Source organism: Agrobacterium sp. NPDC090283 (assembly GCF_044769685.1).
Lineage (GTDB): Bacteria > Pseudomonadota > Alphaproteobacteria > Rhizobiales > Rhizobiaceae > Agrobacterium.
Genome location: NZ_JBIVYG010000007.1, coordinates 1 through 230,686, shown reverse-complemented (window position 1 = coordinate 230,686; position 230,686 = coordinate 1). Strand labels below are relative to the sequence as shown.

The following is a 230,686-nucleotide window of genomic DNA, read 5'->3' as shown; positions in this document are numbered from 1 at the left end:
GGCTGGCGTGAAACTGACGCAATCCGAAGTCGGCACCATCGCGGAAACGCTTGAGATGCTGGAGTTCCGGCTTGCGACGGAAGGGGAGGCGGCGGCAATCGCCGCCTATCGCCGCACGGCCCAGCAGGAGGCGGCAATCTCTGCGGCGCACCGGAAAATGGCCCGCGCCATCGATGCGGGCGAGACCACCGTCGATGCCGATTACGAGTTTCACACGGCCATCGCGATCGCCACGAATAACCGCTTTTATCTGGAGGCCCTGCGTCAGTTCGGTTCGCGTTCGATCCCGCGCGGGCAGTTCCCCACGCTGCCGGAAACCGGTGACGCGAATTATCTTCGCAAAGTGCAGGCCGAGCACGAGGCAATCCTGCGCGCCATCGTCGAGCAGGATCCCGATGCGGCGCGAAAAGCCATGCGTGAACATATGCTCGCCAGCCAGCGCCGATACAGGTTGTTATCGGAAGCGCAATAGCATCTCGACACTCATCTTATTTCATGCGATGTCATATGATGACTTGCATGGAGAGAGGAGAGAATCGATGTATGTCGGCACCCAGGTTGCTGCGCGCGATGATGAGGATTTCAAGGTTTGGGCGCAGCTCGGCGTCAAGAATATCAACGCGGATCCGCCCGGAAAGCCCGCGAGCTGGACTTTCGAGGACTTCGAGCGCCACCGTGACAAGGTCGAAAGCTTTGGCCTCGTCCTCGACATGGTGCAATTGCCGCTGCCGTCCCGGCCCATCGAGCAGGCGTCGTATCCCGATATCCTGCTTGCCGGGCCTGATCGCGACCGGCAGATCGATGCCGTCTGCACGATGATCGAGAATATCGCCAGGGCCGGAATCCCTGCTGCGAAATATAATCTCAACCTCATCGGCATTCCGCGCACCGAAATGGAGCGTGGCCGCGGCGGTTCGCTCAACGAGGCCTGGCGCTGGGACAAGGCGGACCACGATGCCGCGCCGGGCCTCGCGGGCGTTCTTTCCGAAGACGAGAACTGGGAACGCATCGACTATTTCCTCGAGCGCGTCGTGCCGGTGGCGGAAAGCAACCGCGTGCGTCTGGCCTGCCATCCGCATGATCCCTATACCCCGCCGGGCTACAGGGGCGTCACCCGCGTACTCGGCACGGTCGAGGGGCTGAAGAAATTCGTGCAGATGCGCGAGAGCCCCTATCACGGCCTGAATTTCTGCCAGGGCTCGATCGGCGAGATGCTCGACAATCCGCGCGAGGAGATCGACGACATCATCCGCTGGTTCGGCAGCCGCGACAAGATTTTCAACGTCCATTTCCGCAATATCAGCGGCGGCAAACTCTCTTTCATGGAGACCTTCCCCGATGAGGGCGACATGGACATGGTGCGGTCGCTGAAACTCTATCACGAACTCGGTTATCGCTACATGATCATGCCGGACCATGTGCCGACGATTGCCGGGCGCGATGCTGTCGGTGTGGCTTTCGCCTTCTGCTACGGCTACATCGCGGCCCTGATCGAAGCGCTTGATAACAAACATCTTTGACCATTCTGGTCCGCGACGCCCCGCTGCGTCGCGGCTTTTTTCCGAACATGAATTACCGATCTGTAGGAGGAGCAGGTATGAGAAAATCATTGATCCGTCTCGCATTCACCACGGCCCTGGGGGCCATGCTGGTACAGGCAGCACCAGCCCTGGCCAAAACACCCAATGACCAGCTCGTCATCGGAACCTCGCTGGCCCAGGTGCTGTCGCTTGATCCGCATCAGGCGACCGAAGGAAAAGCCAACGAAATCATGTCCAACCTCTATGACCGCCTGATTTCGGTCGATGGTTCGGGCAAGGTTTCACCGCAGCTTGCCGAGCGCTGGGAGATAGATGACAAGGGCATCACCTTCCATCTTCGCGAGGCCAATTTCGCCTCCGGCAATCCGGTGACATCGGCAGACGTCGTCTATTCGCTCGGCCGGCTGTTGAAGATGAACCAGGCGGCCGCAGCCAACCTCAAGCGCGTTGGTTATAATGCCGATAATGTCGACAAGCTGGTGAGCGCACCGGACGAAAAAACGGTCCGCATCGATCTTTCCGGCGAAACGACGTCCGAACTGCTTCTCTATCGTCTGGCCATGGTCATCGCCAGCGTCGTCGACAGCAAGGAACTGAAGTCGCATGAAGTCAACGGTGATTGGGGCAATGGCTGGCTTAGAACCAATTCTGCCGGTTCCGGTCCCTTCACCCTCAATCGCTGGTCGCCCAATGAGATCATCATTCTCGAGGCCAACAAGAATTATGTGGCGGGCAGCCCGAAAATGCGCCGGGTCATCGTGCGGCATGTGCCGGAAAGCCAGGTGGAGCGCCTGATGCTGGAGCGCGGCGATATCGACATCGCCAGTGCGCTGACGGCTGCCGACCTTGCCACCTTCAACAACAAGGAAGGCTTCCAGATCCAGCGCGTGCCGACCGGCGGTTTCTACGTCCTGTCCATGAATGCCGGCAAGGAGCCTTTGTCCAACCCCAAGGTCCGCGAAGCGATTGCCTATGGCATCGACTATAAGGGCATGGAAAAGACCATCATGGGTCCTTACGGCCGGGCCCGCACGGTGCCGGTGCCGGAAAACTTCGAATACGCCATTCCGAGCCCGGAGTGGAAGCTCGATGTGGAGAAGGCGAAGGCGCTCCTCAAGGAGGCCGGTTATGAGAACGGTTTTACGCTCAATCTGAAGACGATTGCGCAGACGCCGCGCATCGATCTCGCCACCGCGATCCAGGCGTCGCTCAGCCAGATCGGCATCAAGGTCAATATCCAGCAGGGTAACGGTTCGGACGTGATTGCCGCCCATCGCGCGCGTGATTTCGATCTCCTCATTCCGCAGACCGGCGCCTACATGCCGAATGTTCTGGGTTCGATGGAGCAGTTCTCCAGCAACCCCGACAATTCGCTCGCCGCCAACAATGCCGGCAATTTCGTCTGGCGCTCGGCCTGGGACATTCCGGAACTGACGGCGCTCACGGCAAAGGCTTCGCTGGAGCCTGATGCCAAGAAGCGCGGGGAAATCTATACCCAGATGCAGGAAATGTTCGTCGCCCAGAAGCCGGCGGTGCTGCCGATGTTCGAGAGATTCGAGCCGATCGTGCTGAATGCGCGCGTGAAGGACTATGTGGGTCACCCCAGCCAGACGACCCGGCTGGAGAAGGTCACGAAGGACTAAGGGCAACCACAGCCTCTGAAAACCTGTGACGGGCGGTTTTACCGCCCGTTTTTTTATCCGCGGTCAACCGCGAAGCCCGGCCGAGGCGGTGGACTATCGTCGTCATCCCGCAAATTCAGGGGGTTTTCTCAAGGACTTCATCGGATTAGACCGTCGAACGACTATTCCTTCCCTCGGGCGAGAGTCGCAAACTCCGTTCACCCACCTCCCGAAGAATGTGTTGACGACCATGAACCTTGCACAGATAAAACTTCCGTCGCGGCCGCTGAGCCTCAAACGTGGCGTCATTTCGGTGCCGGCAGCCTATTATTTTTCCATTCCGGTGCTTCTGGTGATCACGGTCGTCATGCTCGTGGCTGAAGGCCCGGGCATATTGCGCGACTATCAGATCAGCAAAGATCCTCTGGAGATCGAAAACGGCGATATCAGCGGCAGCTGCAAGACGCGCAAGGCGATTTTCACGACCTGCGAGGCGGATCTTTCCTACGAGCATGCGGGTGCGCGCTACAAGAAGGATGTCGAGGTCATGTTCGTCGATTTCCATTCCGGCGACTATGAAACCGGGCTGGTCATCTCCGCGAAGAACCCGGAACTCGCAACGATTTCGCTGGGCCTCGACATGCTCTGGAACCGCATCATCACCCTCGGCGTGTTTGTTGCCCTGCTCGGTTTCGGCAGTTTGGCGATGCTGTTCACGCTCGTCCGGGGCCTGCGGGTTCGCCTTCAATTGCGCAAGCCCGCGCCCCTGACCGTCATTCCGGTGGCGCTGACGGCGGTTGCCGAAAAACGCAGCCGCCTTTTCGTGACCTATGCCGATACGGTGAGGGACGGTAAAACCAAGCGGCAATCCTTTACGCATCTGGAGCGGGGCCGCATTCCCGTTGTCGTCGGCAATACCGGCAAACATGACGTGGCACTGGCGGTCCTGCATGGCAACGGCGCGTTGCCGGTTCTGCTCGACGATCTGCTGGAGCGGATCGACCTTACGGAACAGGAGAGGGCGGCGGCTCTCGCATCGCTTGCCCCGATGGTCGCGAACGAGACGCAGGAAAAGGCGACGGCTCAGGGCGCCGCGATAAAGAAAGGACCGGGCCTGCTGCGCAGGCTGGGCACTTTCGTCGCCATCGTGGCCGTCATCATCGTCGCGGTGTTCGGTTACTGGCTGTGGTATGTCACCAGCGCGCCGTCGCAATTCAACTCGCCCGGAATGGACATCAACAACATGCTGCCGGCAGCCCTCAATGAGTGGGGTTGCGCCCGTCTGCAGGAGCGCTTCTCCGACGGTCCGGCGCCCTTCGGATGCACCGCGGCGGATTATCGAAGCTGGAAATAAAAAGCCTCGGCCGATCATTTTGCCGGGCCGGTTTGCCGAAAGTGTTACAGCTTGGCACGCCGTTCCGGCCTGTTTTTTATGCGCGAAAAAATATTGACGCAATTATCAATAGTTGCATTAGAGATTTATAAATAAACCACTCCCATAGTGCCACCGTGAGCGGTTCTTCAGAGGCTGGGAGAGTGCGTCATGTTCACGGTTCTGGAATGCGTTGTCGTACAACACGACCGGGCGGTCGTGCTTCTTGCGGCTGTTATCTGCCTGCTTGGCATGTTTGCTTTTTTTCATCTTTTATTGCGTGCGGAGGAAAGTCCGGCTGGCCGCAAGCCCTATTGGGTGCTGGTTGCCGCCTTTGCCGGGGGATTGAGCGTCTGGGCCACGCATTTCGTCGCCATGCTCGCCTATAAGGGCGCGGTTCCGATCGGTTATGATTTCTCCTTCACCGCCCTTTCGGCGGTTCTCGCCGTTATCGGTTTCTGGCTGGCGCTTACGGCCCGCTCGCAGGCTGCTTACAGCTCTGTTCTCGTCGGCACGCTGGTCACGCTCTCGGTTGCCGTCATGCATTTCGTCGGCATGGCGGGAATGGATGTCGCCGCCACGATCAGCTATCGCTGGGGACCCGTACTGGGCGGTTTTGCGGTGGCCTGGGTGTCTTTTCTCCTCGCCTTTTTCCTTTTTCGCCGCCTCGGCTCCTGGCAGCGCATCGCAGCACCCGCCGGATCGGCGATTTTCGCGATCTGCGCGCTGCATTTCACGACCATGTCGGCCACGGTGCTTTCGCCGGATCCGTCCGTATCGGGGCCTGATCCCGACAATGTCGCCCGGCTGATCATGATCTGCGCCATTTCCGGCGTGACCTTCCTCATCCTGTCCACCACCGCCGCCGCCGCTCTGGTGGATCGTTACCTTGTCGATCTCAAGGGGCTCGTGGATGCGACGCTCGATGGCCTCGCCGTCGTTCGCGATGGGCGGATCGTGGAACTGAACACCCGTTTTGCCGGCCTTCTGGGCCGGGAGGAAGCATCGCTGCTCGGTCAGAACCCCGACGATCTCTTCAAGGCCATCGACGGGCAACCCGCCTATCTGCCACGCCATACACCGGTGGAGGCGGTTCGCGAGCGCGCCGGGCAGGCGCAGATATTCGAACTCGGCGTGCGCACGATCGAATATCGCGGTCGCCCCTGCGAGGTAATGGCCATTCGCGACCTGACGGAAAAGCGGGAAGCACAGCGGGAAATCGAATATCTCGCCCGTCACGACGTCCTGACGGGCCTTTCCAACCGCACCATGTTCCAGACCCGCCTGCACCAGCAGATCGAACATTGCGACGAGGAGGACGAATTCGCGCTGCTGGCGCTCGATCTCGACCGGTTCAAGGCGGTCAACGACATATTCGGCCATGCCGAAGGTGACCGCGTCCTGAAAAAGGTCGCCGCCATTCTCGATGAATGCGCAAGGGCAGGCGATGTGGTCGCCCGTCTCGGCGGCGATGAATTCGTCATCCTGACCGCCCGGCACACCAAAGCGGAAGAGGCGCGCCTGCTGGCCGAGACGATCCTTGGCACGTTCGCATTGAAGATGAATGTCGCCAACGACCCGACCTCCGTCGGCGTCAGCATCGGCATCGCCGTCTTCCCGCGGGACGGGAAGGACCATGAAAGCATCATGCATGCCGCCGATCTGGCGCTTTACCGCGCCAAGATGGGCGGGCGCGGCATATTGGCCTTCTACGACCCGGTGATGGATCAGGAGGCGCGCGAACGCCGCCAGCTTGAGACGGATCTGCGGCTCGCGATCAATCGCAACGAACTGCTCTTGAATTATCAGCCGGTCCTTTCGGTCGAATGCGGCCAGGTCGTCGGTTACGAGGCGCTGGTGCGCTGGCAGCATCCGACAAGGGGCGTCGTGCCGCCGGATGTCTTCATTCCGATTGCCGAGGAGAGCGGCATCATCATCTCGCTCGGCGAATGGGTGCTGCGCGAGGCCTGCCGTCAGGCGGCCGGCTGGGCGCCGCATCTGAAGATCGCGGTGAATGTTTCGCCATTGCAGTTTTCGCTGGCCAATCTCGGCCATGTGGTCTGCACCGTCCTGATGCAGACCGGGCTTTCGCCGAGCCGGCTGGAGCTGGAAATCACGGAGGCCGCGCTTCTGAAGGACCGCAAGGCGACATTGATCATCCTCAACCAGTTGAAGGCGCTCGGTGTCGCCATTGTCATGGACGATTTCGGCACGGGTTATTCCTCGCTCAGCAACCTGCAGAGCTTCCCCTTCGACAAGATCAAGATCGACCGCAGCTTCATCGCCGCCATGAGCGACGATGACAATGCCCGCGCCATCGTGCGCGCGGTGATCGGCCTTGGCCGCAGCCTCGATCTGCCGGTGACGGCGGAGGGGATTGAGACGGATGCGCAATACCGCATGGTGGTCGACGAGGGCTGCGCGCAGGCGCAGGGTTATCTCTTCGGCAAACCGGATGTCGCGCCCGCCCAAATCGTCAGCGCCGCCACCCGGAAGAAACATTCCGTTTGATAAAAGATGCGGCGGCACAATGGTGCCGTCGCTTTCCTTTCCCATGTCCGATGGAACGAGAGCCAAGGCAGATCGTTAGGCTAGCGTGTGGCGCGTCCATGCCGCTGTCATCCCGACCGGGGGCGGTATGCCAACGCCGGACGGGCCTCTCAGGATATCGACATGAAACGGCAGGCAGAACATTCTGACAAAGACTTGAAGAGCTTCGATGTCCGCGACCGGCTGATACTGGCGCTTTATGCGCAGTTGAAGGCGGAGCGGCAGACCCGCGAGGCCATGGAATGGGTCATCCGCAATGGCGGGCTGTCGCCGGAGGTGCTGGAAGCCATGGCGTCCGACCCGGTGCCGGTTCTGGCGGAGGCGGACGTGCCCGCCATCGAGCGCATTCTGGCCAAGGGCCGAGGCGGAGAAATGTCCTCCCGCAACGATGACGAGGGACGACGGACATGAACCGGAGAGCGAGCTGGAGAGGCCATCTGACCTTTGCCGATTTCAACTGCGAAGTCGGCCTTTATTCCGCACTGACTTCGGCGGAGAAAATCTCCTTCAATATCGTCAACCGCAAGACCGGCCACCGCGTCGAGCGGCAATATGTCGATAGCGATACCGGCGATCCGGTTCTTCGCGAAGATCAGGTCAAGGGATACGAACTCGACAATGGCGATCATATCGTCATCGAGGGAGATGAGATCGCGAAACTGATGCCGGAAAGCGACAAGGTCATCCGCGTCAAACACTTTCTGCCCTGTGACGAGATCGACAAGCTCTATTTCGACAAGTCCTATTATCTTGCGCCGACTGCGGAGGAGGGCGGGGAGGCATTGACGCTTCTGGCAAGGGCAATGGAGGACGAGAATGTCGCAGCGCTTGGCGAAGCCGTGCTTTTCCGCCGCAACCGCGTTCTCCTGATCCGCCCCAGCGGCAAGGCTCTCGTCGCGACGACGCTGAATTTCAGTTATGAGGTTCGCTCTCAGACCACCGTCTTCAAGTCGATCCCGGACATCGAGTTTGACGAGGAAATGCTGGAGCTTGCCGGCCACATCATCGAAAAGCGCGCCGGTACCTTCGATCCGGCGGACTATAGCGACCGATACAACGATGCGCTGGCGGAGCTGGTGAAAGCCAAGATCGAGGGCCGGGAAATCGCAAAACAGCCGCCGCACCGGGAAGACAATATCATCGATCTCAAGGAGGCCCTGCGCCGCAGCGCCGGGGCCGGAGCCGGGAAAAAGGCGGCGGCAGCAGGCCGCAAGGCCCCGCGGAAAGCGAGCTGATCGATGGGATTGCAGACCTACAACGCCAAGCGCAGTTTCGACAGGACACCGGAGCCCAAAGGGGCGAAGGCCGAACAGCAGGGGTCGAGCTTTGTGATCCAGAAACACGATGCCCGGCGTCTGCATTACGATTTTCGCCTGGAAATGGACGGAGTGCTGAAAAGCTGGGCGGTGACGCGCGGCCCGAGCCTCGACCCCGAGGACAAGCGCCTTGCCGTGCATGTCGAGGACCATCCGCTGAGCTATGGCGATTTCGAGGGCGTCATTCCGAAAGGGCAATATGGCGGCGGCACCGTGATTGTCTGGGATCGCGGCACCTGGCAGCCGATCGGCGACGCCCGGAAAGCTTATCGCAAGGGCCATCTTGAATTCGAACTGGACGGCGAAAAGCTCAAAGGCCGCTGGCATCTGGTGCGCATGCATGGAAAGCCTGGAGAAAGCCGGGAAAACTGGCTGCTCATCAAGGGCGATGACGAGGAGGCGCGGCATAAGGGGGGTGCGGATATTCTCGAGGAACGGCCGGAATCCGTAAAGACCGGGCGCAGCGTCGAGGACGTCGCAGCCAAACCGAAGGATACCTGGAACTCCAAAACGGTATCGAAAAAGGCGGTTGCGTCTGCCTCCGGCAGGAAACAGGCGCATGCGCTGCCCAAAGGCGCACGCAAACTGGCCATGCCATCCTTCGTGCCGCCGGCGCTCGCCACGCTCAAGCCGAAACCGCCGGATGGTTCTCGCTGGCTGCATGAAATCAAATTCGACGGCTATCGTCTGCAGGCGCGCGTCGATCAGGGCAAGCTTCAACTGCTGACCCGCAGCGGGCTGGACTGGACGGAGAAATTCGGCAGGGCCGTGACGGGAGCACTCACGGCGCTGCCGGTGGAAACGGTATTGATCGATGGGGAAATCGTCGTCGAACGCGATAACGGCGCCTCCGATTTCTCCGCCTTGCAGCAGGATCTGAGCGAAGGACGCAGCGACCGCTTTGTATTCTACGCCTTCGATCTTCTCCATCTCGATGGCAGCGATCTGCGCGGTGCGGCATTGAGCGAGAGAAAAGCGCTGCTGGAAAAGCTGTTGCCGGCGGGCGATCCCCATCTCCGTTACAGCCAGCATTTCGAGGAAAGCGGCGCGCTTGTTCTGGACCATGCCTGCCGGCTCAGCCTCGAGGGCGTCATTTCCAAGGTCAAGAACAGCAAATATGTTTCCGGCCGCAAGGGCGATTGGGTGAAATCCAAATGTTCGCTGCGGCAGGAATTCGTCATCGGCGGTTATACCGTCTCCTCGGCATCGGACCATGCCATCGGATCGCTGGCGCTTGGCGTTTATGACAACGGCAAGCTGCGCCATGTCGGGCGTGTCGGGACCGGTTTTACGGGCGAAGTGGCGGAGATGCTGCTTGGCCAGCTAAAGCCGCTGGACCTGAAGGAGAGCCCGTTCACCGACAAGCTCACCGCGCTTGCCCGCCGCGATCTTCATTTCGTGAAGCCGGAACTGGTGGCGGAAGTGGAGTTCCGGGCATGGTCCGCAGATGGCAATCTGCGCCATGCCTCCTTCCGGGGGCTGCGCGAGGACAAGCCCGCAGGAGAAATCGAACGCGAGGAGAAGGCCGTGTCCGATACCAAGGCGCCGCAATCGAAGATCAAGTTCACCCATCCGGACCGGCTTTATTGGCCTGACGATGGCGTGACGAAGGAGGGGCTTGCCGATTATTATGCGCAGGTCTGGCGGCAAATGGCGCCCTTTGTCGTCAACCGGCCGCTGGCGCTCCTACGCTGCCCGGAAGGGATCGAGGGACAACGTTTCTTCCAGAAACATGCCTGGCGCGGCATCAACAAGGCCGTCGAGCAAATCAACGATCCCAAGGACAAGGGCGGCGAGCCGCTGATCCGCATCACCGATTTCGATGGCCTGATGGCGCTCGTACAATCCGCCGCGCTTGAAATCCACCCATGGGGTGCGACAACCGCCAATTGGGAAAAGCCCGACATGATCACCATGGATATCGACCCCGGCGAGGATGTGGCTTGGCAAGAGGTGATCGAAGCGGCGCTGGAACTGAAGCGGCGTTTCGAGGCGGCCGGGCTTGCCGCTTTCGTCAAAACCTCCGGCGGCAAGGGCCTGCATGTCGTCGCACCGTTGAAACCGCAGGCGGGCTGGGCTCCGGTCAAGGCCTTCGCCAAGGCCATGGCGGCGGATATGTCGAAAGCCGAACCGGAGAAATATCTCTCGGTTGCCACCAAGGCGAAACGGCAGGGCCGCATTTTCATCGACTATCTGCGCAACGGCAGGGGCAATACCGCGGTTGCGGCCTATTCGACACGCGCCCGGCCGGGCGCGGCCATTTCAGCGCCGCTCGAATGGTCGGAACTCACCACGGAGATCGGCCCGGCGCATTTCACCGTCAACAATATCGGCGCACGTCTTGCCGCGTTGAAGAAAGACCCGTGGGATGGATTTTTTGCCGCCGCCGAGCCGCTGCCGAAAAAGGCCCGCTGAAGGCATAGAGCCTCAGTTTCTCTTTTCGGAAGCAAGGCTTTTCTTCAGGGCATCCATGATGTTGATGACATTGCCGCCGGCGCGGGCCTTCGTGGCGGTTTTCTTTTTCGAGGAGGAGAGCTCCTCGCCCTTGGTCTTCAACAGGGACTTGATCTTTTTCTGAATGGGGTCCTGCACCAAAGCCGGCTTCCAACCCGTCACCTGTTTGCCGATGCGTTTTTCCATGGCTTCCAGCAGCGGCCGGTCGATTTTCATCTTCGGCTCCAGCGCGTCGATGCTTTCGCGCACCTCCTCGCCATAATGCAGCGTCCACAGGATGATGCCCTTGCCTGAAGGTTCGAGAAGGACCGCCCTTTCGCGGCGATAGATCACCAGACGCGCGATGCCGAAAACATCGTTCGCCTTCATGGCTTCGCGAATGACGCTGAAGGCTTCGGTGCCGATCTTGTCTTCCGGGCGCAGAAAATGCGGGCGGTCGTACCAGATCCAGTCGATCGATCCTTTCGGCACGAAGGTCTTGATATCGATGGTGCGGGTGCTTTCCAGCGCCACCGCATCGATCTCGTCATCCTCCAGCAGAACGTAATCGTCCTCGGCGCGGGGAAAACCTTTTACCTGGTTCTTGGCGGCGACCGGCCTGTGGGTGATGCTGTCGACGTAGCGGCTTTCGACGCGGTTGCCGGTTTTGCGATTGAGGATGTGGAAGGTATATCTGTTGCCTTCCGTCGTCGCGGGTGTCAGCGAGACGGAGGCTGTCACCAGCGACAGCTTCAGATAACCTTTCCAGAAAACCTGCCGTGCCATGTCCGCGATTCCGCATTGGTCTCCCGGAACAACAGCCGCGAGGTGGCTTTTGTTCCGGGAGGAGCGGCAAATCGGGGCAGGGATGGCGCTGTCAGCCGAACAGCGACGTCAGCCCGTAAACCGCAGCCGAGATCAGTGCAGCCGCCGGCATGGTTACGATCCAGGCGATGACGATATTGCCGGCAAGGCCCCAGCGCACCGCCGAGACGCGACGGGCCGCGCCGACGCCGACGATGGCGCCGGTGATCGTGTGGGTGGTGGAGACCGGAATGCCGAGCCATGTCGCACCGAACAGCGTCAGCGCACCGCCGGTTTCGGCGCAGAAACCCTGCATCGGGTTCAGCCGGGTGATCTTAGACCCCATCGTATGCACGATGCGCCAGCCGCCGAACAGCGTGCCGAGCGCCATGGCCGACTGGCAGGAAATCACCACCCAGAAGGGCACGTAGAAGCTCTCGCCGAGATGCCCCTGGCTGAAGAGCAGCACGGCAATGATGCCCATGGTCTTCTGCGCGTCGTTGCCGCCGTGTCCCAGCGAATAAAGCGAGGCGGAGATGAACTGCATGACGCGGAAGGTGCGGTCGACCGCAAAGGGCGTCTGCCGCACGAACAGCCAGGAGACGGTGAGCACCAGAAGCAGGGCAAGGAAAAAGCCGATGGCCGGCGACATGAAGATGGCGCCCACGGTCTTCAGCAGACCCGACCAGACGATGGAATTGAAACCCACCTTCGCAAATCCCGCACCGACGAGCCCGCCGATCAGCGCGTGCGACGAGCTGGAGGGAATGCCAAAAATCCAGGTGACGATGTTCCAGACGATGGCGCCGATCAGCGCCGCGAAGATCACCTGCGGCGACACGATCGCCGGATCGATGATGCCGGTGCCGAGCGTTTCGGCCACATGCAGGCCAAAGAACAGGAAGGCGATGAAGTTGAAGAAGGCCGCCCAGGCGACCGCATATTGCGGGCGCAGCACACGGGTGGAAACGATGGTGGCGATGGAATTTGCGGCGTCGTGCAAACCGTTCAGAAAATCGAAGAACAGCGCGATGGCGATAAGGCCGACCAGCAGCGGCAGGGCAAGCGCGACATCCATCAGACGTTCTCGATCACGATGCCGCTGATCTCGTTGGCCACGTCCTCGAAGCGGTCGACGACCTTTTCGAGTTCGCCATAGATCTCGCTGCCGATCATATAGGCCATGGCATTGCCGCTTGCACCATGGCGGCGGAAGAGGTCCTTGAGGCCGAGGTCGTGAAGTTCATCCGAGCGGCCTTCGACGCGGGTTACCTCTTCGGCAATGGATGACAGGCGATGCGCATTTGTGCCGACCTTGTTGAGAAGCGGAATGGCTTCCGCAATCAGGCCGGCAGCACGCACGATCTCATGACCCATTTCCTTCATCAGCGGATCGAATTCCGTCTGCTCGAAAAGGCGGATGGTCTTGACGGTCTTGTGCATCATGTCGATGGCGTCATCCATCGACTGGATGAGATCCTTGATGTCGCCGCGGTCGAAGGGGGTGATGAAGCTGCGCCGGACCGCGAGCAGCACCTCGCGGGTGATGTCGTCGGCCTGATGTTCCAGCGCGACGATGAGGTCGCAGTTCTTCTCGACGTCGACGCCGCTCAAAAGTTGATCAAGGGCCTCGGCCGCTTTGATGACGGTTTCGGAATGTTTGCTGAACATGTCGAAGAAACGGTCCTCGCGCGGCATCAGCTTGCGAAAAATACTCATCATGCGAATTGGCCCTCAATGGCGCTTTATTAGTTGTTGGGGGTGATTGTCATAAAACTGTCATAAATGCACGCAGGGCATTGATGCAACCCGGAAAATCAGCACTATCAACGGATATGAAACCCACCAAGAAAAGCCGGAAAACCCGCCCGGCTCGTGCACTGATATTGCTCCAGCAGCTCGCTGCGGTTCCCGAAAAGCTCTTCACCGGCGCTTTCCGGCAGCAATATGCCGCGCTCTGTTTCCGTTATGCCGGCAATGGCGAGGATGTCGAAATCCTCCTCGTCACCTCCCGCACCAGCGCACGCTGGATCATTCCGCGCGGCTGGCCGATGAAACGCAAGAAGCCGCACGAGGCGGCGGCGATCGAAGCGTGGGAGGAGGCGGGCGTGCGCGGGCGGGTGAAAAAGGATGCGGTCGGCCGCTATACCTATCTCAAGATGCTCGACAATGGCGATGTCGTTCCCTGCATGGTCGATGTATTCCAGATAGAGGTGACGGCGGCGGAAACCAGTTTCAAGGAACGCGGTGAACGCCTGGTGGAATGGGTGCGCCCGGATGAGGCGGCACGGCGCGTTCGCGATATCGAACTGAAGTCGCTTCTTGTCGATTTTCGCCCGAAGGGCAAAAAGAAGCGCCAGAGCGGTGAAAAACCGTAACCGCATGTGGCCGGCATTTTTGCGGCCAGAACTGTAATGCTGTCGCAACAGGCCATGCCCAACCTTGCCTGATGATTGTCGTCAGGAGCCGTTGCATGAATTTACCTCGTCCCGTTCCCCGCTGCCTGTTGCGTTATCTCCATCCCATCATCGCGCTCATGGTGCTTCTGGCAGGCCCGGCTGCCATTCTTCTGCTACGGTGACGACAGGCGCGTCATCCTGAATGAGAGGAATTTGGTGACGCCTTCCCGTTGTCTGGCTGGATTGATGTCCAGCCGGCCCTTTCAGGCCGGCTGCTTTCGGGAAGGTTGCGCCTGATGGTTAGAATGCCCGGTTTCATCCGGCGCTTTCGGCAACAGGCGGGCGAAACGCCTGCTGATGCTGTCCATATAGGAGAGGATGGTCGGCACCACGATCAGGGTCAGCAGCGTGGAACTGATGAGGCCGCCAACCACCGCATGGGCCATCGGCGCACGCTGCGCGCCGCCTCCTCCAACGGCCAGACCGAGCGGGATCATGCCGAAGATCATCGCAAGCGTCGTCATGATGATCGGACGGAAGCGGATGACGCCGGCATTTTCCAGCGCCTCGTTCAGCGAAAGCCCCCGCCGTCGCTCGCGATTGGCGAAATCGACCAGCAGGATGCCGTTTTTGGTCACGAGGCCCATCAGCATGATGAAGCCGATCAGCGAGAACATGTTGATCGTGCTGCCGGCCACCATGAGGCCCAGAAGGACGCCGACAAGCGACAGCGGCAGCGACGCCATGATGGCGAGCGGTTGCATGAAGCTGCCGAATTGCGAGGCGAGCACGATGTAGATGAAGATGACGGCCATGGTAAGCGCCGTGACCATGTGGCCGATGGTTTCCTGCATGGTTTCGGCGTCACCGCCGAAGCGGATGCGATAGCCGTTCGGCAGGTCGAGACCGGCGGTCAGCCCCTGCAGCGTCTCCGTCACGTCGCCAAGCGTGCGGCCGGCGATATTGGCCGAAACCAGTATCTCGCGGCGATTGTCGATGCGGCGGATTTCGGCGGGAGCCGGCATGATGCCGATATCGGCAACCTGATCGAGACGCACCATCAGCGGCGCACCACTCGCGGCCGTGCGGCCGGTCGCGATCATCAACGCACTGAGACTTGCCACGTCGGACCGCCGCTCGGCGGGCAGGCGGATGACGATATCGTAGCTGTTGCCGTCCGCATCCGTCCATTTCGACACATCCTCGCCGCCGATAAGGGGCGAGAGCGCTGTTGCAAGATCGGAGCGGGCAATGCCGAGATCGCTGGCTGCCGCAGGCTTCAGGCGTACCGAAAGAATGGAGGTCACATCCCTGGCGCTGGAGGTCACATCCACGAGGCCGGGGATTTTTCGCATGTCTTCGACCAGAGCGGCGGCGATCCTTTCGAGGATCGCCCGGTCGTCGCCGAGGATGCTCAGCTGCACCGGGCTTTCGCCGCCGCCAAGGCCGTTCTGCAGGATCGTGACCTCTATGCCGGGTATGGCCGACAGGCGTTTGCGGATCGGTTCGGCAAGGGAGGGCGGGGTTCGGCTCCGCATATCGAGCGGCACCAGCCCCACCAATATGGCGGCCCGATGCTTGCCGGCGGCGCCACCGGTATTGACGGTGGAATAAAGCGTCTCGACCTCCGGAAATTCCCTCAGCGCCTTCTCGACCTGCCGCACCTTGGTTGTCGTATAATCCAGCGAGGAGCCGACCGGCGCGGTAATGTTGACCTGGAAACGGCCCTCATCCGTATCGGGAACGAATTCCGTGCCGACCAAAGGCACCATGAACAGGCTGCCGATAAAGACGCCTGATGTGGCAAGCAGGGTGACGAGCCGGTGCCGCAGGGTCCAGCCGATGGCACGGCGATATTGCCCGGCCATCCATTCGAAGCCACGGTCGAAACGGGCAATCAGGCGGCCTATCGGCCCGCGCTTCGCATCGGGCTGGGCATCCGGATCGTACCAGACGCTCGAGAGCATCGGATCGAGCGTGAAGGCGACGAAAAGCGAGATCAGCACGGCGGCGGAGACGGTGACGCCGAATTCGTAGAAAAACCGGCCGACAATACCATCCATGAATGCGACCGGCAGGAAGACCGCCACGATGGTCGCCGTCGTCGCGATCACCGCAAGCCCGATTTCGCCGGTGCCGTCGAGGGCTGCGCGCAGGTGCGATTTACCCATGTGAAGATGGCGGGTGATGTTTTCGCGCACCACGATGGCGTCATCCACGAGAATGCCGATGGAAAGCGTCAGCGCCAGCAGGCTGAGCGTATTGAGCGTGAAGCCGAGGAAATCGATCACCGCGAGCGTGCCGATGATTGCGATCGGCAATGTCAGGCCGGTGATGACCGTGCTGCGCCAGGAATTGAGAAACAGGAAGACGATGGCGACGGCGAGCGCCGCACCTTCGATCAGCGTCGTCTGTACCTGATTGACGGATTCGCGGATGGGTATCGATGAGTCCGTGACGATGCGCAGATGTACGTTCTGCGGGGCAAGTTCGGCATTGAGCGCATCGAGGCGCTTCTTCACATCCGTCGCGACCTGAACCGTATTGGCGTCCTGAACCTTGACGATGTCGATCGCCAAGGCCGTCTGGCCATTATAGAGAGCGCGGTTTTCGGCATCGGCTGCCCCTTCGGAAAGCGTGGCGACATCGCGAAGCGCAATGGCCGCGCCGCCGCGTCTTGCCACGACCATGTCCAGCAGCGCCTGCGGCTCCTGGATACGCCCCTGCACCTGGATCGTGCGTTCGGAGACGGGATCGACGACGCTTCCGGCCGGGCTGTTGCTGTTGCCGGTGCGCAGCGCATTCACCACCTCGTTGATGCCGATCTCAAGGGCGCGCATGCGCGTTTCGTCGATTGTCACATCGATCTGCCGTTTGCGGGCGCCAACCAGCGTTGCCTGGCCGACACCGGCAACGGTCGTCAATTGTCGCACCACCCTCTGGTCGGCAAGGGTGGTGAGTGCGGGCACATCGAGCGATGTCGAACTGATGGCAATCGACAGGACCGGCTCGGCGGCGGGGTCGAACCTCGATATAACGGGCTTTTTGGCGTCTTCCGGAAAATCCGCCTCGATGGCGGCGATCTTGTCGCGGACCTCCTGCGCGGCGGCCGAACTTCGCACCTCGAGCTTGAATTTCGCGACGACGACGGAGCGCCCCTCATAGGAGGTGGACGTGACCTCATCGAGGCCGCCAATGGCGTTCAGCGCGTCCTCGACCGGGCGTGTCACCTCGGTTTCCACCGTCTCCGGCGTAGCGCCGGGATAAGCGGTGATGACCACCACCACGGGAACGTCGACATTGGGATATTGGTCCAGCCCGAGCCGCTGCATCGAGAAGGCGCCCATGACCAGAAGCGCCACCATCATCATGGTGGCGAAAACGGGATGGGTAACGGATATGCGGGTCAAGAACATGTCAGCCGGCCTTGTCGATGGTGACGGCCATGTCGGGCCGCAGTTCGGGAAGCGGCGCGGTCAGGATCGTCTCGCCATCTGTCAGTCCGGCGGCAATCTCGATCAGGCTGCCGCCGTTCCAGCGTGGCCCCACGGCGACCGTCTGGCGGCGCAGATAACCGTCCTGCACCTTGAGCACATGGTAACCCGTTTCATCCTTGCGCAAAGCAATCGCGGGAACGACGAGCGCATCGCTTTTTTCGCGCAGCAGAATATTTCCGCTGGCGAACATTCCACCCCACAATTGCCCATCACGATTGGCAAGCCTGACATAGACGGCAACGACGCGTGTGCCGTCTTCGGCAACAGGGCTGATGCGCTCGACCGTGCCCTTGACGATCTGGCCGCCAAGGCCGTCAATCTCCAGTTCCGCCGTCTGGCCGCGGGCGACGCGCGGAACATCGCGCGTGGCGACAAGTACCTTCGCCTCCAGCACATTGGTATCGACCAGCGTGAGAAGTTCGCCATCCGCACCGACGCGCGATCCCGCCTCGGCCAGTCGCCGGGTGACGGTGCCGCTGAAGGGCGCGTGGATTTCGGCATTGCGAAGCGCCAGGCGTGCGATATCCGCCTGCGCCGAAAGGCTCTGGAGCCTTGCCGTCTTCACCGCGACGTCGCTTTTCGCCTTGTCGAGCTGTTCTGCCGAAGCGATGTTTTTCAGGGCAAGCTGTTCGGTTCTCGTCAGCGCCTGCATCGCCAGCATCAGCTCGGCTTCGGCCGCGTCCCGGTCGCTCTGCCGCAGCAGCAGTGTCGATTGCAACTCGTCGGTTTCGAAACGCACGAGCAGCTTGCCCGCCTGCACCGCATCTCCATCGCGGACATTCATCTCGACGATCTTGCCGGCTTCACGGGCGCGGATCACCACGCGGGTGATCGGCTGAAGTTCGCCGCTGACGCCAAGCCGCTCCACCATCGGGCGCGCGCCGATCTTCGCCGTTTCTCCGGACGTCAGTTCGAACGGAGTACCTGCGGGGCTCATCGCGGCAGTCTCGACGAGCCCGTTCACGATGCCTTTGACACGCTCATTCGCATCGACGCTGCCGCGCGCCGGATCGAGAGCGGTGACAACGAGAACGCAACCTGCAAGCGCGATTCCCGCCTTGATGGTTCTCTTCACCCACATGCTGAAATCCTTTCCATACCGGACCGCAGCTCAGGCGGTCGCATTGCCTCTCTTGAGGCGCATGGCATCTGGATAGGCGTCCATAATTGCAGCAGCATTACCCCTGCGAACACACCTGCTTAAACAGCAATGTCTGATGCTCTATCGCCCTGTTTTTAAGCCTTTTTCGGAGGGGAAACCGTTATGCGCCGGGTTGGAAATGCTCTGGCGTCTTCTTCGCCGCAATACTGCCGCAACCTTGCTGGCAGACAAGGGAGGCGAAGGAACGGTGACGCATGAGACTTCTGTTGATCGAAGATGAAAAGGAAATGGCGGATGCGCTGACGGCGACGCTCGGCAGGCAGGGCATCGTCATCGACCATACGATGTGGCTCGGCGATGCGGTGGAGCTGACGCGCCAGCATGTCTATGACGCCATCCTGCTTGATCGCCGCCTGCCGGACGGGGAGGGACTTGCCTTCATTCCGCAGCTGCGCCACGCCGGCATCGACACGCCGATCATCCTGCTGACGGCAATGAACGAACCGGAAGACCGCATTGCCGGACTGGATGGCGGCGCCGACGATTATCTCGGCAAGCCGTTTCTCGTCGGTGAGTTGCTGGCTCGGGTACGTGCGGTTCTGAGAAGGCCGGCAAACCTTGCGCCGGCCGAGATCACCGCGGGCCGCATCGTTATCGATCCGCTTCATTTCAGCGTCACGATCAATTCCGTTCCCTTCGATCTGCCAAGGCGCGAGCTTGCGGTTCTGATTGCGCTGGCGAAACGCAAGGGCAAATCCGTGCTGCGCTCCACGCTTGAGGCGGCCGTCTACAATTACGAGGAGGAGATCCAGTCCAATGCGCTAGACGCGCATATATCGCGGCTGCGAAAACGCCTGCTCGATGCTTCCGCCGGGGTCGGCGTGCACAATATTCGCGGCATCGGTTATCTGCTCAAGGAGGAGACATGAAAGTGCAGGCCTCCAACCCGTCCTTGTGGTGGAAACTGAGCTGGCAGCTCAGCGTCGTGGTTTCCTCCATGATTGCCGTGGTCATCATCGGTCTCTGCTTTTACGGCGTGACGATGCTTTCGCCCAATATCGCGCTCTGGGACGACCTGTCGCCGACACTCGATGAGTCGCTTTCGCTCGATCCGCAAAAGGGACTGGTCGTCACCGAAGGCCCGGCACTGCGGGCGCTCAAGGCGGAGAATTCAACGCTCTGGTTCGTGGCTTCCACGCTGGATGGGCAGGTGGCGACCTATGGCGCCGTGCCGGCCGTTTATCAGGAATTGTCGCGGTATCTGCATCTGATGACGGATGCCGATATTCGCGGGGGCAAGGGCATCACCGAGGTCGCCCTGGTTGAAAGCATGGAGACGAAGTGGGGCCCCGTAAGGGTCATGTTCGGCGGGACCACATATATAAGCGGGCAGTTTCTGACGCTTCTGGCCGGAACATACAAGATTTACGTTCCCCTGCTGGCTGTCATCCTGCCAGCCGTATTCTTCTCCATTCCCCGCATCGTGCACCAGGCGCTTTCCGGCCTCAGTTCCGTCGTCAAAAAGGCGCCCGAGATCGATCCGCGCCGGCCGGGTGCAAGGCTTCCCGTCGAGGACGTGCCGCGGGAGGTGGTTCCGCTGATTCTTGCCTTCAACAGCATTCTCGAACGGCTTGAAGGCCAGTTTCGGGCGCGGCAGCGTTTTCTCATCGATGCGGCGCATGAGCTGAGAACGCCGATTGCGATCATGCAGACCCGGATAGAGGGCCTGCCGGGGCCGGAGCAGCAGCGTCTGATGGAGGATGTCGCGCGGCTTGGGGAAACCACCGAACAGCTTCTCGCCTTCGAGCGAAACGATCAGGTAAACGACCGGCGCGAAACGGTGGACCTCGTCGAGACGGCTCGCACCGTCGTTGCCGATCTCGCCCCGCTCGCGCTTTCGGCGGGCTACGATATCTCCTTCGAAACGCAGATCGCGCATTATGAATTACTGGGCAATCCCTTCACCCTGCCGCGCGCCATCAGCAACATCGTGCGCAACGCCATTGATCATGGCGGAAACAGGGGGACGATCCACGTCTCGGTTCTCGCGAGTGGCGAGATCGCGATTTCCGATGAGGGGCAGGGCATAGCCGAAGACCAGCGGGAACGGATTTTCGAACCTTTTTACCGCGTCACGCCGCGCAGCACCGGGGCTGGGCTTGGCCTCAGCCTCGTCAAGCAGATCGTCGCCAACCATAACGGGCGAATCTTTCTGGACAGCAGCGCCTTCGGAAGTACCTTCCGGCTACGTTTCTGATCGTGCGTTGCACGCCGTTTCAGCGGCGGGCAATTGTAATGTTGCCGCAATTTTCGCTGTCGTACCGTGTGGGGCACAGGATCAACCATGCCAACTGGAGTACGTGCAGTGCAACAACAGCGGAAACTGTTTCCCCGGGGTTTCGGCCACAAGGCGTCCCGCAGTCGCGGTGTCGCCTTCGCGACCTTGCCTTTCGCCATCATCATGTCCGGCTGCACCTCCGTGCCGCTCAAGGAGGGTGGTACGCTGACTTCCTATGCGCAGCTCAGTCCGGCCAAGGGCAAGTTCACCAAATCGCGCACCTTCGTGGACGCCAACGGGCTGGCCGGGGTCAAGACCGTTGCCATCGTGCCGACCACCTTTTCCTTCGCGGCCTCATCGCGCGTCACATCGGAAAAGGACCGTGTCCTTGTTTCGAATGCGCTGGATCGGGCCATCTGCGTGGCGCTCAGCGACAAATACCGGATCGCCGCGCTTGGCCAGCCGGCGGATATGACCGTGCGCACGGTCATCACCGATCTCGTGCCGACCGACAAGACCATGGCCGGGGTATCGACGGCCGTGACGCTCGGCAGCAGCGTCGTCCTGCCGGTCAGCGTGCCGCGTCTCCCTTTCGGGCTTGGTGGCCTCGCTGTCGAGGCGGAGGCGGTGGACAGCACCGGCGTTCAGCGCGCCGCAGCCGTCTGGTCCAAAGGCGCAAATTCCATCACTGGCAATGCCCGCGTGTCGGAAATCGGGGATGCCTATGAGCTTGCCGCCGATTTCTCCAACTACTTCTCGCGCATTCTGGTGACAGGCAAGGTCTCCGACGGGCTGAACCTCTCTCTTCCCTCCGGCCACCGAATCCGGTCGGCTCTGGGCGGAAAGCCGAAATATGCCGAGTGCGATGCCTATGGCCGATCGCGCGGCTTGAAGGGCATGGTGGCAGACAAGTTCGGCGCGCCGCCGGAATGGACCGACGGGCACGCGAAAGCCGCATCGCGATAAGGCCGGGCGCCTATTTGAGGATCGCGCGCGTTACGGCACGCGCGATAGTCCGAGCCGAGCTTCTATGACGTAAGACCGAGCTTCTGCAGGCCGCATTCGCGGACGATCTCCGCAATATGGGCGAACTGCGCCGAAAGCGGATTGCTCCTGCGCCACACCATGCCGATGGTGCGCGACGGGCGCGGTTCCGCCAGCCGAAATACCGAGACGGTGGACTGGCGTGTTTCCATATCGACGGCCATCTGTGGAATGAGCGTGACGCCGATGCCCGCGCCGACCATCTGCACGAGGGTGGAGAGCGAGCTGCCCTCCATCAGGACGCGCGGCGGCGCATTTGTCGTGCTGCAGAAGGAGAGCGCCTGATTGCGGAAACAATGGCCTTCTTCCAGGAGCAGTAGCCGCATTTCACCCAGCTTGTCGGCGCTCGGCACCGGCATGCCCGCATCCTCCAGCGGCCGCACCAGAATGAATTCCTCGGAAAACAGCGGAACCTCCTCCAGCGCCGGTTCCGAGACGGGCAAAGCGACGATCGCCATGTCCAGCCGGGCTTCCAGAAGGTCTTCGATGAGCTTCTGCGTCACCGCCTCGCGCGGGCGCGCTTCCAGCCCGGGATAATGCCGCGTGAGTGTCTTGATAATCTGTGGTAAAAGATAGGGTGCGACGGTGGGAATGACGCCGATGCGCAGGCGGCCGCTGAGCGGCCCATGCCGCGCCCGCGCCAGATCCTGCAACTCATCCACCGAACGCAATATCGAGCGGGTGCGTTCGGCGAATTCCTCGCCAAGCGCGGTCAGCCGGATCTGGCGGCTGCTCCGTTCGACGAGCGGCGCGCCGATCAGTTCCTCCAGCTCCCGGATCTGCAAAGACAGTGCCGGTTGGGAAATGGCGCATGCCTCCGCCGCCCGGCCGAAATGGCCGATCTTGGCCAGCGCATCGAAATAACGGAGATGTTTCATGGAGAGCGCAATCATAAGCTCAGCATATCGCAGCCTTTAGAATATACAATTGGAAATTATGGAACCCGGCTGTTAGTCATCTTCATGACAGAAAGAAGCTGTAGCTGTGAGAGGTTACCAGCGCCGCTGCACGGTCTTCCCATGACTTGCCGCTGGCTCTGGCTCCCACGCTGCACATGTCGAATTGATTATTCGTTTAATTGCTAAACCCATCGGAGGGCGAAATGGACGCAACTTCAAAACCGGCTGGCAAGTGTCCTGTCATGCATGGAGGCAACACGGCCTCGGGTAAATCGGTGACCGAATGGTGGCCGAACGCGCTGAACCTCGACATACTGCATCAGCACGACACCAAGACCAATCCGCTCGGCACCTCCTTCAACTATCGCGAAGCCCTGAAGACGCTCGACGTCGAGGCGCTGAAAGCCGATCTGCGTGCGCTGATGACCGACAGCCAGGACTGGTGGCCGGCCGACTGGGGCAGCTATGTGGGCATGATGGCGCGTGTTACCTGGCATGCGGCGGGTTCCTACCGCGTGACGGATGGTCGCGGCGGTGCAAACACCGGCAACCAGCGTTTTGCCCCGCTCAATTCCTGGCCGGACAATGTCAACACCGACAAGGGCCGCCGCCTGCTGTGGCCGATCAAGAAGAAATACGGCAACAAGATTTCCTGGGCGGACCTCATCGCGCTCGCCGGCACCATCGCTTATGACGTCGCCGGTCTGAAGACCTTCGGCTTCGCCTTTGGCCGCGAAGACATCTGGGCTCCGGAAAAGGACACCTATTGGGGTGACGAAAAGGAATGGCTGGCGCCGAGCGACGGCCGTTACGGCGACGTGACCAAGCCCGCGACGCTGGAAAACCCGCTTGCCGCCGTGCAGATGGGCCTCATCTACGTCAATCCGGAAGGTGTGAACGGCAAGTCCGATCCGCTGGCCACGGCGGCGCAGATGCGCGAGACCTTCGCCCGCATGGGCATGGATGACGAGGAAACCGTGGCGCTGACTGCCGGCGGCCACACCATCGGCAAGTCGCACGGCAATGGCAGCGCCGCCAACCTCAGCCCCGATCCGGAAGCCGCAGGCCCGGAATATCAGGGCCTTGGCTGGATCAATACCAAGGGCCGCGGCATCGGTCGCGACACGGTGGTTTCCGGCATCGAAGGTGCGTGGACGAGCCAGCCGACCAAGTGGGACAACGGCTTCTTCGACATGCTGTTCAAGCATGAATGGACTTTGACGCACAGCCCCGCCGGCGCATCGCAATGGGCGCCGATCACCATCGCCGAAGAGGACAAGCCTGTCGACGTCGAGGATGCCTCGATCCGCACCATTCCGATGATGACCGATGCCGACATGGCCCTGAAGGTCGATCCGATCTACCGCGAGATTTCGCTGAAGTTCAAGGACGATCAGGACCATTTCTCCGAGGTCTTTGCCCGCGCCTGGTTCAAGCTGACGCATCGCGACATGGGCCCGAAGTCCCGTTACATCGGCCCGGATGTTCCGGCTGAAGACCTGATCTGGCAGGATCCGATCCCGGCAGGCTCGACAAGCTACGATGTCGCGGCCGTCAAGGCGAAGATCGCCGCTTCCGGTCTTTCCGCTGCCGATCTGGTTTCGACCGCATGGGACAGCGCCCGCACCTTCCGCGGTTCGGACAAGCGCGGCGGCGCCAATGGCGCACGCATTCGCCTCGCACCGCAGAAGGATTGGGAAGGCAACGAGCCCGCCCGTCTTTCCCGCGTCCTCTCGGTTCTGGAACCGATTGCCCGTGAAACCGGCGCAAGCATCGCCGATGTGATTGTGCTTGCTGGCAATTACGGTGTGGAGCAGGCTGCGAAGGCGGCCGGCTTCGATATCGCCGTGCCCTTCGCGGCCGGTCGTGGTGATGCTTCCGCCGAACAGACGGATGCCGACAGCTTCGCGCCGCTCGAGCCACTGGCGGATGGTTTCCGCAACTGGGTCAAGAAGGACTATGTGGTCAGCCCTGAAGAACTGCTGCTCGACCGGGCGCAGCTTCTCGGCCTCACCGCGCCGGAACTCACCGTTCTCATCGGTGGTCTGCGCGTCATCGGTGCCAATTACGGCGGCGCGGCGCATGGCGTCTTCACCGACAAGCCCGGTGCGCTGACGACGGACTTCTTCACCACGCTGACGGACATGGCCTATTCCTGGGTCCCGTCCGGCAACAATCTCTATGAAATCCGTGACCGCAGGACCGGAGCGACGAAATATACCGCGACCCGCGTCGATCTCGTGATCGGCTCCAACTCCATCCTGCGCGCCTATGCGGAAGTCTATGCGCAGGACGACAGCAGGGAAAAATTCGTGCGTGACTTCATCGCCGCCTGGACGAAGGTGATGAACGCCGACCGCTTCGACCTGCTGTAAGGCCGACTGTTCAGCGATAATGCACCTCCCTGAGCGATCGGGGAGGTGTTTTTTCCAATACTGGTGGGGTGCATCATCTGCCTCCGCCCATGTACTCCGACACAGCGAGGCGAGGTTCCCGGACCTTTATCAACCCCAGTCTCCCCGCAATCGCACGCGTTTCCTATCGCCGAGCTGCAGACGAAGCCGGCTTGCCGGGTGAGGATTTTTCGGCCTTTGCCGAGGGGGCCTTGCCGCTCTTTTCGTTTTCATGCGCATCCGGTCCGGCCACGATGACGCCATGACCCTTCTCTTCACGCTTCTTGTCGGCGAAATTGCCCGGTTCTTTCTTGCTGTCCATGATGGTCTCCCTTGTTGCATCCTGTCAGGAGTTCAACGGGCGTCCCGGGCAGAGGTTCCAGCGCTGTCGCGTCAGCGAATGTTTCTCTTTATAACGATCTTTGCTATTAACATGAATTGATAAGTCATGTTATTGGGGCTGAGCGCGATGACTGGCATGGTACGCGCGTCTTTCCAAGCCCTCGACCTAGACCCGACAACCGGACGGTACCCGCATTGAGTTTCTGGCATTCCATGACCTGGCACACGGAAGGGATCAGCGTCACTGCGCCGGTGAAGTGGCGCCAGTTCGACGGGCTGGTCAGCGCTTTCTGGGAGGCGGAGAGCCAGATGGGGGCGAAGGGTTATTATCTCGCTGCCGATCCGCGCATCATGATTTTTTTCAACGATGTCTCCTCACGCATCCGCATGTCCAACCGTAACGGCGAGTTCACCAACCATTCGCGGCCGATGACACGGGCGGTTTATGTGCCGGCCGGCGTGCCGATGTGGACGAGCAGCAGCGCCACCCATCGGTTCTCGCATCTCAATTTGCATATCCACAAGGACCGTCTGTTGCGTTTCCTGTCACCTTCCGTTGGCAGTTCCGCGGCGATGACGGCGCTGCGCCGTCCAGTCGAAATACAGGATATCGGCTCGGTGGAGACCCTCGCCGGCCTGCTTGTCGATGAACTGGCCGAGCCTTCGAAACATGCGGTCTATGCGGAAAGCCTCGTCGGCAGCATCGTTGCCGGCCTGCTGGATATTCCCGGGCCTTCGCCGGAGCAGGCCAATGGCAGGCTGACGCAGGCGCAGTTGAACAAACTTCTTGCCCAGGTCGAAAAGCGCGGCGATGACCGTATGACGGTTGCCGAGATGGCCGATATTGTCGGGCTTTCGGAAAGCTGGTTCGCGACCGTATTTCGCCAGACCACCGGCAAGACGCCGCTGCAATGGCAACTGGAGCGGCGCATCAATGTCGCCCAGAAACTTCTGCTGGAAGGTGATCTGACCGTGGCCGATATCGCCGCGCAGCTCGGCTTTTCCGATCAGGCCCATCTGACCAAGGCATTCCGCCAGTCCGTGGGTAACACGCCTGCGGCTTGGCGACGGCTGCACAGGCTGCTTTGACGGGGTGGCCTTTGCCTTCTACAGGCAATCGCCGACGTGTCCGCAAACCTTGCTCGACGTCATCCTCGGGCTTGACCCGAGGATCTGCGACCTTGTGACTTTACGATACGTGGTTGGATCCTCGGGACAAGCCCGAGGATGACACCAAGCATTAGGATTATCCTGTAATAATTTGAAATCTATATCTTTTCACCACGTCTTTCGCAACGTCACGGAAAACGCCCGGCCGGGATTGTAGAAGTCAGCGCCGAACCCGCCATAAGAGACGTGTTTTTCGTTGAAGATGTTGGAAACATTGACGTCCAGCGAGGCGGTTTCCTGAATCTTGTAGCTGAACGCCGCATCCACGGTCACGCTGCTTCCGGTTTCGACCTTGTTGGCATTGTCGAAATAATAGGCGCCGGTGTAGCGGCCACCGAGACCGAAGGTCATGTCGCCGAAATGGTCGTTGCCTGCAAGCGTGTAGTTGACCCACAGTGAAGCCTGATGCTCGGGCACGAATTGCGGCCGGTTGCCGACATTGCCGCCGGTGCCGTTTTCGGTGATTTCCGCGTCGAGATAGGAATAGGCGGCCGTCAGGCTGAGATTGTCGGTCACCTCCGCCTTGGCTTCGAGGTCGAGACCGCGCACGCGCACCTCGCCGATGGTCGTGGGCAGGCTGGTGATCGGGCTGGTGACGGTGATGTTGTTTTTCTTCAGATCGTAGATCGAGGCGGTGAACAGAGCCGGGAAAGCGTCCGGACGATATTTCACGCCGAGTTCGATCTGCTCGCCGCGTTCGGGCTCTACCGTCAGACCAGATGCCGGAACCACCGATTCGGCATAGCTAACATAGGGTGCGATCTCGTTGGTGACCTTGTAGGACACGCCGATCCGCTTTGTCAGTTCGCTGATATCGCCGCTGGCCGAGGTGCCGCGCAGCCGGTTGGTCTGTGTTGTATCGATCCAGTCGTTGCGCAGGCCGGCGCTGACAATCAGCCGGTCGAAGAAGGTGAAGTCCTGCTGGAGATAGATCGCCCTGGTCTTCTGGTCCGTCAGGGAGTCGGAATAGAGCGGCACCGAAGCGGGAGCGCCGGTATAGACCGGATTCATCCAGTTGATGCTCGGGGCCGCGCCGAAGTAGTTTTTGCTGCCTGAGGTGTAGTCATTATAGAAGACGCCGACGAGGCTGCGGCTTTCGACATTTTTAAACCGCGTATCATATTGGAGGCGCGTGTCGATCAGGAAGTTCTCGGTCTCGGTGTCGTTGCCGAAATAGGACCGGTTGGCGATCGTCGAACCGTTTGTCGGCGTCGACGAGATATAGGCATAACCGAAGTCCGTATTCGCCTTGCTGTAGCGCGCATTGGAACTCAAGGTCAGGCCCGAGCCGAAATCGTGGTCGAACATCACGCTCAGCGAATTGCGGTTCGTGCCGCGATAATTGTAGTCCGGTTCGCCGAAGAAGCGGCTCCGGTCGAAATGCGAGCCGACCGGATGGCCGCCGCCACCGGGAACGCCATCCTTGTTGAGGTGATCGTAGACGACGGTCAGGCTGGTGACGTCGGTCGGGCGCCAGGTCAGGCCGCCCATGAAGAATTTCTCGTCGTCGCGGGAATAGTCATATTCCGCATCGGCATTTCTGAGCTTGCCGGTCAGGCGATAGGACAGCGTGTCGTCGCTGGTGATGTTGTCGCCGAAATCGAAGCCGGTTTCGGCGCGGCCGTAGGAGCCGCCGGTGATATAAGCTTCGCCGAAACGGGTGCGTTTCGGCACCTTGGTGGAATAGTTCACCGAACCGCCGGGATCCGAGACGCCAAAGGTGGTGGAGTTGCCGCCCTTCAGCACTTCCACGCGCTCATAGGCATAGGTTTCTTCGCGCAGCGCGCCGAAGGGACGGCCGAGCGTCAGGCCGTCGCGATAGGTATAGGCGTCGAAACCGCGAATCTTGAAATAATCGAAACGGTCGTCGGAACCGTAAAAATCCGTGGTCACGCCGGCGGTATATTGCAGCGCCTCTTCCACGGTCTGTACGCCGCGCTGCTGCATTTCCTTGGCGGTGATGACCGAAACGGAGGCAGGTGTGTCGAGAATATCGGTCGCCATCTTGCTGCCGCTCGTCGTGCGGGAAGCGACGATGGACTTCTGGTCATTGTCACCGCTTTCGACGGTGATCCGTTCCAGAACCGTGCTGCTGTTTGTGTTGGCAGCCTCCTGCGCCAGCAAGGCGCCGGGCAGGGTGGCGACAAGCGCCGTGCAGGCAAGCAGCGCCGCATCCTGGTAACGACGTCGCGCATTTTTGCGGTGTCTGCCTTCGGTTTCGATATTCATGGGTATGTTCCAGACCTTGATGCCCCAATCGCCGCTTCCACGGCCCACTCTCGAAGCGCCCAATAACTTGAGAAACTTTGTCCGGTATTGTAACTTTCTGCGGTTTTGTACAAAACCCCGGAAATTTCACCGCTGTTGCAGCGGCATTTCCTGCCTGGGCTTGACGGGGGCAATTGAAGCTGAGAGTTCAAGTCCACTTTTGAACTTATGAGAGCTCACCAATGCTTCGCCCGTTCCGCTGCCTCATTCCGGCATTCATGCTTTTCCTGTCGATGATCGCGCCTGATTTTGCCGCCGCGGACGAGACGACCAGCTATCCCATCGTCATCAAACATGCGTTCGGCACCACCACGATTGCGAAGAAACCGCAGCGGGTCGCGACTGTCGCCTGGGCGAACCATGAGGTGCCGCTGGCGCTCGGCATCGTGCCCGTCGGTTTTGCGGCGGCCAATTTCGGCGATGACGATGGCGACGGCCTGCTGCCGTGGGTGGCGAAGCGGCTTACCGAGCTCAATGCGGCAAAGCCGGTGCTGTTCGACGAGGGCGACGGTATCGATTTCGAGGCCGTGGCGGCGACGCAGCCGGATGTCATCCTTGCCGCCTATTCGGGCCTCAGCCAGTCCGATTACGATACGCTGAGCCAGATCGCACCTGTCGTCGCCTATCCCGTGTCCCCCTGGGCGACGGATTGGCGCGAGACGATCCGGCTGAACAGCGCCGGCCTTGGCATGGCGGCCCAAGGTGAGGCGCTCATCAAACGCATCGAGGGCGAAATCGCGCAGGTGGTCGCCGGTCACCCGCAGCTGAAGGGCAAGTCGGCGATGTTCGTCACCCATCTCGACGCCACCAATCTCAGCGTCGTCAATTTTTATACGGCCAATGACACCCGGGTGAAGTTCTTCGCCGATCTCGGTCTCTCCTCTCCAAAAAGCGTCATGGAAGCGACGAAGCCGGGGCAGTTTGCGGCCGGCGTCAGCGCCGAGCGTGTCGATGCCTTCGACGATGTCGATATCGTCGTGACCTATGGCAGCGAGCCGCTTCTTAAGGCCATGCGCGCCGATCCGCTTCTGGCGCGCATGCCGGCCGTTTCCAACGATGCCGTCGTCATGCTGGGCCGCGATCCGCTCGGCACCGCTTCAAACCCCACGCCGCTATCGATTTCGTGGGTATTGAAAGACTATGCCGATCTTCTTGCAAAGGCCGCCGGCAAGTCCTCCGGGAAATCGCAGTGACGATTTCCGGACCCGGCAAAGCAAGGACGATGCTGCTCGCCGGCCGCTCCAGCCGTGCGCGAACCGCCTGGGCGTTCGCGGTGCTGGCGCTTCTCGCGCTGCTCTGTGCGCTCTCCGTCGCCATCGGCACGCGTGACGTTACTCTTGCCGATATTCTGGGCGGGCTCAGCGGCCGCGTCGAGACGGTTGCCGAGGCGGCGGTTGCCGTGCGCCTGCCGCGCACGCTGCTCGCCCTGCTTTCCGGCGCCGCACTCGGGCTGGCCGGGGCCATCATGCAGGGTGTCACCCGCAACCCGCTTGCTGATCCCGGCATTCTCGGTGTCAATATGGGGGCATCGCTTGCCGTCGTCATCGGCATCGTCTGGTTCGGCATCGCCTCGGCTCAGGCTTTCATCATGGCCGCGATTGCCGGGGCGGGGGCGTCTGCGGTTTTCGTTTATGTCGTCGGCTCGCTGGGGCGGGGTGGGGCGACCCCGCTGAAACTCGCTCTTGCGGGCGCTGCCACCTCCGTCGCCTTCTCCTCGCTCGTCATCGCCGTCGTCCTGCCCCGCAGCGATATTGCCGGCGGCATCCGCTCCTGGCAGATCGGCGGCGTCGGCGGAGCGACCTTCGAGCGCATCGAGACAGTGCTGCCATTTCTCGCCGCCGGTTTCATCATCAGCCTGCTTTCGGCGCGCAAGCTGAATTCTCTGGCGCTCGGAGACGAGCTTGCGGCCGGGCTTGGTGAAAATGTCGCGGTGGCTCGAGCCGTGGCTTCCTTTGGCGCCATTCTTCTCTGCGGAGCGGCTACCGCCATTTGCGGGCCGATCGGTTTTGTCGGGCTTGTGGTACCGCATCTTTGCCGCCTGCTTGTCGGCGTGGACAATCGCTGGCTGCTGCCTTTTTCGGCGCTGGGCGGGGCGTGCCTGCTGATCTCGGCCGATATTGTCGGGCGCATTGTGGCGCGGCCTTCCGAACTCGATGTCGGCATCGTCACCGCGCTTGTCGGTGCGCCCTTCTTCATCTGGATCGTCAGACGTCAGAGGGTGCGCGAATTGTGACCATGCACGTTGCCACTATTAAGAATCTCGTTTTCAATCGGCATGCCCGAAAGCGCCGGCGTCGGCTTGTCATCGCCAGCCTGTCGGTGCTTCTGATCGCTGCCTTTTCAACAACGCTGATGCTCGGACAATCCTTCACGCCGCCCGGCGACGTCATTCGTGTTCTGCTGGGAGAGGATATCGCCGGCATCTCTTTCACCGTCGGGCAGCTGCGGCTGCCGCGCGCCGTGCTCTCGGTTCTCGCAGGTCTGAGCTTCGGGCTCGGCGGCGTCGCGTTCCAGATTATGCTGCGCAACCCGCTCGCCAGCCCCGATATTATCGGCATCAGCTCCGGGGCGAGCGCGGCAGCCGTTTTCGCCATCGTTGTCCTGCAGATGAACGGGCCGCTGGTCTCGGTCTTCGCCGTCACCGCCGGTCTTGGCGTTGCGCTCGTCGTCTATCTCCTGTCTTTCCGCAACGGCGTGGCGGGCACGCGGCTGATCCTCGTCGGCATCGGTGTGTCGGCCATGCTGGAGAGCTTCATCGCCTATATTCTCTCCGTCGCGCCGGCCTGGACGCTGCAGGAGGCGATGCGCTGGCTGACCGGCAGCGTCAACGGCGCGAAGATGGCCCAGCTGCTGCCGCTCCTTCTCGCGCTTATCCTCTTCGGTGGCCTGCTCATCAGCCGCGCACGTGATCTCGAAGCCTTGAGACTGGGCGACGATGCCGCCTCGGCGCTCGGTGTATCGGTCGGGCGAACCCGCATCCTCGTCATCATCGCCGCCGTCGGCATGATCGCCTTTGCAACGGCGGTGTCCGGGCCCGTCGCGTTTGTTGCTTTTCTCTCCGGACCGATTGCGGCGCGCATCGTCGGCAGCAACGGCTCGCTGCTCGTTCCTGCAGCGCTGGTCGGCGCGGCGCTCGTGCTGGTGGGGGATTATTGCGGCCAGTTCCTGTTGCCGGGCCGTTATCCGGTCGGCGTCGTCACGGGCGCACTCGGGGCGCCCTATCTGATTTACCTGATCGTGCGGGTCAACCGCAGCGGAGGCTCGTTATGACCGGCCACTCCCTTTCCGTAAGCGGCCTGTCCGCCGGCTACGGCGAAAACATGATCATCGAAGGGCTGGATCTCATCGTTCCGCGCGGGAAGATCACCGTCATCGTCGGCGCCAATGCCTGCGGCAAGTCCACCCTGCTGCGCAGCATGTCGCGGCTCATCACGCCGCGCGCCGGTCAGGTTCTGCTCGATGGGAAATCGATCCATCGTCTTGCCTCGCGCGAGCTCGCACGGCGCATGGGCCTTCTGCCGCAATCGCCGATCGCGCCGGAGGGCATCGTGGTTGCCGATCTCGTCAGCCGGGGCCGGCACCCGCATCACGGCCTGTTCGCCCGCTGGTCGCGGCAGGACGATGAGGCCGTCGCCGCGGCCCTTACCGCCACCGATACGGTGGAACTGGCCGAGCGGCCGGTGGATGAACTTTCCGGCGGCCAGCGGCAACGCGTCTGGATCGCCATGGCGCTCGCCCAGCAGACCGATATATTGCTGCTGGACGAACCGACCACCTTCCTCGATATCAGTCATCAGGTCGAAGTGCTGGACCTTCTGACCGACCTCAACCACGCCCGTGAGACCACCATCGTCATGGTGCTGCACGATCTCAATCTCGCAGCCCGATATGCCGATCATCTCGTCGCCATGCGGGACGGAAAGCTGCATGTCTTCGGCACGCCGGAAGAGGTGCTGACGGAAGACAATGTCCGCCACGTCTTCGGCATCGAAAGCCGCGTCATCGAAGACCCGACCTCCGGCAAGCCGATGATGCTGCCGATCGGGCGGCACCGGGTGGTGGTGGCGTAAAATAGCGTCAAGGATTGCGGGCGGAGAGGATCAAGGCCAGGCCGCATAGGATGGCGGCGGCACGGTCTGCATCCGCGTTGCCGCTCTCCTGAATCGTCCCGGAGATGTGCCCTCGTTGCGGGTGAAGAAGCGATTGAAGTAGCCGGGATCCTGAAACCCCAATCGAAACGCGATTTCAGCAACTTGCAGCGATGAGTTGAGAAGAAGGTCGCGCGCCTCGGACAGCAGTTCCCGGTGAATATAGGCCTGCGGCGAAAGCCCCGTTGCCTTGCGCACCGCAAATCCCAGCCGTTCGCGGCTGACGCTCAGATGTCTTGCATAATCGTCCACGCCCCATTGGTCGCGCTTGTGCTGGCTCACCAGCAGGACGAACCGCTCGGTAAGGCTGCCGGGGGTGGAGATGGCGGCGGCAATATCGGCCATGGCGTGCTGGCAGATGCGGATGAGGGTGACGGAGAGCAGGCTGGCGATGATCGTCTCCGAACCCGTTGTCGCGCGGACATTTTCGCTGGCGATGGTCTCCAGATAACCCGCCAGCTCCTGCCGGTCCTTTTCCGCCGGCAACTGCGTCAGAACACGCTGCAATATGTTGCGCACGGCGCTCGCGCTCGTGCCGGTGGGCATCGCATGGGCAAGCCCGATTTCGCTCGTCTTCAGCAGCGATCCACGGCTTCCGGCAGTCAGCCGCAGGCGGCCGGCGGGGCCGATCGGTAGCCAGACGAGCCCCGGTGCCGGGACAGGCAGTGTCTTTTCGCCCTGTATGATCTCGGCTTCCCCAGAGGAAAGGAGAAGCAGATGGGCGCTGTCCGATTCCAGCCGGAATTCGGATACCCGCAGCGTCGAGGCGAGGGTGCGTGCCGTGATCTCCACGCGATTGCCGGCAATCTGGCTTTGCAGCGGCACTATGCCTCCAAAAGTACAATAATGCGCTACACTAGTGCATTTTATATGCGACTGTCATTGCTAAACTTTGATCAGCGCAGGGGAAAGCCTTGAGGAGAACGGCAACCCCGATAAGGCGCTTTGGGAGGAACATCATGAATAGTCTGAAGCGCAGAACGCTGTTCTGCCTGCTCTCCGGTGCTGCCCTGTCGGCGGTATCTTTCGGTTTTGCCCATGCGCAGGACCGTACCTCGGTGAAGATCGGTTATGCCGTTTCAAAAAGCGGCGCCAATGCCACAGGTGCTGGCATCACCACCATTCCAAACTACAAATTATGGGTGAAGGAGGTCAACGATGCCGGCGGCCTCACTTTACCGGATGGCAAGCGCCTGCCGGTGGAAGTGGTGGAATATGACGACCGTTCCTCGGCCGAGGATGCGGTGCGGTTCACCGAGCGTCTGGCCAGCCAGGACAAGGTCGATTTCATTCTGCCGCCATGGGGCACCGGCTTCAATCTGGCCGTCGCACCGCTTTATGAGCGCTTCGGTTATCCGCAGCTAGCGGTCACAGGCGTGACCGACAAGGCGCCCGAATTTGCCGCGCGCTGGAAAAAGAGCTTCTGGATGCTGGGCGGCGGCCATGATTATGCCAATGCACTGGCCGACGTTTTGAAAGCCGCACGCGAGGCCGGCCAGATCAACGACAAGGTCGCGGTGATTTCCGTGGCTGACGGTTTCGGCATCGATCTCATCAAGGCTGCGCGACCGGCGCTGAAGGAAGCGGGTTTCACACTCGCCTACGACAAGACCTATCCGGTCGGAACTTCGGATTTCGCAGCACTGGTGAACGAGGCGGCGGCGAGCGGTGCCGACAGCTTTATCGCGTTTTCCTATCCACCCGACAGTTTTGCGGTGACGAAACAGGCGCAGACGGCCCGGTTTAACCCGAAGGTTCTTTATGTCGGCGTCGGCGGTGCTTTCCCGATCTTCCCGAAGGTCTCCGATGGCAAGCAGGAGGGCGTGATCAGCATCGGCGGCGTTGATGGCAGCAGCGACAGGATCGAGGGTTATTTCAAGCGCCACGAGGCCTTTATCGGCGCCAAGCCGGACAGCTGGGCAAGCGCCATCACCTATGCGAGCCTCGAAATGCTGGCCCAGTCCATCCAGCGTGTCGGCCTCGACAAGGCGGCGGTGGCAAATGAACTTTCGACGGGAAGCTTCGACACCGTCATCGGCCCGGTCAAGCTTGAAGACAACCAGCTTCGGCAGCTCTGGTGGGCGGGGCAATGGCAGGGTGACCGCTTTGTGGCGATTGCGCCGGCGGACCGTTTAGGCGTGGCAAAGCCGGTCATTCCGAAGCCGCAATGGTGAGCCTTTGCCGGCCGGGGCGGTGAACCCCGGCCGGCAGGCTTGCGCCATGTTCCAGACTGGAGACACTTCCTTGTTTTTATCCACCCTCATCTTCGGCTTGATGCTGGGAGGGACCTATGCGCTGATCGCGCTTGGACTTTCGCTGCAATATGGCATCGCCCGCATCATGAACCTTGCTTATGGCGAAGTGCTGATTGCGGCTGCCTTCATCGCCTTCGTGCTGTTTTCGAGCTATGGCCTGTCGCCGCTCTGGTCGCTATTCATCATCGTGCCGCTCGGTTACGGCCTGTCTTTCGCGATCTATCGGGTCATGATGCGGCCGCTGGTGCGCCGTTCGGGCGGCTCCGGCCGTCTGGAAGTCGATTCCATTCTGGCGACCTTCGGGCTGCTCTTCGTTATCCAGGGCATCATGCTCGTGGCGTTTGGCGGCAACTACCATTCCTATTCCTACCTTGCCGAAGGTGTCGACATCTTCGGCACGACCGTGGCGCTGAACCGGCTCTTGTCCTTCGGCCTGTCGGTCGCGATCGGTGGCGGGCTTTATCTGGCGCTCACCCACAGCCGCTGGGGTCTCAACCTGCGGGCGGTGGCGCTTGCGCCCAAATCCGCGCCGCTGGTTGGCATTGATGTGAACCGTGTGGCTTCGATCGGCTTTGCCCTTGGCGGCGCACTCGCCGTGGCCGGTGGGGTGATGATTTCGATGTACCAGACCTTTTCCGCCTCCTATGGCGTGGTCTTCACCATGAAGGCGCTTGTTGTCGTCATCATGGGCGGTGTCGGCAATCTGCTTGGCGCGCTGGTGGCCGGCCTGCTGCTCGGCCTCGTGGAAACCTTCGTGCTCGTTTATGTCGATCCCGGCCTCACACTTGCCGCCACCTATCTGCTTTTCCTCGTGGTGCTGCTCTGGCGTCCGGAAGGCATCTTCGCAAGGAGGGGCAAATGATCCCGCTTCTCATCGGCCTTGCCGCAGCTGCGCTGCTGGCGCTTTCCCCTTTCTTTTTCGATGCCTATGGCGTCGGCGTCATCATCGGCCTGCTGGGTTATGCGACGCTCGCATCCGCCTGGGCGATGTTTTCCGGTCCGACCCGCTATATTTCGCTCGCCACCGTCGCCTTCTTCGGTGTCGGGGCCTATACGGTCGCGGTGCTGAGCGAGGTTCTGCCATGGCCGGTCGTGCTCCTGTGCGCGGCCCTTGTCGGCGCGGCGCTGGCGCTTGTCGTCGGGCTTTCCACACTGCGCGTCGCCGGCATTTATTTCGTGATCTTTTCCTTTGGCCTTGCCGAGCTCATCCGCCAGCTCATCACCTGGTACGAGGTGAACGTGACCGGCACGCTCGGGCGCTATATCTTCCTGCCGCTGGAGCCGCAGCATGTGCTCTGGCAATTGCTGGCGCTGGCTGTCATCACCCTCCTGCTGGCGATCCTGATCGACCGCAGCAAGCTCGGACTGGCGCTGAAGGCAATCGGTGACGACGAGGTCGTGGCCGCCCATGCGGGCATTAATCTTGCCCGCACCAAGCTGACGCTCTTCGTGCTATCTGCCACGATCATCACGCTGGTCGGTGCCATTCAAGCCCCGCGCTGGGTCTATATCGAGCCGGCCATCGTCTTTAATCCGCAGGTATCGTTCCTCACCGTCATCATGGCCCTGCTTGGCGGAGCCACGCGCCGCTGGGGACCCATTCTCGGTGCCGTGCCGCTGTTCCTGCTGTTCGAGTGGCTGGGCGCCAACTTCCCCAATCATTTTTCCATCATTCTCGGCGCTCTCTTCATCCTCATCGTTTTTGTTCTGCCGGATGGCGTGCTGGCGGCGCTGGAGAAGCTGCGCAAAAAGGAGAAAGCCGCATGAGCGCCGTTCTCGAAATCACCGATATCCGCAAGACCTTCGGCGGGTTGAAGGCGGTGGATGGCCTTGGCCTCACCATTAAGGCCGGCGAAGTCGTCGGGCTGCTCGGGCCGAACGGCTCCGGCAAGACGACGCTGATGAACCTGATCTCCGGGGCGCTGAAGCCGACGGAAGGATCGATAAGGCTCAAAGGGCAGGAGATTGCCGGCCGGCGGCCGGATGTGATTGCGCGCGCCGGCGTGGCGCGCACCTTCCAGCTCGTGCGGCTTTTGCCGTCGCTTTCCCTGCTTGAAAACGTTGCCGTATCGGCCATGTTCGGGCCGAAGCGGCTTTCGCGTCCCGATGCGGAGAAGGTCGCACGGGCCTGCCTCGAAAGAATAGGTCTTGCCGGGCGGGAAACCATGCCGGCCGGCGATCTCACCTATATCGACCAGAAACGGCTTGAACTGGCGCGTGCGCTGGCGGGCGAACCGAAGCTTCTGCTTCTCGACGAATGGCTTGCAGGCCTCAACCCCACGGAACTGCAGGAGGGGATCGCGCTGATCCGGCGGCTGGCATCCGAGGGAACGACGATCCTGCTGGTGGAACATATCATGGCCGCCGTGCGCGCGCTCTGCCCGCGCTCCGTGGTCATGGCGGCGGGTCGCAAGATCGCCGACGGGCCGACGGCCGTGGTGCTCGATGATCCGCAGGTCATTTCCGCCTATCTGGGAGCGGCACATGCTTGAAATAGATGCACTGACAATCCGTTACGGCAAACATCTCGCGGTTGACGGCATATCGCTCAATGTCGCCAAGGGCGAAACGGTGGTGCTGCTCGGCGCCAATGGCGCCGGCAAGTCGTCGCTGCTGAAAGCGGTCGGCGGCATGGTGGCTCCGGCCTCCGGAGGCGTGCGCGTCAACGGTTCGTCGCTTGCCTCTGTTGCCGCCCATCAGATCGTGGAGCGGGGCGTGGCGCTGGTGCCGGAGGGGCGCGGAATTTTCGCGGCGCTGACGGTGGAGGACAATCTCCGTCTCGGGGCCAATCCTCGCCATGCCCGTTCAGCGGAAAAGGCGACACGAGAGCATATTTTCGTACTGTTTCCGCGTCTTGCGGAGCGGCGGCAGCAGCTTGCCGGCACCATGTCCGGCGGCGAACAGCAGATGGTCGCCATCGGGCGGGCTTTGATGTCGGTGCCGGATTATCTGCTGCTGGACGAGCCGAGCCTTGGCCTTGCGCCCATCGTCACGCAGGAATTGTTCGCCGCCCTGGCGGAGATAAAAAAGAGCGGCCTTTCCATTCTGCTTGTGGAGCAGAATGTGCGCGAAAGCCTTGCGCTTGCCGATCGCGGTTATTTGCTGGAAGCAGGGCGGATTGTCGGGGCAGGCACGGCTGAGGCCCTGTCCGCCGATCCCGCCGTGCAACGGGCGTTTCTCGGCGGCACCACCGCCGCCATTGTCTGAACTCAGGAGAAAGACCATGCAGACTGTCAATCTTTTCATCGGCGGCGATCATTGCCCCGCCGCGAGCGGCAAGCGTTTCGAACGCAGCAACCCCATCACCGGCGATGTGGCGACGAGTGCTGCGGCAGCAACGGTGGAGGACGCCACCCGTGCGGCCGATGCCGCGGCCGCGGCCTTTCCCGTCTGGTCGGCAACCCCGCCCGGTGAACGCCGCCGCCTGCTCCTGGCTGCCGCGCAGGCGCTCCTCGCCGCCGGGCCTGACATTACCCAGGCGATGAAGGAAGAAATTGGCGCGACCGATGCCTGGGCCGGGTTCAACGTCAAACTGGCGAGCGACATGCTGGTGGAGGCGGCAAGCCTGACCACTCAGATCAAGGGCGAGATCATTCCCTCCAACCGTCCGGGAACCATGGCGATGGCATTGCGCCAGCCGGCAGGTGTTGTGCTGTCCATGGCGCCGTGGAATGCGCCTGTTATTCTCGGCGTGCGCTCCATCGCCACGCCACTTGCCTGCGGCAATACGGTTGTCATGAAGACCTCGGAACTGTGCCCGCGCACCCATGCGCTGATCATCGAGGCGATCGCTTCCGCCGGTCTGCCCAAGGGCGTGCTCAACGCCGTCTCCAATGCGCCGGAAGATGCGGCAAAGATCGTCGATACGCTGATCGCGCACCCTGCCGTCAGACGCGTGAACTTCACCGGCTCGACCCGCGTCGGCCGGGTGATTGCCGAAACGGCCGGCCGTTATCTGAAACCCGCTTTGCTGGAGCTTGGCGGCAAGGCGCCGTTCATCGTGCTTGACGATGCCGATATCGATGCGGCTGTCGCGGCGGCCGCTTTTGGCGCCTATATGAACCAGGGCCAGATCTGCATGTCGACGGAGCGCATCATCGTGCTCGACAGCGTTGCAGATACATTCGTCGAGGCCTTCGCCAAAAAGGCTTCGAGCCTCACGGCCGGCGATCCGCGTGAGGGCAAAACACCGCTCGGCTCGCTGGTCAGCGCCGAAGCGACATCACGCATCCGGGCGCTGGTGGATGACGCCGTCTCCAAGGGAGCGCGGCTGGTCGCGGGCGGCGGCGGCAATGGCACGATGGTGGATGCGATCGCCGTCGATGGCGTCACGCCGGCCATGCGGCTTTATGCGGAGGAAAGCTTCGGTCCCGTCGTCTCCATCATCCGGGCCGGCAGCATCGATGAGGCGGTGAGCATCGCCAACGAAACCGAGTTCGGTCTTTCCGCTGCGATTTTCGGCAGGGATCAGGCAAGGGCGCTTGCCATTGCCGCCCGCATAGAAAGCGGCATTTGCCACATCAATGGCCCGACTGTTCACGATGAGGCGCAGATGCCTTTCGGCGGCGTCAAGGCCTCCGGCTACGGCCGTTTTGGTGGCACGGCGGGCATTGCGGAATTCACCGAGTTGCGCTGGGTCACGCTGCAGGACGGGCCGCTGCATTACCCGATCTGAGCCGAAAGCGCGCTGGCGGGCGGCGTCATCGCCGCTCGTCGATCAGCCAGCCGGTCAGTTTTCTCACCGCGCTGTCGCTGCTTTTCGGCCGCATCAGCCAGTAGCCGCGTCCCGGTGCATCAAGGCTCGGGCCGGCGGTCACCAGCACGCCTGCCTCGAGCAACGGATCGACCAGTCCGGCCCAGCCGAGCGCGAAACCCTGTTCGCCGATGGTTGCCTGCACCACCATGGTGTAATTGTTGAAGCTGATATCGCCGCCATCATGCTCGGCACCGCGATGCACGCCAAAATGCTTGAAATAGGCAGCCCAGTCGAACCAGTGCGCCTGTGACGTGTTTTCGAGGTGGATGAGTTTATGGCGTGAAAAATCAGCGACGCCCGTCGGTGCCGGCGTTTCCGCCAGGAGCGCCGGCGAGCAGACCGGCGTGACCTTCTCCGAAAGCAGCAATACCGCTCCTTCGCCCGCCTCCTGCCGCGTGCCGAAAATCACCATCACGTCGCTGTCGTGTTTGCCCTGGCCGAGCGGATCCTGCGTGGCGACGATCTGGATGTTGATGTCGGGGTTGAGCGCGCGAAATCCGTGCATGCGCGGGATGAGCCACAGGGACGAGAAGGCGTAATCCGTGTGCAGACGGATGGTCTGCCGCTCCTCCGTCCGGCGAAGCTGCTGCGCCAGAAGGTCGATGGCGTCGACATTGCGCGAGACGATCTCGAACAGCCTCTGACCCTCCGTCGTCAGTTCGATGCCGCGATGTCTGCGCTGCACGAGCGCCACACCCAGTTCCTCCTCCAGCCGGCGAATCTGATAGCTTACGGCCGGCTGCGTCAGCCGCAGGGATGCCGCCGCCGCCGCCGCCGTCAGGCTGCCGCGGCGGGCAACCTCGGTGAAAATGCGCATCCATCCCAGATCAAGCGGCCGGTCTGACATTAAAATTCCTTATATCAACTATCGAAAAATACCCGCTTCACAGGCAAAAGCAACGTGGTGTTCAATAAACTGGATTGATAAAAGGGGAGCCGCAATGAAAACCATTTCTCATCTGCATCGCATCGCCGCCGGTCTTTTTCTGTCTGTGGCGGCCTTCTCCACCCCGCTTCAGGCGGCCGATGACGCGGCCTGCAAGACCATCCGCCTCAGCGATCCGGGCTGGACCGACATCACCGCCACCAATGGCGTTGCCTCCGTGCTGCTGGATGCCTTGGGTTATGAGGCTGACGTCAAGACGCTGTCGGTGCCGATCGGTTATCAGGCGATGAAAAACGGCGAAATCGACGTTTTCCTTGGCAACTGGATGCCGGCGCAGAAATCCTTCGTGGACGATCTGAATGCCGCCAAGGCGGCCGAGGTGATGACGAAGAACCTCGAGGGTGCCAAGTTCACCTTGGCAGTGCCAGCCTATATGGCGGAAAAGGGCGTCAAGGATTTTGCCGATCTCGCAAAACATGCCGACGAATTCGAAAGCAAGATTTACGGCATCGAGCCGGGCGCACCGGCCAACCAGAATATCCAGAAGATCATCGACGCCGATGATTTCGGCCTGAAGAGCTGGCAACTCGTCGAATCCGGCGAACAGGCGATGCTGGCGCAGGTGGAAAGGGCGGGCAGGGACAAGAAGGCGGTGGTCTTCCTCGCCTGGGCGCCGCATCCGATGAATGAGAAGATCGATATTGCCTATCTCTCCGGCGGCGACGCCTATTTCGGTCCGAATTTCGGCGGCGCGGAAGTTTATACGCTCGCCCGCACCGGCTGGCCGCAGCAATGCCCGAATGCGGCGACGCTGTTCAAGAACCTGAAATTCGATATCGGCATGGAAAATACCCTGATGGGCTCCATTCTGGGTGGCGAGGATTCGAAAGCGGCGGCAGCGGCCTGGCTGAAGGCCAATCCGCAGGCGCTGGATGGCTGGCTGCAGGGCGTTACCACGCTGGATGGCAAGCCGGGTGTGGACGCCGTCAAAGGCAAGCTTGGTCTCTAAGCCGGAAAGTGGAAATGCCGCGTCCCAATATCCTGATCCTGATGGCCGACCAGTTCAACGGGACGTTTTTTCCCGACGGCCCGGCCGATTTCCTCCACGCACCCCATCTTAAAACACTGGCGAAGCGGTCCGTCCGCTTCGCCAACACCTATACGGCAAGTCCGCTCTGCGCGCCGGCCCGCGCCTCCTTCATGTCCGGGCAATTGCCGAGCCGCACGCGGGTTTACGACAATGCCGCCGAATTTGCTTCCGATATTCCGACCTATGCGCACCACCTGCGGGCGGCGGGTTATTACACCGGCCTCTCGGGAAAGATGCATTTCGTCGGCCCGGACCAGCTGCATGGCTTCGAGGAGCGGCTGACGACGGATATCTATCCGGCGGATTTCGGCTGGACACCCGATTATACCAAGCCGGGTGAGCGGATCGACTGGTGGTATCACAATCTCGGTTCGGTGACTGGCGCAGGTGTCGCCGAAATCACCAACCAGATGGAGTATGACGACGAGGTGGCCTATAACGCCACCCGCAAGCTTTACGACCTGTCGCGCCGCCTTGACGACCGGCCGTGGTGCCTGACGGTCAGCTTCACCCACCCGCACGACCCCTATGTGGCGCGGCGCAAATTCTGGGACCTCTACGAGGATTGCCCGGCGCTCGAGCCGCAGTCGCAGGCGATTGCCTTCGAGGAGCAGGACCCACATTCGAAGCGGCTGCTGGAAGCCTGCGATCACGGGGCATTCGAGATCACAGGTGAGCAGATACGCCGGGCACGGCGCGGTTATTTCGCCAACATCTCCTATATCGATGAAAAGGTCGGCGAAATCCTCGACGTCCTGAAGGCGACGCGGATGGAGGAGGAGACGATCATCCTCTTCCTGTCCGACCATGGCGACATGCTGGGCGAGCGCGGGCTGTGGTTCAAGATGTGCTTCTTTGAGGGTTCCGCCCGTGTGCCGCTGATGGTGGCCGCACCCGGCTGGCAGCCGGCTTTGATCGATGCCCCTGTCTCGACACTCGATGTCACGCCGACGCTGTGTGGACTTGCCGGGCTTGATATTACTTCACTCAAACGCTGGACGGATGGTGAAGATCTGGCGGCGCTGGCTCACGGGACTGGCGGGCGTGGCCCGGTGCCGATGGAATATGCCGCCGAAGGCTCCATTGCACCGCTCGTCGCCATCAGGGACGGCCGCTACAAGCTGTCGGTCTGCGAGGCCGATCCGCCGCTGCTCTATGATCTCGAGGCTGATCCGGAAGAGCGCACCAACCTTGCCGGCGATCCCGCTTTCAGCGATGTACTCTCATCGCTTTCCGCCGAGATTGGCCGGCGTTGGCAATTGCCGGTGTTCGACGCCGCCGTTCGCGAAAGCCAGGCGCGGCGCTGGGTGGTCTACAAGGCGCTGCGCAACGGCGCCTATTATCCGTGGGATTACCAGCCCCTGCAGAAAGCCTCGGAGCGCTATATGCGCAACCACATGGACCTCAACGTGCTGGAGGAAAATCAGCGTTTTCCGCGCGGAGAGTGACGCGGGCAGGGCGTCTCACGCGGCGGCGGTCACCTTCGGTGCGCCGCCCGCCGCCTGCACGGCAAGACTGCCCGCTGCGATTCCGGCTTCGAGGCACTGCTGTTCGTCCTGACGCTGAAGCCACGCGTCAAGAAAACCGGCATTAAAGGCATCGCCCGCGCCGGTCGTATCGACCACCGGGACTTTCTGAGCGGCACTGTGGTGAAGCCCGGACGCAGAAGATACCCATGCACCTTGTGCGCCGCCTTTGAGGGCGACGATGGGAAAAGCCTGCGCCAATGCCCTGATCGCCGCTTCCGGGTCAGAATGCCCGGTGATCGCTTCGGCCTCTTCAAGATTGGGCAAAAACACGTCGACGCCGGCACAGGCGTTGAGCAAGTCCTTGTCGTAGATCAGCGAAGCATCCCAGCTCGGATCAAGCGAAACGGACAATCCGCTTGCCCTGGCGCGCGAAACGAGGTCGGGCATCTCGTGCAGAGTAGCGAATTCGGCGATGTGCAGATGCCGCGCCCTGTCCCATGCAAAGGCGGCATCCAGCGTTGACGGCCGGGCGGCGCCGGCGCGGCGCGTCAAAAATGCCCGGTCCTGACCAACCACTGTCGCCACCGTGACTTGTGGTCCGGCATCTGCTGCATGTTCCAGAAACTGCAGGTCGACGCCGCTCTGCGCCATTTTATCGCCGATATCGCGCGAAAACGTATCGGTGCCGAGCCTTGCCAGCAGCGCAACCGGGCGGCCTATATGGGCAAAATGTGCGGCGGCAATGAAGGCGCCGCCGCCGGCGGCAATTTCCATGTCGCGGGCAAACAGTTCCCGGCCGAGCACAGGCAATTCATCGAGCCCGGTGAAAATGAGGTCGCAGTAGATCCGGCCGATGCTGATGACGGCTGTTTTTTCTGTTGTCATCATGCGCGGCCCAGAAGCTTTTCCGTTTTCGCATCAAAAAGATAAAGCGCGCCTCGCTCCGCCTGGCATTGCAACCGGCTGCCGACAGCGGGAATGGATTTGCCCCGGGCCGTGGCGATCACCGAGGTGGTGTCGGTATCCAGATGAACGAGCGTCTCCGGCCCCAGCGGCTCGACCGCCGTTACCGTTCCCTCAAGTGTAAACGTTCCCTGTGCAGCGCCGTTCTCGCCGACCAGCAGATCATGTGGCCGGACGCCGATCAGAAGCTCACCCGTGGCGGAGGGCGCAACGCTGCTGGTTGTTTTGGTCCCTCGCAGCAGGTTCATCGAGGGGCTGCCGATGAAGCGGGCGGTGAAGATATCGACGGGTGTTTCGTAAAGTTCCGTCGGCGTGCCGACCTGCAATATATGACCGTCCTTCATCACCACGATACGGTCCGCCATGGTCATGGCCTCCACCTGATCATGGGTGACGTAGACGGTGGTCGTCTTAAGACGTTGGTGCAAGCGCTTGATTTCAATGCGCATCTGCGATCTCAACTGCGCATCGAGATTGGATAGCGGCTCATCGAACAGAAAGGCTGCGGGATCGCGCACCATCGCGCGGCCAATGGCGACGCGCTGCCGCTGGCCGCCCGACAGGGCCGCGGGACGGCGGTCGAGCAGGGCTTCAAGCCCCAGCACCCGGCCGGCCTCTTCGATGCGGCGGTTCTTTTCCGTCTTGTCGAGCTTTGATGTGTAAAGTCCGAAACCGATATTCTGGCGAACCGTCATATGCGGATAGATCGCATAGTTCTGGAAGACCATGGCGATGTTGCGCTGTTTCGGTTCTTTTTCATTGACGACGTTGCCGGCGATCTTGAGCGTACCATCGGAAATCTCCTCCAGCCCGGCGATCATGCGCAGCGTGGTGGATTTGCCGCAGCCGGAAGGGCCGACAAAAACGACGAACTCGCCGTCTTCAATGGCCAGGTCTATGCCTTTGACCGCTTCGACCTTGCCGTAGCGCTTCACGAGTTGATTGAGTTCGATTGTCGCCATTATCGCGCTCCCGTCAGGGCGGTGAATTTCTCTGCCAGTTCAGCGGCCTTCGCCGCTTCATGATCGGCGAACCGCTGTGCTTCCGCCGCAAAAGCCCCCAGCCTGTCGCGATAGGCCGATATCGCCTCCCGCATGGGCTCGGGAGCCGGGCCGCCAAAACGGGCGCGCACGGCGACAAAGTGTTCCGGCGAGACGATCTGCCTGAACTTTTCCTCGTCGATGCCGGTCTCACGTCCTGTCAGCTCGCTGAATGCCTTGAGGAACGGTTGGTAACCGTCATTCGGCAGGTCGCCCTTCAGCGCGACGACGCTTTTGGCGACGGTTGCGGCAATCTCATGCGCCTGGCGGAACGACAGGTCTTCGATGCGGACAAGCGAATCCGCCAGTTCCGTGATGGTGATGCAGGATCGGCGGATGTTCTGGTCGACCCTTTCAGGATCGATGCTGATCTGGCCAACCAGGCTGGCGAGCAGATCGAGAACCCGACCGGCAGAAGTGAAGGCTTCGTAACCCATGCCCTGGGTTTCGCCCTCACTGTCATTCATGTCGGTGAAGGGCGTATTGTGCATCACATCCAGCACGGTCCGCGCCCGGCCGAATGTCTGGCTGGCGAGGTGGCGCAGATGTTCGATCGGCACCGGGTTGCGTTTCTGCGGCATGATCGAGGAAATCTGCACCAGCGAATTCGGCACATAGATCTGGCCGACCTCAAAACTCGTCCAGAACTGGAAATCCTGAATGAGCCGGCCGAGATGCAGGAACATCAACTCGATCGCGCCATAGGTTGCCGTCGTATAATCCACGGCGGCGATGCAGGAATAGGAATTGCGTAAGGGTGCGGCAAAGCCCAGCAATTCGGCAACCCGCGCCCGATCGATGGGAAAGCCCGAGGTGGTGATGGCGGCAGCGCCCATCGGCGAAAGATCAACGATGCGGCGTGCCTCCGCGAAACGGTCGATATCCCGGATCAGCACCTCAATGGCGGCGGAGAGATAGTGGCCGAAGGTGGTGGGCTGGGCCGGCTGCCCATGCGTATAAGCCACGATGAGCGTTGACTGATTGCGCTCGGCGGCGTCGATCAGCGCTTTCAGCAGAACACGCGCCTTGGCGGTGAGCGTGCCGATCTTGTCCTTCAGGCCGATCTTGAACAGCGTGTGATCGATATCGTTACGCGAACGGGCCGTGTGCAGGCGGCCGGCGACATCGACGCCGATGCGGGCTTTCAGTTCCTTCTCGATCAGGAAGAAGAAATCCTCAACTTCGCCCGTATAGACGAGCTCGGACGGCTCAATGGTCCTGTCGATATCCTCAAGCGCGCCAGCGATCTTGGCCGCTGTTTCGGCATCGAGAATGCCGGTTTCGCGCAGCATGACCAGATGAGCGCGGTCTATGCGGCGGAAGCCGTCGACATGGTGGTTCTTGGCGCCGTCGAAAAGCGGGCGCAGCACGGTTTCCTTGTAGACAGGGTCGGGAAACTTGCTGGTATCCGACTGGCGCGGGTTGATATCGGCCATGATATTATCCTTTCAGGCCCGCCAGCATCACACCGCGCACGATGTAGCGTTGCAGGACGATGAAGACGATGAGGGTAGGGATGGTCGCAATGGCTGCGCCCGTCATGATCATTTCCCACTGGATCTGCTGTTCCACGGCAAAGCTCGAAAGACCGACCGGCAGGGTGTAAAGTTCCTTGCTAGTCGTGACGATCAGCGGCCAGAAAAAGGCTGTCCAGTTGCCGAGGAAGGTGAAGATCGCGAGTGCGGAGAGCGCCGGCGTCACCAGCGGCAGGGCGACTTTCCACCAGATATGGAATTCATTCAGCCCATCAACGCGCGCGGCCTCGATGAAGTCGTTCGGAACGGTCTCGAAGAACTGCTTCATCAGGAAGGTGCCGAAGGCCGTCATCATGCCCGGGAACATGATGCCCCAATAGCTGTCGAGCCAGCCCAGCTGGCTGGACATCAGATACCAGGGAATGACCAGCATTTCCGTCGGTATCATCAGCGTCGAGAGGATGGCGAGGAAGATAAAATAACGGCCGCGAAACTCGAATTTCGCCAGCGTGTACCCGACGAGGCTGTCGAAGAAGCAGTTGGACACGGTGACGATGACCGCAACCAGCATCGAGTTGAAGAACCAGCGCAGGAAACGGCCGTCGGCCATGACGGTGATGTAGTTTGCAAGCGTCGGCGCAGCCGGAATGAGACGTAGATCGTAAACCTGATCCGCCGTCTTGAACGAGGTCGCGAACATGAAGAGCAACGGCGAAATCATGATCAGGCCGCCGATGAACAGCAGCGTCCAGGCGAGAATGCGGCCGGGGCGGATACGGGCGTGGGAGAGTGGCGAGGCTTCGCTCATTTCTTTTCCCTCAGGACCCAGAGCTGGATCAGCGATACGATGAGAAGAATGGTGAACAGGACAACCGTCTGCGCAGCGGCATAGCCCATCGCATAGGAGTTGAACGCGGCCTGGTAGATCATCAGCACCAGCGGTTTGGTGGAACCGAGCGGGCCGCCCGGATCATTGGTGGTCATGTTATAGACCTGGTCGAAAATGCGCAGGAAGCCGATCGAGGAAAACACCACGAGGAAAACGGTGGTGGGTTTAAGAAGCGGAAGCGTGATCTTGCGCAGGATCGCCCATTCACCCAGCCCGTCGATGCGGGCGGCTTCGTAGAATGTTGTTGGAATGGCGCGCAGGCCGGCCATGAAGATGATGATCTGGAAGCCGAGACCCGCCCAGATGGCGGTTACCATGACGGAATAAAGCGCCTGATCGGTGGAGCGGATAAATGGCTGCTGGGGAATCCCGATCATGCCGAGCACGTCGTTGATGATGCCGATGGGCGGCGGCTGATAGAACCAGCGCCACACCCAGGCCATGGCGGCAGCCGTGGTCAGGTAGGGCAGGAAATAAAGCGCGCGGATGAAACCGTGCAGAATGCGCACCCGGTCCAGATAAAACGCGATGACGAAAGCCAGAACGAGGCTGATCGGCGTGCCGACGATAAGATAGGCAAAGGTGTTCTTGAACACCTTCCAGAATTGCGGGTCCTTGAACAGCTTGACGTAATTGGCGATGCCGATGAACTTTGCCGGCCTGAGCAGGTCCCAGTTGGTGAAGGACAGGTAGAAGGCCTGCAGCGTCGGGTAAAAACGGATGACGCTGTAAAACAGGATCGGAACCGCCAGAAAGCTCCAGATCCACAAAAGCCGTTTGGTGCGCATGGAAAGGCGATCTCCAAAGGAGCCGCCGGGGCGGCCGGATGCCGCCCCCTGTTGATCTATCGCTGTCATGGTCGGACCTTGATGTTAAGGTTTCGCCGCGTCGATGATTTCCTGCTCGGCTTCGGCTGCCTGCTTGATGGAATCTTCGACCGACTGGCCCTCGAGCAGCACCCGGTTGGTCATGTCGATGGCGTTCTGCCGCTGGGCGGCTTCATCCATGAACAGCGTCGTATGGGCATATTCCAGCCCCTTCAGGAACGGTGCGTAGATCGGGTCCTTCAGGTTTGCTTCGGTCAGCGCCGCGGAGCGCCGTGCCGGCAGTTCGCCCACCGTCTTCAGCCAGATCGCCATGGCTTCCGGCGAAGAGATATAGGCGAGAAACTTCTTCGACGCCTCAAGCTCTTCACCCGTCGTCTTGGCGCTGATGCCGTTGGCGAAATAGCTCGCATAGTTGGAGCGGATGTTCTTGTCATTGGTGGGAAGCTCGGTCACGCCCCACTCGAAATCCTTGATGGTGCGGAACGAACCCAGCCGGAAAGTGCCGTCGATGGTCATGCCGGCCTTGCCGGCGCGGAAGGCGGCCTGGCCCTCATCCATGAAACCCACCTGGCCGATCTTCTTTTCAAGCTGCAGGCTGGTATAGAATTTCAGAGCCTGAATACCCGGCTCGCTATTGTAGGTCACTTTCTGGTCATTGTCGGTATAGGGCTCGCCGCCATATTGGCGGATGAGCACTTCACGCCACCACTGGTGATCCTGGCCGCCCATATCGAGCGTGGAGCCGGCGACCGTCAGGTTTCCGGCGGCATCATGCTTGGCGATCTTTTCCGCTGCGGCAACGAATTCATCGAGCGTCTTCGGCGGATTGGCGGCGTCAAGGCCCGCTTCGGTGAAGAGCTTCTTGTTGTAGAAGAGCGCCAGCGAACGAACCGCCGTCGGCAGGCCGTAATAATCGTCGCCGCGCTTCATGGCGCTGACGATTGGGAAGAATTCGCTTTCGATCTTGTCATGCGGGAAAGCATCAGCCGGCAACGGCTGCAAAATTCCGCCGGCCGCGAACTTGTCCAGCCAGCCATAGAACAGCTGCATCACATCAGGGCCCTTGCCGGAAAGATTGGCGGCGATGACGCGCGTCTGGTAATCGGCGTAAGGGAAGGTCACCTGCTTGACGGTGATGTCAGGATTGGCCTTCTGGAATTCCGCGATCAGCTCGTCCATGGCTTTTACGCGTGTGTCGAAGACATATTGCCAATATTCGATTTCAACCGCCTGCGCGGCGTTGAATGCAAATGTGCTGAAACCGGCGACCAAGCCGGCGAACAGAGTTGCCCTGCGCATGTAACCCTCCATTTCCTCCGTCCGGTCTTCCGGATGCGGAGCGATCGTTCCCTTTATCCGCGCTTTCGCGCGCGCTCATCGACTCGGCCGGCAACGGGATTTTTCGTGTCCCATCCCCCATGCGAGCCTGACCCCCGGTCGTTCTCTACGGTTCTCCGAACACGGGCATTTGTCAATAAGATAATTTACTTGAATTATTATATTGCGCTTATCGTCATTTGGACGTTATGAATTTTCTAAGGGACGGGGAAATTGAAGAGATGACGGTGCACACGGTGGATGCCTATCCCGTAGCAATCGGAAAAAATCCTGAGCGGAGCCGCGAGCATAACAGGCGAGTCGTCCTCGACCTCGTCAGGCGGCACGGTTCGCTCGGCCGCGCCCAGATCGCCAAGATCACCCATCTGACAGCCCAGGCAGTCGCCAACATCGTCGATGAGTTGGTGGGTGAGGAGTTGCTGAAGGAACTCGGCCGCCGCCGCACTGGCAGGGGCCAGCCGCCGATCCAGTTCGCTGTCAATCCGGATGGCGGTGCGACGATCGGCGTGGAAATCGCCGCCGACCATATGGTCACCGTGGGCCTCGATCTGGCAGGCGTGCTGCGCACGCAGCGTGTCGCCCCGCTCAAGGACACGACGCCGGAGGCCATATTCAAGACCTTTGCGGCCGAGCATGCGGCTGTCGCGAAAAATCTCGGTTGCAGACTGCTCGGCACCGGCGTCGTCATGCCAGGTCCCTTCGAGATCGATGGCATGACCTCCGTTGGGCCGACGACCCTCTCCGGCTGGGGCGGCATCGATGCCCGCCAGATGCTGAGCGAGGCCTGTGGCCAGCCGGTCGTGGTGGAGAACGATGCGACAGCTGCCGCCGTTGGCGAGCGCCTGTTCGGTGCGGGGCTGGCGATCCCCAATTTCTGTATGATCTATTTCGGCGTCGGTATTGGTCTTGGCATCATTCAGGATGGCTCGCCCTATCGCGGCGCTTTCGGAAACGCCGGCGAAATCGGTCACGTCACCGTATCGCCGCGGGGCAGGGCCTGCCCTTCCTGCGGGCAGAAAGGCTGCCTGGAAGCCTATGCTTCCGTTTACGTGCTGAAGGAAAAGCTTGGCCATGCCGGTATCGCCGATACGGAACTTGGCGATCTTGAAGCCCTGTTCAAAGCCGGCGATCCGGTCGTGACAGAGTGGATCGACGATGCCGCTGCCCATCTCGCGCCGATGATCGCCATGCTGGAGAACATTCTCGATCCGCAGACGGTCATCCTCGGCGGCGCGCTGCCGGAGGTCATCATCAGCGACATCATTCAGCGCATGGGGGATTTGCCGACTTCGGTCGCAAGCCGGCGGCAGCGGGAACTGCCGCGCGTCATGCACGGCAAATCCGGGCAGTTGACCGCCGCCCTTGGCGCTGCGGCACTGCCGTTGTTCGACATCGTCACACCGAAACTGGAGACATCCCCGGGAGCCGCAGCACAGGCGCCGGGCTGAATATTGGAGGAGACCGCCCATGCTTACCCCCCGCGAACGCATCGAACGGCAGATGGCCGATCCATGGCTCGTTCGCCTGCACCGCAAGCTGAGCGCGCTGAAATCCACCGCCACCGTCATGCATACCGGCGCGCATCCGGATGATGAGCAGAACGGCCTTCTCGCCTATTTTCGCATGGAACTGGGCATGCGGATCATCATCGCCTGTTCGACACGCGGCGAGGGCGGACAGAATGCACTGGGGCCGGAGAGGCTGGGGGCGCTTGGTGTCATTCGCTCGCGGGAACTCGAAGAGGCCGCCCGTGTCATCGATGCCGACATAAGCTGGCTCGGTCACGGACCGGCGGATATGATCCACGATTTCGGCTTCTCCAAGGATGGCGACCAGACCTTCGGCCGCTGGGGGCAGCAGCGCATCGTCGAGCGGCTGGTGCGGGCCTATCGCAAGGAGCGGCCCGATATCGTCATTCCGACATTTCTTGATGTGCCGGGGCAGCACGGGCATCACCGCGCCATGACGCGGGCTGCAAGAAGCGCGATTGCGCTGGCGGCCGATCCTTCCGCTTACCCTGAACATTTCTCCGAGGGGCTGAAGCCCTGGAAGGTGGCGAAGTTCTACCTCCCGGCATGGTCGGGCGGTGGCGATACCTATGATGACGAAGTGCCGCCGCCGGAAACGACGCTGACGATCAATGCGGCCGGCAGGGAGCAGGCAACCGGTGCCGAATATGACCGTATCGGCGAATGGTCGCGTTATTACCATGCCTCGCAGGGAATGGGGCACTGGCCGAAGCGGGCGCAGGAACTCTGGCCGCTTCATCTCGAACTCTCCGCCACAGCCAATCGAGAAGAAGGATCGATCCTCGACAGCCTGCCATCGACGCTTGCCGCCCTTGCCGGCGTTGCGGGGCTTGATGCCGAATCCCAGAAAGCGCTGGTCGAGGCCGAACAGGCCATCATCAGGGCGATTGCGGCCTTTCCCGACACGCGGGAAATCACCAGATCGCTGCTGGATGCCGCAGCCCTTCTGCAAAAGGTGGATGAAGCCGCGGCAAGCGAATTCACGGACTTGCACGGCCACAGGATCACGCGCAAGCGGGCCGAGGTCGATGCTGCCATTCTGACGGCGCTTGATCTTTTCGAGCGGGCCTATGCCGAACCGGCGGAGATCGTTCCGGGCGGGGAAACGTCGCTTTATGTGGAGCTTTCCGACCGGGCATCCGAATTCGATGTCAAGGTCACACCGGTCCTTCCGAACGGAGTGTCGTCGTCCATCAGCTCGCTGGGACAGACGGTTGTCTTTTCTCTCACGGCCGATCAAAGCGCGGCTGTTTCAGGTCTCTATCAGCCGGACTGGAAAGCCGCGGGCGGCAACGGCCATGGTTTCCTACGTGTGGCTGCAAAGCTTGAAGGGCGGGAGGTTTCCGCCTTCTTCGATCTGGAAGAACCGTTTTTCGTTACGCCGGCGCAGTCGCTCACGCTTTCGCCGGATGCTTTTCTCGTTCCGCTGGGACAAGGCCGGGACACACATGTGTTTCAGGCCCTCGTGAAAGGCGCGGATACACCGCTGTCATTCAGGAGCGCCGGCGGCTGGAATGTGCAAAAATCGGGAGATGACTGGATTGCCGAACGCACGGGCGAGGGCGCGGCGGGGCTTGCACAGCTTGAGGCGATTTCCGGTTCGCAGCCGGCCTTTCAGATCACCCCTATCGCTTACCCGCATATTGGCCGGGCGCGGTTTCTCGCGCCATCCGTCATGAAAATCCTGTCGCTGGACCTCAAGCTGCCCAAGGGTGCGCGGATCGGTTATGTCGGCGGCGGTGCGGACCGGGTCGGCTCATGGATGTCGCACATGGGTCTCGATGTCACCGAACTCGACGCGCAGGCGCTCGGCGGCGATCTCTCGTCTTTCACGACAATTATCGTCGGCATATTCGCCTTCGGCATCCGCAGGGATCTCACTGCTGCGACGGAGAAGCTCCATCGCTTTGTCGAAAACGGCGGCCATCTCGTCACGCTCTATCACCGGCCGACCGACGGATGGAACCCGGAGACAACGCCGGTCCGGCGTCTTGAAATCGGCAAACCGTCGCTGCGCTGGCGGGTAACGGACCCGAAGGCGGAGGTGACGGTGCTGTTGCCCGACCATCCGCTGCTTGCCGGGCCCAATGTCATCGATGCCGCCGATTGGGCGGGCTGGGACAAGGAGCGCGGGCTTTATTTCGCATCGCGCTGGGATGATGTCTATGAGCCATTGCTCGCCATGCATGATGTCGACGAGCAGCCGCTGAAGGGCGCGCTGGTCTCGGGCGTTATCGGCAAGGGCCGGCATACCCATACCAGCCTCGTGCTGCATCACCAGATGGACAAGCTTGTACCGGGGGCGTTCCGCCTCATGGCCAATCTTGTACAACCGGCGTGAATGGCCACGGACAAAGTGAGAAACAGGAAAACCCGCGCGAAACCGATACGCGCGCGGGTATCGGCTGGCTGTTACTGGACATGGCGCTTGTTGCGGGAGGAATGACGGCGCTCGTCAAGGCGCAGGGCGTTACCTATCCCGCCTTCCAGCTCGTCTTCATCAGGGCGATGATCGGCCTCATTTTCATCCTGCCTTTGATCTGGCGGCATCGGATGGAGATGCTGCGCGTCAAATATCCCTGGCGCAACCTCTTCCGCATCTGCTGCAACGCCATCGCGCTTACCAGCAATTTCATCGCCATCACCCTGCTGCCGCTTGCCACTGTCAACGCCATCGGCTTTTCCCGACCGCTGGTGACGATGGCGATGGCGGTTGCCTTTCTCGGTGAAAGGGTGAGCCGATATCGCTGGGCCGGAGCCTGTCTTGCCTTTGCCGGCGTGCTCGTCGTCATCGGGCCGGGTGGGGCGGAGTTTAACGCAGGCGTACTTGTTGTCCTTGTGTCAGTGGTGTTCGGCGCACTTGCCGTGATTCAGACCCGGGCGCTGCGGCAGGAAAACACCACGGTCATGATGGTGTTTTATACCGTCGGCCTTGCAGTCATCACTGCCGTTCCGGCGATCTGGACGTGGAAGCCGGTTGCGCCGCTCGACTGGGGTCCGCTGCTGGCCATCGGGCTTCTGGCGCAGATGGGGCAATATTGCTTCCTGCGGGCCTACCGTATCGCCGATGCCAGTGTTCTCGCACCCGTCAGCTATCTCTCGATCCTGTTCGTCACGGCTGTCGGATATTTTCTGTTTGATGAGGTGCCGGAAACCCGCGTCGTGCTCGGCATCGCCATCATCCTCGTTTCGTTGCAGTCCACCGCACTTGTGGAATATGTCCTGAAGACGCTGCGCCGCCGGAAATAACGGAAGCGCCCCTACCTCTGGAATTCCATGACCCTCAGTCGGATCCAGTTCAAGGTCGCGAGTTTGGCGCGATCGTAAAAGGAACGGGCGAAGCGCACATAACGCATGATCCAGGCGAGCCAGGCATAGGTGAGGAGCTTTTCCCTGCCCGCGTGATAGATGCGTTCAACGATCAGGAAGGTTGCAAGATGGGCAAGGATCGTCAGGCCGATCCCGGTCTTTATTGCCCCGTGGGCAATCAGGAGAAGGCCGATGATCTTCATGGGTTCGGCAATGGCGAAGGGCACGGCAAGACAGAGAAGAATGGCGAGACGCGGCAAGCCTGCAATCCGGTTTTCTAGTCGCCTGATGAATGTCAGGCCGGATATGGTCCTGATGACAGGCCGATAAAGCGGCCGGAAAATGCCGTCGAGGATCAGGGCAAATATGATGATTGCCCTGATTGGAAAGACGAGGATCGTGCGGATTTTGCTGTTCACCTCAGCCGGTCTCCAAAAGTGGTTGTACCATCCATCCTTAATCGCCTGAAACGTGGCAAAAGGAAGTTGTTTTTTCAGCTTCCGTCCTGCCGAATGCTCGCATACATGCCGGTGGTGCGAAATTCGCTGGGGTTGGTGCCATAGAGCCTGCGAAAGACCTTGGAAAAATAGTTCGGGTCCTCGAAACCGCACAGTACGGACACTTCCTTGACGGGAATATTCCCGGCCGTGGTCAGCAGTTTTGCCGCCCGCCGCAATCGCCGCTGCAGCACGAATTCAGCCGGCGGCAGGCCTTCGCTCGCGGTGAAGATGCGGGAAAAATGCGCGCGGCTGAGGCCGGCCACCGCCGCAAGATCGCTGACCGAAAGCCGCTCGCCGAGATGGCTGTCTATATAGCTCAACACCTGTTGCAGGGTGCGATATTCACCGCCGAAAGACGGGTGCGAGCCGAAGACATCGTCATAAAGCGTCATCGCCGCCTCATAGGCCACGGCGGAGGCGGCGCCCGGCGTTTCCGCGCCATTGACGAGGCGCGAGCAGCATTCGGCAAGGTGATCGACGGTTTCGGGCTGCAGCTTGAGGATCGGGCCGGTGACGGCGAGGATGTTGCGGTGAATACGCAAGGCCTCCTCGCCATTCATGGAAATCCAGAAGAACTCCCATTCCTTGCCGTCTTCCAGCCAGTAGCGGTGATTGTGCGGGATCAGCAGCAGCAGGGTTTCACCCGGCTTCACCACATAATGGCGGTTCTCGTAACGCAGGTTGCCCTGTCCGCCGATGCAATATTGCAGCACCGTGAAAGGCGTCTGGCCGCGCTTGCGCCCATCCCAGTCATAATTGCCGCCGCGGCGGATTTCATAACCGCTGCTGGTTGGCATGGTGTGCAGCGTCTGGCGGCCGCGCGGCAGCGAGACGGTGCGCATGCCGGGTCCCTGATCGATCAAATCGCGCAGCACAAAATTACCCATGAAAGCATAATCCTTCTCTGGTCCTATCCGTCTTTATACGCATAATCCCGATCCGAGGAGACAGCCAGCGGGATATTGCTGCTGAAAAATTGGGAGGAAGGCCGGTTTTCCGGGCTTCTTACGGGTATTTTTCTGCAGCGCCATTTCACGATCCTTCGGCCCGTTTCACCCGTTCGATTTGCAACAGAGGTGGCGTTATGAGTTTCAAAATCGCTATTATTGGCGCAGGCAGCGTCGGCTTCACGAAAAAACTGTTCACCGATCTCCTGTGCGTGCCGGAGTTTCGCGACATCGAGGTCGCGCTGACGGATATCAGCCAGCACAATCTGGATATGATCAAGGCTATCCTCGAAAAGATCGTCGAGGCCAATGGTTTCCCCGTGAAGGTGACGGCCGATACCAATCGCCGCCGGGCGCTGGAGGGCGCGAAATACATCATCAGCTGCGTGCGGGTCGGCGGTCTGGAGGCCTATGCCGATGATATCCGTATTCCGCTGAAATACGGCATCGACCAATGCGTGGGCGATACGATCTGCGCCGGCGGCATCCTCTATGGCCAGCGCAACATTCCCGTCATTCTGGATTTCTGCAAGGATATCCGCGAAGTCGCGGCACCGGGTGCAAAATTCCTGAACTATGCCAACCCGATGGCCATGAACACCTGGGCGGCCATTGAATATGGCAAGGTGGATACGGTCGGTCTCTGCCACGGCGTGCAGCACGGTGCGGAACAGATCGCCGAAATTCTTGGCGCAAAAAGCGTGTCCGAGCTGGATTACATCTGCTCCGGCATTAACCACCAGACATGGTTCATCGATCTGCGACTCAACGGCCGCAAGATCGGCAAGGAAGATCTGGTCGCCGCCTTCGAGGCGCATCCGGTCTTCTCGCAGCAGGAGAAGCTGCGCATTGATGTGCTCAAGCGCTTCGGCGTCTATTCGACCGAAAGCAACGGCCATCTCTCGGAATATCTGCCGTGGTATCGCAAGCGGCCGGAAGAGATCGCCCGCTGGATCGACATGTCCGACTGGATCCACGGCGAAACCGGCGGCTATCTCCGCCACTCCACCGAAACACGCAACTGGTTCGAAACCGAATTTCCGCAGTTCCTGGCGTCCGCTGCCAAGCCCATCGATCCGGCAAAACGCTCCAACGAACATGCGAGCCATATTCTCGAGGCGCTGGAGACGGGACGTGTCTATCGCGGCCATTTCAACGTCAAGAACAACGGCGTCATCAGCAATCTGCCCGCCGATGCCATTATCGAGTCGCCCGGCTTCGTCGACCGTTTCGGCATCAACATGGTGTCCGGCATCACGCTGCCGGAAGCCTGCGCTGCCACCTGCATGGCCTCCATCAACGTGCAGCGCATGTCGGTGCATGCGGCGGTGAGCGGCGATATCGATCTGCTGAAGCTTGCCGTGCTGCATGACCCGCTGGTCGGCGCCGTCGCGACGCCTGAAGAGGTCTGGCAGATGGTGGACGAGATGGTCGTAGCCCAAGCGCGCTGGCTGCCGCAATATGCCGATGCCGTGCCGGCGGCGAAGGAGCGTCTTGCCAAATCCAGCGTCAAGACCCGCGACTGGGCGGGGGCTGCGCGCCGCAACGTGCGTTCCATCGAGGAATTGCGGGCCGAAAAATCGGCGCTGAAAAAGGCTGTTTGAGGAAAAGCATGGGAACAGGCTGGCGGCGAAAGGGAGTTCGCCGTCCGGTCATAACGATCACAGAGGGTGGGCGCTCGAAGAGCTGCCATTTGGGAGGAATGACGATGTTACTTCAACGCAGGATCGGTATCATCTCGGCACTGGGTCTCGGTGTTTCGATGATCGCACTCAATGCGAATGCCTTCGAGACCACCACGCCGCCCGAGCCGCCGCAATTTCCGGCCGAGGGCAAGATCAATTATGTCGCGCGCGACTCGATCCTCGAATTCAAGGCGCTGCCGAGCTATAGCGAACCCGACTGGATCAGCGAGAAATTCGAAAAGACCGGCAAATTGCCGCCGCTGAAGGAGCGTTTGCCGGAAGAGCCGCTGGTCTACAAGACGGGCAACATGCCAGATGGCGCCGGCGTTTACGGTGACACCATGCGCCATGTGGTCGGCGGCCGGCCGGAGGGCTGGAATTACATTGCCGGCCAGAGCCAGGGTTGGGGCGGCATCGATATCGCCCTTTCCGAATGCCTGACGCGCACCGCGCCGCTTTTCCAGGTGGATGCCAAGGACACCGAACCGCTGCCCAATCTGGCCAAAAGCTGGGAATGGTCCGATGACGGCCACAAGCTGACGATGCATCTGGTTAAAGGTGCCAAGTGGTCGGATGGCGAAGCCTTCAACGCCGATGACGTGATGTTTTATTGGGAAGATGCCGTCGTCGATCCCAATGTCTCCCCGCTCGGCGGCGGTGCGTCGCCCGAGGCTTTCGGTGAGGGAACGACGCTCAAAAAGATCGATGACTACACCGTCGAGTGGACCTTCAAGGCGGCTTTTCCAAAGCAATATCTCTACACCATGGCCTATCCGAGCTTCTGCCCCGGACCGTCGCATATTCTCAAACCCCAGCATCCGAAATATTCCAAGAACACCTATAACCAGTTCAAGAATGCTTTCCCGCCGGAATATATGAACATGCCGGTGATGGGCGCATGGGTGCCGGTCGCCTATCGGCCCGATGATATAATCGTGCTCAGGCGCAATCCCTATTACTGGAAGGTCGATGAAAAGGGCCAGCAGCTGCCCTACCTCAACGAGGTCCATTACAAGCTTTCCACCTGGGCGGATCGCGATGTGCAGGCCGTGGCGGGATCGGGCGATTTCTCCAATCTCGAACAGCCGGAAAACTTCGTCGCTTCGCTGAAGCGTGCGGCAGACCCCAATGCGCCGGCCCGCCTTGCCTTTGGGCCGCGGCTTATCGGTTATAATCTGCAGATGAATTTTTCCGCCAATGGCTGGGGCAATCCGGATGAGCGCGGACAGGCGATCCGCGAACTGAACCGCAACGAGGTATTCCGTCAGGCCGTGACATCGGCCCTCGACCGCAAGGCGATTGGCGACTCGCTGGTGAAGGGGCCGTTCACGGCGATCTATCCGGGCGGTATTTCGTCGGGCACCAGCTTTTATGATCGCGCCTCCACGGTCTATTACCCCTTCAACCTCGAGGCCGCCAAGGCAGCACTTGCCTCTATCGGCCTGAAGGACACCGATGGCGATGGTTTTCTGAATTTCCCCAAGGAAACGCTGGGCGGACGCAACGTCGAAATTACCCTTCTCGTCAATAACGGCTATGCGACGGACAAGAGCCTCGCGGAAGGTCTCGTCGGCCAGATGGCGAAACTCGGCCTGCGCGTTGTCATCAACAGCCTCGATTCCAACCAGCGCGATGCCGCCCATTATGGCGGGCAGTTCGACTGGCTGGTGCGGCGCAACTCCACCGAGCTTTCATCCGTGGTGCAGAATACCGAGCAGCTTGCCCCTGTCGGCCCGCGCACCAGCTGGAACCACCGCTCGCCCGAAGGCAAGGAGCTGGATCTGATGCCGTTCGAGAAGGAGATGGCCGATCTGGTGCGGAAATTCATCTCCTCGCAGGACAACGCCGAACGGGCCGTGCTGATGAAGCAATATCAGAAGGTCTACACGCAGAACCTCTATACGATTGGTCTCACCGAATATCCCGGCGCGCTCATCGTCAACAAGCGCTTCTCGAATGTGCCGCAGGGCACGCCGATCTTCATGTTCAACTGGGCTGAAGACGCCATCATCCGCGAACGCCTGTGGGTCGCGGCCGACAAGCAGGGCAAATACGAACTTTTCCCTGAGCAGCTTCCCGGCAAGCCGGGCGAGGGCGGCCCGATTAACTGAAGCATATCCGGGAAAGGCGGACACCGCTTTTCCTTACGGAAATGCGAAACTTGAAGAACTCCTCCCGGAGAACACCCGGTACCGGTCGCGCGTGAAGCGCGGCCGGAGACACACGGCCCATCCAAACCGAGGAAGACCGTTCGATGCTGAGATTTCTGACGATACGCGTAGCATCCGCCATTCCGGTGCTGTTGATCCTGAGCGTGGTGACTTTCGCCATCATCCAGGCGCCGCCCGGCGATTATGCCGATTACATCCGCTCGCAGCTTATGAACCAGGGCGGCGCGTCCTTCGAACAGGCGGAAGCGCAGGCGCAGGCCTATCGTGTCGAACACGGCCTCGATCAGCCGCTTGTCGTGCAATATTTCAACTGGATCGGCGGCATCGTGACCCGCGGCGATTTCGGTTACAGCTTCTATTACAACAAGCCGGTTGCCGATGTGGTTGGCGAACGCCTGCCGCGCACCATTGCGCTGGCGCTGGTCTGCCATATCTTCGCATCCATCCTCGGCATCGCTTTCGGCATCTGGGCGGCCACACGGCAATATTCCTGGGTCGACAACCTGCTCTCCACCATCGCCTTCCTCGGCATGACAATCCCGCGCTTCCTGATGGCGCTGATCCTCGTCTATCTCATGGTGTTTCATTTCGACGTGTCGGAGATCGGCAGCTTCTTCTCGCCGCAATATGGCGGTGCGCCGTGGTCATGGGGCAAATTCGTCGATCTCGTCAGCCATGTCTGGCCGGTGGTCGCCATCGCCGTCTTCGGTGGGCTGGCCTATAATATGCGGGTGATGCGCGGCAATCTGCTCGATACGCTGAACGCGCAATATGTCGAGACGGCCCGCGCCAAGGGGCTTTCGGAAGGTGCGGTCATCATGCGCCATGCCGTGCCGAATGCCGTACACCCGCTGGTCATGTATCAGGGCGTCGTGCTGCCCTACATGCTGAGTGGCGAAATCGAGACGGCCATCATCTTCGCGCTGCCGACCGTCGGCCCGGCCATTGTCGGCTCCATGGCGGTGGGGGATGTCTATGTCACCGCGACTTTCATGATGGTGTTGGCCGCGACGCTGATCGTCGGCAACATCATCGCCGACATGCTGCTTGCCATGCTTGACCCACGCGTTCGCGAATTCGGGAGGGCCTGAGATGATGGCGTTTGACGAGATGAAAACCGAACCCGCCGCCGCAGCAAAACCCGACCGCTCCGCCCATGGCAACGAGACCTATCTCGCGCTTGTCTGGCGGCGTCTCAGACGCTCCTTCACCGGCATGGTCGGGCTGGTGCTGGTGGTGCTGCTGATCCTGATTGCCGTTTTTGCGGATTTCTTCGCGCCGATGAACCCGCTCGAAACCCATGGCAGCTTTTCGCCGCCGCAGGTGGTTCGGTTCACCGACAAGGACGGCAATATCAGCCTCGCACCGCGCGTCTATGCCATTGCGGAGACTGAAGAGCTTGATCCGATCACCTTCCAGCCCATCGTCGGTCCGGATTACGACAATCCCGTCTATCTTGGCTTCTTCGTGAAGGGTGCGGAATACAGGCTTTTGGGTCTCATTCCGATGAGCCGGCATTTCTTCGGCTCGACGGATGGCCAGCCGGTGCATTTTCTCGGCACCGATAAATTCGGACGTGATGTGCTGTCGCGCGCCATCTATGGCTCGCGCATCTCGCTTGCGATTGCGCTCAGCGTCGTCGCCATCGTCACCGTCATCGGCACCAGCGTCGGGCTGATATCAGGCTATTTCGGCGGCCCGCTGGATGCCTGGGTGCAGCGTTTCGTAGAGGTGGTGCTCGCTTTCCCGCAATTGCCGCTCTACCTCGCGCTGACCTCGCTCATTCCCGTCACCGCACCAACCACCGTGTTCCTCGTCTTCGTCGTCGGTGTCATGTCGGCGCTCGGCTGGGCGCAGATGTCGCGGGAGGTGCGGGGCAAGACGCTGGCGCTGGCGCGTATCGATTACGTCCGGGCAGCTATTGCCGTCGGGGCGACCGACCGGCGTATCATTTTCCAGCATATCCTGCCGAATGTGATGAGCCATGTGATCGTCGCCGTGACGCTGCACATTCCAAGCGTCGTGCTGCTCGAATCCTTCCTCGGTTTCCTCGGCTTTGCGGTGAAGCCGCCGCTCATCTCCTGGGGGCTGATGCTGCAGGATACCGCGACCTATTCCGTCATCGGTTCCTATCCGTGGATTCTCGCACCGGTCGGTTTTGTGCTGGTCACCGTCTTTGCCTTCAACGCGCTCGGCGATGGCCTGCGCGATGCCGTCGATCCCTATTGAGAGGAGCGTAAAATGGTAGCTAGCCAGAACAACACATACGCCCCCGCGATCCGCCTCGATGCCGACAATCGCAACGACGACGCCATCATCGACGCCCGTAATATCGCCGTGAGCTTCAAGGTGGAGCACGGCACTGTCGAAGCGGTGAAGGACATTTCCTTCCAGCTCTACCGGAGCGAGACGATTGCCATCGTCGGCGAATCCGGTTCGGGAAAATCGGTAACGGCGCGCACTGTCATGGGCCTTCTGACGAAGCGGGCTTCCATTTCGAAATCCGCGACCGTGCGGTTCAACGGCGATGACATATTGAAGTTTTCGAGCCGCCAGCGCCGGGCGCTGCGTGGCAACCGCATCTCGATGATCTTTCAGGAGCCGATGAGTTCGCTGAACCCGATCTATACGATTGGTAGCCAGATCGTCGAGGCTATCCGCGTCCACTCGAAACTTAGCAAGAAGCAGGCCGAGGCGAGGGCGCTCGATCTTTTGCGGCAGGTGCAGATACCGGAACCGGAAGCGCGGCTGAAGCAATATCCGCACCAGCTTTCCGGCGGCCAGCGGCAGCGTGTGATGATCGCCATGGCGCTCTCCAACGATCCGGACGTGCTGATTGCCGACGAGCCGACCACCGCGCTCGATGTGACGGTGCAGGCGCAGATCCTCAATCTCATCCGCGACCTGCAGAAAAAGCGCGGCATGGCCGTGGTACTGATCACCCATGACCTGACGATCGTGAAGCAGTTTTCCGATTACGTCTACGTCATGCAGCACGGCGAGATGCGTGAGCACAACACCACGGAAAAGCTCTTCGAAGCGCCGCAGCACCCCTACACAAAGAAGCTGCTCGGCTCTGAACCGCATGGCACGGCGAAACCGCTGCCGGAAAATTCCGGTGTGCTGCTGACTGCGACCGGCGTGCGCGTTTCCTTCATGATGCGTTACGGCGGGTTGTTCAAACCGGAACTGAAAGAACTGATCGCCGTCGACAGCCTCGGCCTGACCCTCAGGCGGCACGAGACGCTGGGGCTCGTTGGTGAATCCGGTTCCGGCAAGACCACTTTCGGGCAATCGCTGCTGCGGCTGAACGAGCCGGTGGGCGGCGAGGTGGTCTTTGACGGGCAGAGGGTCGATGGCCGCTCCCGCGCCGAAATGCGGCCCCTGCGTTCGCGTATGCAGATCGTCTTTCAGGACCCTTTCGCCTCGCTCAATCCGCGCATGACCATCGGCCAGATCATCGAGGAAGGCCTCATCATCAACGGTCTGGGCAAAACCAAGGCCGAAAGACTGGAGCGGGTACGTGATGCGCTGGAGGCGGCGGGCATGCCCGGCAACATCCTCTCACGGTTCCCGCATGAATTTTCCGGCGGTCAGCGCCAGCGCATCGCCATTGCCCGCGCCGTGGCGCTGGAGCCGGAATTCATCCTTCTCGACGAGCCAACCTCGGCGCTCGATCTTTCCGTGCAGGCGCAGATCATCGATCTGCTGCGCAAGCTGCAGGATGAGCGAGGCCTGAGCTACCTGTTCATCTCGCATGACCTGAAGGTGGTGCGCGCACTCTGCCACCGCGTCATCGTCATGCAAAGCGGCAGGATCGTCGAGGAAGGCCCTGTCGAGGACGTTCTTAGTCACCCAAAAACCGAATATACTCAGCGGCTTGTACGAGCCGCCTTCGAAATCGCTTGAATGCCAAATGCCGGAGGTAGAAATGGCAAGAGATCCCAAGATCGCATTTATCGGCGCAGGTTCCACTGTTTTCATGAAGAACATCATCGGTGATGTGCTGCAGCGTCCGGCGCTTTCCGGCGCCACCATTGCGCTGATGGATATCAATCGTGAAAGGCTGGAAGAAAGCGCCATCGTCGTCAACAAGCTGATTTCGACATTGGGCGCGAAGGCGAAGGCCGAGACCTATACCGACCAGAAGAAGGCGCTTGCCGGCGCTGATTTCGTCGTCGTCGCTTTCCAGATCGGCGGTTATGAGCCCTGCACGGTCACCGATTTCGAGGTGCCGCGCAAATATGGCCTGCGCCAGACCATTGCCGATACGCTGGGTGTCGGCGGCATCATGCGCGGCCTTCGCACCGTGCCGCATCTGTGGAAGATCTGCGAGGACATGCTGGCCGTCTGCCCCAAAGCCATCATGCTGCAATATGTGAACCCGATGGCGATCAACACCTGGGCGATTGCCGAGAAATACCCGACGATCCGGCAGGTGGGACTTTGCCATTCCGTGCAGGGCACGGCCATGGAACTCGCCCATGATCTCGATATTCCCTATGAGGAAATCCGCTATCGTTCGGCCGGCATCAACCACATGGCGTTTTTCCTGGAGTTCGAGCACCGCCAGCCCGACGGCAGCTACAGGAACCTTTATCCCGATCTCGTGCGCGGTTACCGCGAAGGCCGTGCGCCAAAACCCGGCTGGAACCCGCGCTGCCCCAACAAGGTGCGTTACGAGATGCTGACGCGGCTCGGTTATTTCGTCACCGAAAGTTCGGAACATTTCGCCGAATATACGCCCTATTTCATCAAGGAAGGGCGCGAGGACCTGATCGAGAAATTCGGCATTCCGCTCGATGAATATCCCAAGCGCTGCATCGAACAGATCGAGCGCTGGAAGGGGCAGGCGGCGGCCTATCGCTCGGCGGAGAAAATCGAGGTCAAGCAGTCCAAGGAATATGCCTCCTCCATCATCAACTCGGTCTGGACCGGTGAACCCTCCGTCATCTACGGCAACCAGCGCAACAATGGCTGCATCACCTCGCTGCCATCTGATTGCGCGGCGGAAGTGCCCTGCCTCGTCGACCATAACGGCGTGCAGCCCACCTTCATCGGGCAATTGCCGCCGCAGCTCACCGCCCTGATGCGCACCAACATCAACGTGCAGGAACTGACGGTGCGGGCGCTGATCACCGAAAACCGCGAGCATATCTTCCATGCGGCGATGATGGACCCGCATACGGCGGCGGAGCTGGACCTCGATCAGATATGGTCGCTGGTGGATGACCTGTTGCTGGCCCATCGCGACTGGCTGCCGGAGTGGACGCAAGCGGAGGTGAAGCGTGCGCGGGCGGTGTAAGGCTTGACAGTCACGGGCACGTGCGAGGCCGCGGTTCAGTCTGCGGCCTCGCTGCCCGGGGTGCCGTGCAGGTCTTCGCCTTCGTCATGCCGGACTTGATCCGGCATCCAGTCACGGCGCGTCTGCGACGTAAAAGGACTCTCTCGTGATCAAAGACTTGATCACGCTGGACCCCGGATCAAGTCCGGGGTAACGAATACTGATTGCGCGGTCTCGCCATACCCAACGGTTCCGGAGGTTTCGCAAATTCCAGCGATACCTACCTTCATCATATATCTCAGCCATTGTCTGCTCTACGGTTCACTTGACGTGTGTCAAAGCATTGAGTCGCTCCCTCACCTAAACAAGCCCCAGCACCCGGTCTTCTCCCACTGAGTGCGGGAAATATCAGGTGCGAATTATGAACGTAAAGGTGGCTGGCTTCTTCGGTTTCATCGTATTACGGTTGAAACTCTAGGGGTTCATGGGGAAGACGGATGTCTAAAAAAGGCTTGCTCATTGGTCTGGCGGTTGTTGTGCTTGCCATCGCCGCTTATTTCGCCTGGTCGAAGCTGACGGCAGCGGGGCTACCCTCCGGTTTCGTGGCCAGCAACGGCCGCATTGAGGCGGTCGAGATCGATATTTCCACCAAGACCGCCGGTCGCCTTCAGGACATCATGGTGCGCGAAGGCGATTTCGTGAAGGCCGGGCAGGTGCTGGCGCAGATGGATACGGCCCAGCTGGAGGCGCGGAAGCGTCAGGCGGAGGCACAATTTCGCCGCGCGAAAATAGCGATCGATACCGCCCACAGCCTCGTCGCCCAGCGCGAAGCGGAAAAGACCTCGGCGCAGGCGGTGGTGGAACAGCGCAAGGCCCAGCTCGATTCCGCCTCCAAGACCTTTGCCCGTTCGAAACAGCTGCTGACCGGCAATGCCGTGTCGCAGCAGATTGTCGATGACAGTGAAGCCGCCGAGCAGTCCGCCCGCGCCACGCTCGCTTCGGCTGAGGCCTCGCTGGCCGCCTCGGACGCGGCAATCAACGCCGCCAGGGCGCAGATCGTCGATGCGGAAGCCGCTGTCGATGCCGCGCAGGCCGATATTGAAAGCATCGAGACCGACATAGCCGATGCGACGCTGAAGTCGCCGCGCGACGGCCGGGTGCAATATCGTATCGCCCAGCCGGGTGAGGTTCTTTCCGCCGGAGGGCGGGTTCTCAACCTCGTTGATCTCGGCGATGTCTATATGACGTTCTTTCTGCCGACCGCCGAGGCCGGCCGCACATCCATGGGTTCGGATGTGCGCCTGATACTGGACGCCGCGCCGCAATATACCATTCCCGCCAAGGTTTCCTTTGTCGCCGATGTGGCGCAATTCACGCCGAAGACGGTTGAAACCGAGGAGGAACGTCAGAAGCTCACCTTCCGGGTCAGGGCGCAAATCCCGCAGGAGCTGCTGCAGAAATATATCCAATATGTTAAAACCGGGCTGCCCGGCATGGCCTATGTCCGGCTTGATCCGCAGGCCGCCTGGCCGGAGAACCTCGAACGCAATCTTGTGAAGTGAGGGTGGCCGCCATGGTCACGCCCTCCGCGACGAATACTAAAAACGATCCCGGCGCGCCGGTCGCACGGTTGACGGATGTACGGCTGGCTTTTGGCAGCACGGTTGCGCTGGCCGACATATCGGTTGAAATTCCAGCCGGGCGGATGATCGGCCTTATCGGGCCTGACGGTGTCGGCAAATCCAGCCTGCTGTCGCTGATTTCCGGCGCACGCGCCATACAGAAAGGCAAGGTGGAGGTTCTGGGCGGCGATATGTCCGATCCACGCCACCGCGAGGATACCTGCCCGCGCATCGCCTATATGCCGCAGGGCCTTGGCAAGAACCTCTATCCAACCCTGTCCGTCTTTGAAAATATCGACTTTTTCGGCCGGCTGTTCGGTCAGGGCGGCCGGGAGCGGCAGGCACGCATTGCCGAGTTGCTGAAGAGCACCGGCCTTGAGCCATTCGCCGCCCGCCCGGCCATGAAACTTTCCGGTGGCATGAAGCAGAAGCTCGGGCTCTGCTGCGCGCTGATCCACGATCCCGACCTGCTTATCCTCGATGAGCCGACCACGGGCGTCGATCCGCTGTCGCGCCGGCAGTTCTGGGAGCTGATCGATTCCATCCGCGCCGGTCGTCCGGGCATGAGCGTCATCGTCGCTACGGCCTATATGGAAGAGGCCGCCGGTTTCGACTGGCTGGTCGCGATGGATGGCGGCAAGATTTTAGCCACCGGCTCGCCTGCCGAGCTGCTGGAACGCACCGCCGCCGCCAATCTCGATGCGGCCTTCATAGCGCTTCTGCCGGAAGAGAAACGTAGGGGTTATCACGAGGTGCAGATTGCGCCCCGCAAGGTAACGGGTGATGGCGATTATGCCATCGAGGCCTCGCATCTCAGCATGCGTTTCGGTGATTTTACCGCCGTCAACAATGTCAGCTTCAAAATTCCGCGTGGCGAAATTTTCGGCTTTCTCGGCTCGAATGGTTGCGGAAAATCCACCACCATGAAAATGCTGACCGGGCTTCTGGCCGCCAGCGAGGGCGAGGCGAAGCTCTTCGGGCACAAGGTGGATGCCAGCGACATGGCGATCCGTCATCGCGTCGGTTACATGAGCCAGGCTTTCTCGCTCTACTCCGAACTGACGGTGCGCCAGAACCTCGATCTTCACGCGCGCCTGTTCAAGTTGCCGGAGGAGACCATCCAGCCGCGTATCGCCGAAATGGCCGAGCGTTTCGATCTTGGCGCGGTCATGGAAACCCTGCCGGACGACCTGCCGCTCGGCATCCGGCAGAGGCTGTCGCTGGCGGTGGCGATGATCCATTCGCCTGATATTCTCATTCTCGATGAGCCGACCTCCGGTGTCGACCCGGTGGCGCGGGACGGCTTCTGGCAAATCCTCGCCGATCTCTCGCGCAACGACAATGTCACCATTTTCATCTCCACCCATTTCATGAACGAGGCGGAGCGCTGCGACCGAATTTCGCTGATGCATGCCGGCAAGGTGCTGATCAGCGATACGCCTGATGCGATCACCAGGAGCCGTAATGCCGTAACGCTGGAGGAGGCGTTCGTCGCCTATCTTGAGGATGCCTCCGGGGTGCAGAGGACCGGAGCGACCGAAGCACCTGCCGCGGCAGCAAACGTGCCGGCAACGCCCCATGCCACGCCCGGCCGCAAGAGGTTTTTCGATTTCAGGCGCATGTTCAGCTATACGCGCCGCGAAGCGCTGGAGCTGCAGCGCGATCCCATTCGCGGCACGCTCGCGGTGCTTGGCAGCGTCATCCTGATGTTCGTGATCGGATACGGCATCAATCTCGATGTCGAGGATCTGACCTTCGCGGTGCTGGACCGCGACGATTCCACCATCAGCCGCGATTATGTGCTCGATATTGCCGGCTCCCGTTATTTCATCGAAAAGGAACCGATCCGCGACTATGCCGACATGGACCGGCGGATGCGCGATGGCGAACTCAGCCTTGCCATTGAAATTCCTCCCGGCTTTGGCCGTGATGTGTTGCGCGGCAAGACGGTGGAGGTGGGCGCCTGGATCGACGGCGCGATGCCGCAGCGGGCCGAGACCGTGCGCGGTTACGTGCAGGGCATGCACCAGACATGGCTGGCGCGCAAGGCGAGCGAAATTTATGGCAGCGCCGCCACACAAAGCACATTCAGCATCGAAACGCGCTATCGTTACAATCCGGACGTCAAGAGCCTCGTCGCCATGGTTCCGGCGGTCATTCCCCTGCTGCTGATGCTCATTCCCGCCATGCTCTCGGCGCTCAGCGTCGTCCGGGAAAAGGAACTCGGCTCCATTGTCAATCTTTACGTGACGCCGACCACGCGGCTGGAGTTCCTGATCGGCAAGCAGCTTCCCTATGTCGCTCTCGGCATGCTCAATTTCCTGCTTTTAACTGCATTTGCGATCTTCATCTTCCAGGTGCCCTTCACCGGAAGTTATCTTGCCTATGCGACGGGCGCTTTGCTCTTCGTCGTCATTGCCACCTCCATCGGCCTTCTCATGTCATCCTTCATGAAAAGCCAGATCGCGGCGATCTTCGGCACGGCTTTGCTGACGCTCATTCCGGCGACGCAATATTCGGGCATGATCGATCCCGTCTCGTCGCTGCAGGGAGCAGGGGCCTTTATCGGCAACATCTATCCCGCCACCTATTTCATGACCATTTCGCGCGGAACCTTCTCCAAGGGGCTGGATTTCGCCGGACTTTCCGGCTCGTTCCTGCCGCTTCTCATCGCCATTCCGCTGCTCCTCATCGCCGGTGCCGCACTTTTGAGGAAACAGGCGTCATGAGATTGTTTTCGTCCAACATCTTCCAGCTCGGCATCAAGGAACTGCGCGGCCTTGCGCGTGACCGCATGCTGCTGCTCCTGATCGTCTACGCCTTCACGCTGCAGATCTACACCGGCTCCAGCGCGCTGCCGGAGACGCTGAACAATGCCGCCATCGCCATTGTCGACGAGGACCAGTCGCCGCTTTCCGGCCGCATCAGCACGGCGTTTTATCCGCCCTATTTCTCCCCGCCGAAGCAGATTTCCATCGCGGAAATGGACAAACGCATGGATGCCGGGCTCGATACCTTCGCGCTCAACATCCCGCCGGATTTCCAGCGCCGGCTGATGGCCGGGCAGCAGCCGGCCATTCAGCTTAATATCGACGCCACCCGCATGAGCCAGGCTTTCAGCGGCGGCGGTTATGTGCAAAGCATCGTCACGAGTGAAATCCAGGAATATATCAGCCGCTATCGCGGTGCGACCACGGTGCCGGTGGAGCTGACGCTGCGCTCGCGTTTCAATCCGGAACTGGACAAGTCCTGGTTCGGATCGATCAACAACATCATCACCGCCATCACCATGCTGTCGATCGTGCTGACGGGGGCGGCGCTCATCCGCGAGCGCGAGCATGGCACGGTCGAGCATCTGCTGGTCATGCCGGTCACGCCGCTGGAAATCATGCTCAGCAAGGTCTGGTCCATGGGCCTTGTCGTGCTGGTGGCCTCGGCATTTTCCCTGTTCGTCGTCGTCAGGGGGCTGCTTGCCATTCCAATCGAAGGCTCGCTCCTCCTCTTTCTGCTCGGCACCGCCTTGCAGCTCTTCGCCATGACGTCGATGGGCATCTTCCTGGCGACGGTGGCCGGTTCCATGCCGCAATTCGGCATGTTGCTGATCCTGTTTCTGCTGCCGCTGCAGGTGCTTTCCGGCGCCATGACGCCGCGCGAGAGCATGCCCGATATCATCCAGTACATCATGCTTCTCGCACCCAACACCCATTTCGTCATATTGGCGCAATCGGTGCTTTTCAGGGGGGCGGGGCTGGATGTGGTCTGGCCGCAATTGCTGGCGCTGCTGGCCATTGGCTCCGCGCTCTTCGTTTTCGCGCTTCGCCGTTTCAGGCGGTTCCTGCGCTGACCACAGCCGGATCATGCGCGTGTTTCGTCCATTTCCGCGCAAGTTGAATTAATTGTGTTCGGTAACGGTATGTTCGCCTTCCGTGAATATGCCTATGAGGACGGCTGGGTAAGCGGGCTTTGTTCAGGAGTAGCAAAATGAATATTGCAGCACGTCTGTCACTGGTTGCCATGATCGCACTGGCGGCAACGCCCTCCGTCGCGTCGGAAGATATGACGCCGGAGACGAGCGAGGCGATATTCGGATTCGGCGGCGCCCTGACGAAAGAAGACATGCTGAAAAGTGCGGCCCTCTTTCCGGTGGAATATGAGCGTAACGCCATTCTGGGCGGCGGTTATCAGTTCTATCCCTATCACATCGGCAATGTGAAACTCGGCGGCGAAATCGGCGTCGCCGCCAGATTTGGCAAGGGCTTCACGGGCGAAGTCTGGGCGGGCCCGGTTGTGCGTTACGAGCAGATCAGGCTGGGCGAGCGGCTGTTCGTCACGCCGAGCTTCACTGCCGGCCTCAGCCTCGTCACGAATGCACAGCCGGGCCGCGAGCGTGAGCAGGAAATCAAGGATGATGGCAACGCGAACGTCCTGTTTTACCTCGGGCCTGAGATCAACGTCTCCTTCAGCGAAGATTCCTCGACGGAATTCTTCTGGCGCCTTCACCACCGTTCCGGCGGTGGCAAGACATTGGGCAATATGAAGGGTGCGACAAACGCCAACGTCTTCGGCGTGCGCTACAAGTTTTAAGGCGCGGGCGCTCAGGCGCCCCTCCATGTGGCTGAATTTTCAGCCGCCTTTCATTTTTCTGGAGCACGTGAATTGGAACCCTTGCACGCAGCGCATGGGTGGATTGCCTTATTCTGCCTGTTAATTCCCCATTGGAAAGCGCATATAGGGGGCATCAAAGGACGCCGGAACGAAAACGTTGCTGACGTCACCTAAACCTCAGAAAGGGTAATGTCATGAACGTAGCACGCAGCTTTAACAACTGGCGCAAATATCGTCAGACCATCAACGAACTCGGCCGTATGAGCACCCGTGAACTGCACGATCTCGGTATCGATCGCAGCCAGATCACCAGCGTCGCCCGCGCCGCTGTCGGCAGGTAATCAAGGCGATATCGCCTCTTTACGAATGATCCAACGCCCGCTTTGCGGGCGTTTTTGTTTGCGGTGAAGGTGCCTGACTACAGGCGTCTGACAGATGGGTGCATTTCACGACATGCTCCGCTTCGCCCTCGGCCGTGTGCCGAAGACCGGTGCGCGTCGTGAAAAATCAGTCGGTATCAGATCCGCGGTATCGGGCTGACTGCGAGCGGCGTTCAGCGCCCGGTATTTTCCATCTCCCATATTGCCATGCATCATATGCATATCTGCGCTGCAACCTTGTGCCTGTCAAACGCGCAGGAAAATGGTATCTTCCAATCATCGAAACGGATGTACCTCCTCCCACATCCTTTTGGTAATGCGGGCGATCCTACTCCTCCTCCCAAAGGATTGCCCCAAGGACAGCGGTTTTCCTCCTCCCATATCGCTGTTCATCTTTTCAAAAAGCCTGCCGCACCTCCTCCCGCGGCAGGCTTTTTTGTTTTTGGCAACTTCGCCAGTTTTCAGAACAATCGTCTTCAGAACAATCGCCTTCAGAATAATCTCAGTCGAAAGCCATCATGCCGATGGGCGTCACGGCATGGGTGCCTGCGCGTCTGGCAAGGGCATAAGCAAGGCATTGTTCGACGGCATCCTGCGGCACCGGCTTGGCGATCACGCCGGCCCCGATGCCGAGATTGACGACGACTTCGGGATTCGCCGTCATGAAGATCACCACCACGCCATGGTCTTCGGAAAGCCGCCGCCCGATCTCCGGGCCGGTCTGACCGTCGGCAAGATTGACGTCGACGAAGGCGATATCGGCACGGCTGCCAAGCGCCACGGCCTCTTCCAGCCGGTTGGCGATGCCGATGACATCTGCCTCTTCCTCCGCCTGCAAAATGGAATCCTCTATATCCATGGCGATGAGGAATTCGTCTTCCACGATCAGCACACGCGGCTGTTCCGTGCGGAAACCCGGTTCGTTTTGCAAGACGTCTGCCAACATATGCCTGTCTCCATTCGTGTGCTTCAGAGCACCGGACCGAAAAGCGTGGTGCGGTTTTCGGATCATCCGACGCTTTAACCAAAATCTGGAGCGGCGGCGCCGGTTCCGTTTCAGTTCCCGCCGCTCCAGCGGGATCGGCAAGCAAACACTTCTCGGCGCAACTCGTTCCAAAGTGAGATAAACATAGTGAATGGAGTGTAAACGATGTGCCTTTTCGGCTATCACCTCTAGAGAGCGAAGCAGTTGATTCGGTTCGGTTTTCATCCGGGGAAGGGGTCGGAGAACGTCGCCGTGGAGCATCTTTCGCCCCCTGGAACACCGTTCTTTCGCCATTATGGGGTGAAAGGCCGGTATGGAAATTCAAAGCGTTACAGCTTCTTTCCCTCTCGGAGAGAAAGCGCTGGGAGCTTGCCGATCATTCGCGTGCCGCAGTCGAAAAACGGCGCGGAACCCTATGAGTTTAGAAAGAGAATAACACGATGACCCAGTCTCCGCGCGCCACCATCGCCCGCAACACGCCCAATATCGCCGTCGTCGGTGTCGGCGGCGGCGGCGGTAATGCGATCAACAACATGATTGCCGAGGGCATTGGCGGCGTCGATTTCATCGCCGCCAATACGGATGCGCAGGCGCTGAAGAAAACCAACGCGCCGCGGCTTGTGCAGCTCAGCTCCGAGCTGACCGGCGGACTTGGTGCGGGCGCTGATCCGGAGGTCGGCCGGCAGGCGGCGATCGATTCCCTCGATGAGATCATGGACCATTTAAGCGGCTACGACATGTGCTTCATCACCGCCGGCATGGGCGGCGGCACCGGCACGGGTGCTGCTCCCGTCATCGCCGAGGCCTGCCGCGCGAAGAACATCCTCACCGTCGGGGTCGTGACGCTTCCTTTCAGCTTCGAGGGCGCGCGCCGCATGCGGGCCGCCGAATACGGCTTTGCCAACCTGCTCAATACGGCCGATACCGTCATCGTCATTCCCAACCAGAACCTGCTGCGCATTGCCGATGCCGGCACGACTTTCGAAAATGCGTTGAAGACGGCCGACAAGGTTCTGTCGCTTGGCGTGCGCTGCATCACCGATCTCATCCTGCGCGAAGGCCTCGTTAATCTCGATTTCGCCGATGTGCGTTATGTCATGAAGAACGGCGGCCGGGCGTTGATGGGAACGGCGCAGGCCAAGGGTGAAAAACGTGCTTCGGAAGCGGCTGCGGCAGCCATCGCCAATCCGTTGCTCGGCGAACCCTCGCTGAAAGAAGCGCGTGGTGCGCTGGTCTCGATTTCCGGCGGCAACGACCTGACGCTTTACGAGATCGACGAGGCGATGACGCTGGTGCGCGAGGCGGTCAGCGAGGAGACCGATGTGGTGATGGGCGCTTCCTTCGATCCCACCCTGGACGGCGCTTTCAAGATTTCCGTCGTGGCCACCGGCCTGCGCAATTAAGGGCGCACTTGCAGCGTCGCGGAACCGGGGTAGCACGGCGGTGCGACACATTTCTTCCCCCCACCGGGGAGAAGGTGGCTCGGAGGGTTGGATGAGGGGGCTAGCTCGCCGAATATCTCTACCCTTGCCCTCTTCATCCCGCTGCCGCGACCTTCTCCCCGGCGGGGAGAAGAACCGGGAGGCGTGCTCCTCTTTCTTCGGATAAATCGAACCTCCCATCGTCCACGCCATAAACTGAACGATCAAAAGCCGTCGCGGGCAATTTCCGCGATGGCTTTTGGTTGTTTTTGAACAATTATTCCGCCATTCGAAGACGATGCGGTGCAGCGCGACGTTGATCGGGAAAAAATATAATAGTACTCTTTATGTCGACAAGAGGGATTTGATGATGACGGATATAATTGCTTCTGCCGAGCGCAAGCGCGGCTCCGGCGTGAAGATGGTCTACGATCTGCTGCGCGACGAGATTCTCGATCTGGTTCTGCCGCCGGGCAGCCCGATCGATGAGGTGCAGCTTGCCGAAAGGTTCAAGATGTCGCGCACGCCGATCCGTGAGGCGCTGGTGCGGCTTTCGGGCGAGGGGCTGATCGATACGCTGCCGAACCGCTCCACCATGGTGTCGAATATCGATTTCCTCAACATGCACACCTATTTCGATGCGCTTGTCTTGATGTACCGGGTGACGACCCAGCTTGCCGCGCAATATCACCGTCCGGAGGATCTGGCTGGAATCCGCGCGCATAATGCGGAATTCGCCATCGCGGTGGAGGAGCAGGATGCGCTGGCGATGATTTCCACCAATGCCGCACTTCACCTTTCCATCGCCGAAGCCGGGCGTAACCCCTATTTCACCAGCCTGTTCAAACGGCTGCTGGATGAGGGACGGCGCATCCTCAGGCTTTATTACCAGTCCTATGACGACCGTCTGCCGAAGCGCTTCGTCGATGATCATGAAGAGATGATCGCGGCGATTGCCGCGCGCGATACCGCCCTTTCCGAGAGGCTGGCGCGCGAACACGCCGAGCAGATCGTGCGGCAGGTCCAGAAACTGCTGGTGCGAAACGAACGGCTGGAAATAAATCTGTAGCCCGCGGATTTCTTGTCGACAAATAAAATACAAGATAGTAATGTGCCTGTCGAAAGGGTGGCGCGGACGTGCGTCCATTCCCGAAAAACATGTCCCTTAGGAGCAAGTAATGACGGCCAGCATTTTTTCCGGCGTGATTCCCGCCTTGATGACCCCCTGCAAGGATGATCGCACCCCTGATTTCGATGCGCTTGTTCGCAAGGGCAAGGAACTGATCGCCGATGGCATGTCGGCCGTCGTTTATTGCGGCTCCATGGGTGACTGGCCGCTTTTGACGGACGAGCAGCGCATGGAAGGCGTGGAGCGCCTGGTGAAGGCCGGTATTCCGGTTATCGTCGGCACCGGTGCGGTCAACACGGCATCCGCCGTGGCCCATGCCGCCCACGCCCAGAAGGTTGGCGCCAAGGGCCTGATGGTCATCCCCCGCGTCCTGTCGCGTGGCTCGGTCATCGCGGCCCAGAAGGCCCACTTCAAGGCCATCCTCTCGGCCGCCCCGGAAATCCCGGCCGTCATTTACAACAGCCCCTATTACGGTTTCGCCACCCGCGCCGATCTCTTCTTCGCGCTGCGCGCCGAACATAAGAACCTCGTGGGCTTCAAGGAGTTCGGCGGTCCGGCGGATATGCGTTATGCCGCTGAAAACATCACCAGCCGTGATGATGAAGTCACCCTGATGATTGGCGTCGATACCGCCGTTTTCCACGGTTTCGTCAATTGCGGCGCAACCGGCGCCATCACGGGCATCGGCAATGTCCTGCCGAAGGAAGTCATTCACCTCTGCAAGCTGTCGCAGGCCGCCGCCAAGGGTGACGCGGATGCCCGCGCCCGCGCGCTGGAGCTGGAGCAGGCGCTCGCCGTTCTCTCGTCCTTCGATGAGGGCCCGGATCTGGTTCTCTATTTCAAGCACATGATGGTGCTGAAGGGTGACAGGGAATACACGCTGCACTTCAACGAAACCGATGCCCTGACTGACAGCCAGCGTGGTTATGTCGAAGCGCAGTTCAAGCTGTTCAACAGCTGGTATGCCGACTGGAGCAAGCTTCCGGGCGCCGTGCAGGCCTGCAAGGCTGCCTGAGCAGTCGCTGACGTGAAACAAAAGGCCCGCAAATGCGGGCCTTTTTTGCATGAGGTTTGAGCGTTTCTTGGCTTCGACGTCATCCCCGGACTTGTCCTACAGCTATCCGGTTTAAATTTCTGCCGGCTGCAATTCCCACGAAGTTTGTGGTGAAGAGTGGATATTCTCTCGGCGTCATCCTCGGCCTTGTGCCGAGGATCTAATCACGGTGAATAAAATCAATACGTTGCAGATCCTCGGGACAGGGCCGAGGATGACGGAGGAGAGGTTTGCGGATTCCGCCGTCAACTCTGCACCGGGCCGCGGGCCTTATGTATATTGTTCTCCGACACGGTCAGGAGACCGCGTCCAGCCCCTTTTCCAGTAGCCGGTCCAGACCGGCCATTTCTGCTGCAGTCAGCGTAATGCCTTCGCTTTCGGATTTGGCACGTGCGGCGAAGCGGCGGCCGGAGGGCAGGCGGGCACCCTGGCCGATGATGGCGTCGAACAGCACTTCCGCGCGCTGGAACGGATCGCCGGGACGGCCCTTGGCGAAGGCTTCGGGAGAAAAGGCGACGATCAGCTCTCCATGGGTGGGGGCAAGTGTCGTGCTGCCGAGAAATTCGAGCGCTTCCGGGCTGGTGAAATCGCCGATCATGATGCCGGCGAGAAGCTCGATCATCGTGCCGATGGCCGATCCCTTGTGGCCGCCAAAGGGCAGCATGGAGCCGGCAAGGGCGGCTTCCGGGTCGGTCGTCGGCTTGCCTTCGACATCCAGAGCCCAGCCTTCCGGCAGGGGCTTTCCGGCCCGCCGATGCAGTTCGATTTCACCGCGGGCCGCAACCGACGTCGCGAAATCGAAGACATAGGGTGAGGCGCCCTTGCGCGGCCAGCCGAAGGCGAAGGGGTTGGTGCCAAGCAGCGGTTTGCTGCCGCCGGTGGGCGCGACGGTGGAATAGCTCGGACACATGACCAGCCCGGCAAGGCCGTTCGACGTCAGCCCCTCGACTTCCGGCCAGAGTGCCGAAAAATGCGTGCAGTCATTGATGACGAGTGCCGCGACGCCGAGGCGTTTCGCGCGCTCCGCCAGAACCGGCAGGCCGAGCTCGAAGGCGGGGTTGGCGAAACCGCCATTGGCATTGACCTTCACGATCGCCGTGCCGTCGTCCTCGGCCACATCAGGAATGGCATCGGGCTTGACCTTGCCGGCCTTGACGGTGCGCAACGCGCCTTCGATACGGTAGATGCCGTGGGACTTGCAGGCATCCCGCTCGCCCGCCGTGATGACGCGTGCGAGCGCCCCAGACTGCACGGCATTGAGACCGGCCTTGCGGAAAATCGCCTCGACCCGCTCAGAAAGCCCGTCAATGGTCAGGGTTGTGGTGTCGCTCATCATAATCCTCCGATGTCAGGCTCGCACATTTTGAATACATAAAGTATACAAAGGCGATGCTATTGCAACGTGTCTTTTTGCGGAAGCGCTGTGAAAAACGCAATTTGGCGCGCCTGCTCGCAAACGCCCGTCTTGCAGTGAAGGCCCTCATTCCTGTGCTTGTCACAGGAATGAGGGCCTTGGAATGTTTCCGCGTAGCTCCTTGGTTCCTCGCGCCACGCTCTCCATGAAACTTAGCCGCCAACCCTCATCTTTTCGCATGCAAAAAATTCTTTTTGTATACTCATTGTATTTTTATGTTGATTTATCGCTTTCTTGGGGAAATAGTGACCGCGCCTTCAAGGGCAGACCAATTCTGGGAGCAAATAAAGAATGAAAAAATCGGTCATTTTCGCCGGCCTCCTGGCCGCCACTTCCGCTATCACCCCGGCCAAGGCCGACAAGCTTGACGACATTATTTCGTCCGGCACCCTGCGTTGCGCCGTCGTGCTCGACTTCCCGCCCATGGGTGCACGTGACGACGCAAACAATCCGATCGGATTCGACGTCGATTATTGCAACGACCTCGCCAAGGCGCTCGGCGTCACGGCTGAAATCGTCGAAACGCCGTTCCCCGAGCGCATTCCGGCGCTGATGTCCGGCCGCGTCGATGTCGGCGTTGCGTCCACCTCCGATACGCTGGAACGCGCCAAGACGGTCGGCATGACCGTGCCTTATTTCGCTTTCGAAATGGCCGTTACCGCCAACGACAAGTCGGGCATCAAGTCTTTCGAAGACATGAAGGGCAAGACGGTTGGCGCAACCGCCGGCACGTTCGAAGCCATCGCGCTTGAAAAGTCGGTCAAGGAGTGGGGCACCGGCGAATTCCGCCCTTACCAGACCCAGGCTGACGTTTTCCTCGCTCTCAGCCAGGGCCAGATCGATGCTACGGTATCCACCTCGACGGTTGCCCAGTCCAACGTCAAGGGGGGCAAGTTCGCCGGTATCTCCGTGGTCGGCAAGGCGCCTTACGACATCGATTATGTCGCGCTCTTCACCAATCGTGACGAATACGGCTTCATCAATTACCTGAACCTCTTCATCAACCAGCAGGTTCGCACCGGCCGTTACGCCGAACTCTATGAAAAATGGGTTGGCGGCGAGGTTCCCTCGCTCACCGTCAACGGCGTTTATCGCTGATCAGGACTTTTCGTAAACGGCGCGGTCAAAAATGATCGCGCCGTTGATCGTTTCTGAAAAGGCGGGACGCTTCATGTTCAACTATACATTCCACTGGAATCAGGCGCTGAAGGCTCTGCCGCAGCTTCTGGACGGTGCGGTGGTGACGCTGCAGATCGCCATTCTGTCGATGGTGATCGGCCTGTCCTTCGCCATCGTGCTGACGCTGTTCCGGCTCTCCGGCAACCGCATTCTGGGCGCTCTCGCCTCCGTCTGGGTGGAAATCGCCCGCAACACGCCGGCGCTGTTCCAGATTTACATGGCCCATTTCGGGCTCGGCAATTTCGGCATTCATCTCAGCCCCTATACCGCGCTTCTCGTCGGCATCGCGTTTAACAATGCGGGTTATCTTGCGGAGAATTTCCGTGGCGCGCTGAAAGCCATACCGGACACACAGACGCGGTCGGGCCGTTCGCTTGGCATGACCTCGATGCAGACCTTCCGGCTCATCATCCTGCCGCAGATGCTGCGCGTGGCTTTCCTGCCGGCCACCAACCAGATGGTCTGGGCGATCCTCATGACCTCGCTCGGTGTCACGGTCGGCATGAACACGGATCTCGCCGGTGTCACGCAGGCGCTCAATGCGCGTTCGTTCCGCACCTTTGAATTCTTCGCGCTCGCCGCGGTCATCTATTATGTGATCGCCAAGATCGTCACGCTTGCCGCCAGATTGCTGGCCGCGCGTCTGTTCCGTTACTGAGAGAGGTGAGCCATGTTTGAAACCGCTCTCACCTGGAGTGATCTCGCCTTCCTGGCCAAGGGTGCCGGCATGACGCTTGCCGTCACCGCCGTCGCCGTCACGGCAGGCACCATCATGGGAATCATCTTCGGTATCGTCCGCTTCCAGTTCGGTCCCTATTGGTCGCTGCCGCTGACCTTCGTTCTGGATATTTTCCGCTCCGTGCCGCTGCTCATCCAGCTGGTGCTCGGCAATGCCTTCCAGTCGATCGCCAAGCTCGGCTGGCCGCCCTTTACCACCTCCTGCGTGGTTCTGTCGCTTTATACGGCCGCCTATTGCACCGAGATCGTGCGCGGCGGCATCGAAGCGGTGCCGTCGAACACCCGTCGCGCCTGCCGGTCGCTCGGCATGACCTGGTCGCAGGACATGCGTTACATCGTGCTGCCGCTCGCCACCCGCGTGTCGTTGCCCTCATGGATCGGCCTGACGCTGGGTGTGATGAAGGATTCCGCGCTGGTGCTCTGGCTCGGCCTCATTGAGCTTCTGCGCGCCTCGCAGATCCTCGTCACCCGCCTGCAGGAACCGCTGACCATCCTGATGATCTGCGGCGCCATCTACTTCCTTATCAGCTTCCCCATCGCCCGTTTCGGCGGGTATCTCGAAAGACGGTGGTCCCCCAATGATTGAGATCGAAAACGTCCGCAAATCCTTCGGCCCGCTGGAGGTTCTGAAAGGGATCAACCTCACCGTCAACAAGGGCGAGGTCGTCACCATCATCGGCGGTTCCGGTTCCGGCAAATCGACGCTGCTCACCTGCATCAACGGCCTGGAGCCGATCGACAGCGGCAAGATCGTCATCGACGGCACGGAAGTGCATGCCAAATCGACCGACCTCAACAAGCTGCGCCGCAAGGTCGGTATCGTTTTCCAGCAATGGAACGCCTTCCCGCATCTGACGGTATTGGAAAACGTGATGCTGGCGCCGCGCAAGGTGCTCGGTATTTCCAAGGAACAGGCCGAGGAAATCGCGGTCAGGCAATTGACCCATGTGGGCCTTGCCGAAAAGCTGAAGGTCTATCCAAACCGCATGTCGGGCGGCCAGCAGCAGCGTATGGCGATTGCCCGTGCGCTTGCCATGTTGCCGGAATATATGCTGTTCGACGAAGTCACCTCGGCGCTGGACCCGATGCTGGTGGGCGAAGTGCTCGATACGCTGAAGATGCTGGCGGATGAAGGCATGACGATGATCTGCGTCACCCATGAAATGGCCTTCGCCCGTGATGTCTCCAACCGCGTCGCCTTCTTCCATCAGGGCGTCATGGCGGAAATCGGCACACCGGACCAGCTGTTCGGCGCGCCGCAGCATGCTGAAACCCAGAAGTTCCTGGCGAGCGTGCGGTAATGCCTGCAAATGATGTCATCGTCATAGGGGCCGGCGTCGTCGGCCTCTCGGCGGCAATCGCCGCACAGGGCCGCGGTCTTTCTGTCACGGTCATCGATCGCGAGGGACCGGCAGCGGGCGCTTCGGCCGGCAATGCCGGCGCCTTCGCCTTCACCGATATCCTGCCGCTCGCATCGCCGGGCATTCTCTGGAAAGCGCCGAAATGGCTCATCGATCCGCTGGGACCGCTCAGCGTGCCGCCGGCCTATGCGCTGAAGATCGCGCCGTGGATGTTCCGTTTCTGGCGTGCCTGCGCCGCCTCGAAGGTCGAGCATTCCACCGCCGCGCAGACGGCGCTGATGGACCTTTCCAAAGCCGAGCTGGAGCCGTTTCTCAGAAAGACGGACACCATTGCCATGCTGCGCAAGGAGGGCAACCTTCAGGTCTATGAAAGCGAGGCGGAATTCGAAGGCTCGCTTGCCGGCTGGAAGGCGCGCGAACGCCATGGCATTGAGTTCCGGCATCTGAACGCCGAACAGATGGCCGAGATACAGCCGGGAATAGCACCGCGTTTCACCTGCGGCACATTCACGCCCGGCTGGTTTTCCATTGCCGATCCGAAGCTCTACACGCTGGCGCTGGCCGATCATTTCCGCACCATTGGTGGCCGCATTGAATGCCTGGATGTTGCCTCGCTCAGACCGCTGGAAGACGGCGTCGAGGTGGTGAGCCATGATGGCCGCACCCGCAAGGCGAGCAAGGTGGTGCTGGCAGCGGGGGCGTTCTCGCATCGCATCGCCCGTTCGCTTGGGGAAAAAATTCCGCTGGAAACGGAACGGGGTTATAATACCACCCTGCCGTCTGGTGCTTTCGATCTGCGCACGCAGGTCACCTTCGGTGGCCATGGTTTCGTCGTTACCCGTCTTTCCTCCGGTATCCGCGTTGGTGGTGCGGTGGAACTCGGCGGGCTGGAGCTTCCGGCCAATTTCGCCCGTTCCGAGGCGCTTTTGACCAAGGCGAAGGCCTTCCTGCCGGGCCTGAGGACCGAAGGCGGCAAGCAGTGGATGGGCTTTCGCCCCTCGCTGCCGGACAGCCTGCCGGCCATTGGGCAAGCGCAGCACACGGCGCGGGTGGTTTATGCTTTCGGCCACGGGCATCTGGGACTGACGCAATCGGCGGGCACGGCCCGCATCGTCGCCGATCTTCTGACGGGGCAAAAGCCCGCCATCGATACAAGGGCATTTTCGCCGCAACGTTTCTAGAGAATTTCGGCTTTTCTCCGAAACGCAAAAATTCTCTAGCGCTTTTTTCACGCATTTTCCGGGCGTCAAACCGCTACGCAGGTTTACTGGAAATGCTTCAGGGAGATTTTCGATGTCTTCTTCCGTTTCGCCAATCACTACCCCTGAGGCGCGCAGCATTCTGGCTGGTGCCGCCGAGGGCAAGGTCATCGCCACGACCGAAGCGCTGAGCTTCTGGGGCGGGGTCGATCCCGCCACCGGCAAGGTGATCGACGTGCATCACCCGCTGCACGGCGTCTGTCTCACCAGCGGCGTGCTGTTCATGCCGACCAGCCGCGGCTCCTGCACCGGCTCGGGCGTGCTGCTCGATCTCATCCTCACCGGCCGTGCGCCTTCGGCGCTGGTTTTCTGCGAGGCTGAAGACGTTCTGACGCTCGGTGCCCTCGTTGCCGCGGAAATGTTCGACAAGGCTTTGCCGGTCATCCGGCTCGATGCCGAAACTTTCGCCCGCTTTTCCCGCGCCGCGCATGTCCGCATTCACGAGAGCACCATTGAGGCTGACGGCGTCTCGCTTGCCATCGCTCCGCCGGCGACGGCGCATCTCGACCTCACGGACGACGACCGGGCGATGCTTGAGGGGCGTGACGGCATCGCCGCGCGCCAGGCCATGCGCATCATCGTCGCCATGGCGGCCCAGCAGGGCGCATCCGCGCTTGTCGATGTCACCCAGGGCCATATAGACGGCTGCATCTATGCCAGCCCCGCCAACCTGACTTTCGCGGAAAAAATGGCTGATATGGGCGGCAGGGTGCGGGTTCCATCGACCATGAACGCCATTTCCGTGGACAAGGCCAACTGGCGGGCACAGGGCGTACCGGAGGATTTCGGCGATCCCGCCGCAAGACTGGCCGATGCATATGTGCGCATGGGCTGTCGCCCCACCTTCACCTGTTCGCCTTACCTGCTCGACAGCGCCCCAAATGCCGGTGAATCGATCGCCTGGGCCGAATCGAATGCCGTGATCTTCGCCAATACCGTGCTCGGCGCCCGCACCGCCAAACATCCTGACTTTCTCGATCTCTGCATTGCACTGACGGGCAGGGCGCCGCTTTCGGGTGTTTATCTCGAAGAAAATCGCCGGCCGCAGCGCATCATCGATGTGACGTTGCCAGCTGGCATCGATGACGCCTTCTGGCCGCTCGTCGGTTATCTCGCGGGCAAGGCTGCGCCGGATTGCATTCCGCTGCTGCGCGGTCTTGGCTCCGCAAAGCCGTCGCGGGATGATCTGAAAGCACTCTGCGCCGCCTTCGGCACCACCTCCGCCTCGCCCATGTTGCATATCGAGGGCGTGACGCCGGAGGCCGGGCTTGCGCCGCTCGAAACAGCGGAAACCGTCACCATTTCCCTTGAGGATATGGCGGCCGGCTGGTCGCTTCTGAACGAGGGGCCGGAGGAGGTGCAACTCGTCGCCATCGGCAGCCCGCATGCCTCGCTGGAGGAGTGCCGCGCGCTTGCCACCCTGTTTACGGGCCGCAAACGTCGTGCGGATGTCGCCGTTATCGTCACCGCTGGCCAGCAGGTCATCGATGCGGCCGGGCAGGATGGTACGCTGCAAAGCCTGAAGGACAGCGGCGTGCAGGTGCTGCCGGATCTCTGCTGGTGCTCGATTTCCGAGCCGGTTTTTCCGACGAAGACCCGCGCCCTGATGACCAATTCCGGCAAATATGCCCATTACGGTCCGGGCCTGAGCGGCCGCGCGGTGCGCTTCGGCAGCCTTGCCGATTGTGTTGAAAGCGCCCTGACCGGCCGGGCTGTCTCCCGTCTTCCCGCCTGGCTTTCCTAGGGCGCGGCCAGACGCGTGCCCATCTTTCGGTTTCCCATTTTCCGGACGCTAAACCGCTCCGCAGTTTGACTGGAAATATTCTAGAGGAGTTTTGAATGCGCAGTATCAAGACCGTTCATGTCATTTCCGCCCATGCGGAAGGCGAAGTCGGGGATGTGATCGTCGGCGGGGTGAAGCCGCCGCCGGGGGACACGATCTGGGAGCAGAGCCGTTTCATCGCCCGTGACGAAACGCTGCGCAATTTCGTGCTCAACGAGCCGCGCGGCGGCGTGTTCCGCCACGTCAATCTGCTGGTGCCGCCGAAACATCCTGACGCGGATGCCGCCTTCATCATCATGGAGCCGGAAGATACGCCGCCCATGTCCGGCTCCAACTCCATCTGCGTGTCCACCGTGCTGCTGGACGGCGGCATCGTGCCGATGCAGGAGCCGGAAACCCACATGCTTTTGGAAGCACCGGGCGGGCTGGTGAAGGTGCGCGCCGAATGCCGTAACGGCAAGGCCGAGCGCATTTTCGTGCAGAACCTGCCGAGCTTTGCCGCAAAGCTCGATGTCGAACTCGAGGTCGAAGGTCTTGGCACGCTGAAGGTGGACACCGCTTATGGCGGCGACAGTTTCGTCATCGTGGATGCCGAGGCGATGGGTTTCAGCCTGAAGCCGGAAGAGGCGCATGAGATCGCCCGCCTCGGCGTGCGCATCACCAATGCCGCCAACAAGGCCCTCGGCTTCGATCATCCCGAAAACCCCGACTGGCGGCATTTTTCCTTCTGCCTCTTCGCGGGCAAGGTGGAGCGCACGGCCGAAGGCCTCAGGGCAGGGGCGGCCGTCGCCATCCAGCCGGGCAAAGTGGATCGCTCGCCGACCGGTACGGCGCTTTCAGCCCGTATGGCGGTGCTGCATGCGCGCGGTGAAATGAAAGAGGGCGAAACGCTGACGGCGGTATCGCTGATCGGCTCCACCTTCACCGGCCGCATTCTTGGAACGACAAAGGTTGGCGACCGCCCGGCCATCCTGCCGGAAATCTCCGGCCGTGGCTGGATCACGGGCATCCACCAGCACATGCTCGATCCGTCCGATCCCTGGCCGGAGGGGTATCGGCTGACGGATACCTGGGGGGCTAGGTAAGAGAAAGCCTCTCCCTTGTCATCCTCGCCCTTGAGGCGGGGATCCATCGGCCGTTGAAATTGTGGATCCTCGGGTCAAGCCCGAGGATGACGTCGAGATGAGGGAGCGATGGTATTTCTTCTCCCCGCCGGGGAGAAGGTGGCCCGAAGGGTCGGATGAGGGGGCTAGCGCTGAGATATACGGAGAGCTTGCCCCCTCATCCCGCTACCGCGGACTTCTCCCCGGCGGGGAGAAGAAACAAGCGGCACCCGCTCGTTCCACCGTCTTCCGCTTTATCCACCCAACCGCCTTGTCGTCTCCCGCACTATCAGCTCGAACCCGACATCCACCCGCGCGCTTTCGGGAACAGCGGCATCCTTTTCCGGTTCCAATATCGAAAGCAGCAATTCGCCCGCCCTGCGGCCGATCATCTGGGCATCGACGCGAATGGTTGAAATCGCCGGATAACATTGCCGGCTGATATCGAAATCGCCGAAACCGAGGATGGACACCTGATCGGGCACGGCAATGCCGCGGCGGTGACATTCCATCAGTGCGCCTACGGCGGAAATATCGGAGACGGCGAAAATGCCTTCGACATCGGGCGCCTTCGCGAGCAGGGAGCCGAGCGTCTTTGCCCCGTGATCATAGGAGACTGGCGCGCTGCCTTCGCGGACGATGAGATCGTCGGAAATGCCGGCTTCGCGCAACGCTGCCGCAAACCCGACAAGGCGGCTTTCGCCGCGCCAGTCGTTCACGGCGCCGTCAGCCCGGGAGCCGAGTGCGCCAATACGTTTTAAACCAAGCGATATCAAATATTTGGCGGCGTTTCTTCCCACTTCGTAGTTGGAGAAGCCAACCGCATGGTCGATCGGGTGCTCCGGAACGTCCCAGATTTCCACGATCGGAATGCCGGCGCGCATCAGAACTTCGCTCGCCATCTTGGTATGCACCGTGCCGGCGACGACGATGGCATCGGGACGGCGCTCCATCATGGTGCGGATGACGCGCTCCTCTTCCTGCAGGTCATACATCGTATAACCGATCAGCAACTGGTAATCGGCCGCGCGCAGCGCCTTGGCCAGCCCCTGCGCGCTGTCGGCGAAGTTGGAGTTGGTGAGCGTCGGCAGGATGGCGGTGATGAAATTGGTGCGCCGGGAAGAGAGCGAACCGGCGATTCGATCAGGCACATAGCCGAGCTTCTCGATGGCCTTCATCACCTTCTGGCGTGTGTCCTCCGACACCAGGGCAGGATCGGCCAGCACCCGCGAAACGGTCATCTTGGAGACGCCCGCGAGTTTCGAGACGTCGCTCATGGTTGCTTTTTTTGACGTGACTAACGCTGCGGCCAAGGGCGTTCGCTCCACCAAAGCATGTCTCCCTAAATTCGAACCGTTTCAGGACAAGACATACACGAAGATATCAAGGGAAAGCACGCCGTATGATTTGAGATCAGTGCGGCGTGCACCGGATTCATGCGACTCGGCTATAGACCAGATGGTAAAAACGTCCGTCGCACATGCTCATCATCTCGTCCGTCAGCACCCGGCCTTCCAGCCGGACCGGCGAGACCAGCGCTTCCTCCACGGCTTCCATCGAGGGATAGTCGATTTCCTGCACCATGATGATTGAGGCTGCGTCCGGATCGGTGCGCTCGGTGCGCATCACCCGCACGGCCTGCGCATTCGGCATACGTTTCCAGACCGGCAGCAGTTTTTCCTCGACGATGCGGAAAAACTCCTCCTCCCGGCCGGGGTGGATCCTGCCTTCGAAAATTGCCGAGCGTGTATACATGGTTTCCTCCCGAATGAATGTCCGATGCAACAGTTCTGTAGATCGGACTTGCAATGATACCGATAACATGCATTATTGATCCTGCCAAGAACGTGAAACGGTGTCGACAAGAGGAAAATCGATAACCAGACGAACTTATTGAATTTTAAGGAGAATTCATATGGTTTTGGGCTTTCGCGGTTTCTTGGGAGGAGTTTTTGGTCAATCGCGGTGAAATGTTATCGAGAACATTTTTCGCTTTGTGCAAGATTGCTGTTCCGCTTTGGGCAGCCACTTAAAAGGTTGGAGGAGAAACCATGAGCATTTCAAGATTTCTGAAGAACGTGACCGTTGCCGTCGGTGTTGCCGCAGCAACGCTCGCCGCCAGCACATCCGCCCATGCTGTCTCGCTCAGCGAGATCACGGCGCGCGGCAAGGTCAAGATCGGTGTTCTGACCGGCGCTCCGCCGATGGGCATGGTGGATGAGAAGGGCAATCCTTCCGGTTATGACGTGGATGTCGCCAACCTCATCGGCACATATCTGTCGCTGCCGGTTGAGCTTGTGCCGCTGACGCCGCCTGCGCGCATTCCGGCCCTTCAGACCGGCAAGGTCGACTTCCTCGTTGCAACGCTTGCGCCGACCGGCGAGCGCGCCAAGACCGTGATGTTCACGCAGCCCTACAGCGCCTTCAACATGGACATCATCTCGGGCAAGGACCAGAAGTTCGAAAATCTCGACAGCCTCAAGGGCAAGCGCGTTTCGGTCAATCGCGGCTCCTCGCAGGAAACCGCGCTGCGCAAGGCCAATGTCGAAGGTCTCGAAATCGTCGTTTACGAAGACGATTCCACCAGCGCCCAGGCACTGCTTGCCGGTCAGGTGGATGCTGTCGCCCTGCCGTCCACGGTTGGCGAAGCCATCATCAAACAGCGCCCGGAAGCCGGTCTGCAGGTTGGTTTCACCTTCTTCCAGCAGGGCAATTCCATGGCGACGAAGCTTGAGGATTTCGAGCTGCGCCAGTGGCTGAACACCTCCATCTACCTCATGAAGATGTCGGGCGATCTCGACCGTATCTCGGTGAAGTGGACCGGTCGTCCTCTGCCGCAATTGCCAAGCTTCTGATTGAGCCTTTCAACGCGTCCGCCGGAGAAAAATTTCCGGCGGACCGGGAAATGTCAACGGAGTGACGCATGTCCTATACTTTTCAATTCGGCGCGCTCGCCCAGTATCAGAATGAAATTCTGAACGGCATATGGCTGACGATCAAGCTGTCGGTCCTGTCCATCGTGCTCGGCTGCGCTTTCGGCATTCTTTTGGCCTCGCTGCGCTCCATCAAGGGCGGTATCGTCCGCATCGTCGTGGACGGTTATGTGGAGGTGATCCGCAACACGCCGTTTCTGGTGCAGCTTTTCATCGTCTATTTCGGTCTCCCGGGTCTCGGCTTTCGTGTCGGGGCGGATACGGCGGCGCTGATCGGCATGACGATCAATCTCGCGGCCTATTCGACGGAAATCATCCGCGCCGGCATCGAGGCAGTGCACAAGTCGCAGATCGAGGCGGGCGAAGCTCTTGGCTTCACGAAGTACCAGATCTATCGCCACGTCATCATCGTGCCGGCGATTGCCAAGGTCTATCCCTCGCTGTGCAGTCAGTTCGTGCTGATGATGCTGGCATCGAGCATATGTTCGGCCATTTCCACCCATGAGCTTGCGGCTGCCGCGGCCTTCGTGGAATCGCAGACCTATCGCTCCTTCGAGGTCTATATCGTCGTCACGCTCATCTATCTTGCGCTGGCGCTCAGCCTGCGGCTCATCCTTGCCCTCGTCGGCATGTGGCTGTTCGGCCGCCGCGTCGCCCGCAAGACAATGACCGCCATGCCGGAGGTGCAGTCATGACTCTTCGAACTTTCGGCTGGAACGAATTCGGCTTCCTGCTGACCGCCCTGCAATGGACCGTGCTTCTGACGATCATTGCGCTTATCGGCGGCGGCATTGTCGGCTTCCTCGTCGCGCTGGCCCGTACCTCGAATTTCAAGGCGCTGCGCATTGCCGCCGGCACCTATATTCAGGTCATTCAGGGCATTCCAGTGCTGATGATCCTGTTCCTGTCCTATTACGGCCTCAGCCTTGCCGGGCTGGAACTGCCGCCGCTCTTTGCCGCCGGCGCCTCGATGACCATCTATACATCGGGTTACCTCGCGGAAATCTGGCGCGGCTGCATCCAGGCGGTGCCGAAGCAGCAATGGGAAGCCTCGGAATCGCTGGCTCTTACCCGCGCCCAGCAATATCGCTACGTCATCCTGCCGCAGGCGATCCGCATTTCGCTACCGCCGACCGTCGGTTTTGCCGTCCAGGTCGTCAAGAATACGTCCATCGCATCGATCATCGGTTTCGTCGAACTGGCGAGAGCGGGGCAGCTCATCAACAATGCCACGTTCCAGCCGTTCCGCGTCTTCGTCGCGGTGGCCGTGCTTTATTTCATCGTCTGCTACCCGTTGTCCCAGCTGTCGCGTTGGCTGGAAAGGAGGCTTCATGCCGGAAGTAATCGTTGAAAACGTTCACAAGAGCTTTGGCGCTCTGGAAGTCCTCAAAGGCGTGTCGCTGACGGTCGGTCGCGGTGAAGTCTTTGCCCTCATCGGCCGCTCGGGCTCGGGCAAGAGCACGCTTCTGCGCTGCATGAACGGGTTGGAGAGGATCAATTCGGGCCGCATCGAAATCGCCGGTCATGCGATCGGGGAAGATGCCAAGGCGTTGCGCAAGCTGCGCACCGATGTCGGCATCGTGTTCCAGAGCTACAATCTTTTCCCGCATCTGACGGTCGGTGAAAACATCATGCTTGCGCCACGCATCGTCAAGGATGTGGCGAAATCGGAAACCAGGGATATCGCCCGCGAAGTCCTGCAACTCGTCGGCCTGTCTGAGAAATTCGATTCTTATCCCGACCAGCTCTCCGGCGGCCAGCAGCAGCGCGTGGCGATTGCCCGCTCGCTTGCCATGCGGCCGAAGGTGATGCTGTTCGACGAGGTGACCTCGGCGCTCGACCCGGAACTCACCGAGGAAGTGCTGACCGTCATGGAAAACCTCGCCAAGGACGGCATGACCATGATCCTCGTGACCCATGAAATGGCCTTTGCGCGCCGCGTGGCGACCGAAACCATCTTCATGCACAAGGGCAAGATCTGGGAGCAGGGCCGCTCCTCCGAACTCTTCGCCAATCCGCAAACGCCTGAACTCCGGCAATTCGTCAAGGCCGATGTGAAGTAGTTCACCGGCACAAAGGAAGATCCATGACCACTGAAATCGTGCAACTGTGCCCGCTCATCCCGGCACTGGAAGAAGAACTCGCGCAGCGCTTCACCGTGCATCGCCTGTTCGAGGCTGCGGACAAGGCAGCATTTCTTGCTGAAAAGGGTGCTTCAATCCGCGCCGTCGTCACCGGCGGCCATATCGGCCTGCCGGCGGATATTGGTGCTGCGCTTCCCAATCTCGAAATCGTGGCCATCAACGGCGTCGGTTTCGACAAGGTCGATCTGGCGGAAGCCAAGCAGCGCGGTTTCCGCGTCTCCAATACGCCTGATGTGCTGACGGCCGATGTCGCCGACCTCGCGCTTGGTCTTGTTCTGGCACAGGCGCGCAAGCTGCCGCAAGCGGATCAGCATGTGCGCACCGGGCAATGGCTGAAGGGCGACATGGGGCTTTCCACCCGTGTGGCCGGCCGTCGTTACGGCATTTTCGGTCTGGGCCGCATCGGTCAGGCTATCGCAAAGCGGCTCGAGGGTTTTGACGCGCGTATTTCCTATACCGCCAGAAACCGTCGCGATGTCGCCTATGATTATTACGACAGCATCGAGGCGCTGGCCGCCAATTGCGACGTGCTGATCATTGCCGCCGCCGCCACCGCCGAAACGCGCCATATCGTCAATGCGGATGTGCTGAAGGCGCTTGGACCGCAGGGCGTGCTCGTCAACGTGGCGCGCGGTTCGCTGGTGGATGAGAAGGCGCTTGTCGAGGCTCTTTCCAGTGGCGCCATCGGTGGTGCGGCGCTGGATGTCTTCGAGGATGAACCGCGCGTGCCGGAAGCGCTTTTCGCCTTCGACAACGTCACGCTTGCCCCACATGTCGGCAGCGGCACACACCAGACGCGACGCGCCATGGCCGATCTGGTTATCGCCAATCTCGATGCGCATTTCGCCGGCAAAGAACTGCCAACGCCGGTGGTGTGACGGACGACGAATTGCCACCTTTATAAAGTGACGGCGCAGCTTCTGTTGCGCCGTTTTGATTCAGGCGGGCAGGGCGTCAGGGAGGCTGCTTTCCCGGCAATCTCCCACCGTTGTTCATACTTATATAATACGTATAATCCTACTATTCCGCTTCCTTGTAAGATGATGAGGCGGAGAGGTGCGTTCCAAAGGCCCGAAGACACCCGAAGAGACCCGGATGTCGCGAAAAAAGCGCGATGTCACGCCATCTGCCACTCCTGACAAGAGCGAAAATGCCAATCCTTCCGACCGGCACGCGCTTCTGGAAGCAATGATCGACCACGTGCCGGATTTTATCTATGCCAAGGATCTGGAAGGGCGCTTTCTTTTCGCCAATCGGGCCATCGTTACCGAAAACGGTTTTGACACGGTCGAGCAACTGATCGGGCTCACCGATTACGAGATTAATGGTGAGGCGGCGCACCGTGCCGGCATTCCCGATACCGAGGCGCGGGTGATGCGCACCGGCGAACCGGATCTCGGTTACGAGGAGCGCGCCATGCGCGGCGATATCGATCGCTGGCTGATGATGTCGCGCGTGCCGTTGAAGGACAAGGCCGGCAACATCATCGGCGTGGTTGGCGCCTCACGGGATATAACCCAGAAAAAGGCTTCGGAAAGACTGCTTCAGGCGCAGGCGCATATTCTGGAAATGATTGTCGCGGCGGCGCGTATCGAGGATTTTCTCGAGGAATTCGTCAAGGCCATCGAAAATCTCGCAACCGGACTGGCCTGTGCGGTGCGGGTGTTCGATGCGGCGGAAGGGGAGCCTTCCGTTTACGCCTCGCCGGCGCTTGCGCAGCAGAAGGGGCTGACCGCCCTTGTTTCCAGTGTCAGTGATCCCGAGAGCCTCACCCATCCGGCGGAGCAGGTGGCATTCAGTTTCGATATTCCCGCCAGCGAAGGCAAGGCGCATGGCTTCGTCTGGTGCATGCTTGCCGGCCGTGAGCCGGATGCGGCGCTGGTGGAGTTTATCGCTGCCGCAGCGCGCATGGCGGGGCTGGCGATCGACCGCAAAAGGGCGGCGGAACATATCGCCTTTCTGGCGGATCACGACATGCTGACCCGGCTGCCGAACCGCCGTTTCCTCGATACGCGACTGCCCGAAATACTGGCTGCGGCGGCAAAGGCGAACCGAAGGGTCGGCATCGGCTTTCTCGATCTCGACAATTTCAAGCAGATCAACGATACGCTCGGTCACAGCATCGGCGATGCACTTTTGTCGAAGACCGCCGAGCGCATTGCAAAAAGCCTCCGGCAGAACGATCTGGTTCTCCGGGTCGGTGGGGATGAGTTCGTCATCATTCTTGAAGAGCGCAGGGACGATGTCGAAAGCCGCCTGCAGCGCATCCGCGCGGCGGTTTCTCAGCCATTGCGCATCGGCAATTACGATATCAAGGTGACATGCAGCATCGGCATGGCCTTTTTCCCCGAACACGGGCAAACCACGGCGGAAATCGTCGCGGCGGCCGACCTTGCCATGTATGAAGCCAAACATAACGGGCGCGACAGCATTGCCACCTTCACCCCGAACATGGCGGATGATCTGAGGAAGAAGTTCACCCGCATCGAGGAGTTGCGCAAAGCCGTGAAGAGGGACGAGTTCGTCCTGCACTTCCAGCCGCAGGTCGATCTTGTCAGCGGCGGGATCAGCGGCGTTGAGGCGCTGGTGCGCTGGCAGCACCCCACGGAAGGTCTGCTAGGCCCTGCGGAATTCATCGGGCTTGCGGAAGAAACCGGGCTCATCGTGGAACTCGGCGAAAGCATTCTCAGGAAGGCCTGTCGTCAGGCGCAGGCATGGGCTGCCGCCGGCCTCTCGCCCGTCAAAATGGCGGTCAATATCTCGCCGCGGCAGTTTCAGGGCGGGCTGGTGCAGCAGATCAGATCGGTGCTGAAGGAAACCGGCCTTGCGCCATCGCTGCTGGAAATCGAAATCACCGAGACGCTCATCATTCAGGATGTCGAAACATCGGTGCGGATCATGCGGGCCATCAAACAGATGGGCGTCAGCCTGGCGCTGGATGATTTCGGTATCGGCTATTCCTGTCTTGGCATGCTCAAGACATTCCCGCTGTCCTGCATGAAGATAGACCGCTCGTTCCTCACCCACCTGCCGGAAAAAACCAAGGACAGCGCCATCGTCTCGATCATGATCCAGCTTGCCGGGTCTCTGGGCATCGATGTCATTGCCGAAGGTGTGGAGAGCGGTGAGCAGGCGGCGTTTCTGCGCGCCGCCGGCTGCCCTTACGGTCAGGGTTATTATTTCAGCCGTCCGCTTCCTGCGGATGCGATCGAGGCAATGCTGGCGAATAGAACGATATTCCCCACCGGCCTCTCCGGCGATAGACCATAAGCTCTGCCTCCAGTGGATTACCGGGAGCGTGCCGCCATGCGCGCTGCGACGCGCCGTCTTTATTTCCCGCACTTTTCTTTCCCGATCCGCGCTTTGCGATGAAAGTCCACGCAGCCTCATCCCGCATATGAGTGCATTCTCGTTTCCCCCGCAGGATCGCGTGGGGCGTTGAGAGTGTATTTCGCTTATTAATAATATTGTCATTTTAGAAAATTTAGCTGTAGTAATAAATGTAATTATTGCAAAGTAAAATATAAAATTACTACATATAAAACTACTAACTTGTTGTAATTTTACTACGTAATATGAATGTGTACTTCTATTATATTTCTATTTGGTCGATTTGGATTGCGACTCCATGGTGGTTTCTGTCATTTGCTCATTCAGCGCAGGGAAGCGGGCGGCAGGGAAAGACCAGCCCTCAAATTTGCGCATTTGTTGAAAAATTTTTGACTGGAGATTACAAATGAACATCAAGAGCCTTCTGATCGGCTCCGCTGCCGCTCTCGCAGCAGTATCCGGCGCACAGGCCGCTGACGCTATCGTCGCTGCCGAGCCCGAGCCCATGGAATATGTCCGCGTCTGCGACGCATTCGGTACCGGCTTCTTCTACATCCCCGGCACCGAAACCTGCCTGAAGTTCGATGGTTACGTTCGTTTCCAGACCGATTTCGGTCGCCGTAAGTCGGGCGATTCGGATTGGGATAGCTTCAGCCGCGCCCAGTTCAACATCGACACCCGCACTGACACCGAGCTCGGCGCTCTGCGTGGCTACATCGGCTTCCGCGGCGATGCTGACCAGGACAGCAGCCGTGGCGTTGTTGTCGACCAGGCCTTCATCGAACTGAGCGGCTTGAAGGTTGGTTTTTACTACAACTGGTGGGATGACGGTCTCGCCGGCGAGTACGACCAGCTTAGCTCCAACAAGACCCGTCTGAACGCCATTCGTTATACATACGACGCTGGTTCCTTCTACGTTGGCGTAGCCGTTGAAGAGCTGGAAGGCATTATCGCCGGTAACGACGTCGATGACAAAAATGCCAACTACACCGCCATCAACAAGACGAACAATCTCGGCGTTGCCCAGCGCAACTGGTCGTCCCTTAACGGTAAGGGCGACAACAACGTTGGTGTCAGCGGTATCGTCGGCGCAAAGCTCGGCGGCGTTAAGGCGAACATTCTCGGCGGTTACGACACCAATGCTGAGAATGGCGCAATCCGCGCAATCCTGACGGCAGAGCTTGGTCCGGGCGTCTTCGGTCTCGCCGGCGCGTGGGCTTCGGGTGCGAACGCCTACTACGAAGAATCCGAGTGGACCGTTGCTGCCGAATACTCCATCAAGGCAACCGACAAGCTGACCATCACCCCCGGCTTCCAGTACTTCGGTACGCTGGATATCGGCACGGACGGCAAGTTCACGGGTGATCGCGATGCATGGCGTGCGGGTGTAGCTGCTAGCTACAAGATCACCTCCGGTCTCTCCACGAAGGTTGCGGTTAACTACCAGGACGTAGACGGTCGTGAAGGCATCGACAGCGGCGCTGGCGACAGCTGGACCGGTTTCGTTCGTCTTGAGCGTTCGTTCTAATACTCGACAAAAAGCCTAACCGGGTTAGACAACTCAGATCCACCCCGTTTCCGAACGGGTGAGTCACTAGCTCCAGTCAAAGTTCCTGGCATGATGTCAGGTTTGCTCCCCGTCCTCTCCAGGTCGGGGAGTTTTTATTTGCGCTGAAAGCCGATGCGTGGATGATGGTCCCGTCGATAAGGTCGGAAAATGCGAGGGATGTCTGCGCTCCTTCCTCGCTTCAGAAAGCTGGCGCTGGAAAAATCGACCTCAAGCGATGACGGCGATTGAGAAATTGTCTGCAATATGAAATATTATTGTATACAATAAATCAGGTGCTCCCATGGAATTCGATTTTACCGCGCTTGAGCCGCAGAGCCGTTATCGTTTGCTGACCAATTTTATTGGCCCACGGCCGATAGCGCTTGTCACGACGCGTTCGGCCGCAGGCCACAACAACGCCGCGCCGATGAGCTTTTTCAACGTTTTCTCCCACGATCCGCCGATCGTTATTCTCGGTATCCAGCCGCGGGTGACGGGCGAAGAGAAAGACACGATGGCCAATATTCGCCGCACCGGCGAATTTGTCATCAACATGGTCGACATGGCTCTGTCCGATCAAATGCTCGTCTGCGGCCTTGGCTTCGATAGCGAGGTCGATGAACTTTCGATTGTCGGGCTGACCGCCAAATCCTGCAGCAAGATCGATGCGAGCTTTGCGGCGGAATCGCCCTGTGCCTTTGAGTGCCGTGTGGAGCGTTTGATCGATTATCCACGCCGTACACTGGTATTGGGGGAGGTCGTGCACATGCATGTCCACAAGGATTGCCTCGATACGGAGGGGCGTTATGTCGATCCGGACCGGTATCAGCCGATCGCGCGCCTGCACGCCGATAATTATATCAGCTCGGATCGCCAGTTTGTCCTGAAGCCACCCGCGATAACCGACTTCATCAAGCCGGACGACAAATAAAGCTTATGGCTGCGGAAGTGCCGGATGGTCTCGGCCGCTGCAGGAAACGCCTGAGAATGAGAGGGCAGGGCGCCGATCCCCATCATTGGCACAGCGCTCGCATCTCCAGTCCAGCACCGTTTGGGCTGGATTGCCGCCCGCAAAAGCAGGTCGACGCGCATGACTCTTCGCCCTTAAGGGAACTCGGCCTTGCCGTCTGCGCAGGAAAACAATCGCGTCCATTTGCGGGCTTGTCCGCCTCGCTTTAGTGTTCTTCTGCTCGCATCATGCATAGGGTCGCGAGTCACTGCGGGAGGACGCATGATCGACAAGCTGGAATTTTTCATTGCATTGGCGCGCGCAGAGCATTTTGGCCGTGCGGCGGAGGAGTGTGGTGTTTCTCAACCCAGTCTCTCGGCTGCGATCCGGCAGCTGGAAGACCAGCTGGGGGTCGTTCTCGTGGTGCGTGCGGCGCGTTATCAGGGGCTGACGCCGGAGGGCCAGCGTGTTCTGGAATGGGCGCGGCGCATCGTCGCCGATACGCGCACCATGCGTGAGGAAATGCGGGCGGCGCGCAAGGGTCTGGCGGGCCATATCCGGCTTGCGGTCATTCCGACAGCGCTTGCGATGGTGCCGCGATTGACGGAATCCTTTCAGGCGCGGCATCCGGATGTGACCTTTTCCGTGACGTCACGCACCTCGCTTCAGGTCCTGAGCCAGATCGAAAACCTCGAGATCGATGCGGGAATCAGCTATCTCGACAATGAACCGCTGGGGCGTGTGACCACGGTGCCGCTTTATTCGGAGCGATATCACCTGATTGCAGCCGCCGGAACGCCGCTTGCCGATCAGGAAAGCGTTACCTGGAGGCAGGTTTCAGGTCTTAGGTTATGCCTATTGACTTCGGATATGCAGAACCGCCGCATCATCAACAAACATATGGCTGAAGCGGGTGTGGAGGTGAAACCGACACTGGAATCCAACTCCATGATTGTGCTGTTTTCGCATATCCGAACCGGACAATGGGCTTCAATAATGCCGCGTAACATAGCGGAATCGTTTGGTTTTCCAAAGCAGATCAGAATGATACCGATTACCGAGCCGGATGCGGAACATCTGGTGGGATTGATCGCGACCTATCGTGAGCCGCACACGCCACTGGTTTCCGCGCTTCTGCATGAGGCGCGTCAGCGCGCAGCGGCGATGGCTTTTGATAGGAATTTTCTATCGGTTGACGAAAACACATTATTGACCTGATCCGGCCGATCTCGCCATTCTCCCCGATGATGCAGGGGCTGCGCTGACACTGAAACATGTGCCGCTCGCTATACCTGCCCCTGTCGGTTTGGGAGGACTGGCTTATGAATATTCGTGCGGTTGCCGCAGATGAGGCGGCCCGTGTTTCCGCTATCATTGACGAATTTCTCCACCTGGAGGGGCCGTTGCTGCCGATTTTGCACGCGGTGCAGGAAGAATTCGGTTACATACCGGAAAGCGCCAAGCAGATCGTCGCATCCGCGCTGAATATATCGCGCGCCGAGGTTCATGGCGTCGTAACCTTCTATCCCGATTTTCGCGATCATCCTTCCGGCCGGCATGTTTTAAAGCTCTGTCGCGCCGAGGCTTGCCAGTCGATGGGTGGCGAGCCTCTGGCGGATACCATCAGGAACCGGCTCGGCCTCGACTGGCATGAAACCGCAGCCGACGGCTCGGTCACGCTGGAACCGGTCTTCTGTCTCGGGCTCTGCGCGCAGGCGCCAGCCCTGATGCTGGATGGCGAAGTCCATGCCCGCCTTGACGAAGACTGTCTTGGCGACATTCTGACGGAGGCGCGCCGATGAGTGTCACCGTTTTTGTTCCGGGCGATTCCGCCGCTCTTGCCGTTGGCGCAAACCGGGTGGCCGAAGCGATCGCCCGTGAGGCGGTCAGCCGCAATCTTGATGTCCGTATCGTCCGCAATGGCTCACGCGGCATGCTCTGGCTTGAAGTGCTTGTGGAAGTGCGCACCGAACAGGGCCGGATCGCCTACGGACCGGTCAAGGCCGGCGACGTTGCTTCGCTTTTCGATGCGGGTTTTCTCACCGGCGGCGAGCATCGTCTCTGTCTCGGGCCGACAAAGGACATCCCGTTCCTGAAAAGCCAGACGCGCCTGACATTTGCCCGCTGCGGCGTTACCGATCCATTGTCGCTTGAGGATTATCGCGCCTATCAGGGCATGAAGGGCCTTGAAAAAGCCGTTGCCATGGCACCGCTGGACATCGTTGCGCAGGTAACCGAAAGCGGCCTGCGCGGACGCGGCGGCGCGGGTTTCCCAACCGGCATCAAATGGAAGACCGTCGCCGACGCGGTCGCCGATCAGAAATACATCGTCTGCAATGCGGATGAGGGTGACAGCGGCACCTTTGCCGATCGCATGATCATGGAAGGCGATCCCTTCGTGCTGATCGAAGGCATGGCGATTGCCGGCCTCGCCGTCGGCGCGACAAAAGGTTTCATCTATACCCGCTCGGAATATCCTTACGCCATCAAGGTCATGGAGCAGGCGATCGAAATCGCCCGCCGCGAAGGCATCATCGGGCCCTCCGTGCTCGGTTCCGGCCGCGCCTTCGATATGGAAGTGCGCATGGGCGCCGGCGCTTATGTCTGCGGCGAGGAAACCTCGCTTCTGAACAGTCTGGAAGGCAAGCGCGGCACCGTGCGCGCCAAGCCGCCGCTGCCTGCCCTGCAGGGCCTGTTCGGCAGGCCCACCGTCGTCAACAATGTGATTTCGCTCGCCTCCATTCCTGTTATCATGGATCGCGGCGCGGCCTTTTATCGCGATTTCGGCGTTGGCCGTTCGCATGGCACCATTCCTATCCAGCTTGCCGGAAACGTCAAACATGGCGGGCTTTATGAGACCGCATTCGGTTTGCCGCTCGGGCAGCTGGTCAATGATATCGGTGGCGGCACGATCACTGGCCGCCCCGTCAAGGCGGTGCAGGTGGGCGGTCCGCTCGGCGCCTATTTCCCGGTTTCGCTCTTCGACACGATTTTTGATTACGAAGCCTTTACGGCGGCTGGCGGGCTTATCGGGCATGCCGGTATCGTGGTTTTCGACGATACCGCCGATATGCTGCATCAGGCGCGGTTCGCGCTGGAGTTCTGCGCCGTCGAAAGCTGCGGCAAGTGCACGCCCTGCCGCATCGGTTCCACGCGCGGCGTCGAGACGGTTGACAGGATCGCGCTTGGCATCGAGCGGGAGAAGAACACCGCGCTCCTCGCGGACCTCTGCGAAACCATGAAATTCGGTTCGCTCTGTGCGCTCGGCGGTTTCACGCCCTATCCCGTCATGAGCGCGCTCCGGCATTTCCCCGATGATTTTGCCCCCATCCCACGTGTTGAAGCGGCGGAGTAAGACCATGGCCCTTGTGACAGAATTCGACTATGGAACCCCGAAATCCCTCGCAACGGATATGGTGACGCTGACCATCGACGGACGGCAGGTGACCGTGCCGGCGGGAACCTCGATCATGCGCGCATCCCGGGAAGCGGGCATCGATGTTCCGAAACTCTGCGCCACCGATATGGTGGACGCCTTCGGCTCCTGCCGGCTCTGTCTGATCGAGGTGGAGGGCCGCAACGGCACCCCCGCCTCCTGCACCACGCCTGTTGCCCCCGGTCTCGTCGTGCACACGCAGACGGAGCGGCTGAAGCAGATCCGCAAGGGCGTGATGGAGCTTTATATTTCCGATCACCCGCTCGACTGTCTGACCTGCGCCGCCAATGGCGATTGCGAGCTGCAGGATATGGCGGGTGCCGTGGGCCTGCGCGATGTGCGCTACGGTTATGAAGGCGACAACCACGTCAAGGTCCGCACCGGTGAGGGCGATCTCAACGCCCGCTGGATGCCGAAGGACGAGAGCAATCCCTATTTCACCTATGATCCTTCCAAATGCATTGTCTGTTCCCGCTGCGTGCGCGCCTGTGAGGAAGTGCAGGGCACCTTCGCGCTGACGATCGAAGGGCGCGGTTTCGAAAGCCGTGTGTCGCCCGGCGCGCATGAGGCATTCCTCGATTCCGACTGCGTTTCCTGCGGCGCCTGCGTGCAGGCCTGTCCGACGGCGACGCTGACGGAAAAATCGGTGATCGAGATCGGCCAGCCGGAACATTCGCTGGTCACGACCTGCGCCTATTGCGGTGTCGGCTGCTCCTTCAAGGCGGAAATGCGCGGTGAAGAACTGGTGCGCATGGTGCCGTGGAAGGACGGGCAGGCCAATCGCGGCCATTCCTGCGTCAAGGGTCGCTTCGCCTATGGTTATGCCACCCACAGGGACCGCATTCTCAACCCGATGATCCGCGAAAAGATCAGCGATCCCTGGCGGGAAGTCACGTGGGAGGAGGCTTTCTCCCACGTCGCCTCGGAGTTTAAGCGGATTCAAGGCGCCTATGGCCGGGAATCCATCGGCGGCATCACCTCGTCGCGCTGCACGAATGAAGAAACCTTCCTCGTCCAGAAACTCATCCGCGCCGGCTTCGGCAATAACAACGTCGATACCTGCGCCCGCGTCTGCCATTCGCCGACCGGCTACGGTCTCGGCCAGGCTTTCGGCACCTCCGCCGGCACGCAGAATTTCGACAGTGTCGAGCAATCCGATGTAGTGCTGGTCATCGGCGCCAATCCGACCGATGGGCATCCGGTTTTCGGCTCGCGGCTGAAGAAACGGCTGCGTCAGGGCGCCAAACTGATCGTCATCGATCCGCGCCGGATCGATCTCGTCCGCACGCCGCATGTGGAGGCGTCCTTCCACCTGCCGCTGAAGCCCGGAACGAATGTCGCGGTGCTGACGGCGCTTGCGCATGTCATCGTCACGGAAGGCCTGTTCAACGAAGCCTTCATCCGCGAGCGTTGCGACTGGTCGGAATTCGAGGATTGGGCGGCCTTCGTTGCAGAACCCCAACACAGCCCGGAAGAAACCGAAAGCTTCACCGGCGTGCCGGCGGAAGAAGTTCGCGGCGCGGCGCGTCTTTACGCCCGGGGCGGCAATGGCGCCATCTATTACGGGCTCGGTGTCACCGAACACAGCCAGGGGTCTACCACGGTGATGGCAATCGCCAACCTCGCCATGGCGACCGGCAATATCGGCCGCCCCGGCGTGGGGGTCAATCCGCTGCGCGGGCAGAACAATGTTCAGGGCTCCTGCGACATGGGCTCGTTCCCGCACGAACTTCCGGGCTATCGGCATATTTCCGACGATGCGACGCGCGACATCTTCGAGAAACTCTGGGGTGTGAAGCTCAACAACGAGCCGGGGCTGCGCATTCCCAACATGCTCGATGCGGCCGTCGATGGCAGCTTCAAGGGCATCTATATTCAGGGCGAGGATATTCTCCAGTCCGATCCGGACACGAAGCATGTTTCGGCCGGTCTCGCTGCGATGGAATGTGTCGTGGTGCACGATCTCTTCCTGAACGAGACGGCGAATTATGCCCATGTCTTCCTGCCGGGTTCCACCTTCCTCGAAAAGGACGGCACCTTCACCAATGCCGAGCGCCGCATCAACCGCGTGCGCAAGGTCATGTCGCCGAAGAACGGTTATGCCGACTGGGAAGTGACGCAGAAGCTGGCGCAGGCCATGGGACTTGCGTGGAATTACGCACACCCGTCCGAAATCATGGACGAGATCGCCGCGACGACGCCAAGCTTTGCCGGCGTCTCCTACGACTATCTGGAAGAGAAGGGTTCGGTGCAGTGGCCCTGCAACGAGAAATTCCCCGAGGGTTCGCCGATCATGCATGTGGACGGTTTTGTCCGCGGCAAGGGCAAGTTCATCCGCACCGAATATGTGGCGACGGACGAACGGACCGGTCCGCGGTTCCCGCTGCTGCTCACCACCGGCCGCATCCTGTCGCAATACAATGTCGGCGCGCAGACGCGGCGCACCGAAAACGTCGTGTGGCACGAGGAGGATCGTCTCGAAATCCATCCGCACGATGCCGAACAGCGCGGCGTGAAGGATGGCGACTGGATCAAGCTTGCCAGCCGGTCTGGAGACACGACGCTGCGGGCGTTGATCACCGACCGTGTGGCGCCGGGTGTGGTCTATACGACCTTCCACCATCCCGGCACGCAGGCGAACGTCATCACCACCGACTTCTCCGACTGGGCAACCAATTGCCCAGAATACAAGGTGACCGCCGTGCAGGTCTCGCCCTCCAACGGGCCGACCGAATGGCAGGAGGAATATGATGCGCTTGGCCGCCGGTCGCGGCGGATCGCCGGCAAGCTCGAAGCGGCGGAATAAGGAGGGCCGGGTGCGCCCGGCCTTATGACACACAGAGGCACCGGCCGGCTGCCGGCGCGGGGGAATAGGTCATGTTGCTCAACCACACCGATGAAAAGCTGGTGCGAATGGCGAACCAGATTGCGACATTCTTTCTGTCGCAGCCGGAAGATATTCGTATCGAAGGTGTCGCGACGCATATCAACAAGTTCTGGGAACCGCGCATGCGACGCCGGTTCTTCGAGATGGTGGATGCCGGTGCCGGTGATTTTCTGCCGCTGGTGCTGGCCGCCTCGAAGAAGATCAAGCGGCCCGATGATCCGGCAGCCGATGCCGTGGGTCTCGGCGACGATGCAAAAGGCGCACCGGGCGGCAAGGGACCAATTGCGGGTGAGTCCCTTTCGGAACCGAGCGTGCCGGAAAGCACGGAGGCGTGAGCGGCACGGCTGCAAAATCAGACTTTCGGCCGGACGGGGGACGTTCGGCGATATCGGTGTTCGCCTGACGGGCGAACGTGACATGTCCAGACATTCACGAGGGAGGTAATGTCAATGGCAGTAGCAGATGCAACGGCGGGAGAGGCGGCGCAAGCCGGGTTTTTGGACCGCGAACGAATAATCGCAAGACCGGGTTTCAATCGCTGGCTGGTGCCGCCGGCGGCGCTTGCCATTCATCTATGCATCGGCATGGCCTATGGCTTCAGCGTGTTCTGGCTGCCGCTGTCGAAGGCGCTGCCGGCCACGGACCCCAGCTGCTCCAGCCTCACCCTTCTGGGCGCGCTGTTCACCACTCAGTGCAACTGGCGCGTCGCCGATCTCGGCTGGATCTATACGCTTTTCTTCGTTCTTCTGGGCTGCTCCGCAGCCATTTGGGGCGGCTGGCTGGAAAGAGTGGGGCCGCGCAAGGCCGGCTTCGTTTCCGCCTGCTGCTGGTGCGGCGGTATTCTGGTGGCGGCAGTCGGTGTCATCACGCATCAATTATGGCTGATGTGGCTGGGTGCCGGTGTCATTGGCGGTATCGGGCTCGGGCTTGGTTATATTTCGCCCGTATCGACGTTGATCAAATGGTTTCCGGACCGTCGCGGCATGGCGACGGGCATGGCCATCATGGGCTTCGGTGGTGGAGCGATGATCGGTGCGCCGCTCGCCAATCTCCTGATGAACAGCTTCAAGACGGATGTTTCGGTCGGCGTCTGGCAGACTTTCGTCGTCATGGCCCTGATCTATTTCGTCTTCATGATGGCGGGCGCCTTCGGTTACCGCATTCCGCCATCGGGCTGGCGGCCGGAAGGCTGGACGGCGCCCTCCGCCAAAAGCGCGATGATAACCCATCGCCACGTGCATCTGCGCGATGCGCACAAGACGCCGCAATTCTGGCTGATCTGGGCGGTGCTGTGCCTGAACGTTTCGGCGGGCATCGGCGTCATCGGCATGGCCTCGCCCATGCTGCAGGAAATCTTCGCGGGCTCGCTGATCGGCTTGCCCGGCGTGGGCTTTGCAGATCTCGATGCCGGGCAGAAGGCGCAGATCGCGGCGATTGCGGCCGGCTTCACCGGTCTGCTTTCGCTCTTTAACATCGGTGGCCGCTTCTTCTGGGCGTCGATGTCCGACAAGATCGGCCGCAAGAACACTTACTTTTGCTTCTTCATTCTCGGCATCATTCTTTATGCGCTGGCGCCGACGCTGGCGACGATGGGCTCCAAGGCGCTCTTCGTGCTGGCCTTCGGCATCATCCTGTCCATGTATGGCGGTGGTTTTGCGACCATTCCCGCTTATCTCGCCGATATTTTCGGCACGCAGTTCGTCGGCGCAATCCACGGTCGCCTGCTGACGGCCTGGGCGACTGCCGGCATCGCCGGCCCGGTCGTCGTCAACTATATCCGCGAGGCGCAGATTGCGGCGGGTGTGGCGCCGGGACCAGCGCTCTATACCAGCACCATGTATATTCTGGCCGGCATGCTGGCGATCGGCCTGGTGGCCAATGCTTTCGTGCGACCGCTCTCGGACAAGTGGTTCATGTCGGATGCGGAGGTGGCGGCGCTGCAGGCGAAAACGGCGGCTGCCAATGCCGGCCCGACGGGTTCCTTCGGCATCGGACGTGGCGGGCTGGATACCAAGGCGGCCCTTGCCTGGATTGCTGTCGGTATTCCGCTTCTCTGGGGCGTGTGGGTTACCGTGAGGAGCAGTCTCGCGCTGTTCGGCTGAGCGTCCATCCGTTGTTCGGGTGGCGCAAATCAGCGCGCCACCCGGCAAGCACATGCCGGCGTATCGCCGGCATAGCGGAAAATGCGCCCGTCAACGCCAGCTGGCGAGCAGGCCTTCAAGCGTCGCGCGATCGTCTTTGTCCAGCCGGGCAAGTCCCGGCGCGCGCACCGGGCCGACCTTGAGCCCCAGAATTTCCATGGCTTCCTTCACCACGGTCACATTGGCGCCGTTGCGATAGCGTGTCCGCAGCCTTTCAAACAGCTCGATCTTTTCAACGATCTTGCGTGCCGCCGAAAAATCGCCCGACGTCAGGGCATCATGCACCTGCAGCGAGAATTGCGGAGCCACGTTGACCAGGCCGGATGTGAAACCGCGGGCGCCGACGGCCGAAAAGGCGGGCGCCCAGCTTTCCGCAAGGCCGCAGACATAAAGAGCGCCCTTCGGATCGGAAGCGGCAATCGCCCGCGACAGCAGCATGATGTCGGTGGTCGCGAACTTGATGCCCGCAACATTCGGGTGGCTGGAAAGCCTTACCATGTCATCGACCGAAAAACCGTCCGCACGGACATAGGCGACAAGCGGCAATTCGCTGCCCTCTGCCAGACCGACGAAATAGTCGATCTGCGATTGCGGCGCCGCAAAAGGGTCGACCGGCTGATGCGACATGACGGCGGATGCGCCCATTTCTTTTGCCTGGCGGGCCATGGCGAGAGCCTCGCGCTGCGAGCGTCCAATCGCCGCCGTGACCGGGGCTTTTCCGCTGACCCCTTTTATCGCGGCCTCATAAACCTTCAGAATTTCTGCGGGCGTCAAGGCGTAGAATTCACCGGTATTGCCGGCCGCGACGATATTATGGATGCCCGCCTTTGCAACACCGGCGTAGACCTTGGCGGTGACACCGGTGTCTACTTCGCCGCTTGCATCATAGGCCGTTACCGGAACGCCGGAGATACCCTGCAGGGCCTGGCGAAAATCGAATGTGGTCATCAACTGGGTTCCTTCAGATCAAAGGTCATCTTCAGATGGAGAATTTGTGAACGGGTGTGCCAGCGACAGGGGCATCGAATGCCACGAGGGTGCCGGCGGTGGTGATGCCGTCCGTTTCGGTCACGAGGCTTGTGAGATAGATCGTTTTGAGATCAGGACCGCCGAAACACGGCATGGTCGGCCCCCTGAAGGGCACCCGGTAGATCTCGAACAGTTCGCCGTCGGGCGAAAAACGGTTGAGACGCCCGGCCTGAACGCCGGCGCTCCAGTAACAGCCTTCGCTATCGGTCGCTGCCCCATCCGGCCTGCCTTCGTCCGGTGCGAAGTCGTGAAGACGTTCGGCCGGACCGAGCCTGCCGGTCGCGACATCGAAATCGAACGCCTGATACATCAGCCCGCTGCTGTCGGAATGATACATGCGCGTGCCATCCGGGCTCCAGGCAAGCCCGTTTGAGGTGAACATGTCGCCATCGATGATGCGTTCGACGCCACCATCCGGTGCGACGCGATAGAGGCGCGCATTGCCTGTCTGTATGGCAGCCTCGTCGCGGGTTCCCACCCAGAAATGGCCGTCCGGGCCGATCTTTCCATCGTTGAGGCGGCTGTCAGGCCGCCCTTCATCCGGGTCGCACAGAAGTTCAAGCGTTCCGCTTGCGGGATCAAGAAGATGCACGCCGGTCTTGAGGCCCGCCACGATGAGGCCATTGTCGCAAAGGCCGAGGCAACCCACCTCAGCGGGCATATCGTATCTGTCGAGCTTGCCGCCCGGATACAGGCAGAAAATGGCGGGGGCGAGAATATCGACGAACCACAGATTGCCGGTCCGCTGGTCCCATGTCGGTGATTCGCCGACTTTCAACGGCGTGTCGATGAGGGCGCGGAGTTTCGGTTCCATGATGCGCGGCTGGCTCACTGATTATTCTCCCATCGCCCTGTACGGTCTCGTCCTTCGAATTGCGGAAACGGTTCTAGCTGCCGACGCCCTGAAACATGCGCGCGCGCGCCTTCAGGATGTGGTCTTTCATCGCGTCATGCGCGGCCTGTTCCCGCCGGGCAAAAATCGCTTCCACGATTGCCGTATGCTCGTTCTGCACCTCGCGCACATGTTGCGGCGTGCGCTTGAGGCTGAGGCTGCGTGTCACTGACTGGCCGATCGCGAAATGCGGCTTGAACCAGATCCGCACCGTGATGTGGAACTGGTTGTGGCTCGCTTTCGCAATGGCTTCATGCAGGGCAAAGTCTTCCTCCGCACCAAGATCGTTGCGCTCCAGACACTGTTCCAGCGCCGCAATAGCCTGCTCGATGCGGGTTTTGTCGGCGGCCTGCCAGTTGCGCGCCGCAAGTTCGGCGGCTGCAGATTCAAGGCCGGACCGGAATTCGAAGAACCGCTGCACGTCGGCAAGCGAGCCGACAGGCACCTGCTGCAACACGGACGAATCCGGCTGCTGGCGCACATAGGAGCCCGATCCCTTCTGGGAGACGATGAGGCCATCGTTTCGCAGCCGCTCCAGGGCTTCGCGCACAACCGGCCGGGATGCGCCGAACAACGACGCCAGATTCTGTTCCGATGGCAGCCGCTCGTTCATGGGAAACCGCCCGTCCGAAATCATGCCGATGATCTTTTCGTAGATGATGTCGCTCAGCCTGGTCTCGCCTCGAGCGGCGGCAGATGCGGTTTGATTGTCCATCAGCAGCCCTTCCGTTGCAAATCGCTGAAGTTAATGGATTTCCTGCATTTCAATCGCAACAGAAATACCGGGGTTTTTGTAAGCGAGGGTGCTGTCGTGCCGATTTTTTCGTCAAGCCTGATCCTGAAAACCAATCTACGAATAAAAAATATGTAAAAAGCTGTCAATACTTGTAATCATCTGAAAACGCCCATATGGTCTGCCCCTGCCGATGGAGGATCGGTGTGCTGGCTGGCCGGGAGGGCCGTTGCGGTTCGGTGAAAGCCGTCTCGCTGCCGGTGATTTTTTGGGAGGATGATCGATGCGCGATGGGGATAAATTTTCGCTTGGCGTGACGCGCCGAACCTTCATGGCGGGGCTTGGGGGCGTCGCCGCCCTTTCCGTCATCGGGACCTCGGCCAGGGCAGCCACCGGCGGCCAAGCGCCGGAACTGGAGGCGCTGGTTAAGGACGGCAAATTGCCGCCCTTGGCCGAACGCCTGCCGAAAAATCCGATGGTGGTGACACCGCATGAAAAGATCGGCACCTATGGCGGTACATTGCGCCGTGGCCTGCGCGGCTCGTCGGACCATAACGGCATCCTGCGCATGGTTGGCAATCAGGGGCTGGTTCGCTGGAACATGGACTTCACCGAGGTTCTGCCGAACCTTGCGGTGAAGTGGGAAGTCAACGACGATGCCTCGCAATTCACCTTCCATCTGCTGGAGGGCGCAAAATGGTCGGATGGTCATCCCTTCACCGCAGATGACGTGGTGTTCGCCATCGAGGACTGCATCAAGAACAAGGAACTTTACAGCGCGACGCCTGCGCAGCTTTCCGTGGCCGGCAAGGCCGTCGACGTCGAGAAGGTCGATGATTTCACCGTAAGGTTCAAATTCGCGGCGCCGAATGCGCTTTATCTGGAAAACCTCGCCACGCCGCTCGGCCAGCATCCGACGCTGTTCCCCAAGCATTATTGCAGCAAGTTCCTGCCGAAATACAACACGGCGCTGGATGCCGATGTGAAGGCTGCCGGCGTATCGAGCTGGACGGAACTGTTCCGCGCCAAGTGCGGCGATATCGAAATTCCGTCCCGCTGGTCGAATGTCGACAAGCCGACGCTGGACCCCTGGGTGGTGAAGGAACCCTATTCCGGCGGCGCGACACGCGTGGTCATGACCCGCAACCCTTACTTCTGGCAGGTCGATACCGACGGCAACCAGCTGCCCTATATCGATGAAATCAATTTCGGCATTTCGCAGGACGTGGAATCGCTGATGCTGAACGTGATTTCCGGCAAGATCGACATTCAGGAGCGCCATATCAGCGTTCTCGCCAACAAGCCGACCCTGTCGCAGAACATGAAAAAGGGTGACTACCGCCTGCTGACGCTGGTGCCGTCTGCCTCGCAGCAGTGCCAGATCTACCTGAACATCACCCACAAAGACCCGGCGATGCGCAAGATGTTCGCCGACAAGTCCTTCCGTCAGGCGCTGTCCATCGCACTCAACCGGCAGGAAATTATCGACATCGTCTATTTCGGTCAGAGCGAGGGATATCAGGCCGGGCCACGCCCGACGCACCCCTGGTATAATGAAAAGCTGGCGCGGCAATTCACCGAATACGATGCGGACAAGGCCAATGATCTTCTCGACAAGGCCGGTTACGACAAGAAGAACGGCAATGGCATGCGGCTTCGCCCCGATGGCCAACCGATCTTCTTCTCGATCGACGTCATCCCGACGCTTTATCCCGATCTGGTCGATGCGCTGGAACTGGTGAAGGCGCAATGGGCGCAGATCGGCGTCGACATCAAGGTCAACACCATCGAACGCGCGCTCTATTACACGCGCGGCGATGACAACGCCCATGATGCTGCCGTCTGGCCCGGCCCCGGCGGTCTCGATCCGATGCTCGACCCGCGCGATTTCTTCGCCTTCCATCCGCAGGGGTCGCGTTACGCCATTCCGTGGGCACTCTGGTACACCTCGAATGGCCAGAAAGGCGAGGAGCCGCCGGAAAGCCAGAAGAAGCGCTTCAAGCTGTTTGACGAGGCGCGCTCGACGGCCGACCTTGCCAAGCGCGGTGAGAAGATGAAGGAAATCTTCGACATCGCGGCGGAAGAGTTCGAGACGATCGGTCTTTGCCTTGCCGTTGGCGGTTTCGGCATCATCCGCAACAATCTGCGCAATGTGCCGGAAACGGAACCCGACAGTTGGACATGGCCCAATCCCGGCCCGGCGCTGCCGCAACAGTTCACCTTCACAAGCTGACACCACCATATGGGCGTCGCTGCCTCATCGCGGCGACGCCTCTCAGGTTGTTTCCACCGCCCACAATTCGTCTCCCTGGTTGGAAGGCGGCGGGTGCGGTCCAATGTGATTGCGAGAACGACATGCTGCTTTTTATCGTAAAACGCCTGCTGTGGATGATACCGTCCCTGTTTGCCGTCAGTTTCCTTGCCTTTGTCCTGATTCAGCTGCCACCCGGCGATTATGTGACGACCTATATCGCCACCCTGGCCGCTTCCAACGAGGTCATCGACCACAATACGGCGGCGCAGCTGCGTGAACGCTTCGGCCTCGATGACCCGATGATCGTGCAATATCTGAAATGGATATGGGGCATCATCAGCCGCGGTGATTTCGGCATTTCGTTCGAATGGCAGCAGCCGGTTTCCGGCCTCATCTGGGAGCGCATGGCGCTGACGCTGGTTCTCGCCGTCGCCAGCCTTCTCGCCACCTGGGCCATCGCCCTTCCGATCGGCGTTTTCTCCGCCGTGCGCAAATATTCGATCGGCGATTATCTCTTCACCGCCTTTTCCTTTTTCGGTCTCTCCATACCGTCGTTCCTGCTGGCGCTGGTGCTGATGTATGTCGCGGCGGTGGAGTTCGGGGCTGATGTCGGCGGCCTGTTTTCCGCCGAATATGAAACGGCGTCCTGGAGCATCGCCAAGATGATTGACCTGATGGCCCATATCTGGCTGCCGGTCGCCATCCTTGCCGTGTCTTCCACCGCAAGTCTCATCCGCGTCATGCGCGCCAATATGCTGGATGAATTGCCCAAGCCCTATGTGACCACGGCGCGGGCGAAGGGATTGTCCGAGTTCAAGCTGCTGACGAAATACCCGCTCAGAATTGCGCTCAACCCGTTCATTTCCACCATCGCATGGCTGCTGCCCAATCTCATTTCGGGCTCCGTGGTGGTCGCCATCGTGCTCAATCTGCCGACGGCCGCACCGCTGCTTCTGCAGTCATTGATGGCGCAGGACATGTATCTCGCCGGCGCTTTCGTGCTGTTGATCTGCGCGCTGACGCTGATCGGTTCGCTTATCAGCGACATCCTGCTTGCGCTGGTCGATCCGCGCATCCGTCTCGAATAGGAGGGCGCCATGAGCGATATCACTATGACCACTAATGCCCGGCAGGACCGCGCCGCCGTCGCTTCGCAGTGGCAGCTCATCTGGTGGGCCTTCAAGCGCCACAAGCTGGCCATGGCCGCCCTGTTCATCACCATCGCCATGTATATCGTTGCGCTGGTGCCGGGCTTCTTCGCCATCAACGATCCGGTGCTGCAGAATGCCCGCGCCACCTTCCATCCGCCGCAGCGCGTCCACTTCATCGATACGACCGACGGTTTCTCGCTCGGGCTGCATTATTATCCTCTGAAGCTGACGCGCAATCCCGAGACGCTGGCGGCAGTGTTCGTCGAAGATACGGCGAAGAAAATCCCGGTCCAGCTTTTCGGCCGTGGTTACGAATATTCCGTGTTCGGCCTGTTCACCACGGATATCCACCTGCTTGCTTCCACCGACAAGACGCGGCCGCTGTTTCTTTTCGGCGCGGATCGTCTCGGCCGTGATGTCTTCAGCCGCGTCGTACAGGGGTCGCAGATTTCGCTGTCGATCGGTCTTGTCGGTGTGTTCTTCTCGCTGCTGCTTGGTGTCGTTCTCGGCGGTATCTCCGGTTATTACGGCGGCCGCATCGATTTCGTCATGCAGCGGGTGATCGACTTCGTTCTGTCGCTGCCCACCATTCCCATCTGGCTGGCAATGGCCGCCGCCCTGCCGCAGGGCTGGCCGGCAACGCTGCAATATATGATGATCACCATCATCCTGTCGCTCACCGGCTGGGCGCAGCTTGCCCGCGTCGTGCGCGGCCGGTTCCTGTCGCTGAGGACAGAAGAGTTCGTCGCCGCAGCGCGGCTGGATGGCGTGCCTGAAGGACGCATCATCTTCCGCCACATGCTGCCCAGTTTTTCGAGCCATATCATCGCCTCGGTCACGCTGGCCGTTCCGGCGATGATCCTTGCGGAAACCTCGCTTTCCTTCCTCGGTCTCGGCCTCCAGCCGCCGACCATTTCCTGGGGCGTGCTGCTTCGCGAGGCGCAGAATATTCGCTCGATTGCAACCGCACCGTGGCTGTTCCTGCCCGGCGTGGCTGTCGTCGTTGCCGTCATGGCACTCAATCTGCTCGGTGACGGTCTGCGCGACGCAGCCGACCCCTATAACAAGTGAGGCCCCGGATGAGCGATATTCTCTCCATGAAGCCAGCAAAGCCGCTGCTTGAAGTCCGCAATCTGGTCACCGAGTTTCCGGTCAGAAACGGGGTATTCCGGGCGGTCAACGATCTGTCTTTTTCCATTGATCGTGGCAAGACGCTCTGCGTTGTCGGCGAAAGCGGTTCGGGCAAGTCCGTCACCGCCCGCTCGATCCTGCAGATCATCGACAGCCCCGGCTCCATCGCGTCCGGGTCGATCATCCTCAACCGCGCCGATGGCACGTCGCTGGATCTCGCAAAGCTCGATCCGCGCAGCCGGGCCATCCGCTCGGTACGCGGCGCAGATATCGCGATGATCTTTCAGGAGCCGATGTCGTCGCTTTCACCCGTGCACACCGTGGGTGACCAGATCACCGAGGTGCTGCGGCTGCATCTGAAGATGAACAAGGCGCAGGCGCGGGCCGAGGCCATCGAACTGTTGCGGCAGGTGGAAATCCCCAATCCTGAAAAGGCGCTGGATCGTTACGCCTTCCAGTATTCCGGCGGCATGCGCCAGCGCGCCATGATCGCCATGGCACTGGCCTGCAAACCGCAGCTTCTGATCGCCGACGAACCGACAACGGCACTTGATGTGACGACACAGGCCGAAATCCTCGACCTGATATCGCGGCTGCAAAAAGCGCATGGCATGGCGGTGCTGTTCATCACCCATGACATGGGTGTGGTGGCGCAGATTGCCGATGACGTGCTGGTCATGCATCACGGTGTCGCCAAGGAATATGGCACCGTCGAGCAGATATTCCACAGCCCGCAGGATCCCTATACCCGCATGTTGATCGGCTCGGTGCTGAAACTGGAGCAGAAAGCGGAAATCCGGCTTGCCCGCCCGCCGCTCGATCTTGCCGCAGCGCCCATCCTGGAGGTCAACGACCTCTCCATGCATTTCGGCGAGATGAAGGCGCTGGATGGCGTCTCGATCAAGCTGTTGCCCGGCGAGACGCTCGGCATCGTCGGCGAAAGCGGTTCCGGCAAGACCACGATGGGCCGCTCGATCATGCGCCTTTACGATCCGACCGGCGGCGAAATGCGCTATCGCCGGGCGGATGGCACGGTGGTTGATTTGGCCAAAATCGAAGGTGCCGAGCTGAAAGCCGCACGGCGCGAATTGCGCATGGTCTTCCAGGACCCGTTCGGCTCACTCAATCCGCGCATGACGGTGGCGCAGGTGATCGGCGAGCCGTTGCTGGTCAATGGCATTGCCAGGGGCAGGGAACTGGATGAACGCGTCTGCGCCCTGATGGAGCAGGTGGGTCTCGACCCGACCGGGCGTGAGCGTTACCCGCACGCCTTTTCCGGCGGCCAGCGCCAGCGTATCGGCATCGCCCGCGCCATCACGCTGAAGCCGCGCATCATCGTGGCGGACGAGGCAACCTCGGCGCTGGATGTGTCTGTGCGGTTCCAGGTGCTGGATCTGCTCATGCGGCTGCAGGACGAACTGGGGCTCGCTTACATCTTCATCAGCCACGATATCGGCGTCATCAGATACATGTGCGACCGCGTCGGGGTGATGTATCGCGGCAAGCTGGTGGAAGTGGGAGAGGCGGAAAAGGTGTGCAACGCGCCGGATCATCCCTATACGCAGGCGCTTCTTTCCGCCATTCCGCGCCCTGACCCACGCGACCGGGATCGCACCCGAAGGTTCCGTTATGTCGAGCCATCCGAGATCAAGAACGGGGTTGTGGCCCGATAACGTCGCGACCATCGCATCCTGCAATTCACGAGGAAGACTAAAGCATGAAAATCGATCGCATGCGGGTATTCGTCACCCGCGACAAGGACCGTCCCCGCGTTGTCGTCGCTCTCGATACCGATGACGGTCTGACCGGCTGGGGCGAATGTTACAATCACGGCCCGGATCTCGCCCTGCCGCCGTTGCTGGATTACCTCTACGGCTTCCTCGCCGGGCAGGACCCGACGCGGGTTGAATATCTCTACAATCTCCTTCTGCAGCAAAACCGTTTTCCGCCCGGTGCGCTCGGTCTCTCGGCCATCTCGGCGCTGGACCATTGCCTCTGGGACCTTGCCGCCAAGGCGGCGGGGGTGCCGGTCTACAAGCTGCTGGGCGGCGAAGTGCGCGACCGTATCAAGGTCTATGCCGGGGTCTACACGGCTCCGGACGCGCCAGCTGCAAAGGAAGAGTTCGACCGTCTGAATGAGGACTGGGGCTTCACGGCTTTCAAGCTCAGCCCGTGGCGCCTCGATATCCACGCCCATCGCTGGGGCGAGGTGGTGCGCAGTTCTGCCGAATATTTCCGCTCGCTGCGTGAAACCGTGCGGCCCGATTACGATATCGCCTTTGATGCCCATGCCAAGATTTTCGAACCCGCGGCTGCCCGCCAGCTCGGCAACGCGCTTGCCCCTTACGATCCGCTGTTCTTCGAGGAGCCTTTGCGTCCGGAAAACATCGAGATGTGGGGAGACCTGAAACAGGGGCTGAACTGCACGCTGGCAACGGGAGAAAGTCTCTATCATCGCAATGAGTTCCTGCGCCTTCTTCAGGTAAAGGGTGCGGATATCATCCAGCCTGATATCTGCGTCGTCGGCGGCATTTCGGAGATGCGTCGCATCGCTACGCTTGCGGAAGCCCATTTTGTCAGCATCGCGCCGCATAACCCGATGGGGCCGCTCGCCACCGCCGTCAATGTACATTTTTCCGCGGCCCAGCAGAATTTCCGTATTCTCGAATACCGGCTGCCGAAAGGGCAATGCTACGTTTATGGCGGCACCGATCTGGAAAAACGCGAGGATGAAACCCGTTATGTCGTCGACCCCTATCTGCCGAAGGACGGATATCTGGAACTGAGGCCGGATCGCCCCGGCTGGGGTGTCGAGATGGATGAAAAAGCCATGCAGGAAGATGGTTATGTTCACTGGCAGAGGCGGGTACCAAAACGTCCTGACGGATCCTATGCCTTCGCCTGAAACGGTTGCGATAAGCTGCGGGCCGCTTTCGGCCCGCCTGCGACCCGCATGGGGCGGCAGGATGACCCATCTGCACCATGCCGACCACGGCGATATTCTGGTGCCTACGGGCGAGGACGGTTTCGAGCCGCTCAACTGGCCACGCGCCGGAGCCTATCCGCTGTTCCCTTATCACAACCGGCTTTATGGCGGCTCATTCGTTCATGCCGGCATCCGCCATGACCTCCTGCCACATCCGGCCCTTGCGCCGGATGCCATGCATGGACCTGCTCACCGGCGCACATGGGAGATTTCTGGACTGGATTCTGATCGGATTGGGCTGATACTCGATTATGAGGCTGACGGGGAATGGCCATTTTCCTTCCGCGCCGAACAGAATTTTTTGCTTGAAGACTCTGGCCTCACCGTGGACCTGTCGATCACCAATCTCGCGGATGTGGTCGCGCCGATGGCGCTCGGATGGCATCCCTATCTGGCCGCCGGACTTGGTTGCGACGCGCGCACGGACGCCAGACTGCAATATCCGCTGGACCCGCAGAACGTGCCGACCGGCCAGCCGGCAGTCCCTCTCCACAACATCGCCATTCCCGCCGCAACGGGATACACGTTGCATTATACCGACTGGTCAAATGCGCATGTGCAATTTAACAGGTTTTCGCTGCGGATCGAGGCTGATCCCGTTTTCGGCCATCTCGCCGTTCACCGCATGGACCGCTATCTTTGCCTCGAGCCCGTTTCCATGGCCGCCGGAGCGCTTGGCGTGCCGGAGACGCAGCGGGAACTGTTTGGTGTCAGGGTCATCCCGCCCGGAGAGCGCCTGTCGGGACGCATCCGGCTTTCCATCGGGCCTTGAGGAGCACAGGGCGCATGAAAACGTCATGCGCCTGCGCTGCACTCCACTTTCAAAAAAAAGTCACATGCCCATATTTTGAGCGTGAAAAATCGTCGCTCAAAAATGCGCTTGACGTCGGCAAAAATTTCTCACCAAATGAACCAATATCAGATTGGTTCAGACAAATGGTGCGGCGTGGCAGCAGGCCCTAACGACAATTCCAACTACGCCTTGGCGCGGTTGCGTGACTATATTCAGGCGAATCATCTCGCGAGGGATGGGCGTCTGCCGACGGAGCGGGCCTTTGCGGAGACTTTTAACGTCGGCCGCCGTTCGATCCGCCGGGCGCTGGAGGTTCTGGAAGCCGAGGGCCTGATCTGGCGGCGGCAGGGGGCCGGAACCTTCGTGGGTGAAAAGCCGGATGATTGGTCCGCCCAGGTCACGGAACTGGTCGCCGGTACGGATTTCATGGAAATCATGGAAGTGCGCCTGCGCATAGAACCGCAGCTGGCGCAGCTTGCGGCCATGCGCGCCAAACCGGCCGAGGTGGAGCGCATGCGCGCGCTTGTTCAAAAGACCGGCCAGAGCACGGATGCCGACGCCAAGGAATTATGGGATGGCTCGCTCCATCGCCAGATCGCCCAGAGCGCCGGCAACAAGCTGTTCCTGTCGATCTTCGATGTCGTCAACCGCATTCGCCAGGACGATGCATGGCAGTCGATCCGCGAACTTGCCCGGCGCAGCGGCACGAATGGCAGGGCGTCTTTCGACCAGCATATGGCCATTGTCGAAGCCATTGCCGACCGTGATCCGGCGCGCGCCGGTGAAGCCATGCGCCAGCATCTTCTCATGCATCAGGAAAGGCTGATCCGCGCCACCTCGCTCGGCTTTCTGGAGGAAAACACCGGGGAGGGCAATGCGGCCGAGGCCGATAATTCGCTGACCGAAGCCTCCTGAGGCCACGGATGAAAACTGTCGTCCCGGAAGGGGCGGCCAATGACAAAAAGTCAAAATAACCAGACCAGAGGAACGAACATGAAAAAGATCTAGACTTTGACTGCGGCGCTACTGGCAAGCGCATTGCTGGCCGCACCGGCGCTATCGTCCGAATTGCGCATTGGGCTCAATGACGATGCCGATGTGCTCGACCCTGCGCAATCGCGCACCTTCGTTGGCCGTATCGTTTACACCGCGATGTGCGACAAGCTGGTGGACATATCGCAGGACATGAAGATCGTGCCCCAGCTTGCCACCGAATGGGCCTGGTCCGAAGGCGGCAAGGTGCTGACAATGAAAATCCGCGATGGCGTCAAGTTCCACAATGGCGAGACGCTTGATGCGGCTGCCGTGGTCGCGACCATCGAGCGCAATATGACGCTGCCGGAATCGCGCCGCAAAAGCGAGCTCTCCTCGGTCGAGAAGGTTGAGGCGACGGGACCGCTGGAGGTGAAATTCACGCTGAAGACGCCCGACGTTACCCTTCTGGCGCAGCTTTCCGACCGCGCTGGCATGATCGTTGAACCCAAGGCGGCCAAGGAACTGGGCGCGAATTTTGGTTCGAAACCGGTTTGTGCCGGGCCGTTCAAATTTGTCGAGCGTATCCAGCAGGACCGTATCGTGCTCGAAAAATTCGCTGACTATTGGGACAAGGACAAGGTCCTCGTCGACAAGGTCGTCTATCTGCCGATCCCCGATACGACCGTGAAGCTTGCAAACCTTCGCGCCGGCGACCTCGATATTGCCGAACGCATTTCGGCATCCGATGCGGAATCCGTCAGGAACGATTCCAAGCTGACCTATGCCGATATAATCGGGCCGGGTTACATGGCCATGTATGTCAACATGAACAATGGCGCGCGTGCGGATAATCCGCTCGGCAAGGACAAGCGCCTGCGGCAGGCGTTCTCCTATGCCATTGACCGTGAGGCGATCGGCCAGATCGTCTTTGAAGGCACCTCCAAGGGTGGCAATCAGGCGTTCCCGCCGACGAGCCCCTGGTTCAACCAGAGCCTGCCGGTACCGCCGCGCGATATCGACAAGGCCAAGCAGCTGATGAAGGAGGCGGGTTACGAGAAGCTCGACGTCGAGCTTCAGCACGCCAACAACACCACGCAGACGCAGATGATGCAGGTCATCCAGTCTATGGTGGCCGAGGCCGGTTTCAACGTTACCCTCAAGGCGACGGAATTTGCGACGCTGCTGTCCGAACAGACCGCCGGCAATTACCAACTCAGCCGTTCCGACTGGTCGGGGCGCATCGATCCCGATGGCAACCTGCACCAGTTCGTCACCTGCAAGGGCGGCATCAACGATGTGAAATATTGCAATCCTGAAGTCGACAAGCTGCTGAACGAGGCCCGCGCCTCGACCGAAGATGCGGTGCGCAAGGAAAAATACGATGCCGCAAGCGTCATCCTCAACGATGACATGCCGATCATCTATCTTGGCCACCAGCCTTATGCCTATGCCATTTCCAACAAGGTCAAGGGCTGGGCGCCGTCGCCCGATGGCATGATCCGCCTTCTCGGCGTTTCCAAGGACTGACAGCTTTGAACAGGTCGCACGGCTTGCCGTGCGGCCCCCAGCACCTGACTCAAACGGGGGCAATGCCATGCCTGTTTATATCGGCAAGCGACTGCTGGTCGCGATCCCGACGCTTCTGATCATTTCGATCTTCGTTTTCTCGCTGCAGAAACTCCTGCCGGGCGATCCGGTGCTTGCCATGGCGGGTGAGGAACGCGATCCAGCGACGATTGAATTCCTGCGCGAGAAATATCGCCTCAACGACCCCGTTCCACTGCAATATCTCAACTGGCTGGGCGGTGTAGTGACGGGTGATTTCGGCATCTCGCTGCGCACCAACCAGCCGGTGCTGGAACTGATCGGCCAGAAGCTGCCGGTCACCATTCAGCTGGCTGTCATGGCGATGTTCTTTGCCATGGTCATCGGCATTCCCATCGGCATTCTCGCTGCCGTCAAGAAGAACACATGGATCGACTACACGGCCAATATCGTGGCGCTTTCCGGCCTGTCCATCCCGAATTTCTGGCTCGGCATCATGCTGATCCTGCTGGTGTCGGTGAAGCTCGGCTGGCTGCCGGCATCCGGTTACGAATCGATCTTCGTCGACCCTGTCCGTTCCATCGAAACCATGATCATGCCGGCCTTCGTGCTGGGCAACGCGCTTGCGGCAACGCTGATGCGTCATACACGTTCGGCCATGGTGGCGGTTTTAAGTTCCGATTATATCCGCACCGCCCGGGCCAAGGGACTTTCTCCGCGCGAGATCATCCTGTCGCATAGTTTCCGCAACGCACTGCTGCCGGTCATCACGCTGCTGGCGCTGCTCTTCGGCGAATTGCTGGCCGGCGCGGTCCTGACGGAGCAGATTTTCACCATTCCCGGCTTCGGCAAGATGACGGTCGATGCGGTGTTCACCCGCGATTATGCCGTCGTACAGGGCATCGTGCTTTGCACCGCCGTCGGTTTTATTCTCATGAACCTTCTGGCCGACATTGCCTATGTCCTGCTTAACCCCCGCCTCAGGGCGACGATCTGAGGCTGATATCATGACCGTTCTCGATCAAAACCTATCCGTACCGGCGACACGGCAGGAAAGCCGCGCCTGGAAAAAAATGAAGCGCAACAAATCGGCGCTTGTTGGCATGATCATCGTGCTGTTCTTCGCCGTGCTTGCCATAGCCGCACCGATCCTGCCGATTGCCGACCCGGTTGCGACCAGCTGGTCGGCCATCCGCAAGGCGCCATCGGCGGCCCACTGGCTCGGCACCGACGATCTCGGCCGCGACATTCTCTCGCGCATGATCTATGGCGCCCGTGCGTCGCTGATGGCAGGTGTCGTCTCGGTGATGATCGCGGTGGTCATCGGCGTGCCCTTCGGCCTGATTTCGGGCTATTTCGGCGGCTGGGTGGATATGGTCATCTCCCGCATCACCGAAGCGCTGCTCGCCATGCCCTTCCTGATCATGGCAATCGCGCTTGCCGCCTTCCTCGGCCCGAGCCTCACCAATGCGATGATCGCCATCGGCCTTTCCGCCATGCCGATTTTCGTGCGGCTGACGCGCGGGCAGGTGCTGGCGGTCAAGATGGAGGATTATGTCGAAGGCGCGAGGTCCATCGGCCTCAACCACATCGACATCATGACCCGTTACATCCTGCCGAATGTCTTTGCCCCCATCATCGTGCAGGCGACGCTGACGGTGGCGACCGCCATCATCGCGGAGGCGAGCCTTTCCTTCCTCGGTCTCGGCCAGCAGGCGCCGGCGCCGTCCTGGGGTTCGATGCTGAACACCGCGAAGAATTTCCTCAGTCAGGCGCCGTGGATGACGATGTGGCCCGGCATCGCCATCTTCCTCGTCGTTATCGGTTTCAATCTTCTGGGTGATGGCCTGCGCGATGCGCTCGATCCGCGCGAAGCATGATTTTTTACAAGGAATATCGGAATGACTGAATTCACCACACGCCCTGAAATCCTTGGCACCTTCGGCGTCGTCACCTCAACGCACTGGATCGCCTCGGCCGTTGGCATGGCCATTCTCGAAAAGGGCGGCAATGCTTTCGACGCCGCCGTCGCCACCGGTTTCGTGCTGCAGATCGTCGAGCCGCATCTCTGCGGTCCGGGCGGGGATATGCCGGCCGTGTTTTATTCAAAGCAGAAGGACAAGGTGGAAGTCATCTGCGCACAGGGCCCGGCCCCGAGCGGCGCGACGATCGAACATTACACCTCCGAAGGACTGAAACTGATCCCCGGCGACGGGCTGCTGGCCACCGTCATCCCCGGTGCCTTCGACGGCTGGATGCTGATGTTGCGCGATTATGGCACGATGAGCGTGCGCGACGTGCTGGAACCCGCCATCTATTATGCCGAGCAGGGGCATCCAACGCTGCCGCGTGTCTCCGCCACCATCAAGGGGCTGGCCGATTTCTTCGAGAAGGAATGGCCGACCTCCCATGAGACATGGCTGCCGGGCGGCGCGGCTCCCGAGCCTCACGCCAATTTTAGGAACCCGGTTCTGGCTGCGACCTATCAGCGGATCATCACCGAAGCCGAAGCGCGCACCGGCCGCGAAAACCAGATCGAGGCGGCGCGCGATGCCTTCTACCGGGGTTTCGTTGCGGAAGCTATCGACAGTTACGTAAAGACGGCGGAAGTCATGGATGCGAGCGGCGCACGGCACAAGGGCGTGCTGACGGCGCAGGATATGGCCGGCTGGAGCGCGACCGTCGAAGCGCCGCAGACGCTTGATTATCACGACTGGACGATTGCCAAGACGCCCGCCTGGGGGCAGGGTCCGGTTCTGCTGCAATCGCTGGCGCTGCTGAAGGGTTTCGACATCGCGGCCATGGACCCGTCCGGTCCCGATTTCATCCACACCATCGTTGAGGCCATGAAGCTCGCCTTTGCCGACCGTGAGGTCTATTACGGCGACCCGGAATTTGGTCAGATACCAACGGAATATCTTCTCTCCGAAGGCTATAATGCCGGACGCCGGGCGCTGATCGGCAGCGAGGCCTCGCTGGAACTCCGCCCCGGCACCGTGCCTGGATACGAAAATCAGGTGGACGCCACCATGGCCATGTTGGCCGAGATGAGCGGCAAGGGCACCGTCTACGAGCCGACCATGTCGCATTTGACGGAGAAGCGCGGTGACACGGTGCATATCGACGTCATCGACCGCTGGGGCAATATGGTGTCCACCACGCCGTCGGGTGGCTGGCTGCAATCGTCGCCGGTCGTGCCGGGCCTCGGTTTCGCGCTCAATTCCCGCGCCCAGATGTTCTGGCTGAAGGAAGGCCTGCCGACCTCGCTTGCGCCGGGCAAACGCCCGCGCACCACGCTGACGCCGTCGCTTGCGCTGCATCAGGGCCGGCCCTCGATGGTCTTCGGCACGCCGGGGGGCGATCAGCAGGATCAGTGGCAGCTGCCTTTCTTCCTGCGTTATGCGCATCACGGCAAGAACTTGCAGGCGGCCATCGACATGCCTTTGTTTCACACCTCGCATTTTCCGGGCTCGTTTTATCCGCGCACCAGCTCGCCGGGTGAAATCATGGTGGAAAGCACAGCGGGTGAGGCGACGCTCGATGAGCTTCGCCGTCGCGGCCACCGGGTCACGGTTGCCGATGCCTGGTCGGTCGGGCGATTGACGGCAGCAAGGCGGGATGCGGACGGCCTGCTGCGCGCGGCCGCGACACCGCGGCTGATGCAGGCCTATGCGGTGGGGCGGTGAGACCATGGAAACAAAACCCGTCCTCTCCGTCCGTAACCTGACCACGTCCTTTCTCGTTGATGACGAATGGAAAAGCGTCGTGCGCAACGTCTCCTTCGATGTTGCGCCCGGTGAAACCGTTGCGATCGTCGGCGAATCCGGTTCCGGCAAGTCCGTCACCTCGCTGTCGCTCATGCGTTTGCTTGCGCCTTCCTCCAGCCGGATCGAAGGCGAAGTGCTGCTCAATGGGCGTAATCTGCTGGCGCTTTCCGAAAAGGAGATGCGCGGCGTGCGTGGCAACGATATTTCGATGATCTTTCAGGAGCCGATGACGTCGCTCAATCCGATCTTCACCATCGGCCGCCAGATTTCCGAAGTTCTTATCAGGCACAAGGGGCTTTCGAAACAGGAGGCGCGGGCGGAGACGGTGCGGCTTCTGGAAAAGGTGCGTATTCCCAATGCGGCCAGCCGTTTTGACGAATATCCGCACCAGTTTTCCGGTGGCATGCGGCAGCGGGTGATGATTGCCATGGCGCTCGCCTCGCGGCCGAAGCTGCTGATCGCCGATGAGCCGACGACGGCGCTCGACGTCACCATTCAGGGCCAGATCCTCGATCTCATCAAGCTGCTGCAGGAAGAGGAGGGCATGTCGGTTCTCTTCATCACCCACGACATGGGTGTGGTGGCCGAAATCGCCGACCGGACAATCGTCATGTATCGCGGCGACGAGGTCGAGACCGGGCCGACCGAGGAGATATTCAAACGCGGCAAGCACCCCTATACGCGGGCGCTGCTTTCGGCGGTGCCGAAGCTCGGCTCGATGCGCGACCGGCAATGGCCGACGCGTTTTCCAGTGCTCGACATGAAGACCGGTCTTTCAACCGAAGCCGAGGAAGTTTCCGAGACGGTTGCGAGCGGTCAGACGCCGGTTCTGTCGGTCAAGAACCTTGTGACGCGTTTTCCCATCCGCTCCGGCCTTCTGGCGCGGCAGACCGGTGCGGTTCACGCCGTTGAAAATGTCTCCTTCGATCTCTTTCAGGGCGAAACGCTGTCGCTCGTGGGCGAATCCGGCTGCGGCAAATCCACCACCGGCCGCTCGATCATGCGGCTCGTGGAACCATCGTCCGGCGATGTGTCGCTCGACGGTTACGATGTGATGCGGCTCGATACGGTGGGTCTGCGCAACATGCGCAAATCCGTCCAGATGATCTTTCAGGACCCGTTCTCCTCGCTCAATCCGCGCATGACGGTGGGCACGGCGATTTCCGAGCCCTTCATCAAGCACAAGCTGGGCAGCACGAAACAGGCGAAGGAAAAGACCGCCGATCTTCTGGAGAAGGTCGGCCTGTCGGCGGATATGGCCAGCCGTTATCCGCATGAATTTTCGGGCGGCCAGCGCCAGCGCATCGCGATTGCCCGCGCGCTTGCGCTCGACCCGAAGGTCATCGTTGCCGATGAAAGCGTATCGGCGCTCGATGTGTCGATCAAGGCGCAGGTCTGCAACCTGCTGCTCGACCTGCAACAGAGCCTGAACCTCGCTTTCCTCTTCATTTCCCACGACATGGCTGTCGTGGAACGCGTCAGCCATCGTGTGGCGGTGATGTATCTCGGCGAGATCGTGGAAATCGGCCCGCGTGCCGCCGTCTTCGACAATCCGCAGCATGCCTATACGAAAAAGCTGATGGCGGCGGTGCCGGTGCCGGATCCGGCAAGGCGTGGGGTGAGGCGCGGCATATCCAATGACGAGCTGAAGAGCCCGATACGGGCAATGGGATATGAAACGCCGGCGCGAAGCTACAGGACCGTATCGCCAGGCCATCTGGTGCAGGTGGCCTGAGACGATTGCTGCAGCACGGATGTTCCGAAGACGGAGCCGTTATGAAGGGTTCCTGGGCGGAACGCCGCGCAGGTGCTCCATGAGATAGGCGTGGGTCGCGGCATTGGCGACGATCAGCGTACCGGTCTTCTCATAAAATTCCGGTCCGCGGCCCCACCAGTCGGTCACGATACCTCCGGCCTCCTGAACCAGCAGGATGCCGGCTGCCGTGTCGACGAAGCCGGTTTCCTCGTAATAGCCGGTCAGCCGGCCGCAGGCGACGTAAGCGCAGGAATTGGCGGCGCTGCCGACGACACGGACCGCGCCGATGGGCGCGCGGATGGCGTCGAGACGCTGATAGGCGCCGGGATAAAGCTGGAGATTGGGTGTCGGCAGGCCGGTGCCGACGCACATCAGGGCGACATCCGTGCTGGCATTGACCGACAGGCGCTCGCCGTTGAGATAGGCGCCGTCTCCCTTGATCGTGGTAAACATCTCGTCGGAGACGGGATTATAGACCAGTCCGCAGATGGTTTCATTGCCCCGACGCAGCGCGATGGTGATGGTGTAGTGCTGGCCGAAGAGGAAATTGGTGGTGCCATCGATGGGGTCGACCAGCCAGCGATGATCCTGATCCGCCCCTTCGACGGGCGCGAATTCCTCGCCGGTCAGCCCCCAGGGATGTTGCCCGAGCAGGCGCTCGCGGATCAGCGTTTCGGATTGCCTGTCCGCATCGGAAACGAAATCACCCGGTCCCTTGACGCCGATCTCGATGTCGCGGAAACGCCGGAAATGCTCGAGCGTCAATGCGCCGGCTTCGCGGGCGGTGGCGACCATGTGGTCGAGGATGGTGCTGTAATTGACTGTCATTTGCTGAAAACCTCGGCGAGCCCTTCCGGATCATCGGTGGTGATCTGGTCGACCCTGAGCCGCAAGAGGCGCGTCACCTGTTCGATGGATTGCGGCGTGACGCTGTTGATCGTCCAGGCGTCGACACGGCGGCCGGCGGCATGGATGGGGGCGATGATATCGACACCGGCATCCTCGGCGGCAAGCACGATCTCGTAGGCGAGATAGATTATGTCCGCATCGGGCGCGGTGGCGAGAGCGTCTTCGATGAAGCCCAGATAGTTCCCGCTTGCCTGCAATGCGGCAAGTGTGCCGCGATGGCAGGGATCATATCCGGTGCGAAGTCCGGGGGCTGAGCCGGCGAGCGTGGCGATGGCGTCGAAATCGCCACTGGACAGGATTACCGAACCTGCGATCGGCGAAACGCTTACCCCGAAGCCGGTCACGATCTCCGGACCAAGCGCCTGCCGGTCTTCCTTGAAATCGAGCTGCAGCAAGGCGTCGGGATGAACGGTTTCGCGGGTGAGCAGGGCGCAGAGGTCTTCGAGCAGCATCACTTTCGAGGCGATTGGCTGGCCGTCATTATCGCGCAGGTGAAGCTGGCGCAGCGTGGTGGCGGATGTGTCGCGCACTCGCCCGGTGCCGGTGGTTTCCCGCTCCAGCGTCAGGTCATGCAAGACGGCGCAGCCATGATCGGCATGAATGACGAGATCGACTTCGATACTTGCGCCAAGCCGCATCGCTTCGATGATGCGCTCACCGGTGAAGACCGGATCTGCTGCCCTGTGGCGGGCGCGATGCCATTTCAGCCACGTTCTGTGGCCATCGCGGTCGATAAGGATAGGCTGGTTCATGTCAGCTCCGGTAGATTGGGCGATTGTCGCGATAGGCCGTGACGGCACGGGGCGAAATCTGGACGCCCTGTCCCGCCCGGAACATATCCGGGTGAGCGACCATGGATTTGATCCTCGTCCCATCGGCGAGATCAAGATCGACAAGGCCGTGGGTGCCATAATCCGTCACCCGGTGCACGCTCGCTTCCGGTGTTTCGGAAACCGTCAGATCCACGGCTTCCGGGCGAACGGCGAGAATGGCCGGGCCGTCGGAGACGGGAAGCGGCAGCGTGAAGTCGGCCCGCATGAAGTTTCCGTCTGAAACTGTCCCTTCGATCAGATTCATGGTGCCGATGAAGCCGGCGACGAACGGCGTCTGCGGCTCCCGATAGATCACATTCGGCCGGTCGATCTGTTCCGTCTTGCCATTCGCCATGACGACGATGCGGTCGGCCATGGAAAGCGCCTCGTCCTGCCCGTGGGTAACGAACAGCGTGGTGATGCCGAGACGCTGCTGGATATCGCGCACCTCTTCCCGCAGACGCTCGCGCAGATGCTGATCGAGGCTGGCGAAGGGTTCGTCGAGCAGGAGGATTTTCGGTTCGAGAACCAGCGAGCGGGCAAGCGCCACACGCTGCTGCTGGCCGCCGGAAAGCTGGCCGGTGGCGCGCTCGCCGTATCCTGAAAGCCCGACGAGTTCGAGGACGGCCTCCACTTTCTCTTTGATGACGGCAGCCGGCATGCGGCGCAGCTTGAGGCCGAAAGCAAGGTTCTTGAACACGTTCATATGGCTCCAGAGTGCGTGGCTCTGGAACACCATCCCGGTCGGCCGCCGCTCCGGCGGCAGATGGGTGACGTCTTCACCGTCGATGGTGATCTGCCCGCCCGTCGGTTGCTCGAACCCGCCGACCATGCGCAGCAGTGTCGACTTGCCCGAACCGGAAGGGCCGAGAAGGCAGACGAGTTCGCCATCGGCGACATCGAGCGAAAAACTGTCGACTGCCTTGGTGCCGCCGCTGAAGGTTTTCGTGACCTGGCGGATGTGAAGTACGGACATGCTGATTTCCTAACCGCCGAAACCGCGGGCGAATGCGCCGCCACCGATGACGCGGCGGGCGAACATGAGGGCAATGAAGGACGGCACCCAGAGCAGGACGGACAGGACCGCGCCATACTGGATGACCATCTGATTGTTGATGTAGCTGATCATCAGCACCGGCATCGTGCGAATGCCGGGCGCGCCGATCAGCCATGCACCTTCGGTCTCGTAAAAAGTGCCGACGAAGCTCAGCAGCACGGCGGCGGCGATGGTCGGTCCGGCCTGCGGCAGCGTAATCGACCAGAAGACCCTGAGCGGACTGGCGCCGACATCGCGGGCCGCTTCTTCCATGCGCCGGTCGACGGCCTGGAATGCCGCCACGGGAATCCAGATCATGAACATCAGCGTGCCGACGAGCTGGATGAGAACGACCCCCCAGAAGGTGCCGATGAGGTTGAGCTGCAGGAAGATGGCGGCGATTGCCACCAGAAGCCCGAATTTCGGGAAGGCATGGCCGGCGAGAAAGGAAAAGAACAGCAGGTTGCGGCCGGGAAAGCTCATGCGCGCAAAGGCATAGGCGGCGGGAAGGCAGATCAGCGCCGAAAGCAGCGTCACCACCGTTGTCAGCCGCAGGCTCAGCATCAGGGCGTTCCACACATCGGCGCGGCCGAGCGTCTGGCCCCAGAAACGGAAACCGAACTGCTGGGGAATGACGTTGGGAAAACGCCAGACCTCGGTGAATGCCCAGGTGCCCACCACAAGCAGCGGCCCGACGATGGCGATGGTGAGAAGGGTGGCGAAAAAGATGCCGGGCCAGTCCATGCGGGCGCGTGCCCGCGTCAGGGTCGTCATGTCATTTCCCCTGGTTGCGCGCGACCGAACGCACGTAAAAGAGGCCGAAAGCGATGCAGAAGCCGAAAGCGATGACGGCCTGGGTCATGGCGCCGATGGGATCCTGCACTTCGCGCAGCGTTCGCTGCATGAAGGGGCCGAGCATTTCAGGAGAAGCCGGGCCCAGAAGATAGGGCAGGGTGAAGGAGGAAAAAATGCCGAGCACCGAAAAGGAAAGCGCCACGAGAATGGAATTGGAGATGCGCGGCAGGATGATGTGCCAGAAGACCTGAAGGCCATTTGCCCCGACATCCCGCGCCGCCTCCACCGACTGGTTGGCGACGCTGCCGAGCCCCGCGAGCAGGATAAGCACGGTGAGCGGAATATTGTCCCAGACAAGACCGATGACGGGTCCCCAGGGCGTAAGATAGGGCGTGCGGATTTTCGGCAGGTCGACGGCGTTGAACAGGATGTCCACCATGCCATTGGGCCCGAGAACGCGGATGAAGGCGAAGGCGAGGATGATGGAGGGCACGAACATCGGAAAGATGGCCAGCGCCTGCACATAAGCCGAAAGGCGGCCTTGCGAAAAGCGCAGGTAAAGCGCGATCGGCAGGCAGATCGCCAGAAGGAGGATCGCGCAGACCATCGTGGTCCACAACGTCACGGCGAGATTGTCGAGGCTGTAGCGGTCCGAGAAGAAGAAGCCGTAGCTCGAAAGGTCGAAACCCGTCTCACCATCGGCGCCGGTGCGCCAGACGGTACGGCCGATGGCGTTGATGGCAGGCCAGATGACGAGCCAGATCATCAGAAATACGGGAATGGCGACGAGCAGGAGGCCGATTGGCCTCCTGCCTGCCCTATTGTCCATGAGCGGGCGAACCGCTCCTTCCGCAACCTCGGTCACGACTTGCGGTTAACGTTGGGGGCGACGTTGCGATACCAGCCATCATTGATGGCGGTTTCCCATTTGCCGGCCGGGAAGGTCGGAATGGTCTGCGGAATGATGTCGGCAAAACGCTTGCGCAGGTCGGCCGATACATGGTCCCAGGAAACGCCGGGGAAACCGCCGAGTTCGCTGAGGATGGCGCCCTGAATTTCTTCCGACAGCACGAAATCGGCGAGCTTCAAGGCAGCGTCGCGATTGGCGCCGTTCGCAAGCACCACGGCGCGCGAGAAATCGCCGCAAAGCGCCAGATCCTGAAGCTGGACGAGGCCGGTTTCCTTCGGCAGAACGCCCTGATCGATGGCCTTCAGCACCTGATCGGACCAGACCGGGGTCATGGTGACGACGCCCTGGGAAAGAAGCTGCAGCGATTGCGTGTTGCCCGAGGAGTATGCGCCCTTGTCATAGAGTGACGGGGCGATATCGTTCAGCAGCGCCCATGCCTTGCCGAGAGCCTTGTCACCGGCTTCCTGGGTGTAGTTGTCGACCGTGAAGGCCTTGGGGTCGAGACCGTTGGCCTGATGGATGGCGCGGCGGACGAAGTTGCCGCCGGAGCCGCCCTTGTCGGGACGGTTATACACGAACTGGCCGGGATTGGCCTTGATCCAGCTGACGAGCTGATCCCAGGTCTTCGGCGCATCCGCCGGCTTCAGCTTGCTGGTGTCATAGGCGAGCAGAACCTGGCTGCCGCGATAGGGCAGGCTGTATTCGCTGCGGATGGCGAGCGGATTGACGCGCGAATAGTTGGAAAGGCCGGCTTTCGCCATGTTCACATAGATGCCGGCCTCGATGGCGCCGGTGGGAAGCAGCGGATCGGCCGTTTCGAAATAATCGGCCTGCGGATCGGTGCCAGTCTGCTTTGCGGCAATGGCGCGCTCGCCGATGGCGGCGATGCCGGCGCTGTCGCCGGCATCGACAAGGTTGAGCTTCAGGCCGGGATTGGCGGCTTCAAAGGCGGGCTTGATCGTATTGGACCAGAAATCGAGGATATTGGTATCCGAGCTGGTGTACCAGTCGATCGTGCCCGGAGCGGCAAAGCTCATGCGGGGTGCAAGGGCGAGACCGGCGGCGGCGCCTGCGGCGGACATCATAAAGGTGCGGCGTTTCATCTATGTCTCCGATGTTTTCGGCGCGAGTGGAACTGCTGAGCGCCGGCCCGTGAGCGTTGGCGGGAAAGGCGCTGGCCGGTCTTTGCACAGCCGTGCATTTTTTGAACGGGCCGGCGGCGGTTCTAATGTCTTTCCATAACGCTTTCGTGACGGTTGCTGCCGGACCGGTGCCGTCGCCTGTTGCGGCACAGGCTGCCCGGTGGCCGCTCGAAAGCAAAGGGGGGCTCTACCCAAGGTCTGTCCGGGCGGGTAGGTTAATCGCAACGGCACCGGAGGAAGGGAAGCGATGATCGCAGCCTATATTGACGAATTCATCATGTTTTGCGCCGGCCTGTGGATGACATGTGTTGGCTTTGGTTATCTGCCGCTGTCAAAAAACACAGGCAGCCAGCCGCCGGTCGTTCGTCACTTCAGATGGATGGGGCCTCTGTTGCTCGTCATCGCCGTTATCCTGGCTGCGGCCAGCTGACCGAAGAATCTATCGCAAAGAAAAACCCCGCCGCAGCGGGGTCTCGTCTTACCAGGGCTGACGGCCATACCAGTCGTCGATATCTTTCTTCGCCCGGTCCTTTTCGTAACCGTAGCGCTCCTGAATCTTGCCTTCGAGCTGTTCGCGCTTGCCGTTGATGACGTCAAGATCGTCATCGGTGAGTTTGCCCCACTGCTCCTTGACCTTGCCCTTCATCTGCTTCCAGTTGCCTTCAACGCGATTCCAATCCATCGGTGTTCTCCCATTTTTTGGCTTGCACTGGTAAATGTTCAAACCTCCCGCAGGGTTCCGCCCGGCGGCCGTCACCTTCGGCGCAGCTGTGGCCTGCTGCCACGAAAAGATCACGATTCATTCAGCCACAGTTCACCCGGCAGGGCGCTAAATCCCCTCATCCCACAAGGAGGGAATAAGATGCGCAAGATGATTTTAACCGCCGGACTCATTCTCGGCGCCCTGTTCGGCACTGGCGCCAACGCCATGCCTCTCGGTCAACCGTCTGCACCTTCGGCATCCCACATTCAAAAGGTGGATTATGCCTGCGGACGCGGCTTCCATTTGACACCGCGCGGCTATTGCCGTCCGAACGGACCGCGTTATGAGCGCGGCTGGGACCGGCGCGACCGCTGGGAAGGCCGCCGGGAATGGCGCGAGCGTCAGGCCAGACGGGAATGGCGTGAGTGGCGCGACCGCAGAGATTATCGCGACTACCGCGACCGGCGCGATTATTATCGCTACTGACCGGGCAAGGCCCTCCCCAACCGGGAGGGCCTTTCTTTGTGCACCGATCAACCGATCCATCCGTCCCCGAGGCGTGTCAACACGGCGTCGCATTCCCCGATCATCATGACCCGCGACGGATTTGCATCCGGCGTTAGGAAACCAGGGCCGTAGTTCGGGGTTAGTCCTATATCACGGTTCATGAGGAGGATATGATGGACATTACCAGACGCACCATTCTCACCGCCAGCGCCGCAACCGCCGCCGCTGCAATTTTTCCCCGCCCGCACGTCGCGCATGCCGCACTGCCCTTGATTCAGCCCAAGCTTCCTTTTGCCGAAGCCGATCTGGCGCCGGTCATCTCGGCGAAAACGGTGGGTCTGCATTACGGAAAACACCACAAGGCCTATTATGACAAACTGAATGCGCTTGCCGCCGGCACGCCTTATGCCGACATGGAGCTGGCGGATATCGTGACGCAATCCGCCAAGTCGAAGGAGGCGGCGGACGTCAAAATCTTCAACAATGCCGCGCAGGCGTGGAACCACGTCGCCTATTGGGATCAGTTCGTACCGGGCGGCCCGAACCGGCCGACGGGCGATCTCGCCGCTTCGGTAGACCAGACCTTCGGTGGTTATGATGGTTTCATGAAGCGTGCGGTCGATGTGTCCGACACGGTCTTCGGCACCGGCTGGGTCTGGCTCACGCGCGGCGATGACAACCGGCTCGCGCTGATCGGATATGAGGACGGCAAGAACCCCGTCGCCGTCGGTCGCCCGGCCTATCTCGGCATCGATATATGGGAGCATGCCTATTACGTCGATTATGAAAATCGCAAGGCCGACCATATTCGCGCCGTGCTCGACAAGCTGGTCAACTGGCGGGTCGTCGAAGAGCGCCTCAAAGCATGACGAATCCCCTTTATCCTGAAACCCGCCGGTCGCGGCCGGGCGCGGCCGGTCGCCTGCGGGTTGCCCTGAGGTGCATTTGAGCTACTATGCGCCCATGGCGAGGAGGCCATGTTACAGGAGGGTTCATGATTTACCGGTCTTCAAAACGGCGCATGGTGCTGAAACTTGCCGCCGCGGCGGTTTCTTTCGGCATGCTGGGAACGGCTGCGGGTGCGCAGGGCTTCCCTGATCGAACGATTACTCTGGTCGTTCCTTTCGCGGCGGGCGGCTCCACCGATGTGGTCGCGCGTGTTATCGCACAGAAGATGGGTGATGAGCTCGGCCAGCAGATCGTCGTTGAAAATGTCGCCGGTGCGGGCGGCAATCTCGGCGCCGACCGCGTGGCCCGCGCCGAGCCCGACGGTTACACGATCCTGATGGGCACGGTTGCCACCCACGCGCTTAACCCGCTCATTCTCAAGACCAAGCCTTACGATCCGGAAAAGGATTTCACGCCGGTCTCGCTGCTCGTGGTGGTGCCGAATGTGCTGGTCGTCAATCCGAAGCTCAACGTCAACAGCGTAGCGGAACTGATTGCCCTCCTGAAGGCCGAGCCGGACAAACATGCCTATGCCTCTTCCGGCAATGGCACCCCGCTGCATCTTTCCGGCGAGCTGTTCAAGAGCATGGCCGGTGTCAGCATGCAGCATGTTCCCTATAAGGGCGCAGGCCCGGCGCTCAACGACCTGCTGGGTAACCAGATTTCCATCATGTTCGACAATCTGCCGTCTTCATCAGGACATATCAAATCCGGCACGTTGCGGGCGCTCGGTGTCACGACCAAGGAGCGCGCCTCGTCCTTCCCGGATCTGCCGACAATCGCCGAGACGGTGCCGGGTTATGAGACCTATACCTGGAATGCGCTCTTCGCGCCTGCCGGCACACCGGCCGAGGTGGTCGACAAGCTGAATGCCGCCGCCAAGAAGGCGCTTGCCGATCCGGCGGTTGCCGCACGCATGGCGGAATTCAGCGCCAAGATCGTTGCCTCTTCGCCGGATGAGCTGAAAACCCACGTTGCGGCGGAAATCGCCAAGTGGGGACCGGTGGTCAAGGACGCGAATGTGCAGATGGACTGACCGGTAACGGCAGATCCATTCCGGTTTTCCGCCGCGCATCCTGCCGGTCGCGGACGGAGGCAGAGACCTGAAAAACCGTGGCCGATGCTCCCGTCGCATCGGCCACGGTTTATATTGTCGCACCCAGCCGGTGTGGCGTTTCCGCATCACTCACCAGTCGGTTGCAAAAACCCGCTTGGCAAGCTCGAGCTGCTGAGTTACAAATCTCATTACCGCGTCAGATCGAACAAAGGGAGGCGTTGCATGACACCAGCATTCATCAAAACCCTCCCGCAGGGAATGACCCGACACTAGGTCATATCCATTCGCGGCCCGCCCATGGCGCGCCCGACATGCGGTTTTATTTTCCCCCATAGCCCGATTGATCTGACGGGATCACTTCGTCTCCCGCCCGGGCTGTGCCATCCAACTTCCGTTTTGAGGACCGGTCGCCGATTATAGGGCGCTGGGCTGGTAAAAATGACTCGCAAGAAGCTCGATTTCCGCGCCGATGCCTATCGCCATGTGCTCGGCTTTGTTTTCAACCATTGGCGTCATCGGCCGGCGCTGGTGGGTTTCATCATCGTTCTGGTGATTGCCAGCACACTGGCCGAAGTGATGGTGCCGGTCTTTTCCGGCCAGATCGTCGATGCCATTGCCAGTGGTGACGGGGGCGGCGGCGGGGCCGGAAACGGGGCAGACAAGGCGCTGCGCGCCTTCGTCATCGTGGTGGCGCTGGGGCTGGTGAGCGTGGTGCTGCGCTGGTTCATCTTCAACGGCATCATCCGGCTGACGCTGAAAATCATGGCGGATGTCGCCAATAACGGCTTCCACAGGGTGCAGCGTTTCTCCACCGACTGGCATGCCAACAGCTTCGCCGGCTCCACGGTCCGCAAGATCACCCGCGGCATGTGGGCGCTGGATTCGCTCAATGATCTGCTGCTCGTTGCGCTCCTGCCGTCCATCGTCATGCTGGTGGGCGCCACCATCGTGCTCGGCAGCTACTGGCCGGTCATGGGCCTGATCGTCGGTCTCGGATCGCTGATCTATATCGGCGTCACGGTCGGCCTTTCCATGGGATATGTGTCGCCGGCGGCACGGCTCGCCAATGCCTGGGATACCCGGCTTGGCGGCGCGCTGGCGGATGCCATCAGCTGCAACTCGGTGGTCAAGGCCTTTGGTGCCGAGACCCGCGAGGAAACGCGGCTGGGCCATGTGCTGGTGAAGTGGGACAACCGCACGCGCAGGACATGGAAGCGTGGCACGCTGAATGGCACGATCCAGAGCTTCATGATGGTCTCCATGCAGGCCGGCATTCTGGGTACGGGCCTCATCATGTGGCGGCAGGGGCTGGCGACGCCGGGCGACATTACCTTCGTGCTGGCGATGTTCTTCGTGCTGCAGGGTTATCTGCGCGATGTGGGGCAGGATATCCGCAACCTGCAACGCGCCGTCAACGACATGGAAGAGCTGGTGCTGCTGGACAAGATGCCGCTCGGCATCGAGGACAGGCCGGATGCCGGACCGATCAGGATCGGAAAAGGCGAGATCGTCTTCGATCACGTCACCTTCCAGTATGGGGCGCATCCGACGCCGCTCTATGATGACTTTTCGGTCACCATCAAGGCGGGTGAACGTGTGGGTCTGGTCGGCCATTCCGGTTCGGGCAAGACAACTTTCGTCAAGCTCATCCAGCGGCTTTACGACATCAAGTCGGGCGCGATCCGTATCGACGGCCAGAATATCGCCGGGGTTACGCAATCGAGCCTGCGCGGCCAGATCGCCATCGTGCAGCAGGAGCCTATCCTGTTCCACCGCACGCTGGCGGAAAACATTGCCTACGGCCGGCCCGACGCCACGCGGTGTCAGATCGAGCAGGCGGCGAAACAGGCCAGCGCCCATGATTTCATCATGTCCCTTCCCAAGGGTTATGAGACGATGGTGGGTGAGCGCGGTGTCAAGCTGTCCGGCGGCGAGCGCCAGCGTGTCGCGATTGCCCGCGCTTTCCTCGCGGATGCGCCGGTGCTGATACTGGATGAGGCTACCTCCAGCCTCGACAGTGAAAGCGAAGTGCAGATCCAGCAGGCGATGGAGCGGCTGATGGTCGGCCGCACCACGCTCGTCATTGCCCATCGGCTCTCCACGGTCAGGGCGCTGGACCGGCTGCTCGTCTTCGACAAGGGCAGGATTGTCGAGGAGGGCGACCACCAGGCGCTGATCCGCCTCAATGACGGCATCTACCGCCGACTGTTCGAACGGCAGGCGCTGGAGCTGACCAAGGGGCTGGTGGCCTGAAAGAACGAAACGCCGGAGGTCTGCTCCGGCGTTTCATTTCCGGCAGATCGATGCACGGCAAGGTTTATCTCCGCAAATCCCGGAGATACGCCATGACCACGCCGCTTTTTTCGTCTACGACCATTTTATCAGCAACACCAACAGGACGGTGAACCATGGATTTCAACCCGATCACAAAGCCGCAACGCCTTGTCATCAGGGGAACCCATATCCATGCCGCATTCCATCACCCTCTCGGACGTCTCGTGGTCGACACCTGACGGTCACCCGCTTTTTTCCGACATCAATCTTCGCTTCGGGCCGGAACGCACCGGCCTTGTCGGGCGCAACGGCGTCGGCAAAACGACGCTTCTTAAACTGATCGCCGGCGAACTGTCGCCGAACGCTGGCACGGTGTCCGTCTCGGGTAAAGTCACTCTTCTGCGCCAGAGCGTGCAGATCGTGTCCGACGAGACCGTTGCCGACCTGTTTGAGGCGCGCGAGGCGCTCGATGTCCTTGCCCGTGCTCAGACGGGAAGGGCAACTCTTGAGGAACTCGATGATGTCGACTGGATGCTGGAGGAAAAAATTGCCGGGGCGCTCGCGCAGGTCGGGCTGGACGCCTTGCCCTCTACACCGCTTTCGGCACTTTCCGGCGGACAGCGCACGCGGGCCGCCCTTGCGGCTCAAATCCATGCCGCGCCGGATTTCCTGATCCTCGACGAACCGACGAACAATCTCGACCGAGAAGGGCGCATTTTCGTTGCCGAGTTTCTGGCGGCCTGGCGCGGTGGTGCAATCGTTGTCAGCCATGATCGGGAACTTCTCGAAACCCTCGATGCGATTGTGGAAATGACCACGCTCGGTGCAACCCGTTACGGCGGCAACTGGAGCCACTATCGCGCACAAAAAGCGCTGGAACTGGCCGCCGCCGAACAGGACTTCGCGAATGCGGAAAAACGTCTGTCCGATGTCAAGCGCCGGTCGCAGGAGGCCCTGGAGCGCAAGGCCCGCCGCGATAGCAGGGGGGCTTCAAAAGCGGCGAGGGGAGACATGCCCCGTATCCTTCTCGGTGCGATGAAGAGGCGTGCCGAAAAGACGAGCGGCGACAATGCCAATCTGGCCAGCCGTCTGGCGGCGGAGGCGACGGAAGATATGAAGACGGCGCGTGAGCGGATCGAAATCCTGCAGGGCGTCAGTGTCACATTGCCGCCCAGCGGGCTGCACGCGACAAAAACCGTGCTCAGCCTGCAAAATCTGACCGCGGGGTATCGGGCCGAACATCACCCCGTGCTTCGCGACCTGTCCTTCGAGATCACCGGGCCGCAACGCGTTGCCGTCACCGGTCCTAACGGATCGGGAAAAACGACGCTGCTTTCGGTGATCACGGGGGACTTGCCGCCGTTCGAAGGGGCGGTGCATGTTGGGGTGAAGTCCGTGTTTCTCGACCAGCAGGTCAGCCTGCTCGATGCGAGCCTGTCCATCCGCGACAACTTCCTTCGGCTTAACCCTGAGGCCGGGGAGAATGCCTGCCGCTCCGCCCTTGCGCGCTTCATGTTTCGTGCCGATGCCGCCTTGCAGATTGTTTCAACGCTCTCGGGCGGGCAGATGCTCAGGGCCGGTCTCGCCTGTGTCCTGGGAGGCCCGCAGCCTCCGCAATTGCTGATCCTCGACGAGCCGACCAACCATCTGGATATCGATTCCATTGCGGCCGTGGAGGCTGGCCTTCAGGCCTATGACGGCGCCTTGCTGGTGGTCAGCCACGATGAGGCGTTCCTCGCCGCCATTGGCATCGAAAGGCGGCTGGAACTTGGGAAGTCGGAGATGCGTTCGGGCGCTCAGTAGTTCACCGTCACGACGACCGTATCGGAGTAGTTTCCCGGCGCTGGCGTGTTCTGCGCCGGGACGCGGCCATAGACGGTCAATGTCTGCAGGCTGCCAGTTCCGGTGCCGGTGGCGATCTCGCCCGCCGCACTTCCCCAGACATTCGTGCGGTTCACGTCGCGGTAGAGACCATAGGTTATCGATGCGCCCGCCTGCACCATCTGGCGCGCGGCGGGCGGACTGTTGCTCAGGCCGCCATTGAGCGCCACACTGTAGTTCAGATTGGTGGTGCAGGTCAGATTGATCGCTCCGGTCGCATTGACTGCCGTGTTCAGCACGCCGTGACTGCCGAAATCGATGTTCTGGGCCGAGATGATGCATGTGGGCGCAACTGCGGCCGATACGTTGAACGGCACCTGCGTGGGGTTCTGGGTCACGGAAGAACAGCTCGGTGCGAGCAGGGTAAAGCTCGTATAGGTGAAGCTCGTTTCCGCGCCGGCGAAGCTGGAGAGGTAAAGGCCGCGCGCTGCCGAGGCCTGACCGGCGTTGATCCGGCCATAGACCGTGCGGCTCGTGGTGTTGATCAGGAGCGGCAGCGCCATGTCGATTGGCGGAGGCGAGCCGAGTGCGGGCTGCGTGACCGATCCCCATGAGGTTGTCCGCGCCGAGTTCTGGTAGAGCTGGTAATTGAGGATGTTGCTGCCCTGAAGCATGCGACGGATGCCGCCCGACTGCCCGCCGCTTCCGGCATTGATATTGGGGCAGATGCGGATGGAAAGCGCCAGCGACAAGGGGTTGGAGCAGGTGACTGACAATGTCGCCGTTGTGTCCACGGCGCTGCCGCTTGCCAGATTGACGAAGCCGAAATTCATGTCCGACATGCTGAAGGTGCAGCTTTGCGCCAGTGCCGGTGAAGCCGGGAGGAAAGCGGCGATGGCAAGGGCGGGACGGGTCAGGACCTTCATTGGATGCTCCTGCATAGGGTTTCGAAAGTTGCGCGCGTCGTGCCGGCAGAGGGGAGGGTGATCTGCGCTTCGCATTCGCCCTTCGTCGGCTGCATGATGCGGAGGCGATGGGTTTCGCTGATATTGTCGAGATAGGCCTGTCCGTCATAACCGACGATGAAATCGCGTTTGCCGTCGATTTTGCCGGTCGATCCGGTTTCGATGAATTCGCCGCTCTCGTCTTTCAGCGTCACCAGCGCCACCTGACCCTCGGTTTCAACCTTGAAATTGACCACCGCGCCGGCCTGCTGCGTCGGCCTGACAGTCTGTTTCGTCCGGTCGATGCGGGCGTCGACCGGAAGATTGCTCGGGTCGAGTGTGATGTTGTTGACGTCATAGGAACGCAGGTTCGGAAGCAATATCTTGCCGCGGCGGTTGGTCTGGCCGATGGGGCGGTTTTCCAAAAGGATATCGACGCCGGGCGCGCCCGCATCCACCACGGCGAAAGCGTCATCGATCCGGTTGCCGACAAAGACATCGCCGCCGGCGAGCGCTATCGATCCTTCGATCTGCGCATAGGCCTGTGTCGTGCGGTTGAATTGATCGACGCCGGCCGAAACGCGCGCGGCGCTGCCGCGGTAACTCCCGGAAACGGAGGCGATATCGTTGCCGCCGGTTGAGCCGCGCAGGCGCCAGCCATAACTTCCCTCGGCCTGTTCCTCGGATTTGCCGACCTCGGCCGTCAGCGAATATCCATCCGCATCCGACGACATGCCGGCCGAGCCGGAAACGCCGCCGCCGAACGACCAGGAGAGGCCCGCGAAGATGCCGTAGGATTTGTTGTCTTCAAGGTCCTTATAGGCGGTGATGAATATATTGCCGTTCTCGCCGAACGGCCGCGTGGCGGAAAGGCCGAGCAGCCGGGATCGTCTTTCATCGAAAGTTTCGAGTTCCGTATAGGAGAAATTGAGACTGGTCTCATCGAAGCCCAGCTGGGTGGAGACGGAAATCTGGTCGAGGGCTCGCGGCGGCCGCGCGCTCAGCAGTCCGGATAACGTGCGGATATCAGACAGGTTGGCGGAGACAGAGGCCATATCGTGATAATCGCCGAATGTCCTTTGCGACCGCGCGTGAAATTTCACCCCCAGCAATTCCGCTTCGACGCTTGCGGAGAGCTGATAACCGCTTTCCGCGCCAAAGCGGCTCGATGCGCCCGAAACCGCCGCCAATCCCTCCGCTCCAAGGGTGAAGACGCCGCCAAAGCCGATATTGTAGAAATTCTCGCCGCCCTCCGCATGGCCTTCCAGCGTCAGGCTGTCCGACACACCATAACGCAGCGTCGCAGACCCCAGCGGTTTGTCGTCATAATCGAAAGACGAGGTTCCGTAATTGCGTCGGGCAAAGCCAAGCTCGGCCGAAAAATCGATGAGACCCTGCGCCAGCAAATCCGGTGAAGCATAAAAGGGCGTTTCGGACACGGTTTCGCGCCCCAGCGCATCCCTGACCACCAGTCGCGCATTGCCCGCGCCACTGATGACGGGGAGATTGGTGATGGAGAACGGCCCTTCGGGAACATCCTGCGACAGGCGGCGGACATTGTTGACATAGACATCGACGGTGGAGGGCACGGCAGCGGAGCCGGCAAATTCCGGCATCGGCATGGTGACGATATCCGGCCGCAGATCGAAATTGCGGCGGATCTGCAGGCCGCCCAGCCGCGTCGGGCGTGTCCAGCTCAGCCCGCTGGTGATCAGATCGCCGGCCCGATAGCTCGTCAGTGTGTCCTCGTCCGAATAGCTCCAGGTCGTATCGAGGCGCTGGGTGTCGAACTCCGACTGGCGCGATGTGCTCAGAACCTGCGACGAGGACAAAACGCCGAGCGGACCGAAGGCCCTGCTTTCCAAAAGGGCGGAGACACCGTTGAAATCGGCGATATCCGACCATTTGTTGCCGCCGGAGGAACCATAAATCGTGTAATTCACCAGACCTCCAAAGTCGCTCGTGGCCCTTTCCCTGATCTCTTCGTCGTCTTCCTGCGCAATCTTGCCGGAGGCATCGATCACCCTGTTCGCCCGCGCCGCCATCGGCAGGGTGAAATGCATGGACTGGCTGCCTTCATCGTAACGCGCCACCACGTCAGGCAGCCGGGAAATATCGATCCAGCCATCATCGCCGGCAGCGCTTTCAACCGGGGAAATCCCGATAGTCGTGAGCTGTTCCGGCTCGATGAGAAATGATCCGGCGTCGTTTTGACGAAATGTGGCGATCAGTTCTGTCGAAACATCGTTGATGTAGACTTCGAGTTGCAACTGTCCCGCTTCTTTTGCGGCAAAAGAGGCCGGTTGCGCCGCAGGGGGAATATCCTGCGCCACGGAGAAACTGCCCGATGAAATGACCGTCAGAGCGGCAATCGTCAAAACGGCGAGATCAGCCGCCCGAGACGCGCGCCGTCGCATTGACGGGGCCGCCTTCGCTGTCTGCCGAAATCTTCAGCGTGCCGCCGCCTTTTTTGCCGCCCGTTGCCGGAACCACGAAGCTTGCGGCGGATCCGCCAAGCACATATCCCACCAGCCCCTGCTGGCGGGCAATCGCCTGGCCGTTGCCGCCGGAAAGCATCAGATTGGCGATCCTTATCCGCTTTGCGCCCGTATTGGACACAGACACCCGGTAGCCATTGCCCTGCGGCGTTATCTTCCAGACCGGCTCCGGATCGCCTGTGGAGGCGGGCGAGAAGAAAACGGGTATGGAGTGGCGCACCACCAGATTGACCGTGCCGGATTGCGGTCTTCCCGCCGGCGGCAATTCATCGACGATGACGCGGTAACTCTCTTCGGCTCTCAGCGGCGCCTTGGAAAGCCGGACGATGCGGATAAGGTTTTCCGCGCCGCCCTTCAGCTGCGTCATCGGCGGGCTGGCGACGACGTCCTGCGCCGCCGTATAGACGTCCTGCCCATTCTGCTGGGTCCAGCGGAATATCCTGACCTGAACGTTGATCGGGGTTTTCGCATCGTTCCAGATGCGGAGGCTGGAGGCCGCCGTGGGCGCTTTGAGATCCAGAAGCACGGGCGCGACCCGTAGCGATGCAGCCTGTGAAGGTGAAACACTCAAACCGGCAAAAAACGCAGCCGCTAAGGTAAAAACACGCATGCGCGATCCTCCCTGTGGCGATCAGTAGTTGAGCGTGGCCGTCACCGTATCGGTATAGACGCCGACCGCGGGTGTCGTCTGGGCAGGTACGCGCCCATAGACAGTGAATGTCTGCGGCGCCCCGGTTCCGGTTCCCGTTTGCCGGTCCGTTCCAACGGTGTTCCCCCACACCGTGCTATGTGCCGCAGTCGTATAAAGCGAGTAGGAAATGGTCGCGCCCGCAGGCGATGTCATCAGACGGCTGGCGACCGTCGCGCCTGAGCCGGCGCCGGCGCTGAGGCCGAGGCTGAAGGGTGTGCTGGCGGTGCATTGCACGATAATATCGCTGGTCGCATCGATATTGCTGCCGATCACGCCATTGGTGCCGAAATTGAGGTTGCCGGCGGAATTGATCTGGCACGCCGCCTGAATGGTGATCTGGACGTTGAAATTCGTCGTGGCGACCTGCGCGACGCCCGATGCCGGTGTGAGAACCAGTGCCGCAAACGACAATAAAATGCCTGATGCTGCAAACTTCATGCTGCCTCCCCAAGCTGCTGCGCTGTCGATTGTCGGTGCGCAACATGGAATTACGCCAATAACGGGTAATTAGAATAATCTAATATTCATACTGATTTGGTTAATGAATCCTTAATTTGGCCGCCTGAAAAACCACCGGCTGAAATGCAGGGGATGACACAATCAAAAGTGTAGCAACCTGACGTGATCTTGAGCGCAGGATCGGCACGAAATACCGTCTACGAGTTTTTTACTGAAATGCGACATCTTGTCAGCCGGCCCCGGTTGGCGTACTCGAAATCGATAGAAACTCGGGCCGATCAACAGTACCGTTCAATGGCGCTCTGTACCGGCTCCATAGACATCTTGACGTTGGGATTGCGATGAACCTTTACTTGGATTACCTGGCTGAAATCAAAAGCAGAGAACCACAGGGTCTCGCGCCCAAGCCGATCGATGACGGCGCACTGACGGCCGAGATTATCGAACTGATCAAGGATGCGGGCAGTGAACATCGCGCCGACGCGCTGAAGTTCTTCATCTATAACACCCTGCCGGGCACCACGAGTGCTGCCGGGGTCAAGGCGGCCTTCCTGAAGCAGATCATCCTCGGCGAAGTCGTCGTGCCGGAGATCACGCCTTCCTTCGCGCTGGAGCTGCTCTCGCACATGAAGGGCGGCCCGTCGATCAAGGTGCTGCTCGATATCGCGCTCGGCAACGACGCTGCGATTGCCACTGAAGCCGGGGAAGTGCTGAAGACCCAGGTCTTCCTTTATGACGCCGACATGTTCCGCCTGCGCGACGCCTACAAGGCCGGCAACGCCATCGCCAAGGCCGTGCTGGAAAGCTACGCCAAGGCCGAATTCTTCACCAAGCTTCCCGACGTCGAAGACGAGATCAAGATCGTCACTTTCATCGCCGCCGAAGGTGATATTTCCACCGACCTCCTGTCTCCCGGCAATCAGGCGCATTCTCGCTCGGACCGCCAGCTGCACGGCCAGTGTATGATCTCGCCGGAAGCGCAGGCGGAAATCGTCGCGCTGCAGAAGCAGCATCCGGACAAGCGGGTGATGATGATCGCAGAAAAGGGCACGATGGGCGTCGGCTCGTCGCGCATGTCCGGCGTCAACAACGTGGCGCTGTGGACCGGCAAGCAGGCCAGCCCCTATGTGCCCTTCGTCAATTACGCCCCCATCGTCGCCGGCACCAACGGCATCTCGCCGATTTTCGCCACCACCGTCGATGTGACGGGCGGCATCGGCATCAACCTCAAGAACTGGGTGAAGAAGCTCGGCGAAGACGGCAAGCCGATCCTCAACAACGATGGCAACCCGATCCTCGAGCAGAAATATTCGGTCGAGACCGGCACCGTTCTCAAGATTGACGCCAAGAACCGCAAGCTTCGCGACGAGGCCGGCACGGAACTGGTGGATATCGCCTCTTCCTTCACGCCGCAGAAGATGGAGTTCATGAAGGCCGGCAGCTCCTACGCTATCGTCTTCGGCAAGAAGCTCCAGACATTCGCGGCTGAAACGCTCGGTGTCGAAACCACTCCGGTCTTCGCGCCCAATAAGGAAATCTCGATCGAGGGTCAGGGTCTCACCGCCGTCGAGAAGATTTTCAACCGCAATGCCGTCGGCGTCACCCCCGGCAAGGTGCTGCATGCCGGCTCGGACGTTCGCGTCAAGGTCAACATCGTCGGCTCGCAGGATACGACCGGCCTGATGACCGCGCAGGAACTGGAAGCGATGGCGGCCACCGTCATTTCGCCGCTGGTGGATGGCGCCTACCAGTCGGGCTGCCATACGGCCTCCGTCTGGGACAAGAAGGCGCAGGCGAATATTCCGAAGCTCATGTCCTTCATGAACAATTTCGGCGTCATCACCGCGCGCGATCCGAAGGGCGCCTATCACTCCATGACGGACGTGATCCACAAGGTGCTGAACGACATCACCGTGGATGACTGGGCGATCATCATCGGCGGCGACAGCCACACCCGCATGTCCAAGGGCGTTGCCTTCGGTGCTGACTCCGGCACCGTCGCACTGGCGCTGGCAACGGGCGAGGCGACCATGCCGATCCCGCAATCGGTCAAGGTCACCTTCAAGGGCACGATGCAGCCCTATATGGACTTCCGCGACGTGGTGCACGCCACGCAGGCGCAGATGCTGAAGCAGCACGGCGACAACGTCTTCCAGGGCCGCATCATCGAAGTGCATATCGGCACGCTGCTTGCCGATCAGGCCTTCACCTTCACCGACTGGACGGCCGAAATGAAGGCCAAGGCGTCGATCTGCATCTCGCACGACGAAACGCTGATCGAGTCGCTGGAAATCGCCAAGTCGCGTATCCAGATCATGATCGACAAGGGCATGGATAACCCCGCCCAGACGCTCAAGGGACTGATTGCCAAGGCGGATCAGCGCATTGCCGAAATCCGCTCAGGTGAAAAGCCGGCGCTGAAGCCCGATGACAATGCGAAATATTTCGCCGAAGTCGTCGTGGATCTTGATGTGATCGACGAGCCGATGATCGCCGACCCTGACGTCAACAACAACGACGTGTCCCGACGCTACACCCACGATACGATCCGCCCGGTCTCCTATTACGGCGGCACCAAGAAGGTCGATCTCGGTTTCGTCGGTTCGTGCATGGTGCACAAGGGCGATATGAAGATCGTCGCCCAGATGCTGAAGAACATCGAGAAGTCCGAAGGCAAGGTCGAGTTCAAGGCGCCGCTCGTCGTCGCCGCGCCGACCTACAACATCATCGATGAGCTGAAGGCGGAAGGCGACTGGGAAATCCTGCAGAAATATTCGGGCTTCGAGTTCGATGATCTGAAGCCGAAAACCACCAACCGGACGGAATACGAGAATATTCTTTATCTCGAACGCCCGGGCTGCAATCTGTGCATGGGCAACCAGGAAAAGGCCGAAAAGGGCGATACCGTTCTGGCAACCTCCACCCGCCTGTTCCAGGGCCGCGTGGTGGAAGATACGGCTGAAAAGAAGGGTGAATCGCTTCTCGCTTCCACCCCGGTCGTGGTGCTCTCGGCCATCCTCGGCCGCACGCCGAGCATCGAGGAATATCGCTCTGCCGTCGAAGGGATCGACCTGACGAAGTTCGCTCCGCCGAAGGTCACGCCGATCGATTCCCAGTCGGTCCATTACTGAGGCCGTGGTTATCGCGCTGCGTGGGCTACGGGCTCCGCGCGGGCGATGCACTGAAAATGCCGAATGAACCAAGACAGCGGGGAGAAATCCCCGCTGTTGTTTTATGGGCCGGCGGTTCTCCGATCAGGCCAATGGAGACTGGAGACATGTCTTGGCTTGGCCTTCGTCTCTTTTTGCTGTAACCAGACTGAATGATAAAAGCATCGAGTATCACCTGCATCTAGCTCCCGCCGCAACGCGAGGAGCATCGAGCGAAAAGCCGACAGGCTTGGCGCTCGGCGTCGGCTTGTCTGAAGGCAAGCGAATGCGACCATATGCAGTGAGATTACTCAATGGAAAATTACTTCGAAAGCCCGTTCCGGGGCATCACGCTTGACAAGCAGGTCAGCAACCCAAACCTCGTGGTCGGGAAATACAGCTATTATTCCGGTTATTATCACGGCCACAGTTTTGAGGACTGCGCCCGTTATCTGCTGCCGGATGAAGGTGCTGACAGGCTGGTGATCGGAAGCTTCTGCTCGATCGGTTCGGGCGCCGCCTTCATCATGGCCGGCAATCAGGGCCATCGCAACGAATGGATCAGCACTTTCCCGTTCTTCTTCATGCCGGAGGTGCCGGAATTCGAGAATGCCGCCAACGGTTACCTGCCGGTGGGCGACACCGTCATCGGTAACGATGTCTGGATAGGCTCGGAAGCCATCATCATGCCCGGCATAACGGTCGGCGATGGCGCTGTGATCGGGACGCGGGCGCTGGTGACGAAGAATGTCGAACCCTATGCCATCGTCGGCGGCAACCCCGCAAAAACGATCCGCAAGCGCTTCGACGACGACAGCATCGCCCTGCTGCTCGAGATGAAATGGTGGGATTGGCCAGCGGAGCGGCTGAAAGCCGCGATGCCGCTCATGACCAGCGGCAATGTCGCGGAGCTCTATCGTTTCTGGCGGTCCGACAAGCCGCAGCCGTAAAAACGTCCGGCCCGTCTCATGGAGGCGGGCCGGAACTCTCTCTGGGGCACGACAGATAGGGAACCCGATTTGATGATATGGGTCAGGCTCTCGTCAACTGGCGCCCTTCAAAGAGCGTGACCGCAAACGTCGCAGCCGAACCTCCATCTGCCTCTTTGCCTGAATGTCGCCACGCCTGACGGCCACCGCGATGCCTTCCACCCATGCCGCAATGGCGCTGTCATCATCTCCCAGCCGTGCACGACATTTGCCGAGTTCGGCCCAGGCCGCCGAATAGTCTGGGTCCTGCCGGATAGCCTCCTGAAGATGATGCGCGGCATCTTCTAACTGCCCTGCGGCCGACAGGGCCTTCGCAATGGAAAAGCGCAGGAGCGGACTGTCCCGCCCGTCTTCCAGCATCCTTTTGAGTTTTTCTATCATCATTATCCCGTTGTAATGGTGAAGCACCATGCAATCGGTACGACCTCAAGTGCAGTTGAGGTCAAGGGGCCGCATTCACTTTGCCATACGGCGCAATGCAACCGGGTCCCATATGTCGTCCAGCGGTCCCTTAAGGGCTGTTCGTGGCGGGATGAGCTGCGGTTCGATGATGGTGACTTCAGGCTCCGCCCGGTTTTCTTCCAAGAGGTCGAACCCTTTTTCCAGCATCTGCGCAATATCGGGTTTGATCATGTAAACGGGGAAGGGAAGAAAAGACGCGAAAGGGTCATAGTCGAAGCAGCCGACGACGATGTCGCCGAATGCTTCGCCGTCATGGCGCCCCATGAAACGAAGCAGCCCCTCGAAATTGATCGATGAATTGACGAAAAAACAGCGGGGCAGGCGGCCTCGACGGGCAAAGAACCGTTCGAAAGCCAGTTCCGTCATATGCGGCGAATAGCCTGTTATCTCGATGTCGTCACCGCCCTCAACACCAAAATAATCGGCTTTCGCGGTATGGAAGCCGTCAATACGCTCGCGGCTGGCGTGGTCGTCATGGCCGCCGAACAGGATGACATCGTCAGGACCGAGCGGGCCGCCTTTTGCAGCATGGGCAAGGATCGCCGCTGTCAGAATTTCCGCACCGTGCCGGTTGTCGGAGATGACGGAGGACGCGAACTTGCCGGGCAGGTCGATATTCACATGCGGAAGGGCCGCGCGCGCGCAGACCTGATGAACGCCATCGGGATCGGTCACGCCGGCGATGAAGAGGGCATCGATCGAATAGGCGATCAGGGTCTCGACGGTGCGTCGTTCTTCTTCGGGGTCGCGCCGGCCGGAAACCACCATGGGCGACAGGCCACGTTTGCGGGCCTGTCCCTCGAAGGTTTGCGCCATCGATGAAAAGAACCGGTTGTCATAAACCGGCACCAACAGCCCGACGAGGCCGGATTTCGAACTTCTGAGGCCACGCGCCTGCAGGTTGGTGGTGTAGCGCTGGGCCTTGGCGAGCGAGAGAATCTTGTCTGCGGTTTCTTCCGAAATCCGCCGCTTGCGCCATGATCCGTTCAACACTGCACTGACCGTCGAGGCGGAAGCGCCTGACAATATCGACAAGTCATAAATGGTGGCTTTCTTTGAACTTATGCCCGTCACTGTGATCTCCCCAACTGATTCCGATTATTAGAACACGCATCCCCTTGACGGAAGGGCGCTTCATGATATGGTTGTTGCACCATCGATTGTGCAACTTGGCAATATCGATTGTGCATGATGGTTGCTGTGGGAGTGGCAAGGGAGAGTCTCGAATAAGCGAGATGAGAGATTTTGAACGCGTCCGGGAAAAACGGGCTGCGGGCGGATTTCGTTTGCCGAATTTTTGAGGAGGAACATCAATGAAGAAAATTATTGCTGCGGCGGTTGGTCTGTCGCTCGCGTTGCTCTCATCCGCAGCCTTTGCCGAAGGGCCGAAGGTTGGCGTCGTCGTCAAGATCGGCGGCATTCCGTGGTTCAACGCCATGGAAGCCGGCATCAAGGAGCAGAGCAAGAAGCTCGGCGTTGACGGTTTCATGGTCGGTCCCACCAGTGCCGACCCGGCCCTGCAGGTTCGCGCGATTGAAGACCTGATTGCCCAGAAGGTCGATTTCATCGGCGTGGTGCCGAATGACGCCAAGGTGCTGGAGCCGGTGCTGAAAAAGGCCCAGGCCGCCGGCATCAAGGTCATCACCCATGAATCCCCAAAGCAGCTCGGCGCCGACTGGGATTTCGAACTCGCCTCCGCCAAGGGTTTTGGTGAAGCACATGGCAAGCTGCTGGCGGAAAAGATGGGCGGCAAGGGTTCTTATGCCGTCTTTGTCGGTTCGCTTACCGTTCCGCTTCACAATGCCTGGGCCGATGCCGCCATCGCCTATATCAAGGCAAACTATCCGGACATGAAGCTCGTCGGCGACCGCTACGGTGTGGCGGAGGACCTCGACAAGAGCCGTTCGACCGCGCTTGACCTGATGTCGGCCAATGCCGACCTCAACGGCTTCCTCGCCTTCGGTTCGCAGGGACCGATCGGTGCGGGACGTGCGGTTGAAGAGCGCCGCAAGGACGGCAAGGTCTTCGTCATCGGCCCGTTCTCGCCGGGGCAGGGCGCCAAGCTGATCAAATCTGGCGCGCTGACGGGTGGCTTCATGTGGAACCCGAAGCAGGCCGGTGAGGTCTTCATCACGCTCGCCGACCGTATCGCCAAGGGCGAGACACCAAAGGCCGGCGACACTATCGAAGGCCTCGGCACCATCAATCCCGAGGGTAACACCATCGTCGTCGATCAGCTTTTGAAGATCGATAAGGAAAGCATCGACAAGCTCGTTTCCATGGGCCTCTGATCCTCCCCAAGGCCGAAGGCGTCGCGCGGGACACATCGTCCGCGCGACGTCCAACCGAAATTTATGCCGAGCGCCACGTCTGCGATGCTTTCGCGGCGAAAGGAGAGATACGCTATCATGAGCGCAGAACCGCTCCTGTCCCTCAAAAATGTCAAGGTCACCTTTGGTGGCGTGCGCGCCCTGAAGGGTGTTTCCTTCGAGGTCAATCCGGGGGAAGTGCATTGCCTTGCCGGCGAAAACGGCTGTGGCAAAAGCACCCTGATCAAGGTCATTACCGGGGTCTATACGCCGCAAAGCGATGCCGAGCTCTATTTCGATGGCAAACCCATCACCACGATGACCCCGACGCTGGCGCAAACGCTCGGCATCCAGGTGATCTGGCAGGATCTGGCGCTGTTCGATGAAATGACGGTGGCCGAGAATATCGGTTTCCAATATGCGGTGAACGGCAAATTCGGGCTGGTCGACAAGCGCGCAATCGAGAGCGCCGCCGAAAAAGCTCTGGCGCGGCTCGGCGTCTCGTTCGATCTCGACAGGCCGCTCAAGGAGCTGCCGATTGCCCAGCGCCAGATCGTGGCGATCGCCCGCGCGCTGGTTGGCGAAGCCCGTCTCGTTTTTATGGATGAACCCACCGCATCGCTGACGCAGTCGGAGACGGATTATCTGATCGACATCGTCCGTAACCTCTCGGCGTCCGGCGTCGCGGTCGTCTTCGTCTCGCATCGTCTGGCGGAAGTGCTGGAGATTTCGGATCGCATCACCGTTTTGCGGGATGGATCGCTTGTTGGCGTTTTCCCGGTCGAAGGCATGACCCAGTCGCGCGTGACCGAACTGATGACCGGCCGCAACTTCGACAGCGCCGTCATTGCCACCGATCACGATGACAAGCCCGTCGTTCTTTCCGTGCGCGGCCTGAGCCGGGCGGGGGAGTTCGAGAATGTTTCCTTCGATCTGCGGCGCGGAGAAACGCTGGGGATCACCGGCCTGCTCGGAGCCGGGCGCACGGAGCTGGCTTTGACGCTGTTCGGCATGCACCGGCCGCAATCGGGTGAAATCCTCATCGATGGAAAGAAGGTGGATTTCCATTCCAACCGGGACGCGATCCGGGCGGGCGTCGCCTATCTCTCCGAAGACCGGCTCTCGCTGGGCCTGAACCAGCCGCAGTCCATTGCCGACAATCTCGTCATGGCCTCGCTCGACAAGTTGCTGAGTGGCGGTCTCATTTCGCCATCGAAAAAGGCGGATGTCGTTTCCCGCTGGATTTCAGCGCTTGGGGTGAAGATCGGCCTGCCGGAAGATCCGATCCGCACGCTCTCAGGCGGCAACCAGCAGCGTGTGGCGATTGCCAAATGGCTGGCGATCGGGCCGAAAATCCTCATCCTCGATGCGCCGACCGTGGGTGTCGATGTCGGTGCCCGCGCCGGCATCTTCGAAATCGTCCGCAAGCTTGCGGTAGAAGGCCTGTCGATCATCGTCATCTCCGACGAAGCGCCGGAGGTCTATTTCAATACAGACAGGGTTATCCATATGGTCGAAGGCCGGTTCCACGCCACCTATGATCCACGGCGCCTGTCGCTGACCGAACTGGAGGCGGCCATCTATGCGTAGGCTCATCCTCGGACATACGACGGAATTCACGCTGCTTGTAGTTATGGTGCTGCTTTGCACGGGACTGTCTTTCGCCACCGACCGTTTCCTCACGATATCCAACGCCTTCGATGTGCTGAATGTCTCGGCGGTCAACATCATCTTTGCGGTCGGCCTGCTTGTCGTGCTGATCTCCGGCGGTATCGACATTTCCTTCGCGGTCGCGGCCTCCGTCGTTCAATATGTGACGGTGCTGGCGCTCAATGCGCTCGGCGGCGGCAACTGGGCGGAAGGTTTCATCATCGCCGGTGCCGTTGGCCTCAGTCTCGGTTTCGTCAACGCCTTCCTCGTCTGGCGGCTGAACATCATTTCCATCGTCGCAACCATCTCCACCTTCAACATCTTCTTCGGCCTGTTGATGTTCTTTACCAAGGGCGTGTCGATCTATGACCTGCCGGAATGGCTTTCGACGCGCGTGGTGTTTTACGAACGCGAAATGTCCGATGGTTCCTGGGTGGAACTGACGCTGCCCGTCGTGGTCATGATCCTCTGCTGCGTCGCCACCTGGTTCATGATTTCGCGCACCACCGTCGGACGCAAGCTCTATGCCTTCGGTGACAATCCCGAAGGGGCTCGCCGCTTCGGCATCAATATCGGCGCGATGCACTACATTTCCTTCGGCTGGCTTGGCCTGATGGCGGGCATTGCCGGGCTCATGCAGGCGCATTACGCGCAGGAGGTGGTGCCAAACGCGCTTTATGGTCGCGAGCTGGATGTGCTTGCTGCCACCGTGCTTGGCGGCGCGCGGCTCGGCGGCGGCAAGGGCTCCGTCATTGGCTGTGTGCTCGGGGTGCTGATGGTGTCGATCACCCAGAACGGCCTCAACCTGATGGGCGTGTCGCCCTTTGCCTTCAAGATGATCGTCGGCGCCATCATTCTCGTCGCCATCACGCTCTCTTCGACCCGCTTCGACAAGCTTCTGCCGAGTGCGCTCCGCACATTCACGAAAAAGGGGAGCGTGCAGCGATGAACAGCCTCATCCGGAAATTCAACGCGATCTTCGGGGCCGACATGGCGGGCCCGGTGATTGCCTTCATCGCTGTCATGCTCATCTTCGGAACCTTTGCGGACAACTTCCTGTCGCTTGCGACATTCGGTTCGGTCGCCTTCCAGCTGCCTGAACTTGGTTTGCTGACTTTGGCGATGCTGCTGCCGCTGCTGACGGGCGGGATCAACCTTTCCGTCACCTTCGCCGCCAATCTGTCCGGGCTCGCCGCAGCCTGGGTGCTGCAGGCCCATGGTGGGGTGGATGCGCCGCCGAGCGCATTCCTGCTTGCCTGCCTTGCCGCACTTGTCACCGGCGGAGCCGCCGGAGCGATGACGGGAGCGGCGATTGCCTACACCCGCGCGCACCCCATTCTGGTGACGCTGTCGATGATGATCTTCCTGCGCGGACTGGGCGAGTTTCTGACGCGCGGCGGCGATGTCTCCGGTTTCCCGGCCTATATGGCGCCGCTGGGTCATGGAACGCTTCTCGGCCTGCCGATCCCGCTTCTGATTTTCATCGTCTGCGTCGGCCTCTGGCATGTGCTGTTGACGCGCACCAAGCTCGGCTTCGGCCTGTTGATGATCGGCTCTAACATCGAGGCCGCACGTTATTCCGGCCTCAACACCCGCAAGATTCAGGTGCTCGTTTATACGCTTTCGGGTCTGATGTGTGCTGTCGCCGGCATCATCATGCTTGCCCGTTTCAACTCCGTCCGTGTCGGCCATGGGGAATCCTATCTGCTGATCACGGTGCTGGCGGCCTTTCTCGGTGGCATCAATCCGTTCGGCGGTTTCGGCCGGGTATTACCCGTCTTCGTCGCGCTCATCGTGCTGCAGCTCCTGTCGTCGGGCCTCAATCTTCTCGGCGCCAACCAGCATCTGGCCACCGCGCTGTGGGGCGTTCTGATGATCGTCGTCATGGCGGCGCGCGGCCTGTTTTCAAGCTACTTCGCATCTCTCAGAAAGAAGGTATGACGTGAAAGGCCTCGGTGTTCACGCAATGATGTGGTCTCTGAAATGGGACCATGAAAATGCCGCCCGGGCCATTGCCGGTGCAGCCAGCTATGGTCAAGACTTTATCGAAATCCCGCTTGTCGATATCGCGTCCGTCGATGCGGAACACACGCGCAGCCTGCTTGAGCAGCATGATCTCAGTGCTGTCTGTTCGCTCGTGCTGCCGGAACCGGCCTGGGCTTCTGTCCGTCCGCAAGCCGCTGTCGAGCATCTCAAGGCCGCCCTCAACAAGGCCGCCGCCATGGGGGCGAAGGCGCTGACCGGGGTCACCTATGGCGGCACCAATGAGCGCACCGGTTTTCCGCCGACGCAGGGTGAATATGACAATCTGACAAGGGCGCTCTCCGAAGCCGCCGGTCACGCAAGAACGCTCGGCCTGCAATTCGGCATCGAGACCGTAAATCGTTACGAAAACCATCTGCTCAACTCCGCCGAACAGGCGGTGGCGCTGGTGGAGCGCATCGGTGCCGACAATATCTTCATCCATCTCGATACCTTCCATATGAACATGGAAGAAAAGGGGATTGCCAATGGCATCATCGCTGCCCGCAACCATTTGAAATATATGCATATGTCGGAAAGCGACCGCGGTACGCCGGGTTTCGGCAACGTCGCCTGGGACGAGGTGTTTTCGGCGCTCGCGGCCATAAGGTTCAACGGCGTCCTTGCCCTTGAGGGCTTTGCCGCAATGCCGGTGGAGATGGCGGGCGCGATTTCGACGTGGCGGCCCGTCGCGGCCAGCACTGAGGAGTCCCTGGAGAAGGGGCTGGCCTTTCTACGCGACAAGGCAAATCAGTACCGGATTTTCGAGTAGCCGGTGGCGATAACCACTTTTCGAGGCGAGGAGCACCTTGAGTAAAATTGACGATAATGCCGGTGAAATTGCCGGCCTCGCGCTGAAGCGTTTTGCGGGCTCGAATGGCCAGCGCGTGATGATTGCGATTGCCGGCGCGCCCGGATCGGGAAAATCAACCATTGCCGAACGTGTGGTCGATGCCCTGAACGCGGGCAACGGTGTGTCCGCTGCGCTGTTTCCGATGGATGGCTTTCATTATGACGATGCCGTGCTTGAGGCGATGAACCGCCGAGCCTTCAAGGGTGCCATCGATACCTTCGACGCGCATGGGCTGCGCCATATGCTTGAACGTCTCAAGGCTAATGAGGACGATGTCGTTGCCGTGCCGGTCTTCGATCGCGCCATCGAAATTGCCCGCGCCGGCGGCCGGCTGATCCCGCAATCCGTCGATATCATCGTCTGTGAGGGCAATTATCTCCTCGCCAGAGAGGTGCCATGGGATCGTCTCAAACCGATCTTCGATCTCACTGTCTTCGTCGATGTCGACGAGGACGATCTGCGTGCGCGGCTGCGGGACCGCTGGCGGAGCTTCGGTCTCGGCGAGGATGAGATCAACCGCAAGGTGGAGGAGAACGATCTTCCCAATGGCCGCTTCATCACGTCCACAAGCGCGGAGCCGGATATTCGCATCAGAAATCCGGGAAAAAGCACCGCGTCCTGAGCCCGCCTGAACCACTGCGCCTCCCTATTCAAAGCGAAACAGAAAAGCGAAAGAGACCCCCATGAAACACGGCATCTATTATTCTTACTGGGAACATGAGTGGAGCGCCAAGTTCGGTCCCTATATCGAGAAGGTCGCCAAGCTCGGTTTCGACATCATCGAAGTCGCCGCACACCACATCAACGAATATAGCGACGCCGAACTTACGACCATCAGGCAGAGCGCCAGGGATAACGGCATCATCCTCACCGCCGGCATCGGCCCATCGAAAACGAAGAACCTGTCGTCGGAAGATGCTTCGGTGCGTGCGGCCGGCAAGGCGTTTTTTGAACGGACCCTTTCCAATGTCGCCAAGCTCGACATCCATACCATCGGCGGTGCGCTGCATTCCTATTGGCCAATCGATTATTCGCAGCCCGTCGACAAGGCAGGCGATTATGCGCGCGGCGTCGAGGGCATCCACGGCATTGCCGATTTCGCCAATGATCTCGGCATCAATCTGTGCATCGAAGTCCTCAACCGCTTTGAAAACCATGTCCTCAACACGGCGGCCGAAGGCGTCGCTTTCGTGAAGGATGTCGGCAAGAACAATGTGAAAGTCATGCTGGATACCTTCCACATGAACATCGAGGAAGACAGCTTTGGCGAGGCCATCCGAACGGCTGGCCCGTTGCTGGGCCATTTCCACACCGGAGAGAGCAATCGCCGCGTACCGGGCACGGGCAGGATGCCGTGGCACGAAATCGGCCTTGCGCTGCGTGATATCAACTACACCGGTGCAGTCGTCATGGAACCTTTCGTGAAGACTGGCGGCACCATCGGCTCGGATATCAAGGTGTGGCGTGATCTCAGCAATGGAGCCGACAGTGCAAAAATGGACGAGGATGCCCGTAATTCGCTGGCATTCTCCCGCTTCGTCCTTGGTGGCTGATTTGCGATAATGTCCTGACCGGGCGGCGGCGATTTGCCGTCGTCCGGTTCGGCGCTGCCACTATTCGCGAGTTGAACAGGCCATCGCTTGCGGCTAAAGCTCCAGTGTCTCTTCAGGATCAAGACGATCCGCCCAAGGCCGCTGGTTTCATGATCCCTGTCGCACTGCCATCCGTTGAAGCGCTGCTTTTCCTCGCCTTCCTTCTCGTCACGACCTTCGTCTGGGTCGTCTGGACACTGGGGCTTGTCCTTCGATATGCGGCCGGACGCTGGAAACGGCCTATGATCCTGCCCTATGGGCTGGTGACCGCTGTCGCAGTTTTCACCCTGTGGCAGATCGGCGATTTTTATCTCCAGATGCATGCCTATGACAAAGAGAGAGCCGCGCGCTACAGCCCGGAACTCTCGGAACCCATACGCCTTGGCCAGATCGATATGCCCAAGGGCACGAAACTCGAATTATCGGTCGCCGATACACCGGAATCCTTCAATCGCGCCCTGTTTCCGCATCCCGTTTCCGTCGCTGGTACCGATGCCGTGGAGATCGTCCGTTATATTTCGATCAAAACCAACGAGAATTACGAGACGATCGGCTTTACCCCTGACAATATGCGGATAACCGGCAGGGGCGTGACCACCCAGAGCGGCTGGCGTTGTGACGCGACACAGCCCCTGCAATTCGACCTGAAGCCCGATGGCGGCATATCCGCCTTCAGCACATGCATTCTCGCCGATGGCAATGTCGTCGACGGCATCACCCTGCCGAAAGGCACGTTCCTGCGGTCCTCAACCGGCAATGTCTATACCGATGGCTTTATCGATTCCGACAGATGGGTTCTCGATACGCCGGAAGGCCAGATCGTCCGGATCGATAATTTCGATCTTTCGGAGGCAACGCTTGCCCTTGATGGCGAGCGCAAGCTTCACGAGGTCAAAAGAGGGGTGTTGTCAAAAGATGCGACGCTTGGAGCGTATCACCATGCCGCCGGCAGCACTATTCGTTATAATCCCCGGCATCTTCGCAATGACTATCCCGGCGCGTGGCTGATAGCTCCGCCTCTGCCTGCTTCCGATGCGCCACCGGTTCCGGCCCAGAATATCGTGCAGGGCAGAGACGGAAAGCTTCTGGCCGTCCTTACGAATTGAGCCCATGCGGCGGTGAAGTGCCCGAGTTATGGCTGTCCGGCAATTGCCTTACCAGCCATAACTGAAAGGTCAGGCCACTGCCATTGCCGCCATCCTGCACCACATTGGTGTCGGTGTTGCGCCCGTACTGGAAAATGCCATAGGCATTGTTGTTGCCGTTCTGCTGCAGCGTCGCGGAATGGCCGTTGCCGCGCGTTCATGCGCCGGCGGCGGCATGTTGCTGTTGCAGAGTGTGCCGGTCTCAGACCAGAGCCAAGATACGCGCCGGCCCACCCGTCCCGCCGCTATGCTTCGGTGCGCCGACAATCACGGTCGCGCCCTTGACCGGCAGAGCCTCAAGGTTGTTGATGCCCTCGATCCCGTAGCGCCCCGCCGGCAGCCAGGAATTGTGGACGGCGAAATCCGCCGAATTGCCGGGGTCCAGTGAAAGCGTGTCGACGCCGATAGCGACCGTGTCGCGCTCGAGCAGAAGATCGGTCGCGGACTTGCCGAAACCGGGGAAGGCGAATTTTCCGGCATCGTCATTGCGGAATGACGGGCTTTTCACCTTGGTTGCCCAGCCGGAGCGCAAAGCCACGAGCGCACCTGCCGGTATGTCGCCATTCGCAGAGATCCAGCGTTCGATGTCTTCGGCCTCGACGGTGGAATTGGCATCCTCTTTCGCACGGTCGGTGATGTCGATGATGACCAGTGGCGCGACGAGTTTCTGCGGCTCCAGCTGATCGACGCTCGCGCCGTTGGCGCTGAAGTGGAAGGGTGCATCGATATGCGTGCCGGTATGTTCGTAGATGGTGAGCTTGTGGAGCTGATAACCGTCCTTGGCGATCTCCGCTGCCCATTCGAACTCTATTCCCGGTTTGCCGTCGAATGTGGGAAATGTTGAATCGTAGCTATGGGTGAGATCGATGACCTGCCGGGGTGATTGCGCCAGCACCGGGGCCGCGAGGCTGCCCGCCGCCATTGCCGTTGCTCCGGCCACGGCGCCCTTGAACAGCAGGCGCCGTGACAGCATGTTCCGTTTCACGTTCTCGATCACGCAGGTATTGCACATGCCTCAGTCCCTCCATTGGAAATCCCTGCGCAAGCGTAACGCAAAGGTGGAGTGACGCAAGGCAGGAGTCTTGCTGATTTTTGACCCGTGTTTACGTGGCGGTTTGTGCAAACCGCCACCCGTTTGCCGCAGCGCTTAGTCAGCGCGCTGCAGCAAGGCGAGAGCGGCGGTGGCTGCAGCCAGGATCGCAGTCAGAGCCAAAGGAGCAGTCGCGCCGTAGGAATCGACGATGTAGCCGCCGAAAACCGCACCGATACTGATAGCCACCTGAAAAGAAACGACCATCAGGCTGCCTGCTGCTTCCAGGGCGTCGGGGGCGCCGCGGGAGAGGTTGGTCGGCAGTACGACGGGCGCCATGCCGAAGGCAAGGCCCCAGAGGGCAACGAGAGCAAATGCGGCACCGGTATGAGCGCCCCAGAGAACGAGGGCGAGCGTCGCAAATGCCATCAGGGCGGCGGTGACGGTGAGTGCGAGGCGGATACTGGTGTCAGCCATTCGGCCCCCCGCGACATTGCCGATCACGGAGGCGACGCCAAACCCGAGCAGTGCGAGTGCAATCGGCTTGGTCCCAAGCAGCGTCACCTGTTCCAGGAAAGGACGCACATAGACCGAGCCGGCGAAATGGCCCGTCATCAGCAACAGGATTGCAAGCATCCCCAGTTGGACACTGCGCCGCCGCGTCAGCCGGAAAACGTCGGAAAGACTGTTGCTGGTACTTGCCGGCAGCGACGGCAAGCTAAGGACCTGCAGCAGCATGGCAATGACAGCAAGCCCCGCCGTCATCGACATGGCGATGCGCCATCCCAGCCAGTCGCTGATCAAGGCACCCATCGAAGGGGCGGCGATGGTGGCGAGCGAAACGCCGAGGGTGACGATAGCCATGCCGCGCCCGGTCGAATTCGCACCGACGAGCCGCGAGACAACGGCAACCGACAGCGCCCAGAAACCACTGAGCGCGATGCCCAGCCCGGCCCGGCCTACCAGCAACAGCCAGAAATCGGTCGCGAAGGATGCGAGAACGTTGGAGGCGATCGCCAGCACGCTCAGGCCGACAAGCACTGTCTTTCGGTTCAGCTTGCCGATGAGAACATTGCTCAGCAGAGCCGCCACCGCGCCTACGGAAGCGGTGGCCGTGACGACCTGCCCGGCCGTACCTTCGGTGATCCCGAGATCGCGCGCCATGGGCGTCAGAAGTCCCGCTGGCAGAAACTCGGCCGATACCAGCGCAAAGCTGGTGGCCGCCATCGAAAGAACCGCGAACCACGTTGCCGCAGTCCACGCGGGTTGCTCGTCGGTATCAAGGGGAATCGTCGTCCCGTCAAACTGTGATGTCGTGTCCGTCATGTTGTCTCTCCTTGAGTTGAGAGAGTCTTAGATGAATTTTTTCGGATGATATGTACCTAAAAATCCGAAATTCATGCCTATTCGTCCGAAACTTGTGCGCCGCACAACGGTCACGCTTGCATGCGCGCATCTCAGGGCCGTGGCCTGACTGGAAAGCAAGCGGGCGCTGTGCGGAACGCGGGCCGGTCATGTTCCGCCCGCTATCAGCTCGGTACGCGTTCCTGACCTGCAACTTTTCAAACCGCCACTCGTTTAAGCGTTCATGACCGATGCTGACGCAAACCCGAAACCAGTCGATGGCACCGGCCAGAATGGTGCAGAGAATTCACATGCTAACGCCGCCGCCGCCGATGATCCCATTCCGCCGGCGGAAGAACCTGCTCTGGGTTTGACACCCGAGGAGGCCGAGCAGGCTCGCAAGAAATATCTGCTGAAGCGCTTCTGGATCAGCGCGCGAGGTTTCTGGAGCCGTCGCGGCGATGGGCTGGCATGGCCATTCTCCATCGGGCTGCTGGTGATGATCGGCATTAATGTCGGTTTCCAATATGGCATCAACGTCTGGAATCGCGGGATTTTCGACGCGATTGAAAAACGCGATGCATCCACGGTTTATTTTCTCGCCTCCATATTCCCGCCGCTCGTTTTGGGAAGCGTGCTGATCGTGACATCGCAGGTCTATGTCCGAATGCGGATCCAGAGGCGCTGGCGGTCGTGGCTGACGAAGGTGCTGGTCTCCCGGTGGACTGCAAATGGCCGCTATTACCAGCTCAATCTGATTGACGGCGACCACCAGAACCCGGAGGCGAGGCTTTCGGAAGATATGCGGATCGCCACCGAAGCGCCGGTGGATTTCATAGCGGGCGTCATCGCCGCCTTCGTGTCGGCCTCGACTTTCATCGTTGTCCTGTGGACGATCGGCGGTGCGCTGACGCTGCCGATCGGTGGGATATGGGTCACCATCCCCGGCTTTCTCGTGGTGGCGGCAGTGATCTACGCGCTGATCACGTCAAGCTCCATCGCATGGATCGCCCGGAACTTCGTCAGGGTTTCCGAGGTCAAGAACCAGCTTGAGGCGGAGTTCCGCTACACGCTGACCAGGGTCAGGGAAAATGGCGAGAGCATTGCCCTGCTTGGCGGCGAGGAGGAGGAGCGAAGCGACCTCGACAGGAGGTTCCGCAATGTTCGGCACCAGTGGAAGCAGATGGCGCAGCAATATATGCGCACCACCGTTGTGTCGCATGGATCGATGTTGATTGCGCCCGTCGTCCCGGTTCTGCTCTGCGCGCCGAAGTTTCTCGATGGAAGCATGTCCCTCGGTCAGGTCATGCAGGCGGCATCGGCTTTCACCATCGTTCAATCCGCCTTCGGCTGGCTGGTCGATAACTATCCGCGGCTGGCGGATTGGAATGCCTGCGCACGGCGCGTTGCATCCCTGATGATGTCGCTTGACGGGCTCGAGCGGGCCGAACAGAGCGATACGCTTGGCCGGATCGTGCGTGGTGAGACGGAAGGCGAAACAATGCTCAGCCTCAAGGATGTTTCCGTTTCGCTGGGCGACGGGACGGCCGTCGTCAAGGAAACCGATGTCGAAATCGGACCGGGAGAAAGGGTCCTTGTCGCGGGAGAATCCGGCTCCGGTAAGAGCACGCTTGTTCGGGCAATCGCCGGCCTGTGGCCATGGGGTGGGGGCAGCGTGCGTTTTCGCGCCGACAGCCGGCTTTTCATGTTGCCGCAGCGGCCATATATTCCGTCCGGCACATTGCGCCGGGCGGTCTGCTATCCGCAGGCGGCCGAGAACTGGACGCTTGAAGAGATAGGGGAAGCTCTCGAAAAGGTCGGTCTTGGCCACCTCAAGGACAAGGTGGAGGAGGAGGCGCCGTGGGACCAGACGCTGTCGGGTGGTGAAAAACAGCGGCTGACTTTCGCTCGCCTGTTGCTGAACGATCCCGATATCATCGTCATGGACGAAGCGACCGCGGCTCTGGACGAAAAGAGCCAGGACAGGATGATGCAGACGGTGATCGATGAATTGCCCGACGCCACGATCATCAGCGTGGCGCATCGTGCCGAACTTGAAGCCTTCCACAGCCGAAAGATAACGCTGGAACGTCGGGACGGCGGCGCAAAGCTGGTCAGCGATATCCACCTCATTCCTCGCAAGTCCCGATCCGGTTCCCTGCTGCGGCGCATGGTGAAACGCAGGTAAAAGGCCATTCGGCTCCGCAACCCCGAAAGTATAACGCGAACGAATATCGCTCTTTCCGGTGCTTCCCTCCTGTCCGGCGTCACCCGTAAGAACGATGGACGCTCGTTCGGTGAAGTCGTAAACTCGCCGGCAGAGGAGGCAACGATATACTCTCGGGAGGAAACAATGCCTATCTTCATGGACCGGCACGAGCTTGCCGGAGTTTCAGCGGCGGATATTGCCGCGGCACATCTTAAAGATCTCAACATTCAGGATCAGTATGGCGTCAGGTTCTTGACCTATTGGTTTGATGAAAGGCGCGGTACTGCCTTTTGCCTTATGGATGCCCCGGATGCCGAAACCGCACAGTGCGTGCATCGGGAAGCCCACGGTTTTATCGCCAGTGAAGTCGTGGAAGTTGCCCTGTCGGCCGTAGAAGCGTTTCTCGGGCGAATACAGGATCCGGTAGCGGTCGGGCCTGTTTTGAAAGACATGGACGCCGGTCACCGCGCGATCCTTTTCACCGACATTGTCGGTTCGACCGAAATGACGGCCCGCCTCGGCGATCGTATGGCGACGGAACTCGTCCGGGCGCATGATGCGCTGGTGCGTGGCTGTCTGGGACGACGATCGGGACGGGAGGTCAAGCACACCGGTGATGGCATAATGGCAGTGTTCTCCTCGACGCCATTTGCGGTCGATTGCGCCATTGATATCCAGCGCGAGTTCCATCGTTATAACAGCGACAAGGGCGAGCCCATTCACATCCGCATCGGACTGGATTGTGGTGAGCCAATCGAAGACAGCAATGATTTCTTCGGCACCACCGTGCAATTGGCCGCAAGGCTTTGCGCTGCCGCCCAGAGCGATCAGATCCTGATGTCGGACAAGACCTTCCAGGAATATGGCGGCGCCGATGTCCTCGTCTATGGTCATCGCTACAGGCTGAAAGGATTTTCCGAGCCGGTCCTCGCCTATCGTTGCGAGTGGCTGCACTAGCTTCGGCTGGCGCTGCCACCGGAGACGCCACACCGTCCTTGCGCCCTGTGCGAGTTGCTGGCTTGCCGTGATGAATATTGACAATATATGCTACGCTTTCCATAGTTGCGGAGAGCGAAAGGAAAAGGCCATGCCGTCAGGTAGCATTCACGTCAAGGTCAGCGGCGCATTGCAGGACCATATTCAGCAGCAGATTGGCGATGAAGGTCTTTATGAGAATGCGAGCGAATATATTCGAGCGCTTATTCGGCGTGACCTACAAACCCGCGACGAGGCATGGGATGCGCTACAAAAGGAACTTGCTCCCGCCATGCGTGCGGATGATAGCCAGTTTGTAGCCGTCTCGGCTGACGATGTCATCGGCCGAAACAAGCGTCGCTCGTTATGACAGCTTATCGCTTTTATGCGCCTGCCGACGCCGCACAGGATAAAATCTGGCGTGATACGGTGGATGCCTGGGGCGAAGCGCAGGCTGAGACCTATATACGTGGCCTGCACGCGCATTTGCAGCGTCTCTGCGACAACCACCTGCTTTGGCGGCGCCTTCCCCAAAGGCTTGCCGTTCCCGGTGACATCACGCGCGAGGCCTATTTTAGCCGGTATGAGCATCATTATTTATTTTTCCGAGAGCTCGATAACGGCGACCTGGGCGTGATGAGTATCCTTCATGAGCGGATGGATATGGCCGTACGCCTGAGAGAAGATCTCACAGCGCTCGACGCCAGAGGCATTATCCAGACCGGCTAGAGCCCCGGAAACGATCCATCATGGCCGACATCAAGGTCGGCGAGGGTGTCCTGATCGGAGCGCGGGTGCCAGACGATTCTCTTTCGAAAAATCGAAAATCGTAAATTCTGGCAGGGCGTTATGACTTAGAACTCTTCGATGCGACCGTCATAGGCGAGGTCGTATAAACGCGTCATTTCCGCCGCTGTCGGCACTCGCGGGTTATTTGCCGGCGTACCGGAAGCGAGGCCCTGGCGGACCATTTCAGGCACGAGATCGAGATAGCGGCTCCTGTCGATGCCGAATGCCTGCGGGGTCGGCACCTTCAGCCGCCTGTTGAGGCCGATGAAAGCCTCCACCAGCTTCGTGCCGGCAATCTGGTCGCTATCCGCCGCACTGGCACAGCCGAGCGCCCGCGCGGCTGCCGCATAATTGGAAAGAGCCGAGCTCAGCGAGAACTGCGTGACCAGCGGCAGCACCATCGCATTCGACATGCCGTGCGGCACATGGAAAAAGGCGCCGACCGGCCGGCTGAGGCCATGGATCAGCGCGGTGGAGGTGTTGGAGACGGCAAGTCCGGCATGGGTCGCGCCCAGCATCATCGCTTCACGCGCATCCCGGTCTTCCGGATCGTTCGCCACTCTTTCAAGATGGGCGCCGATCAGCTTCAGGGCGGAGAGCGCCAGCGCTTCGGAATGGGCGTTGCCATTGCGGTTGACCAGCGCTTCCAGCGCATGGGTCAGTGCATCGATGCCGGTATCGACCGTGACCCGGTAAGGGCAGGTCAGCGTCAGCTCATAATCGATGATGGCCGCGACCGGCAAAGCGGCGGTGCCGAGCATCAGCATTTTTTCGCTGGCAGCCGTATCGGTGACGACGGCGGCGCGGGTCACTTCCGAACCGGTTCCCGCCGTCGTGGGAATGGCGATCACCGGCATGACGGAAAAATCCACGATGCGCGGCACCTTGAGGGCGCTCAACTTCTCACCGCTCGTGGCGACGATGGCGCCGGCCTTGGCCGTATCCATGGCGCTGCCGCCGCCAAGCGCAACCAGGCCATCATGATCGCCATCGGCAACATGTTTCACCAGAGCGGCGATGGATATGTCCGTCGGGTCTTCAACAACGTCGGAGAAGACAGCCGCCGCGATACCTTCCTCCGCAAGCGCCTGCAGAAGAGCCTCTGCATGACCAAGCTTCTGCATCACCGGATCGCAGACCAGCAACGGGCGATTGACCCCCAGCGATTTTACCACAGCGGGTAATCGGAAACGGCTGCCGCCGCCGATGAGCATTTCGCGGGGCATCAGGACACGGTTTATCATTGCGGTTCTCCGCCACTATCAGACTGCGTTGTTCGGAATGGCCGAAGCGGGTTTTCGGGGCTTGCTCCGGCCTGCATGAACCTAGTGCGCCAGGATTTTCGACAGGAAGGAGCGCGCGCGATCGGTTTTCGGATCGGTGAAGAAACTGTCGCCCTCACCGATCTCGACGATCTCGCCGCCATCCATAAAGACGATGCGGTCCGCCACCTTGCGGGCAAAACCCATCTCATGGGTCACCACCATCATCGTCATGCCCTCCTGCGCGAGCGAGACCATGACGTCGAGCACCTCGTTGATCATTTCCGGATCGAGCGCCGATGTCGGCTCGTCGAACAGCATCGCAACCGGGTCCATCGCCAATGCGCGGGCAATGGCGACGCGCTGCTGCTGCCCGCCCGACAATTGGCCGGGATATTTCCTGGCATGCGCCGTCAGGCCCACCCTTTCCAGCAGCGCATTGGCCTTGGCGAGCGCTTCCGCCGGCGAGCGGCCCAGAACCTTTTCCTGCCCGATGCAGAGATTTTCAAGGATCGTCATATGCGGGAAAAGTTCGAAATGCTGGAACACCATGCCCACCTTGGAGCGCAGTTTCGGCATATCGGTCTTCGGATTTGTCACCTCCACGCCATTGACGGTAATGACGCCGTTGCCGATCGTCTCCAGCGCGTTCACGCATTTGATGAGAGTGGATTTTCCAGAGCCGGAGGGACCGCAGATGACGACGACTTCCCCCTTGGCGACATTCAGGCTGCAATTGGTCAGAACCTGAAAATTCGGCCCGTACCATTTGTTGACGGATTGCAGTTCGATCATGCTGATTGCTTGCGACATCAGGCCACTCCTTAATGCGCGTCAGTGGACATGGGGCCATAGGCCTTGCCGAACCGCTTCTCGATGCGGCGCTGGATCAGTTCCCAGGCGGTCGTCATGGCGAGGTAATAAAGGGCCGCGACCATGAAGAGCTCCAGAACCAGGAATTTCTCCTGAATGAGCACCTGCGTGCGGCGCAGAAGCTCTTCCATGGAGATGATCGAGGCGATCGACGTCGTCTTGAGCACGCCGTTGACGGAATTGCCGAGCGGCGGAATGATGATGCGGAAGGCCTGCGGCGCAACGATGTAGCGCATCACCTGCGCCTCGGTCATGCCGATGGCGCGGGCGGCATTGATCTGGCCTTTCGGAACGGCGGCGATACCCGCGCGGACGATCTCCGAGAGATAGGCGGCCTCGCAGAGCGACAGGCCGATCAGGGTGGATTGCAGGACGGTGAGCTTGATGCCGATCTGCGGCAGGCCGGTATAGATGATGATGAGCTGCACCAGAAGCGGCGTGCCGCGAAATATCCAGGTGTAGAAATAGGCGGGGCCGGACAGGATGCGGTATTTCGACATGCGCATCACCGCAATGACGAAGCCCAGCGCAAGGCCCGCCGTCATGGCGAAGACCGTGAGGCCGAGCGTCACCAGCGCGCCCTCGAACAGATAATAATTCGTCAGATATTCGAAGAAACCTTCCCAGTTCCAACCCTTCACGTCTTTCTCCAATTCATGCGGGAACGGTCGCGGCGGAAAGCTTCCCGCCACGATGACAGTTCAGATGGATGAAATTCAGCCTTCCGGGCCGAGAACGGCGAGGTCACCCGGCGCTATGCTGACGCCATAACCGCCCATCAGCTTTTCAAGCGAACCATCGGCCCTCATCTCCTTCAGGGCGGCGGAAACGGCGTCGGCCACATCCTTGCTGCCGAAGGAAAGCGAACCGGGCGTGGGATACATGCCGGACAGCGCATGGGTGAATTCGCCGCGATCCTGATATTGCTTGGCGACGGGATCGATGGAGACGGCCGCCTGCACCTGACCGGCCCGCAGCGCCTGATAAACCGTCGCATAATTGTCGAACAGGTTGATCGTCATCGGCGCAAGACCGCGCTTCTTGAAGTCTTCGTTGAGTTCCTTGATCTTGCGCTCGGCATAGCCGCCAATATCGGTGCTGACGGCCTTGCCGGCGAGATCGTCGACCTTGGCGATGGGATCGGACGCGCCGACGGCCGTGGAAATGCTGATGGCGAGGTTTTCATAGGGAATCATGAACAGGATCTTGCGCCGCTCCGCCGTGACGAACAGGCCGGCATTGATCATGTCCCAGCGGCCACCCTGCAGGCCCGGCACCATCGTCGCATATTCGGTGCTGATATATTCCGGTTTCAGGCAGAGCCGCTTGGCGATCTCGTACCCGAGTTCGATGCGCAAACCCTTCAGCACACCCTGCTGGTCGGCATAGGCCATGGGCGGCAACGTCGGGCTGGTGGCCATGACGAGGTGGCCGGGCTTGATGAGATGGTCGTCGGATATTTTCGGCGTGCAGTCCTGGGCGACGGCGGTGCCGGCAAAAACAGTGAGTGCGGCACCCGCCATAAGGGCTTTGGCGCGCACGGCTATGCATTTCCGGGAAATCTGGTTCCAGTTCATATTAAGCTCCGCTCTCTTATATTATTTATTATGGCATACCATCACATCAAATGGTTTGCCCTGTCAAGAAGCGGCGGGATGATTTTCTAACGTGTTGTAAAACAATGATAAAGCAAAAGCTGTGCTTCTGGCGGAGCAGCCGCGGGGTTGGGAAGGTCCTGGCACCGTAAAACCGTAAGTCCGTGGTTTTTAACGCGGTTCCTTGCGGTTTGGAGCCGATGACGATCGCGACGCGGATGGCCAACACGGTGATATCCTTCCACCCCGCAGGCTTTGCGGTCATCGATTGCCAGGGTGCGGCCGCTACGGATATTTACAAGCTCGGCAAATAGGGATATTGAATATCCTTAATCACCGCACGATTGCGGTAGGATGTCCTGCATGATCCTCAAGAGCCAAGTCGAGTGGGCACTTCACTGTTGCGCCATCCTCTCGGGCCTCCCTGAAGGCCGATATCTCTCCACCAAGGCGCTTGCCGAACTTCATGGGCTTCCCAAGGAATACCTGTCGAAGGCGCTGCAGACCCTTTCCCAGGCAGGTCTCGTCCGGACAACCCTTGGCCCGACGGGCGGCTATCGGCTGGCAAAGGCGGCGAGCGAAATCACATTTCTCGATGTCGTCGAAGCGGTGGAAGGGAATGGCCGCACTTTCGTCTGCCAGAATATCCGGGCGAACAACCCTTGCCGCCCGGAAGGCTATTGCGAAAGCGGTCCCTGTGCGATCGCGCGCATCATGTGGGAAGCTGACGAAGCCTGGCGTAACGCACTTCGCCGTGTGACGTTTGCCGAGCTTGGAAAGATACTTGAAAAAGATATCGCGCCGGAAATCTGGTCCGGCACCTTCGAATGGGTTCTGAAGAGGTCCGGCTGATCTTCCCATCACGTCGTCAATGCCGGCGCGGTCTTGCCAGTTGCAGATAGCTCTGGACAGGCATTGCGAAGGATAGACCATGCGCGGCGCAGTGTTGATGCACGACATCGATGACCTCATTGCGCGCGGGCGTTCTTGCGGCTGGTGCCGTCACCCGAAACTGGAGTTCGATATCGATGGCGACCGCATCGATACCCTTGAGGGCGACGATCGGGACGGGTGACTGGACTATGCATTGGCAGGTCTGCATCGCCGACCTCAGGATCGTCTCGACATCCGCTGGCCTCCTGTCGGCGGTGATGCGGACGGGCAAGACGATGAGATGGGTCTCATCGGGTCTGTTGAGATTGGTCAAGCCGAGTTTGGCCAGCGTGCTGTTGGGAAGAACGATCAGATTATTGGCCGGCGTAAGCACTTGCGTCGAGCGCCAATTGTTCTGGACGACGCGTCCCTCTGTACCATCGGCAAGCTGAATCCAGTCGCCAATGGAAAATGGGCGACCGAGCGTCAGTGCTATTCCCGAGAATAGATCGCCGAGCGTATTTTGAAGCGCCAGACCGAGGATAATTGCAACGACGCCGGAGGTTGCAACCAGCGTGCCGATGGGGGCTTCGAAGACGAAACCCACGATGGACAGCGTGACGCCCAGATAGACGCCGGCAACGATAAGGTCCTGTATCAGACGGGCTTCCTGCGGCCGGCGATCGAGGACGATGTAGAGGCGGACAAAGCCGATGCTTGCCCAGGCGAGATGCACCCACCACAGGACGCGCGCCGAGACGCCCGCAATGTCACTGCCGCTTACCCGCTCGTTCGCGGGAATGCGGTGCGGCAGGATATTGCCGTAGGCGAAAACAAGGGTCATGGCGACAAAGAACCCGATCTGCACGATCAACCGCGCAGTGGGTCGCCTGGACCCTTGCAGATGCCAGATGACGATGCCAACGACGCCCAGCACATCGATGATCAGAAAGCTGGCGATATCAGGTATCGCAAACATGTCGGTTTCTCCTGCGAAGATGGAAAAGGGCCGGATGAAAATGCGGCATCCGGCCCTTGCGTGACTTATTTCTTGATCGGGAAAGTCAGATCCTTCTGACCGGTATCGACCACAAAAACAGCGAGAAGCCTGGCGGGTTTGGTGTCGCTGCCATTCTTGCTGACCCCATGCCGGTCACCCGGATATTCCGAAAAACTTTCGCCCTCTTTATATTCTTTCACCGGACCATCGTTGACCTGGCTGAGAATGGAGCCTTCGAGCACCGTCGCGTAGATGAAGGCCGAATCCGGATGGGTATGGGCATCGGAGTAACCGCCGGGGCCGTATTCGACCAGCACGCCCTTGAGGCTTTTACCCGGTACGTTGGGCAGTTCGTGCTCGTAAACGAGCGTGACCTTCGAAGCTGCTCCGCCGGGCGCGTCGTGTGCCGTGGCAATGCCTGTGGCAAGGGCGGCGATGCCAATCGCGGCGAGGGTTCTTTTAATCATTGCATTCATCCTTACGAGTTTGAGAACATCGCTTATTTGCGCGAAGACGTGGCGAACCACTGTTCAAAGCCGATCTTGCCGAGACGTGGGGCGTCATCGGAAACCAGCGTTCCATCTTCCAGGCGGGCCCCGAAATATTTCGCGTCGGGATCGGCGACCACGTCGCGGGCATCCGACGTGGCCTTCAGATAACGGGCAACCAGTTCGTTAAGCCGGAAGCGCTCAGGGCCGGCGATTTCGATTATGCCGTTGACAGGGAGACCCAGGGCCACGTCGCCCATCGCTTCGGCAACGTCGTCGGAAGCGATGGGCTGCACGAAGGCCGGTGACAAATGCACCTTCCCATCCACCATGCCGGATTGGGCAATGCCTCCGAGGAATTCCATGAATTGGGTGGAGTGCACGATCGTATAGGGAATGCCGGCGTCCCGGATCAGCTTTTCCTGCTGCAATTTGGCACGGAAATAACCGCTGTCCTGAAGCCTCTGCGTTCCAACCACCGAAAGGGCGATGTGATGCTTGACGCCTGCCGCCTTCTCCGCGGCAAGCAGATTGCGGCCCGAGGTTTCGAAGAACTCCATCACCGCCTTGTCCTCGAACGAAGGAGAGTTGGCGAGGTCGAGCACGATGTCGGCCCCGGCGAGCGCATCTGCGAGGCCCTCGCCGGTAATGGTATTGACCCCCGTATTGGGCGAGGCGGCGATGACCTCGTGTCCCTTGGCCCGCAGGCGTTCGGTCGTCTTCGAACCGATCAGGCCGGTTCCTCCGATAATAACGATTTTCATGATGTCTCCTTTGTCAGACCCGCTGACGCCACCCTGTTGTCTGGAAAATACGATCGTCTCCCACCTCAGCTGAGGCCGGCCTTCTCGAGGCCATAGAGCTTGTCGGCAGAACCGGGGACGGCCTTGAAGGCGATGCTGGCGCGATTCCAGGCGTTGATCGTCATGATTGAGAAGGTCAGATCCGAGATTTCCTTCTCCGAAAGCTGGCCGCGGACGCGCTCGTAGAGTTCGTCGGGGATGCCGCCCTCCGGCAGTTCGGTAACCGTTTCCGTCCAGGCAAGGGCTGCGCGCTCCCGTGGAATGAAAAGGTTGGATTCGCGCCAGATAGCGACGTGATAAAGGCGCAGTTCGCTTTCGCCGTGAATCTTGGCTTCCTTGACATGCATGTCGAGGCAGAAGCCGCAACCATTGATCTGGGAGGCGCGGATGTTAACGAGATCGCGGATCTTTTGCTCGATCACGCTGTCCTTCAGCGACATGCTGAGATCGGACAATTTCTTGAAAAACTCGGGGACTGGGCTGCGTAGTTAAGGCGCTGTGTCATCGTTCTCTCCTTTATTAAGGACATAAAATATCCTTAATTGCTGGACAGGCAACCGAAACCGGACTAAGCATGAGGCATAAGGCTCATGCGCAAACGTTATGGGGAGGCTGCAATGGATGTCGTTTCTGCCTTGCGAAGTTTCCTCAGGGTCACGGAGACAGGGTCGTTTTCAGCGGCAGCTCTCGATCTGGGTCTGACCCAACCGGCGATCTCCCGACAGATATCTGCCCTTGAAGGTCATTATGGCGTCCGCCTGTTTCATCGCTCCACGAGCGCGCTGGCGCTTGCGATCGAAGGGGAAAGGATGATCCCGATGGCGCAGCGGGTCATCGAGGCTGTCGATGCGCTGGGTGAAAGTGCGACGAGCGACGGGAAAAAGGTTGCCGGGAAAGTCCGGTTGAGCCTGCCGGCTCCGCTCGGGCTTTATCTGAGCGAACGTTTGCCCGCGCTTTTACGTACACATCCCGGTTTGAGCGTCGAATTGATGACCCGCGAGGAGCCGTCGGATCTTGTCGGAGATGGGATCGATCTTGAAGTCCGCATTGGCGAGATCACGGATGCCGGCCTGATTTTCAGGCGGATTGGCTGGACGACCGCCTTTCTGGTTGCTTCGCCCGACTACCTGCAGGGCCGCAAGGAACCATCCCATCCTTTCGAGGTCGTGTTGCATGACTGTATCTGTTACGTTCGGGGCGGAGATCGGCGGGTATGGAGCTTTTCCGGCGGTGCCGAGGAAATCCGTGTTTCGTTGACGCCCCGGCTGACCTGTAACAATGCGACGGCCGTTCATCGCGCCGTTCTCGGCGGCGGTGGCCTCGCAATCCTGTCGCATATCGTGGTTGAGGCGGATCTCCGCGAGGGGCGGTTGATCAATCTCTTGCCGGATTTTCCACCGGTCCGCTTACCGATCAACGTGGTCTATGCCTCACGCCGCCACATCTCGCTGCGCGTAAGAACCGTGCTTGACTTCCTGACTGCGGCCGTCCGTGCCGATCAGGAGATGAGATCATCGCTTGAAACGCCTTAGCCTGGATGGCAGGCGGAGCGGATGAAGGCCGGGCACGCCCCGTTGCTCCAGCTTATCGAGGGCCTCATTCACCACATTGTTCACCTTGAAGCGGCCGGCTTTATTAAGAGACGGCCCGGCACGGCCGGGCGATTACCTAGCGTGCCACTTCCGCCGAAAACGCGGATTTGATGAGTGTTTCGGTATATTCAGCCGCCGGCCTGTTGAATATGGCGTCGGTTTCGCCCTCTTCCACAATCTTCCCGTTTTTCATGACGATGACGTAATCCGAAATGGCCTTGATGACAGAAAGGTCGTGGCTGATGAAGATGTAGGAAAGGCTATGTGTCTTCTGCAGATCACGCAGCAGGTCGATAACCTGTCCCTGAACGGATCGGTCCAGCGCGGATGTGGGTTCGTCAAGAATGACGACGTCCGGCTTGAGGATGATCGCGCGGGCGATTGCGATACGCTGGCGTTGCCCGCCTGAAAACTCGTGAGGGTAGCGGTTGCGGGCTGCGGGATCGAGGCCGACTTCTTTCAGTGCTGCGATTGCCCGCTTGTCTCGCTCCGCCCGGCTCAAGCGTTGCTCATGCACAAACAGGCCTTCGGTGATGATCTCTCCGACCGTCTGTCTCGGCGAAAGCGAGCCGTAGGGGTCCTGGAATACAAGCTGCAGATGCCGCCGCAAGGGCCGCATTGCCTTTCGGTCAAGTCCGGTGATTTCCCTCTCGCCGAAGAAAATGCGGCCATCAGCCACGATAAGACGCAGAAGCGCTCGACCGAGTGTCGACTTGCCTGATCCGGATTCGCCGACGATACCGATGGTCTGTCCCTGGCGAAGGCTGATATTGACGTCGTCCACAGCCCGGAACCTGCTCGATTTCGCCAGGAAGCCGCCCGGAATTTTATAGTCGATCGTCACGTTCCGGCCGGAGAGGACGACCGGCGCCTCTGTGCCGACGGCCGGTTTGTGCCCGCGGGGTTCGGCATCGAGTAGCATCTTGGTGTAGTCCGCCTGCGGGCGATCGAAGATATCTTCCGTTGTGCCGGACTCGACAATCTCGCCGCGGCGCATGACGGCGACGCGATCGGCGAAATGGCGGACCACGCCGAGATCATGCGTGATCAGGACGATGGCCATGCCGAAGCGTTGCTGCAACGACTTCAGAAGGTCGAGGATCTGCGCCTGGATCGTCACATCAAGCGCAGTGGTCGGCTCATCGGCAATCAGAATGTCCGGCTCGTTCGCGAGAGCCATGGCGATCATCACACGCTGACGCTGGCCACCGGAAAGCTCGTGGGGGTAGCTGTCTATACGCCGCTCCGGGTCAGGAATTCCCACGAGCTTCAGGAGTTCGAGGACGCGTGCGCGCGCTTCCTTCTTACTGCCACCCCTGTGGTAGAGGATCGGTTCGGCGATCTGCGCGCCGATCCGGTAGAGAGGATCGAGCGAGGTCATAGGCTCCTGGAAAATCATGGTGATTTTCGCGCCGCGAATATCGTTCAGCGCGCTGACCGGCAGGCCGATCAGCTCGCGCCCTCGATATTTTGCCGAGCCCTCGATCATACCGTTGGATGCAAGCAGCCCCATGATGCCCATCATCGTCTGGCTTTTACCGGAACCGGATTCTCCAACGACGGCAAGCGTTTCCCCCTGTTTGACGTCGAGATTGATGCCCTTGACGGCGTTCACCTTGCCGTCCGGCGTCGTGAAATCGACCTTGAGAGTGCGCACGGTGAGGATGGTTTCAGATGTCGTATTCATGTCAACGATCCTTGGGATCGAGTGCGTCACGCAACCCATCGCCCACAAAATTGAGCGAAAACAGGGTCAGCACGAAGAAGATCGCCGGAAATATCAGTAGCCACGGGGCCGACTGGATATTGTTGGCACCTTCGGAAATCAGCGCCCCCCAGCTCGTCAGCGGCGCCTGCACGCCAAGGCCGAGGAAGGAGAGGAAGCTTTCCAGAAGAATGACTTTGGGTACGACGACCGTGACGAACACGACGACGGGCCCGATCGTATTCGGGATGATGTGACGGCGGATGATCTGCCAGTCGCTCAAACCCAAAGCCTGTGCGGCCCCCACAAATTCACGCCGCTTCAAAGCGAGCGTCTGGCCACGCACGATACGCGCCATATCGAGCCATTCCACGGCGCCAATCACCAGGAAGATCAGGATGAAGCTGCGGCCGAAAAACACCACCAGAACGACCACCAGAAAGACGAAGGGCAGCGAATAGAGGATTTCGACGAAACGCATCATCACATTGTCGACACGCCCCCCGATATATCCCGCCGTCGCGCCGTAGAGAACGCCGATTCCGAGTGAAACGAGGCTGGCCAGAACGCCGACGGCGATCGATATCTGTCCCCCCAGCATCACGCGGGCCAGCAGGTCGCGACCGTTCGAATCCGTGCCGAAGAGGAAATATTCGCGGTTGACGTCGCCTTCCAGCCTCAGCGTGCGCCCCTCGTCTTCGGTGGCCACGACCCTGGTGTTTTCAAATTCGTTGGCGCGGTCGAAATAACGTGTCGTGCGCGGGTCGATCGGGCTGCTGGAGGTGACGGTTGCCGTGAAGGTCTGTCCTTCCACGGAAAATTCCTTCAACTCCACGCGTGCCCGGCCGGCGACGCCCTCCATCACCCCCTGGAGGTTGTTCACGTCCGGGCGCGGCTCAAGGCTTGGCGCCACAGAGACATAGGATGAAAACACCTGGTCATAGGTATGCGCGAGGAAATGCGGGCCGATAAAGGAGAAAAGCGTAATCAGCACGAGCATGACGGAACCCGCCATGGCGGCCTTGTTTCGTCTGAAACGCAGGGCTGCCAGCTGGAACAGGCTTCGGCTTTTCACCAGCGGTTGATGGGCAAGATTGCCGGAAATATCAGTCATGTCTGACCCTCGGATCAAGCAGGCCATAAAGGATATCGACCGCGAGATTGAACACGATGACAAAAATGGCGACGAGAACCACGGTTCCCATCACCAGCGTATAGTCACGGTTGATGGCGCCAAGAACGAAATAACGCCCGACCCCCGGGATCGTGAAGATCGTCTCGATGACCGCCGAACCCGTTAGCAGGGCTGCCGCGCAGGGCGCGAGATAGGAAACGACGGGCAGCATGGCCGCGCGCATGGCATGGAACACCACCACGCTGCGGGCTGGCAGGCCGTAAGCCTTGGCAGTGCGGATATGGTCCATCCGCAGAGCCTCGATCATCGCACCGCGCGTCAGACGCGAGATGACGGCAAGCTGCGGCAAAGCGAGCGCGATCATCGGAAGGATGAGATATCTGAGCGATCCGTCACCCCAGCTGCCTGCGGGCAGGAGCCGGAGCATGACGGCGAAGATCAGCGTGAGAACAGGCGCGACAACGAAGTTCGGCACGGTGACGCCAATTGTCGAGATGGACATGATCGAGAAATCGAAGACACTGTTCTGCCTGAGCGCGGCCAGGGTGCCGGCGAGAACGCCGCCCACCAGCGCCAGCAGAAGAGCATAGCTGCCGAGTTCCAGCGAATAGGGCAGGCCCTTGCCGATCAACTGCGCGACGGTATTGTCCTTGTAGATGTAACTCGGACCGAAATCGCCGGTGACGGCATTGCCGAGATAGATGAGATACTGGCGCCACAATGGCTCATCCAGATGATAGGTTCTCATCAGGTTTTCCATCGTTTGCGGCGGCAGGGGGCGTTCGAGATTGAACGGGCCACCCGGTGCGAAACGCATCAGGAAAAACGAAATCGTGACGACGATAAACAGGGTCGGCACGGCGCTCGCCAAACGGCGCAGAATAAACGAGATCATGGTTTTTCGGGCTCCGGCATGGCACGGTGGTGTTGGCCACCGTGCCAGCGCTGCTTATTCGGAAACGCTCAGGAAGCGGCTGAGGTGTTCGTTGGCAGCATTGTCGACCCAGCCCTTGACGCGGTTTGAAACCAGCCAGAGATCGGCCTGCGTCAGCAGCGGGGCAACCGGCTGTTCCTTCATGAGGATGGTTTCCGCCTCATGCAGCAGCTTGGAACGGGCCGCAGGGTCCTTCTCGTCATAGGACTTCTGCATCAGCGCATCATATTCCGCATTGTTGAACTTGGAATAGTTGAAGGTCTTGTTGGAGGATACCGAAAGGGCGAGGAAGTTTTCCGCATCCGCATAGTCGGCAACCCAGCCGGCACGCGCCACGTTGAACTTACCGCCTTCCTGAAGGTAGCCGTAATGCGAGGCGACGTCGAGATTCACCAGTGACACCTTTGCGCCGAAGGTGTTCTTCCACATGTCCGCGATGGCCGTCGCGACGCGCTCATGGTTCGGGTTGGTGTTGTAACGGATTTCGATGGAAAGCGGCTTGCCGCCTTCACCGTAACCCGCTTCCTTCATGAGCTTGAGGGCTTCGTCTTCGCGATCAAGCTGCGATAGTGTGGCAAAATCGGCCTTTGCCGGCTCTCCGTAGGAATCCATGCCCGGGGGAACCATGGAGTAGGCCGGAATCTGGGAGCCGCTATAGATTTCCTTGGCGAGGAAATCGCGGTCTACCGCCATGGAGAGCGCCTGGCGGACACGCACGTCATCATAAGGCGCCTCGCGTGTATCGAAGGTGTAGTAGTAGGTCGCAAGCGTCGGCGAAACGTGAACCTGCTCGCCATAGGACGTGCGCAGCCGGTCGATCTGGTCCGCGGAAAAATTGTAGGCGAGGTCCATTTCCTTGGCTTCGAAACGGCGAACCGATGCGGCCTGGTCGTCGATCGGATAAAAGATGACCTTGTCGATCTTGGTGTTCGAGGCGTCCCAGAAATTGGTATTCTTGACCACCGTCAAGCTGTCATTGGGAACATGCGTTTCGAGCTTGTAGGCACCGTTCGAGACCATGACGCCGGGCTTTACGAAGTTGGCGCCGTTCTTTTCGTAGCTCGCCTTCGAGATCGGCAGAGCCGTCTGGTGCGCGAGGAGCTCAAGGATGAACGGTGTCGGGCGCTCGAGTGTGATCTCAAGGGTCTTGTCATCCACCGCCTTGACGCCAAGCTGGTCAACCGGCGTTTCGCCCTTGTTGATCTTTTCAGCGTTTTTGATCGGGTAAAGAATATTGGCATATTTCGCTGCGGTCTTCGGATCTTCGACGCGCTGGTAGGAGAAAACAAAATCTCCCGCCGTTACCGGCGTACCGTCCGACCATTTCGCATCCGCACGCAGTTTGAACGTGTAGACGGTGCCATCGTCAGACAGCGTCCAGCTTTCCGCCGTGCCGGGCACGATCTTGCCGGCCGCATCGTAAATGGTCAGACCTTCATAAAGGTCTTTCAGGATAAATTCTTCGATGTTGATCGAGGTCTGTGCCTGATCAAGCGTCTGCGGTTCGCCGGCATTGCCGCGGTGCAGAACTGTTTCTGCAAGTGCCGAATTGGCGCCAATCAAAAGCGATCCGACCAGCAGAGTGGCGCGCATTGTTGTTTTTATCGACATCGTTTCTCTCCCCATGAAGATTTCGAGTCTACAAACAAGGCGATATTGCTCCGAAGTGCAACCGCAAGAAATTGTGAATTCATGCCGAGGCCTTATCCCTTTATCCCGCTCGCGGCGATACTGGAGATGAACAGCCTCTGCGGGCAGAGATAGAAGATCAGCACCGGCAGGGTGATGATGGTGCGATAGGCCATGACCTCACCCCAGGGCGTATTGAGCTGGAAGAAATATTGCAGCCCCACCATCACGGGCCTGTAGGTCTCGGATTGGGTAACGAGAAGAGGCCATTGCTTTTTCTCGAACAGCGACTGCCACCATTCTCCGAACTTGACGCCGGCGGGACAAAAGGTGAAAGCCCGATGAAATGAGTTGCGGTTCCGCTTATTGGCGGAACCCAATCAAGCCTGCTCACCGGCTTAAAATTTTTCCGCATCGGCCCGCATTTGGAAAATCCTCTCTGTTGGCACCATATTCCATATTTTATTTATGGATTATATCTATTTTGGGGACGCACATGACAGAAGATATTTTCTCCGGGTTTAACCGCCGCAATCTCCTGAAACTGGCGGCGGTCACCGCTGCGGCCATTGGCACACAGGCCGTTTCCGGTTCGCAGGCTTTCGCCGAGCAGGAGCTTTCCCTGAAGGGCAAGCGCATCGGCATCAGCGCCACGGGTACGGATCATTTCTTCGATCTTCAGGCCTATAATGCCCAGATCGAGGAAGTGAAACGCCTTGGCGGTGAGCCGATCGCGGTTGACGCCAGCCGCAACGACGGCAAGCTGGTATCGCAGCTCCAGACGTTGATCGCCCAGAAACCGGATGCGATCGTGCAGCTTCTGGGCACCTTGAGCGTCATCGATCCCTGGTTGAAAAAGGCGCGCGATGCGGGCATTCCCGTCTTTACCATCGATGTCGGCTCGACCAATTCGCTGAACAATGCCACATCGGACAATTGGGGCATCGGCAAGGATCTGGCGCTGCAGCTTGTTTCCGACATCGGAGGCGAAGGCAATATCGTCGTGTTCAACGGTTTTTACGGGGTGACGCCCTGCGCCATCCGTTATGACCAGCTCGTCAACGTCACGAAATATTTCCCCAAGGTGAAAATCATCCAGCCGGAACTGCGCGACGTCATTCCGAACACGGTGCAGGATGCCTTTACGCAGATCACCGCAATTCTGAGCAAATATCCGGAAAAGGGCTCGATCAAGGCGATCTGGTCGGCCTGGGATATTCCGCAGCTCGGGGCAACGCAGGCGCTGGTCGCGGCGGGCCGCACGGAAATCAAGACCTATGGTGTTGATGGCAGCCCAGAGGTTCTCCAGCTTGTTGCCGATCCCAACTCTCCCGCTGCGGCCGATGTCGCCCAGCAGCCAGCCGAACTCGGCAGAACGGCCATCCGCAATGTCGCCCGTTATCTGGCCGGCGAAACCCTACCGCGCGAAACCTATGTACCGGCGCTCATCGCCAACAAGGGGAATGTCGGCGAGGTCTCCAAAAAGCTCGGCATCGGCTGAGGTATGAACCCGCAAGGCGCGATGCAGCCGCTTCGCGCCTTCAGGTCCTGGTTCGGATGATCTGAACCGTCGTCGTGCATGGAGAATTTGCCGTGGCTGTCGCAACATATCCGGAGCATCCGGTCGAGGCCCGCGAGACGGACGACATCATTCGTCTGCGCGATATTACCAAATCCTTTGGCGGTGCTCAGGCGCTGTCCGGTGCGTCGCTTGCCGTGCGTCGCGGCACCGTTCACGGTCTCGTCGGCCAGAATGGCGCCGGTAAATCGACCCTCATCAAGTTGCTGGCCGGCTTGCACGGGGCGGATGGCGGTTCAATCGAGATCGATGGAAAGTCCCACAATCGGTTGACGCCGCATCTGGTGGAAAAGCTCGGCATCCATTTCATCCATCAGGACCGGTTGCTGGTGCCGACATTCACGGTGGGCGAAGCGCTTTTTCTGGCGCGTGAACCGCGGATCAAAGGGACGCCGTTTCTTGACCGCACCCTGATGCGCCGTCGTGCCGCCGAGGTGCTTGAGCGCTATTTCGGTTTGCACCTGCCGAATTCGGCGCTGATTTCCGATCTTTCGGCAGCGGAAAAACAGATCATCCAGATCACGCGCGCGCTCATCGACAATCCCAAGGTGCTGGTGTTCGACGAACCCACCGCAGCGCTTGTGCGGCGGGAGGCGGAGCTCCTGTTCTCGCTGATCCGGCGGCTGCGGGAGGACGGCATAACCGTGATCTATATCTCGCATTATCTGGGTGAGATCGTCGATATCTGCGACACGGTGACGGTTCTGCGCAACGGCCGCGATGTCGCGACCCTGCCTGTCGCCGAGACATCCGCCGCCGAAATCGGCGCGCTGATGGTCAATCGTGATATCGCCGAGCTTTACCCCAAGCCCCGGCTTGTTCCGGGTGAGGTCCTCCTGTCGGTGAAAGCTCTCACGCTTGCCGATAAATATTCGGATGTCGGCTTTACGCTAAGGAAAGGCGAGGTGCTTGGCCTCGCCGGACTGGTCGGCTCGGGCGCGAAAGAACTCATCCGCACCCTGTTCGGACTTGAGACGCCATCATCAGGCACAATTGAAGCCGGCGGCCAGACGACAACAGTTTCAAGCCCGGCACATGCGGCGGCGCGACGACTGGCGCTCGTTCCCGAGGATCGTCGTCGCGACGGCGTCGCGCTCGATCTCACCGTTGCTGAAAACACCAGCCTTGCCAGTCTCGGCCGCTTTTCCCGTCTTGGATTCCTTAAAAAGACAGAGGAGCGGCGCCAGGCCGAAGATCTGATCAAGCGGCTGCAGATCAAAACGGAAGGTCCGGATGCGCTGGTCAGAACCCTCTCCGGTGGCAACCAGCAGAAGGTCGCAATCGCCAAATGGTTGAGCCGTCAGTCGGAAATCTATCTTCTCGATGAGCCGTCAGTCGGGGTCGATATCGCCGCCAAGGTCGAGATTTATACGCTGATCGGCGAACTCGCGGCGCGTGGCGCCGGCGTCATCGTCCTGTCCTCCGATATCGAGGAGCTTCTGGGCATAACGGACCGGGTTCTGGTCTTTTTCCGCGGACGGATCACACGCGAGTTCATTTCGAAAGACACGCGGCAGGAACAAATTCTATCGGAGGTCACAGGTGCTTCGGACGCCCATACTCACAGTCGCTGACGCCGCGTCCACCGCGCCTCACGATCTGAATTTCCCGCAGCAGGCGCCCGTCCGGTTTTCGCGCGAAGGCAATATCCGTCGCAGGCTTGCGACCTTTGCCCTGCGCGGCGGCGCGCTTGCGGTTTTTGTTGCGGTTTTTGCCTTCTTTTCGCTTGCGGCCCCGTTTTTCCTGTCGGTGGGCAATATCGGCAACGTGCTGGCGCAATCGGCCATTGGCGGCGTTCTCGCCATCGGGCTGACGATCGTGATCATTGCCGGCGGTTCCAACGTGGTCACGGGGGGCATCGATCTGTCGCTGGCAGCGAATATGGGATTGAGCGCGGCGGTTTACGCTACGCTGACGCAGGCCGGATATGGTGATGCCGCAGCCGCTGTCGGAGCGCTTGCGACGGGGGCCGCAATCGGTGCCGTGAACGCGCTCGCCGTCACGGTCGTCGGCATCGTACCGCTTCTGGCGACGCTGGCGGTGATGAATGTCGTGGCCGGGCTCGAACTGGTTCTGACGCAGAATACCGTCATCCCGGCCTCCACCGAATTCCTGTCGGCCCTTTCCGCCACGGGTGCTGCCGGAATACCGGTGCTGGCCTATGTCCTCATTCTTTTTGCCGGGCTCGTGGCAGCGGTGGTGCAATATACACCCCTCGGATTGCGGCTTTATGCCGTGGGCGAATTTCCCGAGGCGGCGCGGGCTGCCGGGCTGCCGGTAAAATCCTTCGTGGCTGGCGCATTCGTGACGAGCGGTCTGTTCGGCGGTTTCGCTGGCATATTGTCCGTGTCCTACCTTAGCGGCAGCACCACCGGCTCCGGTGAAATGCTCCTGCCCGTGGTGGTCACTGCGCTTCTCGGCTCCGTCTTTTCACGTCGTCTGGTGCCGACGGTGACCGGCACGCTGCTGTCGGCTCTTTTCGTCGGTTTCCTCGTCAACGGTTTTCAGCTTCTCAACATTTCCAGCACGCTGGTGAGCGGCGTTCAGGGTCTCCTGATCCTGCTCGTCGTGTCCGCCACGACCCTTTTGCGTCGGGAGAACCGCTAATATGTCGTCTGCTGCCATCGCCCCGGGCAATAAAGCTGTGTTCATCTCTGCCGTGCGAACGGTCGCGCGCTTTGCGCTACCGTCGGCTCTGTTAATCGTTTTTGGCCTGTTCGCGAGTCTTGCGCCCGGATTTCTGACGACGACCAACCTCATCAGCGTGCTGGTCAATAATTTCGTGCTGCTGGCAATCGTCTCCATCGCCATGACTTTTGTCGTGGCCTCCGGCGGCATCGATCTTTCCGTCGGCGCCGCGATCGATTTCGCGAGTTTCGCATTCGTGTCGCTGGTTCTTGCGGGGCAGCCAGTGGCAATTGCTGTGCTGGCGGGGCTTGCGGCCGGTGCGCTGGTCGGCATTTTTAACGCCATTCTCATTGCGGGCATCGGCATTTCGCCTTTCCTCGCCACGCTCGGCACCCTGTTCGTCGGCCGCAGCATCCAGCAATTGCTGACCAATGGCGGTAATCCCGTCTATCTGCCTCCCGCCGGCGTGCCCGAAGCCTTTCGGTTCCTCGGTCATGGCAACCTGTTCGGTGTTTCCGTTTCCTTGATTGTCGCGTTCGCCGTGGTCATCGCTGCCTGGATCATCCTCTCCGGCACGCGCTTTGGCCGCGTCGTCGTGTCCTCCGGAATCCAGGCCAGTGTCGTCCGTTATTCGGGCATCCGGCTTTCCGGTCATGTGGCGGCGGTCTATGTTCTGGCGGCGTCCGTCACCGCCATTGCAGGGCTCATTGTTACCTCGACGGTGACCGTCTACATCCCGTCATCCGGCAACGCATTCCTGCTGAACGCGATCGGCGCAACCTTCATCGGCACAACGCTTGATCCAAGGGGACGGCCGAACGTGCCCGGCACTGTTCTCGGTGTTCTGCTGCTCAGCATCGTCGCCAATGGTCTTTTGCTGTCGGGCCTGAATTTCTACTGGCAGCAGGTCGGTACGGGACTGCTGATCTTCCTTGTACTCGCCATCGGCTTCGCCAATCGGAAGGCGACCGCATATGCATGAACCGCCCCGTAAGGGGCGGCGCGGGGAAGAAGTTTTTAGATCACAGGCGCGAGACGGCCCGGATGGCAGGCCTCTTCAGACCGCGGCAGTCTTTGGTATCGCGCCGGCCGCCTCCGCCTCTTCCCGCTTGATTGCTTCAATGTCGCGATAGCGGTTGGCCGGATGGTTGGTCGCCAGATAGTCGCCATCGCCGAAAAGCTTTTCCCGTAGTGTGCCCGGCTTGTATGCCGTGGGATAAACACCGCGTTTCTGGAGTTCAGGGACGATATAACCGACCACATCCTCGAAACTGTCGGGTGTCACCGCATAGGCGAGGTTGAAGCCGTCGACGTCCGTGTCATCCACCCATTCCTGCAGGATATCGGCAATGCGCGAAGGGGAACCGACGAAGACCGGTCCCATCCCGCCGATGCCGCCGAATTTCGCCAGTTCGTCGATTGTCCAGGACTTGTCGCCGCCGGCGATGTGTTCGACGAAGGAATGGATTGCATTGGTCTCGACCTTCCGCACCTGGTCCGTTGGCGCATATTGGCCGAAATCGATGCCACTCCAGCCGGACATGAAGACCAGAGAGCCGTCATAGGAGACATAATCGCGGTATTCTTCGAACTTCTTCTGCGCCTTTTCATCCGTCTCGTCGGTGATGATGGTGACCAGCGTGTAGATATAGACCTTCTTGGGGTCACGCCCGGCTTCGGCCACGCGGCGACGGGTTTCCGCGACATGCTGCTTGAGAACCGATCGGGTCGGGGCGGCCACGAAGATGCATTCCGCGTGTTCGGCGGCAAAGGCCTTGCCGGGGCCTGACGCGCCCGCCTGATAAAGAACGGGGGTGCGTTGCGGCGAGGGTTCGCTCAGATGATAGCCGGGCACCTCGAAATATTTGCCCTTGTGACCGATCTCGTGGACCTTGGCGGGATCGGTGAATATGCGCCGGTCACGGTCACGCAGCACCGCGCCTTCTTCCCAGCTTCCCTCGAAAAGCTTGTAGAGCACTTCGATATATTCGGCGGCCACTTCATAGCGGTTGTCGTGACGGCGAAGGCCAACCTGGCCGATATTCTTCGCCCCGCTTTCCAGATAGGAGGTCACGATATTCCAGCCGATCCGGCCTTTGCTGTGGTGGTCGGCGGTCGAAAGCCGGCGCGCAAATGTGTAGGGATGCTCGAATGAGGTGGAGGCGGTAATGCCGATACCCAGATGTTCCGTCGCCAGCGCAATCGGGGCGGCAAGCTGCAGCGGATCGTTGACCGGTATCTGCGCGGCCTGATGAAGGGCGTGATAGTTCGACCCCTTATAGACGTCGTAGTAGCCGATGACATCGGCGATGAAGATGCCGTCGAACACGCCGCGCTCCAGCGTGCGGGCCAGATCCTGCCAATAATCGAGATCCTTGTATTTCCAGGACTTGTCGCGCGGATGGGCCCAAAGGCCTGGCGACTGATGCCCTACACAATTCATGTCGAAGGCATTGAAGCGGATGGTCTTGCTCATACTGAACTCCCGGATGTGTCGCAGCCGAGAATAAAGAGTGCAGCAGGTGGGTGATAGTTTCTTGATGTTCTTTATAGACTAACCAGAGGAATAAAATTGCGCGTGGGCTGGGACAGGCAGCAGCCTCATCCCGGCCCCTCCCGGAAGAGGGGATCGGTGCCGGGATGAAACCGGCGCCTTATGACAGGTGCGGCGGATGAATTTTCCGCGCTGTGCGCCAAAATTGGAACTTCAGCAGGCTACTAAATCGACAAATGTTGTAGATTTTTTCCGTAGGCAAGGGTGCCGATGGGATTGCACGAGTTGAAATGTCAGTAAACGGAAAGAATGCCATTGTCGCCATTATCGGTGGCGGATTTAGCGGGGCGGCGCTTGCCGTTCATCTGCATCGCGCCATTGAAGGGCAGGAAGGGATACGGATCGTCGTCTTTGAACCGAGGGAGACGCTCGGCTCGGGGCTTGCCTATTCCACGCCGGAACCTGCCAACCGGATCAATGTGCCGGCCGGGCGCATGACACTCTATCCCGATGATCCCGATAGTTTTGTCCGTTACATCGAGAAAACCAACGGGCTGGCGGGTGATGCGGCTGCGGTTCTGCCGGATGGCCAGGCCTATCCCCAGCGCCGTGTCTTCGGTGCCTATGTCGCCGCCGAGATCGCTCCCTTGCTGGAGGCGGGCATCATCGAACATAGGCGCGGCCGCGTGGAGCATGTGGCCCGTCACGGTGAAGGCTGGCAACTCCAAACCGCAGATGGCGACAGTCACGTCGCCGATATCGTGGTGGTGGCGACAAGCCATCCGCCACCGGCCCTTCCGCGGGTGCTGGAGCCGCTTGCCGGCCATCCGAAGCTGGTCGCTGATGTGAATGCGGACGCTGCACTGGATACTATCGCAGCGGGTGATCGCGTTCTGATTGTTGGCAATGGTCTGACGGCGGCCGATGCGTTTGCTGCGCTGAAGCGGCGCGGCCACCACGGACAGGTCGTTTCACTGTCGCGCCGGGGCTTGCGGTCGCGCGGCCATCCTGCCGTGCCGCAGGAGCCCTATGGGGATTTCATCGATCCGCCGTCGAGAGGCGCATCTGAGTTATTGCGGCGGATTCGTGTGGCTTTGCGAGCGGTGCAGGCCAGCGGTGCGAGCTGGCATGGCGTTCTGGATGCCGTCCGCCTGCAGGGGCGCGATATATGGCGAAATCTTCCCCTCCAGGAACGGCGCAGGGTCGTGCGTTGGCTGCGCCCCTTCTGGGATGCGCATCGCTTCAGGATTGCGCCGCAGGTGGAGGCGTTGCTGGATACGGCTGTCATTGCCGGCCAGTTGCAGATCGTCGCCGGTTCGCTTGTTTCCGCACGGCTTGGCCAAAGCGGGTCGTTGCATATCGATCTCAGATATCGTGGTGAAAAGGATGTCACGCCGATTGACGTCGATGCGGTCATTGTCACGACTGGTCCCGCCCACGGCGGAATATTGAAATCGCAGGTCTTTCTTGTCGGTCTGGAGCAGGAGGGACTTCTGACCCTCTGCCCCACGGGGTTGGGAATCCGTTGCGATGAGCAATCGCGCGCCATCGACCAACAGGGTCACGCAATCGAAACATTGCTGATCGGCGGTCCGCTGGCGCGCGGAACCTTCGGAGAATTGATGGGTCTGCCGCAGGTCACGGAACATGCGGTGTTTGTGGCGCAGGAGATAGCGCGCAGTCTTTTGTCGATAGGGGCGAACCCTCGGCTGGCGCCGTCACAGGCGGTCTCGGGGTAGATATTTCACTCTCCACGGATGGCGTGCTGCTCCTTACATCTTTTATTTTTTCCCAATTACAGAGAAAAACCTTCCCTTTTTTATAGCATAAAAAACATAGAATTACTGTTCAGTGCTGCGCCTTATGCGATGCTCACGCCATCATTCACCGTGTTTGCGAGGCGTCCCATGGGCACGATTTCCGAGACCAAGATCGACTATAGTGTTCATCCCCGCGTCAATTCGGCGGACCCGATTGCGCCGCGTCCGCGTCCGGCGAAGCCGGCGCATATCGTCTCGTCGGATGCGGAAGCGATAGAAATCGCGCAGCGGCTGGCGGAAAAATTCAGGGTCGGTGCGGCGCTGCGCGATCGCGAAGGCCTGTTGCCCATCGACGAGCTCGATGAATATTCCCAGAGCGGTCTCTGGAGCATCAACGTTCCCAAGGCCTATGGTGGGCCGGAAGTCTCTTACGCCACGCTCGCCAGGGTCATTGCAACGATTGCGGCGGCCGATCCCGCGATTGCCCAGATCACCCAGAACCATCTGGCAATCGTCGCCACCGTCGAACTTGATGGCACGGAAGACCAGAAGAAGCTGTTTTTCGGCTGGGCGCTTCAGGGTATTCGTTACGGCAACGCCTTTTCCGAACTGAAAAGCAAGACCGTCGCCGATTTCGAGACGAAAGTGGTTCATGACGGCGACAGCGTCGTCGTCAATGGCGAGAAATTTTATACGACCGGTGCGCTTCTCGCGCATATCGTGCCGATTGTCGCGCTTGACGAGACGGGGCAGGGATATCTCGTTTTCGCCGACCGTGACGCTCCGGGCCTGACAGTGACCAACAACTGGTCGAGCTTCGGTCAGCGTACCACGGCATCGGGATCGGTGAAGATCGAAAATGTCCGTGTTCCCAGCGAGAGGGCGGTGAAGGTCACGTCCTTCGATCATCCCACCATCGGCGGCCCGGTCTCGCAGATCATCCAGTCGGCAATCGACGTGGGCATCGCGCGCGGCACGATCGACGACACCATCGCCTTCATCGGCAAGCACAGCCGTCCATGGCTCGACAGCGGCAAGCAGACGGCTGGCGAAGATCTCTTCACCATTGCCGCCATTGGTGACCTGAAGATCCGTCTGCATGCAGCCGAGGCGCTCTTGGAAATCGCCGGTCACAGCATTGACGCTGCAAAGCGGAACACGACGCTGGAAACCGTTTCGGAAGCGACGATCAGGACCGGGGAATCGAAGGTTCTGACCACCGAAATCGCCATTCTCGCAACCAACAAGCTGTTCGAACTTGCCGGCACCCGCTCGACGCTTGCCGAGCACGGGCTGGACCGGCACTGGCGAAACGCCCGCGTCCACACGCTGCACGATCCGGTGCGGTGGAAATATTTCCATGTCGGAAATTATTATCTGAACGGCGCGCATCCCCCGCGCCATGCCTGGAATTGAGGCCGTTTCCATGACAACGACTGACCGGAAGCTGCATCGCGAGGCCGCGTTGACCTCGGGTAAACCTGCGCCGCATATCCCGCCGCGCCGGACGAAGGCCCACATCATAAAGGACGATGCGGAAGCGATTGCCGTTGCGCAGGAGCTTGCGCGCGGTTTTGCTGCCGGGGCGGCGGAACGCGACAGGGAGCGGCGTTTGCCGCTCGCCGAAATCGAGCGTTTCTCGCAAAGCGGGTTGTGGGCCATTACCGTGCCGAAGGACTATGGCGGTGCCGGCGTTTCGGCCGTAACGCTGGCGGAAGTGACCGCGATCATTTCCGCCGCCGATGGCAGCATCGGGCAAATTCCGCAAAACCACTTCTACATGGTCGAAGCGTTGCGGCTTGCGGGCAGCGAAGAACAGAAGCGGCATTATTTTGAGCGCATTCTCGACGGAGACCGGCTGGGCAATGCTTTTACCGAAATCGGCACGAAAACCCCGGTCGACTACAAGACGCACTTCGCCGAGCGGGACGGCAGGCTGCTGCTGAACGGACAGAAGTTCTATTCCACCGGTTCTCTGTTTGCCCATATCATCGTTGTCGTCGCCAAGGGGCCGGATGGGCGGGTGAACATCGTCTTTATCGACCGCGCAACGGCAGGTCTTTCCCTTGTTGACGACTGGACGTCCTTTGGCCAGCGCACGACAGGCAGCGGCACAGTCACCTTCGATGAGGTTGAAATCACGCCCTTTCAGATCGTGGATCACGATGTCGTCTTCGAGCGGCCGACACCCATGGGGCCTTTCGCGCAGATCATTCATGCCGCCGTTCAGGTCGGTATTGCCCGAGGCGCTCTCGCGGAGACGATCTCCTATGTTCGAGCCCATGCCCGGCCGTTTTTCGAGCTGAGCATCGAGCACGGTTATGAAGACCCGCATACCATCCATGCCGTTGGCGACGTTTCCATCCGCGTGCATGCGGCCGACGCGCTTCTCGCAAGAGCCGGCCGCATCCTCGACAGTGCGAGTGCGGCACCCGACGAAAAAACGGTGGCGGCGGCTTCCATCGCGGTGGCGGAGGTCAAGTCGCTTGGCACCGAAGCCGCTCAACTTGTGTCCACGAAGCTCATTGAACTCGGCGGCGCGCGTTCCACGCTGGAAAGCTATGGGCTCGACCGTTACTGGCGCAATGCCCGAACGCATTCGCTGCATGATCCCGTCCGCTGGAAATATCACCATATCGGCAACTTCTATCTGAACGGTGTGCTGCCGCCGCGTCACGGGGCCATCTAGGGTCCGGTTTCAAGATCACAAATCCCCATCCGAACCGGCGATCACCGATCGCCGGACGATCATTCAACGCCACCAGGAAACAGCGACCATGACGTATCATCCAGATCCCAACCGCTATGAAGACGCCACCTTTCGCCGTGTCGGGCGCAGCGGCCTGAAACTGCCGGCGATTTCCTTCGGCCTCTGGCACAATTTCGGCGATACGACACCGCTCGAAACGCAACGCTCCATTCTTTTCAAGGCTTTCGATCTCGGCATCACCCATTTCGACCTCGCCAATAATTACGGCCCGCCCGCCGGCAGCGCGGAGGTGAATTTTGGCCATATACTGAAACAGGATTTTGCTGGATATCGTGATGAGTTGATCATCTCCACCAAGGCCGGCTGGGATATGTGGCCCGGTCCCTACGGACGTGGCGGCGGCTCAAAAAAGGCGCTGCTTTCGAGCCTCGACCAGAGCCTGACCCGGCTGGGGCTGGACTATGTTGATATTTTTTACTCGCATCGTTTCGATGCGGAAACGCCGCTCGAAGAAACTGCCGATGCGCTGGCGCAGGCCGTTCGTCAGGGCAAGGCGCTTTATGTCGGCGTGTCGTCCTATTCCGGCGTGAAGACGCGTGAAATTGCGGCCCTGCTGAAAGAGCGCGGCGTGCCGCTCCTTATCAACCAGCCTGCCTATAATCTCTTCAACCGCTGGGTCGAAAAGGACCTTCTGGACGCGACTGACGAGGTCGGTGCAGGGGTAATCGCCTTCACACCGCTGGCGCAGGGACTGCTGACCAACAAATATCTTGATGGCGTGCCGCAGGATGCGCGCGTCAACCGTCCAGGCGGGGATTTCCTGCGGCCGGAGCATCTGAAGCAGGAGAATATCGAACGCGCCCGTGCTCTCAATGAAATTGCCAGAAACCGAGGGCAGTCGCTGGCGCAGCTCGCCATCGCCTGGGTCCTGCGTGACAACCGCGTCACCTCGGCGCTGATCGGCGCGAGCTCTGCCAGACAGGTGGAGGAAAATGTCGCGGCGCTCAAGAACCTGTATTTCACGGCGGAAGAACTGGCGGAAATCGATCGCTACGCCGTCGAAGGCGGTATCAATCTGTGGGAAAAACCGTCCCATGACGAAGCGGTCTGATGCATTCTGTCTTACCAACAATCGCCCGGGCTTTCCCGGGCGATTTTCTTGTCAGGTCACGGTGCTTCAACCGCCATATTCGATGATTTCGAGCCCGGCATTATAGTCGGTCGCGTAGATCAGACCGTTGGCGTCAACAAAGACATCCGCCGACTGGATGACCTTTGGCCGGCCCGGTCGCCGGTCCGTCATCGTTGTCGGCCCAGCCGGAACGAGCGCGCCGGTTTCGACGGGACGATAGGGATCGGAAATATCGAAGGCGCGGATGCCGGCATTCTGCCAGGTGGCGAAGATCAGCGTTTCCGACACGAAGGAACCCGGCCGGTTTTCATGCAGGTTATGCGGGCCGAAATGGCCGCCCTTCTTCCCATAATCGATCTCGTTCGGGATGGGGAATGTCGAGATGCTGACCGGATTTTCCGGAACGCGGATGTCGAAAATCCAGGTGTGCTTGCGCCCATCCTCCTCATTGTCCAGCACGGCTTCGTCGGCGACCACCAGCAGGTCGCGACCCGGCAAGGGCAGGGGCGAGTGGGTGCCGCCGCCATAGGGCGGTGACCAGTTGCGATGGGCGATGAGCTTGGGGGCTGAATGATCGCTGATGTCGAGCAGGGTCAGGCCGCCATCACGCCAGCAGGCATAGGCGGTGTCGCCATGCACCAGTGCGTGATGCAGGGCGTACCGTTTTCCCTCGCCCCATGCCGGTTTTTCACCCTCGGCCGTGTTCATGCCCGGCAGCCACCAGCGGCCAAGCAACTGCGGTTTTGTTGGATCGGCAAGATCGATGGTGACGAAGATATAGTCGGAGAAACCGTCCAGCAGCGCCGAAGCATAGGCATAACGCCCGCCCACATACCACAGGCGGTGGAAACCGATGCCGTCGACATCCAGCTGACCGATTTTTTTGGGCTTGTCGGGTGTCGAGATGTCGAACACGGTCATGCCCGCCGTCCAGACCCGCTCCCTCTTTTCCGCAGCGACCGTCTCGCCGACCGATTTGGTATAATAGGCCTTTTCGTCGGTGAAGGACTGGACATCGGCGAAAAGATCGAGCGCATTGATGACCAGCAGCAGGTCGTCATGGGTCTGGAGGTGAATGTTCCAGGTGTTGGCCGGGGCCTGCACGTAGTTGACGGTGACAGGGTTTTTAGCGTCGCGCACGTCGATGATCGAAAAACCCTGCGACCATGGGTGGGCCACATAGGCGTAACCGCGATGGACCATCAGTTGCAGGCCATCGCCACGGCCGCCGATATCGCTGTGGCCGATGAGTTTCATGTTGTGGGCGAAATCGGGTGTCGGGAGGTCTGGGGCGGCCATGGTCTGCTCTTGCGTTGCGACGGGAAAAGCGCCGCCCGTGAGCGGCGGCGCATCTTGGCGAAGGCGGTCAATGCTTGACGGCGGGAATCCAGGTGGCGGTAGCGGCATCGCTTTTCAGAAATGCCGGGAATTTCTTCTGGAGGTCCTCAATGGTGCCGATGTCGTTTTTCACCAGATCTTCACGGGTGATGAGGGTCGGCTGCAACAGTACCGACCGGCCGGGGAACTGGCCGGCGATCGAAAGCGAGACGGCGCGCACCGATACTTCGCCGACGACGGCGGCGTTGGTTGCGGCGGTGGCGACCCAGGCGCTGTCCGGCTCGGTGATGAGCTGTATGTCCGCCGTCGAAATATCGACGCCGTAAATCTTCACCTGCTGCGAAAGACCGAGTTCATCGATGGCGAGCTTTGCGCCTTTGGCGAATTCATCCCACGGGGTGAAGATGACGGAAATATCCGGATTGGCGCGCAGGACGGCCTTCGTCTGATCGGCGACTGAGGCCGGCACCGTATCGTTGACGACGCCCCAGACAGCCTTTTCCTTCAGATTGTGTTTGGCGATGAAGTCTTTCCACACGGCGTAACGCCGGTCGAGTGGTGCAAAGCCGGCGACGTAGACCGCTCCGCCGACAAAACCGTCGCCCTTGTCCTTCACGGCCTGGTCCAGCACCAGCCTTGCCATGTCCTTGTCGCTCTGCTCGATCTGCGGGATTTGCGGATTGTCGAGGTCCACATCATAGGCAACGACCTTGATACCCTTGTCGAGCGCCTTCTGCGCCACGTCCTTCAGCACCTCCGGGCGGCCATTGTTGATGATGATGCCGTCGACGCCGAGATTGATCGCCTGCTCGACGAGGTTTCTCTGCGTGTCGTTGTCGTTGCGGGCCTGGGAGACGGTGAGCTTGACGCCCAGCGTATCGGCCTGCCGCTTGACGCCGGCCTCAAAGGCCTGCAGCCAGTCGCCGCTGCCGAGGAAGCTGACGACGGCAATATTGACCGTCTTCTTGTCGAAGGGCGCAGGCGCGCCTTCGATGCCGGCGGAAAAGGCGCCGGTGGAGAGGAGGGTAAGCGAGATGACGGCCGCGGCCAGTTTCTTGACGGTCTTGAACATGGTTTCCACTTCTCTGGACGGATATTGAATGGTCAGATTTTTGAGCGGGCAACGCCGTAGGTCAGCGCCAGCGCGCCAACCAGAACGGCGCCCTTGATGAAGTCCTGCGTGTAATAAGGTGCGTTCAGCATGGTGAGGCCATTGAGCAGCACGCCGACGAAAACGGCGCCGACAAGCGTGCCGAGAACGTTTGGACGGCGAAGCGCCAGAACCGCAAAGCCGATCAGCGCGGCGGCGACCGAATCCATCAGCAGCGACGCGCCGGAGGAAACGTCACCCCGGCCGACACGGGCAGCGACGATGATGCCGCCAAGCGCCGCGAGCGTGCCGGAAAGCACGTAAGCGAAGGTCTTGATCCTGTCGACATTGGCGCCTGCAAGCCGCGCTGCCGTCTCATTGCCGCCGGTGGCGTAGATCAGGCGGCCCAACCTCGTTTTTTCGGTGAGAATGAACAGAACGACGGCGACGATGGCCATCAGCACCACGGGCAGGGGGATGAAGCCGAACAGGCTGGAGCGCCCGATCGTCAGGAAGGCGGGATCGTATTTGCCGCTGGCCGTCGAACCGTCAGGCAGGATGAGGCCGACGGAGATGGAACGGCCGGCTGTCGGAATGAGCTGGAGGCCGGTCAGCAGGAACATCGTGGCGAGTGTCGCAAGCAGGTCCGGCACCTTGAGCCTGACGATCAGGAAAGCATTGGCAAGGCCGACAAGCGCGCCGAAGGCCAGCACCAGCGGCACCGTCTGCCAGGCGTTCAGCCCCAGCACGATCATCGCATAACTTGCGGCCATGACGCTGGATGCCGCCACCGCCCCGACCGAGAGGTCGAAGCCGTTGATGGCAAGCGTGATGCTGACGCCCGCACCGATGATGGCGACCACGGAGACCGCCTGCAGGATGCTCATGAGATTGTTGATGTTGATGAAGGCGGGCTGCGCGAGCGAAAAGCCGACGACCATCGCCGCCAGCAGCAGGAAAACCGCGCCGCGTCTTATCGCGTTTCGCAGGGTTTCCAGTGTCGCCGCTTCTTTTGACTGTTCTGAAATCTCTCGGGTGCCGTCGACCATCAGGCGGGTTCCTTGTGAAGATGCGGCGTTCCGGCATCGTTGGTTTGTTCGAGAAGGGTGTGGCTATCCATTACGAGAACCCGGTCAGCCACCTCATAGGCTTCTTCCGGGTCGGACGTGGCGATGAGCGTGGCGCGCGCGGAATGGCGGCGGATGGCGGCAATGATGTCCTGCCTCGCGCCCACATCGACGCCCTGGAATGGCTCATCCAGCAAAAGCAGGCGGCTGGGCTCGGCTTCCCAGCGGCCGATCACGACCTTCTGCTGGTTGCCGCCCGAAAGCGACCAGACGGAGGCCTCGGCCGATTGCGCCTTGATCGACAGGCGGTGGATCGCTTTCCGGCCCTCTTCTTTTTCCCGGTTGGATAACAGGAAACCGGAGGGATACCATTGTTTGAGATGCGGCAGGCTTATCGTTGCGGCAATGCTTTCGCCCGGCCAGTCGGCGTGGATGAAGGAGGATCTGTGCCGATCTTCGGCGGCCATCACCACACCGGCGGCGATCGCTTCGGCGGGGCTGCCCGGCGCATAGGCCTTTCCATCCACAAATGCCTGTCCGCCCGAAAAGGCGCCAAGGCCGAACAGCGTGGACAGAAGACGGCTTTTGCCGGCGCCGAGAACGCCGGTGATGGCAACCACCTCTCCCTCCCGGACGGAAAGGGAAAAGGGCGCACTTTCCGGCAGCAGCCGCGCATTTTCCAGCCGCAGCACTGTCTTTTCGAAATCACGCCGCCGGTCCGGGCGCGCCGCATTCAGCGAACGGCCGATCATGGTTTCAATGGCGGCGCTGAAATCGACAGGCCGCACAAAGGAGCCGACATTGCGTCCGCCCCGCAGGATTTCGACCCGGTCCGCGAGCGCTTCGAGATCGGCGGTTCGGTGCGAAATATAGAGCACACCGATCCCGCGCGCCTTCAGGGAGCGCACGAGATCGTAGAGACGAGCGGATTCCCGAGCGGAGAGACTGGCCGTCGGTTCGTCCAGGATGATCAGCCGGGCCTTGTTCGCCAGAGCGCGGGCAATCGCGACCTGCTGCCGGTCGGCGGCGCTCAGCGTTTCGAAATCCCGGTCGAGCGGCAGATCAAAGCCGGTTTCGGCAAGAATGGTCGCCGCCTGCCGACGGACCGATTTTTTCGACAGGAAGAAGGGATGGCGGCCATCGACGAAATGGTTGAGAAGCAGCGCATCCGCGACCGTCAGGCCCGGTATGCCGACGACATCCGTTGATTGGTGAACCGTCACGATGCCCTGTGATGCCGCATCCGCCGGGCTTTGCGGTGAAAATGGCTTGCCTTGCCATATCATCGTTCCGGCATCGGGCCGATAAAGCCCGGAGAGGATTTTGACGAGCGTGGATTTTCCAGCACCGTTTGCGCCCATCAGTGCGACGACTTCACCTGCCTCGATCGTCAGGCGTGCATCGGTGAGGGCCTTGGTGGAGCCGAACGCATGGGAAATGTTCTGAACGTCGAGAAGGGGCATGTGCGGAAATCCATCCTGGAACAATCCAGTTTGGTAATACTTTTGCAGCCGCAGACAAGAATGGGCCTTCTATTGTGTCGCCAAAGCATGGAATAAATTTCCCCGCTCGCCGGTGTATGCTCCAAGGTTTTGAAATTCATCAGTTTTACGCCGTATCGGCCGTCAGTCATCAGTTGTCCTTCAAAGCCACAGGGGTAACACCCGCCGTCCCGGTCATGAGCAAAACCTCTTCCCGCATGCCTCTTGCGGACAAAAGAAAACTCGTTATCCCGAGCAAAATAGCAATTTTAAACCCATAAAAACGATAGATTATATGCTCTTAATTTGATGGCTGATACAGGCGCCATCCAATTGGAGAAAAATCCCGATGTCTTTTAAACCCGGTCATATTGCCCTTGCGGTTTTGCCTTCGCTTCTGGCCGCCGGTGCCGTAAGCGCGGAAGGGCTGAAAGGCGCACCCGATCCCTTCGACAAGGGCGGCGTCAAGATTGCATTGATCAGCTATATTTCCGCCGGCGATTTCTTCCAGGCCTATCAGTCGGGTGCAGAGGCGCAGGCCAAGGCGCTGGGCGCGGACCTCAGGATATTCCCCGGCAGGCAGGATGCGGCGCAGCAGCGTGAGCAGATCCTGCAGGCGATCAATCTCGGTGTTAAGGCCATCATCATCGATCACGGCCAGCCGGAATCGCTGACGGATGTGGTTCAGCAGGCGCTGGACAAGGGCATCAAGGTCGTGGCTTTCGATGTGAACCTCAATAATCCGAAGATCCCGCAGGTCGAGCAGTCGGATCATCGTCTGGCCGAGCTGGCGCTCGATCAGGCCCTGAAGGATAACGGCACGAGCTTTGCGGCCGGCTATGCCTATGTGGCGGGCTTCGCGCCGCTCGACCGCCGCAACGAGGTGTGGGACAAGGTGAAGATAGCCAATAAAGGCATTGTCGAGAAAGCCCGTTTCGGCACGGTGAGCGACACGACCGCGGCAGCCACCGCCGATCAGGCCAAGGCCGTTCTGCGCGCCAACCCTGATATCGCGGTGATTTTTGCACCCTATGACGAGTTTGCGCGTGGCGTGAAACTGGCCGCGGCGGATATTGGTATCAGCGATAAAATCAGGATTTATTCCGCCGATATTTCCACGGCCGATATTCAGGAAATCGTCGAGCCCGGCAGCCCCTGGGTTGCAACTGCGGCGACCAATCCCGCTGTCGTCGGTGCAGTATCGGTGCGCGCCGCTGCACTTGAAATCGCCGGCGAGACCGTGCCGAGAAACATCGTGGTCGATCCGGTGCTGGTCACCCAGGAGCAGCTGCGGACCGCAGACGTGAAAACCATCGAGGAACTTGCGAAGAAAATCCCCGCCTTCTCAACCAGCACGGCCGCCACGGCGAGCTGGATACCGGCAGCAGCCTTCTGAACTGCCTGACAACGGACATGGGAAGCGCCTCGACCAGCCGTGTCGGGGCGGTTTCATGCCGGGATATGTGGAAATTGTTGTCGCCGACCGCCAGGTGAACATCTTTGGCGCTGTGACGCCAGATTATGGCGGAAGGCGGAAGTGATCGTCGATGTGGCGGCGTTGACGCGTGTCCTTGTGCCAGCCGATGGCCTTTCTGTAACTGCCGAAGAGGTTACTTTCCCGCACGCTGTCCAGTGTCAGGCCATGCACGGTTTCGGCATCCGGATCGACATAAAGAGCATCCACCGGGCAATAGGCCTCGCACATGAAACATGTCTGGCACGAATCCTGCCGCAGGATGACGGGTGGGCCTTCCGGCATCGCCTCGAAGACATTGGTCGGGCACACCTGAACGCAGAGATTGCAGTCCGTGCAGGCATCGTTGTCCAGAACCTCGATCATTATTCCGCCGCCTCCGTGTAAATGCCGGGATCAACGCATTCCCGCCGGATGGCGATTGCATCGAGGCCGCTGAGAATGAGCCTGTGATGCTGGGCGGGATCCTGCTTCGGAAAATCCTCGCGCCGGTGCATGCCGCGCGTTTCGGTGCGCGCAAGGGCAGCGCGATACATGAAGCGCGCGGTGGCGACCATTGCTTGCGCCTGGCGCAGCGCCAATATCTGGCTTTCATCGGCGGCCGTTGCCGTAGCGACCCTCGCCCACAAAATATCAAGCCGTGCCAGTGCTGCCGAAAGACCGGATTGGGTGCGGAAATAGTTGATGTCGAGAGGAAAGACCTCGTCCTGTACCGCCTTGATGATGGCCGCGGGGTCGGTGGGTTCCTGGGGCAATGTGGTCCGGGCGGTGAGCTGCGGAAGGTTGCTTTCCGGCAGTTCCGACTTCTCGCGGGCAAAGGCGGCCGCCGCGGCGCCGGCGAAGGCGCCCGTGGAAATCGCCCAGGCTGCATTGTGGCTGCCACCGCCGGTGAAACCACCGCAGATCGGCTCGCGCGTGGCGTTGTCGCCGGCGGCATAAAGGCCAGTGACCGTCGTTGCGCAGTCGAGCCCGGTCAGCCGCAATCCACCAGTGCCGCGCACCGTGCCTTCCAGCCGGAGCTTCACTTCGAAGAATTCGGTGAAGGGATCGATGCCGCGGCGATCGAATGGCACGAAGAAGTTGGGCTGGGCGCGCCGCAGGATCGCCTTCACCTCGTCGGTTTCCGCAAGGTCGAGGCGGGCATAGACGGGTTGCGAAAGCAGGGTGCGGGCGATGATCGAGCGACCCCTGGCGGAGCCTGCGCCTTCTATCAGGCTATGATCCTTGCGATAGAACTGCGCGAAACGGTAGAGCGCCGTCTTGGTAATCGAGGCGAAGGCTGGCGAAATCGCATAGGCCGACGAGAATTCCATCCCGGAGAGCTCGGCGCCCGCCTCGGCGCCCATCAAATAGCCATCTCCTGTCAGGACATCGCAGCCGAGCGCCTTGCTCATGAAGGCACAGCCGCCCGTTGCAAGCACCACCGCTCCGGCGGCGATACGCCACTGTCCGCCCTGTTGCCGCCGCAGGCCGGTTGCGCCAACGACCCGCGCATCCGCCGTAAGTAGGCCCGTTGCGGGGTGGTGATCGAGAATGGTGACGCCGGCGTTTTTCACCCGGCGACGCAAAAGCCGCATATATTCCGGTCCCTGAACGGAGATGCGCTGCTGCTCGCCTTTGTCGTCACGGGGGAAAGGGTAGCCCCAGTCCGCCAGCCGGTTGACGCTTTCGAAAGTCTTGTCGAGGACCGGCGCCATCCATGATCGTTCGGAAAGATAACCGCCCATCGCCTCGCGGCTTGCCATGGCGGCGTCCCGCGCGTCCTCATCCGGCGGCACATACCATATCTGTGTACCAGCCGAGGCGGTTGCGCCGGAACTGCCGCAATAGCCCTTATCCGCCAGAACAACCCTTGCTCCCGCACCGGCGGCTTCCATCGCCGCCCAGCAGCCGGCCGGGCCGCCGCCGATGACAAGCACGTCGCATGCGATATCGGTTGTGACTGAAGGCGACGAATGGGCCTCTTCCAAAGGCAGCCTCATGGTAGGCTTCCTTTCTATGAAGAAATCGCATTGCGATTTAAATCTATGTATTGCATAGGTTTTTGAGTTGCTTCCCCGGAGTTCCGCCCATGCCGCTCGCCAGCCTTGCCATGTATGCCAGCCCTTCGCCGGTCAAGGAGGCGACGACGCTGTTCTGGGCGGCGCTGGGCAAGCGTCTTCGTGCCGGTGGCATTGATGCGCCGGAGGCTCTGGATGATAAAATCCGCTATGATGAGGCTTGGTTGCGGCCGGATCTGCTGTTCGGCCAAACCTGCGGCTATCCCTATGTGCGACATCTGCGTGGCAAGGTTCAATTGGTGGCAACCCCGGTCTATAATCTGCCCGGCTGCGACGGCCCGCTCAAATGCAGCTTCATCATCGTCAATGCGGCGTCGCCGGCGCAGTCGATCGAAGAGCTGCGGGGCGCCCGGGCTGCCATCAACGAGCCGGGCAGCAATTCCGGCTATAACCTCTTCCGCGCTTTCGTGGCGCCACACGCCAGGGACGGCCGGTTTTTTTCTTCCGTGCAGGAAACCGGGGGCCACTTGGCAAGTATTGATGCGGTTTCCAGCGGAAAGGCCGATATCGCTTCGATAGACTGTGTCACCTTCGGCAATACCCTGCGTTTCGATCCGCAACGGGTTGCAGGGGTGCGCATCCTTGCCGAGACTGCCAGGGGACCGGGCTTGCCCTTCATCACGACCGCCGCGACACCGGCAAGGGAACTGGTGGCCCTGCGGCGGGCGGTGGCGGAGACCATCGCCGACCCCGAACTCGCCAGCGTGTGCGATACGCTCTCCCTGCGCGGCATCAGCCTGCTCGGGGATGCCGACTATGAGGTGCTGGCCGAGTTTGATCGGGATGCCGCGCGTCATGGTTACCCCGTTATTGCCTGAGGCAGGGCTTCCACTTCCGCTGTGAGCGGGAAATGGCAGGCGACACTACGGCCGGATGAGCCGGCGGAGAGAAGTACTGGAACTTCGGTTGCGCAGCGTGGGCGCGCCAGCGGACAGCGTTTATGGAAACGACAGCCGGAGGGCGGGTTGCCCGGGCTCGGGAGTTCCCCGGAAAGCACGATGCGCTCCCGCCGGCGACTGGAGTCCAGTGTGAGGTTGGCGGAGAGCAATGCCTGCGTATAGGGGTGAGCCGGATCACGAAAAAGATCGGCCGTCGGTCCGCTCTCGACGATCTGGCCAAGATACATCACCGCGACACGATCGGTAACGCGGCCGACCACATTGAGATTGTGGGAGATGAGCAGATAGCTGAGCTTCAGACGATCGCGAAGCACGCGCAGGAGGTTGAGCAATTCGCCCTGAATGGAGATATCGAGGCCGGCCGTCGGTTCATCGGCAACGATGATCGAGGGTTCGGCCGCAAGCGCGCGCACCAGCGCCACACGTCGCGCCTGCCCACCGCTCAACTGATGCGGATAGCGTGAAAGAAGTTGCTCGCCGAGACCGATGCTTTCTGCAAGCGCTGATATCCGCGCCCAGCTCTCGGCCGAATGCACTTTGCGGATTTTAAGCGGTTCGGCCAAAAGCGCGCGCACCTTCATGCGGGGAGAAAGCGAGGCGGCGGGGTCCTGGAATAGCAGCTGAATGCGGCGCTGCAGATCGTTACGTCGGGTCGCCGTCACATTGGCGAGCGTTTCTCCCGCGATGGAAAGCGTACCGGCGGCAAGCGGCTGAAGTCCGACGATGGCCCGGGCGAGGGACGATTTCCCGCACCCGCTTTCGCCGACAAGGCCGAGGGTTTCGCCGGGAAACAGATCCAGCGACACGCCATCGACGGCGATCAGCCGGTCATAGCGGATCACCGCGTTCTTCAGGGAAAGGGCAGGGATATTCATCACGCCGCCTCCAGCCAGCAGAAGAAGCTCTGTCCGGTCTTTGCCTGCCGACGCGGCGGTTTTTCGCTACAGCGGTCGTGGCGGGAGGGACATCGCTCGGCAAAGATGCAGCCTTGCGGCCGATTGGCGGGATCGGGAACGGTACCGGGAATGGTGGCAAGATCCTGCCGGCGGTCGAACGCGGCGTAAGGGTCTATCTCGCAGTTGAGCAAGGCGCGGGTATAGGGATGGTGCGGATGATGCAGGACGTCCGTTACCTTGCCGTTTTCCACCACCGTTCCCGCATACATCACGATGACGCTGTCACAGAGTTCGGCAATCAGCCCCATGCTGTGACTGACGACCAGCATGGAAGCGACAGTCCGCTGTCGCAGCCGATGCAGCATCTCCACCACCTGCGCTTCGACAGTCGCATCGAGCGCGGTCGTCGGTTCGTCGGCAATCAACAATTTCGGTTCGACCAGAAGCGCCATGGCGATCACGACACGTTGCCGCATACCGCCTGAAAATTCGTGCGGATATCGACGCATGCGCTGCGCCGCATCCTGCAAACCGACATCGGATAGCACCGCTTCGGCCCGTGCCCAAAGCGCCCGACGGCTTTCCTTCGGGAATCGCCGGCGCTGGATGTCGACGAGCTGCGTGCCGATCGTGAACATCGGGTTCAGCGCGGTCATGGGGTCCTGAAACACCATCGCTATATCGGTGCCGCGCAGCCTTGCTGTTTCCGCTGATGTCAGCTTCGTCCCGCGTCCGTCGAAAGCTGCGCGGTTCGCGGAGATTTCCGCATTATCGGCAAGCAGGCCGAGCAGGGTGAAGGCGACAGTCGACTTGCCGCTGCCGCTTTCCCCGACGAGGCCGACGGACTGGCCGCGGCCAATGGTGATATCGACGCCGTCGATGATATGCGCTTTCTGCCCGGCGCCCCTGTAAGAAACGTTGAGATTTTCGATGAGGAGGAGGGCGTCTGTCACAGGCTTTTCCTCAGTTTCGGGTCAAGCGTGTCACGCAGGGCTTCACCGAGAAGCGCAAAACCGAGTGTCGCGAGGATCAACGCCAGACCCGAAAAAGTGGCGAGCCATACCGACTGGTCGAGATAGGTGTAGCCGTCATTGAGCAGGTTACCCCAGCTCGCAAGCGGCGGGCGCACGCCGAGACCGAGAAAGCTCAACCCCGCCTCAATGGTGATGACGACAGGGATATCCATGCATGCCAGCACGAAAATCGGGCCAATGATGTTGGGCGTGACATGATGCAGGACAACCCGCCACGTTTCCGCACCGAGAACCCTTTCCGCCTCGATGAAAGGGCTGTTGCGGATCGCGATCGTCTGGGCGCGGGCGACCCGGCCGAAATGCGGGATGAAGACGATGCTGACAAGCAAGACGACATTGCCGAGACCAGGGCCGAAGACCGCGACGAGCGCGAGAGCGAGGATGATGCTTGGAAACGACGTCACGACATCGAAGATACCGACGATGAAGAGATCAACGACGCGTGAGGAGAGGGCGGCCGCCACGCCAAGTGCGACACCCGTTGTCAAAGAAATGGCGATGACGGAAAGAGAAATGCCCAGCGCGACCCGTGCGCCGTAGATAAGTCGGCTTAATATGTCGCGCCCGAGATGATCGGTTCCCAGAAGATGTTGCAATGACGGGTCCATGAACCGGCTCGACGGCGCGATTGCGTTCGGCCCATAGGGCGCGATCAACGGCGCAGCGATTGCCACCAGACAGAGCAGCGTGACCGCAAAGAGAGCGAAGGTGCCGCCGGGCCGGCGGGAAAGGTCGTGGAGGACGGTCATGGCTGTTGCCTCCCGGACAAGAGCCGGCCACGCTCGCGCGGATCGAGCAGGCTCTGGGAAAGGTCTGCAATGAGATTGGTCAGGACATAAAGCAGCACGATGACAAAGACGCCGCCCTGAACCACCGGATAGTTACGCGTGCGGATGGCGTCATAGATCAATGAGCCGAGACCGGGACGGTTGAAAATGACTTCGGCAAAGACCGCTCCGCCAAGAAGTTCTCCAAAACCCATGCCAAGCACCGCGACAGTGGGCAATATCGCCGGTTTGAGGGCATATTTCACCAGGATTTTCGTCTCGCTGACACCATAGGCCCGCAGCGTGCGGATCTGGTTTTCACCGAGCACTTCCAGCAAGGAGGCGCGCAGCAGACGGGCGATGTAACCGATCCAGCCGGCGGCCAGTGCCGTTGTCGGCAGGGCGAGATGCCAGAGCTGGTCGCCGATATCGCCGCTCTCTCCGGCGCCCAGCACCGGAAACCACCGCAGCTTCACCGAAAACATCATCAGGAGGAACACCGAGACGACAAAGCTCGGGGTCGAGATGAAGCCGACACTCAGGAAGGCGACAAGCCGGTCCGTCCGGCCACCCGGCCAGCGCGCGGAGATGAGGGCTAGCGGCACGCCGAGCGCGATCGCACAGAGCATGGCGGAAACGGCCAGCGCCACCGTATTTGGCAACGCTGCCGCAACAAGGTTAAAGACCGGCCGGCCGTTAAAGACATCTTCGCCGAGATCGCCGGAAACAAGCCGGCTGAAAAACCTGAACACCTGCTCGATCAGCGGCTTGTCGAGACCGATGCGGGCATTGAGTGCGGCTACCGCCTCAGGCGTTGCGCGTGAACCGAGAATTACCGTTGCGGGGTCGCCGGGGATCAGCCGCGTGAGCGCCATCAATAAGACAACGGAGCCGGCCACGGCGAGAAGCGCCGTAACCAGCTTGAAGGCGAGATGAATGTGCAGGGATGCGCTCCTCATCGCAGCGCATCCCTGTCTGTCATTGAGAGAACACGCACCGGATCAGGCCGTCGCTTCCGTAAAGGCCGTATAGAGCCAGTTGTTGCCATTCGGAAGAACGCCGGGCTTCAGCCATTTGCGCGAGGCAAAAGCATTCAGATTGTGCGTGATCCAGATGAAGGCTGCGGATTCGTCGAGCAGTTTCTGGGCTTCGATGTATATCTTTTCACGCTCGGCGGGATCGACCGTGACGCCGCCCTTTTCGTGCAGCGCATCGTAATCGGCGTTCTTCCAGCGCTGCCAGTTCCATTGGCCGACCTGCGCGGAGGTGAACCACTGTGTCTGGAAGCCAGGATCAAACTTTCCGTTGAATTTGACCAGCGAGAGTTCGAGATCCTTGCTGGCGTCGTTTTTGCCAAGCGCCCAGTAGGCGGCGGATTCCAGCGCCTCGATCTCCACCTCGATGCCGACTTCGGAAAGGTTGGCCTGAATGATCTGGGCAATGGCCTCATAACGTGCCGTCGCTTCGATGGTGAGTTTGGTCTTGAAGCCGTTCGCATGCCCGGCTTCGGCGAGCAGTGCCTGCGCCTTTTCCAGATCCCGTGCATAGACGGGCGCTTCTTTCCAGTATCCGAGCAGGCTTGGCGCAAGCAGCGAATTGGCGCGCGGATAGATGCCGGAATAGGCGCCCTCAAGGATCGCGTCGATGTCCACGGCATAACGGATCGCCTGGCGGACGCGGATGTCGTTGAAGGGAGCCTTCTCGATATTGGGGCCGAACCAGACGTAATCGATGGCCGGAATTTCCGTCACGCTTGCATCGGGCAGGTTCGCCAGGGCCTTTCCATTTTCGGGATCGATCGCGGTGAAGTCGATCTCGCCGGACTGGAAGGCGATTTCCGAGGTCTTCTGTTCTCCGATCGGTTTGCCGACGATCTGCTGGAAATGCGGTTTGATCGGTCCCTTGTAGTTGGGGTTGATTTCCAGAGTGAAATGCTCGCGCGGAACCCATTCCTTCAGAACATAAGGGCCGCTGCCGATCAGTTTCGTGGCAATATCCTTGCCCAGTGCTTCGAACGCCTTTTTCGAAATGATCCGGCCAGACCCATCGGCGAGTGCGATCGTATAGAGCGCCGGTGCCGGCTGCTTCAGGATGATGCGGCCTTCGAGCGGGCCGGTGACCTCGACGCGATCAAGGGCCGACCAGTCCTTGGCATAGGTAACGGGCTTGCCTTCGGCATCGGGCTTGAGGAAACGCTCGAAGGAGAATTTCACGTCTTCGGCGGTCAGTTCGCCATAACCGTCGGTAAAGGTGAGGCCACTGCGCAGTTTGAAACGGATTTCGGTGTCGCTCACCTGTTCCAGTTCTTCGGCGGCATCGAGTTCCCAGTCCGTCGAGCCCGGCTTGAAGGAGATCAGGCCCTGCTGCACCGACCAGAGGACGTTGAGATCGATCGGGCCTGAACGATTGGCGGGATCGAGGTTGGAAAGGTCTTTCTCGACGCGGACGACGATCCTGGTGCGGTCGGTATTGGCGAAAGCGGGATGAAGGCCGCCAAGAGCGGCAAGACTCACAATGGAGGCGCCGCCGACGAGCACCTGCCGGCGTGTGGTGTTGAATGTCACGTAATGTCCCTCCGGGTACGGAGCACCTGCCCGCACGATGCGGGTAGCGCTCAGCAATTCGATGGAGGGATTAAAGCCAATAACCTACAAATTTTATAGAATAAATATTTTCCGTAGGGCCCTGCTGCAAAACCATTTTTCCCTTTTTGGCGTCGCGGCTGCAAAGCCGTGCGGCGCGGCCGCCTGCGCTCGGCCTTATAGTGGGGCGCGAAACCTGTCTCAGCCGGAACCTGCTTTATGTCCCGCCTTCCATCTCCTGATCTCTTCTCCTCACCCTCGTCTCTGGCCATTGCCCGCATCGAATGGCAGACGGTGGTTCTGGCGGTCGTCATCTATGGCGGCTTTTTGGGGGTGACATGGTTCTGGCAAGCTTTGCCGGTTCTTGTCGTGATTGCCATTGGCGGATGGCTGGTCGCCTGGCATGGGTCACTCCAGCACGAGGTCATTCATGGTCATCCGACACGCTATCGCACCATCAACGACGCAATCGGCTGGCCGCCTTTATCCCTGTGGTTGCCCTATGCAATTTACCGGGAAGGGCACCTGACCCACCATCGCGACGAACATTTGACCGACCCGATCGAAGATCCGGAATCCTCCTATTTCACCCAGGCGGCCTGGGAGAAAATGGGAGTGATCGGCCGATATCTGGCGCTTTGGAACACCACCCTGCTGGGACGGCTTACCCTTGGCCCGCTGGTCATGATCGTTAATTTCCTGGCGCAGGAGGCGTCCCTGGTCTTCAGGGGTGACAGGGCACGGGCAGCGCTTTGGGCGCGGCATGCGGTCGGTGTTGCGGGTGTTCTGATCTGGGTGGTGGGAATTTGCGGAATGCCACTCTGGCTCTATCTCTTGGGTTTCGTTTACGTGGGCGCGGCGCTCAGCAGGTTGCGGTCCTATGCGGAGCACCGTTATGCCGACCATCAGGATGAGCGCACCGCGATCGTCGAGAACAGCCCGCTGTTCGGGCTGCTGTTTCTCTACAATAATCTGCATGTGCTGCATCACAAATTGCCTGCCGTCCCCTGGTACAGCATCCCCGTTCTCTACCGTCGCCATCGAAACACTCTCGTTACGATCAATGGCGGTCTGGTCTATAACGGCTATCTCGATGTTGCCCGCCGCTTCTTCCTGAAGCCCCATGACGATCCCCGTCATCCTCGCCATCTTGACGCATTGCCCGTTGATGCCGCGACGAAGGATGTTTGATCGCAACGGGTAAAAGGAAAGACCACCTCACCCCCGACAGGCGGGATCGAAATCAATGCGCCCCATCGAGCCTGTCGCCGGGGATTAAGCGAGCCGAAGTGGTCTCCAACATCGACCGGACTAAGCGGTTTTGTGTTCCGGAGACAGAAGATCGGCGTGGTGCGCGAGCGCGACGTCGGGATGCGAGCGTAAACGGCTCTTGAGGTGGTTCTGCCCAACCTCCCGGAAGATCGGGTTAAGGGGATCAACGGTGATGCCCCGTTCGGAGCGCTTCAGCTCGTCCGGCAAGTCGATGACCGGTATGGTTGCGTCATAGCGGGAGCCGAGGAAAAAGGCGACGGAGAAGCGCTCCACGCCCGCTGGCGGCGCCACGACGTCATGCACATCTGCGCGGACGAAGCCGTTGGTGGCGAGTTCCAGCAATTCACCGGTATTGATGATAAAGGTTCCAGGCACTGGCGGCGCGTCGATCCAGTCTCCCGTTTCGGTGCGCACCCGCAGCCCCGGCGTCGTGTCCTGCAGAAGCACAGTGACAAAGCCGCCATCCTTATGGGCACCAACACCCTGATCGGTCTCGGCGACATCTCGTCCGGGATAGCGGATGATTTTGAGAAGCTGCGTCGGCTGCGGCTCGTAAATCTCGGCAAAGACATTTTCCGACTGCCCGAGGGCGGCGGCAATCGCCTTGAGGAGATCGATGCCGATCCGCGTCACCTCCGCCTGATATCGCAGCAGCAACGGTTTGAGTTCGGGCAAAGCTTCCGGCCATTGATTGGGTCCAAACAGCCGCTTCCATGGCGGCGAGTCCGGACCGATCTTTGCCGGCTCGCCTTCGGTATTGATATCGAGCTGTTCACGCCAGTCCTGCTCGCCCCGCGTCCGCTCCTGACCGGCCCGGTTATAGCCACGGAAATGCGGTGATTTCACCATCTCGATCTTGAGCTTTTCCTCCAGCGGCAGAGCGAAAAAACGTTTCGAGGTCGACAGGACATCTTCAATCAGCCGGGGATCGACACCGTGGCCGGTGAGATAGAAAAAGCCATGGTCATGGAGCACGTTGCGCAGGTCGCTGACAAATTCACTGCGTTCTTCCGGCGAATGAAAACGCGAAAGGTCGAGTGTCGGCAGCAAAGCCGTATTTTCGATGAGGGCGGTTTGAAATACCATGTCAGTTTCCGGCTTTTGGGTGGTTTCTTATTACTCAGGCGGCCAATACCTGCTCGCCGTGCAGATGCGCCCGGATGGCCGACTTCAGCTCCGCGACGCTGGAAAACTGCCGGTTGTCCAGATCGATGACGTGGAATTTGACCGCGATGAAGCGCAGCTTGTCGTTGTTCGGGATAGCAATGCCGACGGGCAGTCCCTGATATTCGATCGTTTGTCTTTGCATTTCGCTTCTCCGCCAATCTGGGCTTTGTGGGTTTGTTCGGTACGGACCGTCTTTCGACGGTGCCCGCATTCAGGGCAGAGAGAGGCGACAACAGGGTCTGGAACGACGGATATGACTTGACGTCGATGCAGGCGAAGCGGATGCAAAGGCCATTTCCGAAGTTCCTTTTTACGATTATTTTCTACAAAAAATATATACTACATTGAGCAATGGAACCACCGATTTTGACGCCAGATCGGAAGAAAAATCTATGCTTCTCCATAATGGCGGGCGTGCGTAGATAATTATCTCAGAAATGCCAGGCTGGGGAATTGTCATTCCCCTTGGGTTGGTCTGTTTCGCAGCAGGCGCTCCAGCCACAGGCTGTATCGGGACGCACCAAAGCAGATCGCGAAGTAGATAAGGGCCACAAGCAGATAGGCTTCGTTGTAAAAGCCGAGCCAGCCCGGATCCGTTGCGGCTGCGCGGGCGGCGTTCAGCAGGTCAAAAACGCCGATAACCGCGAGCAGGGATGTTGCCAGCAGGAAACCGATTGCCAAATTGACCATGCCGGGAATGACGATCCGCAATGCCTGGGGCAGAACGACCAGATGCATTGTCCGCCAGTAACCGATACCCAGCGCAGTGGCCGCCTCCTGCTGGCCGGATGGTATCGCCTGCAGGCCGGCACGCACGACTTCCGCTATATAGGCTGCCCAGAAAAGAGTGATCATGATCATCGCCCGGATCATCTTGTCGAACTGTGCTTCCGGCAGCGCCATGGGCAGAATCAGCATGGCGACATAGAGGATCGCGACCATGGGCGTGCCGCGCATCACCTCGATGTAGACGATCGAAAGGGTACGCAGCCCGCCAAGGCCCGAACGACGGGCGAGCGCCAGAAGGATCGCAATCGGTGTCGCGGCCGCAAAGCAGATGGCCCAGACAAACAGCGTCACCGGCAGCCCGCCCCATTGGTTGGACGGAACTGGAGAGCCGCCCGGACCACCGGTCAAGAGCATCCAGCAAACCAGAGCCGCACCCGGCCAGACGAGCAGCAGTTCCCTGCGCCAGAAGCGCGGGAGAGCGCTGGTGACGAGCAAAGCCATGAGGATCAGAATGACGAGTGCCGGACGCCATTGCAGGTCCGGCGGGTAGAAAGCGAACAGGATGAAACGCAGCTTGGCGGCAATGAAGGCCCAGCAGGCGCCCTCGCGCGCCGCACAATCCGCGGAAGTTCCGCTCCAGGTTGCGTCAAGCAGGGCCCACCGGAACAAGGGCGGCAGAAGCCAGGTCAGTCCTGCCAGTGTCAGAAAAGTGATGGCGCTGTTGGAAAGCGTGCCGAAGAGCCCGTTTCGCAGCTTGCCGAGAGACCCATGAAGCCGATGGGCGGAGATGTTTCCGGCCTGCCTGGTCATCGTGCCGTTCCCTTCAGCGCAACCCTCTTGTTGTATTGGTTCATGAGGGCGGAAACGACCAGATTGATGCCGAGATAGGTGCCGATGAGGATCATGAGGGCCTCCAGCGACTGACCGGTCGTATTGGCGGTTGTGTTGACGATGCTGACGAGATCCGGGTAGCCGATTGCGACCGCCAGGCTGGAATCCTTCGTCAGATCGAGGTAGCTCGACGTGGCGAGCGGGGTTATGACGCGCAGCGCCTGCGGAAGCACGATCAGCCGCATGATCTGTCCATTGTGCAGGCCGAGCGCGCGGGCGGCCTCCCACTGGCCTCGATTGACCGACTGGATGCCAGCCCGGACAATCTCCGCGATTGCGGCGGAGAACTTTACGATCAGACCGGTTAAGAGCGCGGCAAATTCCGGTGTCAGATTATACCCGCCCCGGAGGTTGAAGCCCGCCAATGCGGGCGTTTCAAACGTGAGCTTCGCTCCTGATGCCACGAACGCGGTGGTCGCGGCTGCGAGGATGGCGACTGTGGCTATAGCGATGGTTCGCCCGTTCAGCCGTTTCAAATGGGACAGCAAGACGAGCACAAGGCCAAGGGCAAAGATGATAAATATCACAAGCACCGGTGCGGCGACCGGGAGGCCTTCCGCGGAGACGGCCGGTAGATAAACGCCGCGATTGGTCAGATAGACCGATCCGAGCAAAGCGCCCGCCTGGCGCGGTGCCGGAAACGCCTTGGCGAGCGAAATCCAGAAGAAGAGTTGCAGCAGGAGCGGCGTATTGCGGATCAACTCCACGTACCAGCGCACTAGGGAGGCGAGAAGCAGGTTTCCTGACAGGCCTGCGACGCCCACGGTCACGCCGACAACCGTCGCTAATACGCAGCCGATCAGCGACACTTTCAGCGTGTTGAGCAGCCCCGCCAGCATGGCGCGAAGATATGGATCTCCGGCGGCGAAGGTGATCGGGCTTTCGCCGATTTCGAAGTTCGCCGAACGCCAGAGAAAATCAAAGCCGGGTGAGACGCCGATACGGGCCATCGTCGTCGTGACGTTGATCCCGAGATAGACGAGCAATGCGATAAACGAGGCGATGACCGCCAGTTGAGCGATGGGGCGATGGCCCCACCACATGAGCAGCCGACGATGGATGCCGGGCCTGCGAGGGCCCGGCGTTACGATTGAGGACATCTGTGAAACTCGGTTGTCTCAACGGAAGGGTGGCGAATAAAGCAGGCCACCATCGGTCCAGAGGCGATTGTAACCGCGATCCCAGCCGAGCGGCTTCAGATGCCGGTCGAAGATTTCACCATAGTTGCCGACCGTCTTGATGATGTTATAGGCCCATTTGGGATCAAGGCCGATGGCCTCGCCAAGCGAAGGATCGACGCCGAGGAAGCGCTGGATTGCCGGGTCGGGAGACTTCAGAAACTCATCGACATTCTTGGAGGTAATGCCCCATTCTTCCGCCTGGATGGTGGCGTTGACGGTCCAGTTCACGATTTCCAGCCAGCGGTCGTCACCGCCGGCAATCGCCGGCGCCAACGGCTCCTTCGACAGCCGTTCGGGCAGGACGATATAGTCATCGGGTTTCTTCAACTGGGTGCGCTTGCCGACGAGATCGGAGGAATCCTGGGTGATGGCGTCGACGCGTCCAGACTCCAGAGCCGCGATAAACTGCCCGGTATCTTCGATCGTGACCGGCGTGAATTTCTTGCCGGTCTTGCGGAAGAAGTCGGCAACGTTGAGTTCGCCGGTGGTACCGCTCTGGGCGCCGATCGTGGCGCCGTCGAGATCGGCGGCCTTGGTGACACCAAGATCCTTGCGGACCAGAATACCCTGACCGTCATAGAAAATTGTCGGACCAAAGTGGAAGCCGAGCTTGAAAGCGCGGGTAACGGTTACCGTGACACCGGAAAGCAGGATGTCGAATTCACCGCTCTGCAGCGCCGGCAGACGCTGCTGGGGTGAGGAATTGGTGAATTCGACCTTGTCCGGATTGCCGAAGACGGCGATGGAAAGTGCCCGGCCGTAGTCGATGAAGAAGCCCTGCCAGCGGCCGTTGCTGTCCGGGGAGAAAAAGCCCGGTGTCGTGCCGACCCCGACCTTGATCGTACCGCGCTGATTGATCTTGTCGAGCGTCGGACCGGCATGGGCTGTGCCGGACAGTGTAGCCGAAGCAAGCAGCGCCGCAGCAATGGCCGATCTGATGAAGCCGCCGATAAATCCCTGAGATGACATCTAAAAATGCTCCTGATGAAATGATCAGGTTTACCGCCCACCGATTGATCCCCCGATGGCCGGAACCTGATAGTATAGTAATTTTATGGAATATATAAACGAGGGATCGATTGCCCGAAATTTAAGCTTTTAGAAAAGGCAATTGCTTATTTTTCGAATTGTCGGCACGCAGTTACTCTTGACGGAAGTGATGGCTTCGCGGGGCCCTTTTTCTGCCTCCCGCGTGTCTTTTCCAGGCACGCGTTATGCAGAGGGGAAAGGCCGTCACTTTGTCGGTTATTTCAAGCAGTTGCAAAACCCTTACAACCGGGCCATGAAATGAATTACCTGAAGATTGCCTGTCATTGAACCGTTTCAAGGAATCGTCCATGCCAACTGTCATAAGCTCGCCTGTCTTGTCGCTGGATGGGCCGTTGTGGATTCGCCTGCGCCAGCAGGAGGAATTGCGCAAGGCGATGCTTGAGCGACGTTTCGACGAGGTCGAACGTCTTTTGGCGGAACTGGAAGAGGCGTGGTGGCAGGCCCCCGCCGTTCCGGATGATCGCTACACCTTTCTTGCAACCAGCGCCGCCCTGTTCGACAATGCGTCTGTCGATGCGGCGCTCAGGCTTGAACTGTTGAATGAGTGGGTTCGATCCCACCCTGCCTCCTATCATGCGCAGATGGTTTCCGGTGAATATTACTTTCGCAGAGCCTGCGATATCCGCACGGCGTCGTGGGCATCCGAGGTGGGGGAAGATCAGTGGATCGCCGCCCATATGGCTTGCATCAACGCGGCCGAACATCTTTTGAAGGCGATGGCGCTTTCCCGAAGGCCGGCGGTCGCCTGCGAAACCATGATGCAGATCTGCCAGTATCTCGGCCAGCCGGATTTCGTCGATGCGCTGTTTGATGGCGGACCGGTTCAAAACACCCTGCAGCGGGATGAAGTCGAGCCCGATCTTTACGAGGCGGCTTGCGCCCGGCTTGCAGGGCACGGGCTGAAACCGCCCGGCATCGTCTCCGCAACGCTTCCCGCTTCCGCGCCGCCGGTTGAGGAGGGAGACATCCAAAATCCCGGCTCTTACTGGCTGCGTTATTGCCTGTCGATCAAGCCCGGCTGGGCGGATGTGCTTGCGGATTATGCGCAATATCTGAGTGAGCGGTGGGGCGGTTCGGAAAGCGAGGTCGAAAAATTCGCCTCCGGTCCCCTGTGTTCGCAACTCAGCGCCAGCGACCGCAACGCTGTCCGCTGGCCGGGCGTTCACGATACGCTGACAATTCCTGATTATCCCGAGCCGGGCGATGTTCGCGCCATTGCCGCGCGAGAGAAAAAATTCGAACAATGGTTGTCGCGAGAGCTTCCCGACCGGCTGCGGTTCATTGCTCTCGGCAAATATGCCAATTTCACCCACTATTCCCTGCAGGACACAGAACTGGCGCATCGACGCCATGTCGAATCTGTCCGTTATCTGAAGGAGCCGGGAACATATCCCGGGGTGGACGGGCCGTTCCGGGACTTCACCAATCTGATGTTGATCCACCATGTCGACGATGTGGAAGGCGCCTATGCGCGGGTGCTGCAAACCGCCGTGCGCCGTTTCGATGAACCGACGATGCTGACCATGGCGGCCTTTGCCTGGCAGTTCGGTATGTGGGGCATAAAGGCGGACCCCGTGATCGCCACGCGGTTGATCGACCGGACAGCCGAGCTTGCGCCGCTTTACGAACCGGATGAATTCACGCCGATGCATGCCTGCCGGATGATATGGGACGGTGGCTTTCAGGACGAGTCAGCCTTTCTCACGCGCGCCCTTGCGGAGAGACGTGTCTATGCGGCTTCGGCCAGCATGTATGATATCGTCAGGGGCTTCCGGGACGATGCCAAACCGCATCTGCTTGACGACGGGCAAGCGGATTATTGGCTTGAACGCTCCGTCGAGGAAGGCGAGCCTGTTGCGCTGTACAACTACGCCTGGCGCCTCGAAAATGTTCACAAGATCGATTTGACGATCCGCGAGAATTTCGAACGGGTTCGTGACTATTACTTCCGGGCGATGGAGGGAGGAAAGGACGCTTCCGCGATCCGGATTGCGAGCCTTGACCGGCGTCACGGCGTAGAAGAGGAGAAACAACGCGCCGTTGCGCACATGAAATCCTTCATTGCCCATGAGGACGACCATCTCGCCGGCGAAGCTTACAGTGAAGTTGTGCTGGCGTATAAATATGGTGACGGCGTCCCGAAGAGCGAATTCATCGCCATGCAATGGTTCGATCGCTACAAGGAGCTTTTCCCCGATCATTCTTCGCTCGACTGGATGGAAACGCAGGTTTACGGTTCGAGTGGCTGGCAAATGGCCGGACGGGCGATGCGGGCTTTCTTCGGCAACAAGCTTTCCAGCGACCATCTGCCGCCGAAGAGCCAATGACGAAGCGTCCGCCGCCGCATGAAGGCAGATGGCGAGCCTTGTTTTGGCTCGCTTTCGGCGATGCCGTCCTGTTGGTGTCCGGCGTTGCCCTTGTTTTGTCTCCGCTCTTGCTGGTCGTTTTTCTCAGCTCGCCGCTTCTTCTCGTCATTCTCGCCCTGCCGTCCGTGACTTGGTTCTTCTATGGATTGATGGTGTTGCGCGCCCGTGCAGTGCCGCCGTCACCGCCGATATCGGACGCCATATTGCTGAACCCGGATGATGTTCCGGCACTTGCCGCCGATCTTGAGCGGTTGCGGCTGGCCTGCGACGCGCCGGCCTTTACGGCGGTCTATGTTAACGACGAACTCAATGCGTCCATTTACCAGAAGGGATCGCGGTTCGGTTCTCCGCAACATATTCTGGTGCTTGGCCTGCCGCTGCTGGCCCTGCTGACGCAAGCCCAGGCCGAGGCGGTCATCGCCCATGAATATGCGCATATTTCCCGATCGCACGGCCATTTTGCCCGATGGGCCCATAGGGCGCGGCAGCGCTGGGCGGCGCTCGGCGATCTGCATGAACGAAACCACCGGCTGATTACAGCGCCGCTCCGTTTGTTTTTATCCTGGTACGTGCCTCGCCTGTTGCGCGAGACGCTGGAATTTTCGCGGCGCTGCGAGAGGGTGGCCGATGCGCAAGCCGTCGAAGTCTGCGGTGCCACGGTCGCGCTTGAGGCGGAATTCGCGCTGGCGCTGCGGCAAAGAGCCATGACAGCCGGCTTCTGGCCGGACGTATTTTCGCGTGCCGGGGAGGATGAGATCACCGGGGCCAGCCCCTTCACCCAATTGCTCGCCGAGCCTGCCGCAAGCCACCCGCGCGACGGCGCACAAGCCGCCGTCTGGCTGCATGAAAGCCTGTGCGAAAAGCCAGGCATCCACGATACGCATCCATCCCTTTTCGAACGTGTCGAAACGACCGGTTTTGATCCCTCCGGTCCGCTTCCCGATCATTTGCCCTGGCGTCTCGACGACACGTCGGCGGCCGCGGCCTGGCTGGGGAAACACGCACCCGGCATTGCGGCGCAGCTTGACGTCCACTGGTGTGAAAGCGCCCGGCAAGGATGGGATGATGCCGGGAGCCGGCACTCGCGCCAATATGGCCAGTTCTCGAACCTCCTGCATCGCCGGAAGCAACAGGCATTCGACGCACAGGACTGGTGGCTCCTGGCGCGACTTGCGGAAAAGTTCGATGTCTCCGGTTCCCTTCGTCACGAAGCAATCGAACAGGGATTGCAACAGTCGCCGGATGATCCGGCGCTTCTTGAACTCAAGGCCGGCGATCTCGACAAATGCGGCGACGTGGCCGGTGCAATCGCCCTGTGGCTGCTCATCGATCGTGACCCGTCGGCTTCACCCTATGCGGTGCATCGTCATCTCTGCGAGCTCTGCCTGCGTTCTGGAGACAGGCAGGACGCTGAGCGGCACAGACGCAGCGCCGACGCTTTGTGGGCGGGCGAAGATGCTGCGCAGTTCATCTCCATTGGCAGGTTTGCGCATGGGATGCAGGCTTCGGAACTCGCATTGTTGCAAGGCGCGTTGCAGCCGCTCTTTGCCCATGCGCGCGCGATCTGGCTTTGCTGCGATACGCCGCCGCATGGCCCGGCCCCAACCCGCTGGTTTCTCTATATAGAGGCCTATGACGGCTGGTTCATGCGCTTGATCGGCCGCCTGACGGGTGAGGAAGACCATAGTGCTTCCGCCTGCAAACGGCTGATCGAGCGTTTGTCGCCACGACTGCATATTAACCCGGAAGTCGAATTTATCGGACCGTCCGGGCAAATTCCGGTCCATTGCACGCCCGAAAGTTTGATCGCGCGGGCCGGCCTTGCGCCGATCACCGGCAAGCCTTGAAAGAAACATGTGAAAGAGACCTTCAGGGACCTCGAACGCACGGTCCCACTCCTGTCGAGAGAAGCAGATTTGGCAAAGAGAAGATTGTTCATCGGCCTAAGCCTGATAATCGCGGTTGTCGGAGCTTTATTTCTCGTCCCCGTCTATCCCGAAGTCCCGCCGCAGTTGCGGGAGCCCGTGGTCGCGCTCAATCTTGACACATCCGGCGACCGTCTGCTGCTGCGGACGCAGGGATCGGATTTCGAATTTATATTGCCCCCAAACCGCCTGAAGGAACTCTCCGCGACAGGATTTGACCGACTGCGCTTACTCGGTGGCATACGTGTCTATATCGACACGATCAGGCTGCAATCACCGGACGCCGCGACCACGAAAATCACCGTCATGCTCGGCGGATACGATCCCGCTTTGGGCGAAACAAGAGAAGGAATGTTGCCCGAGGCGCTCAGGAGCGATCTTGAAACTCTTGGCTTCGTGCCCTCCAACGGTAATGTCGTCGGTGATTTCGCAACACCGCTTTATATGGTCTGGAGCGCGGATTTGTCAGGGCGGCAATACCCCGCGAACAGCCGTCAGCCATATGACGGGATGGATCTGCTGACACCGACATTATTCGAGGTGCTGGTATTGGAGGGGAACGATCCGGCGCTGGAACGGAACCGGCAACTCAACTCCATGCTGCGACCACTGATCGCGGTTCGGGAGGGCGTCGAGACCGCAATCTTCGCGTTCTTCATGAAGTTCAGCGGCGCAAACCCGGCTCCCGGCGGATGAGCGGGGTAGCGGCGTTGTCCTGAACATCGGCGGCGATTCCCGCTCAGTCCGGATCACGCTCGATCTCAATCGAAGCGTCGCGTTCCTGAAGGGCGCGGCGCACCTCGGAATGGAGTTCGGCAAGCCGATCCTTCGCTCTCTGATTTTTGGCGAGCAGCGCCATCACCTTGCCGATATCGTGTTGCGATCGTGCGGCTACCCGGTCGATGGCATCCGCCGCCATTGAGACGAGTTGACCAGATGTCAGTGGCAGATGGAGGCCAGTATGAAAAGAAAGGGCGACGTCCTCGTATCGGCTTAGCCCGCTGCTGCTGAATTCGAGAATGCCATCGATCCTTAGCGGGATTGTTTCCTCACCGACGGAGCCAAAAGACAGGCGCTCCGTGAGAAAGTGGACATGCACGCCAAAGAGGCAGATGCTGCCGTCAATGTAACCCGGTTCGGGGTTGAGAGGAAACTCGAAGCTTTTGTCGGACAGCGCGGACAGATCATCGAGGTCAAGATCGATCTGGTCACATCGCAGCAGGGTTTCGTGTGTCTCCGCATCGAATTCGAATGTTGCCAGACCGACGGAAATGGAAGAGAGTCCGGACGGACCGCTTTCAGTGGAATAATATGCGTCCGTCGTCGTGATCGCTGCGGCGGGAAACTTCAGCATTTAAAATGCGCCTCCGATTTTACACGCCATTTCGGGCTTGTACGGTTTGAGTGATGTGCCGCTCCGCGGCAGGATCGTCAGCCATTGCGAGACGAAGATTCCCGATCGGTCCGGTATCAAGGAACGAAGGGTGCGCCCGGATGCCCTCGTCGTCCCGCGATAACACCGTCGCCGATTGCCGGAAATCGCCACGCAAGACAATGGAGGATGCTTCCGGCTTGTCGAGCCAAAGCGACATGTCGGTCTCGGCCGCCCGCGCGGGGCCGACCGCTATCGTTGCCTGGAATATCAGCCCGGCAGCGAGAAAGAGGGGAGAGACCAGACCGATAGTGCGGCGCGTTGCGTTCGTGCGAATTTGCATGCCCTCCGGTTACGGCTTTTCCAACAGGTGACATGCCGATTTCATACTGTCTATCCCAGGTTCAACGCTACACGGCTCCCATAAGCAGTGATTTTTAATCATTGAATCCTGCCCTGCGTCGCGATTCCGCGATCATTGCGCTCAGGCGGTGCTGCAGTTCGGGCGGCTCGAATTCCATCCGCACGCTGCCAAGCGCGTGGCACATTGCGGGCGTGAAGGGCATCCAGGCTCTCAAAAGATCGAGCAGCTCATCGGACATCATGTTCTCCAGGGGGTCGACACCCAACTGGCCGAGAGCCTGTTCGTGATCGGGCATCTTTGCGCGCGCGATAATGGCGAGGGTACGCTTTAACGCGAAATCTCTTGGCTCGTGATGCAGGTTCGTTGACCACCACCATGCATCGACGTCGGCAAGATATGCTGCAATGTAGCTTTCTGCGGTCATCGCTGGCTCGCCTAAAGCAGCCATATCCGGAACCCATGAGGGATCCGATGCAATTTCGGATGGTGAAAACATGCCGAGAGGTGGCGTTTCGGAGCGGTGCGCTTTCAAGCCCGGTTTACGATGGCGTGTCATGGCGAGCGGCCATTTCCCAATTCCGACAGATGCTTGAACGCGCCCACGAACACCTTGGCGTTGGTAATATGCCGCTCGTCCAGCAGATATTCCCTCTTTAGGGTTCGCAGCCTCAGCATCGAAGTCTCGTCGCCGCGATCGGATTGACTGGTAAAATGGAAATCCGTGACGGCATCCAAAGGCAAAACCTTACCCTTGATGCGCAATGCCTTCTGGTCGAGCGCCAGCTTTGGTCCGAACCAGACGCGTTTGCCTGCCTGCAACTGCGCGATTGCTGCCGATAACAGATGGGGTTGGCAGCGATGTTCGAGCAGATCCACAAATAAAGCACTATCATGCCAGATCGGCCATCGGAGCCTGATCGAGGAGCCATTGTCCAGCAACAGGCGGGTGGCGGACCTCCCGACATCGTTCTGCAGACCACGAACCTGATCGAACCTCAGTTGCCGCCGACCGTAACGGAAGCCATCGCGGTTAATGATAAAGGGGCGCGGCGCCGACAGGAAAGCCATGAGCGTCGGCAGATAGTAGACGGTGCCGGCAAGAGCCGCGAAGGCGAAAAAATAGGCGTATCCCATGTTCGGGAAGTTGCGATGTGGAGAATTCAGTTTGGCATTTACGACAACCGCCGCCAAAAAGCCGGCGACCAGAAGGCCACCGACGCTCCACAAGAAAGCGCCGACTGGAAACCGGCGGGAAACACGCATCTCGTCGATGCCCTCGAGGTCCAAGGCATCGTAGCCTCTTTTTATGCCGATGGAGCGTTCGCCGAGGATGGATGTCATGGGTGTCGGGCACCGCCGTGAGCGGCAGGGCCATCGTCGGTGTGTTGCCCGCTGCTCTGCTCATAAAGCTCGCAAAGGCGCATATATTCCCTCGCGGAGCAATTGAAGGTGATGGCCTCGCGCTTGATCTTCCTGTCCAAGGTGCGGACATGCAGCGCCGCTCCCGTGGTAAGACCAAAGCCGCCAAGGCTCACCCATTCGTTTTCGATGATGTCATGCCAGCGCATCAGCGGTTTACCGCGAAACGTCAGCCCTTCCTGTGAAATCACCAGAACGGGCGCGCCAAGCGTGAGCCATTTCGGTAGCGCGCGCAGGCAGAAGAACAGGAAGCCCGCTCCCGCCACGATGAGAAGCAGCCATACCGGCCTGTCGAGCGGTGCACCGGCCGGCGCCTTGCTGAAAATCCGATAGGCAAAATAAAGGGCGACCCCGCAGGTTCCCACCAAGAGGATGCTCAAAAGCGTGAGCTTGACGACAGAGTGATAAATGGCGTGCGGGCTGGATAGCTGGCTACGCATCGTTTTGGAAACATAGGTCACGGCGATTTTTTCCAATTGTGGTCTGTTAACAAGCTATCGCAATGGCTTAGCCGAATATAGCGTAATCGGATGTCATGCGAATAATTGCGATACGGCGTTTGGTTCAGGCGGGCGCGTTGCAAATTTTCCTGTTTGAGGCGTGTTGACGATTTGTGAGGGTGTTCTGCGGGGACACAGTCGTATTCGGTTATCGCACGCCGCCTGTTGCAGCGACGCTAGTTGAGGCGTTGACTGGTCCTGGCATCGAACAAATGGATCGATGTCAGATCCGGCCGAACATGGATGGTCGCGCCCGGCTGCGCCTGCACACGCTCGCGAAAAACACCGATGACCTGATGATCGCCGAGCATCATCGTGACCTGCGTTTCCGACCCCATCGGCTCCACCAATAAAACGGTTGCGGGTAGGCCCTGCTCGGACAGTTCGAAATGTTCCGGGCGGATGCCGTAGATCGCGTCGCCCGAGACGTGGCCGGGCGGAAGGGGCAGGACGACGCCGTCAGCCTCGAAGCCGTCGGCGGTCAGTCGTCCCTTGATGAAATTCATTGCCGGCGAACCGATGAAACCCGCGACGAACGGATTGGCCGGCCGGTCATAAAGCTCGAGCGGTGCCCCGCATTGTTCTACCCGTCCGGCATTCATCACCACGATCTTGTCGGCCATGGTCATGGCTTCCACCTGGTCATGCGTGACATAAACGGTCGTGACGCCGAGGCGCTGGTGCAGCCCCTTGATTTCGCCGCGCATCACGACGCGCAGCTTGGCATCGAGATTGCTGAGCGGTTCGTCGAACAGAAAAACCTGCGGATTGCGGACGATTGCGCGGCCCATGGCGACACGCTGCCGTTGACCGCCGGAAAGCTGGCGGGGGAACCGTTCAAGCAACGGCGTCAGCCCCAATATGTCAGCCGCCCAGCTCACCCGCTCGGCGACCTCCGCCTTGCTGCCGCCGCGATGCTCGAGCGAGAAGGCCATGTTTCGGGCGACGGTCATATGCGGATAAAGAGCGTAGTTCTGGAAGACCATCGCGATGTCGCGGTCTTTGGGCTCGATTTCATTGACGACGCGGCTGCTGATCGAGATGTCGCCGCTGGTCACGGTTTCAAGGCCGGCAATCATCCGGAGCAGGGTGGATTTGCCGCAACCCGAAGGGCCTACCAGCACGACGAATTCGCCATCGGCAATATCGATATCGACGCCATGGATGGTGGCGAGTGCGCCATAGCTTTTCTTGACGGATTTAAGGGTAACGGGTGCCATGGGTCAGCCTTTCGATTAGCCTTTAAGGCCGGTATGGGCGAGGCCTTCGACGAATTGTTTCTGCGCAACGATGAAAACGATGAGGACGGGAATGGCGGTCATCGTCGCAGCGGCAAGCTGGATGTTCCACATCGGCCCGCCATAGGCGTCGGTAAATTGTGTCAGCGCCTGGGGCAGGGTGAACTTGTCGGGGCTGGAGAGAAAGACGATGGGTTCAAGATAAAGGTTCCAGCTGCCGAGAAATGTGAAGATCGCAACGGCGGCCAGCGCCGGGCGGGCAAGCGGCAGGGCGATGGTCCAGAATATCTTGAACCGGCCGAGGCCATCGACCCGCGCGGCCTCCTCCAGTTCCACCGGCAGGGAGATGAAGAACTGGCGCATGATGAAGGTGGCGAAGACCGCCGGCGCGCCGAAGATCGGCACCAGGATCAGCGGCCAGTGTGTGTTGATCATGCCCCATTTGAGAAACATCCGGAACAGCGGAACCAGCGTCACTTCTGATGGGATGAGCAACCCCACCAGCACCACCATGAAGATGGCGTTGGCGAAGGGGAACCTGATGCGCGCAAAGGCATATCCGGCCATCGAAGCCACCGCCATGGTGCCGATGGTGACGATTGCGGCGATATAGGCGGAGTTCCAGTATTGCAGCGCGAAGGGCTGTATTCTGAAAACGTCGGAATAGGAGGAAAAATCAAAGGCGCGCGGCCAGATGTCAGGCGGAAAGGCAAATATCTGGCTGACGGGTTTGACCGACGACGTGACCATCCACCAGGTCGGAAAGACAAAGGGGACAAGCAGCACGCAGAGTGTGAAATAGATCAGCGCCTGCGCGCGTGGGCTGAGTTCAGTTTTCATAGAATACGAACTTTCTGCGCAGGTGCCATTGGATGAAGGTGAGAGCGCCGACAATGACCAGCAGGATGATGGAGAGTGTCGAGCCATAACCGAAGAGGTAGAACTGGAAGGCCTGCTGATAGAGGTAATAAACGAGAACCGTCGTGGAAAAGCCCGGCCCGCCCTGCGTGAGGATCATGATCTGCGCAAAGACCTGCAACGCGCCGACGATGGTGACGATGGAGGCGAGCAGGATCGTCGGGCTGATCATCGGCAGGGTGATGCGATAGAACTGCTTGAATCGCGGCACGCCATCGACGCGCGCGGCTTCGAACAGTTCCCGCGGCACGCCCTGAAGTGCTGCAAGAAACAGGATCATGTTGAGACCGAGATTCTTGAGCGCCTGCACGACGATGACCGAGATCATCGCTGTCGTTGGGTGGCGCAGCCAGTTGGGACCCTCGATGCCGATCATTTGCAGGAGGCCGTTGATGCCGCCATTGTTCTGCAACAAGAAGCTCCATACGATTGTCCAGGCGACCAGCGACACCACCACAGGCGAAAAGAACAGCGTGCGGAACACGGTCATGAAGGCCAGTTTCTGGTTCAGGAGCAACGCAAGCCCCAGCGCCAGACTCATATTGAGCAGGGCGAGCCCGGCCGAGAACACGGCGGTCACGGCCAGCACTTCGCCTATGGCCGGGTCGCCGAGCAGCTTCTGGTAATTGGCAACGCCGGTGAACCGGAACGATCCCGCCAGCACGTTCCACTCATGCAGTGAATACCAGAAGACCAGCACCAGCGGAACGAGCACGAAGACAACGATACCGATGAGTTGCGGTGCTATGAACAGATAACCGGTGGCGGCGTCACGGCGCGCCATGGTCCAGAAGCCGCGCCGGGTCTGTGTTTGCGCCGTTTGGAGGGCAAGCGTCATGGCTTTTCTTCCTTCTGCTTTTCGCATCCACGGAAAATCGGATGATTACCAAGCGTCAATTGGCCGCCAGCAACGGGTCAAGACGGCCGCAAAGCGCTTGCAGGACAGCCGTGACGTCGGCATCGGGACGCCAGAGACCGTCAAGGTCAGCGCGAACGGTCTGTTGCAGCCGGGCAAAATTGAGAACCTGCTGCGTCGACTGGCCCGTGGCGACGCCGCGAATGACCACGGCCTCTATCTGTTCGCGCGACAGCAATGGGTTGGCGGCCGCGAGCACATCGGCGGTGAGCAGGCTCTGCCGTGCCGGCGGGAAAAACCGCGCGAGCTTGGCCACATTAGGCTTTGAGGAGAAAAACGCCAGGAATTCCGCCGCGAGCTTCGGGTTTTTGCCGCTGGCCATGACGCCAATGCCTGCCCGACCCGTAACGGCATAGTCACCTGCAGGTCCTTTAGGCAACGGCACGAGATCCCAGTCGAAGGCCTTGTCGCCTTTCGGCAGCAGCGCCGCGCGGCTGATCTGGGTGGTCGTCATCGCCGCATCCCCGGCAAAAAAGTCGGCAGAAACACCGGGGCCCGGCATGGCTTTTTTCACGAAGATCGCATCGTGGATGAAGCGCATGGCCTCAACCATCGCCGGGCTGGCAAAAGCGCAGGACTTGGTATCCTTCGACCAGGGATAGGCATTCCAGCCGGTATAGACTTCGGCAAGGTTCTCCCAGGCCTTGTATTCGAAATCACGAATGATCAGTCCCTGTTTGCCGGTGGCCGCGACTTTCGCGGCCGTCGCAATGGCATTGTCCCAGTTCCATTCGCCGGCAGCGATCATCTCGGCGGGCGTTTTTGCGCCTGCCGCCCGGATCATGTCGTTGTTGACGAAAACGCCGAAGGGCGATGTCGAGAAGGGATAGAGATATTGTACCCCTTCATACGACCAGGCGGTGAGTGTTGCCGGGGGGAAGTCGCCCATGTCGTAACCTTGCGTATTGGCAAAGGTTTCGGTGAGGGGATAAAGCGCCCCGGCCGCCATGAAGTCAGGTGCGGTCGTGTCGAACAACCAGGCCAGATCGGGAGGGTTGCCGCCGGCGATCTGGGTGGTCAGGGTGGTGGCATAACCTTCGTAGGCAAGCGAATCGTAGCTGATCTTGACGCCGGGATGGCTTGCCTCGAACTCATCGGCGATCTCGTTGAAGAGCGCGAGATGGGCTTCGTTGGCGCTCCAGATCGCCATTCGCAATTCCTGCGACAAAGCCGGCGAAACCAGCCCTGACGTGACCAGAAAACCGGCCACTGCAATTTTGACTATACTCCTGCGCATGAATAATCCTCCCAGATTATACGTTTTGGCTAGTAGCCGCGAATATCAGGCCAATGGCGCTCCACCCCTTGGCGTTCGATGTGGGTGTGGAACTCCGCCAGCCGCTTTTCATCGGCATGCACGCCATGCGGGGTCTCGCCCCTGTCGAGGCAATAGGCGGCCAGCATGCCGGCCACTTCGCCGATGTTCCATTCGACCGGATGCAGCCTGTAACAACCATTGGTGATATGAGTCGTGCCGATATTCTTCGATGCCGCCAGCAGGTTTGTTTTGTGGCGGGGAATAAGGGCGCCGAGCGGAATTTCGAAAGGGCAGGCGCCGACATCGATATAGTTATCGCCGCCCGTCGAGGGGTGCAGGTCGATGCGGTACATGCCGATACCGATACTATCAGGGTAATGCACCGCGCCGCGATCGCCGCGCACCGCAAGCGACAGATCCTGTTCGACCACCGTGGTCAGGGCGCGAATGCGACGGCTTTCACGGATATAGGGCGCCATGGCCAGGCCATGCTCCGTCCCGGTAATGTCGCCGCGCAGGCGCAGACCCGGAAAACCCTGACCACCATCCGGGCGGGGCGCTTCGGTCTGCATCCAGTAGAACATGGAATAGGAGAGGCTTGCCGCATCGGCCAGCCGCTCGGCATATTGTTCGGGAGTGACGTCGATGATCGGCGCCTCGAAATAATCGATCATCGGCCAGTTCACGAGGCAGATATCGCTGGCATAGGCGCCGGGCCGAAATGTATGGCGGGCGGCAATGCGGCGGAATATCCAGAGACTCATATCGCCGGCGCTGTGGCGCTGGTCGGCAACGTCGCGTGTTGCGTTGTCGACCGGGTTGGGATCGAAGAACCGGCGGCTGCGCTCCAGCGTCCGCGGATTGGGCGAGTCCCAGCTCAATAGCGGGCCGCCCCAGAATTCGGGGGCAACCTGACGCCAGTGATCGTATCGGGCGGGTTTGTCGATGACATGATTGCCGTCAACCTGATCGACGGCGAAGCAGATCGATACGGCCTGCTGATTGTGCGGTTGCGCTTCGGCCGGCGCGCTCGGTTCGCCGGTTTCGGATTGCGCTTCGAAACCCGTGACGTATTCGGTTGCGGTCAGCGGCAGCAGATCGCCCAGTTCGGTGGCGTCGATGATATAGCGGGCCGAGCAGGAGATGAGATCGCCCGTATTGCAATGGCGCAACGTTACGGCCCGCACGCTATCGCCGTCGACATCGGCCGCGATCGGCTCATAGGGCTTGAGGATGGTGAGCTTGCCGCCCGCCGCGTAAGGCGCAAGCATTGCTTCCATCACCGCCAGCGAAACGCGTGGTTCGTGGCACAGGCGAGAGACATTGCCGTCACCGGGGTTGAGCGTCAGATCGGCCCGGGCCGCGTCCGTCAGCGGATAGTGGTCGCGGTAATATTGCCGCACGCCTGAGCGCAGGGCGCGATAGCTGGCGGTGATCCCGAACTGTTCCACCCAGCTGTGCTCGTCGGGCGGCACCGCCTGGCTGGTCAGCTGGCCGCCGATCCATTCGAATGCTTCGGTCAGGATAACGCTGCGGCCGTTGCGCAGGGCCCCAAGCGCCGCCGCCACGCCGCCAAGTCCGCCGCCAACCACAAGAATATCTGCATTGTACTCTCTCACGTCAGGTTCTCTTTCCTTGAGTTGGGCCTTGAGTTGGGGAAGCAAGCGTTTCGCCCGCCACGATGTCGCAGCCCAGCAATATCTGTTTTACGGGGCCGGGAGGGCTGGTGAGGGTCTCGACCAGCATGGAAGTCGCCTGCCTGCCCATCTCTTCGCGGGGGATGGCATAGGAGGTGAAGACGCGTTGCGACCGGAGCGTATGGGTTCGTGTGCCGCTGCCCAGCACCACGATGGAAAGATCGGCGGGGACGCTCACCCCCTGGGCCCGGGCATGATTGTCGAAGACCACCGCTTCGGCCACTTCGGCAAAAAAAACGACACTCGCTCCGCTGGCGCGAACGGCGGCCAGCTGCTCGGCCGGATCGCCATTTTCACTTTCGTGGGAATAGACCAGCTCCGCCGTGTCCTTGATCGCGGCCAGAAAACCCAGCCAGCGGTCGCTGATGGATTCAGCCGGACCCGTCGCGCCGATAAACGCGAAGCGCCGATGGCCGGCGACAAGGGCCTCCCGGACAAGAGCATGCGTGGCGGTGACGTAATCCGCGCCAACATAACGCACCGGCCCGCCGGCATCGTCACGGCGGCCGACCGCGACATAGGGATAGTCACCGGCCACCAGTTGGGCCAGCTCATCGCGATCGAACTGGCTGCCCAGAATCAGGCATCCGTCAGCAAGTCGAAGCCGCCCCGTTTCCCCGAAGATACGCTTGCGGCCATTGTCGTCGCGCGCCGCCGCCGTCATCAGCAGAAGGTCGTAGCCAAGCCTCTCCGCTTCCTCCTCGATCCCCATCAAAAAAGGCGTGTAGAAATCGGCCTGCGCGATCGGAAAAGCCGGCTGATAGGTGAAAACACCCAGAATGCGGTTGGCGCCCTTGACCATGCTGCGTGCGACGGGATCCGCCACATAACCGGTATCCCGAATGGCCTTCAGCACACGCTCGCGCGTTTCCGGCGGAATACGGCCTTCAGCGGATTTCGCCTCGTTGAGCACGAGCGAAACCGTCGCCTGGCTGACCCCCGCAAAGATCGCAATGTCCCGTTGCGTCAAGCGCCTAACCATCGAAACCTCATCTCCCGGCATTTGCTAATTCGTATTAGCTGCTTATACGTATAAACAAGGTTTGCGAGAGGATGTCAAGAGTGAGGCGGATCGTTTCATTCATGGTGCCTGTCAGACATTTCCCCGCCATAGGCTGGCTGCCGCCGGCAGCGGCCCCCGTTGTTTTGTCAGCGATTTCTGCCTGATGGGTCCGAGTCCAAATCTCATCGAGACGCGCATTGCCAGGATGACGCAATCACGATCTTTTCGATATCGAAGGATGGAGCGCTGGAATGACGGCTCGCGCCCTTATGCGTCCTTCCAACTCGACCTCTCTTCAAAAGAAAACGGTATCGTGCTGAATTGCCGGCGGCACGTCGCGGAGGGTGCTCCAAACGCCGGGTTTGAGCAAACGATCATGGAGCTCCAAGCCAACACGAAACAGCGCCGATAAAATCAGCCTTATCAAAGCCGCCTTCAGCCACCCATGCCACGATCCCATCGGGCCGCACGAGAATCGCGCTCAACCCCAGCCGCTCCTTCGCATCGACGGCAAGATAGACAAGCCTGTCCTTCCAACCTCCCGCGCATTGGCCAAGCGTCGGCCTCGCCTCGAAATCCAGCAACACCGCCCGGCCACCGCGCAAATACTCGTTCAGCCGCGTCCCGTCCAGAAGCGCAAAATCCGGCGCACTGCGCCCGACAAGCGCGTGACGCCCCCCAAGATCATAATGGAGACCGACACCCCAGACACGCTCGGCAAAATAGGTCGCCCCATCGCGCGTGGCGACAAGATCGCGAATGATGCTTTCCAGCGCCCGCGCGCTGCGGCTTGGCCGCATCAGCGCCACCTGCGCGCGAGACCAGTCGAGAACCTGCGCGGCGATGGGCTGCCGCTCGCGCCCATAGCTGTCGAGCAGACCCTCCGGCGCAGCACCACGAATGACGGAAGCAAGCTTCCAGCCAAGGTTCATGGCGTCGCCAAGCCCGAGATTGAGCCCCTGTCCACCCAGCGGCGAATGAATATGGGCCGCATCCCCGGCCAGCAGCACGCGCCCGCGACGATACTCTTCCGCCATAAAGGCGCGGTCGGTCCAGGTCGTGGCAAGCTCAAGCCGCGTCACCGAAACGTCCGTGCCTGAAACCCTGCGCAGCACCGCTTCAACATGCTCACGCGTGACCGGCGCGCTCCGGTGAAAAGCTCCGCCATCGAAATCAGCCATGCCGATCGTTCCGGGCGGGGAGAACATGTACATGCCCCCGGCGGTATAGTGGCGGCCGGGCGTCAGCACCTCGGCACCGGCCAGCTCCACCTGAACGGAATAGCCGGTAAATTCCGGCTCGGTGCCGGCAAAGCCAATCCCCGCCGCCTTGCGCACCACGCTGCGCGCGCCATCCGCCCCCACCAGCCAGCGCCCACGAAACGCTGCACCGCCCGCCTGAACGGCGACGTCCTCACCGGATTGCGCAAAACCCTCCACGGCAAAACCGCGCCGTATTTCCACGCCCAGGGTTACGGCCCGCGCCGCCAGAACGGCTTCGATACTAGCCATATCGGTGGCAAGGTTGCTCGCCGAACCGGCAAGGTGATAAGGCCAGCGCCCTGTGTCGATCTGGTCGTGAAAAAACTGGATACCCGCGAAATGCCCGGCCGGCCGGCGCTGCTCCTTCATCCAATGCGCCGTCCCGGGCGTCTCGCGGCCGGCCGCCCGCTCCTTGATCGCCTCAAGCAGACCGCGCCGATCAAGGCTCTCGATCGTCGGCACGGTCAGTCCACGCAGCCCAAAGGGAGGTCGCTTCAGCGGTGAATCCGGTTCCGGCGCCGCCTCAAGCACCAGCACGGAGCAACCAGCCAACCTTAACTCGCAGGCGAGAAACAGGCCAACCGGCCCAGCGCCGGCAATCAGCACGTCATGAAGATAAAGAGGGGGTGTATGCACGGTCGGGCTCCTTCAAGTCGATGTTCGACCAGAGCGTTTCTCAAGGCTGAGACCCACACGGACGAACAGATGGATGCACATTGCAATCCTTCGTTCGTCGTGGGGATCTCCGACCAGAGGCCAAAGACCAGAGCTTCCGTTACCAGAAGGACTTGGGCTTACCAAACCAAGTCTGCCTTTTCCGACATGGCTGTTCTAGCGCTGTCGCATTCGCTTTGCAAGAAGGGTCAGCAGGTGCCTTTGCTCATCGCAAAGGCCTGTCTCGGTGCATAAAAGGCATCATGCACTCGCCTCAGATGCGGCCACGCAGCGCCTCACACGCCCTTTATGATATTGCAGATGCCCTCGCGAATGACGTTCTTGTCGGCGATCTGTCCTGCCTGAATATTGAAAACAGCATCGATCCGCACAGCATTGCCTTTCTGCCGTGCCACCACCCGCAACGTCTGAATTCTGCCGCTGCCGCTGGTTTCCTGATGGGCATCGATCGAAGAGAGTGCCTTGTTGATCTGGATACCGGAGAAACCTTCTGCCGCGACGGCCTTGGCAAGCTTTTGAAGCACTGCCGGCGCCTTGGCTTTCGGCAGTTCCTGCCATGATTTGTAAGAGACTGCAGTCACCATCGGCACACCCGAAACGGTGAAGTTCTTCTCGCAGGACGCTGCGAAGGCAGGGCTTGAGAAGGCGATGAGGCCAAGGGCCGCGATAAGAGATTTCATAGGTATGATCCGATTGTTGGTGAAGGTTTTCAGCTGTTGTCCGCGTCAGAACGACGACCTTTTTCCCCTGTAGGTCGCTGGCGGCGGCAGGGCCTCATGGGCCTGCGCCAGCGTTTCCAGCCATATGGCCAGCCCCTCAGGAACGGCTTCATTGCCGGCTTCCAGCGCCTCGATCCATGAGAGTTCGCATTGCAGGGCAGAGGCGATATTGATTGGCGTCCAGCGGATCACCCGCAGGCATTCATTGAATCGATCTGGCGACATGATGATTTGTTATGTTCCCCGTCATTTTCTTTGGCGAAGCTCGCCCAAGCAACTCAAAGAGTCAATCTTTTATGCAACTTTTGATTGGCGCAAGTCTCGCCGCTGGCGGCTTTTTGACCCCTGACTATAGGACAACGCCAGATTGGGGTGAACCCCTCAGGCTGGACCATCGACACGCTTCAAGAGCACACTAGGACATCCGATGTTCAGGCTCGCTCACAAGGCGGCTGTCACCGTGGGCTTACCGTGCAAGCCCTCGGTATCCATCCTCTCATGGCGCGTTTTGTCGAAGACCTGCCGGACGAATTCCGGAAATGGCTTATTGATTTTGGAGATAGCGGATATGTCGTTCGCTATCGTGTTGGCGATGATACTTTGGCGATACTTGCTATATGCCACCAGAAGGAGGCCGGGTTTTAGCGCTCGTCTGGCGGCTTAGGCCATGTTGAAGCATGGTGCGCCTGATGGAAGGCCGCACCACGCTTGTCGTCGCCTGTCGGTTGCATTTTCTCCGCAGTGATCACTCCTTTTCCGGTTCACTGGCACTTGGCAGCAGCGCAGCAAGAACAATTTCGTATTTTTGCTTAAATTCATTTACTTTTACGTTCCCGCCGACAATTGTACGCCGAATGCCTGCCAAATCGCCTTCGTTGAGATTGCGTTCGATTCTTAGGCGTCTGTCTACGAAGAACGCAACAGCGATGCGGGCGGCGATTTCAGGCTTCGTCGCTTCTTCAGGGCTGTCGAGCAACAAAGTTCCAAGTCCGAGGCGTCTACTCATTGCTTCGTAGTTCTCTCGTCCGGTAAGACCAATATATCCACGACCACGAAATTTTACGCCATCGCCAAGTGTGACATTTCCGAGATCCTTTCGGCCCTCATATGAGTTTTTAGCGTAGGCTTCCGCTTCGGTATAATCGGCGTTAAATGTCGGGGCCTCGATAGCTAGCGTTGCCAGGATAACAGCGAGCATTCTCGGATCGGATATCGCAAACTCTTTTATGGCGTTCTGGAAATACCGATAGTCCGTCTCGACATATCTGCCTGCTCTAAACACTTTTTTGAGAAGGTCGGGTGTCACGGCATCCGCGATCGCCGCGATCGTTGCGACCTGGGCGCTGGTCTCAGCTATAGAGAGCGTCTGCAACAGCGGCTTCTCGCTTGATAGGTTCTGTATGGCCGTGACTTGTATCTGGGATAGTTTCAGCAAGCCTTTCACGGTGCCGAGCCTGACGAGGGTTCTGGTTAAATCCGACCTTAGTTTCTCTTTTTCTGGCGCGCCCCCTTCCGCTTCGATCTTGATGCGGATCTGCTGTACGTCAACTTCAAGTTCACGCCGCTCTTTTTCATGTTCCCCTAACTCTTGGGAAGCCTCAGCTTTTGATTCGGCGAGGCGTTGCAATTCCTTCTGTTGGTTTATTTCACGTGTATACCGGTCTTCGGCCCACTCTTTGAGTGGATGACCTTCGATCTGGCGAAGTGCATCCAGCAGTATCGTTCGATCGCCAGACTGTCGGTCTTGCCCAAAAAGAGCATCGAGGTAGGACTTAGCGAGTTCACTGGCATTCTTGACTTTTTCGATGGCAAGCTCTTGTCGGCCTTTTAGATTTTCAAGCTCCAACTGTTGCTTAGCCTTGATTTCCTCCATTTTCAAATCTTGTGCTGATCTGACTATGGCCGCACGTTCGCTATATATGCCATTGATCCAGGTCGATGCGGCCTGACCTGTGGCCACTAGGGTGCCCGCGACGGCGAGCACGGTTGTTACTCTGTCCAACATCGGTTTTCCTCACGTCGTATAGCTGATGGCCGCGTAGTATTTGAGTCCGTAGCTGGCGATAAGGTCAGCTTTGTCGGTGCCGTTGATGATTTTGCGCGCGCCTTTCCAGTCAGCCTTTGCACCACTGAAAAAATCGGCCAATTTATACTTGGTGAATGTCCCCAGCCGCATGCCTTCCAGCAATATATGAGCGGCGGTCGCTGGCTGGAGAACAAGATCTGGTTGAGTAAGGAGCGGCAAATTCAGCCGTTTAGCCCAATCAGAATAGTTTCTACGACCGGTTAGTTGAACAAAGCCCCGTCCATGGAAAAGGACGCCGTCGCCCTCCTGATCGTTCCCGAGTTGTCTGGCAACGTGTGGTCTGCTTCCTTTTGGATCATAGCGGTCATGGAAATATTTATCGCCGCCATATTCATGGATCGGTGCGATTTTTCGGTCTGTTTCATGGTGAGCGGTCGCGAGCGCATAGGCTAACCATCGATCATCATTATTGGCGAAACTTTGGGTCCACAGATTGATTATGGCTTTAAGACCAACCACTTGACCGGCACGTAGCGTCCCGTCAAAAAGATTTAATCGTACTTGGTTAAAGAAAAAACTCTCATTTATATTCGACATAGTATTTTCCTACTTTGAAAAAACTCAGTTAAATAATTTTTTTACATAAAACTATGTAAATTTCTCTATTCACGGTGTTCGTTATTATTGCAGGTGAAGTCGCCATGAAGATCGTCACTGTCGAATTTTTCGTCAGGCCGCGCTCGTTTTTAAGTGCTTTGAAATCCCAGTGCTCGAAAATATTGCTGCCGTTGCTTTCCTCTGGCGCATCCCAATCCTTGGATTCTTAAGTATAAGAATGATAAAATACCAAAATATGTGGTTGGTCTATTTAAAAAAATTGGAGAACGCCCCACGCTATTTCCTAGTTGAGAGAAATTGATCGCATTTTTAAACAGACATTTTTTTATTAAATGATTTCAATTCTGTTGGCGTGGCAACTTTAAAATCCTGTTCCCGTTCATCCTCACCCTTCCCGCGTGTCTTATATTGCAGCTGTTCCGTGATGAACCGTAATATATTCGGTTAATCACGGAACCGGCGTTGATTGTGAGGGAAGACGTCACTCTCATATTCGGAGGCTCGCAGCAACGGACAGACTCCGGCAGGTATAAACTGCTGAAGCGGGGCACTGATAAGTGTCATTCATTCCCATAGGCGGCAATTTTCAGTGCCCCGTTGAAATGCCCATCGAGCTGGAAGGCTGATGGAAAACAGAGATGAAGCTCATAACACGGTCGCAAAACGCGTCGCGTGATAGGAAAGGTGTGTTTGATGGGTCTCTACGAGAAGTATGTCCTTGCCGTTCGGGCGGATACTGCCCTGATGAGGAGAAAGCTGGCACGATCACTTTATGCCAGGACAAAGCTTCAAAATCGGCAGCTTAAGAAGCAATATTTACACAACCAAAAGGAGAGCATTGATTCGTCGGCAGATATGAAGAGGGCGGTTTACACGCGGCCTGAGCGACTTCCGTAAAAATATATTTATATAATAACCCACGCATAAACATATAAAATATGCGCGACAATGAATTATATATGCACAACTGAAGGCGGATGAGAATCCGTTGGTAATCGACTTTTACGGCCTGCAATTTGCGGATTGCGGGACGATTGCGCGTAAATATATGAATTTTATGTTGAATTTGCTGTTTTGACTGGAGGATAGCTATGCGTGGAAACTATACGACTGGGATGAATTTGATTGGAGTTGATTTCAGATTTGAATGGCGATCGATCATAATAACAATATCATGATATTGTTATTATGATCGATCGCCATTCAAATCT

197 protein-coding genes and 2 pseudogenes (1 of these 199 cut by a window edge) are annotated in these 230,686 nt (G+C 60.1%); 112 read left to right on the top strand and 87 right to left on the bottom strand.

Annotated features, from left to right (window positions below; genetic code table 11):
- The 8 genes from ACIQUH_RS13115 to ligD all read left to right on the top strand — a co-directional run.
- On the top strand, positions 1-472 hold the 3' portion of the coding sequence (locus ACIQUH_RS13115) for a FadR/GntR family transcriptional regulator (RefSeq protein WP_269343259.1). Its footprint begins 242 nt before the window's first position; only the last 472 of its 714 coding nucleotides appear in the window; its start codon lies off the left edge, out of view; it ends in the stop codon at positions 470-472.
- 67 nt (positions 473-539) lie between these two features.
- Positions 540-1,520 carry a mannonate dehydratase gene (locus ACIQUH_RS13110; protein ID WP_003521785.1) on the top strand — a complete coding sequence of 327 codons (981 nt, stop codon included), beginning with the start codon at positions 540-542 and terminating at the stop codon, positions 1,518-1,520.
- 77 nt (positions 1,521-1,597) lie between these two features.
- Positions 1,598-3,184: an ABC transporter substrate-binding protein gene (locus tag ACIQUH_RS13105; protein ID WP_400815607.1), complete on the top strand. Its 1,587-nt coding sequence runs from the start codon at positions 1,598-1,600 to the stop codon at positions 3,182-3,184.
- Between the two features lie 229 nt (positions 3,185-3,413).
- Positions 3,414-4,517 carry a hypothetical protein gene (locus ACIQUH_RS13100; protein WP_400815691.1) on the top strand — a complete coding sequence of 368 codons (1,104 nt, stop codon included), beginning with the start codon at positions 3,414-3,416 and terminating at the stop codon, positions 4,515-4,517.
- 189 nt (positions 4,518-4,706) lie between these two features.
- Positions 4,707-7,046, top strand: a complete 2,340-nt coding sequence (locus ACIQUH_RS13095; protein WP_400815605.1) for an EAL domain-containing protein — start codon at positions 4,707-4,709, stop codon at positions 7,044-7,046.
- A gap of 162 nt (positions 7,047-7,208) precedes the next feature.
- Positions 7,209-7,496, top strand: coding sequence for a hypothetical protein (locus ACIQUH_RS13090; protein WP_400815602.1), 288 nt, complete (start codon positions 7,209-7,211; stop codon positions 7,494-7,496).
- Positions 7,493-8,320 carry a Ku protein gene (locus ACIQUH_RS13085; protein ID WP_400815600.1) on the top strand — a complete coding sequence of 276 codons (828 nt, stop codon included), beginning with the start codon at positions 7,493-7,495 and terminating at the stop codon, positions 8,318-8,320. Before ACIQUH_RS13090 ends, ACIQUH_RS13085 begins: the two co-directional genes overlap by 4 nt.
- Positions 8,321-8,323: 3 nt before the next feature.
- The gene (ligD, locus tag ACIQUH_RS13080) at positions 8,324-10,816 is read left to right on the top strand and encodes a DNA ligase D (RefSeq protein WP_400815598.1); all 2,493 of its coding nucleotides are present in this window, start codon (positions 8,324-8,326) and stop codon (positions 10,814-10,816) included.
- 12 nt (positions 10,817-10,828) lie between these two features.
- Here ligD and ACIQUH_RS13075 read toward each other — a convergent pair whose 3' ends face one another.
- The 3 genes from ACIQUH_RS13075 to ACIQUH_RS13065 form a co-directional block, all read right to left on the bottom strand.
- Positions 10,829-11,620, bottom strand: coding sequence for a Ku protein (locus tag ACIQUH_RS13075; protein WP_400815596.1), 792 nt, complete (start codon positions 11,618-11,620; stop codon positions 10,829-10,831).
- 91 nt (positions 11,621-11,711) lie between these two features.
- Complete coding sequence (locus tag ACIQUH_RS13070; RefSeq protein WP_137411199.1) at positions 11,712-12,716, bottom strand: inorganic phosphate transporter; 1,005 nt, start codon at positions 12,714-12,716, stop codon at positions 11,712-11,714.
- The gene (locus ACIQUH_RS13065; protein WP_044458958.1) at positions 12,716-13,360 is read right to left on the bottom strand and encodes a DUF47 domain-containing protein; all 645 of its coding nucleotides are present in this window, start codon (positions 13,358-13,360) and stop codon (positions 12,716-12,718) included. The genes ACIQUH_RS13070 and ACIQUH_RS13065 overlap by 1 nt, the downstream gene beginning before the upstream one ends.
- A 113-nt stretch (positions 13,361-13,473) precedes the next feature.
- On the opposite strand from ACIQUH_RS13065, the gene ACIQUH_RS13060 reads away from it, so the two are divergent.
- A complete protein-coding gene (locus ACIQUH_RS13060; RefSeq protein ID WP_400815593.1) occupies positions 13,474-14,016 on the top strand; it encodes an NUDIX hydrolase in 543 nt (180 codons plus the stop codon).
- A 284-nt stretch (positions 14,017-14,300) separates the two neighbouring features.
- Here the strand turns inward: ACIQUH_RS13060 and ACIQUH_RS13055 are convergent, their stop codons facing one another.
- Together ACIQUH_RS13055 and ACIQUH_RS13050 are read right to left on the bottom strand one after the other, a co-directional pair.
- A complete protein-coding gene (locus ACIQUH_RS13055; RefSeq protein WP_400815590.1) occupies positions 14,301-17,453 on the bottom strand; it encodes an efflux RND transporter permease subunit in 3,153 nt (1,050 codons plus the stop codon).
- A 1-nt stretch (position 17,454) separates the two neighbouring features.
- On the bottom strand, positions 17,455-18,615 hold the full coding sequence (locus tag ACIQUH_RS13050; RefSeq protein ID WP_400815588.1) for an efflux RND transporter periplasmic adaptor subunit: 1,161 nt from the start codon (positions 18,613-18,615) through the stop codon (positions 17,455-17,457).
- Between the two features lie 275 nt (positions 18,616-18,890).
- On the opposite strand from ACIQUH_RS13050, the gene ACIQUH_RS13045 reads away from it, so the two are divergent.
- The 3 genes from ACIQUH_RS13045 to ACIQUH_RS13035 all read left to right on the top strand — a co-directional run bounded on the left by ACIQUH_RS13045 (position 18,891) and on the right by ACIQUH_RS13035 (position 21,880).
- Complete coding sequence (locus ACIQUH_RS13045) at positions 18,891-19,565, top strand: response regulator transcription factor (RefSeq protein ID WP_400815586.1); 675 nt, start codon at positions 18,891-18,893, stop codon at positions 19,563-19,565.
- Positions 19,562-20,893, top strand: a complete 1,332-nt coding sequence (locus tag ACIQUH_RS13040; RefSeq protein WP_400815583.1) for a sensor histidine kinase — start codon at positions 19,562-19,564, stop codon at positions 20,891-20,893. Before ACIQUH_RS13045 ends, ACIQUH_RS13040 begins: the two co-directional genes overlap by 4 nt.
- Positions 20,894-21,001: 108 nt before the next feature.
- Positions 21,002-21,880: a DUF3313 domain-containing protein gene (locus ACIQUH_RS13035; RefSeq protein ID WP_400815581.1), complete on the top strand. Its 879-nt coding sequence runs from the start codon at positions 21,002-21,004 to the stop codon at positions 21,878-21,880.
- 62 nt (positions 21,881-21,942) lie between these two features.
- Here the strand turns inward: ACIQUH_RS13035 and ACIQUH_RS13030 are convergent, their stop codons facing one another.
- Positions 21,943-22,851, bottom strand: a complete 909-nt coding sequence (locus ACIQUH_RS13030) for a LysR substrate-binding domain-containing protein (protein WP_400815578.1) — start codon at positions 22,849-22,851, stop codon at positions 21,943-21,945.
- 209 nt (positions 22,852-23,060) lie between these two features.
- Between ACIQUH_RS13030 and katG the strand changes: the two genes are divergently transcribed.
- Positions 23,061-25,232 carry a catalase/peroxidase HPI gene (katG, locus tag ACIQUH_RS13025; protein WP_400815576.1) on the top strand — a complete coding sequence of 724 codons (2,172 nt, stop codon included), beginning with the start codon at positions 23,061-23,063 and terminating at the stop codon, positions 25,230-25,232.
- 163 nt (positions 25,233-25,395) lie between these two features.
- Here katG and ACIQUH_RS13020 read toward each other — a convergent pair whose 3' ends face one another.
- Positions 25,396-25,572, bottom strand: coding sequence for a hypothetical protein (locus tag ACIQUH_RS13020; protein WP_400815574.1), 177 nt, complete (start codon positions 25,570-25,572; stop codon positions 25,396-25,398).
- 215 nt (positions 25,573-25,787) lie between these two features.
- Here ACIQUH_RS13020 and ACIQUH_RS13015 point away from each other — a divergent pair, with 215 nt between their 5' ends.
- On the top strand, positions 25,788-26,681 hold the full coding sequence (locus tag ACIQUH_RS13015; RefSeq protein WP_400815572.1) for a helix-turn-helix domain-containing protein: 894 nt from the start codon (positions 25,788-25,790) through the stop codon (positions 26,679-26,681).
- A gap of 189 nt (positions 26,682-26,870) precedes the next feature.
- Here ACIQUH_RS13015 and ACIQUH_RS13010 read toward each other — a convergent pair whose 3' ends face one another.
- Positions 26,871-28,991, bottom strand: a complete 2,121-nt coding sequence (locus ACIQUH_RS13010) for a TonB-dependent siderophore receptor (RefSeq protein ID WP_400815570.1) — start codon at positions 28,989-28,991, stop codon at positions 26,871-26,873.
- Positions 28,992-29,212: 221 nt separating this feature from the next.
- On the opposite strand from ACIQUH_RS13010, the gene ACIQUH_RS13005 reads away from it, so the two are divergent.
- From ACIQUH_RS13005 to ACIQUH_RS12990, 4 genes are read left to right on the top strand one after another with little or no spacing between them, the layout of a single operon-like run.
- The gene (locus ACIQUH_RS13005) at positions 29,213-30,223 is read left to right on the top strand and encodes an iron-siderophore ABC transporter substrate-binding protein (RefSeq protein ID WP_400815567.1); all 1,011 of its coding nucleotides are present in this window, start codon (positions 29,213-29,215) and stop codon (positions 30,221-30,223) included.
- Positions 30,220-31,263 carry a FecCD family ABC transporter permease gene (locus tag ACIQUH_RS13000; RefSeq protein WP_400815564.1) on the top strand — a complete coding sequence of 348 codons (1,044 nt, stop codon included), beginning with the start codon at positions 30,220-30,222 and terminating at the stop codon, positions 31,261-31,263. The genes ACIQUH_RS13005 and ACIQUH_RS13000 overlap by 4 nt, the downstream gene beginning before the upstream one ends.
- A gap of 2 nt (positions 31,264-31,265) precedes the next feature.
- Entirely contained in the window at positions 31,266-32,300 is a 1,035-nt protein-coding gene (locus ACIQUH_RS12995; protein WP_400815689.1) for a FecCD family ABC transporter permease, read from the top strand.
- Positions 32,297-33,100, top strand: a complete 804-nt coding sequence (locus tag ACIQUH_RS12990; protein WP_400815561.1) for an ABC transporter ATP-binding protein — start codon at positions 32,297-32,299, stop codon at positions 33,098-33,100. The genes ACIQUH_RS12995 and ACIQUH_RS12990 overlap by 4 nt, the downstream gene beginning before the upstream one ends.
- A 30-nt stretch (positions 33,101-33,130) precedes the next feature.
- Here the strand turns inward: ACIQUH_RS12990 and ACIQUH_RS12985 are convergent, their stop codons facing one another.
- Positions 33,131-34,003, bottom strand: coding sequence for a helix-turn-helix transcriptional regulator (locus tag ACIQUH_RS12985; protein WP_400815559.1), 873 nt, complete (start codon positions 34,001-34,003; stop codon positions 33,131-33,133).
- Positions 34,004-34,137: 134 nt separating this feature from the next.
- Here ACIQUH_RS12985 and ACIQUH_RS12980 point away from each other — a divergent pair, with 134 nt between their 5' ends.
- From ACIQUH_RS12980 to ACIQUH_RS12955, 6 genes are all read left to right on the top strand, one after another.
- On the top strand, positions 34,138-35,352 hold the full coding sequence (locus tag ACIQUH_RS12980) for an amino acid ABC transporter substrate-binding protein (protein ID WP_400815557.1): 1,215 nt from the start codon (positions 34,138-34,140) through the stop codon (positions 35,350-35,352).
- A 70-nt stretch (positions 35,353-35,422) separates the two neighbouring features.
- Positions 35,423-36,295 (top strand): branched-chain amino acid ABC transporter permease, encoded by an 873-nt coding sequence (locus tag ACIQUH_RS12975; RefSeq protein WP_400815555.1) that lies wholly within the window; start codon positions 35,423-35,425, stop codon positions 36,293-36,295.
- Positions 36,292-37,200, top strand: coding sequence for a branched-chain amino acid ABC transporter permease (locus tag ACIQUH_RS12970; RefSeq protein ID WP_065116883.1), 909 nt, complete (start codon positions 36,292-36,294; stop codon positions 37,198-37,200). The genes ACIQUH_RS12975 and ACIQUH_RS12970 overlap by 4 nt, the downstream gene beginning before the upstream one ends.
- Complete coding sequence (locus ACIQUH_RS12965; protein WP_400815553.1) at positions 37,197-37,925, top strand: ABC transporter ATP-binding protein; 729 nt, start codon at positions 37,197-37,199, stop codon at positions 37,923-37,925. The genes ACIQUH_RS12970 and ACIQUH_RS12965 overlap by 4 nt, the downstream gene beginning before the upstream one ends.
- Positions 37,918-38,640 (top strand): ABC transporter ATP-binding protein, encoded by a 723-nt coding sequence (locus ACIQUH_RS12960; RefSeq protein ID WP_400815551.1) that lies wholly within the window; start codon positions 37,918-37,920, stop codon positions 38,638-38,640. Before ACIQUH_RS12965 ends, ACIQUH_RS12960 begins: the two co-directional genes overlap by 8 nt.
- 16 nt (positions 38,641-38,656) lie before the next feature.
- Positions 38,657-40,108 carry an aldehyde dehydrogenase gene (locus tag ACIQUH_RS12955; RefSeq protein ID WP_400815549.1) on the top strand — a complete coding sequence of 484 codons (1,452 nt, stop codon included), beginning with the start codon at positions 38,657-38,659 and terminating at the stop codon, positions 40,106-40,108.
- Between the two features lie 25 nt (positions 40,109-40,133).
- Here the strand turns inward: ACIQUH_RS12955 and ACIQUH_RS12950 are convergent, their stop codons facing one another.
- Positions 40,134-41,036 (bottom strand): choline sulfate utilization transcriptional regulator, encoded by a 903-nt coding sequence (locus ACIQUH_RS12950; protein ID WP_400815547.1) that lies wholly within the window; start codon positions 41,034-41,036, stop codon positions 40,134-40,136.
- Between the two features lie 94 nt (positions 41,037-41,130).
- Between ACIQUH_RS12950 and choX the strand changes: the two genes are divergently transcribed.
- Both choX and betC read left to right on the top strand, forming a co-directional pair.
- The gene (choX, locus tag ACIQUH_RS12945; RefSeq protein ID WP_400815544.1) at positions 41,131-42,084 is read left to right on the top strand and encodes a choline ABC transporter substrate-binding protein; all 954 of its coding nucleotides are present in this window, start codon (positions 41,131-41,133) and stop codon (positions 42,082-42,084) included.
- 14 nt (positions 42,085-42,098) lie between these two features.
- On the top strand, positions 42,099-43,613 hold the full coding sequence (gene betC, locus ACIQUH_RS12940) for a choline-sulfatase (protein WP_400815542.1): 1,515 nt from the start codon (positions 42,099-42,101) through the stop codon (positions 43,611-43,613).
- A gap of 15 nt (positions 43,614-43,628) precedes the next feature.
- On the opposite strand, the gene ACIQUH_RS12935 is transcribed toward betC, so the two are convergent.
- The 6 genes from ACIQUH_RS12935 to ACIQUH_RS12910 are packed head-to-tail and all read right to left on the bottom strand — an operon-like array spanning position 43,629 to position 50,139.
- Positions 43,629-44,522: a carbohydrate kinase family protein gene (locus tag ACIQUH_RS12935; protein WP_400815539.1), complete on the bottom strand. Its 894-nt coding sequence runs from the start codon at positions 44,520-44,522 to the stop codon at positions 43,629-43,631.
- The gene (locus ACIQUH_RS12930) at positions 44,519-45,559 is read right to left on the bottom strand and encodes a sn-glycerol-3-phosphate ABC transporter ATP-binding protein UgpC (RefSeq protein ID WP_309590868.1); all 1,041 of its coding nucleotides are present in this window, start codon (positions 45,557-45,559) and stop codon (positions 44,519-44,521) included. Before ACIQUH_RS12930 ends, ACIQUH_RS12935 begins: the two co-directional genes overlap by 4 nt.
- Positions 45,559-47,073, bottom strand: a complete 1,515-nt coding sequence (argH, locus tag ACIQUH_RS12925; RefSeq protein WP_400815536.1) for an argininosuccinate lyase — start codon at positions 47,071-47,073, stop codon at positions 45,559-45,561. The genes ACIQUH_RS12930 and argH overlap by 1 nt, the downstream gene beginning before the upstream one ends.
- 4 nt (positions 47,074-47,077) lie before the next feature.
- Positions 47,078-47,920 (bottom strand): carbohydrate ABC transporter permease, encoded by an 843-nt coding sequence (locus ACIQUH_RS12920; RefSeq protein ID WP_400815534.1) that lies wholly within the window; start codon positions 47,918-47,920, stop codon positions 47,078-47,080.
- Complete coding sequence (locus ACIQUH_RS12915; RefSeq protein ID WP_400815532.1) at positions 47,917-48,858, bottom strand: carbohydrate ABC transporter permease; 942 nt, start codon at positions 48,856-48,858, stop codon at positions 47,917-47,919. Before ACIQUH_RS12915 ends, ACIQUH_RS12920 begins: the two co-directional genes overlap by 4 nt.
- 15 nt (positions 48,859-48,873) lie before the next feature.
- Entirely contained in the window at positions 48,874-50,139 is a 1,266-nt protein-coding gene (locus ACIQUH_RS12910) for an extracellular solute-binding protein (protein WP_400815530.1), read from the bottom strand.
- Between the two features lie 248 nt (positions 50,140-50,387).
- Here ACIQUH_RS12910 and ACIQUH_RS12905 point away from each other — a divergent pair, with 248 nt between their 5' ends.
- From ACIQUH_RS12905 to ACIQUH_RS12895, 3 genes are read left to right on the top strand one after another with little or no spacing between them, the layout of a single operon-like run.
- The gene (locus tag ACIQUH_RS12905; protein WP_400815528.1) at positions 50,388-51,614 is read left to right on the top strand and encodes an ROK family protein; all 1,227 of its coding nucleotides are present in this window, start codon (positions 50,388-50,390) and stop codon (positions 51,612-51,614) included.
- 19 nt (positions 51,615-51,633) lie between these two features.
- Positions 51,634-54,036: a PIG-L family deacetylase gene (locus ACIQUH_RS12900; RefSeq protein WP_400815526.1), complete on the top strand. Its 2,403-nt coding sequence runs from the start codon at positions 51,634-51,636 to the stop codon at positions 54,034-54,036.
- Positions 54,033-54,944: a DMT family transporter gene (locus tag ACIQUH_RS12895; RefSeq protein WP_400815524.1), complete on the top strand. Its 912-nt coding sequence runs from the start codon at positions 54,033-54,035 to the stop codon at positions 54,942-54,944. Before ACIQUH_RS12900 ends, ACIQUH_RS12895 begins: the two co-directional genes overlap by 4 nt.
- 11 nt (positions 54,945-54,955) lie before the next feature.
- Here ACIQUH_RS12895 and ACIQUH_RS12890 read toward each other — a convergent pair whose 3' ends face one another.
- Positions 54,956-55,423, bottom strand: a complete 468-nt coding sequence (locus tag ACIQUH_RS12890) for a hypothetical protein (RefSeq protein WP_400815522.1) — start codon at positions 55,421-55,423, stop codon at positions 54,956-54,958.
- A 74-nt stretch (positions 55,424-55,497) separates the two neighbouring features.
- A complete protein-coding gene (locus ACIQUH_RS12885; RefSeq protein WP_400815519.1) occupies positions 55,498-56,391 on the bottom strand; it encodes an AraC family ligand binding domain-containing protein in 894 nt (297 codons plus the stop codon).
- A 197-nt stretch (positions 56,392-56,588) separates the two neighbouring features.
- On the opposite strand from ACIQUH_RS12885, the gene ACIQUH_RS12880 reads away from it, so the two are divergent.
- The 11 genes from ACIQUH_RS12880 to ACIQUH_RS12830 all read left to right on the top strand — a co-directional run bounded on the left by ACIQUH_RS12880 (position 56,589) and on the right by ACIQUH_RS12830 (position 72,159).
- Positions 56,589-58,055, top strand: a complete 1,467-nt coding sequence (locus ACIQUH_RS12880; protein ID WP_400815517.1) for an alpha-glucosidase/alpha-galactosidase — start codon at positions 56,589-56,591, stop codon at positions 58,053-58,055.
- Between the two features lie 104 nt (positions 58,056-58,159).
- Positions 58,160-60,247, top strand: a complete 2,088-nt coding sequence (locus tag ACIQUH_RS12875; protein WP_400815514.1) for an ABC transporter substrate-binding protein — start codon at positions 58,160-58,162, stop codon at positions 60,245-60,247.
- A 143-nt stretch (positions 60,248-60,390) separates the two neighbouring features.
- Positions 60,391-61,398, top strand: a complete 1,008-nt coding sequence (locus ACIQUH_RS12870; RefSeq protein ID WP_269709190.1) for an ABC transporter permease — start codon at positions 60,391-60,393, stop codon at positions 61,396-61,398.
- Position 61,399: 1 nt separating this feature from the next.
- Positions 61,400-62,536, top strand: a complete 1,137-nt coding sequence (locus ACIQUH_RS12865) for an ABC transporter permease (RefSeq protein ID WP_400815511.1) — start codon at positions 61,400-61,402, stop codon at positions 62,534-62,536.
- A gap of 12 nt (positions 62,537-62,548) precedes the next feature.
- Complete coding sequence (locus tag ACIQUH_RS12860; protein WP_400815508.1) at positions 62,549-64,216, top strand: ABC transporter ATP-binding protein; 1,668 nt, start codon at positions 62,549-62,551, stop codon at positions 64,214-64,216.
- Between the two features lie 22 nt (positions 64,217-64,238).
- The gene (locus tag ACIQUH_RS12855; RefSeq protein WP_400815506.1) at positions 64,239-65,612 is read left to right on the top strand and encodes an alpha-glucosidase/alpha-galactosidase; all 1,374 of its coding nucleotides are present in this window, start codon (positions 64,239-64,241) and stop codon (positions 65,610-65,612) included.
- 476 nt (positions 65,613-66,088) lie between these two features.
- On the top strand, positions 66,089-67,153 hold the full coding sequence (locus ACIQUH_RS12850; RefSeq protein WP_400815503.1) for an HlyD family secretion protein: 1,065 nt from the start codon (positions 66,089-66,091) through the stop codon (positions 67,151-67,153).
- 11 nt (positions 67,154-67,164) lie between these two features.
- Complete coding sequence (gene rbbA / locus ACIQUH_RS12845; protein WP_400815501.1) at positions 67,165-69,942, top strand: ribosome-associated ATPase/putative transporter RbbA; 2,778 nt, start codon at positions 67,165-67,167, stop codon at positions 69,940-69,942.
- Positions 69,939-71,057, top strand: coding sequence for an ABC transporter permease (locus tag ACIQUH_RS12840; RefSeq protein ID WP_400815499.1), 1,119 nt, complete (start codon positions 69,939-69,941; stop codon positions 71,055-71,057). Before rbbA ends, ACIQUH_RS12840 begins: the two co-directional genes overlap by 4 nt.
- A gap of 137 nt (positions 71,058-71,194) precedes the next feature.
- Complete coding sequence (locus ACIQUH_RS12835; RefSeq protein ID WP_400815497.1) at positions 71,195-71,797, top strand: hypothetical protein; 603 nt, start codon at positions 71,195-71,197, stop codon at positions 71,795-71,797.
- Positions 71,798-72,012: 215 nt separating this feature from the next.
- Positions 72,013-72,159, top strand: a complete 147-nt coding sequence (locus ACIQUH_RS12830; protein ID WP_003521716.1) for a DUF1127 domain-containing protein — start codon at positions 72,013-72,015, stop codon at positions 72,157-72,159.
- Between the two features lie 541 nt (positions 72,160-72,700).
- On the opposite strand, the gene ACIQUH_RS12825 is transcribed toward ACIQUH_RS12830, so the two are convergent.
- A complete protein-coding gene (locus ACIQUH_RS12825; RefSeq protein WP_003505649.1) occupies positions 72,701-73,144 on the bottom strand; it encodes a response regulator in 444 nt (147 codons plus the stop codon).
- Between the two features lie 479 nt (positions 73,145-73,623).
- On the opposite strand from ACIQUH_RS12825, the gene ftsZ reads away from it, so the two are divergent.
- The 3 genes from ftsZ to ACIQUH_RS12810 all read left to right on the top strand — a co-directional run bounded on the left by ftsZ (position 73,624) and on the right by ACIQUH_RS12810 (position 76,748).
- Complete coding sequence (ftsZ, locus tag ACIQUH_RS12820) at positions 73,624-74,586, top strand: cell division protein FtsZ (RefSeq protein WP_003521714.1); 963 nt, start codon at positions 73,624-73,626, stop codon at positions 74,584-74,586.
- Between the two features lie 388 nt (positions 74,587-74,974).
- On the top strand, positions 74,975-75,673 hold the full coding sequence (locus tag ACIQUH_RS12815) for a GntR family transcriptional regulator (protein ID WP_400815686.1): 699 nt from the start codon (positions 74,975-74,977) through the stop codon (positions 75,671-75,673).
- 109 nt (positions 75,674-75,782) lie between these two features.
- The gene (locus ACIQUH_RS12810; RefSeq protein ID WP_400815492.1) at positions 75,783-76,748 is read left to right on the top strand and encodes a dihydrodipicolinate synthase family protein; all 966 of its coding nucleotides are present in this window, start codon (positions 75,783-75,785) and stop codon (positions 76,746-76,748) included.
- 334 nt (positions 76,749-77,082) lie between these two features.
- On the opposite strand, the gene ACIQUH_RS12805 is transcribed toward ACIQUH_RS12810, so the two are convergent.
- A complete protein-coding gene (locus ACIQUH_RS12805) occupies positions 77,083-78,120 on the bottom strand; it encodes an Ldh family oxidoreductase (protein WP_400815490.1) in 1,038 nt (345 codons plus the stop codon).
- Positions 78,121-78,492: 372 nt separating this feature from the next.
- Between ACIQUH_RS12805 and ACIQUH_RS12800 the strand changes: the two genes are divergently transcribed.
- From ACIQUH_RS12800 to ACIQUH_RS12770, 7 genes are all read left to right on the top strand, one after another.
- On the top strand, positions 78,493-79,299 hold the full coding sequence (locus ACIQUH_RS12800; RefSeq protein WP_080818943.1) for a transporter substrate-binding domain-containing protein: 807 nt from the start codon (positions 78,493-78,495) through the stop codon (positions 79,297-79,299).
- 73 nt (positions 79,300-79,372) lie between these two features.
- Positions 79,373-80,038, top strand: coding sequence for an amino acid ABC transporter permease (locus tag ACIQUH_RS12795; RefSeq protein WP_400815486.1), 666 nt, complete (start codon positions 79,373-79,375; stop codon positions 80,036-80,038).
- A gap of 12 nt (positions 80,039-80,050) precedes the next feature.
- Entirely contained in the window at positions 80,051-80,704 is a 654-nt protein-coding gene (locus ACIQUH_RS12790) for an amino acid ABC transporter permease (protein WP_400815484.1), read from the top strand.
- Positions 80,697-81,419 carry an amino acid ABC transporter ATP-binding protein gene (locus ACIQUH_RS12785; RefSeq protein WP_400815482.1) on the top strand — a complete coding sequence of 241 codons (723 nt, stop codon included), beginning with the start codon at positions 80,697-80,699 and terminating at the stop codon, positions 81,417-81,419. Before ACIQUH_RS12790 ends, ACIQUH_RS12785 begins: the two co-directional genes overlap by 8 nt.
- Positions 81,419-82,660, top strand: coding sequence for an NAD(P)/FAD-dependent oxidoreductase (locus ACIQUH_RS12780; protein ID WP_400815480.1), 1,242 nt, complete (start codon positions 81,419-81,421; stop codon positions 82,658-82,660). Before ACIQUH_RS12785 ends, ACIQUH_RS12780 begins: the two co-directional genes overlap by 1 nt.
- A gap of 112 nt (positions 82,661-82,772) precedes the next feature.
- A complete protein-coding gene (locus tag ACIQUH_RS12775) occupies positions 82,773-84,482 on the top strand; it encodes an aconitase X (protein ID WP_400815478.1) in 1,710 nt (569 codons plus the stop codon).
- Positions 84,483-84,577: 95 nt separating this feature from the next.
- Entirely contained in the window at positions 84,578-85,606 is a 1,029-nt protein-coding gene (locus ACIQUH_RS12770; protein WP_400815475.1) for a proline racemase family protein, read from the top strand.
- 272 nt (positions 85,607-85,878) lie between these two features.
- Here ACIQUH_RS12770 and ACIQUH_RS12765 read toward each other — a convergent pair whose 3' ends face one another.
- Together ACIQUH_RS12765 and ACIQUH_RS12760 are read right to left on the bottom strand one after the other, a co-directional pair.
- Entirely contained in the window at positions 85,879-86,901 is a 1,023-nt protein-coding gene (locus ACIQUH_RS12765) for a LacI family DNA-binding transcriptional regulator (RefSeq protein ID WP_400815473.1), read from the bottom strand.
- A 157-nt stretch (positions 86,902-87,058) separates the two neighbouring features.
- Positions 87,059-87,379 (bottom strand): hypothetical protein, encoded by a 321-nt coding sequence (locus ACIQUH_RS12760; RefSeq protein WP_003505663.1) that lies wholly within the window; start codon positions 87,377-87,379, stop codon positions 87,059-87,061.
- A gap of 296 nt (positions 87,380-87,675) precedes the next feature.
- Between ACIQUH_RS12760 and ACIQUH_RS12755 the strand changes: the two genes are divergently transcribed.
- The 14 genes from ACIQUH_RS12755 to ACIQUH_RS12690 all read left to right on the top strand — a co-directional run bounded on the left by ACIQUH_RS12755 (position 87,676) and on the right by ACIQUH_RS12690 (position 104,954).
- Positions 87,676-88,479, top strand: coding sequence for a transporter substrate-binding domain-containing protein (locus ACIQUH_RS12755; protein ID WP_142841962.1), 804 nt, complete (start codon positions 87,676-87,678; stop codon positions 88,477-88,479).
- A gap of 68 nt (positions 88,480-88,547) precedes the next feature.
- Positions 88,548-89,252 (top strand): amino acid ABC transporter permease, encoded by a 705-nt coding sequence (locus tag ACIQUH_RS12750; protein WP_400815468.1) that lies wholly within the window; start codon positions 88,548-88,550, stop codon positions 89,250-89,252.
- Entirely contained in the window at positions 89,249-89,908 is a 660-nt protein-coding gene (locus ACIQUH_RS12745; protein WP_400815466.1) for an amino acid ABC transporter permease, read from the top strand. The genes ACIQUH_RS12750 and ACIQUH_RS12745 overlap by 4 nt, the downstream gene beginning before the upstream one ends.
- Positions 89,889-90,620, top strand: coding sequence for an amino acid ABC transporter ATP-binding protein (locus tag ACIQUH_RS12740; protein WP_400815464.1), 732 nt, complete (start codon positions 89,889-89,891; stop codon positions 90,618-90,620). The genes ACIQUH_RS12745 and ACIQUH_RS12740 overlap by 20 nt, the downstream gene beginning before the upstream one ends.
- 23 nt (positions 90,621-90,643) lie before the next feature.
- Positions 90,644-91,579, top strand: coding sequence for a 2-hydroxyacid dehydrogenase (locus ACIQUH_RS12735; RefSeq protein ID WP_400815462.1), 936 nt, complete (start codon positions 90,644-90,646; stop codon positions 91,577-91,579).
- 217 nt (positions 91,580-91,796) lie between these two features.
- Positions 91,797-93,971, top strand: a complete 2,175-nt coding sequence (locus tag ACIQUH_RS12730) for a putative bifunctional diguanylate cyclase/phosphodiesterase (RefSeq protein ID WP_400815459.1) — start codon at positions 91,797-91,799, stop codon at positions 93,969-93,971.
- 466 nt (positions 93,972-94,437) lie between these two features.
- Complete coding sequence (locus ACIQUH_RS12725; RefSeq protein ID WP_400815457.1) at positions 94,438-95,559, top strand: porin; 1,122 nt, start codon at positions 94,438-94,440, stop codon at positions 95,557-95,559.
- A 322-nt stretch (positions 95,560-95,881) separates the two neighbouring features.
- Complete coding sequence (locus ACIQUH_RS12720) at positions 95,882-96,511, top strand: flavin reductase family protein (protein WP_400815455.1); 630 nt, start codon at positions 95,882-95,884, stop codon at positions 96,509-96,511.
- A gap of 300 nt (positions 96,512-96,811) precedes the next feature.
- Entirely contained in the window at positions 96,812-97,747 is a 936-nt protein-coding gene (locus ACIQUH_RS12715) for a LysR family transcriptional regulator (RefSeq protein ID WP_400815453.1), read from the top strand.
- Between the two features lie 104 nt (positions 97,748-97,851).
- Positions 97,852-98,331: a formate dehydrogenase subunit gamma gene (locus tag ACIQUH_RS12710; protein ID WP_400815451.1), complete on the top strand. Its 480-nt coding sequence runs from the start codon at positions 97,852-97,854 to the stop codon at positions 98,329-98,331.
- Positions 98,328-99,884 (top strand): formate dehydrogenase beta subunit, encoded by a 1,557-nt coding sequence (locus tag ACIQUH_RS12705; RefSeq protein WP_400815448.1) that lies wholly within the window; start codon positions 98,328-98,330, stop codon positions 99,882-99,884. The genes ACIQUH_RS12710 and ACIQUH_RS12705 overlap by 4 nt, the downstream gene beginning before the upstream one ends.
- A 4-nt stretch (positions 99,885-99,888) precedes the next feature.
- Positions 99,889-102,771: a formate dehydrogenase subunit alpha gene (gene fdhF, locus ACIQUH_RS12700; RefSeq protein ID WP_400815445.1), complete on the top strand. Its 2,883-nt coding sequence runs from the start codon at positions 99,889-99,891 to the stop codon at positions 102,769-102,771.
- Between the two features lie 71 nt (positions 102,772-102,842).
- Entirely contained in the window at positions 102,843-103,187 is a 345-nt protein-coding gene (locus tag ACIQUH_RS12695) for a formate dehydrogenase subunit delta (protein WP_065657700.1), read from the top strand.
- Between the two features lie 114 nt (positions 103,188-103,301).
- A complete protein-coding gene (locus ACIQUH_RS12690) occupies positions 103,302-104,954 on the top strand; it encodes an OFA family MFS transporter (protein ID WP_400815443.1) in 1,653 nt (550 codons plus the stop codon).
- Positions 104,955-105,044: 90 nt separating this feature from the next.
- On the opposite strand, the gene ACIQUH_RS12685 is transcribed toward ACIQUH_RS12690, so the two are convergent.
- From ACIQUH_RS12685 to ACIQUH_RS12675, 3 genes are read right to left on the bottom strand one after another with little or no spacing between them, the layout of a single operon-like run.
- Complete coding sequence (locus ACIQUH_RS12685; protein WP_400815440.1) at positions 105,045-105,941, bottom strand: dihydrodipicolinate synthase family protein; 897 nt, start codon at positions 105,939-105,941, stop codon at positions 105,045-105,047.
- Positions 105,942-105,972: 31 nt separating this feature from the next.
- Complete coding sequence (locus ACIQUH_RS12680) at positions 105,973-106,854, bottom strand: SMP-30/gluconolactonase/LRE family protein (protein WP_400815438.1); 882 nt, start codon at positions 106,852-106,854, stop codon at positions 105,973-105,975.
- 55 nt (positions 106,855-106,909) lie between these two features.
- Positions 106,910-107,629, bottom strand: a complete 720-nt coding sequence (locus ACIQUH_RS12675) for a FadR/GntR family transcriptional regulator (protein ID WP_174030028.1) — start codon at positions 107,627-107,629, stop codon at positions 106,910-106,912.
- 301 nt (positions 107,630-107,930) lie between these two features.
- Between ACIQUH_RS12675 and ACIQUH_RS12670 the strand changes: the two genes are divergently transcribed.
- The 12 genes from ACIQUH_RS12670 (at position 107,931) to ACIQUH_RS12615 (ending at position 123,984) form a co-directional block, all read left to right on the top strand.
- Positions 107,931-109,880 (top strand): ABC transporter substrate-binding protein, encoded by a 1,950-nt coding sequence (locus tag ACIQUH_RS12670; RefSeq protein WP_400815435.1) that lies wholly within the window; start codon positions 107,931-107,933, stop codon positions 109,878-109,880.
- Positions 109,881-110,002: 122 nt separating this feature from the next.
- On the top strand, positions 110,003-110,989 hold the full coding sequence (locus tag ACIQUH_RS12665) for an ABC transporter permease (protein ID WP_142841996.1): 987 nt from the start codon (positions 110,003-110,005) through the stop codon (positions 110,987-110,989).
- Between the two features lie 9 nt (positions 110,990-110,998).
- Positions 110,999-112,123, top strand: coding sequence for an ABC transporter permease (locus tag ACIQUH_RS12660; protein ID WP_400815430.1), 1,125 nt, complete (start codon positions 110,999-111,001; stop codon positions 112,121-112,123).
- Positions 112,124-112,131: 8 nt separating this feature from the next.
- A complete protein-coding gene (locus ACIQUH_RS12655; protein ID WP_400815428.1) occupies positions 112,132-113,856 on the top strand; it encodes an ABC transporter ATP-binding protein in 1,725 nt (574 codons plus the stop codon).
- 44 nt (positions 113,857-113,900) lie between these two features.
- Complete coding sequence (locus tag ACIQUH_RS12650) at positions 113,901-115,088, top strand: galactarate dehydratase (RefSeq protein WP_142841998.1); 1,188 nt, start codon at positions 113,901-113,903, stop codon at positions 115,086-115,088.
- Positions 115,075-115,941, top strand: coding sequence for an aldose 1-epimerase (locus ACIQUH_RS12645; RefSeq protein ID WP_400815425.1), 867 nt, complete (start codon positions 115,075-115,077; stop codon positions 115,939-115,941). The genes ACIQUH_RS12650 and ACIQUH_RS12645 overlap by 14 nt, the downstream gene beginning before the upstream one ends.
- 135 nt (positions 115,942-116,076) lie before the next feature.
- Positions 116,077-116,877 (top strand): FadR/GntR family transcriptional regulator, encoded by an 801-nt coding sequence (locus ACIQUH_RS12640; protein ID WP_400815423.1) that lies wholly within the window; start codon positions 116,077-116,079, stop codon positions 116,875-116,877.
- 96 nt (positions 116,878-116,973) lie between these two features.
- Positions 116,974-118,464 (top strand): ABC transporter substrate-binding protein, encoded by a 1,491-nt coding sequence (locus tag ACIQUH_RS12635; protein WP_400815421.1) that lies wholly within the window; start codon positions 116,974-116,976, stop codon positions 118,462-118,464.
- 67 nt (positions 118,465-118,531) lie between these two features.
- Positions 118,532-119,479 carry an ABC transporter permease gene (locus tag ACIQUH_RS12630; protein ID WP_006311351.1) on the top strand — a complete coding sequence of 316 codons (948 nt, stop codon included), beginning with the start codon at positions 118,532-118,534 and terminating at the stop codon, positions 119,477-119,479.
- A gap of 10 nt (positions 119,480-119,489) precedes the next feature.
- A complete protein-coding gene (locus ACIQUH_RS12625) occupies positions 119,490-120,362 on the top strand; it encodes an ABC transporter permease (RefSeq protein WP_003505690.1) in 873 nt (290 codons plus the stop codon).
- Between the two features lie 21 nt (positions 120,363-120,383).
- Positions 120,384-122,168: a gamma-glutamyltransferase family protein gene (locus ACIQUH_RS12620; protein ID WP_400815417.1), complete on the top strand. Its 1,785-nt coding sequence runs from the start codon at positions 120,384-120,386 to the stop codon at positions 122,166-122,168.
- A 4-nt stretch (positions 122,169-122,172) separates the two neighbouring features.
- The gene (locus ACIQUH_RS12615; protein WP_400815415.1) at positions 122,173-123,984 is read left to right on the top strand and encodes an ABC transporter ATP-binding protein; all 1,812 of its coding nucleotides are present in this window, start codon (positions 122,173-122,175) and stop codon (positions 123,982-123,984) included.
- A 39-nt stretch (positions 123,985-124,023) separates the two neighbouring features.
- Here ACIQUH_RS12615 and ACIQUH_RS12610 read toward each other — a convergent pair whose 3' ends face one another.
- From ACIQUH_RS12610 to ACIQUH_RS12585, 6 genes are read right to left on the bottom strand one after another with little or no spacing between them, the layout of a single operon-like run.
- Positions 124,024-124,833 (bottom strand): inositol monophosphatase family protein, encoded by an 810-nt coding sequence (locus tag ACIQUH_RS12610; RefSeq protein ID WP_400815412.1) that lies wholly within the window; start codon positions 124,831-124,833, stop codon positions 124,024-124,026.
- The gene (locus ACIQUH_RS12605; protein WP_400815410.1) at positions 124,830-125,666 is read right to left on the bottom strand and encodes a glycerophosphodiester phosphodiesterase; all 837 of its coding nucleotides are present in this window, start codon (positions 125,664-125,666) and stop codon (positions 124,830-124,832) included. The genes ACIQUH_RS12610 and ACIQUH_RS12605 overlap by 4 nt, the downstream gene beginning before the upstream one ends.
- 1 nt (position 125,667) lies before the next feature.
- Entirely contained in the window at positions 125,668-126,702 is a 1,035-nt protein-coding gene (locus tag ACIQUH_RS12600) for an ABC transporter ATP-binding protein (protein WP_400815408.1), read from the bottom strand.
- Positions 126,703-126,711: 9 nt separating this feature from the next.
- Positions 126,712-127,536, bottom strand: coding sequence for an ABC transporter permease (locus ACIQUH_RS12595; protein WP_080867397.1), 825 nt, complete (start codon positions 127,534-127,536; stop codon positions 126,712-126,714).
- Position 127,537: 1 nt separating this feature from the next.
- On the bottom strand, positions 127,538-128,386 hold the full coding sequence (locus tag ACIQUH_RS12590; RefSeq protein ID WP_400815404.1) for an ABC transporter permease: 849 nt from the start codon (positions 128,384-128,386) through the stop codon (positions 127,538-127,540).
- Positions 128,387-128,418: 32 nt separating this feature from the next.
- Positions 128,419-129,570 (bottom strand): extracellular solute-binding protein, encoded by a 1,152-nt coding sequence (locus ACIQUH_RS12585; RefSeq protein ID WP_400815401.1) that lies wholly within the window; start codon positions 129,568-129,570, stop codon positions 128,419-128,421.
- Between the two features lie 286 nt (positions 129,571-129,856).
- Here ACIQUH_RS12585 and ACIQUH_RS12580 point away from each other — a divergent pair, with 286 nt between their 5' ends.
- Positions 129,857-130,039, top strand: coding sequence for a hypothetical protein (locus ACIQUH_RS12580; protein ID WP_400815399.1), 183 nt, complete (start codon positions 129,857-129,859; stop codon positions 130,037-130,039).
- Positions 130,040-130,087: 48 nt separating this feature from the next.
- Here the strand turns inward: ACIQUH_RS12580 and ACIQUH_RS12575 are convergent, their stop codons facing one another.
- Positions 130,088-130,291 carry a CsbD family protein gene (locus tag ACIQUH_RS12575; RefSeq protein WP_065657719.1) on the bottom strand — a complete coding sequence of 68 codons (204 nt, stop codon included), beginning with the start codon at positions 130,289-130,291 and terminating at the stop codon, positions 130,088-130,090.
- A 180-nt stretch (positions 130,292-130,471) separates the two neighbouring features.
- Between ACIQUH_RS12575 and ACIQUH_RS12570 the strand changes: the two genes are divergently transcribed.
- The 5 genes from ACIQUH_RS12570 (at position 130,472) to ACIQUH_RS12550 (ending at position 136,901) form a co-directional block, all read left to right on the top strand.
- Positions 130,472-130,798, top strand: a complete 327-nt coding sequence (locus ACIQUH_RS12570; RefSeq protein ID WP_400815397.1) for a GCG_CRPN prefix-to-repeats domain-containing protein — start codon at positions 130,472-130,474, stop codon at positions 130,796-130,798.
- A gap of 194 nt (positions 130,799-130,992) precedes the next feature.
- Positions 130,993-131,688, top strand: coding sequence for a superoxide dismutase (locus tag ACIQUH_RS12565; protein WP_400815395.1), 696 nt, complete (start codon positions 130,993-130,995; stop codon positions 131,686-131,688).
- 125 nt (positions 131,689-131,813) lie between these two features.
- Positions 131,814-132,803 carry a Bug family tripartite tricarboxylate transporter substrate binding protein gene (locus ACIQUH_RS12560; protein WP_400815393.1) on the top strand — a complete coding sequence of 330 codons (990 nt, stop codon included), beginning with the start codon at positions 131,814-131,816 and terminating at the stop codon, positions 132,801-132,803.
- Between the two features lie 459 nt (positions 132,804-133,262).
- Entirely contained in the window at positions 133,263-135,077 is a 1,815-nt protein-coding gene (locus ACIQUH_RS12555; protein ID WP_400815391.1) for an ABC transporter ATP-binding protein, read from the top strand.
- A 213-nt stretch (positions 135,078-135,290) separates the two neighbouring features.
- A complete protein-coding gene (locus ACIQUH_RS12550) occupies positions 135,291-136,901 on the top strand; it encodes an ABC-F family ATP-binding cassette domain-containing protein (protein ID WP_400815389.1) in 1,611 nt (536 codons plus the stop codon).
- Here the strand turns inward: ACIQUH_RS12550 and ACIQUH_RS12545 are convergent.
- Genes ACIQUH_RS12545 through ACIQUH_RS12530 form a run of 4 tightly spaced genes read right to left on the bottom strand, consistent with a single transcriptional unit; the run spans position 136,895 to position 141,490 of the window.
- Positions 136,895-137,845 carry a spore coat U domain-containing protein gene (locus ACIQUH_RS12545; RefSeq protein WP_400815387.1) on the bottom strand — a complete coding sequence of 317 codons (951 nt, stop codon included), beginning with the start codon at positions 137,843-137,845 and terminating at the stop codon, positions 136,895-136,897. The genes ACIQUH_RS12550 and ACIQUH_RS12545 overlap by 7 nt on opposite strands.
- Entirely contained in the window at positions 137,842-140,280 is a 2,439-nt protein-coding gene (locus tag ACIQUH_RS12540; protein WP_400815385.1) for a fimbria/pilus outer membrane usher protein, read from the bottom strand. The genes ACIQUH_RS12545 and ACIQUH_RS12540 overlap by 4 nt, the downstream gene beginning before the upstream one ends.
- Positions 140,252-140,971 (bottom strand): molecular chaperone, encoded by a 720-nt coding sequence (locus ACIQUH_RS12535; RefSeq protein WP_400815383.1) that lies wholly within the window; start codon positions 140,969-140,971, stop codon positions 140,252-140,254. The genes ACIQUH_RS12540 and ACIQUH_RS12535 overlap by 29 nt, the downstream gene beginning before the upstream one ends.
- Positions 140,972-140,992: 21 nt before the next feature.
- Positions 140,993-141,490 (bottom strand): spore coat U domain-containing protein, encoded by a 498-nt coding sequence (locus ACIQUH_RS12530; protein WP_400815380.1) that lies wholly within the window; start codon positions 141,488-141,490, stop codon positions 140,993-140,995.
- 362 nt (positions 141,491-141,852) lie between these two features.
- On the opposite strand from ACIQUH_RS12530, the gene ACIQUH_RS12525 reads away from it, so the two are divergent.
- Both ACIQUH_RS12525 and catB read left to right on the top strand, forming a co-directional pair.
- Entirely contained in the window at positions 141,853-144,642 is a 2,790-nt protein-coding gene (locus ACIQUH_RS12525; RefSeq protein WP_400815377.1) for a bifunctional aconitate hydratase 2/2-methylisocitrate dehydratase, read from the top strand.
- Positions 144,643-144,974: 332 nt separating this feature from the next.
- A complete protein-coding gene (catB, locus tag ACIQUH_RS12520; protein WP_400815375.1) occupies positions 144,975-145,610 on the top strand; it encodes a type B chloramphenicol O-acetyltransferase in 636 nt (211 codons plus the stop codon).
- Positions 145,611-145,703: 93 nt separating this feature from the next.
- On the opposite strand, the gene ACIQUH_RS12515 is transcribed toward catB, so the two are convergent.
- Positions 145,704-146,030: a tetratricopeptide repeat protein gene (locus tag ACIQUH_RS12515; protein WP_400815372.1), complete on the bottom strand. Its 327-nt coding sequence runs from the start codon at positions 146,028-146,030 to the stop codon at positions 145,704-145,706.
- Positions 146,031-146,105: 75 nt separating this feature from the next.
- Positions 146,106-147,185: a LacI family DNA-binding transcriptional regulator gene (locus ACIQUH_RS12510; RefSeq protein WP_400815370.1), complete on the bottom strand. Its 1,080-nt coding sequence runs from the start codon at positions 147,183-147,185 to the stop codon at positions 146,106-146,108.
- A 239-nt stretch (positions 147,186-147,424) separates the two neighbouring features.
- On the opposite strand from ACIQUH_RS12510, the gene ACIQUH_RS12505 reads away from it, so the two are divergent.
- The 8 genes from ACIQUH_RS12505 (at position 147,425) to ACIQUH_RS12470 (ending at position 155,643) form a co-directional block, all read left to right on the top strand.
- Positions 147,425-148,402, top strand: a complete 978-nt coding sequence (locus tag ACIQUH_RS12505) for a substrate-binding domain-containing protein (protein WP_400815368.1) — start codon at positions 147,425-147,427, stop codon at positions 148,400-148,402.
- Positions 148,403-148,519: 117 nt separating this feature from the next.
- On the top strand, positions 148,520-150,010 hold the full coding sequence (locus ACIQUH_RS12500; RefSeq protein WP_400815366.1) for a sugar ABC transporter ATP-binding protein: 1,491 nt from the start codon (positions 148,520-148,522) through the stop codon (positions 150,008-150,010).
- Positions 150,003-151,019, top strand: coding sequence for an ABC transporter permease (locus ACIQUH_RS12495; protein WP_400815364.1), 1,017 nt, complete (start codon positions 150,003-150,005; stop codon positions 151,017-151,019). The genes ACIQUH_RS12500 and ACIQUH_RS12495 overlap by 8 nt, the downstream gene beginning before the upstream one ends.
- Positions 151,016-152,011: an ABC transporter permease gene (locus tag ACIQUH_RS12490; RefSeq protein ID WP_400815361.1), complete on the top strand. Its 996-nt coding sequence runs from the start codon at positions 151,016-151,018 to the stop codon at positions 152,009-152,011. Before ACIQUH_RS12495 ends, ACIQUH_RS12490 begins: the two co-directional genes overlap by 4 nt.
- A 1-nt stretch (position 152,012) precedes the next feature.
- Complete coding sequence (locus tag ACIQUH_RS12485) at positions 152,013-152,864, top strand: sugar phosphate isomerase/epimerase family protein (protein WP_400815359.1); 852 nt, start codon at positions 152,013-152,015, stop codon at positions 152,862-152,864.
- Between the two features lie 37 nt (positions 152,865-152,901).
- Positions 152,902-153,567: a nucleoside triphosphate hydrolase gene (locus ACIQUH_RS12480; RefSeq protein ID WP_400815357.1), complete on the top strand. Its 666-nt coding sequence runs from the start codon at positions 152,902-152,904 to the stop codon at positions 153,565-153,567.
- 61 nt (positions 153,568-153,628) lie between these two features.
- On the top strand, positions 153,629-154,498 hold the full coding sequence (locus tag ACIQUH_RS12475) for a sugar phosphate isomerase/epimerase family protein (protein WP_400815354.1): 870 nt from the start codon (positions 153,629-153,631) through the stop codon (positions 154,496-154,498).
- Between the two features lie 149 nt (positions 154,499-154,647).
- Entirely contained in the window at positions 154,648-155,643 is a 996-nt protein-coding gene (locus tag ACIQUH_RS12470; RefSeq protein WP_400815352.1) for a hypothetical protein, read from the top strand.
- Positions 155,644-155,691: 48 nt separating this feature from the next.
- Here ACIQUH_RS12470 and ACIQUH_RS12465 read toward each other — a convergent pair.
- The 3 genes and pseudogenes from ACIQUH_RS12465 to ACIQUH_RS12455 form a co-directional block, all read right to left on the bottom strand.
- Positions 155,692-155,836: pseudogene (locus ACIQUH_RS12465) on the bottom strand (curlin); the annotation flags it as partial.
- A 48-nt stretch (positions 155,837-155,884) separates the two neighbouring features.
- Complete coding sequence (locus ACIQUH_RS12460; protein ID WP_400815349.1) at positions 155,885-156,694, bottom strand: cyclase family protein; 810 nt, start codon at positions 156,692-156,694, stop codon at positions 155,885-155,887.
- A 135-nt stretch (positions 156,695-156,829) separates the two neighbouring features.
- Positions 156,830-158,038: an MFS transporter gene (locus ACIQUH_RS12455; protein WP_400815348.1), complete on the bottom strand. Its 1,209-nt coding sequence runs from the start codon at positions 158,036-158,038 to the stop codon at positions 156,830-156,832.
- Between the two features lie 262 nt (positions 158,039-158,300).
- Between ACIQUH_RS12455 and ACIQUH_RS12450 the strand changes: the two genes are divergently transcribed.
- From ACIQUH_RS12450 to ACIQUH_RS12435, 4 genes are all read left to right on the top strand, one after another.
- Entirely contained in the window at positions 158,301-160,244 is a 1,944-nt protein-coding gene (locus tag ACIQUH_RS12450) for an ABC transporter ATP-binding protein/permease (protein WP_400815346.1), read from the top strand.
- A gap of 165 nt (positions 160,245-160,409) precedes the next feature.
- A complete protein-coding gene (locus ACIQUH_RS12445) occupies positions 160,410-161,222 on the top strand; it encodes a nickel-binding protein (protein ID WP_400815344.1) in 813 nt (270 codons plus the stop codon).
- A 130-nt stretch (positions 161,223-161,352) separates the two neighbouring features.
- Complete coding sequence (locus tag ACIQUH_RS12440; RefSeq protein ID WP_400815342.1) at positions 161,353-161,610, top strand: type II toxin-antitoxin system ParD family antitoxin; 258 nt, start codon at positions 161,353-161,355, stop codon at positions 161,608-161,610.
- Complete coding sequence (locus ACIQUH_RS12435; protein WP_400815340.1) at positions 161,607-161,969, top strand: type II toxin-antitoxin system RelE/ParE family toxin; 363 nt, start codon at positions 161,607-161,609, stop codon at positions 161,967-161,969. The genes ACIQUH_RS12440 and ACIQUH_RS12435 overlap by 4 nt, the downstream gene beginning before the upstream one ends.
- A gap of 125 nt (positions 161,970-162,094) precedes the next feature.
- On the opposite strand, the gene ACIQUH_RS12430 is transcribed toward ACIQUH_RS12435, so the two are convergent.
- The 4 genes from ACIQUH_RS12430 to ACIQUH_RS12415 all read right to left on the bottom strand — a co-directional run bounded on the left by ACIQUH_RS12430 (position 162,095) and on the right by ACIQUH_RS12415 (position 165,741).
- Positions 162,095-163,273 carry an iron-containing alcohol dehydrogenase gene (locus ACIQUH_RS12430; RefSeq protein WP_400815338.1) on the bottom strand — a complete coding sequence of 393 codons (1,179 nt, stop codon included), beginning with the start codon at positions 163,271-163,273 and terminating at the stop codon, positions 162,095-162,097.
- 81 nt (positions 163,274-163,354) lie between these two features.
- On the bottom strand, positions 163,355-164,086 hold the full coding sequence (locus ACIQUH_RS12425; RefSeq protein ID WP_400815684.1) for an amino acid ABC transporter ATP-binding protein: 732 nt from the start codon (positions 164,084-164,086) through the stop codon (positions 163,355-163,357).
- 29 nt (positions 164,087-164,115) lie between these two features.
- A complete protein-coding gene (locus ACIQUH_RS12420; RefSeq protein ID WP_400815336.1) occupies positions 164,116-164,805 on the bottom strand; it encodes an amino acid ABC transporter permease in 690 nt (229 codons plus the stop codon).
- A gap of 75 nt (positions 164,806-164,880) precedes the next feature.
- Positions 164,881-165,741 carry a transporter substrate-binding domain-containing protein gene (locus ACIQUH_RS12415; protein WP_400815334.1) on the bottom strand — a complete coding sequence of 287 codons (861 nt, stop codon included), beginning with the start codon at positions 165,739-165,741 and terminating at the stop codon, positions 164,881-164,883.
- 381 nt (positions 165,742-166,122) lie between these two features.
- Between ACIQUH_RS12415 and ACIQUH_RS12410 the strand changes: the two genes are divergently transcribed.
- Positions 166,123-166,611: an RrF2 family transcriptional regulator gene (locus tag ACIQUH_RS12410; RefSeq protein WP_400815332.1), complete on the top strand. Its 489-nt coding sequence runs from the start codon at positions 166,123-166,125 to the stop codon at positions 166,609-166,611.
- A 16-nt stretch (positions 166,612-166,627) separates the two neighbouring features.
- Here the strand turns inward: ACIQUH_RS12410 and ACIQUH_RS12405 are convergent, their stop codons facing one another.
- From ACIQUH_RS12405 to ACIQUH_RS12390, 4 genes and pseudogenes are all read right to left on the bottom strand, one after another.
- Positions 166,628-167,611 carry a mechanosensitive ion channel family protein gene (locus ACIQUH_RS12405; RefSeq protein WP_400815330.1) on the bottom strand — a complete coding sequence of 328 codons (984 nt, stop codon included), beginning with the start codon at positions 167,609-167,611 and terminating at the stop codon, positions 166,628-166,630.
- Positions 167,612-167,676: 65 nt separating this feature from the next.
- Entirely contained in the window at positions 167,677-168,099 is a 423-nt protein-coding gene (locus tag ACIQUH_RS12400; protein WP_400815328.1) for a cupin domain-containing protein, read from the bottom strand.
- Between the two features lie 32 nt (positions 168,100-168,131).
- Entirely contained in the window at positions 168,132-168,884 is a 753-nt protein-coding gene (locus ACIQUH_RS12395; RefSeq protein ID WP_400815326.1) for an SDR family oxidoreductase, read from the bottom strand.
- A gap of 65 nt (positions 168,885-168,949) precedes the next feature.
- A pseudogene (locus ACIQUH_RS12390) lies at positions 168,950-169,428 on the bottom strand (carboxymuconolactone decarboxylase family protein).
- A gap of 112 nt (positions 169,429-169,540) precedes the next feature.
- Between ACIQUH_RS12390 and ACIQUH_RS12385 the strand changes: the two are divergent.
- Positions 169,541-170,455 (top strand): LysR family transcriptional regulator, encoded by a 915-nt coding sequence (locus ACIQUH_RS12385; protein WP_400815324.1) that lies wholly within the window; start codon positions 169,541-169,543, stop codon positions 170,453-170,455.
- Positions 170,456-170,591: 136 nt separating this feature from the next.
- On the opposite strand, the gene ACIQUH_RS12380 is transcribed toward ACIQUH_RS12385, so the two are convergent.
- The 5 genes from ACIQUH_RS12380 to ACIQUH_RS12360 all read right to left on the bottom strand — a co-directional run bounded on the left by ACIQUH_RS12380 (position 170,592) and on the right by ACIQUH_RS12360 (position 176,298).
- Positions 170,592-172,202, bottom strand: coding sequence for an ABC transporter ATP-binding protein (locus ACIQUH_RS12380; protein WP_400815322.1), 1,611 nt, complete (start codon positions 172,200-172,202; stop codon positions 170,592-170,594).
- Between the two features lies 1 nt (position 172,203).
- Complete coding sequence (locus ACIQUH_RS12375; protein ID WP_400815320.1) at positions 172,204-173,334, bottom strand: ABC transporter permease; 1,131 nt, start codon at positions 173,332-173,334, stop codon at positions 172,204-172,206.
- Positions 173,327-174,250: an oligopeptide ABC transporter permease OppB gene (gene oppB / locus ACIQUH_RS12370; protein ID WP_400815318.1), complete on the bottom strand. Its 924-nt coding sequence runs from the start codon at positions 174,248-174,250 to the stop codon at positions 173,327-173,329. Before oppB ends, ACIQUH_RS12375 begins: the two co-directional genes overlap by 8 nt.
- 54 nt (positions 174,251-174,304) lie before the next feature.
- A complete protein-coding gene (locus tag ACIQUH_RS12365; RefSeq protein ID WP_400815316.1) occupies positions 174,305-175,900 on the bottom strand; it encodes a peptide ABC transporter substrate-binding protein in 1,596 nt (531 codons plus the stop codon).
- Between the two features lie 92 nt (positions 175,901-175,992).
- Positions 175,993-176,298, bottom strand: coding sequence for a hypothetical protein (locus ACIQUH_RS12360; protein ID WP_400815314.1), 306 nt, complete (start codon positions 176,296-176,298; stop codon positions 175,993-175,995).
- A 116-nt stretch (positions 176,299-176,414) separates the two neighbouring features.
- On the opposite strand from ACIQUH_RS12360, the gene ACIQUH_RS12355 reads away from it, so the two are divergent.
- The 4 genes from ACIQUH_RS12355 (at position 176,415) to ACIQUH_RS12340 (ending at position 181,107) form a co-directional block, all read left to right on the top strand.
- Positions 176,415-177,419: a sugar ABC transporter substrate-binding protein gene (locus ACIQUH_RS12355; RefSeq protein WP_400815312.1), complete on the top strand. Its 1,005-nt coding sequence runs from the start codon at positions 176,415-176,417 to the stop codon at positions 177,417-177,419.
- Between the two features lie 92 nt (positions 177,420-177,511).
- Positions 177,512-179,071 carry a sugar ABC transporter ATP-binding protein gene (locus ACIQUH_RS12350; protein WP_400815310.1) on the top strand — a complete coding sequence of 520 codons (1,560 nt, stop codon included), beginning with the start codon at positions 177,512-177,514 and terminating at the stop codon, positions 179,069-179,071.
- Positions 179,072-179,096: 25 nt separating this feature from the next.
- Positions 179,097-180,104: an ABC transporter permease gene (locus ACIQUH_RS12345; RefSeq protein WP_400815682.1), complete on the top strand. Its 1,008-nt coding sequence runs from the start codon at positions 179,097-179,099 to the stop codon at positions 180,102-180,104.
- A gap of 1 nt (position 180,105) precedes the next feature.
- Complete coding sequence (locus ACIQUH_RS12340) at positions 180,106-181,107, top strand: ABC transporter permease (RefSeq protein ID WP_400815307.1); 1,002 nt, start codon at positions 180,106-180,108, stop codon at positions 181,105-181,107.
- A gap of 75 nt (positions 181,108-181,182) precedes the next feature.
- Here the strand turns inward: ACIQUH_RS12340 and ACIQUH_RS12335 are convergent, their stop codons facing one another.
- The gene (locus tag ACIQUH_RS12335; protein ID WP_400815305.1) at positions 181,183-182,601 is read right to left on the bottom strand and encodes an LLM class flavin-dependent oxidoreductase; all 1,419 of its coding nucleotides are present in this window, start codon (positions 182,599-182,601) and stop codon (positions 181,183-181,185) included.
- Between the two features lie 308 nt (positions 182,602-182,909).
- On the opposite strand from ACIQUH_RS12335, the gene ACIQUH_RS12330 reads away from it, so the two are divergent.
- From ACIQUH_RS12330 to mgrA, 4 genes are all read left to right on the top strand, one after another.
- Complete coding sequence (locus ACIQUH_RS12330) at positions 182,910-184,358, top strand: FAD/NAD(P)-binding protein (RefSeq protein WP_400815303.1); 1,449 nt, start codon at positions 182,910-182,912, stop codon at positions 184,356-184,358.
- Between the two features lie 168 nt (positions 184,359-184,526).
- Positions 184,527-185,795 carry an SfnB family sulfur acquisition oxidoreductase gene (locus tag ACIQUH_RS12325; RefSeq protein WP_400815301.1) on the top strand — a complete coding sequence of 423 codons (1,269 nt, stop codon included), beginning with the start codon at positions 184,527-184,529 and terminating at the stop codon, positions 185,793-185,795.
- A 10-nt stretch (positions 185,796-185,805) separates the two neighbouring features.
- Positions 185,806-187,068, top strand: a complete 1,263-nt coding sequence (locus ACIQUH_RS12320) for an SfnB family sulfur acquisition oxidoreductase (RefSeq protein WP_400815299.1) — start codon at positions 185,806-185,808, stop codon at positions 187,066-187,068.
- A gap of 88 nt (positions 187,069-187,156) precedes the next feature.
- A complete protein-coding gene (gene mgrA / locus ACIQUH_RS12315; protein ID WP_400815297.1) occupies positions 187,157-188,200 on the top strand; it encodes an L-glyceraldehyde 3-phosphate reductase in 1,044 nt (347 codons plus the stop codon).
- A gap of 66 nt (positions 188,201-188,266) precedes the next feature.
- Here the strand turns inward: mgrA and ACIQUH_RS12310 are convergent, their stop codons facing one another.
- From ACIQUH_RS12310 to ACIQUH_RS12295, 4 genes are all read right to left on the bottom strand, one after another.
- The gene (locus ACIQUH_RS12310; protein ID WP_400815295.1) at positions 188,267-189,520 is read right to left on the bottom strand and encodes an LVIVD repeat-containing protein; all 1,254 of its coding nucleotides are present in this window, start codon (positions 189,518-189,520) and stop codon (positions 188,267-188,269) included.
- 67 nt (positions 189,521-189,587) lie between these two features.
- The gene (locus tag ACIQUH_RS12305; protein ID WP_400815293.1) at positions 189,588-190,631 is read right to left on the bottom strand and encodes a substrate-binding domain-containing protein; all 1,044 of its coding nucleotides are present in this window, start codon (positions 190,629-190,631) and stop codon (positions 189,588-189,590) included.
- A 32-nt stretch (positions 190,632-190,663) separates the two neighbouring features.
- Positions 190,664-191,698, bottom strand: coding sequence for an ABC transporter permease (locus tag ACIQUH_RS12300; RefSeq protein ID WP_400815291.1), 1,035 nt, complete (start codon positions 191,696-191,698; stop codon positions 190,664-190,666).
- Positions 191,698-193,179, bottom strand: coding sequence for a sugar ABC transporter ATP-binding protein (locus ACIQUH_RS12295; RefSeq protein ID WP_400815289.1), 1,482 nt, complete (start codon positions 193,177-193,179; stop codon positions 191,698-191,700). The genes ACIQUH_RS12300 and ACIQUH_RS12295 overlap by 1 nt, the downstream gene beginning before the upstream one ends.
- Before the next feature lie 367 nt (positions 193,180-193,546).
- On the opposite strand from ACIQUH_RS12295, the gene ACIQUH_RS12290 reads away from it, so the two are divergent.
- The gene (locus tag ACIQUH_RS12290; RefSeq protein WP_400815286.1) at positions 193,547-194,593 is read left to right on the top strand and encodes a substrate-binding domain-containing protein; all 1,047 of its coding nucleotides are present in this window, start codon (positions 193,547-193,549) and stop codon (positions 194,591-194,593) included.
- A 123-nt stretch (positions 194,594-194,716) separates the two neighbouring features.
- Here ACIQUH_RS12290 and ACIQUH_RS12285 read toward each other — a convergent pair whose 3' ends face one another.
- Positions 194,717-195,037: a ferredoxin family protein gene (locus tag ACIQUH_RS12285; protein WP_269711441.1), complete on the bottom strand. Its 321-nt coding sequence runs from the start codon at positions 195,035-195,037 to the stop codon at positions 194,717-194,719.
- Complete coding sequence (locus ACIQUH_RS12280) at positions 195,037-196,653, bottom strand: FAD-dependent oxidoreductase (protein WP_400815284.1); 1,617 nt, start codon at positions 196,651-196,653, stop codon at positions 195,037-195,039. Before ACIQUH_RS12280 ends, ACIQUH_RS12285 begins: the two co-directional genes overlap by 1 nt.
- Before the next feature lie 89 nt (positions 196,654-196,742).
- On the opposite strand from ACIQUH_RS12280, the gene ACIQUH_RS12275 reads away from it, so the two are divergent.
- Positions 196,743-197,549: a phosphate/phosphite/phosphonate ABC transporter substrate-binding protein gene (locus ACIQUH_RS12275; protein ID WP_400815282.1), complete on the top strand. Its 807-nt coding sequence runs from the start codon at positions 196,743-196,745 to the stop codon at positions 197,547-197,549.
- Here ACIQUH_RS12275 and ACIQUH_RS12270 read toward each other — a convergent pair.
- The 5 genes from ACIQUH_RS12270 to ACIQUH_RS12250 are packed head-to-tail and all read right to left on the bottom strand — an operon-like array spanning position 197,531 to position 202,891.
- Positions 197,531-198,505: an oligopeptide/dipeptide ABC transporter ATP-binding protein gene (locus ACIQUH_RS12270; protein ID WP_400815280.1), complete on the bottom strand. Its 975-nt coding sequence runs from the start codon at positions 198,503-198,505 to the stop codon at positions 197,531-197,533. The genes ACIQUH_RS12275 and ACIQUH_RS12270 overlap by 19 nt on opposite strands.
- Positions 198,505-199,479: an ABC transporter ATP-binding protein gene (locus tag ACIQUH_RS12265; RefSeq protein WP_400815278.1), complete on the bottom strand. Its 975-nt coding sequence runs from the start codon at positions 199,477-199,479 to the stop codon at positions 198,505-198,507. The genes ACIQUH_RS12270 and ACIQUH_RS12265 overlap by 1 nt, the downstream gene beginning before the upstream one ends.
- On the bottom strand, positions 199,476-200,309 hold the full coding sequence (locus tag ACIQUH_RS12260; RefSeq protein ID WP_400815276.1) for an ABC transporter permease: 834 nt from the start codon (positions 200,307-200,309) through the stop codon (positions 199,476-199,478). Before ACIQUH_RS12260 ends, ACIQUH_RS12265 begins: the two co-directional genes overlap by 4 nt.
- On the bottom strand, positions 200,306-201,286 hold the full coding sequence (locus ACIQUH_RS12255) for an ABC transporter permease (protein ID WP_400815274.1): 981 nt from the start codon (positions 201,284-201,286) through the stop codon (positions 200,306-200,308). The genes ACIQUH_RS12260 and ACIQUH_RS12255 overlap by 4 nt, the downstream gene beginning before the upstream one ends.
- A gap of 42 nt (positions 201,287-201,328) precedes the next feature.
- Positions 201,329-202,891, bottom strand: a complete 1,563-nt coding sequence (locus tag ACIQUH_RS12250) for an ABC transporter substrate-binding protein (RefSeq protein WP_400815272.1) — start codon at positions 202,889-202,891, stop codon at positions 201,329-201,331.
- A 237-nt stretch (positions 202,892-203,128) separates the two neighbouring features.
- Here ACIQUH_RS12250 and ACIQUH_RS12245 point away from each other — a divergent pair, with 237 nt between their 5' ends.
- A complete protein-coding gene (locus ACIQUH_RS12245; protein WP_400815269.1) occupies positions 203,129-204,100 on the top strand; it encodes a fatty acid desaturase in 972 nt (323 codons plus the stop codon).
- Positions 204,101-204,220: 120 nt separating this feature from the next.
- Here the strand turns inward: ACIQUH_RS12245 and ACIQUH_RS12240 are convergent, their stop codons facing one another.
- From ACIQUH_RS12240 to ACIQUH_RS12220, 5 genes are all read right to left on the bottom strand, one after another.
- Positions 204,221-205,267 (bottom strand): isopenicillin N synthase family dioxygenase, encoded by a 1,047-nt coding sequence (locus tag ACIQUH_RS12240; RefSeq protein WP_400815267.1) that lies wholly within the window; start codon positions 205,265-205,267, stop codon positions 204,221-204,223.
- Positions 205,268-205,301: 34 nt separating this feature from the next.
- Positions 205,302-205,490, bottom strand: a complete 189-nt coding sequence (locus ACIQUH_RS12235) for a hypothetical protein (protein WP_107327886.1) — start codon at positions 205,488-205,490, stop codon at positions 205,302-205,304.
- Positions 205,491-205,804: 314 nt separating this feature from the next.
- Positions 205,805-206,887: an amino acid ABC transporter permease gene (locus tag ACIQUH_RS12230; RefSeq protein ID WP_400815264.1), complete on the bottom strand. Its 1,083-nt coding sequence runs from the start codon at positions 206,885-206,887 to the stop codon at positions 205,805-205,807.
- On the bottom strand, positions 206,884-208,068 hold the full coding sequence (locus ACIQUH_RS12225) for an amino acid ABC transporter permease (protein ID WP_400815262.1): 1,185 nt from the start codon (positions 208,066-208,068) through the stop codon (positions 206,884-206,886). The genes ACIQUH_RS12230 and ACIQUH_RS12225 overlap by 4 nt, the downstream gene beginning before the upstream one ends.
- Before the next feature lie 18 nt (positions 208,069-208,086).
- Positions 208,087-209,118 carry an amino acid ABC transporter substrate-binding protein gene (locus ACIQUH_RS12220; RefSeq protein WP_400815260.1) on the bottom strand — a complete coding sequence of 344 codons (1,032 nt, stop codon included), beginning with the start codon at positions 209,116-209,118 and terminating at the stop codon, positions 208,087-208,089.
- A gap of 368 nt (positions 209,119-209,486) precedes the next feature.
- Here ACIQUH_RS12220 and ACIQUH_RS12215 point away from each other — a divergent pair, with 368 nt between their 5' ends.
- The 3 genes from ACIQUH_RS12215 to ACIQUH_RS12205 all read left to right on the top strand — a co-directional run bounded on the left by ACIQUH_RS12215 (position 209,487) and on the right by ACIQUH_RS12205 (position 214,186).
- Entirely contained in the window at positions 209,487-211,526 is a 2,040-nt protein-coding gene (locus tag ACIQUH_RS12215) for a DUF4034 domain-containing protein (protein ID WP_400815258.1), read from the top strand.
- A 38-nt stretch (positions 211,527-211,564) separates the two neighbouring features.
- Positions 211,565-213,412 carry a M48 family metalloprotease gene (locus ACIQUH_RS12210; RefSeq protein ID WP_400815255.1) on the top strand — a complete coding sequence of 616 codons (1,848 nt, stop codon included), beginning with the start codon at positions 211,565-211,567 and terminating at the stop codon, positions 213,410-213,412.
- Positions 213,413-213,481: 69 nt separating this feature from the next.
- Positions 213,482-214,186, top strand: a complete 705-nt coding sequence (locus ACIQUH_RS12205) for a hypothetical protein (protein ID WP_400815253.1) — start codon at positions 213,482-213,484, stop codon at positions 214,184-214,186.
- A 43-nt stretch (positions 214,187-214,229) separates the two neighbouring features.
- Here the strand turns inward: ACIQUH_RS12205 and ACIQUH_RS12200 are convergent, their stop codons facing one another.
- From ACIQUH_RS12200 to ACIQUH_RS12125, 16 genes are all read right to left on the bottom strand, one after another.
- Complete coding sequence (locus tag ACIQUH_RS12200; RefSeq protein ID WP_400815251.1) at positions 214,230-214,844, bottom strand: hypothetical protein; 615 nt, start codon at positions 214,842-214,844, stop codon at positions 214,230-214,232.
- Positions 214,845-214,863: 19 nt separating this feature from the next.
- Positions 214,864-215,205, bottom strand: a complete 342-nt coding sequence (locus ACIQUH_RS12195; RefSeq protein WP_400815249.1) for a hypothetical protein — start codon at positions 215,203-215,205, stop codon at positions 214,864-214,866.
- A gap of 94 nt (positions 215,206-215,299) precedes the next feature.
- Positions 215,300-215,782, bottom strand: coding sequence for a hypothetical protein (locus ACIQUH_RS12190; RefSeq protein ID WP_400815247.1), 483 nt, complete (start codon positions 215,780-215,782; stop codon positions 215,300-215,302).
- Positions 215,779-216,567, bottom strand: coding sequence for a hypothetical protein (locus ACIQUH_RS12185; RefSeq protein WP_400815244.1), 789 nt, complete (start codon positions 216,565-216,567; stop codon positions 215,779-215,781). The genes ACIQUH_RS12190 and ACIQUH_RS12185 overlap by 4 nt, the downstream gene beginning before the upstream one ends.
- Complete coding sequence (locus ACIQUH_RS12180) at positions 216,564-217,106, bottom strand: hypothetical protein (protein ID WP_400815242.1); 543 nt, start codon at positions 217,104-217,106, stop codon at positions 216,564-216,566. Before ACIQUH_RS12180 ends, ACIQUH_RS12185 begins: the two co-directional genes overlap by 4 nt.
- 215 nt (positions 217,107-217,321) lie before the next feature.
- Positions 217,322-218,365 carry an ABC transporter ATP-binding protein gene (locus ACIQUH_RS12175; protein WP_400815239.1) on the bottom strand — a complete coding sequence of 348 codons (1,044 nt, stop codon included), beginning with the start codon at positions 218,363-218,365 and terminating at the stop codon, positions 217,322-217,324.
- Positions 218,366-218,380: 15 nt separating this feature from the next.
- Positions 218,381-219,223, bottom strand: a complete 843-nt coding sequence (locus tag ACIQUH_RS12170; protein ID WP_174034134.1) for a carbohydrate ABC transporter permease — start codon at positions 219,221-219,223, stop codon at positions 218,381-218,383.
- Complete coding sequence (locus tag ACIQUH_RS12165; protein WP_400815237.1) at positions 219,213-220,139, bottom strand: carbohydrate ABC transporter permease; 927 nt, start codon at positions 220,137-220,139, stop codon at positions 219,213-219,215. Before ACIQUH_RS12165 ends, ACIQUH_RS12170 begins: the two co-directional genes overlap by 11 nt.
- A 55-nt stretch (positions 220,140-220,194) precedes the next feature.
- Positions 220,195-221,454, bottom strand: coding sequence for an ABC transporter substrate-binding protein (locus tag ACIQUH_RS12160; protein ID WP_400815234.1), 1,260 nt, complete (start codon positions 221,452-221,454; stop codon positions 220,195-220,197).
- 29 nt (positions 221,455-221,483) lie between these two features.
- A complete protein-coding gene (locus ACIQUH_RS12155) occupies positions 221,484-223,094 on the bottom strand; it encodes an FAD-dependent oxidoreductase (RefSeq protein WP_400815232.1) in 1,611 nt (536 codons plus the stop codon).
- A 1-nt stretch (position 223,095) separates the two neighbouring features.
- Positions 223,096-224,154, bottom strand: coding sequence for a LacI family DNA-binding transcriptional regulator (locus ACIQUH_RS12150; protein WP_400815230.1), 1,059 nt, complete (start codon positions 224,152-224,154; stop codon positions 223,096-223,098).
- A 395-nt stretch (positions 224,155-224,549) separates the two neighbouring features.
- Positions 224,550-226,073 carry an FAD-dependent monooxygenase gene (locus ACIQUH_RS12145; protein WP_400815228.1) on the bottom strand — a complete coding sequence of 508 codons (1,524 nt, stop codon included), beginning with the start codon at positions 226,071-226,073 and terminating at the stop codon, positions 224,550-224,552.
- A gap of 314 nt (positions 226,074-226,387) precedes the next feature.
- On the bottom strand, positions 226,388-226,792 hold the full coding sequence (locus tag ACIQUH_RS12140) for a hypothetical protein (RefSeq protein WP_400815226.1): 405 nt from the start codon (positions 226,790-226,792) through the stop codon (positions 226,388-226,390).
- Positions 226,793-226,837: 45 nt separating this feature from the next.
- Positions 226,838-227,056, bottom strand: a complete 219-nt coding sequence (locus tag ACIQUH_RS12135) for a hypothetical protein (protein ID WP_400815224.1) — start codon at positions 227,054-227,056, stop codon at positions 226,838-226,840.
- Positions 227,057-227,576: 520 nt separating this feature from the next.
- On the bottom strand, positions 227,577-228,836 hold the full coding sequence (locus tag ACIQUH_RS12130) for a hypothetical protein (protein WP_400815222.1): 1,260 nt from the start codon (positions 228,834-228,836) through the stop codon (positions 227,577-227,579).
- A 9-nt stretch (positions 228,837-228,845) separates the two neighbouring features.
- Complete coding sequence (locus tag ACIQUH_RS12125) at positions 228,846-229,454, bottom strand: hypothetical protein (RefSeq protein WP_400815220.1); 609 nt, start codon at positions 229,452-229,454, stop codon at positions 228,846-228,848.
- Positions 229,455-230,686: the final 1,232 nt, after the last annotated feature.

Excerpts from the sequence above, each read along its gene's own strand:
- ACIQUH_RS13110 (WP_003521785.1), top strand. The coding sequence starts at position 540 with ATGTATGTCGGCACCCAGGTTGCTGCGCGCGATGATGAGGATTTCAAG.
- ACIQUH_RS13105 (WP_400815607.1), top strand. The coding sequence starts at position 1,598 with ATGAGAAAATCATTGATCCGTCTCGCATTCACCACGGCCCTGGGGGCC.
- ACIQUH_RS13100 (WP_400815691.1), top strand. The coding sequence starts at position 3,414 with ATGAACCTTGCACAGATAAAACTTCCGTCGCGGCCGCTGAGCCTCAAA.
- ACIQUH_RS13095 (WP_400815605.1), top strand. The coding sequence starts at position 4,707 with ATGTTCACGGTTCTGGAATGCGTTGTCGTACAACACGACCGGGCGGTC.
- ACIQUH_RS13090 (WP_400815602.1), top strand. The coding sequence starts at position 7,209 with ATGAAACGGCAGGCAGAACATTCTGACAAAGACTTGAAGAGCTTCGAT.
- ACIQUH_RS13085 (WP_400815600.1), top strand. The coding sequence starts at position 7,493 with ATGAACCGGAGAGCGAGCTGGAGAGGCCATCTGACCTTTGCCGATTTC.
- ligD (WP_400815598.1), top strand. The coding sequence starts at position 8,324 with ATGGGATTGCAGACCTACAACGCCAAGCGCAGTTTCGACAGGACACCG.
- ACIQUH_RS13075 (WP_400815596.1), bottom strand. The coding sequence starts at position 11,620 with ATGGCACGGCAGGTTTTCTGGAAAGGTTATCTGAAGCTGTCGCTGGTG.
- ACIQUH_RS13070 (WP_137411199.1), bottom strand. The coding sequence starts at position 12,716 with ATGGATGTCGCGCTTGCCCTGCCGCTGCTGGTCGGCCTTATCGCCATC.
- ACIQUH_RS13065 (WP_044458958.1), bottom strand. The coding sequence starts at position 13,360 with ATGATGAGTATTTTTCGCAAGCTGATGCCGCGCGAGGACCGTTTCTTC.
- ACIQUH_RS13060 (WP_400815593.1), top strand. The coding sequence starts at position 13,474 with ATGAAACCCACCAAGAAAAGCCGGAAAACCCGCCCGGCTCGTGCACTG.
- ACIQUH_RS13055 (WP_400815590.1), bottom strand. The coding sequence starts at position 17,453 with ATGTTCTTGACCCGCATATCCGTTACCCATCCCGTTTTCGCCACCATG.
- ACIQUH_RS13050 (WP_400815588.1), bottom strand. The coding sequence starts at position 18,615 with ATGTGGGTGAAGAGAACCATCAAGGCGGGAATCGCGCTTGCAGGTTGC.
- ACIQUH_RS13045 (WP_400815586.1), top strand. The coding sequence starts at position 18,891 with ATGAGACTTCTGTTGATCGAAGATGAAAAGGAAATGGCGGATGCGCTG.
- ACIQUH_RS13040 (WP_400815583.1), top strand. The coding sequence starts at position 19,562 with ATGAAAGTGCAGGCCTCCAACCCGTCCTTGTGGTGGAAACTGAGCTGG.
- ACIQUH_RS13030 (WP_400815578.1), bottom strand. The coding sequence starts at position 22,851 with ATGATTGCGCTCTCCATGAAACATCTCCGTTATTTCGATGCGCTGGCC.
- katG (WP_400815576.1), top strand. The coding sequence starts at position 23,061 with ATGGACGCAACTTCAAAACCGGCTGGCAAGTGTCCTGTCATGCATGGA.
- ACIQUH_RS13020 (WP_400815574.1), bottom strand. The coding sequence starts at position 25,572 with ATGGACAGCAAGAAAGAACCGGGCAATTTCGCCGACAAGAAGCGTGAA.
- ACIQUH_RS13010 (WP_400815570.1), bottom strand. The coding sequence starts at position 28,991 with ATGAATATCGAAACCGAAGGCAGACACCGCAAAAATGCGCGACGTCGT.
- ACIQUH_RS13005 (WP_400815567.1), top strand. The coding sequence starts at position 29,213 with ATGCTTCGCCCGTTCCGCTGCCTCATTCCGGCATTCATGCTTTTCCTG.
- ACIQUH_RS12995 (WP_400815689.1), top strand. The coding sequence starts at position 31,266 with ATGCACGTTGCCACTATTAAGAATCTCGTTTTCAATCGGCATGCCCGA.
- ACIQUH_RS12990 (WP_400815561.1), top strand. The coding sequence starts at position 32,297 with ATGACCGGCCACTCCCTTTCCGTAAGCGGCCTGTCCGCCGGCTACGGC.
- ACIQUH_RS12980 (WP_400815557.1), top strand. The coding sequence starts at position 34,138 with ATGAATAGTCTGAAGCGCAGAACGCTGTTCTGCCTGCTCTCCGGTGCT.
- ACIQUH_RS12970 (WP_065116883.1), top strand. The coding sequence starts at position 36,292 with ATGATCCCGCTTCTCATCGGCCTTGCCGCAGCTGCGCTGCTGGCGCTT.
- ACIQUH_RS12965 (WP_400815553.1), top strand. The coding sequence starts at position 37,197 with ATGAGCGCCGTTCTCGAAATCACCGATATCCGCAAGACCTTCGGCGGG.
- ACIQUH_RS12960 (WP_400815551.1), top strand. The coding sequence starts at position 37,918 with ATGCTTGAAATAGATGCACTGACAATCCGTTACGGCAAACATCTCGCG.
- ACIQUH_RS12955 (WP_400815549.1), top strand. The coding sequence starts at position 38,657 with ATGCAGACTGTCAATCTTTTCATCGGCGGCGATCATTGCCCCGCCGCG.
- ACIQUH_RS12950 (WP_400815547.1), bottom strand. The coding sequence starts at position 41,036 with ATGTCAGACCGGCCGCTTGATCTGGGATGGATGCGCATTTTCACCGAG.
- choX (WP_400815544.1), top strand. The coding sequence starts at position 41,131 with ATGAAAACCATTTCTCATCTGCATCGCATCGCCGCCGGTCTTTTTCTG.
- betC (WP_400815542.1), top strand. The coding sequence starts at position 42,099 with ATGCCGCGTCCCAATATCCTGATCCTGATGGCCGACCAGTTCAACGGG.
- ACIQUH_RS12935 (WP_400815539.1), bottom strand. The coding sequence starts at position 44,522 with ATGATGACAACAGAAAAAACAGCCGTCATCAGCATCGGCCGGATCTAC.
- ACIQUH_RS12930 (WP_309590868.1), bottom strand. The coding sequence starts at position 45,559 with ATGGCGACAATCGAACTCAATCAACTCGTGAAGCGCTACGGCAAGGTC.
- argH (WP_400815536.1), bottom strand. The coding sequence starts at position 47,073 with ATGGCCGATATCAACCCGCGCCAGTCGGATACCAGCAAGTTTCCCGAC.
- ACIQUH_RS12920 (WP_400815534.1), bottom strand. The coding sequence starts at position 47,920 with ATGAGCGAAGCCTCGCCACTCTCCCACGCCCGTATCCGCCCCGGCCGC.
- ACIQUH_RS12915 (WP_400815532.1), bottom strand. The coding sequence starts at position 48,858 with ATGACAGCGATAGATCAACAGGGGGCGGCATCCGGCCGCCCCGGCGGC.
- ACIQUH_RS12910 (WP_400815530.1), bottom strand. The coding sequence starts at position 50,139 with ATGGAGGGTTACATGCGCAGGGCAACTCTGTTCGCCGGCTTGGTCGCC.
- ACIQUH_RS12905 (WP_400815528.1), top strand. The coding sequence starts at position 50,388 with ATGACGGTGCACACGGTGGATGCCTATCCCGTAGCAATCGGAAAAAAT.
- ACIQUH_RS12900 (WP_400815526.1), top strand. The coding sequence starts at position 51,634 with ATGCTTACCCCCCGCGAACGCATCGAACGGCAGATGGCCGATCCATGG.
- ACIQUH_RS12885 (WP_400815519.1), bottom strand. The coding sequence starts at position 56,391 with ATGGGTAATTTTGTGCTGCGCGATTTGATCGATCAGGGACCCGGCATG.
- ACIQUH_RS12880 (WP_400815517.1), top strand. The coding sequence starts at position 56,589 with ATGAGTTTCAAAATCGCTATTATTGGCGCAGGCAGCGTCGGCTTCACG.
- ACIQUH_RS12875 (WP_400815514.1), top strand. The coding sequence starts at position 58,160 with ATGTTACTTCAACGCAGGATCGGTATCATCTCGGCACTGGGTCTCGGT.
- ACIQUH_RS12870 (WP_269709190.1), top strand. The coding sequence starts at position 60,391 with ATGCTGAGATTTCTGACGATACGCGTAGCATCCGCCATTCCGGTGCTG.
- ACIQUH_RS12865 (WP_400815511.1), top strand. The coding sequence starts at position 61,400 with ATGATGGCGTTTGACGAGATGAAAACCGAACCCGCCGCCGCAGCAAAA.
- ACIQUH_RS12860 (WP_400815508.1), top strand. The coding sequence starts at position 62,549 with ATGGTAGCTAGCCAGAACAACACATACGCCCCCGCGATCCGCCTCGAT.
- ACIQUH_RS12855 (WP_400815506.1), top strand. The coding sequence starts at position 64,239 with ATGGCAAGAGATCCCAAGATCGCATTTATCGGCGCAGGTTCCACTGTT.
- ACIQUH_RS12850 (WP_400815503.1), top strand. The coding sequence starts at position 66,089 with ATGTCTAAAAAAGGCTTGCTCATTGGTCTGGCGGTTGTTGTGCTTGCC.
- rbbA (WP_400815501.1), top strand. The coding sequence starts at position 67,165 with ATGGTCACGCCCTCCGCGACGAATACTAAAAACGATCCCGGCGCGCCG.
- ACIQUH_RS12840 (WP_400815499.1), top strand. The coding sequence starts at position 69,939 with ATGAGATTGTTTTCGTCCAACATCTTCCAGCTCGGCATCAAGGAACTG.
- ACIQUH_RS12835 (WP_400815497.1), top strand. The coding sequence starts at position 71,195 with ATGAATATTGCAGCACGTCTGTCACTGGTTGCCATGATCGCACTGGCG.
- ACIQUH_RS12830 (WP_003521716.1), top strand. The coding sequence starts at position 72,013 with ATGAACGTAGCACGCAGCTTTAACAACTGGCGCAAATATCGTCAGACC.
- ACIQUH_RS12825 (WP_003505649.1), bottom strand. The coding sequence starts at position 73,144 with ATGTTGGCAGACGTCTTGCAAAACGAACCGGGTTTCCGCACGGAACAG.
- ftsZ (WP_003521714.1), top strand. The coding sequence starts at position 73,624 with ATGACCCAGTCTCCGCGCGCCACCATCGCCCGCAACACGCCCAATATC.
- ACIQUH_RS12815 (WP_400815686.1), top strand. The coding sequence starts at position 74,975 with ATGACGGATATAATTGCTTCTGCCGAGCGCAAGCGCGGCTCCGGCGTG.
- ACIQUH_RS12810 (WP_400815492.1), top strand. The coding sequence starts at position 75,783 with ATGACGGCCAGCATTTTTTCCGGCGTGATTCCCGCCTTGATGACCCCC.
- ACIQUH_RS12805 (WP_400815490.1), bottom strand. The coding sequence starts at position 78,120 with ATGAGCGACACCACAACCCTGACCATTGACGGGCTTTCTGAGCGGGTC.
- ACIQUH_RS12800 (WP_080818943.1), top strand. The coding sequence starts at position 78,493 with ATGAAAAAATCGGTCATTTTCGCCGGCCTCCTGGCCGCCACTTCCGCT.
- ACIQUH_RS12795 (WP_400815486.1), top strand. The coding sequence starts at position 79,373 with ATGTTCAACTATACATTCCACTGGAATCAGGCGCTGAAGGCTCTGCCG.
- ACIQUH_RS12790 (WP_400815484.1), top strand. The coding sequence starts at position 80,051 with ATGTTTGAAACCGCTCTCACCTGGAGTGATCTCGCCTTCCTGGCCAAG.
- ACIQUH_RS12785 (WP_400815482.1), top strand. The coding sequence starts at position 80,697 with ATGATTGAGATCGAAAACGTCCGCAAATCCTTCGGCCCGCTGGAGGTT.
- ACIQUH_RS12780 (WP_400815480.1), top strand. The coding sequence starts at position 81,419 with ATGCCTGCAAATGATGTCATCGTCATAGGGGCCGGCGTCGTCGGCCTC.
- ACIQUH_RS12775 (WP_400815478.1), top strand. The coding sequence starts at position 82,773 with ATGTCTTCTTCCGTTTCGCCAATCACTACCCCTGAGGCGCGCAGCATT.
- ACIQUH_RS12770 (WP_400815475.1), top strand. The coding sequence starts at position 84,578 with ATGCGCAGTATCAAGACCGTTCATGTCATTTCCGCCCATGCGGAAGGC.
- ACIQUH_RS12765 (WP_400815473.1), bottom strand. The coding sequence starts at position 86,901 with ATGAGCGACGTCTCGAAACTCGCGGGCGTCTCCAAGATGACCGTTTCG.
- ACIQUH_RS12760 (WP_003505663.1), bottom strand. The coding sequence starts at position 87,379 with ATGTATACACGCTCGGCAATTTTCGAAGGCAGGATCCACCCCGGCCGG.
- ACIQUH_RS12755 (WP_142841962.1), top strand. The coding sequence starts at position 87,676 with ATGAGCATTTCAAGATTTCTGAAGAACGTGACCGTTGCCGTCGGTGTT.
- ACIQUH_RS12750 (WP_400815468.1), top strand. The coding sequence starts at position 88,548 with ATGTCCTATACTTTTCAATTCGGCGCGCTCGCCCAGTATCAGAATGAA.
- ACIQUH_RS12745 (WP_400815466.1), top strand. The coding sequence starts at position 89,249 with ATGACTCTTCGAACTTTCGGCTGGAACGAATTCGGCTTCCTGCTGACC.
- ACIQUH_RS12740 (WP_400815464.1), top strand. The coding sequence starts at position 89,889 with ATGCCGGAAGTAATCGTTGAAAACGTTCACAAGAGCTTTGGCGCTCTG.
- ACIQUH_RS12735 (WP_400815462.1), top strand. The coding sequence starts at position 90,644 with ATGACCACTGAAATCGTGCAACTGTGCCCGCTCATCCCGGCACTGGAA.
- ACIQUH_RS12730 (WP_400815459.1), top strand. The coding sequence starts at position 91,797 with ATGTCGCGAAAAAAGCGCGATGTCACGCCATCTGCCACTCCTGACAAG.
- ACIQUH_RS12725 (WP_400815457.1), top strand. The coding sequence starts at position 94,438 with ATGAACATCAAGAGCCTTCTGATCGGCTCCGCTGCCGCTCTCGCAGCA.
- ACIQUH_RS12720 (WP_400815455.1), top strand. The coding sequence starts at position 95,882 with ATGGAATTCGATTTTACCGCGCTTGAGCCGCAGAGCCGTTATCGTTTG.
- ACIQUH_RS12715 (WP_400815453.1), top strand. The coding sequence starts at position 96,812 with ATGATCGACAAGCTGGAATTTTTCATTGCATTGGCGCGCGCAGAGCAT.
- ACIQUH_RS12710 (WP_400815451.1), top strand. The coding sequence starts at position 97,852 with ATGAATATTCGTGCGGTTGCCGCAGATGAGGCGGCCCGTGTTTCCGCT.
- ACIQUH_RS12705 (WP_400815448.1), top strand. The coding sequence starts at position 98,328 with ATGAGTGTCACCGTTTTTGTTCCGGGCGATTCCGCCGCTCTTGCCGTT.
- fdhF (WP_400815445.1), top strand. The coding sequence starts at position 99,889 with ATGGCCCTTGTGACAGAATTCGACTATGGAACCCCGAAATCCCTCGCA.
- ACIQUH_RS12695 (WP_065657700.1), top strand. The coding sequence starts at position 102,843 with ATGTTGCTCAACCACACCGATGAAAAGCTGGTGCGAATGGCGAACCAG.
- ACIQUH_RS12690 (WP_400815443.1), top strand. The coding sequence starts at position 103,302 with ATGGCAGTAGCAGATGCAACGGCGGGAGAGGCGGCGCAAGCCGGGTTT.
- ACIQUH_RS12685 (WP_400815440.1), bottom strand. The coding sequence starts at position 105,941 with ATGACCACATTCGATTTTCGCCAGGCCCTGCAGGGTATCTCCGGCGTT.
- ACIQUH_RS12675 (WP_174030028.1), bottom strand. The coding sequence starts at position 107,629 with ATGGACAATCAAACCGCATCTGCCGCCGCTCGAGGCGAGACCAGGCTG.
- ACIQUH_RS12670 (WP_400815435.1), top strand. The coding sequence starts at position 107,931 with ATGCGCGATGGGGATAAATTTTCGCTTGGCGTGACGCGCCGAACCTTC.
- ACIQUH_RS12665 (WP_142841996.1), top strand. The coding sequence starts at position 110,003 with ATGCTGCTTTTTATCGTAAAACGCCTGCTGTGGATGATACCGTCCCTG.
- ACIQUH_RS12660 (WP_400815430.1), top strand. The coding sequence starts at position 110,999 with ATGAGCGATATCACTATGACCACTAATGCCCGGCAGGACCGCGCCGCC.
- ACIQUH_RS12655 (WP_400815428.1), top strand. The coding sequence starts at position 112,132 with ATGAGCGATATTCTCTCCATGAAGCCAGCAAAGCCGCTGCTTGAAGTC.
- ACIQUH_RS12650 (WP_142841998.1), top strand. The coding sequence starts at position 113,901 with ATGAAAATCGATCGCATGCGGGTATTCGTCACCCGCGACAAGGACCGT.
- ACIQUH_RS12645 (WP_400815425.1), top strand. The coding sequence starts at position 115,075 with ATGCCTTCGCCTGAAACGGTTGCGATAAGCTGCGGGCCGCTTTCGGCC.
- ACIQUH_RS12640 (WP_400815423.1), top strand. The coding sequence starts at position 116,077 with ATGAACCAATATCAGATTGGTTCAGACAAATGGTGCGGCGTGGCAGCA.
- ACIQUH_RS12630 (WP_006311351.1), top strand. The coding sequence starts at position 118,532 with ATGCCTGTTTATATCGGCAAGCGACTGCTGGTCGCGATCCCGACGCTT.
- ACIQUH_RS12625 (WP_003505690.1), top strand. The coding sequence starts at position 119,490 with ATGACCGTTCTCGATCAAAACCTATCCGTACCGGCGACACGGCAGGAA.
- ACIQUH_RS12620 (WP_400815417.1), top strand. The coding sequence starts at position 120,384 with ATGACTGAATTCACCACACGCCCTGAAATCCTTGGCACCTTCGGCGTC.
- ACIQUH_RS12615 (WP_400815415.1), top strand. The coding sequence starts at position 122,173 with ATGGAAACAAAACCCGTCCTCTCCGTCCGTAACCTGACCACGTCCTTT.
- ACIQUH_RS12610 (WP_400815412.1), bottom strand. The coding sequence starts at position 124,833 with ATGACAGTCAATTACAGCACCATCCTCGACCACATGGTCGCCACCGCC.
- ACIQUH_RS12605 (WP_400815410.1), bottom strand. The coding sequence starts at position 125,666 with ATGAACCAGCCTATCCTTATCGACCGCGATGGCCACAGAACGTGGCTG.
- ACIQUH_RS12600 (WP_400815408.1), bottom strand. The coding sequence starts at position 126,702 with ATGTCCGTACTTCACATCCGCCAGGTCACGAAAACCTTCAGCGGCGGC.
- ACIQUH_RS12595 (WP_080867397.1), bottom strand. The coding sequence starts at position 127,536 with ATGACGACCCTGACGCGGGCACGCGCCCGCATGGACTGGCCCGGCATC.
- ACIQUH_RS12590 (WP_400815404.1), bottom strand. The coding sequence starts at position 128,386 with ATGGACAATAGGGCAGGCAGGAGGCCAATCGGCCTCCTGCTCGTCGCC.
- ACIQUH_RS12585 (WP_400815401.1), bottom strand. The coding sequence starts at position 129,570 with ATGAAACGCCGCACCTTTATGATGTCCGCCGCAGGCGCCGCCGCCGGT.
- ACIQUH_RS12580 (WP_400815399.1), top strand. The coding sequence starts at position 129,857 with ATGATCGCAGCCTATATTGACGAATTCATCATGTTTTGCGCCGGCCTG.
- ACIQUH_RS12575 (WP_065657719.1), bottom strand. The coding sequence starts at position 130,291 with ATGGATTGGAATCGCGTTGAAGGCAACTGGAAGCAGATGAAGGGCAAG.
- ACIQUH_RS12570 (WP_400815397.1), top strand. The coding sequence starts at position 130,472 with ATGCGCAAGATGATTTTAACCGCCGGACTCATTCTCGGCGCCCTGTTC.
- ACIQUH_RS12565 (WP_400815395.1), top strand. The coding sequence starts at position 130,993 with ATGGACATTACCAGACGCACCATTCTCACCGCCAGCGCCGCAACCGCC.
- ACIQUH_RS12560 (WP_400815393.1), top strand. The coding sequence starts at position 131,814 with ATGATTTACCGGTCTTCAAAACGGCGCATGGTGCTGAAACTTGCCGCC.
- ACIQUH_RS12555 (WP_400815391.1), top strand. The coding sequence starts at position 133,263 with ATGACTCGCAAGAAGCTCGATTTCCGCGCCGATGCCTATCGCCATGTG.
- ACIQUH_RS12550 (WP_400815389.1), top strand. The coding sequence starts at position 135,291 with ATGCCGCATTCCATCACCCTCTCGGACGTCTCGTGGTCGACACCTGAC.
- ACIQUH_RS12545 (WP_400815387.1), bottom strand. The coding sequence starts at position 137,845 with ATGAAGGTCCTGACCCGTCCCGCCCTTGCCATCGCCGCTTTCCTCCCG.
- ACIQUH_RS12540 (WP_400815385.1), bottom strand. The coding sequence starts at position 140,280 with ATGCGACGGCGCGCGTCTCGGGCGGCTGATCTCGCCGTTTTGACGATT.
- ACIQUH_RS12535 (WP_400815383.1), bottom strand. The coding sequence starts at position 140,971 with ATGCGTGTTTTTACCTTAGCGGCTGCGTTTTTTGCCGGTTTGAGTGTT.
- ACIQUH_RS12530 (WP_400815380.1), bottom strand. The coding sequence starts at position 141,490 with ATGAAGTTTGCAGCATCAGGCATTTTATTGTCGTTTGCGGCACTGGTT.
- ACIQUH_RS12525 (WP_400815377.1), top strand. The coding sequence starts at position 141,853 with ATGAACCTTTACTTGGATTACCTGGCTGAAATCAAAAGCAGAGAACCA.
- catB (WP_400815375.1), top strand. The coding sequence starts at position 144,975 with ATGGAAAATTACTTCGAAAGCCCGTTCCGGGGCATCACGCTTGACAAG.
- ACIQUH_RS12515 (WP_400815372.1), bottom strand. The coding sequence starts at position 146,030 with ATGATAGAAAAACTCAAAAGGATGCTGGAAGACGGGCGGGACAGTCCG.
- ACIQUH_RS12505 (WP_400815368.1), top strand. The coding sequence starts at position 147,425 with ATGAAGAAAATTATTGCTGCGGCGGTTGGTCTGTCGCTCGCGTTGCTC.
- ACIQUH_RS12500 (WP_400815366.1), top strand. The coding sequence starts at position 148,520 with ATGAGCGCAGAACCGCTCCTGTCCCTCAAAAATGTCAAGGTCACCTTT.
- ACIQUH_RS12495 (WP_400815364.1), top strand. The coding sequence starts at position 150,003 with ATGCGTAGGCTCATCCTCGGACATACGACGGAATTCACGCTGCTTGTA.
- ACIQUH_RS12490 (WP_400815361.1), top strand. The coding sequence starts at position 151,016 with ATGAACAGCCTCATCCGGAAATTCAACGCGATCTTCGGGGCCGACATG.
- ACIQUH_RS12475 (WP_400815354.1), top strand. The coding sequence starts at position 153,629 with ATGAAACACGGCATCTATTATTCTTACTGGGAACATGAGTGGAGCGCC.
- ACIQUH_RS12470 (WP_400815352.1), top strand. The coding sequence starts at position 154,648 with ATGATCCCTGTCGCACTGCCATCCGTTGAAGCGCTGCTTTTCCTCGCC.
- ACIQUH_RS12460 (WP_400815349.1), bottom strand. The coding sequence starts at position 156,694 with ATGTGCAATACCTGCGTGATCGAGAACGTGAAACGGAACATGCTGTCA.
- ACIQUH_RS12455 (WP_400815348.1), bottom strand. The coding sequence starts at position 158,038 with ATGACGGACACGACATCACAGTTTGACGGGACGACGATTCCCCTTGAT.
- ACIQUH_RS12450 (WP_400815346.1), top strand. The coding sequence starts at position 158,301 with ATGACCGATGCTGACGCAAACCCGAAACCAGTCGATGGCACCGGCCAG.
- ACIQUH_RS12445 (WP_400815344.1), top strand. The coding sequence starts at position 160,410 with ATGCCTATCTTCATGGACCGGCACGAGCTTGCCGGAGTTTCAGCGGCG.
- ACIQUH_RS12440 (WP_400815342.1), top strand. The coding sequence starts at position 161,353 with ATGCCGTCAGGTAGCATTCACGTCAAGGTCAGCGGCGCATTGCAGGAC.
- ACIQUH_RS12435 (WP_400815340.1), top strand. The coding sequence starts at position 161,607 with ATGACAGCTTATCGCTTTTATGCGCCTGCCGACGCCGCACAGGATAAA.
- ACIQUH_RS12430 (WP_400815338.1), bottom strand. The coding sequence starts at position 163,273 with ATGATAAACCGTGTCCTGATGCCCCGCGAAATGCTCATCGGCGGCGGC.
- ACIQUH_RS12425 (WP_400815684.1), bottom strand. The coding sequence starts at position 164,086 with ATGATCGAACTGCAATCCGTCAACAAATGGTACGGGCCGAATTTTCAG.
- ACIQUH_RS12415 (WP_400815334.1), bottom strand. The coding sequence starts at position 165,741 with ATGAACTGGAACCAGATTTCCCGGAAATGCATAGCCGTGCGCGCCAAA.
- ACIQUH_RS12410 (WP_400815332.1), top strand. The coding sequence starts at position 166,123 with ATGATCCTCAAGAGCCAAGTCGAGTGGGCACTTCACTGTTGCGCCATC.
- ACIQUH_RS12405 (WP_400815330.1), bottom strand. The coding sequence starts at position 167,611 with ATGTTTGCGATACCTGATATCGCCAGCTTTCTGATCATCGATGTGCTG.
- ACIQUH_RS12400 (WP_400815328.1), bottom strand. The coding sequence starts at position 168,099 with ATGATTAAAAGAACCCTCGCCGCGATTGGCATCGCCGCCCTTGCCACA.
- ACIQUH_RS12395 (WP_400815326.1), bottom strand. The coding sequence starts at position 168,884 with ATGAAAATCGTTATTATCGGAGGAACCGGCCTGATCGGTTCGAAGACG.
- ACIQUH_RS12385 (WP_400815324.1), top strand. The coding sequence starts at position 169,541 with ATGGATGTCGTTTCTGCCTTGCGAAGTTTCCTCAGGGTCACGGAGACA.
- ACIQUH_RS12380 (WP_400815322.1), bottom strand. The coding sequence starts at position 172,202 with ATGAATACGACATCTGAAACCATCCTCACCGTGCGCACTCTCAAGGTC.
- ACIQUH_RS12375 (WP_400815320.1), bottom strand. The coding sequence starts at position 173,334 with ATGACTGATATTTCCGGCAATCTTGCCCATCAACCGCTGGTGAAAAGC.
- oppB (WP_400815318.1), bottom strand. The coding sequence starts at position 174,250 with ATGATCTCGTTTATTCTGCGCCGTTTGGCGAGCGCCGTGCCGACCCTG.
- ACIQUH_RS12365 (WP_400815316.1), bottom strand. The coding sequence starts at position 175,900 with ATGTCGATAAAAACAACAATGCGCGCCACTCTGCTGGTCGGATCGCTT.
- ACIQUH_RS12355 (WP_400815312.1), top strand. The coding sequence starts at position 176,415 with ATGACAGAAGATATTTTCTCCGGGTTTAACCGCCGCAATCTCCTGAAA.
- ACIQUH_RS12340 (WP_400815307.1), top strand. The coding sequence starts at position 180,106 with ATGTCGTCTGCTGCCATCGCCCCGGGCAATAAAGCTGTGTTCATCTCT.
- ACIQUH_RS12335 (WP_400815305.1), bottom strand. The coding sequence starts at position 182,601 with ATGAGCAAGACCATCCGCTTCAATGCCTTCGACATGAATTGTGTAGGG.
- ACIQUH_RS12330 (WP_400815303.1), top strand. The coding sequence starts at position 182,910 with ATGTCAGTAAACGGAAAGAATGCCATTGTCGCCATTATCGGTGGCGGA.
- ACIQUH_RS12325 (WP_400815301.1), top strand. The coding sequence starts at position 184,527 with ATGGGCACGATTTCCGAGACCAAGATCGACTATAGTGTTCATCCCCGC.
- ACIQUH_RS12320 (WP_400815299.1), top strand. The coding sequence starts at position 185,806 with ATGACAACGACTGACCGGAAGCTGCATCGCGAGGCCGCGTTGACCTCG.
- mgrA (WP_400815297.1), top strand. The coding sequence starts at position 187,157 with ATGACGTATCATCCAGATCCCAACCGCTATGAAGACGCCACCTTTCGC.
- ACIQUH_RS12310 (WP_400815295.1), bottom strand. The coding sequence starts at position 189,520 with ATGGCCGCCCCAGACCTCCCGACACCCGATTTCGCCCACAACATGAAA.
- ACIQUH_RS12305 (WP_400815293.1), bottom strand. The coding sequence starts at position 190,631 with ATGTTCAAGACCGTCAAGAAACTGGCCGCGGCCGTCATCTCGCTTACC.
- ACIQUH_RS12300 (WP_400815291.1), bottom strand. The coding sequence starts at position 191,698 with ATGGTCGACGGCACCCGAGAGATTTCAGAACAGTCAAAAGAAGCGGCG.
- ACIQUH_RS12295 (WP_400815289.1), bottom strand. The coding sequence starts at position 193,179 with ATGCCCCTTCTCGACGTTCAGAACATTTCCCATGCGTTCGGCTCCACC.
- ACIQUH_RS12290 (WP_400815286.1), top strand. The coding sequence starts at position 193,547 with ATGTCTTTTAAACCCGGTCATATTGCCCTTGCGGTTTTGCCTTCGCTT.
- ACIQUH_RS12285 (WP_269711441.1), bottom strand. The coding sequence starts at position 195,037 with ATGATCGAGGTTCTGGACAACGATGCCTGCACGGACTGCAATCTCTGC.
- ACIQUH_RS12280 (WP_400815284.1), bottom strand. The coding sequence starts at position 196,653 with ATGAGGCTGCCTTTGGAAGAGGCCCATTCGTCGCCTTCAGTCACAACC.
- ACIQUH_RS12275 (WP_400815282.1), top strand. The coding sequence starts at position 196,743 with ATGCCGCTCGCCAGCCTTGCCATGTATGCCAGCCCTTCGCCGGTCAAG.
- ACIQUH_RS12270 (WP_400815280.1), bottom strand. The coding sequence starts at position 198,505 with ATGAATATCCCTGCCCTTTCCCTGAAGAACGCGGTGATCCGCTATGAC.
- ACIQUH_RS12260 (WP_400815276.1), bottom strand. The coding sequence starts at position 200,309 with ATGACCGTCCTCCACGACCTTTCCCGCCGGCCCGGCGGCACCTTCGCT.
- ACIQUH_RS12255 (WP_400815274.1), bottom strand. The coding sequence starts at position 201,286 with ATGAGGAGCGCATCCCTGCACATTCATCTCGCCTTCAAGCTGGTTACG.
- ACIQUH_RS12245 (WP_400815269.1), top strand. The coding sequence starts at position 203,129 with ATGTCCCGCCTTCCATCTCCTGATCTCTTCTCCTCACCCTCGTCTCTG.
- ACIQUH_RS12240 (WP_400815267.1), bottom strand. The coding sequence starts at position 205,267 with ATGGTATTTCAAACCGCCCTCATCGAAAATACGGCTTTGCTGCCGACA.
- ACIQUH_RS12235 (WP_107327886.1), bottom strand. The coding sequence starts at position 205,490 with ATGCAAAGACAAACGATCGAATATCAGGGACTGCCCGTCGGCATTGCT.
- ACIQUH_RS12230 (WP_400815264.1), bottom strand. The coding sequence starts at position 206,887 with ATGACCAGGCAGGCCGGAAACATCTCCGCCCATCGGCTTCATGGGTCT.
- ACIQUH_RS12225 (WP_400815262.1), bottom strand. The coding sequence starts at position 208,068 with ATGTCCTCAATCGTAACGCCGGGCCCTCGCAGGCCCGGCATCCATCGT.
- ACIQUH_RS12220 (WP_400815260.1), bottom strand. The coding sequence starts at position 209,118 with ATGTCATCTCAGGGATTTATCGGCGGCTTCATCAGATCGGCCATTGCT.
- ACIQUH_RS12215 (WP_400815258.1), top strand. The coding sequence starts at position 209,487 with ATGCCAACTGTCATAAGCTCGCCTGTCTTGTCGCTGGATGGGCCGTTG.
- ACIQUH_RS12200 (WP_400815251.1), bottom strand. The coding sequence starts at position 214,844 with ATGCTGAAGTTTCCCGCCGCAGCGATCACGACGACGGACGCATATTAT.
- ACIQUH_RS12195 (WP_400815249.1), bottom strand. The coding sequence starts at position 215,205 with ATGCAAATTCGCACGAACGCAACGCGCCGCACTATCGGTCTGGTCTCT.
- ACIQUH_RS12190 (WP_400815247.1), bottom strand. The coding sequence starts at position 215,782 with ATGACACGCCATCGTAAACCGGGCTTGAAAGCGCACCGCTCCGAAACG.
- ACIQUH_RS12185 (WP_400815244.1), bottom strand. The coding sequence starts at position 216,567 with ATGACATCCATCCTCGGCGAACGCTCCATCGGCATAAAAAGAGGCTAC.
- ACIQUH_RS12175 (WP_400815239.1), bottom strand. The coding sequence starts at position 218,365 with ATGGCACCCGTTACCCTTAAATCCGTCAAGAAAAGCTATGGCGCACTC.
- ACIQUH_RS12170 (WP_174034134.1), bottom strand. The coding sequence starts at position 219,223 with ATGAAAACTGAACTCAGCCCACGCGCGCAGGCGCTGATCTATTTCACA.
- ACIQUH_RS12165 (WP_400815237.1), bottom strand. The coding sequence starts at position 220,139 with ATGACGCTTGCCCTCCAAACGGCGCAAACACAGACCCGGCGCGGCTTC.
- ACIQUH_RS12160 (WP_400815234.1), bottom strand. The coding sequence starts at position 221,454 with ATGCGCAGGAGTATAGTCAAAATTGCAGTGGCCGGTTTTCTGGTCACG.
- ACIQUH_RS12150 (WP_400815230.1), bottom strand. The coding sequence starts at position 224,154 with ATGGTTAGGCGCTTGACGCAACGGGACATTGCGATCTTTGCGGGGGTC.
- ACIQUH_RS12140 (WP_400815226.1), bottom strand. The coding sequence starts at position 226,792 with ATGAAATCTCTTATCGCGGCCCTTGGCCTCATCGCCTTCTCAAGCCCT.
- ACIQUH_RS12135 (WP_400815224.1), bottom strand. The coding sequence starts at position 227,056 with ATGTCGCCAGATCGATTCAATGAATGCCTGCGGGTGATCCGCTGGACG.
- ACIQUH_RS12130 (WP_400815222.1), bottom strand. The coding sequence starts at position 228,836 with ATGTTGGACAGAGTAACAACCGTGCTCGCCGTCGCGGGCACCCTAGTG.
- ACIQUH_RS12125 (WP_400815220.1), bottom strand. The coding sequence starts at position 229,454 with ATGTCGAATATAAATGAGAGTTTTTTCTTTAACCAAGTACGATTAAAT.